This is a genomic window from Streptomyces sp. NPDC127197 (genome assembly GCF_042672405.1).
In the GTDB taxonomy this organism is placed as follows: domain Bacteria; phylum Actinomycetota; class Actinomycetes; order Streptomycetales; family Streptomycetaceae; genus Streptomyces; species Streptomyces flavusporus.
Map to the genome: position 1 here is coordinate 1 of NZ_JBHXVG010000012.1, position 228,249 is coordinate 228,249.

Below are 228,249 nucleotides of genomic sequence, written 5' to 3' on the forward strand. Positions count from 1 at the left end.
ACGGGTCGTCGTCATCGACTGCACCGACACCGGGGCGTCTCCGCCCACCGCCACGGATCCGACCTGGATCTGCCGGCTCTTCCGGCGCTCGGCGAGCTTGGTCGGAACGGACGGCATGCCGAGAGAAATCGCAGTCATCTGCTGTGCAACCCCAAGTCGTGGATCAAGGTCCGGTCCCGTCAGCAGCGGGCTCCAGGCTTCGAGATTACGGCACGGGCTTGTGCGCCGGCACACCACGCCCGGCAAACCCACTCGATGGAAGGCGGCCCGCCACAGAGCCTTTCGGGCCGTCCCCAACACCGTATGACTAGGAGATTCGCACCGGGTTAACCACGTCCGCGATCAGGACGAGGAGGGTGAAGCAGATGAAGATCCCGGCCACCACATAGGCCACCGGCATCAGCTTCGCCACGTCGAACGGACCGGGGTCCGGCCTGCGCAGCACCCTCGCCACGTTCCGGCGCAGCGACTCCCACAGGGCGCCCGCGATGTGGCCGCCGTCCAGGGGCAGCAGCGGGAGCATGTTGAAGAGGAACAGGGAGAGGTTGAAGCCTGCGACCAGCATCAGGGCCATGGCCAGTTGCTGGGTCGGCGGGATGTCGAGGGTGAAGATCTCGCCGCCGACGCGGGCCGCGCCGACCACGCCCATCGGGGAGTCGGGTTCGCGCTCGGCGCCGTCGAAGGCCGCGTTCCACAGGGCCGGGATCTTCCCGGGCAGGGCGGCGAGTGAGTCGACGGCCTCGTCGACCCGGTCGCCCATCCACACCAGGGAATCGTCGAAGTCCTGCCGGACGATGCCGGTGGCGGCGCTGAAGCCGAGGAAGCCGGCGGTGACGTACTCGCCCTGGACGATCTGGCCGCTGGAGTCCTTCTTGGCGACCTGGTTGGTGGCGATCTTCGCCTGCAGGGTGACTTCCTCGCCCCCCCGCTCGACGACGATCGGCACCTCCTTGCCGGGGTTGGCGCGGATCAGGTCGGAGAGCTCGTTCCAGTCGTCCGTGCGCACACCGTTGAAGGCGACGATCTTGTCGCCCGCCTTGAGGCCGGCCGCCGCGGCCGGGGAGGCGGGGTCGGACTTCTGGCAGTCGTCGCGGTTCTCGCTCTGGGCGATGACGCACTGGGAGACCGAGCTGACGGTGGTGGTCTGCTGGGAGATACCGAAGCCCATCAGGACGGTGAGGAACAGCACCACCGCCAGGATCAGGTTCATGAAGGGGCCCGCGAACATCACGATGACCCGCTTCCACGGCTTGCGCGTGTAGAACATGCGGTTCTCGTCGCCGGGCCGGAGCTCCTCGAAGGCCGCCGAGCGGGCGTCCTCGATCATGCCACGCCACGGCGAGGTGGAGCGGGCCTCCAGCCTGCCGTCGGCGCCGGGCGGGAACATGCCGATCATGCGGATGTAGCCACCGAGCGGGATGGCCTTGATGCCGTACTCGGTCTCGCCCTTCTTGCGCGAGAAGATGGTCGGGCCGAAACCGACCATGTACTGCGGCACACGGATGCCGAAGAGCTTGGCCGTGGACAGGTGCCCCAGCTCGTGCCACGCGATCGAGAACAGCAGGCCGACCACGAAGACGACTATGCCGAGGATCATCATCAGGGTCGTCATGCACGCGCCTCCGCGGTGGCCGTCTGTGCTGTCAGTTCCCGGGCCCGGGCACGCGCCCAGGTCTCCGCTTCGAGGACGTCCGACACGGTCAGTGAGGTTCCCGTGCGCGGGGTGCCGTGTTCGTCGACGATCCGCGTGACGGTTTCCATGATCCCGAGATACGGCAGCGCTCCACTGCGGAACGCCTCCACGCACTCCTCGTTGGCGGCATTGAACACCGCCGGGGCCGTGCCTGCGAGCTCGCCGACGTGCCGGGCGAGGTCGACGGACGGGAAGGCGTCGTTGTCGAGCGGGAAGAACTCCCAGGTCGACGCCTTGCTCCAGTCGAAGGCGGGGGCCGCGTCGGGGACGCGTTCCGGCCAGCCGAGGCCGATGGCGATGGGCCCGCGCATGTCCGGGGGCGTCGCCTGGGCGATCGTGGATCCGTCCGTGAACTCAACCATCGAGTGGACATACGACTGCGGGTGCACGACCACCTCAATGCGGTCGAAGGGAATGTCGTACAGCAGGTGCGCCTCGATGACCTCCAGGCCCTTGTTGACCAGGGTCGCGGAGTTGATCGTGATCACCGGGCCCATGGCCCAGGTGGGGTGGGCCAGGGCGTCCTCGACGGTGACGTTCGCCAGCTCCGCCTTCGTACGGCCGCGGAAGGGGCCGCCGGACGCCGTGACGACGAGCTTGCGCACGTCGGTCCGGGTGCCGGCCGCCAGCGCCTGGAAGAGGGCGGCATGCTCGGAGTCGACGGGGATGATCTGGCCGGGCTTGGCGAGGGCCTTGACCAGCGGGCCGCCCACGATGAGCGACTCCTTGTTGGCGAGCGCGAGGGTGCGGCCCGCCTCCAGGGCGGCGAGGGTCGGGGCGAGGCCGATGGAGCCGGTGATGCCGTTCAGGACGGTGTGACAGTCGGAGGCGGCGAGGTGGGTGGCCGCGTCGGGGCCGGCCAGGATCTCGGGGAGCGGCTCTCCGGTGCCGTACTGGGCGCTCAGGGCTTCGCGCAGCGCCGGTACGACGTCCTCACGGGCGACCGCGACGGTCCGGACCCGCAGCCGGAACGCCTGCTCGGCGAGGAGGGCGACCCGGCCGCCGTTGGCGGAGAGTCCGGTGACCCGGAACCGGTCGGGGTTGCGCAGCACGAGGTCGATGGCCTGGGTGCCGATCGACCCGGTGGAGCCGAGGATCACCACGTCCTTCGGGCCGTCTGCCGTCACCGGGTCGTAGACGAGGTGCGGGTCGGCGAGGGGGGCTGGACTGTCGCTCATCCCCCCATTGTTGCCGCAACGGATGTCCGTCAGGACAGGGTGTCCCTCGGGCGGGCGCCTTGTCGGGCTTGTGGCTGAAGTGAGCGGATCCGGGGTTTGTGAAACTGACGTGAAGATCGTGTGATAACACTACGGTCATGGCCGGGCGGGGGCCCGGCCGTCGCATGACTTCGGACGACATCCTTGGGGGGATCTCTCCATGCGCATACGCGCTGCTTTTGCCCTGCCCGCGCTCGCGGGCGCGATGGCGCTCACCGGCACCGTGCTCAGCACTCCGGCCCAGGCGGCCGGCGGTGTGGTCATCCGCCATGTCTGGTTCGACAGCCCGGGCTCGGACACCGGCTCCAACACCAGCCTCAACGGCGAGTGGGTGGAGATCAAGAACACCAGCAGCTCGGCGATCTCGCTGAAGGGCTGGGTCCTGAAGGACAAGGCGAACCACAAGTACGTCTTTCCCAACGTCAAGATCGGCGCGGGCAAGACGATGAAGGTGAAGACCGGTGTCGGCAGGGACACCGCGTCGAACAAGTACCAGGACCGCAGCTGGTACGTGTGGAACAACACCAGCGACACCGCCACGCTCACCAAGGCGAGCGGCGCCAAGGTCGACTCCTGCTCCTGGACGACGCGGGATCCGAGCGACAAGTGGTGCTGACCCTCACCTGACGGGTCGGTGCACGTTCTCCTTCTGTGAGGGTCCGGGGGTCGCGTCCGCGATCCACGGGCCCTCGCTCGAGGGGTCGATGACGCCGTGCTCCAGCCACTCGTAGCGGCCCGCCAGGACACCCTTGACGACCTGCCGGTCGAGGTCGTCGGTGTTGGTCCACAGGCGGCCGAAGAGCTCGTCGACGCGAATGCGGGCCTGGCGGCAGAAGGCGTCGGCCAGCTGGTAGGCCTCGCGACCGTTCTCGCCCCGGCGACGCAGCAGCTCGGCCCGCACGCAGGCCGCGCTCATCGCGAACAGTTCGGCACCGATGTCGACGACCCGGCCCAGGAAGCCCTGCTTGGTCTCCATCCGGCCCTGCCAGCGGGACATGGCGTAGAAGGTGGAGCGGGCGAGCTTGCGGGCGTGCCGCTCGACGTAGCGCAGATGCGGGGAGAGGTCGATCCCGTGCTTGAACTCGCCGTAGGAGGAGGGGAGTTGCCCCGGTCCCGCGACGAGCTTCGGCAGCCACTTGGCGTAGAAGACACCGGCGTTCGCGCCCGCCTTCGCCTTGTCCTGCAGGGTCTTGTCGGGGTCGATCAGGTCTCCGGCGACCGACAGGTGGGCGTCGACCGCCTCGCGGGCGATCAGCAGGTGCATGATCTCGGTCGAGCCCTCGAAGATGCGGTTGATCCGCAGGTCCCGCAGGATCTGTTCGGCCGGCACCCCGCGCTCGCCGCGCGCCCGCAGGGACTCGGCCGTCTCGAAGCCGCGGCCGCCGCGGATCTGGACGAGTTCGTCGGCCATCTTCCAGGCCATCTCGGAGGCGTACAGCTTGGCGAGCGCCCCTTCGATGCGGATGTCGTTGCGGTCCTCGTCGGCCATCTGCGAGGCAAGGTCGGTCACGGCCTCCAGGGCGAAGGTGGTGGCCGCGATGAAGGAGATCTTCGTCCCGACCGCCTCGTGCTCGGCGATCGGCTTGCCCCACTGTTCGCGCGCCGCCGACCACTCCCGGGCGATCTTCAGACACCACTTGCCGGCGCCGACGCACGACGCGGGCAGGGAGAGCCGCCCGGTGTTGAGTGTGGTCAGCGCGATCTTCAGGCCGGCGCCCTCCGGCCCGATGCGGTTGGCGGCGGGGACGCGGACCTGGTGGAAGCGGGTGACGCCGTTCTCGATGCCGCGCAGGCCCATGAAGGCGTTGCGGTTCTCCACGGTGATGCCGGGCGAGTTGGTCTCCACGACGAAGGCCGTGATGCCGCCCTTGTGGTCCTCGCTCTTCGGCACCCGGGCCATGACCACCAGCAGGTCGGCGACCACCCCGTTGGTGGTCCACAGCTTCACCCCGTCGAGGACGTAGTCGTCCCCGTCCGGCACCGCGGTCGTGGCCAGCCGGGCGGGGTCGGAGCCGACGTCGGGCTCGGTCAGCAGAAAGGCGCTGATGTCGGTGCGGGCGCAGCGCGGCAGGAACCGTTCCTTCTGCTCCTGCGTGCCGAACAGTTTCAGCGGCTGCGGCACGCCGATCGACTGGTGCGCCGAGAGCAGTACGCCGACCGCGGGGCAGGCCGAGCCCGCCAGCGCGAGCGCCTTGTTGTAGTACACCTGGGTGAGGCCGAGCCCGCCGTACTTGGTGTCGATCTTCATGCCGAGGGCGCCGAGCTCCTTGAGCCCGTCGATCACCTCGTCGGGGATCTGGGCGTCCCGCTCGATGCGGGCGGAGTCGATCTTCGTCTCGCAGAAGTCGCGCAGCTTGGCGAGGAACTCCTCGCCCCGCTGGACGTCGTCGTCGGCGGGCAGGGGGTGGGGGTGGATGAGGTCGAGGCGGAAGCGGCCGAGGAACAGTTCCTTGGCGAAGCTGGGCTTGCGCCAGTCCTGTTCACGGGCCGCCTCCGCCACCTGGCGGGCCTCACGTTCGGTGACGGTGGGTCGGGTGGGAGCTGCGGACATGAGGCTCACCTCGCCGCGAATCGGGATCAGGGTCCATTTGGTTACCGACGGGTGCTACTCGATCGTATGTACCCGATCCGGGGCGAGGCCACCACCCCGCGCGCAGTGGTTCAGCCGATGTCGACGGAGTACGCCTTGGTGTCAAGGCGGCCCTTGCCCTGGAAAACCTCGGTGCCGGCCTCGATCCCGGAGACGTACTTGTCGTTGCCGAGCAGCTTGCGCCGAACGAGTGCCTGGGTGAAGTCGTCGAGGTTGAGGGTGGCCTTGGTGGTGTTGGTGCGGCGGACGAAGGAGTAGACGTTCCAGCCGATGTCGCCCTGGTAGATGTCCCACATCGCGCCACCCAGGCTGACGCTGCCGTACTTGGTGCCCAGCGGGCCGGCGCCGCCCTGGCGGTTGAGCCAGATCATGACCTCGTCGGTGGGCTGGTCCTGCCAGTCCGCGGTGTTCTTGGTGTGCAGCCACAGGTCGTAGGCGACGTTCATCGTGCCGGGGTTCGAGCTGACCGAGAAGTCCCAGGTGGTCCGGACCGGCTTGCGGTCGCCGACCCGGATGGGCAGCTCGGTGCTCGCCTTGTCCGTCTTCCAGCCCCAGTGCCAGCCGAGGACGGTGCTCGCGTACGACTTCACGTCGGAGTCCTTGCCGGTGGCGCTGTTGGCCCAGGTGTAGTCCGTGCCCCAGGAGATCGTGTCGCCGGACGCGGAGTTGTCCCAGACGCACTGGCTGCCGGTGCCCTTGTCCTGACCCCAGAGGTTGTTGTTCGCGTAGTACTTGCCGAGCGTGATGGTGTCGAAGGCGGTGCACTTCTTGCTCGCCTCGCCGGCCTGGGCGACGGTGACGCCCACGGCGGCCGCGAGGGCGACGGAGGCGGCGACCAGCATCTTCGCCTTCTTGGACAGGCGCGGTCTGCGGTGTTGCATGGGGGTCCTTCCGGGGGACGGTTCCGTGTTACGTCCCTTCAGTGACCGCCGGGCGCGCCGAGGTTGCCGTACCGGCCGAAAATCATTGTCGAAGCGCTTCGACACACTATGGACACCCACCCCGGCTGGGGCTACTGTCGAACCACCCTCACCCGCCGTTGTTCGCAATGCGCACTGTCGAAGCGCTTCACAAAACTTGGAGAGCTGGATGGTCACCCTCGCCGAGGTCGCCCAGCACGCCGGAGTGTCGGCGAGCACGGTGAGCTATGTCCTCAGCGGCAAGCGGTCCATCTCCGCGACCACCCGGCACCGGGTCGAGCAGAGCATCCGGGAGCTGGGCTACCACCCGAACGCCGGCGCCCGCGCCCTGGCGAGCAGCCGGTCGAACATCATCGCCCTGATGATTCCACTGCGCACGGACATGTACGTGCCGGTGATGATGGAGATCGCCATCGCCGTGGCCACCACCGCCCGGACGCACGGCTACGACGTCCTGCTGCTCACCGGCGAGGAGGGCCCCGACGCGGTGCGCCGGGTCACCGGCAGCGGGCTGGCCGACGCCATGATCCTGATGGACGTCGAGCTGGACGACGACCGGCTGCCGTTGCTGCGCGGCACCCACCAGCCGTCCGTCCTGATCGGACTGCCCGCCGACACCACCGGGCTCACCTGCGTCGACCTGGACTTCGCTGCCACGGGCGCGCTCTGCGTCGAGCATCTCGCCAAGCTGGGTCACCGCGACATCGCTGTCATCGGCGAGGCGCCCGCGGTGTACGAGCGGCACACCGGTTTCGCCGAGCGCACCCTCGACGGACTCCGCTCCCGTGCACGGGAGTTGGGGCTGCGGGTGCTGCACCGCCCCTGTGAGGGCGGGTACGACGCGATGGCGGTGACGCTCGCCCGGGTCTTCGACGAGCGTCCGGCGACGACCGGGTTCGTCGTGCAGAACGAGTCGGCGGTCGAGCCGCTGCTCGCGCTGCTGCGCCAGCAGGGCCGGGCCGTTCCGGAGGACGTGTCGGTGGTCGCGATCTGCCCGGACCAGGTCGCCACCCAGGCCTCGGTGCGGCTGACGTCGGTCGCCATCCCGGCGCAGGAGATGGGCCGGCACGCCGTGGAACACCTGGTCGCGAAGCTGGACGGGCGGGGCAGTGACGAGGTCGTGCTGATCGCCCCCGCGTTGACGGTCCGGGCGAGCTCGGGACCGGTTCCGTCCGGATCCTGACGGTCCTGACACCGGTCGCACCACCCCCCTTCAAGGCACCTCCCTGTCTGCACTCCTCACAGGAGCCCCCAAGTGAATCAGCCTGCCGAAAACCAGCCCAAGGTCAGCCTGGCCCAGTCCTCCCCCACCGTCGGCACGTTCCGTGAGCGGGACGGCGGTCTGGAGTGGAGCGGCCGCCAGGAGACCGTACGCATCGAGCCGTGGGGTCCGGACGCGGTCCGGGTGCGGGCACGGCTCGGCGGTCCGGTCCTCGAGGGACTGCCGGGCGCGCTCCTGGACGAGGCCCCGCCGACCGAGAGCACCGTCAAGATCGTGGACGGGGAGGGCCGGCTGACCGTCGGCGCGCTGACCGTGCACGTCGACGCCGAGGGCCTGATCCGGTTCCTCGACACCGCCGGCGGGGACGAGCTGCTCGCCGAGGAACGCGCCCACTTCTGGTGGCCCGGCCCGCGCCTCTACACCGCTGTCGGCAACGGCCATCACCGCCTGGAGCAGCGGTTCGCGGCCTACGAGGGCGAGAAGCTGTACGGCCTCGGCCAGCACCAGCACGGGCGGCTGGACCAGAAGGGCCTGGTCCTCGACCTGGTCCAGCGCAACGCCGAGGTCGGCATCCCGGTGCTGACCTCCAGCCGTGGCTACACCCTGCTGTGGAACAACCCGGCGATCGGCCGCGTGGAGCTCGCGCACAACGGCACCCGCTGGGTCGCCGACTCCGCCCGCCAGATCGACTACTGGATCACCGCCGGCGCCCCGGCCGACGCCCAGCGCCGCTACAGCGCGGCCACGGGCCGTACGCCGATGCTGCCTCAGTGGGCGGCGGGCTTCTGGCAGTGCAAGCTGCGCTACCGCACCCAGGACGAACTCCTCGCCGTGGCACGGGAGTACAAGCGCCGCGGCCTGCCCATCGACGTCATCGTCTGCGACTTCTTCCACTGGACGCACCTGGGCGAGTGGAAGTTCGACCCGAAGGAGTGGCCCGACCCGGCGGCGATGGTGCGGGAGCTGGACGAGCTCGGCATCAAGCTGGTCGTGTCGGTGTGGCCGTCGGTTTCCCCGCTGAGCGAGAACCATCCGGTCATGGAGCAGCGCGGCTACTTCATCGGCACCCAGTACGGCCCGATGGCGCACGCCGACTGGCCGGACAAGGAGGTCGCCTCCACCGTCCAGGTCGCCTTCTACGACGCCACCAACCCGGACGCCCGGGAGTTCGTGTGGTCGAAGGTGCGCGACAACTACCTTGCCCCGTACGGCATCAACGCCTTCTGGCTGGACGCCTGCGAGCCGGAGCTGAAGCCCGGCTTCCAGGAGAACCTGCGCTACTGGGCGGGCCCGGGCCTGGAGGTCGGGAACATGTACCCGGCCGAGAACGCCCGCACCTTCTACGAGGGTCTGCTCGCGGAGGGCGAGTCCGACATCATCACCCTCAACCGCTCGGCGTGGGCGGGCAGTCAGCGCTATGGCGCCGCCCTGTGGTCCGGCGACATCGGCACCGACTTCGCGACCCTGCGCCGCCAGATCGCGGCCGGCCTCAACACCGCGCTCTCGGGCATCCCGTGGTGGAACACGGACATCGGCGGCTTCCACGGCGGCGACCCGGACGACCCGGCGTACCGGGAGGTGATGGTCCGCTGGTTCCAGTTCGGCGCGCTGTCCCCGCTGATGCGTCTGCACGGCTTCCGCGACCCGGGCATGCCGCTCGGCCCGGAGATGACCGGCGGCCCGAACGAGGTGTGGTCGTACGGCGAGGAGGCCGGGACGATCCTGGAGCAGTACCTGCGGCTGCGTGAGCGCCTGAAGCCGTACGTCCTCGACGTCATGCGCGAGGCCCACGAGGAGGGCCTGCCGGTGATGCGGCCGCTGTTCCTGGAGTTCCCCGAGGACCAGGCGGCCTGGGCGGTCGACGACGCGTATCTCTTCGGCCGCGATCTGCTGGTCACGCCGGTGCTGACGGCGGGCGCCACGGCCCGCACGGTGTATCTCCCGGCGGGCGCGACCTGGACGGACGCGTGGACGGGTGAGACGTACGAGGGCGGTGCGGCCGTGACGGTCGACGCCCCGCTGGACCGTATCCCGCTGTTCCTGCGGGACGGGGCCTCGCTGCCGGTCGCCGAGTAGCAGCGGGGGCACGCAGGAGGGGAGGGCCTCGGCCACCGGCGATGCGGTGGCCGAGGCCCTGCGGACGTTCCTCAGCCGACGATCCGGCCCAGTTCGATCCGGTCGATGTCCGGCGCCCAGGCGCTCGCGTTGCCGAACGTCACCTTGTTGGCGCCCTGCTCCAGGTCGACGGGGACGCCCAGCGTCCAGTAGTCGTCCCAGCTCCAGGTGTTCTTGAAGGTGACCCGGCGGGGAGCGTCGGCGCCGACCGTGATGTCCGCCGTACGGGACATGATGTCGGTGTTGTAGGCGTGGCCGTTGTCGCGCCGGTCGTTGTGCGCGTAGTGGACGACCAGCAGATAGCGGCCCGGCCTGGGCGCGTCCACGGTGAACTCGGCGGTGCTTTCGGGGCTGTTGCCCAGCCAGCCGATGTGGGAGCCCGCGGAGGCGTGCGGGGAGTCGACGAGCCGGGCGCCGCCCGCGAGGGTGGCCGAGGCGCCCTCGTAGGAGAGCGTGCCGGTGGTGGAGCCGGCGCCGGAGACGTCGAGGGAGCGGACGGAGGCGTTCTGGGCGGTCGTCGCGATGCGGTTGTTGCCCGCGACGAGGTACAGCCGCAGGGGCCGGCCGGGTGCCGCCGTCACCGTCTCTCCGTGCAGGGTGAGCTGCACCGCCGCCGAGGATCGCGGCACCACCGTGTAGTAGGCGTCGCGCGGGGCGTAGACGTCGAAGACCGCCTTGTCGCCGGGGCGCAGGACCAGGGCGCCCGTGCCGACGCCGGCCGAGGAGGAGTAGTCGTAGGACGGCCTGCCGCTGATGTCCGCGAGGGTGGCTTCGTACGACGCCGAAGGCTCGCCGGTCCGGGCGGTCAGGTCGATGCGGTCGAGGGTGACCTCGGCATCGCCCTTGGCCAGGGTGAGCACATGGGTGCCGGCCGTGAGGCGGACGGTGACGTCCTTCTTGGCGCGGTAGGTCCAGTTCTCGGTGGAGGGGTAGGTGACCGTCACCGGTTCCCCGCCGTCGATGGACAGCTGCTGGGTGGCGGGTGCGCCCGACTGGTTGCCGTAGAGGATCGCCAGGTCGTACGTGCCGGTCTCGGGCACGGTCACCGTGAAGTCGACCTTGCTGGAGGCGGTGCCCAGCGAGCCGACGTCCTTCGTGCCGGAGGCCGCGTAGCCGTTGGCGTTGCTGACCGTGCCCTGGGTGTAGACCTGGCCGCCGGTGATGGCCGCGTCCTCGGCCTCGTACGACGCCGACCACGGGACCGTGGCGGCGGACGGGGTGCCGGTGCCGCCGGGGGTGAGGACGATCCGGTAGGCGGACATCTTGTGCATGCCGCGCAGCGGGACGGTCACCGTGCCGTCGGCCGCCACCGTCAGCTTCGTCCGCGCGAGGACGCGGGGCGTCGCATGCTGACCCTCGTAGCCGGACCAGGCGGCCTCGGCGACGGTCGCGGTGACCGTACGGCCGAAGAGGTTCCGGGAGACGTTCCGCACCACCACGTCGGAGTCGCCGGCGGAGCCGCCGAGCAGGACCTGGGCCTGGCGGCGCTCGGTGTCGAGGGAGGCGAGGCCCTGGAGGGTGTCGATGGTGTCGGCCTGCGGCGGGGTCACCTTGACGGTGTCGCCGGTCAGGCCCGCGTACCAGCGGAAGAACCACCAGCCGCCGTTGGGGATGTTCGAGCGGACCACGTTGCCGTCCATGTTGCCGGCGGCGTCCCAGTAGGCCTGGTTGGCGTACACCTTGTTCCGCTCGAACATCGAGACCCACTGGACGAGCTGGCCGGGGACGGACAGGTCACGGCGGTTGGCGTACTCGTCGATGTTGATCTTCAGGGGTGAGATGCCGAGTCGGCGTTCGATGGCGCGGTAGTCGTCGTAGTGGGCCTGGAAGTCGCGCAGTGAGCCGGAGCCCAGCTCGTGCCAGGTCATCACCTGCGGCATGACGTTCTCGCGCTGGGCGAAGGCGAGGAAGTCGGTCAGCAGGCGGGTGTGGTACGCCGCCTCGTTGGGGCCGGCGATCTTCGCGTCGGGGTCGATGGCGCGGATGCGCTGGTAGACCGTCTTCCAGTCCTTGAAGAACCGGTCCCGGTTGGCCTCGTACTGCGCCTGGTCGGAGACGCCCAGTTTGTACCAGATCTGGTCGGGTTCGTTGAACGGGATGTAGATGAAGCGGTCGCTGTTCGGGTCGGCCGAGACCTCCTTGACGATCTTGTCGACCTTGGGGAGATAGTCGTCGATGCCGAGGTCCTCGTACGGCCACTTGGCGTAGATGTCCTGCATCATCACGTTGATCTCGCCGCCGCCGTTGCGGAAGAATGACTTCGAGACGGTGAGCGCGTCGCCGTTGGGGTGCTGGGCGCCGCCCTCCGGTTTCTGCGAGATGCTGGTGATCTTCAGGGGTTCCAGGGCCGCGTCGCTGGGCACGCCGTCGTCGCTGAGGCCGTAGAGCGCGCCGTTGGCGCCGCGCATCACCGGGCCCTCGGAGGCGGTGAGGTCGACGGTGAGGCGTTGCGTGTCGGCGGCGGCCGCGGGGGCTGCGGTGGGGAGGGTGCCTGCCATGGTGGCGACTCCAAGGGCGGCTGTGACCAGGGCGGTTCTGGTGCGGGATCCGGTACGGGTGCTCACGCTGCTGGAACTTTCGGTCATTTGACGGCTCCACTGGTGATTCCGGACACGATCTTTCGCTGGGCCACCAGGAACACGGCGACCATGGGCAGGCTCATCACCACGACGTACGCGAAGACGAGATGCCAGTTGTTGAGGTAGAGCTGGGCGCTGGCGACCTTGTAGAGGTTCAGCGGGAGGGTCGCCCGCTCTCCGCCGCCGAGGACGAAGAACGCGTAGAAGATGTCGCTCCAGGCGTAGAGCATCACCATGATCGTCGCGGTGGCGATCACCGGCCTGAGCAGCGGCAGGATGATGCGCAGGAAGATCCGCAGAGGCTTTGCCCCGTCCATCCGTGCGGCCTCCTCCAGCTCCATGGGGATGGCGCGGATGAAGCCGGTCATGAAGAAGATCGACGTGGAGAGGTACATACCGGTGTAGACGGCGATCATCCCGGGACGGGTGTTGGCCAGTCCGAGCTGCCGCAGCTCCATCACGATGGTGATGACGGCGGGCGGCAGCAGCAGTCCGCTGATGCACAGCGCGTATGCCGCCGAGACCAGCTTCGACCTGCGGCGGGCGAAGACCCAGGCCGCGCCCGCGCCGAGGATCAGGACGAGGACGACCGAAGGGACCACGACGAGGAGGGAGTTGAGGAAGCCGCGCAGCATCTCGCCCTGGGCGACGGCGTCCTCGTAGTTGCTGCCGGGCTGCCAGTGCTCCGGCGGGTCGAGGTTCGGTCTGATGGCCTCGGCCTGCGGCTTGGCCGATGTGACGAGGACCAGCCACAGCGGTACGCCGACGGCGAGGCCGGCGAGCAGGACGACCAGGGCCGGTCGGCCGTACCGCCACACCACCGGGGTCATAGCATCTGCTCCCTTCGACGCAGGCCGATGACCAGCGGAATCGCGACGGCGACGACGACCAGGAAGAGGACGAGGCTCATCGCGGAGGCCTGCGCGTACAGGCCCTGGCCGAAGATCCGGAACATGTAGATGTTGAAGACCTCGGTGGAGGCCGCGGGTCCGCCGCCCGTCGTGGCCTGCACGATGTCGAAGGTGTTCATCGAGCCGATCAGCGCCGTGGTGACGTTGAAGGTGACGGCCGGGGCGAGCATCGGCCAGCGCACCGACCGGAAGGTCCGCCAGGGACCGGCGCCGTCGCACTTCGCGGCCTCCAGCATGTCCCCGGGGATGCCCTTGAGCCCGGCGAGATAGATCAGCATGGACAGGCCCATCCACTTCCAGCCGTGGATGACGGTGACCAGCACCAGCGTCCAGGTGGTCGAGCCCAGCCAGGGAATGTCCGTACCCAGGACGGAGTTGACGGCGCCGTCCTGGTCGAGGAGGGCCTGGAAGACATAGCCGGTGGCGAGCGCCGAGATGAGCACGGGCAGGAAGAACACGGCGCGGAAGAACCGGTTGAAGCGGGTGTCCGCCTCCAGCAGCAGGGCCAGCCCGAGCCCGAAGCCGTTCTGGAACAGCGCTGCCAGCAGGGCGTAGATCAGAGTGGTGCGGATCGCGCGCAGCAGTGAGCCGTCCTCGGCGATGGTCCGGAAGTTGTCGAGGCCGGTGAAGGCGATGTCCGCGTGGTACGAGGACCAGTTGGTAAAGGGGTAGTAGAAGTTGAGCAGGTTCGGCACCAGGAAGAACCCCGCGAAGACGGCGATCGCGGGGAGCGCGAACCACCAGGGGTGGTGGACGGCTGCGCGCGGCAGCCGTCCCACCTTTTTCGGAGTGCCCGTCATCGGCGCGGGCTCGGTACGTACGACCGTGTCCGCCATGGTCAGAACCCGGGGGCGCCCTGGGCCTTGGCCACCTGCGCGAACTGGTCCTGGATGGCCTGGGCGACCTGCTGGGGGCTCTTCCTGCCGTAGATCATGTCGGCGAGGTAGAGATGCGTGTCGGGGGCGACGATCGCCTTGGCCTGGAAGACGCCGATGGCGGTCGGCAGGGCGGCGACCTGGTCCTTGGAGGTCTGCGGCAGTCCGTCGGGGGTGGGCACGGAGGGCTGGACGGACGGGATCTTCATCGCCTTGATGTAGTCGGCGTAGTCGGGGCCGAGCCAGAAGGCGAGGAACTGCCGGGCCGCGTTCTGCCGCTTCTCGTCGCCGGTCTTGAAGGCGACCACACCGTTGGTCTGGTCGGGCGAGTACATGCCGGTGGCGGAGGAGTTGGAGACCGGGAACCAGCCGATCTTCTTGTCGATCTCTGCGGTGGAGTACTTGGCCTGGAGCTGGGTCTGGAAGGAGGTGACGTTGAGGACCATGCCGGCCTCGCCCTTCCACAGCGCGTCGGCCTGCCCGGTGAAGGTGCCGGTCCGGTAGTTCTTCTGCGCGAGTCCGGCGTCGAGCAGCTTCTCCTTGTACTTCTTGATCGCACCGACGACGACCGGGTCGGTCCACTTCTCCTTGTTCTGGTTCAGCCCCGCCCACCACTGCTGGTCGAGGTCGGTGAGCTGGACCTGCATCTGCCACTGCATCGGCCACTTGTCGCCGCCGGCCTCGTAGAAGGCGGCGGCGTCGGTCTTGTCCTTGACGGTGCGGGCGAGTTGCAGCAGTTCGTCGTACGACTGGGGGAAGTCCTTCTCGCTCAGCCCGGCTTCCCGGAAGACGTCCTTGTTGTAGTAGACGCCGAGCATGGCGGGGCTGGTGACGATCGCCGCGTACCGCTTGCCGTCGATGACGCCGAGCGACTTCTCGGTGTCTCCGAGCTTGGAGACCCACTCCTCGCCGTCGAGGGTGAGCAGGTTCTGCTGGGGCTGGATGAACGGCAGAGTCGAGATGGACGGCTGCCAGAACATCAGGTCCGGCCGGTCGCCGGAGGCGAGTTTGGTCGGCACGTTCTGCTCGTACAGGTCGGGGATCGCCTGCGTCTCCACCTGGGCGCCGGTGGCCTTCTCGAAGGCGTCGATGACCTGCTTCGGCGCGTTGACCGTGTTCTGCGCGGTCCACATGGTCAGCTTCACGCCGTCCAGGCGGGCGGTGGGGTCGACCGCCGTCTGCTTCCCCTCCGTGCCGGAGTCGCCGGCGGTGGGGTCGCTGCACGCGGTGGCGGCCAGGGCGGAGATGCATATGAGTGCCAGTGCGGGGAGGGCTCTTCTCGTCATCACGTACCTCGAGTGCCTTTCGCGAACAGGGATTCAGGACGGGCGGTACCGGGCTGTCAGTCGCGGGCGGGCGGCGGCCCCGAGCTCTCCCGCACCACCAGCTCCGGCACGGAGACGGGGTGCGGGGCGATCGGCGCGGACTCCTCCAGCACCCCGTGCAGCAGGGCGAACGCGGCCCGCCCGAGGCCCGTGAAGTCCAGGCGTACGGTCGTCAGCGACGGGGTCAGATAGGCGGAGTGCGGGGCGTCGTCGAACCCGGCCACACTGACCTCGTCCGGCACCGAGCGGCCGCTGACGTGCAGGGCGCGCAGCACCCCGAGCGCGAGGTCGTCGTTGCCGCACAGGATCGCGGTGACGTCGGGGGCCTTGGCGAGCCGCAGGCCCGCCTGGTAGCCGCCGGCCGGACCCCAACTGCCCTGCACGGGGCGCGGTTCGGATGCTCCGGCCTCCCTGAGCGCCTGCCGCCAGCCGGTGGTGCGGGCGCTGGTGCGCCGGGTGCTGGACGGTATGGCGACGTAGTGCACGGTGTCGTGGCCGAGGGAGAGCAGATGCCGGGTCGCCTCGTAGGCGGCCTCGCGGTCGTCGGTCCACACCCAGGGGCGGTCGTCGTCGGGCCGGCCGGCGGGAGTCTCCACCACGCCGACGACCGGCAGTCCGGCGGGGACGGCGCCCAGGGCCCGTACGCCGGCGGGATCGTAGGCGATCACGATCAGCCCGCCGCCCGCGTCCGCCGCGCGCTGCACGGCGGCGGCGACGGCCGGTTCCTCCGCCGATTCGAGGACGCCGATCGCCATCGTGTAGGACGCGGCGCGGGCGGACTCCTCGATGCCCTGGAGGATGGAGGCGTAGCCGTGGTGGGTGGTGTTGGCGGTGAGCACGGTCACGGCGCGGCTGCGGCCGCTGGCCAGGGCGAGGGCGGTGGCGTTGCGCCGGAAGCCCAGTTCGTCGATGGCCGCGAGGACGCGTTCCCGAGTGGACGGCTTGACGCTGGGATGGCCGTTGATCACCCGGGAGACGGTCTGGTACGAGACACCCGCGGCGCCGGCGACATCCCTGATGCTCGCCGGGCGGCTTGTGTGACCGGTCACATTCATGCCAGGATTGTGACCGGTCACACATGGGGCGTCAAGAGACCGTAACGATGGATTCACGCGACGGAAGCGGGCCGCGCCGGCGAGCGAGGCCGGGAGGGGGCAACATCTTGACCGGTACGGCGGATGCGACGCGGAACGGATTCTCCTGGGGGCACTCGGGCCTGGAGGCCGGGTTCGCGACCGCCTCGGACGGGACACTGCGGTTGGTCCGACTGGCAGTTCCCGATGGCGCCGGGTCGGCTGACCCCGAATCCGCTCTGCCGCTGGTCGAGTTGACCGCCCTGGGCCATGGGAGTGGGTGGTCCGGACCGCGCTTCACCGGTACCGCCTTCGGTACACGGCTGCGTCACCGGGATCACCGCAGTGGCACACGCGGAGGCTGGGACTGGCTGACCGTCGAACTCCACGATCCGGCAACCGGGCTGACGGCCTTCGCCGAGCTGTCCTCACCCACCGGAGTGCCCGTCCTGCGCTCCCGCGTCCGGCTCCGCAACGACGGGACGGAAGCTCTCGTCGTCCAGTCCGTCAGCAGCCTGCTGCTCGGTGGGCTGCCGTCCCCCGACACGCTGGATGTGCACCGGGCCCGCAACGACTGGCTGGCGGAGTGCCGTTGGTACACCGAGCCGCTGCGCGACACGGTCGCCGACATCAACGTCGACGCCCACCAGCACGACAGCCGGGCCGCCCTCGTCCTCGCCGGGCGCGGCAGCTGGCCCACCGACGGCCATCTGGCGATGGGGGCGCTGACGGAACGGGGCGGTGGCCGGACCTGGCTGTGGCAGGTGGAGTCACCGGCCGGCTGGCGCTGGGACCTGGGCGAACGCGCGCACGGGACGTATCTGGCGCTGAACGGCCCCACGGACGCCGAGCACCAGTGGCGGGTCCGGCTGGCGCCGGGTGAGGAGTTCACGACCGTGCCGGCGGCGTTGGCCCTCGGCGACGGCTTCGACGCGGCGCTGGGCGCCCTGACCTCGTACCGCCGCGCCGTACGCCGCCCCCACCCGGACCACACCGCGCTGCCCGTCGTCTTCAACGACTACATGAACACGCTGATGGGTGACCCGACGACCGAGAAGCTGCTGCCGCTGATCGACGCGGCCGCCGAGGCCGGCGCGGAGTACTTCTGCATCGACTCCGGCTGGTACGACGACGACACACAGGGCTGGTGGGACGCCGTCGGCGAGTGGCTGCCCTCCTCGCGCCGCTTCCCCGACGGCGGGCTCGCGGCGGTCCTGGACCGGATCCGGGAGCGTGGCATGGTGCCCGGGCTGTGGCTGGAACCGGAGGTCGTCGGGGTGCGCAGCCCGGTCGCGGCCGCGCTCCCGCCCGAGGCGTTCTTCCAGCGAGACGGTGTGCGCATCGCCGAACAGGGCCGCCACCAGCTGGACCTGCGGCATCCCGCCGCCCGCGCGCACCTCGACAAGACGGTGGACCGGATCGTCGGCGACTGGGGAGTGGGCTATCTCAAGCTGGACTACAACATCGTGGTCGACCCGGGCACCGGAGCCGCTGGAGACCTCGCACCCGGCGCGGGGCTGCTCGGCCACGCCCACGCGTACCTCGACTGGCTGTCCGAGGTGCTGGACCGGCACCCGGGGCTGGTGATCGAGAACTGCGCCTCGGGCGGGATGCGGATGGACGGGGCCACGCTGGCCGTCACCCAGCTCCAGTCCACCAGCGACCAGCAGGATCCCCTGCGCTACCCGCCGATCGCCGCCGCGGCTCCGACGGCGGTCCCGCCCGAGCAGAGCGCCGTCTGGGCCTACCCGCAGCCCGAGTTCGACGACGACCTGATCACGTTCACGCTGGGCGGGGCACTGCTCGGCCGCATCCACCTGTCGGGCCACCTGAACCGCATGTCGGAGCACCAGCTGGGGCTCGTACGGGACGCGGTGGGCACGTACAAGACGATCCGCGGGGATCTCGCGCAGGCGGTGCCGTTCTGGCCGCTCGGCCTGCCGGGCTGGACGGACGAATGGCTGGCGCTGGGGATGCGGGTACCGGGCGGGCCGTCGTACGTCTCGGTGTGGCGGCGGGGCGGCGAAGCCGAAGGCGGGACCTCACGCGGGACCGAACTCCGCCTGCGGATGGGTCACTTGGCGGGCCGCGAGGTCCGTACGGAGATCCTGCATCCGTCCGCTATGGGCGCCGGCTCGGCGGTCTGGGACGGCGACGGGCTGCGGGTGTCGCTGCCGCGCGCGCCCGGCGTGCTGCTGGTCCGGCTCGCTTCGGGCGCATAGGGTCCGGCTGACAGCCTTCGGCCCGTTCTCGACGGCGCCGAGGCGCTGTTCCTGCAGAACGGCGGTGCCGTGCCGGTGCGCCTCGGAGATCGCCGCATGAGTGGCGGTGCGGTTGCCGGGCGCGGCATGGGCGAAGGCTTCCCGCGTGGCCGGCATCGACAGCACGCGCGGGGTCGTCCCGACGGCGGCATGAGCCTCATCCTGGGCGGCACTGACGTATGCCATGCGTCTCCGGGCTTGTCCTGGTAGGTCGCTTGAAGGCTCATGCACGCCAGGACGTTGGCCACGAACTGTCGGTCGCCGATCTGTTCGGCCAGTTGCAGAGCCACGGCGAAGTACGTACGGGCCCGGCTGTATGGCAGGGGATCCGCAAGCCGTCCGCCACCCGCTCGATCACGTCCATGTGGACCAACTGGCGCCCCGTCATCACTTCACCGACACGGCTGTGGCGTCAGGTCACAACGGCGGGCGATCATCGACGGATAGCTGCCGCGCGCTCTTGACCGGCCTGGACCAACTGCTCGCTTCCGTCCGCAACCGCCGCCGCAACGGCGTGCTTGAGCCGTTCGAGGCATACCTGGGCGCCCGCTTCACAGAGATTCGAGGAAGCGCAACGCACCGATGACTTTCCGCGCCCTCAGGCGTCTACAGGTGCGACGGCCCGACCAAGGGCGAGACAAGGAGACGAAGCATGAGCACCGAGCAGACCACCGCAGGCGGCTTCTCCTACACGCTGACCCGGACGCTGGACGCCCCCGCGGCGAAGGTATGGCGGGCCTGGACCACCGCCGAGCAGTACGCCCCGTGGGCAGGCGCTGCTGCCGGCTCGGTCGAGATGGACGTACGGCCGGGCGGGGCGTGGAAGGCCACGATGGTCACACCCGAGGGCGGGCAGTTCCCGCTGACCGGCTCCTATCTCAAGGTCGCCGAGAACCGCCGTCTGGTGATCGGCATGGACGTACCCGGCAAGCCCGCGCCCGCGGTCATGACCATGGAACTCACCGAGCAGGACGGCCGGCGCACACAGATCGTGCTCAGCCAGACCTGCGACACCGCCGACGAACGCGGCATGGCCGAGCAGGGCAGCACCATGCTCCTCGACAGCCTCAGCGCCTTCCTGGCCGAAAAGGCAGGGGACTGAACTCTCCCAGAGCTCACTGGCGGGCCCTCCCTGTGTACTTATAGGCACAGCAAGCCCGTTCGATGAGATACGTTCGCCCCGCCGAACCTGCCGTCGTCTCGCCCTCGAAGGGAAGCCGTCCCCGATGTCCTCCGCTCCGCTCCCCCTCGCCCTGGCCGATCTGCTGCTCCGGCCGGGGTTCGGCTCCCGGCGCGTGCCCGACCGGGTCTTCGACCGGCTCGTCGCCAAGGCCGGGCAGGCGGAGGGGGACCAGCAGTTCGTCGACGACTTCCGGTTCCTGCTGCGCTGTTGGGCCAAGGCCGAGAACCTCACTCCGGTCGGCTGGCAGTCCGCGCAGACCCACGTCCGCAGGCATCTCACCAACCGGGCCCGGATCCGGCGGCTGATCGCCGAGTATCCCGCGATCGAGCAGGAGCCGGTCGAGAAGCCGGTGTTCGTGGTGGGCCTGCCGCGCACCGCGACGACACTCACCCACGGCGTGCTGTCCCTTTCGGACGAGCACCGCAGCCCCCTGCTGTGGGAGCTGCTCACGCCCGACCTGGAGGTACCGCCCGGCCGGCGGCGCAAGGCGACGGCGCCTGCGCGTCACCTGGTCCAGGGAACCGATCTGTTCGCGCCGCGCTTCCGCGACATCCATCCCCTGGTCGCCGAGGGTCCCGAGGAGTGCACCTTCGCCCTCCCGCACGCCCTGATGCCGCTGTCCTCGGCCCGCATACCCGAGTACCAGGCCTGGCACTACGAGCGGGACTTCGTCCCCGACTACCGCCACCTCAAGCAGGTCTACCAGGTCCTTCAGTACGGCCGCCCGCGCCGCCGCTGGATCCTGAAGTCCCCCATGCACCTGGAGAACCTCGACGCGCTGCGCACGGTCTTCCCGGATGCCACGATCGTGTGGACCCACCGCGACCCGGCCACCGTCATGGCGTCGTTCTGCAGCCTCATCGAGCACGGCATGGTCCTCAGCACCCGCCCCGTCGACCTGCACGGCATCGGCGCCACCTGGCTCGAACTGCTGAGCCGCTCCGCGGCGCGCGGCCTGGCGTCCCGTGCCGCCGTCCCGCGAGAGGCCCTGGTGGACGTCCCGTACTCCTGGCTCGGGTCCGACCCCGCCGTCGGCGGCGCCCCGAAGCTCTACGCCGCCGTCGGTGCCCGCTGGACCGAGGCGGAGGCCGCCAGGCTCCCCGAGGTCACGGCCCGCCCCAAGGGCACCCGCCCCCACCACTACGACCTGTCCCGCTACGGTCTGACCCGCGCCGACGTCGAGTCGGCCTTCGCGGACTACAACGCCCTGCGGGCCGAGGTCGACCGCGCCTGACGGCACGGCCGACCGAACCCTGATCGCCTGTCAGCTGCTGCTGACCGTCAGGTTGTTGGTGATGAAGTCCAGGCCGCCGGACGACGAGGTGACCTCGTAGCCGAACTGCACGTCGCCGATGGTCTCGTTGCCCATCCAGCCCTTGGTGTCCTTGATCCACTTCAGGATCGGGAGGATGTTGACGGTGCCGGAGTTGGAGTCGGAGGTCCGCAGGAACGAGAAGACCTCGTTGGCGCCGTTGTTGCCCTTGTAGACGTTCCAGGTGTGGCCGCCGAGGGTGACGCTGCCCTGCGAGGTGCCGAGCGGGCCGACGGCTCCGTTGTAGTTCACCCAGAGCATGATCTCGTAGTCGTAGTCGGTGTCCCAGATGTCGTACGACGTGTTGTACGCGCCGGACGAGGGGACGGTGACGTTGTAGTTGCTGGTGAGGGAGCCGAGGGAGGTGATCGTCTTGTTGATCACCTTCTTGGAGTTGGGGTAGGACTTGATGCCGCCGGTGTTGGGGTGGTTGGCCCAGACTCCCCAGTTGGTGCCGGAGTTTGCCCAGATGCACTGGCTGCCGGCGCCGCTGCCCCAGATGTTGTTGTAGAGCGTGTAGCCGTTCAGGTTCGTGTTGCCCCACTGGTCGCAGGAGTTCCAGACGGCGGCGTGGGCGGGGGCGGAGGCGAGGCCGACGGTGGCGCCGAGCGCGAGGGCCGGGGCCAGCAGGGCCTTGGTGACCTTGCCGAGCGTGCTTGATGCCATGGTGTCCCTTCCATGGGTGGGGGGATTACAGGGTCTCCTGCGCCCCCAGGGTGAGGACGCAGGCCTCTCCGGCGACGAGGTCGAGCGGCTGCGCGCCGGAGGAAGTCCTGACTTCGATGCGGTGGGTGCGGGTGGGCCGCAGGACGGCGGTGGCGTCGTCCGGGCTCCAGGTGAGGTCGAGCTCGGCGCCGAACCGGGTGCGGATTCCCCGGAGTTCGCCCGCCGGGAGGCCGGCCGGCAGCGCGGGAAGCAGGACCAGCCGGTCGGGCGTCGACTGCACGAGCATCTCGATGAGCACCGCCGGGAGGGCATGGGCGGCGGCCGCGTTGTAGACGTTCCGGTGGGGGTAGTGGGCGCTCATCAGGGAGGCGTGGAAGAAGTCGCCGTCCAGGACACTCGCGAGCGCCCCCGCGACCCGCTCGCTGTCCCGCAGCCGGGCCGCGATCAGGGCGTGGTGCAGATGGCCGTGCGCCGAGTCGTTCTCGGCACCGCGCAACTCCAGCGCCCGGTGGGCGGCGGCCGCCAGGCCGGGGGTGTCGTACGGGTCGATCTCGTCGAGCGGCCAGACGCCGTAGAGGTGGCTGAGGTGACGGTGGTCGTAGGTGTCCTCCAGGCCGGGCCGGGCCCATTCGGCGAGGGCTCCGTCGGCGTTGACGCGGTGCGGCGGGAGGCGGTCGGCGAGAGCGCGCCAACGCGTGGCCTGTCCGGGGTGGTACTCGGCCGCCGTGAGGAGGGCGTGCCGGGCCGCGGAGAGGTCCATGGCGGCGTTGACCGAGCCCCAGCTCGTGCCTGCGGGGCGGTTCTCGGGCGAGTAGGACGGGACGACGACCAGATGGCCGTCGGCGTCAGTTCGGGTCAGGAAGTCCTCGTAGAACCGGGCGACTTCGGCGAGGACGGCGGCGGTACGGGGATCGCGTTCGCCGCGGGTCTCGTCGTGGTCGACGAGGGGCTTGAGCAGCCAGTCGGCGCCGGCGGTCCACAGATGGAGGGGGTATTCGCGGCTGTAGTGGTACGTGAAACCGGACTCGCCGTCGGTGTGCGTGGGCGCTACGACGCCTCGGGCGCCGTAGATCGCGCGGGCGTTCTCCCGCCAGTCGGGAAGCTGACGCTGGATCAGGGATGCCAGGGCTTCCGTCACTTCGGGGAGCGCGGCTGAGGCGGCGGACGCGGTCTGGAGGTTGAGGTTGGCGTTGGTGGTGAAGGCGCCGGACCAGGCCGTGTTCCAGTCGCCGGTCCACAGGCCGGTGAGACGGGGCGGGTTCAGGCCGCTGGAGGAGAGCAGGTGGTAGCGGCCGGCTGCGAAGAGGCGTTCGAGGAGGGCCGGGCTCTGCGGGCGTTCGAGCAGCTCGGAGCCGGGGAGGGCGCGGTCGGCCGGGTCGGCGGCCAGGTCGAGGGTGACGCGGGTGTAGGCGGTGCGGTGGAGGCGCACGTGGCGGTCGAGGAGATCGTCGTACGGCTGCTCGGTGAGGAGCTCACGCAGAGCCCGGGTCTCTTCCACCACGTCCAGCTCGCCGGTGTGCCGGCGCACCCGGGTGAGGAGCAGCACGGACTCGGCTCCCTCCACGAGCACCCCGGGCGGGACCAGGGTCGCCGTGCCGCCCGTGACGGCGACCAGGGTCACTCCGGTGTACGCGCGGTCGCTGCCCGGGTAGCCCGCGCGCAGAGTCAGTGCGGCGCCCTCGGGGGTGAGGAGGGAGCCGTGGCTGAGGGCCAGTGCGGCCGGTGCGCCCGGGAGTTGGTGGTCCTGGTGGATGTCGAGCGTGAGTCCCGGGCCCGCGATCTGCTGGACGATCACGTCGTCGGCGCGGGAGACGAAGACACGGCTGGTCCAGTCGTAGCTGCGGGCGGTGACCTCGCCGGTGGTGAAGTCGACATGCCGCCGGTAGTCGTGCGCGTCCCCGGCCGGTCTGCGCAGCCGTAGCTGGAAGGCGGGATGGAAGGGCTGCACCCACTGCAGCGGCCGTCCGTCCGTGAAGCCCTCCGCCGCGGTGAGGTCACCAGCGAGCAGACGGTCCTGGAGGGCGGGGAGGTCGGCGGCCAGGTGCGGAGGTCGGGCGTGTTCGCCGCCGTTGGGGCGTACGAGGGTGTGGTGGGTGACGATGACACGGTCGTCGTTCGGATCTCCGAACGCGAGGACGCCGTGGTGGCCGTTGCCACTCAGGAAGGCGTCCTCCCAGCGGGCGGCCGGGTGCGGTTCCCAGGTGCCGTGGACGGGGCCGGACCGTGTCATGGCTTCAGCACCGCCACTCCGTAGCGGTCCAGGCGGACCTCGCCGGTGACCGACGTGTCGGTGAGCAGGTCGTGCAGGGTGCCCGGGACGGGGACGGTGACCGGCTCACGCCCGTGGTTGAGCACGAAGAGCAGCTCACCGCGGCGTACCGCCTCGACCCCGGCGGGGAGGCCCTCGACGACCGGGCGGGCGCCGGCCTCGGCGGCGGCGCGGGTGAGCAGGCCCTTCAGGGCGTCCGGCTCCGGAAGCGTGGAGACGTACCAGGCGCTGCCCCTGCGCAGGACGGCGGGCAGCCCGTCGAGTTCGCCGCCCTTGTAGGGGATCGTCTCGTCGGCGTCCGTCGCCGCTTCGATCTCCTCCGACCAGAGCATGCCGCGGAAGCCGTCGCACTCGACGGTCTCCCCCGCGTCCAGCGGCCACCACTCGTGCAGGGTGCGGATGCCGAACAGCTCGCGCAGCCGGCCGTCCATACCGCCCGGCCGCACCCGGTCGTCCTCGTCGGCGACACCGGTCAGGAAGCCGCAGACGAGGGTGCCGCCCCCGCGGACGTACGTCAGGAGGTTCTCGATCGCCGGGTCGGTGAGGAGATAGAGCTGCGGGACGACGACGAGGCGGTAGCCGGACAGGTCGTGCTCGGGATGGGCGAAGTCGGTGGTGAGGTGCGCCTCCCAGAGGGCGCGGTGCCAGGCGCCCAGGACGGCCGGGTGGTCGACCTCGGTCGAGAGGCGGCCCTCCTGGGCGCCGGCCCACCAGGAGTGCCAGTCGTGCAGGATCGCGACATCGGCTTCCAGATGACTCCCCGTCACCTCGGCACCGATCTTCGCGAGCTCGGCGCCGAGCTGCTTGACCTCCTGGAAGGTACGGCCCTGCTCCCCCGCGTGACTGACCATCCCGGAGTGGAACTTCTCCGCGCCCTGCCGGGACTGCCGCCACTGGAAGTAGCAGACGGCGTCCGCACCGCGCGCAACCGCCTGGAGGGACCAGAGCCGGTTGAGGCCACGCGGCTTGGGGTGGTTCACACCACGCCAGTTGACAGGACCGGCCGCCTGCTCCATCAGCATCCAGGGGCCGCGCGCCTGGGAGCGGGTCATGTCCTGGACCAGCGCGCCCTGTTGTGCGCCGAGCGGGTCCCGCGGGTCCGGGTAGAGGTCGACGGAGACGACGTCCTCCTCCTCGGCCCAGCGCCAGGCGTCCTGGCCGATCCACAGCGGCATGAAATTGCTGGTGACCGGGATGTGCGGGGAGTGCCGGCGGACGATGTCCCGCTCGGCGACGTAGCACTCCAGGAGCATGTCGGAGGTGAAGCGCCGGAAGTCGAGCACCTGGGTGGGGTTCTTCAGATAGTGCGCGTGACGCGGGGGCAGGATGCCGGACCAGGTGTCGTAGCCCTGGCTCCAGAAGGCGGTGCCCCAGGCGGTGTTGAGGGCGTCGAGGGTGCCGTATCTGTCCTGGAGCCAGCGGCGGAAGCGTTCGGCGGCCTCGTCGCCGTAGTCGGAGGTGCAGTACTCGTTGTTGATGTGCCACATCGTGAGGGCGGGGTGGGCGCCGTAGCGGGCGGCGAGGTCCTCGGTGATGGCGGCGGCGTGGCGGCGGTAGGTGGCGCTGGAGTGGGAGAAGTGCTGGCGGCCGCCCCAGTGCTCGACGCGGCCGTCGGCGTCGCGGGGCAGGGTGTCCGGGTGGAGCCTGCCAAGCCAGGGGGGTGGTGAGGCGGTGGGGGTGGCGAGGACGACGCCGATGTCCGCATCGTGCATCAGGTCCATCAGGCGGTCGAGCCAGGCGAAGTCGCGCTGTCCGGGGGCGGGTTCGAGCTTCGCCCAGGAGAAGACGCCGAGGGTGACGGAGTTGACGCCGGCGTCCTTCATCAGGCGGACGTCCTCGAGCCAGCTCTCCTCGGGCCACTGCTCGGGGTTGTAGTCGCCGCCGAAGAGGATGCGGCCGCGGGTGGCGTCGGTGAGCGCGGGGCCTTTCCGGGTCGGCATCAGAGGGGCTCCCCGTACTGGATTCCGCGCCCGTTGGTGGCGAGGTAGACGCGACCGTGGATGCGCGGGTCGCCGGTGATGGCTTCGCCGGTCCAGCCCCACTGGTGGGCGTCGTCGTTGATCCGCACCCAGGTCTTCGCCTCGTCGTCGGAGCGGTAGACGGCCGTGATGGCCTCGGTGGAGCCCATCTGGTAGATCGCGGGGTAGTCGGCGCCGTCGGCGGCCTTGCCGAAGCCGACGGTGTACGAGGCCCAGCAGCTGTCGACCTTGGTGAAGGTGACGCCCCCGTCGGTGGAGCGATGCAGGCCGTTCCATTTGGCGGAGAGCCACAGGTCGCCACTACGGCCGGGCGCGACAGCGATCTTGAACTGGCTGTCCCCGGACGGCAGTCCCGTTGCACGGGGGGTGAAGGAACGGCCACTGTCAGTGCTGGCGTATAGCGTTCCAGTGTCGGTGTCGTACGCGTAGAAGAGCGTCGGGTCGGCCGGGTCGGCGACCGGCGTGGCGCCCTTCGGGAAGGAGGAGACCTCGGACCAGGTCGCGCCGTTGTCGGCGGATCGGTGGGCTGCGTACTTCGTGCCGTCCCAGTGCACGAAGGACCACAGCAGCACGCTGCCGTCGGCGTTGGTGGCGATCGGCCCCGGTGCGCTCTTGGCGATGTCGGGCTGGGCCTTGAAGGGCGCCCAGGTCCGGCCCCCGTCGTTCGAGTAGGCACCGTTGCCGTGATCGCCCCACCCGGTGCGCACGACGTACGCCGGCCTGCCCGCGGCCTGCGCGAGTCCCGTCGCCGACCCGAACACGGGGTTCGTCGCCATGCCGCGGGAGGGGGACGCCGTGAGCCGCTCGTGGTACATCACCCCGATGTCCCCGGAGCCGCTGATCAGATGCGCCTCTCCGACCGGGGGCGAGATCAGCTGGCGCACGGACGTCTCCTCCAGACCGCGGATCTGCGGGGCCCAGTGCCTCAGGTCATGGGTGCCGTAGAGGGTGGCGCCGGTGCCGTAGACGATGTGGAGCGAGTCGTACGGGTCGACGGCGAGCGCCTGGATCCACCAGCCGAACTTCGGCTCGTCAGCACCCCACTTGAGGTAAGGAGTCTCGGATACGTCGAACACAGCGGAGTCCTTGAGGGACGTCCAGGTGCGACCGCCGTCCGTGGAACGGTAGAGCGTGTCGACGGCGGCCCAGCGGTTGTTGGTCGACACGACGACGGTCCCGGGGCGACGGGCGTCGACGGCGACGCCGCCGTAGCCGAAGGCGTCCGTGCCGCCGTCGGGGGCGGTGCCACCCGGCTTCACCGGCGTGACGTCGGTCCACGTGCCGGTCACGGTGGCCAGCTTGTGCACACTGCCGTCGGACTGGCCGTTGGGGCCGGGGGCGTTGGCGTACGTCACGTACAGCGCGCGGGTGTGGCGGTCGTAGGCGGCATGGATCGGGACCTTGGCGTGCGTGCCGGTGGGCTGTCCGGGAACGGGGTGCCAGGTGGTGCCGTCGGTGGTCCGGTAGAGGTGGGGCGAGGTCCCGTCCCCGTCACCCCAGCCGGCGTAGACGGCCCGCTCGGCCGCGACGAGCAGAGTGACGCCCTGGCCGGTGGCGCTGGGGATGGCCGGGAAGGAGCTCAAGGCTGCTGAGGCGGCGCCTCGTTCAGGACGGCTTCGCTCAATCGTGTGACAGTCAGCCATCTGCCTTGGGGCGCCAAGCAAGGCTCGGGATACCGTGACCGTGCGATCTGGGACGCCGGGTGCGGTGTCAGCGTGCGGGGCCCCTGCTCCACCAGCGAGATGGTTCAGGGCCTCCCCGTCGCCTCTGGCCGCGTCCACATGGCCAGGTCGTGAGGGACTCTGCCCACCCGGCTCGGACCACGGACGCGATCCGTGTCGCCGCCCGGGATGCGAAAGCGGACGACCAGTGCGCCCAAGACCGTTCGGGGCGTGCCAGTGAGTGGGCTTCCTGCTCACCGCCAAGGAACGGTGGAACAGCACGCCGGTTCCGTTGCCGACGATGACGGCGTTACGCCAGCGGCAGATCAGCGTGCCATAGGCGCATGTGTCCGGGGCCGTCGTGGCTTCGGCCCCGGACACATGCGCGCAGTCCTCGATGACCCAGACGGTAGTGAGCGCGGCGACCGCGGTACCGGCAAGGACCGTTCGCCCGCTGGGGCGGGACGTGCACATGACATACCTCGTTCTGCAGATTGGGGGAGGGGAGAGACCTTAGGGGCGCGGGGAACTGCGCGATCAACCACGAACAACCCGCAGCCAGAACACAACCGCAGCTCCCCGAACCCCACCCGCTCGGGCTTCAGCCCTTGACCGCTCCGGTGAGCATGCCTTTCTTGAAGTGCTTCTGGACGAAGGGTGACAGCACAGCCACTGGCAGCAGAGCCATCACCATGACCGCCATCTGAATGGCCAGCCCCGACAGTTGACCTGTCCTGATGGCCTGGCTCAGACCGACCGGCGCTTCCTGCCGCTGGACGAGCTGGATCATGACGTTCTGCAACGGCATCATGTCCTGGTCGTTCAGGTAGAGCGACGCGTTGAACCAGGCGCTCCAGTACCCGACGGCGTAGAACAGCGTGATCACCGCGAGAACCGCTCGTGACAGCGGCATGACGATCCGCCAGAGGATCCGGAAGTCCCCGGCTCCGTCGATGCGCGCGCTGTCGATGAGTTCCTGCGAGATCCCCATGAAGAAGCCGCGCAGCACCAGGATGTTGAAGACGCTGATCGCGCTCGGCAGGATCAGCGCGAGATAGCTGTCCGTCAGACTGAGGGACTGCACCAGCAGGTAGGTGGGGATGAGGCCGGCGCTGAAGAACATGGTCGCCAGCAGCGTCATCAGGATCCAGCGGTGGCCGAGGGACCCGCTACGGGACAGGCCGTAGGCGCACAGGACGGACACCGCCATCGAGAACAGCGTGCCGACCAGGGTGACCAGGATGCTGATGATCGCGGCGCGGGTGACCTGGCCGCCGCTGAGCAGCTCCTGGTAGGCGATGAAGGTGATGCCCTTGGGCACCATGACCAGGCCGCCCGCCTCATCGATCGTCTTGCGCGACGAGAGACTGGTGACGACGACGATCCACAGCGGAAAGAGAACCGCGAGGCAGGCGAACGTCAGGACAAGCCCCTTGCCCGCGAGCCCGGCCTTGGAAGGCGGCTCCTCCCACGCCGGCCGAGGCGGCGCCGCCCACCAGCGGGGCTTGCTGACCGGCTTGTCGATGACGGCGGTCACTTCTTGTACACCCCCTGCTCGCCCATGAGATGGGCCACTTTGTTCGCGGCGAGGACCAGGCCGATGCTGACCACGCCCTTGATCAGGCCGGCGGCGGCCGCGTAGCCGAAGTCCTGGTTGCGCACGCCGTTCCACCACACGAAGGTGTCGAGGACCTCTCCCGCGTCCGGTCCGACGCCGTCGCGTTGCAGCAGGATCTGTTCGAACCCGACGGTCAGGGCGTCGCCGACGCGCAGCACGAGGAGGAGGGCGATCACCGGGCGCAGGGCGGGAAGCGTGACGTGCCACATGCGGCGCCAGCGTCCGGCGCCGTCCATCGCGGCGGCCTCGTAGTGGTCCTGAGGAACCGAGGCCAGCGCGGCGAGGAAGACGATGATCCCCCACCCGGCGTCCTTCCACACGCTCTGGGCGGTGAGCAGGAAGGGGAAGGTGTCCGGGTTGGTCATGATGTTGATGCCGTCGTACCCGTTCTGCCTGAGCAGCTGGGAGAGCATCCCCGCGCCGCCGAACATCTGCTGGAAGACGGCGATGACCAGCACCCACGAGAAGAAGTGCGGCAGGTAGAGAACCGCCTGCGCGAGGGCCCGCACCCGGGGCCGGACCACGCTGTTGATGAGCAGCGCGAGCAGGATCGGGATCGGGAAGAACAGCACGAGCTGGACGAAGAACAGCACCAGCGTGTTCTCGACGGCGTTCCAGAAGGCCGAGTCCTCGAAGATCCGCTGGAAGTTCTCCAGGCCCACGAAGGGGCTGTTCAGGATGGAGACGATGCCGTTGTCGCTGATGTAGGGGTCGTAGTCCTGGAAGGCGACGACGTTGCCGAGGATGGGCAGGTAGTTGAAGACCAGGACCAGCACGATGGCCGGCAGCGTCATGAGGATCAGGACGCGGTCGCGTCTGAACCTGTGCCGGAGGCTCAGCTTGCCCGAACCTCGTTCCTTCTGGGCCCCGGTGGCGTCAGCGGACGCCACCGGGGTCTTCACCGGCGTACTGGCCTCGGCACTGCTCCGAGGCACCGTGCTGTGGGACACGGCCGTTCTCCTTGCCTCAGAGCCTGGTCAGTTCGCCGCCGAGCCGTTCTCGTCGAGGAGCTTCTTGTACCAGTCGCGCAGCTTGTCGCCGCCCTTGCTCTTCCAGTCGGAGACGGCCTGCTGCATGTCGCTGATCTTCTTGTGGCCGCGGATGATGTCGTCCTCGAGCTGCTCGAAGTCGTTGACGAGGTTGGTGTAGCGGGAGGGCTCGGTGATCTGCAGGCCCCAGAAGGACGACTTCTTGGTGAAGGCGCCCATCCGCTGCTCCCACTCGACCATGGCCTTGGTGTAGTCCGGGAGGTCGGGGTGGGCGGTGGTCGCGGCGGGACTCGCGACCATCACATAGGCGTTGACGACCTCGTTGTTGCCCTTGTCGTTCTTGACGGGGACGCCGTCCTTGATCGTGTAGTGCGTGCCCTCGACGCCGTAGTTGGTCATCATCCACTCCTTGGTGCCGTACGGCGCCGCGGTGACGTTGGCGACCGCCAGCACGTCGCGGATGACGGACTCGGAGGCCTTCTTGTTGACGAAGGCGAAGATGCCGGCCGGATTCTGGGCGTACAGCGTCGGGTCACCACCGTCGTGGCCCCAGATGTCCATGCCCCAGACCTTGACGTCGGGGTTCTGGGTGGCCAGGGAGGCCTGCTGCGCGTACCAGTTGACGATGTTGTTGTTCCAGATCAGGAACTCGCCGGCGGCGAACTTGGGGGCCGGGTCGGCGATCTGGCTCTTGCCCAGCTTGAAGTTGGGGTGGACGACTCCGGCGGCGAACAGCTTGCGCGTCCACTCGATGGCTTCCAGGTACTCCGGGGTCTCGATGCGGTTGATCAGCTTGCCGTCGACCATGTTCCACCAGAGCGGCTTCTCACCGCCCCCGAGCACGCCGAAGTTGCCGAACGCGGTCCACTTCATGTCACCGCAGGCCCACCGCTTGGCTCTGGCGTTGGTGATCTCCTTGCACAGGGCCATGAACTCGTCGGCGGAGCGCGGGATTTCGTAGCCCTCCTTGTCGAAGATGTCCTGCCGGTAGAGGGGCACGATGTTCGGGACCGACGAGGCAGGCATCGGCAGGCCCATCAGCTTGCCGCCGAAGATGGAGCGCTGCCAGGCGTCGCTGGGGATCGCCGCGAGGTTGGGGTACTCCTTGACCTTGTCCCCGGACAGGTACGGGCCGAGGTCGGCGAACTTGCCGATGATGGCGCTGGGTATCTTGCCCATCATGTTCCAGCCGGGGACGACCACCACGTCCGGCACGTCGCTGGAGGCGAGGACCGCGCCGAGTTTCTGGTCGTAGATGTTGCCGTCCTGGTTCCGCCACTGGACGTCGACGCCGATCAGGTCGTTCATCGACGTGTAGTAGGGGTTGTTCCCCTTCGGCGGCGAGCCCCAGAACGGCGACATGATGGTGACCTTGCCGCCCTTGCCGAGCTTCTTCGGGACCGAGGTCTTGAGGGTGGCGACGTCCAGCTTGGCGGTGAAGCCCATCGACGAACCGTTCTTCGACGGGATGTCCGGCGCCACCACGTTGCTGGCCACGTACGCCGGCAGCAGCTTCTTGGCGTCCTTGCCCGACGTGGTTCCCTCACGCGACCCGCCGCCCGAACCGCCACAGGCGGCCAGCAGCGGCATTCCCCCGCCCACCGCGACGGCGGCGACCGCCGTGGAGGCGAGGAAGTTTCTCCGGCTCGGCGCGGAGGAGGCGGAAGCGGCGTTCGGCGTCATTGCGTCAACCCTTCGTGGCGCACCAGGACACCCGGCGGTGGCCGTCGGCTGCGGTGTCTCGAGTGGAACTGGCTGAGCTGAAGCGGTGCCCCGACGAATGCCGAGGAATGCGCCCTCCCGGCGGCAGGGACCTCGTCGTCGAAGCGCTTCGATGTTGCTGCGAGGTTAAGTGAACACCCGGGGGTGCACAAGGGTCCGCTCCCAACATTCCTCCGAGGTTTGGGGTATCGAACCGACCTCATATGCGCCATGCAATGTCGACGGGGAGCCGGAGTTGTTGCCCCGAGGTGTCTTGACACCCACCCGTACGCCGAATGAGCATCGAAGCGCTTCGAAAGCGCCTCGCCGCTCCATCGCAAGGGGAACCCCACGTGACCGCACAAACGCCGCCTACGCCGCCTTTCCGCGATCCGCACCTGCCGTTCGCGAAGCGCATCGACGATCTGCTGTCGCGGCTCACCCTCGACGAAAAGGTCTCCTTCCTGCACCAGTTCGCGCCCGCCGTCGAACGGCTCGGCATCGCAGCCTTCCGCACCGGGCAGGAGGCGCTGCACGGAGTTGCCTGGATGGGCCCGGCGACGGTGTTCCCACAGGCGGTGGGCCTGGGCGCGACCTGGAATCCGGACCTCGTACGCCGGGTCGGCGACGCGGTGTCCAAGGAGGTGCGCGCGATGCGTGCCCGGGACGAGCGGGTCGGCCTCAACGTCTGGTCGCCGACGGTGAATCTGCTGCGCCACCCGCTGTGGGGCCGTAACGAGGAAGGCTACTCCGAGGACCCCAAGCTGACCTCGGCGATCGCCACCGCCTACACCCTCGGCCTGCGCGGCGACCACCCCACGTACTGGCGCACCGCGCCCGTCCTCAAACACTGGCTCGCGCACAACAACGAGACGGACCGGGCCACTTCGTCGTCGTCCGTCCGCCCGCGCGTGCTGCACGAGTACGACCTGCGTGCCTTCCGTGAGACCGTCGAGGCGGGCGCGGTGGCCGGGGTGATGCCGGCGTACAACCTGGTCAACGGCCGCCCGAACCACGTCTCGCCCTATCTGCGCGAGCACCTGCGCACCTGGACCGACGAGGACCTGCTGGTCTGCTCGGACGCGGGCGCGCCCTCCAACCTGGTCGACTTCGAGCACTACTACGACACGCACGAGGAGGCGACCGCTGCCGCGCTGCTCGCCGGCGTGGACAGCTTCACCGACCACGGCACGGACAGCACGAAGATCGTCGCGCGCGTCCAAGGCGCCCTGGCTCAGGGACTGTTGACCGAGGCCGACATCGATTCTGCCGTCCGCCGCCAGCTCTCGGTCCGCTTCCGGCTCGGCGAGTTCGACGGATACGACGAAACCGGCGCCTTCGACACCCCGGAGCACCGCGCGCTCGCCCAGGAGGCCGCCGAGCAGGCGATCGTCCTGCTTCGGAACGACGGTCTGCTCCCGCTCGCCCCCGACACCCGCATCGCGGTCGTCGGTCTGCTCGCCGACGAGTGCAAGCTCGACTGGTACAGCGGCACCCTCCTGCACCGGTCCACACCTCTGGAGGGCCTGTACGAGCGGTTCGGCGCCGAGCGGGTGCAGTTCGCGGAGGGCGTGGACCGGGTGCTGCTCAGAACGGGCGACGGCACCTTCCTCCACGTGCCGCCCGCCGAGGACACCGACGACCAGGTCCGCGGCGCCGAGGGGGCGCTCGACCCGGCGCTGCTCGCCGGCCGCACCGACCTTCCGCCGCTGACCACCGACGCCACCGGCACGGAGTTCGCTCTCGTCGACTGGGGCGAGGACATCCTCACCCTGCGCGCACCGGACGGCCGCTATCTCTCCGTCGCGGAGGACGGCTACCTGCGCGCCTCCGCCGACCAGCCCGGCGGCTGGATCGTCCAGGAGACATTCCGCCTGGAACCCCACGAGAACGGTCACCTCCTCAGGCACCTGGGCACGGGCCACCCCGTCTCTGTCGCCGCCGACGGCGTGAAGGTTGCCGAGGAGAACCCGGAGATCTTCGAACTGGTCGTCGTCGAGCGCGGCGAGGACGCGGTGGCGCGGGTCGCCGCGGCGGCGGACGTGGTCGTGGTCGTCGCGGGCAACGACCCGCACCTCAACGGCCGTGAGACGGAGGACCGCACGACGCTACGACTGCCCGCCCACCAGGAACGCCTGCTGCGCGCCGCCCGCACGGCCAACCCGCGCACGGTGCTGACGCTGGTCTCCGCATACCCGTACGCGATCGCCCCGGGCCATCTCCCTGCGGTGCTGTGGACCGCGCACGGCGGCCAGGCCGCGGGCACCGCCCTCGCCCGCGTCCTGGCCGGCGACGTCTCCCCCGCCGGACGCCTGCCGCAGACCTGGTACGCCGACGACGCCGACCTGCCCGACCTCCTCGACTACGACGTGATCGGCGGCCGGCAGACGTACCTCTACTTCGAGGGCACACCGCTGTTCCCCTTCGGGCACGGCCTGTCGTACGCGTCCTTCTCGTACGCGGACGTCCAGGCCAGCATCGAGGGCGACACCGCCCACATCTCGTTCACCGTCACCAACACCGGTGACGTGACCGCCGACGAGGTCGCCCAGCTGTACGCGCGTGCCGCCGACCCGTCGGTGGTCCGGCCGCGCCGCGAACTGCTCGGGCACCGGAGGGTGAGGCTCGCTCCCGGTGCGACGGCGGCGCTGACCTTCGAACTGCCGCTGACCGCCTTCGAGTTCTGGGACGTCGCCCACGGCCGGTGGCGCCTGGAGCCCGGCCCGTACGACATCCTGGTCGGCGCCTCCAGCGAGGACATCCGCCTTCACACGACCGTGACGCTCACCGGCGAGCCCGCCGCACCACGCTCGGTCACCGAACTCGGCCTGGACGCAGCCGACTTCGACGAGCAGAGCGGCACCGCGATCGTCGACCGGACGAAGACATCCGGCGACGCGGTGACGCCGGCGGCGGGCGGGACCGGCGAACTGATCTACCGCGCCTGCGACTTCGGGGCCGGCGTGACGGAGGTATCCGTGCAGGTGGCGGGCGAGGGCACGATCGAGCTGTCCCTGGACGGCGGACCGACCCTGGCCACGCTGCAGACGCCCCCCTCGGGGCCGTATGACTACACCACCGTGGACGCCGGCATCGTCGCCGAGGGCGTACACGACGTCCACCTCAGACTGCGCGGCCCACTACGGCTCGCGCACGTCGGCTTCTCCGGTTGAGGGTCCGGACCAGGCCGACACAGAGAAGGGGCCCGGCACCGGAAGGCATCGGTGCCGGGCCCCTTCGGGACGGCGGGCTCGCGTCGTCCCGTCCCACTGTATATGAAAATGGTTCCCATTAGCCAGGGGCTACGCCGGGACAAGGACGGTGAGCCACTCCGCTTCGCGCGGCCGGTACCCGTACCGTTCCCACAGCCCCGACACGATCGCCGGGACGTGGCCGGCCCCGTAGACGATGGCCACCCGGATCGGCTCGTCGCCACGCTCCGCGTGGATCTCGCCGAGCGCGTCGAGCAACCGCTGGTCGCGTCTACCGGTCATCGCGCGCTCCACAGGATCGTCGGCCATCATCTCCGCCCGCAGCGTCGACGGCAGATCCTCGACCACCAGGTCCTCATCGAGGAAGGCGCGCGGACCGCGCAACGCGAACACCAGGCCCAGCACCGGAGCTGCGACCATGAGCAGCACGTACGTCCACCGCGGCAGTGTCCTCAGGTCCGCGATCGCTTCCGCCGCGGTCACATCCGGATTGACAACCGGCACGTCCCCGGGAAGCAGCAGTTCCTCACTCTGCTCCTGCAGGCCGTTGCGCCGCCGACGTGGGGTGAACCGGTAAGCGAGCGTGAGGGTGCTCACTCCGACCGACTTCCCTCGGATTCCCTCGAGGACTATGAGGTCGCATTCCCTGAGCCTGATACGGACCTGGGAGTAGAACGTCGGCGAAGCCACATGCAGCATCGGGAAGATCACGAACTCAAGTGGCGTCCCTGTCCGCCTCATGGTGATCACAGCAGATCGGACGGCATAACCGGTCACCTCGATGATCTGCATGATTCCCCCGCCGACCTCGCCCGGGTGCGCTCCCACCCGTATCAGGACACGAGCCCGCCCAGGGCCGCGGTTCCCTACCGGCGCAAGCCGTGCGACTGGGCACCGGGGTGTCGAGTACAAGATCCACCACATGCGCGGCAGAACCCTCGTCGAGGACGCCTCCCGCGTCCGGACCGGGACCGCACTCCGCGCCACGATGGGGCGAGAAGGGCTGACGCCAGGCGCTGTGACTCTGCTGCTTCACGCCCGGCCCCCACTTCACCGACTGCGCCGCAAAGCAGTAGCTGCACAGAAGAAAAGGGGCTGCCAGTAACTGCCAGGGCCGGGTAGGGTGCCGGACGTGCGTTGATCTTCTGGGCGGTGGCGCCATGGCCGCCGCAGACGGAGCGGCCCCCTCCTGTCGGTGTGACGGCGAGGGCGGCAAGGCATGCTCACCCGTCAAACCAACTGGAGATCACCACGTGCAGCCGCTGACCTATGAGGCGTTTGTCGCCCGAGCCGTCGCCGATCCGGACGTCGTCGGGCTTGTTCTCAAGGGCTCCCAGGCCCACGACGGCATGGCCACCAAGCAGTCCGATCACGATGTCTACGTCATCCTCGCCAACGACGCGAACACCGACCTCACCGGTCTCGATGGTCATCGTTCCGCCGAGCTGGATCTCATGGTCGTGACGGTGAACAGCTTCCGTCGGCTTGGTGGTTGGGAGCGGTATGCCCTCGCTCGGGGCCGCGTCCTGTTCGACAGGCTTGACGGTGAGATCGCAAAGATCATCGCCGCCAAGGGGCGACTCGACGTCGGTGAGGCATCGCGAGCGGCAGCCGGTTGGCTGGATGCCTATGCCAACTCCCTCTATCGGTCGGTGAAGAACGCCCGCGACGGCCACCTGCTCGCCGCACGCCTCGATGCGGCCGACAGCATCGGCTTCCTGCTGGAGCTGTTGTTCGCCCTCGATCGTCGTCCGCGCCCCTACAACAAGTACCTGGAGTGGGAACTGGAAAGGTTCCCTCTGCCGGAATGGAACACGGGCGTGTTGCTGGCCACGATCGGACAGATTGCGGGCACGGGTGACGTGGACGTGCAGCGACGGCTTTTCGCTCAGGTTGAGGTGGTGGCTCGAGACGCCGGCCATGGGTCCACGTTGGACGCCTGGGGCGAGGATCTGCGGTTGATGCGCCCCCGCCCGGGCCATCCCGCCGACGGCACCTGACGGTTTCCGCGCATCGGAATGGGCGGGTACGACAACGGCCGGAGCCCCCGCACAGCAGGCTCCGGCCGTCGGACTGTGGATGTCGTCAGAGTGCCAGACCGGTGAGGACCAGCACCCGCTCGTACGTGTAGTCGTCCATCGCGAACTTCACGCCCTCGCGGCCCACGCCGGACTGCTTGGCGCCGCCGTACGGCATCTGGTCGGCGCGGTAGGAGGGGACGTCGCCGATGATCACGCCGCCGACCTCGAGGGCGCGGTGGGCGCGGAAGGCGGCCTGGAGGTCGTGGGTGAACACGCCTGCCTGGAGGCCGTACTTGGAGTCGTTGGCGGCGGCGAACGCCTCGGTCTCGCCGTCCACCTTCTGCACGGTGAGGACGGGTCCGAAGACCTCCTCGCAGGCGATCGTGACGTCGGCCGGTACGTCGGTGAGGACGGTCGGCGCGTAGGAGGCGCCGTCGCGCTTGCCGCCGGTGAGCAGCTTCGCGCTGGCCTGGACCGCCTCGTCGACCCAGGACTCCACGCGCTTCGCGGCGTCCTCGCTGACCAGCGGGCCGACGTCCGTCGTGTCGTCGGAGGGGTCGCCGGTGACCTGGGCCTCGACCGCTGCGACGATGCGCGGCAGCAGGCGGTCGTACACGGACGCGTCGGCGATCACGCGCTGCACCGAGATGCAGGACTGGCCGCCCTGGTAGTTGGAGAACGTGGCGATGCGGTTCGCCGCCCAGTCGAGGTCCTCGTCGGTGGCGTAGTCGGCGAGGACGACGGCGGCGCCGTTGCCGCCCAGTTCCAGGGTGCAGTGCTTGCGCGGCACCGAGTCCATGATCGCGTAGCCGACCTTCTCGGAACCGGTGAAGGAGATGACCGGGAGGCGCTCGTCCCGGACCAGGGCGGGCATGGCCTCGTTCGGGACCGGGAGGATGCTCCAGGAGCCGGCCGGGAGGTCGGTCTCGGCGAGCAGCTCGCCGATGATCAGGCCGGAGAGCGGCGTGGCGGGCGCCGGCTTCAGGATGATCGGCGCGCCGGCGGCGATGGCCGGGGCGACCTTGTGGGCGCACAGGTTGAGCGGGAAGTTGAACGGCGCGATGCCGAGGACGACGCCCTTCGGGAAGCGCCGGGTGAGGGCCAGCCGGCCCTGGCCGCCGGCGTCGGTGTCGAGGCGCTGTGCCTCGCCGCCGTTGAAGCGGCGGGCCTCCTCGGCCGCGAACCGGAAGACCGACACGGCGCGGCCGACCTCGCCGCGGGCCCACTTGATCGGCTTGCCGTTCTCGGCGGAGATCAGCCGGGCGATCTCCTCGGTGCGCTCGACCAGGCGCTTGCTGACGTGGTCCAGGGCGGCGGCGCGGACGTGGGCGGGGGTGGCGGCGAAGGAGTCCCGTACGGCGTACGCGGCGGCCACGGCCTCCTCGACCTGGCCCGCGGTCGGCACGCTGACCTTGCCGACGATGCGGCCGTCCCACGGGGAGGTGACGTCGAAGCTGTCCTCGCCGGTGGCCTGACGGCCGGCGAGCCAGAAGGCGTGGGTGGAGGTCATGATGTGGCCCGTGCCCTTCCGCGTTGGTGGTGCTCTTGTATGTCGTCGTCCACGGTAGGGCGGCGGGGGCGCGGGGGCGCTTGTCCGATTCGTAGCAGTGGCGGACGTGGGTACGCCGGTTTGGCCCGGTCGGGGGTTCCGGGGACTACGCGGACTCGGACGACGTCGCCTTCAGCGCCAGCCACAGCTCCATCCGTACGTCCGGATCGTCCAGGGATCGGCCGAGGATCTCCTCCACGCGCCGCATCCGGTAGCGCAGGGTGTGCCGGTGGACGCCCAGGTCGGCGGCGGCCGCGTCCCACTGGCCGTGCCGGGAGAGCCAGGCCCGCAGGGAGGCGACCAGATCGCCGCGGCCGGTGGCGTCGTGCTCGTGCAGGGCACGGAGCAGACCGTCGGCGAAAGCGCGCACCGCGTCGTCGGCGAGGAGCGGCAGAACCGAGCCCGCCGCGAGCTGCTCGTGCTCGACGAGGACCCGGCCCCGGCGCCGGGCGACCGACAGGGCCTGCTCGGCCTGTTTGTACGCGGCGGCCGCGGCGATCGGTCCGGCCGGCGCCGACAGGCCGACGACCAGGTCGTCCTCCTCCCCCACCGCCTGTTCCTGCCCCGCCCGCGCCGCTTCCCGCCCCGTCGCGTACTCCCCGCAGGCCGCGACCGCCGCGCCCCCGTCCGCGGCCAGCACCACCAGCCGCTCCCTCTCGCTTTCGGGAACGACCAGCACCGCCTCCCCCGACCGGGCCGCAGCCGCCTCCACGGCCTCGGCGATCCCGGCGAGGCCCGCCTGCCCGGACGGGCACTCGGCCACAACGATCCGGAAGGGGGCGTCGAGGAGGCCGCCGTACAGGTCACCGGCGACGCCGCGGGCGTGGTCCGGCTGCCCGGCGAGCAGCATGCGCAGCACGGCCGCGCCGATCCGCTGCTCGGCGGCCTGCAGGGAACGGGAGCGCTCGGTGGTCAGGGTGAGCAGGGCGATGGCCGAGTGGAGGGCGTAGCGCTCGGCGGTGCCGAGGGCGGCGGCCGTACCGACGGCGAGGGCGGCGCGCGGGCGGCGGCCGGTGCCGATCGAGTGCAGCTCGACGCGGTCCTCGTGGTCGGGGCCGCCGACCACGGCACTCGCCGGCGCGGGGCGCTCGCGCAGTCGTTCCACGTCGGCGGTGAGGCGGGCGGCCCGGCGGGTGGCCCACTCCGGCGCGGCGGCGACGACGGCACCCGAGGCGTCGAACAGCGCCGCCCACCCGTCGACCTGGGCGGCGAGCCCGGCGAGCAGCCCCTCCGGACCGTCGGTGAGCGCCTGCCGGGTGAGCTCCCGCTGGGCCGCGAAGCCCGCGGTGACCGCGCGGTACTGGTCGGCGGCGATGGCGGCCGACACCGCCTTGGTGATGGCGAGGAAGGGTGTGCGACGGGGGACTTCGAGGAGCGGCAGCCCCTCCTCCTCCGCCGCGTCGACGAGCGCCTTGGGCGTCTCGTCGTAATTGACCCCGACGGCGAAGCCCAGCCCGACGACCCCCGCTCCGACCAGCCGCTTCACATAGCGGCGCATCGCCTCCGGGTCCTCCGCGTCCAGCTTCAGCGCGGTGATCAGCAGCAGTTCCCCGCCCTCCATGTACGGGACGGGGTCGGCGAGCTCGCTGGAGTGCGCCCAGCGGACGGGCACGTCGAGGCGGTCCTCGCCCGCCCGCACGGTGAGTTTGAGCGCGGAGTGGTGGACGAGGGAGGCGAGCGTCGGGGGCATGAGGCCTTCAGGTCGGTCTGCGGTTGTGTTCGGGAGATCGGCTGATCGTTGTGATCTTTTGGCCGCCACGTATGAACGGCCTGTGTCGATTCTGCCTCACCGTACGGTGCCGCTGCCCGTGAAAACCTCAGTCGCGCAGATCCACCAGCAGCGGCGGCGCGTGCTCCCCCTTCACGTTCGTCAGCGACAGCACCGCATGCCCCGGCGGCACCCCGTGCGCGAGCTCGGACGCCGACCACCGCTCCCGCTCGACCTGGCGGACGGTGACCGCGCGCGCGGTCGGCGCCTTCCCGGTGATGACCCGGCGCAGCATGTGCACGGCCTTGCCCGCCGGCGTCTCGGCGATGATCTGCCGGTCGGTGACGTCCCGCGTCTCCGTCCACTCCTTGCCCCACACCTCGGCGAAGTCCTGCCCGTCCCAGGGGGTGAGGCCGGACAGCGCCACCCGGCATCCGGTGGCACCGAGCAGAGGGCCGCGCAGCGGGCGCGGTACGTCGTCGAGGGTGCGCAGGGTCAGTACGGCGCCCGCGCCCGCCGACCGCAGCCGCTGGATGCCCCGTACGGCCTCCGGCGTGACCACGCCCGTCGCGTCGTCCAGGATCAGGCAGGCGAACAGCGACCGGTCCTCCCGTGCGGGCACGCTCGCCGTGAACTGCGCCAGCACCAGCCGCGCCAGCATCCGCGAGGCGTCCGCATGGCCCCGCTCGGGCAGGTCGATGCGCACCCGCACCGGGTGGTCAAGGGCCTTCAGCGAGAACGGCCGCGACTGCCCGGACGTGTCGAAGAAACCCGCGAAGGCGGGCCGGTCGAGCAGCGCCACCCGGTCGGCCAGCACCCCGCCCACATCGCCCGGGTGGCCCATCTGCCGCTCCCGCGCATCGAGTTCCCGCAGCAGCGACTCCTGCCCGGCGTCCTGGAGGGCGGTACGCAGTGCGGCGAGCGGTCCGGGCGCGCCGTCGAGCAGCTGCCGCAGCTCGGGTACGGAGGGGAAGCGGTCGTGGACCGCGCGGAACGGCCCCAGGAGCTGCGCCAGGACCGTCGTGGAGCGGCGGCTGTCGCTGCCCGGGTGCGGGTCGGCGAGGTCCCCGACCAGCGCCTCGGCCAGCACGGCCGCGGCCTCGTCGGGGTCGGTGGTGCCGCCGTACAGGTCGAGGTCGTACACGGACTCCGGGTTCCCGATCCGTACGACGACGTCGTACGCCTCGGCCGGACCGAGCCCCGCGCCCGCCGCACCGACCACGACGACGGCGGCCCGGCCGGCGAGCGCCTGCAGGCACAACGACTCAACGAGCGGGCGCACGACGGTGCCGGTCTTGCCGGAGCCGGCCGGGCCGACGGCGAGAAGTGAGGTGCCGAGCAGGTCGGGGCCGAGGGCGAGGCCGGTGCCGCGATAGGCGTACGGGTTGCGCGCGTCGTCGGCGGTCGTACCAAGCCGGACCTGGCCGGTGAGCAGGTCGTGGCGGGCGAGCCGGGTCGGCAGGTCGCGTTCGCCGGAGGGGTGCAGGCAGGCGGCGGCGCCGTCCTTGAGGACCGCGCCGGTGAAGGTGGCGAGGCTGTGCCGGCCACTGCGTACACCCTGCCAGGCGCGGGCGATCCGGGCGTGGTCGACGTCCCGCATCAGCCCCGTGCGGGCGTCGGCGGCGAGCCGGTCGGCGGCGTCGACGGCACCGGCGGCGCGCAGCGCGGGCCACTCGGCGGGGTCCTGTTCGGGGGCGGGCGGCCGCTGACTCGCCGGGTCGGGGGTACGGCGCCAGGCGGGCGGGCCGTAGCGCCGCCAGATCTCGCTCCACCGGCCGAGCCGGCCCACGCCGATCATGATGATCAGCGCGATGATCACGTAGTAGGCGTAGACGGCCACGACGGCGCCGAAGCTGTGCGGCTGCGCCCAGGAGTCGGGGATCATCGCGTACAGGGGCAGCAGCCACCAGCCGCCGAGGTAGCCGTTCCACAGCAGCGACCAGATCAGCCACCCGACCAGAAACGCGATCAACGCCCCGGTCAACAGCTGCCGAGCCGGAATCTGCTCGGGCTCCTCCTCCGGCCGGGGTTGATGCCCGAACCGCCAGACTCCGGGCGCCGCCTCCGGCCGCGCGGTGCGCAGCCACGCGAGGAAGGCCGACCCGTCCGGCTGCGCCGGCGCACCCGGCGCACGTGTCGGCCGCGGCGGTACCGCGGGCGGATCCGGCGACATCGCCGGCCGGGGCACCGGGTTCGCATGCGTGCCCCGCGTGTCCCGCGTCCCGTCGCTGTCCATCGCTCCTGCCCCCTGACCAGCCGCTCCGTCCACCATCAGCGAGTCAATCTAACGCCCTCCCAAGGGGAGTTCACCGCTTACGCGGCCGGGCCTGCGGTGATGTGTTCGCGCCGCGCTATGTCCACCACGGACAACCCGTTCCGGCGACAACGCCCACATGGAGCATGCCCAGGTCCGATCCGCGGCTCTAGCCTGCGAAGAAAGAAGGCAAGCGTCCGAAAATCCCCACCCGGAACTTCTGGTTCACCCGGAATGCCCGGTACGCAAGATCATCAGGGAGCCCTCATGACCGCAATCCCGCAGGAGCGCCGCGTCGTCACCGCCATCCCCGGCCCGAAGTCGCAGGAACTGCAGGCCCGCCGTACCGCCGCGGTCGCCCAGGGCGTGGGCTCCGTGCTGCCGGTGTTCACCGCGCGGGCGGGCGGCGGCATCATCGAGGACGTCGACGGCAACCGGCTGATCGACTTCGGTTCCGGCATCGCCGTGACCTCCGTGGGCGCGTCCGCCGAGGCCGTCGTACGCCGGGCGAGTGCGCAGCTGGCCGACTTCACCCACACCTGTTTCATGGTCACGCCGTACGAGGGGTACGTCGAGGTCGCCGAGGCCCTCGCCGAGCTGACGCCCGGTGACCACGCCAAGAAGTCCGCCCTGTTCAACTCCGGCGCCGAGGCCGTCGAGAACGCCGTCAAGATCGCGCGCGCCTACACCAAGCGCCAGGCCGTCGTCGTCTTCGACCACGGCTACCACGGCCGTACGAACCTCACCATGGCGCTGACCGCGAAGAACATGCCGTACAAGCACGGCTTCGGCCCGTTCGCGCCCGAGGTCTACCGGGTGCCGGTGGCGTACGGCTACCGCTGGCCGACCGGCCCGGAGAACGCCGGCCCGGAGGCCGCCGCGCAGGCCATCGACCAGATGTCCAAGCAGGTCGGCGCGGACAACATTGCCGCGATCATCATCGAGCCGGTGCTCGGCGAGGGCGGCTTCATCGAGCCGGCCAAGGGCTTCCTCCCCGCGATCCGCCAGTTCGCCGCCGACAACGGCATCGTCTTCGTCGCCGACGAGATCCAGTCCGGCTTCTGCCGCACCGGTCAGTGGTTCGCCTGCGAGGACGAGGGCATCGTCCCGGACCTGATCACCACCGCCAAGGGCATCGCGGGCGGTCTGCCGCTGGCCGCCGTCACCGGTCGCGCCGAGATCATGGACGCCGCGCACGCGGGCGGCCTGGGCGGTACGTACGGCGGCAACCCGGTCGCCTGCGCCGGTGCGCTCGGCTCGATCGAGACGATGAAGGAGCTCGACCTCAACGCCAGGGCGAAGAACATCGAGGCGGTCATGAAGGCCCGCCTCACCGCCATGGCCGAGAAGTTCGACATCATCGGCGACATCCGCGGCCGCGGCGCGATGATCGCCATCGAGCTGGTCAAGGACCGTACGACCAAGGAGCCCAACCCGGAGGCCACCGCGGCTCTCGCCAAGGCCTGCCACGCCGAGGGCCTGCTGGTCCTGACCTGTGGCACCTACGGCAACGTGCTGCGCTTCCTGCCGCCGCTGGTGATCGGCGAGGACCTGCTGAACGAGGGCCTCGACATCATCGAGCAGGCCTTCACCCGCATCTGAGTCCTCCGCCCCGGCGCGATTCCGGCGCCGGGGCCGCTGCCCCACGGCAGAGCGTGTGAAGAACGTGTGCGAGGTGGATGGCGGGACGGGATTCCGTCTGTCGCACCCGCACCCCCTGTCGTAGGTTCTACCCAGATGAGAGATACACCCGCCCACAGGGGACTGTGGGCGACATCAGGCCGGGGCGTCCCCAGCTTCGACCTGGTCGTGCCCTCGCGCACACAACCGGTGCCTGAAGGCTCCGGGTCTCCTCACCGATCGGACAGTCGCCCGCCCCAGACCCCCCGGGGCGCGCGACGTTCCGGTCCGGACGGCCGCCTGGGAGCGGTACGCCCTTGAAGGGCCGACGCACATCCCCCCTTTGCGTCGGCCCTTCAGCGTGTCCGGGCAGGGAACCTCCGACGCCAGTGGTCTGGACAGCTGGAGGTGCGGGCACGCGCGCGTACTCCTGCGCGGGCGGCGGTTCCTGGACCCGGTCGCTCGCCTGCGAAGCTGTCCCCGTGCTTCCCGTGCTTCTGCTGCTCGCCCTGCCCGTCGTGCTCTTCGCGCTGATCACCTGGCAGGTCGTCACCGACGGGCCGTTGGTGGGGCTGGACGAGCGGATCAGTCGGGTGCTCGTCCAGCCCGACCGGTGCTCCGAACTCCTCGCCGATCTGGGCAATGTGCAGGTGGCCGTGCCCGTTCTCGCGATCGCCGGGGTGTACGCCACCTGGCGGGCGCGGGGCGCGGGAGTGGTGCGCTGGTGGTTGCCGGGCGTCGCAGCCGCAGTCCTCATGGCGCTCGTCCCGGCGCTCGTCGTCCCGCTCAAGGAGCTGACCGACCGCCCGGGCACCCCGGTCGTCCCGCCCGCCACCGGCTACTACCCCTCCGGTCACACCGCGACCGCAGCCGTCGCCTACGGCTGTGCGGCCCTGCTCCTCCTCCCCTGGCTGCACGGCACGTACGTCAGACGTGCGCTCGCGCTCTGCTGCCTCGCCGTCAATCTCGGCGTCGGCTACGGGCTGGTCCGGCGCGGCTACCACTGGCCACTGGACGTCGTGGCCAGTTGGTGCCTCGGTGCGCTGCTGATCGGCGGCTTCGTGATGTTCGTCGGCCGAAGCAGCCGTCGAACGTCCGCTGGAACTCCCGGTTGAGGGCGAACCGGAGCACAGGTCAGCTGTCGAAGCCCAGGCCCAGCCGGTCCATCGTCCGCAGCCACAGGTTGCGCCGGCCGCCGTGGGCGTCGGCCCTGGCCAGCGACCACTTGGTGAGGGCGATACCGGTCCATGCGAAGGGCTCCGGCGGGAAGGGGAGGGGCTTCTTGCGGACCATTTCCAGCTCGGTGCGCTCCGTGCGCTCCCCTGCCAGCAGGTCCAGCATCACATCGGCCCCGAAGCGGGTGGCGCCCACACCGAGGCCCGTGTAGCCCGCCGCGTACGCGACCTTCCCGCCGTGCGCGGTGCCGAAGAACGCCGAGAAGCGCGAGCAGGTGTCGATCGCGCCGCCCCAGGCGTGGGTGAAGCGGACGCCCTCCAGCTGCGGGAAGCAGGTGAAGAAGTGCCCGGCGAGCTTGGCGTACGTCTCCGGGCGGTCGTCGTACTCGGCGCGCACGCGGCCGCCGTAGGGGTAGATCGCGTCGTAGCCGCCCCAGAGGATGCGGTTGTCGGCGGAGAGGCGGAAGTAGTGGAACTGGTTCGCCGAATCACCGAGGCCCTGTCGGTTCTTCCAGCCGATCGACGCGAGGTGTTCGGCGGTGAGCGGCTCGGTCATCAGCGCGTAGTCGTAGACGGGGACGGTGTACGACCTCACCCGCCTGACCAGGCTGGGGAAGATGTTCGTGCCGAGGGCGACCCTGCGGGCGCGGACCTGGCCGTAGGGGGTGCGTACGGCCATGCCGGCGCCGTACGGCTTCAGGGTGAGGGCAGGGGTGTGCTCGTAGATGCGTACGCCGAGGTCACGGCAGGCCCGCTTCAGGCCCCAGGCGAGCTTGGCGGGGTGGAGCATGGCCACGCCGCGGCGGTCCCACAGGCCCGCCTGGAAGGTCGGTGAGTCGACTTGTTCCCTCACCGCTTCGGCGTCCAGGAACTCCACGTCCTCGGCGAGGCCCCTGCGCTCCATCTCCTCGTACCAGTCGCGCAGTTCCCACGCCTGGTACGTCTCGGTCGCCACGTCGATCTCGCCGGTACGCTCGAAGTCGCAGTCGATTCCGTGCCGGGCGAGGGCTGCCTCGATCTCGTCGAGGTTGCGGGCGCCCAGCTCCTGGAGCTTGTGGATCTCGTCGGGCCAGCGGGTGAGGCCGTTGGACAGGCCGTGGGTGAGGGAGGCGGCGCAGAAGCCGCCGTTGCGGCCGGAGGCGGCCCAGCCCACCTCGCGGCCTTCCAGCAGGATCACGTCCCGCTGCGGGTCGCGCTCCTTGGCGTTGAGCGCGGTCCACAGTCCGCTGTATCCACCGCCGACGACCAGCAGGTCGCAGGTCTCGGCGCCGGTGAGGGCGGGCTCGGGGTGGGGCCTGCCGGGGTCGTCCAGCCAGTACGGGACCGGCTGGGCTTCGGAAAGGGACTTCGTCCAGTTGTCTCTGGGGCTCATGGCGCTTGGGGCCATGATTTCAACTCCCTACAGGGTTTATGCCTTTTGCCTGGTGCGTCGGCTGCTGATGACCATGGAGGCCAGTACGAGCAGTACGGCGATGAGGAACATGGCCGTACCGATGACATTGATCTGAACGGGCGTTCCGCGCTGCGCCGAGCCCCACACGAACATGGGGAAGGTGACGGTCGAGCCCGCGTTGAAATTGGTGATGATGAAATCGTCGAAGGAGAGCGCGAAGGCGAGCAGCGCGCCCGCGGCGATTCCGGGAGCCGCGATCGGCAGGGTGACCCGGACGAAGGTCTGGAGCGGGCCGGCGTACAGATCCCGGGCGGCCTCCTCCAGCCTCGGGTCCATCGACATCACCCGTGCCTTGACGGCCGTCACGACGAAGCTGAGGCAGAACATGATGTGGGCGATCAGGATCGTCCAGAACCCCAACTGAACACCCATGTTGAGGAAGAGGGTGAGCAGCGAGGCCGCCATGACGACCTCGGGCATCGCCATGGGCAGGAAGATCAGCGAGTTGACGGCCCCGCGCGCGCGGAAGCGGTACCGCACCAGTGCGAAGGCGATCATCGCACCCAGGATCGTCGCGCCCAGCGTCGCCCAGAGCGCGATCTGGAGGCTGAGCGAGAGCGAGCCGCACAGATCGGCGACGCCGCACGGATCGGTCCAGGCCTCCGTGGAGAATTCCTGCCACTCGTAGTTGAAACGGCCCTTCGGGTTGTTGAAGGAGAACACCGTGACGACGACGTTCGGCAGCAGGAGATATCCGAGCGTGAACAGTCCCGCAATGACGACGAGATGGCGCTTGAGCCAGTTGACGAAGGCCATTTAAACCAGATCCTCCGTGCCGGACTTGCGGATGTACAGCGTCACCATGATGAGGATCGCGAACATCAGGATGAAGGAGAGGGCTGCCGCCGTCGGATAGTCCAGAATCCGCAGGAACTGCGACTGGATGACGTTTCCGATCATGCGGGTGTCGGTGGAGCCGAGCAGATCGGCGTTCACGTAGTCACCGGCGGCCGGGATGAACGTCAGCAGGGTGCCGGAGACGACGCCTGGCATCGACAGCGGGAAGGTGACCTTCCGGAAGGTCGTGAAGGGGCGCGCGTACAGATCGCCCGCGACCTCGTGCAGCCGGCCGTCGATGCGCTCCAGGGAGGTGTAGAGCGGCAGGATCATGAACGGCAGGAAGTTGTACGTCAGACCGCACACCACCGCCAGCGGGGTGGCCAGCACCCGGTCGCCGGCGGTGATGCCGAGCCAGCTGGTGACGTCCAGGACGTGCAGGGAGTTCAGGGCGCCGACGACCGGGCCGCCGTCCGCGAGGATCGTCTTCCAGGCGAGCGTACGGATCAGGAAGCTGGTGAAGAACGGCGCGATCACCAGGATCATGATCAGGTTCCGCCAGCGGCCCGCGCGGAACGCGATCAGGTACGCCAGCGGGTAGCCCAGCAGCAGACACAGGATCGTCGCGGTGCCGGCGTAGAGGACCGAGCGCAGGAACTGCGGCCAGTACTCGGACAGGGCGTTCCAGTAGGTGGCGAAGTGCCAGGTGACCTCGTAGCCCTCCTCCAGGGAGCCCGTCTGCACGGACGTGGAGGCCTGGTAGATCATCGGCAGCGCGAAGAAGACCAGCAGCCAGAGGATGCCGGGCAGCAGGAGCAGGTACGGCGTCCAGCGGCCCCTCTTGCGTGGCGGCTTCTTCGCCGGAACGGGCGCCAGAGGTGGCGCTTCGGTGACAGCGGCCATCAGGAGGTCTCCTCCTCGACCTTCTCCACGCCCGCCTCGATGTCCTGGGACGCGTCCAGGCCGAAGGTGTGCGCCGGGCTCCAGTGCAGGACGACCTCGGCGCCGGGGGTGAGGCGTGTGTCGCGGTCGACGTTCTGGACGTAGACGGCGAGTTCGGGGCCGGCGGGGCTGTCGATGACGTACTGCGTGGAGACGCCTATGAAGCTGGCGTCGGCGATCCTGCCGGTGACGCGGTTGCGGCCGTCCGGGATCTCGCCGGCGTCGTCGGCGTGCGTGAGGGAGATCTTCTCGGGGCGTACGCCGACCAGCACCTTGCCGCCGGTCGTGGTGGGCGCCGAGCAGCGCTCCGACGGCAGGGTGAGCTTGCCGCCGCCCGCCTTGAGGACGATCTCCTCGCCGCTCCTGGTGTCGACCTCGGCCTCGATCAGGTTGGAGGTGCCGAGGAAGTTGGCGACGAACGTCGTCCGCGGGTTCTCGTACAGGTCGGCGGGGGCGCCGAGTTGCTCGACGCGGCCCGCGTTCATCACGGCGACCGTGTCGGCCATCGTCATGGCCTCCTCCTGGTCGTGCGTGACATGGACGAAGGTGATGCCGACCTCGGTCTGGATGCGCTTGAGCTCCAGCTGCATCTGGCGGCGCAGCTTCAGGTCGAGGGCGCCGAGGGGCTCGTCGAGGAGCAGCACCTTGGGGTGGTTGATCAGCGCACGGGCGACGGCCACGCGCTGCTGCTGGCCGCCAGAGAGCTGGTGCGGCTTCTTGCGGGCCTGCTCGCCCAGCTGGACCAGGTCGAGCATCTCCTCGACCTGCTTCTTCACCGACTTGATGCCGCGCCGGCGCAGGCCGAAGGCGACGTTCTCGAAGATGTCGAGGTGCGGGAAGAGGGCGTAGGACTGGAAGACCGTGTTCACCGGCCGCTTGTACGGCGGCAGATGGGTCACGTCCTGGTCGCCGAGCGAGACGGTGCCCGACGTCGGCTCCTCCAGGCCCGCGATCATGCGCAGGGTGGTGGTCTTTCCGCAGCCGGACGCGCCGAGCAGGGCGAAGAAGGAGCCCTGCGGCACGGTCAGGTCCAGTGGGTGTACGGCGGTGAAGGAGCCGTAGGTCTTGCTGATTCCGGAGAGGCGGACGTCGCCGCTGCTGTTGGTCGTCGTCATCGTCGTCACGCCCCTGTGAGCTTCGCGAACTTCTCTTCGTAGGCCGTCTCTTCCTTCGAGCTGAGGGAGCGGAAGGCACGAGACTTGGCGGCCATCTCCTGGTCGGGAATGATCAGCGGGTTGTTCGCCGCGTCCTCGTCGATCTTGGCGAGTTCCGCCTTCACCCCGTCGACCGGGCACACGTAGTTGATGTACGCGGCGAGCTGCGCGGCCGGCTTCGGCTCGAAGTAGTAGTCGATGAGACGTTCGGCGTTGGTCTTGTGCCGGGCCTTGTTGGGCACCAGCAGGTTGTCCGTCGACGTCATGTATCCGCTGTCCGGGATGAGGAAGTCGACGTCGGGGCTGTCGGCCTTGAGCTGGACGACGTCACCGGCCCAGGCGAGGCAGGCCGCGAAGTCGCCCTTGGTGAGATCCGAGGTGTAGTCGTTGCCGGTGAAGCGACGGATCTGACCCTTGTCGACGGCCTTCTGGAGACGGGCGATCGCCGCGTCGAAGTCGTCGTCGGTGAACTTGCCCGGATCCTTGCCCATGTCGAGCAGCGTCATCCCGACGCTGTCGCGCATCTCGGACAGGAAGCCGACGCGGCCCTTGAGCCTGGGGTTGTCGAGCAGGTCGGAGACCGACTTCACCTCGACGCCGTCCAGCGCCTTCCTGTTGTAGGCGATGACCGTGGAGATGCCGGTCCAGGGGTACGAGTACGCCCGTCCCGGGTCCCAGTCGGGGCTGCGGAACTGCTGGGACAGGTTGGCGAACGCGTGCGGCAGGTTGGACGGGTCCAGTTTCTGGACCCACCCGAAGCGGATGAGGCGCGCGGCGAGCCAGTCGGTCACGCAGATCAGGTCACGGCCGGTGTCCTGACCGGCCGCGAGCTGCGGCTTGATCTTGCCGAAGAACTCGACGTTGTCGTTGATGTCCTCGGTGTACTTGACCGTGATGCCGGTGCGCCGCTTGAACTCGTCGAGTGTCGGGTGGCGCTTCTCGCTCTCGTCGACGTCCATGTACTCGGTCCAGTTGGAGAAGTTGACGGTCTTCTCCTTCGCCGAGTGGTCCTCGGACGACACTCCCGACGTCTTCGCCGCCGGGGGGATGCCGCAGGCGCTCAGCGCCCCGAGGCCGCCGACCGTGAGCGCGCCGCCGGCGGAGGCGCGCAGCAGGGAACGGCGGGTGAGGGAGGCCCTGCCGCTGCGCAGGCTGCGCCGCATGGCGGCCGCTTGGGCCGCGGACAGGCGGTCGGGCTCGTACTGCTCCATGCGCGTGGTGCCCTTTCGGGAGGGTCGGCGACCGCGGGTCAGGCGGCCTGTTGTGGCTATCGGTCCCCGAAGATCGTGCGGTGCCAGTCCTTGCGGACCACCGCCGTGTTGTCGAACATGACGTGCTTGATCTGGGTGTACTCCTCGAACGAGTACGCGGACATGTCCTTGCCGAAGCCGGACTGCTGGTACCCGCCGTGCGGCATCTCGCTGATGATCGGGATGTGATCGTTGACCCACACACAGCCCGCCTTGATCTCGCGGGTGGCACGGTTGGCGCGGTAGACGTCCCGGCTCCAGGCGGACGCGGCCAGCCCGTACGGGGTGTCGTTGGCGAGCCGGATGCCTTCGTCGTCGGTGTCGAAGGGCAGGACGACGAGGACCGGTCCGAAGATCTCGGACTGGACGATCTCGCTGTCCTGGGGCGCGTCCGCGACGAGGGTGGGGCGATAGTACGCACCATTCTCGAGATCCCCCTGGGGTGCCTCGCCGCCCGTCACCACGCGCGCGTAGGCACGTGCCCGGTCCACGAACCCGGCGACGCGGTCGCGTTGAGCATGGGAGACAAGGGGGCCCAGGTCGGTGCCCGGGGCGAAGGGGTCGCCCAGGCGGACGGTTTCCATCAGTTCGGCGGTCTTTTCGACGAACGCCTCGTAGAGCGGCCTCTGCACGTACGCGCGCGTGGCGGCCGTGCAGTCCTGCCCGGTGTTGATGAGGGCGCCCGCGACCGCGCCGTGGACGGCCGCCTCCAGGTCGGCGTCGTCGAAGACCACGAAGGGTGCCTTGCCGCCCAGCTCCAGGTGGAGCCGTTTGACGGTGGCGGTGGCGATCTCGGCGACCCGCTTGCCGACGGCGGTGGAGCCGGTGAAGGAGGTCATGGCCACGTCGGGGTGGCCGACCAGGTGCTCGCCGGCCTCCTTGCCGGTGCCGGTGACGATGTTGATGACACCGTCGGGGATTCCGGCGTCGGTGGCGGCCTGGGCGAAGAGGAGGGAGGTCAGCGGGGTGAGCTCGGCGGGCTTCAGCACGATCGTGTTGCCCGCGGCGATCGCCGGGAGGATCTTCCAGGCGGCCATCTGGAGGGGGTAGTTCCAGGGTGCGATGGAGCCGACGACGCCGATGGGCTCACGGCGGACGTACGAGGTGTGGTCGCCGGAGTACTCGCCGGCGGACTGCCCCTGAAGGTGCCGGGCGGCACCCGCGAAAAAGGCGGTGTTGTCGATCGTGCCCGGCACGTCGAACTCACGGGTCAGCTTCAGCGGCTTGCCGCACTGCAGGGACTCGGCGCGGGCCAAGTCCTCTGCGCGGTCGGCGAGTACAGCGGCGAAGCGGTGCAGCGCGTCGGAACGCTCGCCGGGGGTCGCGCCGGACCAGCCGGGGAAGGCGTTACGCGCGGCGGCGACGGCCGCGTCCGCATCGTCCGGGCCGGCCAGCTCGTAGGTGTACACGTCCTCACCTGTGGCCGGGTCGACGACCGTGTGCGTACGACCGGACGTGCCCTTCGTCAGACGGCCGGCGATGTACTGCGCGCCGTCCGCGAAACGGTCCTGGGCGGGGAATCGTTCCGGGGTGGTCCTTCCCGGGTTGTGCATGTCGCTCTCCTCCGCCGTCGCCCCGCTGCTCACGGGGTGGGTGGCGTAGCTCCAGCTCGATTTGAGTGCCGATCCTGACAGAGCCAAGGGCGTCCAACAAGTGATTCCGTTGTTGCCTTTTGGTTACGCGACGGAATCTGTCGACCAGGTGTCGAGTCGGCATGGAAAAGGAGGGACGGACTGTCAGTGGTGCCTGCCAGACTCGCATGCATGGAGAGGATCACGGGGAAGATCGACTCCGTGGACACCCTGGTCAGGGAGGTCCGCGCGGGGGCGCACATCAAGTATCTGCACTTCTGGGGGCACCGGCCACGGTCGGACGGGCGGGTGGGTCCGAGCTGTCTGAGCCAGTGGTGGCCGTCGCCGTTCACGGTGGACGACGTGGAGTACGCGACGGCGGAGCACTGGATGATGGCCGCCAAGGCGCGACTGTTCGAGGACGCGGAGGCGGAGCGCCGGGTGCTGGCGGCTGCGCATCCCGCGCAGGCGAAGAAGGCGGGGCGGCTCGTGCGCGGCTTCGACGAGTCGATATGGGAGCGCGAGCGCTTCGGGATCGTGGTCGAGGGCAGCGTCCACAAGTTCGGCGCGCATGCCGATCTGCGGGAGTACCTGCTCAACACTGGCGAGCGGGTGCTGGTGGAGGCGAGTCCCGTGGACCGGATCTGGGGCATCGGACTCGCCGCGGACGACGAGGCGGCGTCGGATCCGGAGCGGTGGCGGGGGCCGAATCTCCTGGGGTTCGCGTTGATGGAGGCGCGGGAGAGGCTGCGGAGCGCTGAAAGGAACGCCGGGTCGTAGCCCTACGGAGCCATGAGCACCAGGATGCCGAAGCCGGCGCCGAGGAGGATGCCCACGGTGCCGCAGATGATCCCGGCGAGGGCCTGGCCGGGGTTGGTGGCCTCGCCGCGGTTCGCCCTGCTGCGGCCGACCGCACCGAAGATCACGCCCAGGATGCCCAGGATGATCGCCACCGGCCACAGACAGAAGCCGGCGGCGGCCACGATGCCGACCACGAGCCCGGCCGTGCCGAGCCCGTTGCTGGGCATCGCCTGTGCACCGGGCCAGCCGTAGTAACCCTGGGCGCCGTGCGTGGGCGGGCCGCCGTAGCCGGGTCCGCCCGGGTAGCCGTGGCCGCCGGGGTAGCCGTACGGGACCTGGCCGGGACCGTCGGGGGCTATGGGCGGAGGCGGGACGGCGCCGTCCTGGGGGTGCGGGACGCCTGCGGTGGGCGCGGCGAACGGGTTGCCGGCGGCGGGGGCCGACGGCGGGAACGCATCGTGCGGGCCGCCTGAGCTGGGCGGCACGGTCGGGGCGGCCCACGCCTGCTGGGGTGCGCCCGTCGACGGGGCGGTCGGTGCTGCCCATCCCTGCGGGGCCTGGGCTGCCGGGGGGCTGTCCGCGGCGGGCAGGGACGTGATCGTCTGCTGGTCGTGGACGGAGGGGCCGGCCGGGGTGGCGGGTCCGCTCGACGCGATCGTGTCGCCGGGGCCGCCCATGACGTCGTTCGCCGGGGGTGCCCAGGGATTCGGCTCAGGGCTGGGAGCTGCGGCGGGGTGCTTGTCGAGGGGGACCTGCGGCGCCGTGCCCTGCCGGGCCGCGTCCGCATCGTGCGGGGTCCGCGGCGATGGCGAGGCCTCCCCGTCCGACGGCACGAGGGGCACCGCCTCGCCGACCTGCGATATGCCGAACGCCGTGTCCCGGTCCTGCTGGACCTCCGGAATGGCACCGCTGTCCAACACGGCCTCGGGCGCCCCGTCGTACGCCGACCGCTCCGGCGGCGCCCACGGGTCGCGGGGTACCGCATCACTGGGCACTGCACCGCCGGGCGCCGCACCACCCGGGACTGCACCGCTCGCCGCCGCACCGGATACGCCGTCGTCCCGGCCCGCCGACGCGGGCGCGGCGTTGGCCTCCGGCGCTGCCGGCGGCTGCCTGTCGTCGGACATGCGCGGGGATCCCCTCTGTCGTGCGTGCCGTGAAGCATGCTACGGCCCTGGCATCTGCCGTGTGGGCCCGGCATACGATGATCCCCGAGTCATCGATCAGCCGATCACCCGCGTCCCGCCGCCACCCGCGGCCGGGGACGCCGTTCCCGGGGAGGAACCTTGACCGACCACGCCGCCGTATCCGCCGTACCCGGCGTCCGCGACCCGCACGCCTTCATCGCCGGACTGCCCAAGGCCGAACTGCACGTGCACCACGTCGGCTCCGCCTCTCCCCGGATCGTCGCCGAACTGGCCGCCCGTCACCCCGACTCCAAGGTGCCCACCGACCCCGAGGCCCTGGTCGACTACTTCACGTTCACGGACTTCGCGCACTTCATCGAGGTGTACCTGTCCGTCGTCGACCTGATCCGCACCCCGGAGGACGTCCGGCTGCTGACGTACGAGGTGGCCCGGGACCTGGCCCGGCAGCAGGTGCGGTACGCCGAGCTGACCATCACTCCCTTCTCCTCCACCCGGCGCGGCATCGAGGAGCAGGCCTTCATGGATGCGATCGAGGACGCCCGCAAGGCGGCCGAGGCCGACTTCGGGACCGTACTGCGCTGGTGCTTCGACATCCCCGGCGAGGCGGGTCTCGAGGCCGCCGAGGAGACCACGCGGCTCGCCACCGACGACAAGGTGCGCCCCGAGGGACTGGTGTCGTTCGGACTCGGCGGGCCCGAGGTCGGCGTACCCCGGCCGCAGTTCAAGCCGTACTTCGACCGGGCCATCGCCGCAGGGCTGCGCTCGGTGCCGCACGCCGGCGAGACGACCGGCCCGCAGACGGTGTGGGACGCCCTCACGCACCTGCGCGCCGAGCGCATCGGGCACGGCACCAGCTCCGCACAGGACCCGAAGCTGCTGGCGCACCTCGCCGAGCACCGGATCCCGCTGGAGGTGTGCCCGACCTCCAACATCGCCACGCGCGCGGTCCGCACCCTCGACGAGCACCCGATCAAGGAGTTCACCCGCGCCGGCGTCCTCGTCACGATCAACTCGGACGACCCTCCGATGTTCGGCACCGACCTCAACAGCGAGTACGCCGTGGCCGCCCGGCTCCTCGACCTCGACGAGCGGGGTCTCGCCGACCTCGCGAAGAACGCGGTCGAGGCGTCCTTCCTGGACGAGGCCGGCAAGGCGCGCCTGGCGGCCGAGATCGACACCTACACCTCGGAATGGCTCGCGTCCTGACCACCACCAGAATTGACCCCATGCCGAACGTGACCGCCGTGGCCCACCGCGGCGCCCCCTACCACCATCCCGAGAACACGGTCGACTCGCTGCGCACCGCGCTCGAACTGGGCGCGGACGCCGTCGAGATCGACGTACGGCTCACCCGGGACGGCGTCCCCGTGCTGCTGCACGACGAGACGCTGAAGCGGCTGTGGGAGCACGACCGGCCGCTGCTGTCACTCTCGGCGGACGAGGTGCACGGGCTCACCGACGGCGCGGTGCCGACACTCGCCCAGGCGCTCACGGCGACCGACGGGAGCCGGGTGATGCTCGACCTGCCGGGCACGCCCGATGTGCGGGCGGCGCGCCGGGTCGTGGACGTCGTGCGCGACTGCGGGGCCCAGGACCGCGTGTACTACTGCGCGGGCCCCTCCGCCATGCTCGCCGTGCGCGCCGCCGACCCGGCCGCCGAGATCGCCCTGACCTGGACGACGCTGGCCCCGCCGCGCCCCGCACTGCTGGACGCGGTACGCCCGCGCTGGCTCAACTACCGCTTCTCACTGGTCGGTCGTGACCTCACGGCCCGCGTCCACCGTGACGGCTACCTGCTGTCCGTCTGGACCCCCGACACCCGACGCGCCATGCGCCGGCTCCTCGACATGGGCGCCGACTCGATCACCACGAACCGCATCGACGCCCTGTGCGCGCTGCGCACGTTCCGTTGACCCGCGCTACACGCGGGACCGTTGAGGGACCGTCGCCGGGTCGGCCGGGGTCGTGCGGGTGACGTACTGCGGTACGGGAGTGTCGTCCTTGCCCGTGTCGCGGACGAGGCCGTAGCGCTTCGCGCCCTCGGGAGGCCCGGAGTTGATGTCCTCGTTCACGGCGTTCCAGCTCGACGGGAAGACGGTCAGGCCGTAGGAGGCGCCGCGCTCGTTCTGGTTGAGGGTGACGGTGCCGTCGACGTAGAAGTACTCGTTCTGCCACATCTGCTGGGTGCCGTCGGGCAGGACGGTGTAGCCGGTGTCCGGGCCGCCCATGCCGGTGACGGGGCCGCCGTCGGCGGCCTCCCCGGTGACGTCGTCCATGCGGCGGCCGCCACCGGAGGCAACGTGGAAGATCCTGCCCTTCAGGCCGGTCCAGGTCGGCATGGTCAGCCCGCCGGGCCGGTCGTGCGGCGCGATCTGCCAGCGCACCAGAACATAGCCCTGCCCGCTGAGCGTCACGCTCTCGCCGCGGTGCTGCATGACGGCCCTCGCACCCCAGGTGCTGGTGATGCCGGACTCGGGGCGGCGCGGCAGGGCCGTGGGGCGGGCGTTCGGGTCCGGGGCCCGGTCGACGGCGTCGACGACCGTGCCGTACAGCTCGACCTTCCGCTGCGTCACCGACGGCGACGGTGAAGGCGTGGCCGACGGGGTCACGGAAGGGACCGGGGACGACGGCGGTCGGGCCGTGCTCGACGCCGTGGGGGCGACCGCACGCGGCGGGGCGTCCGGGGTCTGGGTGACGACGTACGCGCCGCCCGCGACGATCGTCGCGCCGGCCGTCACCGCAACGGCGGGCTGGGTGATCGCGGCCATCACCTTCGCGGACCAGCCGACGGAGGTCGCCGTGGCCGTGGCCGCGACCGCCGTCTTGCCGCCGAGGGCCAGCGACAGCGTGAAGCCGACCGGGATCGGGACGAGCGCGATGCCGACGAGGAGGCGCTCCGCCGGTACGACGGACTCGCGGGTGTCGCCGCAGTAGCCGCAGCCCCTGATGTGCCGGGCCAGCCGCTTGCGCCAGACCGAGTCGGGACGGCCGTTCCAGCGGGCGGTCAGCTCGCGCAGATCGGGGCAGGCGCCGTCCAGCGCCCGTACGATGCCGCGCGCCGTCTCCAGCCGCTCCTTCACCCGCTGGACGCGCACCGCGGCGTGCTGCCGGCTGATCCCGGCCGCCGCGGCCAGTTCGCGCCGGGTCAGCTCGCCCGCGACCTCCAGCCACCACAGCGACAGCAACTGCCGGTCCTCGTCGTCCAGCCAGCGCACCGCCTCCGCGACTTCACGCCGCTGCCCCTCCAACTGCAGCCGCAGCACGGTGAGTTCGGCGAAGTCAGTGGCCTCGTGCGCGGCCGACTCCTCGAGGTGGGCGGGCTGCTTACGGCGGGCGCGGTCCCGTATCTGCCGCATGGCGATGGCGACGAGCCAGGAGCGGAAGCTGTCCGGGTCCCGCAGCGAGCCGAGGTTGTCGACGGCGCGCAGCATGGTCTCCTGGACGACGTCGTCGACGTCGGCATGGCCGTTCAGGGCGCGCCCGACCACGTTGTAGACCAGCGGCAGCCAGCCCTCGACCAGCTCGTCCAGCGCATGCCGGTCACCGGCCTGCGCCGCCGCGATGGTGGAGCGCCACTGCCTGCCGGCTCCCTCGTCCACGTACGTCCTCTCCCGGCTCACTTGCTGCCCGTACGCACCTTCTCAGCCTGACCAGCACTTTTGGCTATGTCGGAGGTCACATTCCACTTCGGGTACGGGCGGGACATGGGGGCGGCTCCCGGGATGTGGGGGGATGAGGGACGCGAGTGGAGACGCGGTGAAGCGGGGGCGGATAACACTTTTTCGGCGACGGGCGGCTTTCGGTGACGGACGGCGGGGAGCGTCGCCGACCGGGGCCCGTAGGGGCGACCCCTTACAACACCCGGCTTTTGTACGGCAGTTGCCCCGGGCTTCCCCAGGGTCGCAGGCCCTCCTCACCGACGATCCGGCCGGGGCCGTACGGCCCGACGATGATCACGGACATTCCACCGGACGTCCCACCGACTTCAGGAGCAGCAGATGCCCGTACGCCCCCTCCCGGCCCTCCTCACCTCCGCGCTCGCCCTGACCCTGACCGCACTGCCGCTGGCCGGTACGGCCTCCGCGCGGCCCGCGTCGTCGTGCAGCGCGCAGGCGATCGAGGCCGCCGATCCGGCCGGTCCCGACGTCAAGGCGCTGTGCGCCGCGCTCGCCGGACTGCCCGACAAGGACGCGACGGCCGCGCTGATCCGCGTGGGCGGCAAGGGGAGCTGGCACGGAGTGGCCGGGGTGCGTGACGTGAAAACCGGGGCGCCGGCGCTCGAGAAAGCGCGCTTCCGGGCCGGTTCGACGACGAAGATCGTGACAGCGGCGATCGTGCTGCAACTCGCCGCCGAGGGGCGGATCTCCCTCGACGGCACGGTGCAGCAGTATCTGCCGGGGCTGCTGACGGAGGACTTCGAGCCCATCACCGTACGGCAGTTGCTGAACTTCACGAGCGGGCTGCAGCCGGGGGCGTCCCTCGGCGAGAACGTCGACGACGGCTACGAGCACCGCTTCGAGACGCTGACTCCCGAGGAAGTGGTGGCCGCGTCGGTCGCCAAGGGCCCCGACCCCGACCACGCCCCCGGCGAACACCAGCGGTACGGCAACATCCACTACACCGTGCTGGGCATGCTGATCGAGAAGGTCACCGGTTACTCGTACGCCCACCAGGCGGCCGTACGGATCTTCCGCCCCCTCGGCATGCGGCACACCTCCTTCCCCGCCGGCCCGGACCCCCGCGTCCACGGCCCGCACAACCGCGGGTACGACTGGATCGACGGAGAGTTGGTGGACGTGACGGACTGGAACATGTCCGACCGTTGGGCGGTCGGCGACATGATCTCGACCACGGCGGACCTGGAAAGGCTGCTGGTGGGCCTGTTCCGCGGCCGTGTCGTGCCCGAGCCGCAGCTGACGCAGATGTTCACGGTCCCGGACCTGCCGGGGGCGACGATGGGCATGGGCCTGGAGCGCTTCGAGCTGAACGGGCGGGAGATCTGGGGCAAGACGGGATCCCGCCCCGGCTATCACACGGTCGTGGCGGCCACCCGTGACCTGTCCCGGACACTGGTCTACTCCGTCAACTCGACCGACGCGAAGGGCGACGGCCTGGCCATCGTCCAGCGCTTCGGTTTCCCGGCGTTCAACCGCTGACGACGGCGGCGGCTGGAGGTGCCCAAGGCGCGGTCAGCGCCTCCAGCCGCTTGATCTTCTTCCGTACGACGTACAGCGGGATCACCCCGAAGACGCCGAACGACATGTCGATCACCGACCACCAGAAGGGGATGTCGCGGATCGGCCCGCAGATGAGGGCGAGCGGGATGATCCCCGCGCAGGCGATCATCCCGAACTCGACGACCCAGATGTTGCGGACGGGGTCGCGGTAGGGGCCGTAGAAGGCGACCGCGATGACGAGGTGGGCGAAGGCCAGCCAGTCCGTGCCGTAGAGCAGGAACGGGTAGTCGGCGTCGGCGGCGTCGAGCCCGCGCCGGACGCGCTCGATCCAGTCCATGAGTCCGGGCAGATGCTCCGGCACGGACAGGGCGCGCAACAGGTCCTCGGTCCAGCGAAGTTCGTGGACGAGGGGGAAGGCCGTGGCGCCGCTGAGCACCAGGCAGACGATGAAGAAGACCAACCAGGCACGGATGCCCTTCAGCAGGGCGGCTCTGTCGCTCATGAGGGGAGCGTAGTCCTGGAATTGAACATGTTCAAAACACTTGGGCGGAGCACCCCGGACACACCGCGGCCCCGGACGGTCCGTCCTCCGTCCGGGGCCACGTTCAACCGGCGACTTACACGTCCAGCGACGTCATCACGTGCTTGATCCGCGTGTAGTCGTCGAAGCCGTACGCCGAGAGGTCCTTGCCGTAGCCGGACTTCTTGAAGCCGCCGTGCGGCATCTCGGCGACCAGCGGGATGTGGGTGTTGATCCACACGCAGCCGAAGTCGAGCTTCTTGGACATGCGCATCGCGCGGCCGTGGTCCTTGGTCCAGACGGAGGAGGCGAGGGCGTACTCGACGCCGTTGGCCCACTCGGTGGCCTGGTCCTCGTCGGTGAAGGACTGGACGGTGATGACCGGGCCGAAGACCTCGTTCTGGATGATCTCGTCGTCCTGCTTGAGGCCCGAGACAACGGTCGGGGCGTAGAAGTAGCCCTTGTCGCCGACCTGGTGACCGCCGGCCTCGACCTTGGCGTGGGCGGGCAGCCGCTCGATGAAGCCGGCGACCTGCTTGAGCTGGTTGGGGTTGTTCAGCGGGCCGTACAGCACGTCCTCGTCGTCCGGCTGTCCGGTCTTGGTGTCGGCGGCGGCCTTGGCGAGGGCCTGTACGAACTCGTCGTGGATCGCCTCGTGGACGAGGACGCGGGTGGCGGCCGTACAGTCCTGCCCGGCGTTGAAGAAGCCCGCCACGGAGATGTCCTCGACGGCCTTGGCGATGTCGGTGTCCTCGAAGACGACGACCGGTGCCTTGCCGCCCAGCTCCAGGTGGACCCGCTTGACGTCCTTGGCGGCCGACTCGGCGACGGACATGCCCGCGCGCACGGAACCGGTGATGGAGGCCATCGCCGGGATCGGGTGCTCGACCATCATGCGGCCGGTCTCGCGGTCGCCGCAGATGACGTTGAAGACGCCCTTGGGCAGGATCGAGCCGAGGATCTCCGCGATCAGGACCGTCGACGCGGGGGTGGTGTCCGAGGGCTTCAGCACCACCGTGTTGCCCGCGGCGATCGCCGGGGCGAACTTCCACACGGCCATCATCATCGGGTAGTTCCACGGCGCGACCTGCGCGCAGACGCCCACCGGCTCACGGCGGATGATCGAGGTCATCCCGTCCATGTACTCACCGGCCGAGCGGCCCTCCAGCATCCGGGCCGCGCCCGCGAAGAAGCGGATCTGGTCGACCATCGGCGGGATCTCCTCGGAGCGGGTCAGCCCGATGGGCTTGCCCGTGTTCTCCACCTCGGCCGCGATCAGTTCCTCGGCACGCTCCTCGAACGCGTCCGCGATCTTCAGGAGGGCCTTCTGCCGCTCGGCGGGCGTGGTGTCCCGCCACCCCGGGAACGCGGCGGCGGCGGCCGCCATCGCGGCGTCGACGTCGGCCTGCCCGGACAGCGGCGCGGTGGCGTACGCCTCGCCGGTCGCGGGGTTCACCACCTCGGTGGTCCGTCCGTCGGCGGCGTCCCGGAACTCTCCGTCGATGTAGTTGCGCAGACGACGCAGCTCGGTGCTCACTGCCGGCCCTCCAAGTTCGGGTGTCCAATCACTGAGACACCCACCCTAATCCGTAAGCCCACGGTTTCAACACCCCCCGACGCGCCAGACCTGCGAAATCCGCAAGCTTCAAGCTCATAGACAACGGATTTCATCGATCTGGCCTTGCAAAACCGACGAGTCCTCGTGCAGAGTGAGCTCGTGGCCAGTCGAAGCGCAGACCAGAGGAACTCACGCGACATCCGTGAGTCCTCCCGCGAGTCCTCTCGCGATCCCAGGAACGGCAGTCCGCAGCTGGACGCCGTCTCCCTCGCCATCATCGAACAGCTCCAGGAGGACGGCCGCCGGCCGTACGCCGCCATCGGCAAGGCCGTGGGCCTGTCCGAGGCGGCCGTGCGCCAGCGCGTCCAGAAGCTGCTCGACCAGGGCGTGATGCAGATCGTCGCCGTCACGGATCCGCTCACCGTGGGCTTCCGCCGGCAGGCGATGGTCGGGATCAACGTCGAGGGCGACACGGAGTCCGTGGCCGACGCGCTGACCGGCATGTCGGAAGTCGAGTACGTGGTGATGACCGCGGGCTCGTTCGACCTCCTCGCCGAGATCGTCTGCGAGGACGACGACCACCTGCTGGACGTCATCAACAAACGCATCCGGGCCCTGCCCGGCGTGCGCTCCACCGAGAGCTTCGTCTACCTCAAGCTCAAGAAGCAGACCTATATGTGGGGAACCCGATAACCGTGAGTACCAAGGACCTCAGCCGCTCCGCGTACGACCACCTGTGGATGCACTTCACCCGCATGTCCTCGTACGAGAACTCCCCCGTTCCCACCATCGTCCGGGGCGAGGGCACCTACATCTACGACGACAAGGGCAAGCGCTACCTCGACGGTCTCGCGGGTCTGTTCGTGGTCCAGGCCGGTCACGGCCGGGTCGAGCTCGCCGAGACCGCCTTCAAGCAGGCGCAGGAGCTGGCGTTCTTCCCGGTGTGGTCCTACGCCCACCCCAAGGCCGTGGAGCTGGCCGAGCGCCTGGCCCACCACGCGCCGGGCGACCTCAACAAGGTCTTCTTCACCACCGGCGGCGGCGAGGCGGTCGAGACCGCCTGGAAGCTCGCCAAGCAGTACTTCAAGCTCACCGGCAAGCCCACCAAGCACAAGGTGATCTCCCGCGCGGTCGCCTACCACGGCACCCCGCAGGGCGCCCTGTCCATCACCGGTCTGCCGGCCCTGAAGGCCCCCTTCGAGCCCCTGGTCCCGGGCGCGCACAAGGTCCCGAACACCAACATCTACCGCGCCCCGATCTTCGGCGACGACCCCGAGGCCTTCGGCCGCTGGGCCGCCGACCAGATCGAACAGCAGATCCTCTTCGAGGGCCCGGACACGGTCGCGGCCGTCTTCCTGGAACCGGTGCAGAACGCCGGCGGCTGCTTCCCGCCGCCGCCCGGCTACTTCCAGCGGGTCCGCGAGATCTGCGACAAGTACGACGTGCTGCTGGTGTCGGACGAGGTCATCTGCGCCTTCGGCCGCCTGGGCACGATGTTCGCCTGCGACAAGTTCGACTACGTCCCGGACATGATCACCTGCGCCAAGGGCATGACCTCGGGCTACTCCCCGATCGGCGCCTGCATCATCTCCGACCGCCTGGCCGAGCCGTTCTACAAGGGCGACAACACCTTCCTGCACGGCTACACCTTCGGCGGCCACCCGGTCTCCGCGGCCGTGGGCCTCGCCAACCTCGACCTGTTCGAGCGCGAGAACCTCACCCAGCACGTGCTCGACAACGAGGGGGCGTTCCGCGCCACCCTGGAGAAGCTGCACGACCTGCCGATCGTCGGCGACGTCCGCGGCAACGGCTTCTTCTACGGCATCGAGCTGGTCAAGGACAAGGCGACCAAGGAGTCCTTCAACGAGGAGGAGACCGAGCGCGTCCTGTACGGCTTCCTCTCCAAGGCCCTCTTCGACAACGGCCTGTACTGCCGTGCCGACGACCGCGGTGACCCGGTCGTCCAGCTCGCCCCGCCGCTGATCTCCAACCAGGAGACGTTCGACGAGATCGAGCAGATCCTGCGCGCGACGCTGACGGAGGCGTGGACAAAGCTCTGATCAACTGACGCTGTGATCAAATACGGCCCCGGTGCCGTCCGTTCGAGTGAGAAACGGCGGCCCGGGGCTGTGTGCTGTCCGGCCCGGCTCCTTTGAGTACCTAGCGTGCCAGTGACCGATCGGCCCAGCCTTCGTTCCCCCGCTTGGGGGACTTGGCACAGGAAAGCGGATCAACTGAGGAGTACGCCCATGGTGGCCCCGCCGGACAACGACGTGCTCTGGGCACGCGCCCTGCACTTCCAGCACCACGACGGCTCCCCTGCGCTGCAAGGCGTCTCGCTCGGCGTCCAGGAGGGCGAGATCCTCGCCGTCAGCGGCCCCCGCGGCAGCGGCAAGAGCACGCTTCTGGGCTGCCTGTCCGGACTGCTGCGGGCCGGGAGCGGCGAGGTGTGGTTCAACAGCGTCCCCGTGCACAGGATGGGTCCCCTCGCCCGGGAACGGCTGCGCCGCGACCGCTTCGGCTGGATCGACCCGGCCCCCGTCCTGGTCCCCGAGCTGAACGTCTGGGAGAACGCCGCGCTCCCCCTGATGCTGCGCGGCACCAGCCGCCGACGTGCCAAGAAGGTCGCCCTGGAGTGGCTGGAGCGTCTCGACATCGGCGACAGCGCCCGCAGGCGCCTGCACCAACTGCGCCAGGCCGAGCGGCAGCGGGTCTGCATCGCCCGTGCGCTGGCCCCCTCCCCGACGGTCCTGTTCGCCGACGAGCCCACCGCTCCGCTGCACCGCGCCGACCGCGGGCACGTGCTGCGTACGCTCACCACGGCGGCCCGCTCGCACGGCATCACGGTGGTCCTGGCCACCCACGACCCGGAGACCGCGGCGCTCGCCGACCGCACGGTCTCCCTGCTCGACGGGCGGCGCGTGAACACCGTGCACCTGCCGCCGGTCCCCGAGACGGAAGGCCGGGCCGCGTGCTCGCTCTCCGTCTGACCCGCCGCGCCCACCCGGCCGTCCAGCTGCGCCGTCTCCTGGTGGCTGCGGCGTCGGCCGGGACCGGTTTCCTCCTGCTGTGCACCCTCGGCCACGCGATGAGCCACCCGGACACGCCGGCCGCATCCGTCCTCCGTCTGGCCTGGTGTGCGGTGCCGGCGGCCGCCACGGTCCACTTCGCGGTGGCCGTCGCCCGCACCGATCCCTGCACCCGGCCGCGCGACGGCCTCTCGGCGATCGGCCTCGGTCCGGCCCGCCAGATGGCCTTCTCGGCCACGACGACGGCCCTGTCCACGGCCCTCGGCTCGATGCTGGCCCTGCTGTTCTTCCTCCACCTGCGCGGCGACCTCACGGGCATGCCCTTCGACGGAGCGGCGACCGAGTTCCTCGCCGCGGGCACCCCACTCCCCCTCCCGGCAACCCTGACCCTCCTCACCCTGATCCCGGCAGCCGCATCCCTGTCGGTCGCCTTGGTCCTACGCCCCCGAGACCCGCGGCACCCGTCCCGCCCAACCCGCCCATCCCGCCGAGCCGCGGGCAGTCGTGCCGCTGGGGCGATGGGGGTCCCCCCGCTCGAGCGAAGTCGAGAGTGGGGGAGGGTGGGCGCTGGGGGTCCCCCCTCTGGGGGAGGCACCCCGCAAGCGCCGGGCAGCGCGACCAACCCCTCAGCCACACACTGGGCACCTGATACCCCCGGCGCCCCGACCGTACCCACACCCACCCGCACCCCACCCCATCCCACCGCCACTCTCCCCTGGGGCATCGCCACCCTCGCCGCCGGCCTGGCCGCAGAGGCCTACACCGCCCACACCAGCACCACCGGCCTCTCCATGCCCGGCAGCCCACCCAGCGGTCCCGCAGGCCTGCTCCTCGGCTGGGCCCTGGCCGCCCTGGGCCTGACCCTGGCCGGCCCAGGCCTCACCCACCTCTGCGGCCACCTCCTCCAGGCAGCCCGCCCCGGCGCCGTGCGCCTCCTCGCCGGCCGCGTCCTCATGGAGGAAGCCACCCGCATCGGCCGCCCCGTCGGCGTCGTCTGCGCGGCCGGGTCCGCCGCGTACGCCGTGGCCACCCTGCACGACCCGGACGGCCCGGCCTTCGGCCCGCTGACGACCCTCGGCGTCCTCCTCGTCGCGGGCTGCACGCTCGCCACCCTGCTCACCGCCGCCGTCGAGGCCAAGCACGTCCGCGCCGACACCACCGCCGCCCTGCTGCGCCTCGGCGCCCCGGCCACGATGCTGCGTGGCGCCGCCACCCTCCGCGCCGGCGCCCTCCTCGCGGTGTTCGGCCCGCTGGCCGTGTTCGTCGCCGAGCTCGCGGCCCGGCCGCTGGCCCACTGAAGCTCGTACGGAAAAATTCTCCGACCGCCGATGAGTTTCCGACGGCCCTCGGGTCTACCCCACCGAACGGCACAAGCCCGATGGGAGAGACGACACATGTACCAGCAGATGATCTTCGTGAACCTGCCCGTGAACGACCTCGACGCCTCCAAGAAGTTCTTCACGGAGCTCGGCTACACGCTCAACCCGCAGTTCAGCGACGAGAACGCGGCGTCCGTCGTGATCAGCGACACGATCGTCGCGATGCTGCTGACCAAGCCGTTCTACGCGACGTTCACGAAGAAGGAGATCGCGGACGCCACGAGGACCAGCGAGGTGCTGATCTGTCTGAGCGCCGAGAGCCGCGAGAAGGTCGACGAGCTGGTCGAGAAGGCGGTGGCGGCGGGCGGCACGGCGTCGGAACAGGTCCAGGACCACGGCTTCATGTACGGCCGCGCTTTCGACGACCTGGACGGCCACACCTGGGAGGTCATGTGGATGGACCCGGCGGCCGTCGAGGGCTGAGCCGCACGCATGCCTAGCATGGGCGGGTGCAGCCGACACCACCCGCCCACGCGCCCCACACCGCTTCCCACGACCGTGAGATCGAGTCCCTCGCCGAGTTCGACGAGGTCGTAGCCGTGCAGGGGACACTCGCCCACTTCCGCGTCCAGGCCGTCGATCTGACGGACCGTACGGACGCACTGCTGTCCGTCGACACCAAGGGCGCCGTCTTCCTCGGCTGTCCGATGGACGAGGCTGCGGCCACCCGGGTGCGCGCCGCCGGCGCCCTGGTCTTCCCGCCCGTCCCGGACCTCCCCTTCGACCCGTACCGCGGCTTCGCCTACACCCCCGACGAGCTGTTCGACTCGCTCGACCAGGGCTACGAGGCCACGCCGGACGCCCGGTCGTACGCCTGGCTCCAGGAGACGAAGGCGGACGGCGACGTCTTCGCGTCCATGCTGCGCGCGGTCCACGACGACGCCATCTCCGACGCGCTGGACGAACTCCTCACCGGCGCCCGCGTGGTGGGCGTCATGGGCGGCCACGCGATGGCTCGCGGCACGGAGGCCTACGCGGGCGCGGCCCGCCTCGGGCGGGAGCTGGCCCGCGCGGGCTTCACCGTCGCGACCGGCGGCGGCCCCGGCGCGATGGAGGCGGCGAACCTCGGCGCGTACGCCGCTCCGTACGGCGACGAGATGCTCATGGACGCCCTCCAACTCCTCGCCAAGACACCGGAGTTCACCCCGTCGATCACCGACTGGGCACGCACCGCCTTCGAAGTGCGCGGCCGCTGGCCGGACGGCGGCCCCTCCGTCGGCATCCCCACCTGGTTCTACGGCCACGAGCCGCCGAACCCGTTCGCCGCGCACATCGCCAAGTACTTCGCCAACGCCACCCGCGAGGACGGCCTGCTGGCCCGCTGCACCGCGGGCGTGGTCTTCCTGCCGGGCGCCGCCGGCACCGTGCAGGAGATATTCGACAACGCGACCCCCAACTACTACGAGTCCCGCGGCGAGCCCACCCCCATGGTCCTGGTGAACCGCGCCCACTGGACGGAGAAGCTGCCGACATGGCCGCTGCTCCGAGCGCTCGCGCGGGAGCGTTCGATGGAGGCCCGGATCGCCCTGGTCGACGGGATCGAGGAGGCTCCGGCGGCGTTGAAACGTCTCGGCGGTTAATAAGCGGGCAAAGCCAACCGTCATGATGCGCAGACGGATTGACACTCCTTATGGAGCGCTTATAAACCTGTGAGTCTCCTGGGGGTGGTGAGCATCGGCAGGGACTAGGGACTGTCGCCTCATCTCCCCCTCAAACCCCCCGCATTACGCGCATCCCATGAAGGACAAACGTGTCCATAACTCGCCGTAACGCACGCCGTTCCGTGCGCATCCTCGGTGTCGTCTCCGCCTCTGCCGCGCTCGCGCTCGGCGCCGCGGGCAACGCGCTCGCCTGCAACATCAGTGAGTTCTCGGCCGCGGCCGAGTGCGACGGCACCAAGGGCGTCATCACGGTCACCGACAAGGACCCGGCCGGCACCCCGGCGACCGTCTCCGTCTACCTCGAGAACAACGGGGCCGACGAGCGGCTCGTCGGCAAGCAGGTGGTCAAGGGCTCCCGCGAGGGCGTCACGATCACCTTCACCGAGGACTGGAAGCCGGGCGCGACGTACCGCATCCACGTCAAGGCCGGCAACCAGGTCGACGAGGACATCAAGCCGAACCTGGTCACCCCGGCCACCGCCTGCACGACCGAGGAGACCCCGAGCCCCACCCCGACTCCGTCCGAGACGCCGTCGGAGTCGGCGACCCCCTCGGCCCCGGCCGAGTCCGACACCCCGACCCCGACGGCCTCGGAGGGCGGCAGCAGCGCGCCCGCGGACACCGCGAGCAACGCTCCGTCGCCCGCGGCCGGTGCCGGTGACTCCAACCTCGCCGAGACCGGCGCCGACTCCAACACCGGTCTGATCGCCGGCATCGCGGCCGCCCTGGTCGCCGTCGGCGGCGGCGCGGTGTTCTTCGGCATGCGCCGCCGCGGGGCGAGCAGCGACCGCTGATCCTCCGTCCGGCCCGACCGGCTGTGGCCCGTCCCGTTCCCGGGGCGGGCCACACGCGTCTCAGCCGAACGTCGCCCGCTCCAGCCAGAACTCCAGCAGCTCCCGCTCGCCGAGCACCTCCACCTCGGGGCTGTCCAGCGGCAGACGGCGATAGAAGGCGAGCAGGACGGAGGTGAGCGGGCCGCGCAACGCGACCGTCGCCTTCTCGTGGCCGCGCCGCCAGGTGACCCCGTCCTCGGTGAGCTCGATCACCCACTCGGCGTTCAGCTCCGGCCCGGTGTCCGTGGCGTGCAGATGGATGCTCCGGCCCGGCCCACGCAACTCCCGTGCCGTGTCGTGCGGAGCCGTCCGCTGGACGAACTCGACGATCTGCAGCCACTCGTCGATCGCGTCCACGGCCACGTCGGGCGCGACCTCGTACGGCAGCTTCGCGGCGAGCGTGGCGTCGGCGCGGTGGACGGTGACCTCGTGGGTCATCCGACGGGCCCAGAAACCGGCGTCGGGGATCCCGGCCCAGCTCCACACCTCGGCGTCCGGCCCGGCCTCCCGCAGGGTGCCGACCAGCATCTCGCCGCTCTCGGCCAGCCAGGCGTCCAGCGCGGCCGCGTCCCCCTCGGTCTCCGGCCCGCCGCCACCCGGGACCTGGTCCTCCGGGATGTCCTCCCCGGACCGGGTGCGCACCAGCAGCTCCACCCAGCGCAGGGCGCGGCCCACATGCCGTACGAGCTGCTCCAGGGACCAGTCGGGGCAGGTCGGCACGGTGGCGGACAGATCGGCTCCGGAGGTCACCACGGACCTCAGCAACCGCATCTGGTGGGCGATCTCGTCGCAGTACCGGTCGTGTGCGAGGTGCGTCATGGGCGGCACCCTACGGTGCGGTCGATCACGGGAGCACCACGATTTCGGCCACGTCGAACTCGACCCCGACCGCGTCCCCCACCTCCGGCGCCTCCCGCAGCGCACACGCCGCCTCCAGCCGCGGGGCGCCCTCGGGCTGCAGATGTACGGCGACATGGGTGCCCTTGAACGTGCGCGCGGCCACCGTGCAGCGCAACCCGGCGTCGGCCGGCACGAGGCGCACACCGGCGGGCCGTACGAGGACCGTGCCCGCCCCCTGCGCCGCCCCCTCGGGCACCGGCAGCTTGCCCCACGGCGTGTCCGCGGCCTGTCCGCTCACCGTCGCCGCGACCACGTTGTCGAAGCCCAGGAAGCGGGCCACGAACTCGTCCGCCGGCCGCTGCCACACCTCGAGCGGCGTACCGGACTGCGCGATCCGCCCGTCCCGCATCACCACCACCCGGTCGGCGAGCGCGAAGGCCTCGCCCTGGTCGTGCGTCACCGCGAGCACGGTCGTCCCCAACCGGCCGAACAGCTCCCGGAGTTCGACCACCAACCGTTCCCGCAGCGACCGGTCCAGCTGGCCGAGCGGCTCGTCCAGCATGAGCAGCCGTGGCCGCGGCGCCAGCGCCCGGGCCAACGCAACCCGCTGCTGCTCACCCCCGGACAGCGCGGCGACGGCCCGACGTGCGGCACCCGGCAGCCCGACGAGCTCCAGCAACTCCCGTACGTGCTCGCCCTGTTGCCTCTTCGACGCCCCGTGCATCCGCAGCCCGAACGCCACGTTGCCGCCCACGTCCCGTTGCGGGAACAGCTGATGGTCCTGGAACATCAGCCCCACGCCCCGCTTGTGAGCGGGCACGCCCGCCTGGTTCCGCCCGTCGAGTACCACCCGTCCGGCGTCCAGCGGTTGCAGCCCGGCGACCGCCCGCAGCAGCGTCGACTTGCCACTGCCACTCGGCCCGAGCACGCACACGACCTCGTGCTCGGCGACGCCCAGGTCGACGCGGTCGAGCGCGGCCCACCCGCCGAACCGTACGGTCGCGCCCTCAAGGCTCAGCAGCATCAGAACTCCCCCGTCCGGTCGGTCCGCAACCGCTCCAGCACCAGCAGCGCCACCGCGCACACCACCATGAGAATCGTCGAAAGGGCCATCGCCTGCCCGTAATTGAGCTCGCCGGGCCGACCCAGCAGCCGCGCCACCGCGACCGGCAGCGTCGGGTTGTCCGACCGCGCGATGAAGACCGTCGCCCCGAACTCCCCGAGCGACACCGCGAAGGCGAACCCGGCCGCGACCAGCAGCGCCCGCCGCACCATCGGCAGATCGACCTCGCGCCATGCCCGCCACGGCGACGCCCCGAGCACCGCCGCCGCCTCCCGCAGCCGCGCGTCCACGGCCCGCAGCACGGGCAGCATGGTCCGTACGACGAAGGGGACCCCGACCAGCGCCTGCGCGAGCGGCACCAGGATCCATGAACTGCGCAGATCCAGCGGCGGTTCGTCGAGGGCGATGAGGAACCCGAAGCCCACGGTCACGGCGGACACGCCCAGCGGCAGCATCAGCAGCGCGTCGAACCCGCGCACGAACCGCCCGGCATCCCTCCGGGTCAGCGCCACGGCCGCCAGGCCGCCGATCAGCACAGCGATGGCGGTGGCGACGACGGCGTAGGTGAGCGAATTGTCGATCGCATCGATCGGCGGGACGAGGAAGGTCCCACCGTCCTCGCTGGTCAGCGCCCGGTAGTAGGCGAAGTCGGGCGCGTCCAGCGACCGCTGCACCAGCACGGCCAACGGCAGCAGAAGCAGCCCGGCAACGGAGGCGAGGACACCGGCAAGGAGCGCCCACTGGCCCACCCCCTGCGGCCTGCGCGCGGTCACGGAGGCGTCCACGAGGCGCAGGGCGGTCTCCCGTCGCCGTACGGTCCAGGCGTGCACGGCGAGGATGGCGCCCACCGCCAGGAACTGGATGATTGTGAGGACGGCGGCCGTCGACAGGTCGAAGACCTCGGAGGTCTGCCGGTAGATCTCCACTTCCAGGGTCGAGAAGGTCGGCCCGCCCAGGATCTGCACCACCCCGAAGGAGGTGAAGGTGAACAGGAAGACCATCAGCGCGGCGGCGGCCACGGCGGGCGCGAGCGCGGGCAGGGTCACGGTGCGCCAGGCGGAGAGCCGCGAGGCACCGAGCATCCGGGCGGCCTCCTCCTGTCGGGGGTCGAGTTGCGCCCAGAGCCCGCCGACCGTCCGTACGACGACGGCGTAGTTGAAGAAGACATGCGCCAGCAGGATCGCCCACACGGTGGTGTCCAGCCGTACGCCCCACAGCTCGTCGAGCAGCCCGCCACGCCCGACCAGCGCGAGGAACGCCGACCCGACGACCACCGTGGGCAGCACGAACGGCACGGTCACGACGGCCCGCAGGAGTTGCTTGCCGGGGAAGTCGAAGCGGGCGAAGACATACGCGCCGGGCAGTGCGACCAGCAGCGTCAGCGCGGTCGAGGCGAGCGCCTGCCAGGTGGTGAACCACAGCACGTGCCGGATGTCTGACTGTGTGAGGACGTCCGCGATCCTGCCGAGCTGCCAGCCCCCGTCGGCCTTCAGCCCGCGGGCGACGATCGCGGCCACGGGATAGGCGAAGAAGGCGGCGAAGAACGCGACGGGCAGGGCGATGAGCCCGAGCCGCGCCGCGCCGCCCTTCGTGACGCGCTTCTTGTGGGCTACTTCAGTACGAGCGAGGTCCACGACTTGACCCACTGGTCGCGGTTGGCGGCGATCTCGGCCGGGTCCATGGTCTGCGGATCCTTGGCCTGCGGCCCGTACTTCGCGAACTCCGGCGGCACCTCGGCACCCTCCCGCACCGGGTAGACGAACATGTTGAGCGGCATGTCGTCCTGGAACTCCTTGGTGAGCAGGAAGTCGAGCAGCGCCTTGCCGCCCTCGGTGTTCCGCGCGTTGCTCAGCAGCCCCGCGTACTCGATCTGCCGGAAGCAGGTGCCGGTCGCGACCCCGGTCGGCGCGGTCTTCGGCTTCGGGTCGGCGAAGACGACCTCGGCGGGCGGGGAGGAGGCGTACGACACGACGAGCGGCCGGTCGCCCCCGGCCTTCCGGCCGCTCGACGAACCCGAGAACTCCTCGTAGTACGCCTGCTCCCAGCCGTCGACGACCTTCACACCGTTGGCCTTGAGCTTCTTCCAGTAGTCCTGCCAGCCGGCGTCGCCGTACTTCGCGGCGGTACCGAGCAGGAAGCCGAGGCCGGGCGAGGAGGTGGCGGCGTTCTCGGTGACCAGAAGGTTCTTGTACGCGGGCTTGGTCAGGTCGTCGAAGGACTGCGGCGGGTCCAGCTTGTGTTCGGTGAAGTAGGCCTTGTCGTAGTTGACGCAGATGTCTCCGGTGTCGACGGGCGTGACCCGGTGCTTGTCCTGGTCGACCCGGTACTCGGGCAGGACGAGGTCGGCGCCCTTCGCCTCGTACGGCTGGAAGAGGCCGTTGTCGAGGGCGCGTGACAGCAGCGTGTTGTCGACGCCGAAGAAGACGTCGCCCTGCGGGTTGTCCTTGGTCAGGATCGCCTTGTTGACGGCCTGCCCAGCGTCGCCGTCCTTGAGGACCTTCACCGTGTATCCGGACTGCTTCTCGAAGTCCGCCAGCACGCCCTTGGACACGGCCCACGAGTCGTGGCTGACGAGGGTGACCGTCTTGGAGTCCCCGGAGCCCCCGCTGCCGGACTCGGAAGAAGACCCGCATGCGGACAGCGTGATCAGGCCCAGCCCGACGACCACGGCTGTGAACTTCCTGGTGTTGCTCACCGATTTCCTCCTGGCTGACCAGGAAGAGACGCGGCCCTGCCCGGGGACCTTCGGACGGCTCCCGGGCAGGGCGCAACAGCTTGAGTGACGACCGATCTCCCTACCCAGAATGACCTGGGCGAGGTTCAGAGGGTCTGCGGACTGTCCCGCACTCTCAGCGCTGTGGCGCTCCCCTGTCGGAATATGAAGATGTGTACGGCGTCAGACTACCGCTCGGTGGCCGCCAGCTGACCACACGCCCCGTCGATCTCCTGACCTCGGGTGTCCCGGATGGTCACCGGCACGCCGTGCGCGGCGATGGCCTCGACGAACGCCTTCTCGTCCTCGGGCCGTGAGGCCGTCCACTTCGAGCCCGGCGTCGGGTTCAGGGGGATCAGATTCACGTGCACGGGCCTGCCCTTGAGCAGCCGGCCGAGCCGGTCGCCGCGCCAGGCCTGGTCGTTGATGTCCCGGATCAGCGCGTACTCGATGGACAGCCGGCGCCCCGACCTGGCCGCGTACTCCCACCCGGCGTTGAGGACTTCCCGCACCTTCCACCGTGTGTTGACGGGGACGAGGGTGTCACGCAGCTCGTCGTCGGGCGCGTGCAGCGAGATGGCCAGTCGGCACTTGAAGCCCTCGTCGGCGAAGCGGTGGATCGCCGGCACCAGTCCGACGGTCGACACGGTGATCCCGCGCTGCGACAGCCCGAGTCCGTCCGGCTCGGGGTCGGTGAGGGCGCGGATCGCGCCGACGACGCGCTTGTAGTTGGCGAGGGGCTCGCCCATGCCCATGAAGACGATGTTCGACAGCCGTGCGGGACCGCCGGGGATCTCGCCGTCCCTCAGCGCCCGCATCCCGTCCACGATCTGGTGCACGATCTCGGCGGTGGACAGATTCCGGTCCAGCCCCGCCTGCCCGGTCGCACAGAACGGGCAGTTCATCCCGCAGCCGGCCTGCGAGCTGATGCACATGGTCACCCGGTCCGGGTACCGCATCAGCACCGACTCGACGAGCGTCCCGTCGAACAGCCGCCACAGCGTCTTGCGGGTGGTGTCCGCATCGGTCGACAGATGCCGTACGACGGTCATCAGCTCGGGCAGCAACGCCTCCCGCAGCTTCGCGCGGGACCCGGCCGGGATGTCGGTCCACTGCTCCGGGTCGTGCGCGTACCGCGCGAAGTAGTGCTGCGAGAGCTGCTTGGCACGAAACGGCTTCTCACCGATCTCGGCCACGGCTTCCCTGCGCTCGGCAGGCGTGAGATCGGCAAGGTGCCGCGGCGGCTTCTTGGCTCCGCGCGGGGCGACGAAAGTGAGTTCTCCGGGCTTAGGCATGGCTGTACCAGTGTCGCAGATCGACTGGGGAGGACGATTCCCCCGACGTCGGGCGGCCTACAGGCTGTCCAGGAACCTCGCGACCGCCGCAACCGCGCGGTCCCTGCGGCGGTGTGCCTTGCTGCAGTATCGCCGTCTGCGCCACCAGCGGCGCGGCTGCGGGATCGGCGTACGGCACCAACGGCACGGCCGCGTCCGGGGCTCGGGTCTGCCACTCATGCCGCCGGACAGTGTCGACACCGCGCCCCCTCTCCGCGCCGGCGACCGCCCGTCATCAGGCGGGCCCCGCCGCAAGGAGCAGCCAGGTGGACGCGGTCGCCGGTCAGTGACCCGAGCTTGTCAGCACCCGGGGCGCGACGAGCGTACCCAGGTGTCCGCGCGCGGGGCACGGGGTTTTGAACGGAAAGGGCCCGCCACCCCCGAGGGCAGCGGGCGTCCGCATGGGAGGACGGTGATCAGCCGGACCCCACGAACAGCACCAGCAACAGCCACACCACCGGAGCCGTCGGCAACAGAGAGTCCAGCCGGTCCATGATGCCGCCGTGGCCCGGCAGCAGCGTGCCCATGTCCTTGATGCCGAGGTCCCGCTTGATCATCGACTCACCGAGGTCGCCCAGCGTGGCACTCGCCGCGACCGCGAGGCCGAGCAGCAGACCCTGCCACCACATGCCGTCGTCGATCAGGAACTGCATGCACAACGCACCCGCCACCATGGCGAAGCTGACCGCGCCGAGCAGCCCCTCACGGGTCTTGCCGGGGCTGATGCGCGGGGCGAGCTTGTGCCGGCCGAAGCGCCAGCCGACGGCGTACGCGCCCGTGTCGCTGACGACCGTCAGCAGCAGGAACAGGAAGACCCGGCGCGGACCGTCCTCGGCCGTCAGCATCATCGCGACGAACGTCGCGAGGAACGGCACGTAGAAGGCCGCGAAGACCCCCGCCGTGACGTCCTTGAGATAACCCTCCGGCGGTTCCGTCATCCGCCAGACCAGGACCGCGAGCGCGGTGAGCGCCATCGCCACCCAGGCGCCCTCGGCCCCGCGCACATACCCGGCGACGACCATCGCCGCGCCACCCACCGCGAGCGGCACGATCGGCGCCTTGATGCCCTTGCGCTCGTCGAGCCGTTTGGTCAGCTCCCACAGGCCCACCACGACGGCGACCGCGACGACCCCGACGAACACCGCCTTGACGATGAACAGAGACGCGACGATCACCGCGCCGAGTCCGACTCCGACCCCTATCGCGGCGCCCAGGTCGCGGCCCGCGCTCTTCTTCTGCGGTGCGGGCGCCGGCTGTGGGGCGTCGTGCATGGGCTCCGGATTCTGCGGCACCGCCGGATGGGGCTGCGCCGTCGGGCTCTCGTCGCGGAACAAGGGGCCGCCCAGCCGAGCGGCCCCCCGGTCGTCGTCCTGGTCTCCGCCGTGGGCGGACACGTCGGGCACGATGGGCATGGGGCGAGTCTGCTGCGCGTTGTGCGCATCGTACGTGGGACCCGCCGGGGCGGCCCCCGGGACAGGCCCCCCGTCGGACGGCGCCCAGTACCCGGCGTGCGGCGGCGCTCCCCAGGAAGAGTCGTTCATCAGACCTCGAGCAGCTCAGCTTCCTTGTGCTTGAGGAGCTCGTCCACCTGAGCGACGTACTTGTGCGTGGTGTCGTCGAGCTCCTTCTCCGCACGGCGGCCCTCGTCCTCGCCGATCTCGCCGTCCTTGATCAGCTTGTCGATGGCGTCCTTGGCCTTGCGGCGGACGGAGCGGATGGACACCTTGGCGTCCTCGCCCTTGCCCTTGGCGACCTTGATGTACTCGCGGCGGCGCTCCTCGGTGAGCTCGGGGAACACCACCCGGATGATGTTGCCGTCGTTGCTCGGGTTGACGCCGAGGTCGGAGTCGCGGATCGCCTGCTCGATATTGCGCAGCGCGCTCTTGTCGAACGGGGTCACGACCGCCATGCGCGGCTCCGGCACGGAGAACGAAGCCAGCTGGTTGATCGGCGTCGGCGCGCCGTAGTAGTCGGCCACGATCTTGTTGAACATCGCCGGGTGCGCACGGCCGGTGCGGATCGCGGCGAAGTCCTCCTTGGCGACCACGACGGCCTTCTCCATCTTCTCCTCGGCCTCGAGGAGGGTCTCTTCGATCACCACTTGCTCCTGCGTGTCTTGAGTAGGCCCGGCTGCGGTTCCTTGTCGGGGCCGGCGGCCGGCTGCGTCGCGTCTTCTTCCTGCACGGTTCCCGACCGGCAGGTCATTGTCCATCCCCTGGCCAGGGTCCGTTCCCTCCGTCCCTCGGACAGGTGTCCTCCCGCGGACGGAGACACCGGTCAGTCCCGGCTGCCTTGGTCACCCACCAGCGTGCCGATCTTCTCACCCTTGACAGCGCGGGCGATATTGCCCTCCTTCAGAAGCTCGAAGACCACGATCGGAAGCTTGTTGTCGCGGCACAGCGTGATGGCGGTGGCGTCGGCGACCTTCAGGTCCCGCGTGATGACCTCGCCGTAGCCGAGAGAGTCGAACTTGACGGCGTCCGGATTGGCCTTCGGGTCGGAGTCGTAGACCCCGTCCACACCGTTCTTGCCCATCAGCAGGGCCTCGGCGTCGATCTCCAGGGCGCGCTGGGCGGCGGTGGTGTCGGTGGAGAAGTACGGCATGCCCATACCGGCGCCGAAGATGACCACACGGCCCTTCTCCAGGTGCCGTACGGCGCGCAGCGGGATGTACGGCTCGGCGACCTGCCCCATGGTGATGGCGGTCTGCACCCGGCACTGGATGCCCTCCTTCTCCAGGAAGTCCTGGAGGGCGAGGCAGTTCATCACGGTGCCGAGCATGCCCATGTAGTCGGAGCGGGCCCGGTCCATGCCGCGCTGCTGGAGTTCGGCGCCGCGGAAGAAGTTGCCGCCGCCGATGACGACCGCGATCTGCGCGCCGTCACGTACGACGGCCGCGATCTCGCGGGCGATGGCGTGCACCACGTCCGGGTCGACGCCCAGGCCCCCGCCGCCTGAGAAGGCCTCTCCGGACAGCTTCAGCAGAAACCGGCCGCGTACTTTGCCGTCGTCGCTCTTCTCGACGCTGGTGGTCATGGGGATCTCCTCGTGGTGCACATACGAAGAAGGCCATTGCCGGTGGTGGGTTTGCATCCCATACGCGGCAATGGCCTCCTCGTCAGATCTGCTGTCGTCCGCCACACGCGCGGGCGGGGCTGCCTGCGCGAGCGGCACGGACGACTGCACCCGACCCTATCGGGATCGGGTACCCGTCGCTGTACGGACTCAGATGCCGACCTTGATGCGCGTGAAGCGCTTCAGGGTGACACCGGCCTCGTCCAGGACCTTCTGGACCGACTTCTTGTTGTCGAGCGCGTACGGCTGGCCGAGCAGCGTGGCGTCCTTGAAGAAGCCGTTCAGACGACCCTCGACGATCTTGCCGATCGCGGCCTCGGGCTTGCCCTCGGCGCGGGTGGTCTCCTCGGCGATACGGCGCTCGGTCTCGACGACCTCGGCCGGGACGTCCTCCTTGGAGAGGTACTTCGGCGCGAAGGCGGCGATGTGCTGGGCGATGCCCTTGGCGACCTCGGCGTTCGGCTTGTCGAACTCGACAAGGACACCGATCTGCGGCGGCAGGTCGGGCATCGTGCGGTGCATGTACGCGGTCACGAAGCCGTCGGAGAACTGCGCGAAGCGGTCCAGGACGATCTTCTCACCGAGGTTGGCGTTGGCCTCGTCCACGAACGCCTGGACGGTCTTGCCGGGCTCGATCTCGGAGGCGAGCAGGGCCTCCAGGTCGGCCGGGGAGGTCTTGGCGACGTGCTCGGCGATGGCCTGGGCCACGGCCTGGAACTTCTCGCCCTTGGCGACGAAGTCCGTCTCGCACTTCAGCTCGACGAGGACGCCGGAGGAGTTGTCGTCGGCGATGATGGAGACCACGGCGCCGTTCTCGGCGGAGCGGCCCTCGCGCTTGGCGACGCCCTTCTGGCCCTTGATGCGCAGCGCCTCGACGGCCTTCTCGACGTTGCCCTCGGCCTCGTCCAGCGCCTTCTTGCAGTCCATCATGCCGGCGCCGGTGAGCTCACGGAGCTTCTTGACGTCGGCGGCGGTGTAGTTCGCCATGAGTCTGTGAATCTTTCTCGAAGTCTGGAAGATCGAAGATCTGCGGGGTTCTGCGATCCGCATGCATCTGCAGATCTACGACACTCCGCTGACCTACGGGTGAACGGCGGGAGCGGTCTTCATGCACCGCTCCCGCCGTCAACGCTGACGGGACGGTCAGGCCTGCTCGCCCTCGGCGGCCGGAGCCTCAGCGGCCGGAGCCTCGGCAGCCGGCGCCTCCGTGGCGGGAGCCTCGGCGGCAGCCTCCGCGGCCGGAGCCTCCTCGGCCTTCTTCTCACCCTCGAGCAGGTCGCGCTCCCACTCGGCGAGCGGCTCGCCCGCGGCCTTCTCACCCTTGCCCTCGGCGGCGACGCCGGAGCGGGCGATGAGGCCCTCGGCGACGGCGTCGGCGATCACACGGGTGAGCAGGGTGACGGAGCGGATCGCGTCGTCGTTCCCCGGGATCTTGTAGTCGACCTCGTCGGGGTCGCAGTTGGTGTCGAGGATCGCGACGACCGGAATGTTCAGCTTCCGGGCCTCACCAACGGCGATGTGCTCCTTCTTGGTGTCCACGATCCAGACGGCGCTGGGCACCTTCTGCATCTCGCGGATACCACCGAGGGTCTTCTCCAGCTTGGCCTTCTCGCGCGAGAGCACGAGAAGCTCCTTCTTGGTCAGACCGGAGGACGCGACGTCCTCGAAGTCGATCTGCTCGAGCTCCTTGAGGCGCTGCAGACGCTTGTAGACGGTCGAGAAGTTGGTGAGCATGCCGCCCAGCCAGCGCTGGTTGACGTAGGGCATGCCGACGCGGGTGGCCTGCTCGGCGATGGCCTCCTGCGCCTGCTTCTTCGTGCCGACGAACATGACCGTGCCGCCGTGGGCGACGGTCTCCTTGACGAACTCGTAGGCGCGGTCGATGTACGACAGCGACTGGAGCAGGTCGATGATGTAGATGCCGTTGCGCTCGGTGAAGATGAAGCGCTTCATCTTCGGGTTCCAGCGACGGGTCTGGTGACCGAAGTGGACGCCGCTCTCCAGCAGCTCCCGCATCGTGACGACGGCCATGGCCGTTCTCCTTGTGTTTCTCGGTTGTGCCGCGGATGCCGGACGGCTCCCGCGCCTGACGCCCACATGCGCCTTGCCACAAAGGGACCGAGGGGCGCTGATACGGACCGTTGCCGGCCCTGGTATCGGGGCGTGCGAAGTCGACCCGGTGGCCCGGGTCGCCATCAGAAGTGTACGGGACCCAGGAGGTCCCGGGTGACGCCGCTGTCCACAACTCGGGAGTAATCCACAGGTTTCGGCCGGATCGGCGGGAGTGCGGCACGGTTCTCGCATGCGAGCGATGCGATGTGTACGAGGTGTACGAGCGACGTGGGGGTTGCTGCTGGGGCTGACGCTGACCGTCCTGGCCACCGCGGCCCGGGCGGACGACCCGCCACCGACCGCGCCGCCGAGGGCGGACGCCCCGGTACCGGTGATCGGCCGTACGTGGCCGGTGGGGTTACGCCCCTCCGTGCTGCGCGGCTGGGACCCCCCTGCCACGCCGTACGGCCGGGGCCACCGGGGCGTGGACCTGGCGGCCCCGCCCGGAACACCGGTACGGGCAGTGGCGGCGGGCCGGGTGTCGTTCGCGGGGCGGGTGGCCGGAAAGGGGGTTGTAGCGATCGAACTCACGGGGACCGGCGACCCGCCTCTCCGAACGACATACGAACCGGTCCATGCCTCGGTCAAGAAGGGAGACGAGGTCGAGCCGGGCGAGCCAGTGGGCACGGTGGAGCCGACGGGCTCTCACTGCGCGGTCACGTGCGTGCACTGGGGCTTGCTGAGGGACGCCACGTACCTGGACCCGTTGTCGTTGCTACCGCCCTGGCTCCTGCACCGGGGGCCGTCCCGACTGCTACCGGTACTCGGGGTACCCCTACCACCGCCGTAGCTGCGGGCAGTCGTGCCGCTGGGGCGATGGGGGTCCCCCCGCTCGAGCGAAGCCGAGAGTGGGGGAGGGTGGGCGCAGCGGCACCCAGCCAACGCCGGCGAGTGCCACCCCCGGCCCGCACCGGCCCACGCTCAGCCGCGAACTCCCCGCAACACCATCCCCACCGCAGCCTCCGCGATCACCCCCGGCTCCTCCGCCGCCCCCAGTTCAATCCGCCGCACAGCCGCGTCCACAACCCCCTGCAGCAGCATCGCCGCCAACCGCGGCTCCGCATGCCCCATCTCCCCCAGCGCCTCGACGATCATCGAGACCAGCCCTCCGTGCGCCGCCCGGATCTTCTCCCGCGCCCCGGCATCCAGCTCACTGGCCGAAATCGCCACCACGGCCCGATGCCGCCGGTCCCCGACGAGCTCCAGCTGCTTGCGCACATACGCCTCGACCTTGGCCTCCGGCCCGTGCGCCCGTTCCATCGCCGCCGACACTTCCGCCGCCCAGACCGGGAAGTCGACCGCACACAGCTCCTCGACCACGGCGGCCCGTGACCGGAAGTACTCGTACACGGACGACCGCGCAAGGCCCGTCCGCTCGGCCAGGGCCGGGAAGGTCAGCGCTTCCGTCCCACCCTCGGACAGCAGGGAACGAGCCGCGTCCAGCAGGGCGGCTCGTTGCATCGACCGGTGCTCGGCCACGGAGGCCGCTCGAATCCTTGGCACGTCCACCACTTTACGGACGCGGCACCCGGGGCGGGAGTGAATCGCGTCGCCCCGCCGGCGTTCAACCAGGTCAACGCCCGAAGCCTGCCAGTTTCGCGCGCAGCTGGAGCACGGACTTGGTGTGGATCTGACTGACCCGGCTCTCGGTCACCCCGAGCACATTGCCGATCTCGGCGAGCGTGAGCCCCTCGTAGTAGTACAGCGTGACCACGGTCTTCTCCCGCTCGGGCAGCGTGTTGATCGCCCGCGCCAGGAACCGCCGCAGCTCCCGGTCCTCGGCCACCTCCACCGGATTGTCCGCGGCGGTGTCCTCCAGCGTGTCCATGACGCTCAGCCCGTCGCCGCCGTCGCCCCCGACGTGCAGCAGCTCCTCCAACGCCACCACGTTGGCCAGTGACAACTGGCTGAATACCGCGTGCAGTTCGTCGACCGCCATGCCCAGCTCGGCGGCCACTTCGCTCTCCGTCGGCGTCCGCCGCAGCCGTGCCTCCAGCGTCGCGTAGGCCCGCTCCACATTGCGCGCCTTCTGCCGCACGGACCGCGGGATCCAGTCCAGCGCCCGCAGCTCGTCGATCATCGCGCCGCGGATCCGCGTGATCGCGTACGTCTCGAACTTGATCTCCCGGTCGATGTCGAACTTCTCGATCGCGTCGATCAGCCCGAACACCCCGGACGACACGAAGTCCGCCTGCTCGACGTTGGGCGGCAGCCCCACGCTCACCCGCCCGGCCACGTACTTCACGAGCGGCGAGTAGTGCAGGATCAGCTGCTCCCGCAACCGCTCGTCCCCCGTCGCCTTGTACGACCGCCACAACTCGTCGAGCGTCGAGGGAGCGGGCGGCCGCACGCTGCCACCGTCACGGGCGGCTGGGGGGATCGCCGCCCGGTCGGACCCGGAGGTGTGCTGGGGCATTCGTCGCCTTGTGCCGTTCTGCCGTTAAGGGTGGTGCCTGGGGGAGCTGTCGGTCTGATGTCGAGTTGCCGGACTGTGTCGGGATCCTTGTGAGCGTAGCGTGACTGAAGAGTCGCGGCGTGCGAAGGACGGGGCCGGACCCATGCGCAGATACGTTCCGCCGGGTGCCCCGTAGGGTCATGGCGGTCGCTCTCCGTGACCGCCAGGGCCCATCAACTGCGGGATTTCCCAAGGGCGTCGAGCTTTCCCTCGGACGGCCGAACACGCACGGTCAGCACGGGCTCCGACCGCCTTGAACGGAGATCATGGCCTGGCGTGTCAACTTCCAGCCGTCGCCGTGTCGTTCGACGTAACCAAGTGCCCTGAGTTCGTACAGTCTCGCGATCGCGTCATCCTCCGTCGTCGGCGTGCCGCGTGCGATCTCCTCGGCCGTGGCTGCTCCGCGGGCGGGCAGGGCGGCCAGGACGCGCCGTGCGCCGGGCGCCAGCAGATCCCGCGGCAGCACCGGCCCTCGGCGGTCCGGAGCCAGCTCCCCCATGTCTCCGACGAGTTCCACCACCTCCGCCGCGTCGGTGACCAGCGTCGCGTCCCCGCGCAGCAGTTCGTGCACGCCTGCCGACAATCCACTGGTGGTCGGCCCGGGCACCCCCATCGTGTGACGCCCCAGCCGTTGCGCTGCCCGCGCCGTGACGAGTGAGCCACTGCGGTAGGCGGCCTCGACGACGACGGTTCCCCGGGTGAGCGCGGCGATCACTCTGTTCCTGACGATGAACCGGCTCGGCGTCGGATGATCACCGGGCGGCAACTCGCCGACCACCAGCCCCTGGTCTGCGATCCTGGTGATCAACTGGGTGTGGCCGCGCGGGTAGGGCCGGTCGACCCCGCAGGCGAGGACGGCGACGGTTGCACCACCCGCGCCGAGGGCACCGCGATGAGCGGCGCCGTCCACGCCGTAGGCGCCGCCGGACACCACCACCCAGCCGCGCTCCGCGAGGCCGGCCGCAAGGGTGACGGCCATGTGCGCGCCGTACTCGGTGCAGGCCCGGGCACCCACGACGGCGACGGATCTCAGCGCCCACATCCGCAGACTGGGCCGGCCCCTGATCCACAGCCCGAGCGGCCTCGCCTCCCCCAGGTCGTCCAGCTGCCCCGGCCACTCCGCGTCCCCCGGACACACAAACCGCACGCCGGCGTCCCGCGCGACGCGGAGATCGCGCTCCGGCTGGGCCGGCCTGGCCCGCGCCAGCAGCCCGGCCCACCGTTTCTCACTCACCCCTGGCAAGGGCCTCCCGCCCTCCCGCAAGCGTCGTACCACCTGCCCCACCCCGAATTCGCGCACCCACCGCCCGGCAACCGCGTCACCGGGCTCGATGACGCGGGTGAGGAAGACACGGGAGAGCAGCTCGTCGTCCGGATCGCTGCCGCTCATGTCAGCGCCCCGATGGCCATCGGCACACCGCGCGGCACTCCCGTACGCAGTTGCAGCGCCAGGGCGACGTCCGTCGCGTCGGGCCGGTCGTGTCCCACGAGGTCGGCGACGCTCCAGGCGACCCGCAGCACCCGGTCGATTCCGCGTGCCGTCAGCGCGCCCCGCTCCAGATTGCGTTCCGCCTCGTCCATCGCGCCGGTCGCGGCGTGCCAGCGGCTGCGCAGCTCCCGGCCGGGCACCTCGCTGTTCGTCCGCCAGGGCGTACCGGCGAAGCGTGCTGCGGCCCGCTCCCGCGCCGCCCGGACACGGTCGGCGACCGTCGCCGTGGACTCGCCCCGCACACCGCGGTCGGCGAGCTGGGCGCGGGTGACGCGGTCCACCTCGACTCTGAGGTCGACCCGGTCGAGGAGTGGTCCCGAGAGCCGGGCCTGGTAGCGGCGGATCACCGAGGGCGGGCACTCGCACAGACTGTCGTTCTGCGAGAAGCGGCCGCAGGGGCACGGGTTCGCGGCGAGCACCATCAGGAATCTCGCCGGGAACCGCACCACCCCCGTACTGCGGGCGATCACGACATGCCCCGACTCCAGGGGTTGTCGCAGGGCGTCGAGTGCATGGCTGCTGAACTCCGGCGCCTCGTCGAGAAAGAGCACCCCTCGATGGGACAGCGACACGGCGCCGGGGCGGGCCATCCCCGGGCCGCCGCCGACCAGCGCCTGCATGGTGGCCGAGTGGTGCGGGGCGCAGTAGGGAGCGGTGTCGATCATGGGTTTGCCCGGGGGCAGCAGGCCCGCCACGGAGTGCACCGCCGTCACCTCCAGCGCCTCCTCGCGGCCGAGCCTGGGCAGGACGGCGGGCAGCCGCTCCGCGAGCATCGTCTTCCCGGCACCGGGCGGTCCCGACAGGAGGAGATGATGTCCGCCGGCCGCGGCGACCTCCACGGCGGTCCGGGCCGAGGTCTGTCCGACGACGTCGGCGAGGTCGTGGTCCTGGTCGTGCTGCGCGGCGCCGGAGCTGTGCATGCCCGTCGCCGCGCCGGTGCCGGGAACCCGCAGGCCGGCGAGCAGTGGGTCGGGACGTCCCGGTTCAGCCGGTTCCTCGTCGGGGACGGGCTCGTCCGCCAGTACGGCGATCAGCTGGCGCAGACTGCGCACGCCCAGCACGGACACTCCGGGCACCAGGGAGGCCTCGGCTGCCGCGCACTCCGGCACGACCACCTGCTCATAGCCCGCGTCCGCCGCGGCGAGCACGGCCGGCAGGGTGCCCCGTACCGGCCGCACCCGCCCGTCCAGGCCCAGCTCGCCGATCATCACGATGTCGGCGAGTACCCGCGGATCGATCCGCTCGCAGGCGCCCAGCACCGCGCAGGCGACAGCCAGGTCGAAACCACTGCCCGCCTTCGGGACCGACGCCGGACTGAGCCCGACCGTGAGCTTCTTCTGCGGCCACTCGCCCCCGGAGTTGACGACCGCCGCCCGCACCCGGTCCCGGCTCTCCGTCAGGCTCTTGTCCGGCAGTCCCACCAGCGTGAACGCGGCGACACCCGGTTCGAGGTCGGCCTGGACCTCGACAACCACGCCCTCGACCCCGACGAGGGCGACGGAGCACGTACGTGCGAAGCCCATCTCAGGCCACCCCCCGCGCGTGCTCGACCACGGCCGCGCCCCGGTCGGGCAGGACGACGCCGACGAGGTCGATGCGGACGCCGCCGGGCGGTGCTCCCCCGTGTTCCTGCAGCCAGCGTTCCGCCAGGCCGCGCAGGCGCGCCGCCTTGGCCGGCGTGATCGCCGCCATCGGATGCTGGAAGGGACCCGACCTGCGGGTCTTCACCTCGCAGACGACCAGGACATCACCGTCCCGCGCCACGATGTCGATCTCTCCGGTCCTGCCGCAGCGCCAGTTGCGCCCCAGGACCGTCATACCGGCCGTGACCAGCCGCCGAGCGGCCAGCTCCTCTCCGTACCTGCCCAGTGCACTGCGTGCCAGATGCGTGTTCATGTCGGCACCACCTCCGGCGCCAACCGTCACGCATCCTCCGCCAAGAAGTGGATCTTGGTGGGTTACTCAGCAGTTGTGGACAACGTCGTCACCCACACGAGCGACAGCGACCACCGATCACCCGCTCGGGAGCTCCAGATCGCTCTTGTTCAGCTCCTCGATGTTCACATCCTTGAATGTGAGGACCCGGACCTGCTTCACGAACCGGGCCGGCCGATACATGTCCCACACCCAGGCGTCCGCCATCGACACCTCGAAGAACACTTCGCCCTGAACCGAATGCACCTGCATCTCGTAGTCGTTGGTCAGGTAGAAACGCCGCTCGGTCTCGATCACATATTTGAACAGACCGACGACATCGCGGTACTCCCGGTAGAGCTTGAGCTCCATCTCGGTCTCGTACTTTTCGAGGTCCTCGGCGCTCATGGCATGTTCCCCTTCAGCCGTGCGATCCCACCATTGTGCGCCAGTCCCGTAAGCCCCTAGACGATTTCCGTGTCGAGGATCTCGGGCCTGGCAGGGGGACCTTCGTCGAGCAGTCTGCGCAGCAGCTCGGCGAGTCTGGTCGGATACACCGTCTCATGCGCCCGGGTCAGTTCCTGCCACGTCCACCACCGCGCACCCACGACACTGCGTCGCTCCAGCTCGGTGAGGCCCAGGGCCCCGATCGCCGTCTGGTTCGTCCGGGCCAGGTAGTACCACTCGTCCTGGTCCCAGCGTCGGCCCGCGAACGGGAACGAGCACATCCGCCGCCACAGCACCGGGCCCAGCTCGACGGCCGTGATCCCGGTCTCCTCCGCGAGTTCCCGCACAGCGGCCTCCTCGCGGGTCTCGTCGCCCTCCAGACCGCCGCCGGGCGTGAACCACCAGTCGTCGGCGGGATCGTCCGGCTCGTGGCCGTGCAGCAGCAGGATGCGGTCCTGGGGGTCGAGCAGCACGACCCGGGCCACCTTGCGCACCTCGTTTTCATGCGCGGCTCGCCTCCGGGGCGCTCCAGCTGGTGTCGCCTCAGCGGGCACCGGCGGGCTCCGTCCGCGGGCGGCTGCGGCCCGCCATGCGCTTGGCGAGCGGACCGTACGCGGCGCCCCCGAGCACCAGCACGGCTCCGACGACGATCATGGCGCCCATCGTACGGAGCGGGCCGGGCGTGGACAGGTCGCCGAGCGCCTCGAAACCGGTGGGGCGTTCCAGCATGCCGTCCATGGGCCAGACGACGGCGTCCACCCGCGCGGACACGGCGTCGCGCGACACGGTGCCGCCGGCGGCGTCCGTGAGGTGGGCGGTGGAGTCCAGGGAGCCGTGCCGCTCGTCACCGAGCAGGAACAGCCGCCCCTCGGGCACGGTCACGGTCGGGAAGTTCGCGACCTCGGCGGCCTGCCCCTCGGGCAGATACGGTTCCTCGATCTCCTTGCCGTCGACGGTCAGCTTCCCGTCCCGGCAGCAGGAGACGGTGTCCCCGCCGACCGCGACCACGCGCTTGACCATCGGCGCGTTGCCCCAGGTCACGTCCTTGAAGACAACGACGTCACCGCGGCGCACGTCCGCGCCGTCGACCCGCTCGGCCAGCACGCGGTCGCCCACGCCGATCGTCGGTGCCATGGAGCTGGTGGGCACGGTGTACGGGCGGTAGACCACCGCGCCCCAGCCGAATCCGCCGAGGAACAGTACAAGGCCCAGCGCGACCGCCAGCCCGGACAACCGCTGTCCGATCCGGCCGCCCGCCGGGCCACTGCTCGCCCCGCCGCGCTGCGGGGCCGTACGTGTCGCGCTCTCGCCACCCATGGACCCGCACCCTACCCGGCGGTACCTGACCGGGTCAGCCCTTCGGTTCTCCGACCGAGGTCAGAGTCCCGGAAGGTTTCATCAGGGCCGGTCAGCGCGTCTGTGCGACGGTGAGCCGGCGGCGGCGCCACAGGGCCACCGGCACGACTCCGGCGAGGGCCAGGGCGTTCGGGGCGGCGGTCAGGGCCGCGGACGCGGAGGACTGGTCGCCCAGACCGGGCTGGTCGAAGGTGTCCGGGACCGGGAGCGTGCCCCAGCGGTTGATCGGCCACGCCTTGACGATGGCGCGTCCGACGACCTTCTCCACCGGGACCATGCCATTGTTGGTGTCACCCTGGTTGTAGCGCGAGTCCCGGGAGTTCTGCCGGTGGTCGCCCATGACCCAGATGAAGCCCTCGGGGACCTTTACCTTGAACTGCCCGCCCTGGTCGTCATTGCTGCACGGCGTGTTGCCGGGGTACACGTACGACGTCTCGTTCAGCGCCTTGCCGTTGACCCTGAGCGGGCCGGTGCCCTGGCACTCCACCGTGTCGCCGCCGACACCGATGACTCGCTTGATGAGGTCCTTCTCCTCCGCGGACGGCATCAGGCCGATCCAGCTGAGCACCGTCTGCAGGGCGTTCGGATTCACCGTCGGCTCGCCGGCCAGCCAGTTGTCCGGGTCGTGGAAGACGACGACCTCGCCGCGCTCCGGCTCGGAGCCGAACCACGGGGTGAGCTTGTCGACGAGAACGCGGTCCCCCTGCTGGAGGGTGTTCTGCATGGAGTCGGAGGGGATCGAGAACGCCTGCACCAGGAACGTCTTGATCAGCAGCGCCAGCACGAGCGCGATACCGATCAGGATCGGCAGCTCCTTCCAGAAGGAGCGCTGTTTCTTCGGCTGCTTGAGGGCCGGGCCGCCCGGCCCCTGGTCCCCGGCCTGGTCCTGCCCGTCCGTCACCCTGCCGTCCTCAGCCGCTGTTGTGTCACTCCCTGCGGGAGGGACGCTGCCCGGGGCCGTGGGGGCTGCCTCCACGGGCTGTCCGCGGTGCTCCTCGCCGTCGTGCCCGGACCGTGCGCCAACCGCCACATCCCCCACGCCAACTCCTTACTCTGTGCCGCTGCCTGCCCCATGCGCGGCGCAGGCCCACCACTCCCATAACGAGCGGGAGTTCCGCAGGGCTCGGGAGCTGGATCGTTCCGTTCGGATCGTCGGAGGCAACCCTATGCGACGGTTGGGGAGCAGCGGTCGACCCGGAGGCCGAGTCGGACACGGAAGCGTAGGTTTTCGGTTCCTCCAGGGTGGTCCAGTGGCCGAGCGGCCAGGCGATGACGACGGCGCGTCCCACCACCTCTTCCTCGGAGACGGTGCCGCCGTAGTCGGTGTCCTGGTGGGAACGGGAGTCCGCGGAGTCGGACCGGTGGTCGCCCATCACCCACAGCCGGCCTTCCGGCACGGTGATGTCGAACGGGGTCGCGGACGGTTCGTTGCCGGGAAAGAGATAGTCCTCGATCAGGGGAACGCCGTTGACCGTGACCCGCCCTTGCGAATCACAGCACTTGACGCGGTCGCCGCCGACTCCGACGACCCGTTTGATGAGGTCTTTCTCGTTGTCGGAGGGCAGCAGGCCGATGAAGGTGAGGCCTTCCTTCACCTGCTTGACGACGACCGGATCCTCCTTCTTCTGGGTGGGCTGCTCGTCCTGGAGCCAGCCACCTGGGTCCTTGAAGACGACGACGTCACCGCGCTGCGGCTTGGAGCCGAACCAGGGGGTGAGCTTGTCGACCAGGACGCGGTCACCGATCTGGATCGTCTGCTCCATGGAGCCGGACGGGATCACGAAGGCCTGCACGAGGAAGGTCTTCAGCACGAGGGCTATGAGGACGGCCACCCCGACCAGGAGCGGGACCTCCTTTATCGCCGAGCGGCGCCGGCGACGCTTGACCTTGCGCTGGAGCTTGCGCCGCTCGGCACGGGTGCGGCCGCCGGACGAGCCGGCGGCCCGCCGGGTGCCGGTGGGCAGCAGGTTGTCGGCGGCGCTGCTGGGGACGCCGCGCGGTTTGCCGCGGTTACCCATGGGCACCGTCCGCCGCGGGCACGCGCGCGTAGGCGCCCGATCGGTGCAGGCGGGTGAGGTGGCCGACGGGCCAGACGATCCAGTCGGCCCGGCCGATCACGTCACCGACGGGCACCATGCCGCCGCCCGGTGAGCCCAGGTGGTCGCGGGAGTCGCTGGAGGCGCTGCGGTGGTCGCCGAGGACGAACAAGGTGCCGTCGGGCACGACGACGTCGAAGGGCACCGTGGACGCGCTGTCGCCGGGGTACAGGAACGTCGACTCGTCGACGGACCGGCCGTTCACCTGGAGCCTCCCCTCCTTGTCACAGCAGACCACGCGGTCTCCCCCTACACCCACGACGCGTTTGATGTAGTCGGCGTTCCCGAAGTGTCCGGTGCCGTCGAACACAACCACGTCACCGCGCCGCGGTTCGGCATCGAAACGGTACGCCAACTTATTTACGAGAACGCGGTCGCCGATCCTCAATCCGCGTTCCATGGATCCGCTGGGGATCTGGAACGGCTGCACCACAAAGGTGCTGAGCAGCAGCAGAAACAGCAGGCAGATCAGCGCGGTCAGCGTGATCCGCCCGCCGGGGACCCAGTCGGCGATCCGCGGCACCAACGCGAAACGCGACCGTTCCTCCGGCCCCTCTGTGTCCGAGGTCTCCTCGGATCCGGAAGGGCGGGAGGAGCGGTCGCGCTCCGTCGGCTGTGCTTCGGTGTTCATCGGGGCCAGATGCTATCCGGCCCCGCTTCGAACGCCGGGAAGCGCTCAGCTCTCGCGCTTCTCCTTGATCTTCGCCGCCTTGCCGCGCAGGTCGCGCAGGTAGTACAGCTTGGCGCGGCGGACGTCACCCTTGGTGACGAGCTCGATCTTCTCCACGATCGGGGTGTGCACCGGGAAGGTGCGCTCGACGCCGACGGAGAAGGAGACCTTGCGGACCGTGAAGGTCTCGCGCACGCCGGAACCCTGGCGGCGGATCACCACGCCCTTGAACTGCTGCACACGGGAGCGGTTGCCCTCGATGACGCGGACGTGGACGTTGACCGTGTCGCCCGGGCGGAAGGCCGGGACGTCGCTGCGCAGCGACGCGGCGTCGACGGAGTCGAGCAGGTGAGACATTTCGTCTGCTTTCTTCGCTGATGCCACAGGTCATCAACGGAAACTAGGTTTTCGGAGTGAGCGTCGTGCGGGTCGGGGCGCGCGTCGTGTCCCCCTGTGGCAGGGGCGCACGCCGGACGGCGCACAACAGCGGTCTATTCTTCCACGCCGTCTGCCCGGCGCCAAAATCGGCCGTACGGTTCACCCTCGGGGTCCGGTTCCCAGCCCAGGATGGAGAGCATCTCGCGGTCCTTCTTGTCGAAGGCCTTGGGGTCGCAGCGCTCGATCAGGTCGGGCCGGTTGACCGTCGTCCGCTTCAGCGCCTCGTCACGGCGCCAGCGGGCGATCCTGCCGTGATGGCCGCTGAGCAGCACGTCCGGGATCTCCCGGCCGCGCCACTGGGGCGGCTTGGTGTAGACGGGGCCCTCCAGGAGGTTGGCCATGGCGCCGGGCGCGAAGGAGTCGTCGCGGTGGGACTCGGCGTTTCCGAGGACGCCGGGCAGCAGCCTCGCCACGGCTTCCGTGATCACCAGTACGGCCGCCTCGCCGCCGGCGAGGACGTAGTCGCCGATGGACACCTCGTGGACAGGCATCCGGGTCGCGTACTCGTCGATGACGCGCCGGTCGATGCCCTCGTAGCGCGCGGGCGTGAAGATCAGCCAGGGGCGCTCGGAGAGTTCGACGGCGAGCTCCTGGGTGAAGGGGCGGCCGCTGGGCGTGGGGACGACGAGGGTGGGCGCGTGGGAGCCCGTTTCGTAGCCGTCGGCGAGGACGGAGTCCAGGGCATCGCCCCAGGGCTCGGTCTTCATGACCATGCCGGGGCCACCGCCGTAGGGCGTGTCGTCGACCGTGTGGTGCCGGTCGTGGGTCCAGGTCCGCAGATCGTGCACGTGCACGTTCAGCTGTCCACGCGCGCGTGCCTTGCCGACCAGGGAGACGTTCAGCGGGTCGAGGTACTCGGGGAAGATGGTGACGACGTCGAGCCGCATCAGGACTCATCCCCGGAGGAGTCGATCTCGGCCCGGTCGTCGATCAGGCCGGGCGGCGGGTCGATGACGGCCCGCTGCTCCTCGAGGTCGATCTCGGTGACGATCTCCTCGACGAACGGGATCATGACCTCGGTCCCGTCAGGACGCTCCACGATGAACAGGTCCTGCGAGGGCAGGTGCGAGATCTCGGTGATCCGGCCGACCTCCACACCGTCCTTGGTGACGACATCGAGGTCTATCAGCTGGTGGTCGTAGTACTCGTCCTCACCCTCGGGCAGTTCGTCCGGGTCGATCTCGGCGATCAGGAGGGTGTTGCGCAGCGCCTCGGCGCCGGTCCGGTCGGTGACGCCCGCGAAGCGCAGCAGCAGGCGTCCGCTGTGCACACGGCCCGTCTCGATGGTCAGCGGTCCGGCGGAGGCCGGGTCGGTGGCCAGGACGGCACCGGGGGCGAGCCGGAGTTCCGGCTCGTCGGTACGTACCTCGACGGTGACCTCGCCCTTGATGCCGTGGGCGCGGCCGATGCGGGCGACTACGAGCTGCACTTTTCGAAGATCTCCTGTCGTACGTACGACCACGGGCCGGGGACGGCCGAGTGGCCCTCCCCGGCCCGAGCCGGTGCTGTGTTGCGTCAGCGGACGTGGTCCACGTCGACGAGGTCGACTCGGACTCCGCGGCCGCCGATGGCGCCCACGACGGTGCGCAGAGCGCGTGCGGTGCGGCCGTTGCGGCCGATCACCTTGCCGAGGTCGTCGGGGTGGACCCGGACCTCCAGCACACGCCCGCGGCGCAGGTTGCGCGAGGCGACCTGCACATCGTCAGGGTTGTCGACGATGCCCTTCACGAGGTGCTCGAGAGCCTCCTCGAGCATGCTCAGGCCTCGGCCGACTCGGACTCGGCGGCAGCCTCGTCCTTCTTCTCCGCCTTCTTCTTCTGGGTGATCGCCTCACCCTTGCCCTCGTCGTCGCCGCCGAGGGCCTCGAACGACGGGCGCGCCTTCTTCGGCTCGGCCACGAGCAGCGGCGCCGGGGCGGGCTCGCCCTTGAACTTCTGCCAGTCGCCGGTCTTCTTCAGGATGGCGAGCACGGGCTCGGTCGGCTGCGCGCCGACACCCAGCCAGTACGCGACACGGTCCGCGTCGACCTCGATGACCGACGGGTTGTACGTCGGGTGGTACTTGCCGATCTCCTCGATCGCACGACCGTCACGACGGGTACGGGAGTCGGCGACGACGATGCGGTAGTGAGGCGAACGGATCTTGCCCAGACGCTTCAGCTTGATCTTGACTGCCACGGGAGTGGGTTCTCCTGGATTTGACGTGGTTGGGCACGGCGAGATGGCCGCGTGGGGTTGCGGTACCCGAGTGCCCGATGGACGCGTCAGCCGGAGGAGAGAGGGGTCCTGTGCGGCTGTCGAGTACAGCTAGCCATTCTGCCATACCCTGCGGGCGCTTCCGACCGGGCGTGCGTGCGGGCAGCTCTGACGGGCACCCGGCGTCTTGGTGACCGTACGTCGGGTGCGCGACCCGGCGCTGCGGGGTGCCGCTGCGCCCACCCGTGCCGCCCTGGGGGTCCCCCCAGGCCCTTAAGGCACTGGGGGAGGCACGACTGCCCGCAGCTACGACTGCTCCGGCACCCACGAGATGCCGGGGAAGCAATCAGCCAGCTGCTGCGCCCACGACCTCTGGGATGCGGAACGGTTTTCCGCAGCCGCCGCACACGATCGGGGCCTGGGCCAGGACCGAAGGAACGACCCGCACGTTGCGGCCGCAGTCGCACACCGCCTTGACCCGGACCCCGCCGCCGGAGGAGCCGTGGCGGGCCGCCGGGCCGCGGAAGGTGCGGGAGGTGTCGGCGGAGGTGGCGGCGGTGTGGGCGGTCAGGGCGCGCTGCAGGCGCTCGATCGTGGTGCGGTAGCGCCGCTTCGCCTCAGGGTTGAGCGTGACCAGCGAGAAACCGCTGCTGGGGTGCGGTTCCTCGGGGTGGTCCAGGCCCAGCTCCTCGGCGATCGCGAGGAATCTGCGGTTGTGGTACCGGCCGGCGCGGGAGGTGTCGCGGATTCCGCGGGCGGCGGCGATGCCGTGGACTGCCTCATGGAGCAGCCGCTCGAAGGAGAGTTCGTGTCCGCAGGCGGACGACGACTCCCCGATCAGGGATTCGGGCGCGGCAAGGTCTGGCAGCTCGGGGTGGTACCGCTGAATGTCGGCCCACGCCTGTGCCAGCTCTGCGGCGAGAACAGGTGGTGTCGTGCTCACGTAATGACAACGAGCCTGGGTCCCGCTGTGTTCCGATTCCGGGGCATCCCAAATAATTTGCACGTACCCGTCAGTTGCCGCTGATGCGTCCTGACGAGGGCGGGTGCGCTGATCTGCGGAGAAGCCGCACAGCTCGTACCAAGCCGGTACGTACGCTGACGTACCCCCGGCGCGTAGACATGTCCGCGCGCCGGGGGAACGTGTGGTCCACGGATGCGCAAGTGGCGTTTCGGTCGCGTCTCGCCGCTTCAGTATGCGCGCGCGACGATCGCGACGTTACCGGGTGCGTCATCGGCGTCCGGCACCGACCCGTCCTCGGCGACCAGACACCGTACGGTCACCGCGTGCTCGGCCAGCTTGGCCTCGCCTTCTTCGCCGAGGGTCGCCCAGGGGATGCGCGCCCAGCCGCCGGCGGTCGCCGCCTCGACGGCCTCCTCGATCGTCGACACGTCGGAGGTGCGGGACTCACGGCGCTCGCGGGACTGGGTCAGCAGGAGCGCCTGATCCTCCTCGAAGAGCGTGGGGAGCAGCCGTACGAGCGAGTCGATGGCCACGGGTTCCTTTCCGCCCGGGATGCGGCGCGCCAGCATCGCCGTGCTGTTCTCCAGGTCACGGGGGCCGATCTCGATCCGTACGGGTACACCCTTCAGCTCCCAGTCGACCGCGCGGCGCCCGAACGGGGTGTCCGTGCGGTCGTCCACCTGGACGCGGACGCCGGCCGCCCTGAGCTGGTCGCCGATCTCGCGGACCTTGGCCAGAACCGCATCGTCACCCTTGATCGCGAGGACGACGGCTTGGACGGGGGCGAGGCGTGGGGGCACCCGCAGCCCGTTGTCGTCTCCGTGCGTCATCACCAGGGCGCCGATCATGCGGGTCGTGGACCCCCAGGAGGTCTGCCAGACGAGTTCCTGCCTGCCCTCCTTGGACAGATACTGGGTGTTGAAGGCCCTGGCGAAGTTCTGGCCCAGCTCGTGGCTGGTGGCCATCTGGAGCGCCTTGCCGTCGCCCATCATGCTTTCGAGCGTGAGGGTGTTGATGGCGCCCGCGAAGCGCTCCTTGACGGTCTTGCGGCCGGGGACGGTGTCCATGGCGAGGACGTTCACCATGAAGTCCTCGTAGACCCTGCGGTGGATGTGCGCGGCGAAGTCGCGGGCGTCCTCGAACGTGGCGTGTGCCGTGTGGCCCTCCTGCCACAGGAACTCGGTCGTACGGAGGAAGAGGCGGGGCCGCAGCTCCCAACGGACCACGTTCGCCCACTGGTTGATCAGCAGAGGCAGGTCGCGGTAGCTCTGCACCCACTTCGAGAAGTAGTCGTTGATGATCATCTCGGAGGTGGGGCGGACGACGGCGGGTTCCTCGAGATCCTTGCCGCCGCCGTGGGTGACGACCGCGAGCTCGGGGGCGAAGCCCTCGACGTGCTCGGCCTCCTTGGTGAAGTACGACTGCGGGATCAGCAGCGGGAAGTACGCGTTCTGGGCGCCCGCCTCCTTGATCCGGGCGTCCATCTCCTGCTGCATCCGCTCCCACAGCCCGTACCCGTACGGTCGGATCACCATGGTGCCGCGCACCGGGCCGTTGTCGGCCAGCTCGGCCTTGTTGATCAGATCCTGGTACCAGCGCGGGAAGTCGTCCGCCCGCGGGGTGAGAACGGGTGCCTTTGCCATGGCGAGATGGTACGGGCCCACGTTGCCGGAATGTGAATTCTCGCCACTTGCGCGGGCACCCCACAAGCCGGGCTCCGCAACCCCTGGACGCGGTCGCGCGCCCGGAGTTTCCTGGCATACGGGGGAGGGCGGGCGTACGCCACGGGGGCTACGGAAACGGGTACAGCAGCAACTCTCGGCAGATTGGGGCGCTTTCGATGACACCTACGCTCGTGCGGCAGCGACTACCTCATGCGGGACCTGCGCCCCGCGTGGACCTGGCTGCACGCGCGCGTGACTGGTCGGAAATCCAGGAGCGGATGCTCGTACCGCTCTACGAGGCGGTCTACGAGCGACTGGACGTGGGCCCTGGCACCCGGCTGCTGGGGCTCGGCTGCGGTTCCGGGCTGGCGCTGCTGATGGCGGCCTCCCGGGGCGCCGCGGTCACCGGTGTCGAGTCCTCCTCCCCGGAGAGAAGGGCCCTCGCGCGCGAGCGCCTGCTGCCGGAAGGACCGGGCACGCGCGCGCGTGCGGACGTCCGGCTCCTCGACGATGCTCCCGGGGCGCCCGAGGACGGGACGCCCGCGTACACCCTGGTGACCGCCTTCGAGCCCATCGGGTGTCTGGCGGGAGACTCGGAGGGGCTCGGTGAGCTGCTCGCCGCGGCGGTGCCGCTCGCGGAGCGGGGGGCGCCCGTGGTGCTGGCCGGCTGGGGGCCGCCGGAGCGTTGCGCCACGTCGTCCGTGCTGCGGGTGGCGGGCAAGCTGGCGGATCCGCTGCGCAGCGCGGGCAGTTGGCGTCCGGCCCTGCGCGACGACCTGGAGGAGGTCGCCCAGCGGGCGGGGCTCCGGCCGGACGGTTCGGGGCGGGTGGCGTGCCCCTTCGGGTATGCCGGCCTGGACTGCGCGGTGCGCGGGCTGCTGTCGACGGGGCTGTTCGACGCGGCGATCACGGCGACGGATCAGGAGCAGGTCGACAAGGAGCTGACCGAGGCCCTGCATCCGCACCGACGGCCGGACGGCACGGTGTGGATGCCGAACGTGTTCCGCTACCTGATCGCCCGAATCCCCTGACAGAGCTCGGGAGATGCCGGCGTGAGGAAGGGCGGGGCGCCCCTACCCCTCCTGGTCACCCTTCGTCAGCCGCGAGATCCCGGCGATCCGGTACGCGTCCGCCTCCTCCAGCGTCTCGCGTTCCAGCAATGCCCCCGCCAGGGCGTCGAGTTGCTGCCGGTGGTCGCGTAGTTTGCGGCACGCCTCCTCGTAGCACTCGTCGACGATCCGCCGCATCTCGCCGTCGATCACGTCCAGCGTCTGCGGTGCCGCGGCCAGGCCGTACGTCTGCTGGGCATCGTTGGGGAGTGCGGACAGCCGGCCGACCTGTCTGCTCATGCCCCAGCGGGCGACCATTCCGCGGGCGATGTTGGTGACCTGTTCGAGGTCGCTCTCCGAGCCGGTGGTGATGACCCCGTAGACGACATGTTCCGCGGCCATGCCGCCGAGTGCGCCGATGATGCGGCCGCGCAGGTAGTCCTCGGTGTACGCGTACTTGTCCGACTCCGGTGTCGACAGCGTCACGCCGAGTGCCCTTCCGCGCGGCACGATGGTGATCTTGCGGACCGGGTCGGCGCCGGGCTGCAGCATGCCCAGCAGGGCGTGGCCGCTCTCGTGGTAGGCGGTGCGCCGGCGTTCTTCCTGGGGCATCACCAGTGTGCGTTCGGCGCCCAGTTGAACCTTCTCCAGCGCTTCCGAAAGGTCGGTCTGCGTCACCTGCTCCTGCCCTCGCTTGACCGCGATCAGGGCGGCCTCGTTGGCGAGGTTGGCGAGTTCGGCGCCGGTCATTCCCGGGGTCGTACGGGCGACCCGGGTGAGGTCGACGTCCGGGGCGAGCGGGATCTCGCGGGTGTGGATCTTGAGGATGGCCTCGCGGCCGCCCCGGTCCGGGGGCGCGACCATGACCACCCGGTCGAAGCGGCCGGGGCGGGTCAGGGCCGGGTCCAGGACGTCCGCACGGTTGGTCGCGGCGATCACGATCACGCCCTCGGAGCCGGAGAAGCCGTCCATTTCGGTCAGGATCTGGTTCAGGGTCTGCTCGCGCTCGTCATGGCCGCCCATGCCGGCACCGGCCCCGCGGGCCCGGCCGATGGTGTCGATCTCGTCGATGAAGATGATCGACGGGGCGACCTTGCGGGCCTCCGCGAACAGTTCCCGTACGCGGGAGGCGCCCACGCCCACGATCATCTCGATGAACTCGGAGGCCGACGCGGAGAAGAACGGCACGCCCGCCTCCCCGGCCACCGCCCGCGCGAGCAGCGTCTTCCCGGTGCCGGGCGGCCCCGCGAGCAGCACGCCGCGCGGCATCTTGGCACCCATTCTGCGGTAGGCGTCGGGGTTCTTCAGGAAGTCGACGACATCGTTGAGCTCGCCCGCGACCTCGTCGATGCCCGCCACGTCGGCGAACGTCGTGCGCTTCTCCCCCGACTCCAGCGCGACGGGCTTGGGCGGCTCTCTGCGTCCGAACATGCCGCCCGCGCCGCCGATGCCCGCCCGCATCCGCCGTGTGATGAAGATCCACAGCACGACGAGCAGGAGGATCGGCGCCAGCGAGATCAGCAGGTTGGCCAGAAGACTGCGCTGCTGGACGACCGGCTCCGCCGTGACGGTGACGTTGTTCCTGGTCAGGTCCGTCCAGAGCCGGTCGTCCGCGAACTCGGGCCGCTGGGTCCGGAACTTCGTGTACGTCCCGTCGCCCTCGGGATTGTCCTGGGCCCTCTTCAGCTGGCCCTGGATCGCGTCGCCCTTGGAGTAGATCTTGCTGACATTGCCGTCGTCGACCTGCCTGCTGAACTCCGTGTACGAGATCGTCGGCTCGTCCCCGTCGCCGAAGAACGACAGCGCGAGGTTGACGAGCACGAACAGGACCAGCGCGGTGAGGGCGAGGCTCCACCAGCCGCCGGGTATCCGCCGCCCACCGGACGGCGGCTTCGGCGGCTCCTCGGGCGTGCCCTCGGTACGCCAGGGCTGCTCGGGCGACTTGCGCGGTGGCGCAGGGTTGGTCATATCGGGACGTTACGCCACACGGGCGTCCGCGGCATGTGCGCATACGACGCCGGAGGCACCCCCCAATCGAGGGCGCCTCCGGCGTCGTGGACCAGGCCCTAGCCCATGAACTTCTTGAACTCGTCCGGCAGCTCGAAGTCCTGTCCGCCCTGCTGCGGCACTCCGAAGGCGTTGCCGCTCTGAGCGGCGGCCGCGCGGCGGGCGGCGGCCTCCTGCTCCTGCTGCTTGCGCTTCATCGGGTTGCCGGAGCGCTGCTTGCCCTTGGCCTTCTTCGGCTGCTTCTTCGACCGGCCGGGCCCACCGCCCATGCCCGGCATCCCCGGCATGCCGGGCATACCGCCGCCCTGGGCCATGCGGGACATCATCTTGCGGGCCTCGAAGAACCGCTCGACGAGGTTCTTCACCGCGCTGACGTCGACACCGGAACCCTTGGCGATACGGGCGCGGCGGGAACCGTTGATGATCGTCGGGTCCTGGCGCTCGCCCGGGGTCATCGACTTGATGATGGCGGCCGTGCGGTCGACGTCCCGCTCGTCGAGGTTGTTGATCTGGTCCTTGATCTGTCCCATACCGGGCAGCATGCCGAGCAGCTTGGAGATGCTGCCCATCTTCCTGACCTGCTCCATCTGGGCCAGGAAGTCGTCCAGGGTGAAGTCCTGGCCCTTCTTGGACGCCAGCTTGGAGGCCATCTTCTCGGCCTCTTCCTGGCTGAACGTCTTCTCCGCCTGCTCGATCAGGGTGAGCAGGTCACCCATGTCGAGGATGCGGGAGGCCATCCGGTCCGGGTGGAAGGCGTCGAAGTCGTCGAGCTTCTCGCCGTTCGACGCGAACATGATCGGCTTGCCGGTGATCTGGCGGATCGACAGGGCCGCACCACCGCGGGCGTCACCGTCGAGCTTGGACAGCACCACGCCGTCGAAGCCGACGCCGTCCCGGAAGGCCTCGGCGGTGTTGACCGCGTCCTGACCGATCATCGCGTCGACGACGAAGAGGATCTCGTCCGGCGAGACCGCGTCCCGGATGTCCGCGGCCTGCTGCATCATGTCGGCGTCGATGCCGAGGCGGCCGGCGGTGTCCACGATCACGATGTCGTGGACCCTGGACTTCGCGAAGTCGATGGAGTCCTTGGCGACCTTGACCGGGTCACCGACGCCGTTGCCCGGCTCGGGCGCGAAGACCGCGACCCCGGCCCGCTCGGCGACGACGCTCAGCTGGTTGACGGCGTTCGGGCGCTGGAGGTCGGCGGCGACCAGGAGCGGCGAGTGGCCCTGCTCCTTCAGCCAGCGGCCGAGCTTGCCCGCGAGGGTGGTCTTACCGGCACCCTGCAGACCCGCCAGCATGATCACGGTCGGCGGCTGCTTGGCGAACCGCAGCCGCCGGGTCTCGCCGCCGAGGATCGTGACGAGCTCGTCGTTCACGATCTTCAGGACCTGCTGGGCCGGATTCAGGGCCCTGGAGACCTCGGCTCCGAGGGCACGCTCCTTGACGTTCTTGATGAAGCTCCGGACGACCGGCAGCGCCACGTCCGCCTCGAGGAGCGCGATGCGGATCTCGCGCGCGGTGGCGTCGATGTCCGCCTCGCTCAAACGCCCCTTGCCGCGCAGATTCTTGAAGGTCGCTGAGAGGCGATCGGAGAGAGTATCGAACACGGCGGCGTCGGTCCTCGGAGTCGGGGGCAGTGTGAGCGTCTTCCAGGGTATCCGGCCGCGCAAGAAAGTCGTCCCCACCGGCTACACCCTGCTGAACGCCAGGAGGCTGCGAGGTCACCCCCGCAGAGCCTCCTCCAGCTTCTGCGCCACCCCCGTCGCCTCCGTGCCCGGCAGGGGCGCGCCCTCCGGGTCTGTGACATAGAACGCGTCCACCGCGTTGGCGCCCAGCGTGCTCACATGCGCGCTGCGCACCCGTACGCCGGCGTCCTCCAGCGCCCGCCCGATCCGGAACAGCAGTCCCGGCGCATCCTGGGCGCGCACCTCGATCACCGTGGCGAGGCGGGACGCGGCCGAGGCGACCGTCACCCGTGGCGGCGGCGCGACCACGCCCCGGCGGCGCGGATAGGCGGCGTCGCGCTCGGCGAGGCGGGCGGCGATGTCCAGGGAGCCGTCGAGGGCGCGCACCAGGTCGGCGCGCAGCCGGGCGGCCTGGGGCAGGGAGCCGTACTCGGCGGCGACCCGCCAGTCCAGCAGCAGCACCGAGCCCTCGACGCCCTCCGGCAGCTCCAGGGCCCGCAGCTCCGCCGTGCGGACCGTCAGACGGTGCATGGCGAGGACGCCGGCCACCGCGGGCAGCACGCCCGGCTGGTCCGGTACGGCGATGAGTAGCTCCACGCCGAGCGGCTCCGGATCGCCGGACTGCTGCTCCTCCGCCGGCGGCTCGGTCTGCGCGCGCAGCGCCAGCACGGGGCTGCCCGTCGCGATCGCCTCGAGGGCGAGCCGCTCCTGCTCGGCAGTGGGCGCGGCGGCCTCGGGTTCGTCGAGGGGGTCTCCGGCGAGAACGCCCGCGACCCGCTTGACCAGGTCGGCGACGAGCGAGCCGCGCCAGGACGACCAGGCGGCCGGTCCGGTGGCCAGCGCGTCGGCCTCGGTCAGTGCGTGCAGCAGCTCCAGCGTGCTCTGCGTGCCGACCGCCTCGGCGACCGAGCGGACGGTGGCCGGATCCTCCAGGTCGCGCCGGGTCGCGGTCTCGATGAGCAGCAGGTGATGGCGTACGAGGGTGGCGAGGACGGCCACGTCCGCGCGGTCGAAGCCGATACGGGCGGCCACATCGCGCGCGATGATCTCGCCGGCCACCGAGTGGTCGCCGGGCCAGCCCTTGCCGATGTCGTGCAGCAGCGCGGCGACCAGGAGCAGGTCGGGGCGGCTGACCCGGCGGGTGAACTCGGAGGCGCGGACGGCGGTCTCGATGAGATGCCGGTCGACGGTCCAGATGTGCACGGCGTTGCGCTGCGGCCGGCAGCGAACCCGCTCCCAGTCCGGCAGCAGCCGGGTGATCAGGCCCTCGGCCTCCAGGGCTTCCCAGACCTCGATCGTGGGGCGGCCGGAGCCCAGCAGGGTCACAAGCTGTTCGCGCGCCTCGGCGGGCCAGGGCGTGGGCAGCGGGCGCACTCCGGCCGCCATGCGCCGTACGGCGTGCAGAGAGAGCGGCAGGCCGGCCTGAGCGGCGGCGGCCGCGGCGCGCAACGGGAGCACGGGGTCGCGGTCGGGGCGCGCGGCCCGGGCGAGCACCACCTCGCCGTCCTGCTCCACCACCCCTTCGGCCAGCGGAGAGCGCTCGGCGACCTGTTTCCCACCGCCCAGCATGGAGCGTAGGCGTGGCCGCACGGCGCGCGACCGCAGCACGCGCCCCACTTCACGCCAGGTGACATCACTGGCGTACGAGATGACCCGCGCCGCCTCGTACACCTGCCGCAGCAGCGTGTCGGCGTCGAGGAGGCCGAGCTCGGCGGCGACCTGGTCCTGCTCCTGGAGCGCGAGCCGGTCGGTCGCGCGCCCGGTGGCCAGGTGCAGGGCGTCCCGGACGTCGAGCAGCCGGCGCCGGGCGTCGTCGAGGCCCTCGCGCGGGGCGTCGGCCAGCCAGGAGGCGGCGACGGCACGCAGGGCGGTGGCGTCGCGCAGCCCACCGCGAGCCTCTTTCAGATCCGGCTCCAGGAGGTACTGCAGTTCGCCCTGGCGCTCGGCGCGTTCGGCGCACAGTTCCTGGAGTTCGGGCAGGCGTTTGGGGGCCTGGTTGCGCCAGTCGGCGAGGACGGCGGTCCTGAGTCCGGCCGTGACACCGAGGTCGCCGGCGATGTGCCGGGCGTCCAGCAGTCCGAGTTGGACCTTGAGGTCCTCGCCGGCCGTCTTGCGGGCCTCGGCCGGCGTACGGACGGAGTGGTCGAGGGCGAGGCCGAGGTCCCAGACCGGGTACCAGATGCGGTCGGCGAGGGCGGCGATCGCGGCGGGGTCGCCGCCGTCGTGCAGCAGGAGCAGGTCGAGGTCGCTGCGCGGGGACAGCTCACCCCGGCCGTAGCCGCCGACCGCAATGAGGGACACCCCGCGCAGTCCTTCGGCTCCGGCGTCGAAGAGCCCGGCCAGCCAGTCGTCCGTCAGCTCGGCCAGGGCGGCACGGCGCGGCGGCCCGGACTGCGCCCCCTCCGTGAGGAGGCGCAGCCGGGCCGCCGCGTAGCCGCTGGGTCCCGAGTCCTCTGCTTCCGTCCGTACGCCCGTGCTCGTCACCCAGCGACTCCTGTTCCTCTGTGTCAGAGCGCGTCCGGTCCGCGCTCGCCGGTCCGGACCCGTACGGCCGTCTCGACCGGGAGGGACCAGACCTTGCCGTCACCGATCTTGCCGGTGCGGGCCGCCTTCACGATGACGTCGATCAGCTGCTCGGCGTCGTCGTCCTCGGCCAGCACCTCGATACGGATCTTGGGGACCAGGTCGACCGTGTACTCGGCGCCCCGGTAGACCTCGGTGTGGCCCCTCTGACGACCGTAGCCGCTCGCCTCGGTGACCGTCAGACCGTGTACTCCGAAGGCCTGGAGGGCCTCCTTGATCTCGTCGAGCCGGTGGGGCTTGACGACGGCGGTGATGAGCTTCATGCGTCTACCTTCTTGCTCGCAGCTTCGGCGACCGGCGCGGGGGCGGAGGCGGTGCGGGAGGCGCCACCACCGGCACCGCTGAAGTCGTATGCGGTCTCGGCGTGCTCGGCCTGGTCGATGCCGGCCACCTCATCGTCCTCGGAGACCCGCATGCCGATCGTCTTGTCGATCAGGAAGGCGAGGATCGCAGAGGCGACCAGGGAGTAGGCGAGGACCGCGAAGACACCGGCGCACTGCTTCCAGAACTGCTCCAGGCCACCGCCGTAGAAGAGGCCCTCGACCTCGGACTGGCCCTTGCCGCTGGCGAAGAAGCCGATGAGCAGGGAGCCGAGGACACCGCCGACCAGGTGCACACCGACCACGTCGAGCGAGTCGTCGTAGCCGAACTTGTACTTCAGGCCGACGGCCATGGCGCACAGCAGACCGGCGATGGCGCCGACCGCGATCGCGCCGAGCGGGTCGACCGCGCCACCAGCCGGGGTGATGGCGACCAGACCGGCGACGGCACCGGAGGCGGCGCCCAGCGTGGTGAACGCGCCGTGGCGGAGCTTCTCGTAGATGAGCCAGGCCAGCATGGCGGCGGCGGTGGCGATCTGGGTGTTGACGAACATCAGCGCGCCGACGCCATCGTCGTTGCCGAGCCAGGAGCCGGCGTTGAAGCCGAACCAGCCGAACCACAGCAGACCGGCACCGAGCATGACCAGCGGCAGGCTGTGCGGGCGCATCGGGTCCTTCTTGAAGCCGACCCGCTTGCCGATGACGAGGATCACGCCGAGCGCCGCGGCACCGGCGTTGATGTGGACCGCTGTACCGCCGGCGAAGTCGATCACACCCAGCTCGAAGGCCCAGCCACCGGTGCCCCAGACCCAGTGCGCGACCGGGAAGTAGACGACCGTGGCCCACAGGGCGACGAACAGCGCCCACGCCGTGAACTTCACACGGTCCGCGAGGGCGCCGCTGATCAGGGCGGGCGTGATGATCGCGAACATCAGCTGGAAGACGGCGAAGACGTAGACCGGGATGGTGTAGCCGCTCCAGAGGTCTGCGGTGCCGATCCCGGTGAAGCCGACGTAGTCCGAGCTCCAGCCGATGATGCTGCCGGAGTCCGTGCCGAAGGCGAGGGAGAAGCCGTACAGCACCCACAGGATGGTGACGATCCCGAGGCTGATGAAGCTCATCATCAGCATGTTCAGGGTGCTCTTGACGCGGACCATGCCTCCGTAGAAGAAGGCCAGGCCCGGAGTCATCAGCATCACCAGGGCGGAACAGATGAGCATGAAGCCTGTGTTGGCGGCAGAGAGCTCCGTCTCTGCGGCAAGCGTGATGGCTGGTGCCATCGGCGTCTCCTCGTCGTTGGATACGGCCCCGTGCGGGCGAAGCCTTGAGCGGTCATGAGGGGTGGGCCGGTTATGGGCCACGAGATTGGCGCAGCGCCGTTTCGGTGGAAGCCCCTCGTTGTTTCGCGACGGTGACGAAGGCGCCCTGCGTGTTACGCGTTGATGAACTGCCGGATGGCGGCCGAGCCGATCGTTATCGTGGCGCAACCTTCGGCGATGACCACCGTTGAGGGACCCCGGCCGCGGCCGGCCACCTCCGCGAGAGCGGCGCCGGTTCAGGCGCACAAAGCGAGCACAAACCCGGCCCGGCCGCGGGCGGCCTTCCGATGACCTGGCATGGGGGAGCCGAGTCGGGCAGTTCGGGAGGGCCGGCCGCGGCCGGAGTTCAGGGGTTCGGCGGGGTGCTCAGACCGCCTCGGCGGTCTCCGGAAGCTCGACGGCGAGCTTGTCGGTGAGGTCCACGACCTCGGCGAGATCACCGAAGTCGCGGGCAGCGGTGTCGACGGTCTTTCGGATACGAGTGTTGACCCGCTCGGAGCGGACCTTCTTGGCGACCGTCATGGCCCGGTCGGCGAACTCGGCGCTCCGCTCGGGCTCGCGCTGGAGCAGGTGCACGGTGGCCATGCCGATGAGGTTGAGCGCATACGACCGCTGGTGCTCGCCGTCCTGCGCGAACAGCTCCACGGCCCGCCGCATCAGCGGCTCGGCGAGGGAGGCGTAGGTGGGGCTGCGGCCGGCGACATAGGCGAGGTCGCGGAAGGAGTGGGAGTTCTCGCCGTACAGCTCGGCCTCGGAGAAGAAGCTGATCCAGTCAGGGTCCGGCTCGTCCCAGTCGTCGGCCTCGGTGAAGGTGTCCTCGGCCATCCGCACGGCCCGCTTGCACTTGCCGGGCTGGCCCATGTTGGCGTAGGCGCGGGCCTCCATCGCATACAGCATCGACTGGGTGCGCGGGCTCGCGCAGTCGCGGCTGCCGTACTGCGCGAGGTGGATCAGCTCCAGGGCGTCCTCGGGCCGCCCGAGGTGGATCATCTGGCGGCTCATGCTGGAGAGGATGTACGAGCCGAGCGGCTTGTCGCCGGCCTCCTTGGCGGCGTGCAGGGCGAGCACGAAGTACTTCTGCGCGGTGGGCTGGAGCCCCACGTCGTACGACATCCAGCCGGCCAGCTCGGCCAGCTCGGCGGCGACCTTGAACAGCCTGCGGGTGGTGGCCTCCGGCTGGGGCTCCTGGAGCAGGTCCGTCACCTCGTGCAGCTGGCCGACGACCGCCTTGCGGCGCAGACCGCCGCCGCACTGGGCGTCCCACTGGCGGAACATCACCGTGGTGGTCTCCAGCAGGTCCAGCTCGGGCCTGGACAGCCGCCCGCGCGCGCGGCTGGCGGGCACCGACGCGGGCTCCGGCTGCGGGGCGGACGGGGCGGGGACCAGCCAGCGCTGCATCGGCTCGATCAGGGCCGGGCCCGCCGACAGGGCCAGCGAGGTCCCGAGGAAGCCGCGCCGCGCCAGCATCAGGTCGCTGCGCGAGAACTCGCCGAGCAGGGCCACCGTCTGCGGGCCCGTCCAGGGCAGGTCGACACCCGTCGTGGAGGGCGCCTGGCGGGCGGTGCGCAGGCCGAGATCCTCGATGGAGACGACGCAGCCGAACCGCTCGGAGAACAGCTCCGACAGGATCCTGGGGATCGGCTCGCGGGGATTCTCCCCGTCCAGCCAGCGGCGCACCCGCGAGGTGTCCGTGGAGATGTGGTTGGCCCCCAACTGGCGTGCCCTGCGGTTCACTTGCCGCGCGAGCTCGCCCTTGGACCAGCCGCTGCGCACGAACCACGAGCCCAACAGCTCATTCGGGCGCTTCTCAGCGTTCATCCCGCTTCCGCCGTTGCCGCCCACTGGAACGCCCCCATCCCTCAGACCGCTTGTCACCAAGTGCGCCAAGCCCTATCAGAATGCCCGTCGATGCGGCCGTCGTCCGGCGGTTCTCACTCTTCGAACGAGCAACCGGCTTGCCTCGGGCATACCCACCAGCGCATGTGCCCCGGGTGGCGTGCACTCAAAGTAATCCTACGATCACCGTTCCAGCCACGGCGATCCCGGAATCGCCACCATTCGCCACCCCTTCGAATGAACTCCCGCTCGCCTCCAGACGATTCACTTGACATAGGACGGACAGGAGTGAGCGCAGCGTTGCACACAGGGGCGCGCGCCGCCGGACGCACCACCCGGGGCACTTCCGGGCGCCGACTGGATTCGCGCGACACCGGGAAGGCGGAGACGCAGAGTCACATTCCGATTCCGTCTCGTAACCACCGGTGCGCCGGACCCGTTGGAGGGGGCATGGGCTTCACGATCGGCAGCAGTCGAGGGATCCGCGACATCCGGTCCGGCTCGCGCCGCCGCGGCCGCTCGTCGGAGTGCACCGCCGTGGCCGAGTACACCGGGCTGTGGGGCTGGGACGTCGTCCCGGGCGCCCGGGCCGCCGCGGGCGTCTGCTCCTGCGGCCGCCCCGAGTGCCGGGCGCCGGGTGCGCATCCACTGGACTTCGCGTCCGAGGTGCCGGCCGGAGCGACGCTGGACGCGGTGACCGAGGCCTGGGCCGAGGTGCCGGGCGCCGCGGTGATGCTGCCGGTCGGGCGCGCGTTCGACGTGATCGAGGTCGCCGAGCCGGTCGGGCGGCGCTCGCTGGTCCGGCTGGAGCGCATGGGCCTCCCCCTCGGCCCCGTCACCGCCACCCCGGACGGCCGCGCCCATTTCCTGGTGGCCCCCGGCTCCGCGTCCCAGCTTCCCGCGCTGCTCTACCGCATGGGCTGGGACGACCCGAGCCTCGACCTGCGCGGCCTGGGCCCCGGTACGTACATCACGGCCCCGCCCTCCGACCGCGCCGGCCTCGGCCCGGTCCGCTGGCTGCGCCCGCCCGACCTGGACTCGGCCACGAAGCCTCCGGCGGCGCGGCTGCTGCTGGGGACGCTGGCTTATGTGGCGCACAGGTCACGGGCGTAGTCCTGCCACCCAGGCAGCGCAACCATCAATTGAGGTACCACGACGGCGAGCAACCACGTCCGCGAAAGCGGCGCTGGTTCCGGCGCAAAAGGAGCAGCGCCCGTCCCCAGTTTTCAGCTGGGGCGGGCGCTTCTTCGCGATACGGGTCCGGTGGATCAGTCACCGATGAGCGCATCCACGAACGCCTCCGGCTCGAACGGCGCCAGATCGTCCGCGCCCTCGCCCAGCCCGACCAGCTTGACCGGGACGCCGAGCTCGCGCTGTACGGCGACGACGATGCCGCCCTTGGCGGTGCCGTCCAGCTTGGTGAGGACGATGCCGGTGATGTCGACGACCTCGGCGAAGACGCGGGCCTGTACGAGACCGTTCTGGCCGGTGGTCGCGTCCAGCACGAGCAGCACCTCGTCCAGCGGGGCGTGCTTCTCGACGACGCGCTTGACCTTGCCGAGCTCGTCCATGAGGCCGGTCTTGGTGTGCAGACGGCCGGCGGTGTCGATGAGCACGACGTCGGCGCCGATCTCCTTGCCTTCCTTGACCGCGTCGAAGGCGACCGAGGCGGGGTCGCCGGCCTCCGGCCCGCGCACGGTGTGGGCGCCGACCCGCTCGCCCCAGGTCTGGAGCTGATCGGCGGCGGCGGCCCGGAAGGTGTCGGCGGCGCCCAGGACGACGCTGCGCCCATCGGCGACCAGCACGCGGGCGAGCTTGCCGGTGGTGGTGGTCTTGCCGGTGCCGTTGACGCCGACGACCATCACGATGCCGGGCTTGCTGGTCTCCGGCTCGGTCTTCACGACGCGGTCGAGGTCGGGGCCGATCAGGGTGAGCAGCTCCTCGCGCAGCAGGCCGCGCAGCTCCTCGGGGGTGCGGGTGCCGAGCACCTTCACGCGCTCGCGGAGCCGTTCGACCAGCTCCTGGGTGGGCTGCACACCGACGTCGGCGGTGATCAGGGTGTCCTCGATCTCCTCCCAGGTCTCCTCGTCGAGATGCTCGCGCGACAGCAGCGTGAGCAGCCCCTTGCCGAGGGCGTTCTGGGACCGGGAGAGCCGGGCGCGCAGCCGGATGAGCCGGCCGGCGGTGGGCTCGGGGACCTCGATCGGGGGGACTACGAGTTCGGGAAGGGGCGGTTCCTCGACGGTGACCGGGGCCGAGCCGTCCGGGAGGTCCACCTCCTCGATCGTGCGGCGCGGTTCGTCGCGCGGCGTCTCGGCCTCGTCGCCGACGTGCGGCTCGGCCGGAGGGGCGGTGATGTCGGGCGTGGTGGGCGGCGGGGGCAGCGACTTGCGGCGCCGGCTGCCGACGATGAGCCCGCCGAGCGCGCCGAGCACGACCACGGCGATGACTACAGCAAGGATGACGATTTCCATAACGCGTCCAGTATTAGCCATGAGGGTCCGCCGGGCCCATCTTGTGCATTCCTCCAAGAGGCGTCGTCGTGTCAGGCGCACATCAGCATGACCCTGGCTGTCTGACACTCCGTCAGCTACTGTCCCCCTCCACACCCGCCCGGTGAAGGGAGACCCTCCCATGCCCGTCACGGTCGTCCGTTTCAACCTCGTCGAGCCCGGCGCCACCCCCGCCTCCCTCCACGCCCGCTACCGGGCCGCCCTGGAGATGGCCGCGTACGCCGACGACCGGGGGATCACCACCGTGCAGACGGAGGAGCACCACGGCGTCGCGAACAACTGGCTGCCCTCGCCGTTCACCTTCGCCGGAGCGGTCCTCGGCGCCACCCGGCACCTCGCGGTCACCGTGTCGGCGGTCATCGGCCCGCTGCACGACCCGCTGCGACTGGCCGAGGACATCGCCGTACTGGATCTGCTCGGCGGCGGGCGGCTCGTGACCGTCGCGGGGATCGGGTACCGGCCGGAGGAGTACGCCCAGTTCGACGTGGAGTGGAAGCGGCGCGGGCGGCTGCAGGACGAGCTGCTGGAGACGGTGCTGAAGGCCTGGACCGGCGAGGAGTTCGAGTACCGGGGCCGTACGGTACGGGTCACCCCGCGCCCGTACTCCGATCCGCACCCCCTGCTGCTGGTCGGCGGCTCCTCGAAGGCCGCCGCCCGCCGGGCCGCCCGCCTCGGCCTGCCCTTCTTCCCCAGCGCCCATCTGCCCGAGCTGGAGGCCTACTACAAGGAGCGGCTGGTCGAATACGGCACCGAGGGCTGGACCATGATGCCCGCCGCCGAGACCCCGCTCCTGCACCTCGCCGAGGACCCCGACCGGACCTGGGCGACGTACGGCGGGCATTTCCTGCACGAGGCGCGGACGTACGCCTCCTGGCAGTCGGCCGGTATCCGCTCGGCGGTGCGTTCGACGGCGACGACGGTGGACGAGCTGCGCGCCGAGGGCGTCTACCGGGTCCTCACACCGGACGAGTGCGTGGCACAGGGGCTCGACAACCTCGTCCTGCATCCGCTCGTGGGCGGGATGCCGCTGGAGGAGGGCTGGCGCAGCCTGCACCTGTTCTGCGACGACGTACTGCCCCGGCTCACATGATCTGCGAGCCGGGGCAGTACGTCTCTCACGAGTACGAGGAGAGGGGCAGCGGGGACTTGGCCCTTCTCCCCGGGATCAGGGGGCGGGTCAGCCCATCTCCTCCAGCGTCTTGCCCTTGGTCTCGGGCACGAACTTGAGGATGAACGGGATGGAGAGGAAGGCGAACACCGCGTACATCACGTAGGTGAGCGACAGGTTCCACTCCGCCAGGTCCGGGAAGGTGATCGTGATCGCCCAGTTGGCGATCCACTGGGCCGAGGCGGCCACACCGAGCGCGGCGGCACGGATCTTGTTCGGGAAGACCTCACCGAGCATGACCCAGACGACCACACCCCAGGACAGGGCGAAGAACAGCACGAACGCGTTGGCGGCGATCAGCGCGACAACACCCTGGGCGGTCGGCAGCGGGTCGTTGCCGCTCTGGTAGGAGAAGGCCCAGGCGGCCAGTGCCAGCGAGATGCCCATGCCGATCGAGCCGATCAGGGCGAGCGGCTTGCGGCCGATGCGGTCGACGAAGATCATCGCGATCACGGTGCCGATGATGTTGATGATCGAGGTCTCGAACGAGTAGAAGAACGAGCTCGACGGGTCGACACCGACGGACTGCCACAGCAGGTTCGAGTAGTAGAAGATGACGTTGATGCCGACCAGCTGCTGGAAGACGGAGAGGCCGATACCGATCCAGACGATCGGCAGCAGGCCGAACCTGCCGCCCAGCAGGTCCCGGAACGTCGACTTGTGGTCGCTGCGCATGGCCTCGTCGATCTCGGCGACGCGGGCGTCCAGGTTGATGTCGCCCTCGACGTCGGCGAGCACTTTCTTGGCGTCGTCGACCCGGCCCACGCTGATCAGGAAGCGCGGCGACTCGGGGATGGCGAAGGACAGCAGGCCGTAGATCACGGCCGGTACGACCATCACGCCCAGCATCCACTGCCAGGCCTCGATGCCCGCGATCTGCCCGCGCTCCTCGCCGTCGGCCATGTTGAGGATGGCCCAGTTGACGAGCTGCGAGACGGCGATGCCGATGACGATCGCTGCCTGCTGGAAGGAGGCGAGCCTGCCTCGGTACGCCGGCGGGGCGACCTCGGCGATGTAGGCGGGGCCGATGACCGAGGCCATACCGATGGCTATACCGCCGAGGACACGCCAGGCGGCGAGGTCCCACGCGGCGAACGGAAGGCCGGAGCCGACGGCGCTCACGGCGAACAGCACCGCCGCGATCTGCATCACGCGGATACGGCCGATGCGGTCCGCGATCCGGCCGGCGAGGGCGGCACCGACGGCACTGCCCAGCAGGGCGCAGGCGGCGACGGTGCCGGTGGCACCGGAGCTGAGGTCGAAGCGAGCCTGGATGCCGCCGTTGGCTCCGTTGATGACGGAGCTGTCATAGCCGAAGAGGAAGCCACCCATGGCGGCTGCGGCAGTGATGAAGACGACGTGCCCCAGATGTTCGGGGGGTGCCGCCTTGGCTCCTTGCTGAGGTGCCTGCGCTGTGCTGGTCACGTGGTAACTCCTCGGGCCACCGGCGTCGCTGCCGGGGTGGTGGTGAGCCCTTCAACCTGAAGGTAAAAGCAACGTTGCAGAGACTATGCCTTCAGGTTTCGAAGTCAATAGGTTCTTTGCTGTGACTTTCTCGCGCAGGGGTGGGTGCTTGTGTTCACAAGTTGAACTCATTTGGAAGTGCAGGTCGCGACAGGTGTAGACCGCACGCAGTTACCGGAGCCGCTGACTGATGACCTTCGACACACCGTCGCCCTGCATGGAGACGCCGTACAGCGCGTCGGCGACCTCCATCGTCCGCTTCTGGTGCGTGATGACGATGAGCTGCGAGGCCTCCTGCAGCTCCTGCATGATCCGGATCAGCCGCTGCAGGTTCGTGTCGTCGAGCGCCGCCTCGACCTCGTCCATCACATAGAACGGACTGGGCCGGGCCTTGAAGATCGACACCAGCAGCGCCACGGCCGTCAGCGACCGCTCGCCGCCGGAGAGCAGGCTGAGCCGCTTGACCTTCTTGCCCGGCGGCCGCGCCTCGACGTCCACGCCCGTGGTGAGCATGTTGTCGGGGTCCGTCAGCACGAGCCGGCCCTCGCCGCCCGGGAACAGCCGGCTGAAGACGCCCTCGAACTCCCGGGCCGTGTCCCGGTAGGCCTCGGTGAACACCTGCTCGACGCGCTCGTCCACCTCCTTCACCACCTGGAGGAGGTCGGCACGCGTCTTCTTCAGGTCTTCCAACTGCTCGCTGAGGAACTTGTGCCGTTCCTCCAGCGCCGCGAACTCCTCCAGCGCCAGCGGGTTCACCTTGCCGAGCTGCTGGTACGCCCGCTCGGCCGACTTCAGCCGCTTCTCCTGCTCCGCCCGGACGAACGGCTTCGGCTGGTTGCGCGGGTGCTCGGGATCCTCCGGCAGCTCCTCGCCCTCGGCGGGCGGCGAGGGCGGTACGAGCTGATGCGGGCCGTACTCGGAGACCAGCCCCGCCGGCTCCACGCCCAGCTCCTCCAGCGCCTTGGTCTCCAACTGCTCGATCCGCAGCCGCTTCTCGGCGCCGAGCACCTCACCGCGGTGCACGGAGTCCGTGAGCTTGTCGAGCTCGGCCTTGAGGTCACGGCCCTCGGTGCGGGCGGCGGCCAGCTCCTGCTCGCGCTGTGCCTTGGCCGCCTCGGCGACGGTGCGCTCCTCGTCCGCGCGGGCGAGGGAGACCTCGACGTGCGCGAGGAGCTGGCGCGCGCCGGAGGCGACGGCTTGTGCGACGGACGCCTCGTGCCTGAGGCGCGCCCGCCGCTGCTCGGCACGCGCGCGTGCCTCGCGTTCCGCGCGGGCGGCCCGGTCCAGTGAGTCGGCCCGCCCGGCGAGCCCCTTGACCCGTTCCTCGTGCGTACGGACCTGAAGCCGGGCCTCCATCTCGGTCTGCCGTGCGTTGGCACCGTCGGCGGCGAGCCGGTCCCGTACGAAGGTGTCTGGCTCCTCCTCGACCGGCATCTCCTCGGCGACGGCGAGCCGTTCGGCGAGCTCCTCGACCTCCTGAAGCGCCTTGTCGAGCGCCTCCTGGGCGCGTGCCGTGGCGGCCACGCTGCGCTCGGCCTCCCCCGCGGCCGCCCGGGCCTGCCCGGCGAGCCGGCCGAGCTGCTGTGCCACCGCCGACTTCTCGCGGTCGGCGGCCCGACGCCGTTCGCCCAGGCCCTCGACGAGCGCGGCGGCCTCCTTGCGCCGCTCGCCGGCCGCGGCCTGCACCTCGGCCAGCTCCTCGCACCGCACGGCCAGCTTGTCCAGCTCGGCGGCCGCCTCGTCCACCGACGCCTGCACCTCGAGCAGACTGGGCGCCCCGGCGGACCCCCCGTGAGCGAAGTGCGCCCCGAGCAGATCCCCCTCGGCGGTGACGGCGGTGAGATCGGGCCGCGCGTACACGAGCTCCTCGGCGTCCTCCAGCGTCCCGACGACGACGATCCCCCGCAGCAGCCGCCGCACCGCGGGCATGAGCTCGGCGGGTCCCCGCACGAGATCAGCGGCATACGACGGACCATCGGGGCGCGCTTCCCCGGATACGGCGGGAGGAGCACCGGCGCCCGCGGGCGAGGCGTCACCGGCCCGGGGGCCGGCGTCGGCGGTCGTCGCCCCGCCTGAAGCATCCGCGCCACGCTCCCCGGGCGTCGCACCGCCCGAAACACCCGCACCACGCTCCGCGGGCACCACCCCGCCCGATGCCCCCACGTCGGCGCTCCGGCCTCCCCCGTCCGTGTCTTCCAGCGCTCCCGCCAGCAGCAGGGCCGCGCGGCCCGCGTCCTGTTTGCGCAGGAGGCGGATGGCGTCCGCTGCCGATGCCGGGGTCGTCACGGCGATGGCGTCGGCTGCTGCGCCGAAGGCGGCGGCCAGGGCGACCTCGTGGCCCGGCGTCACCGTCAGCAGCTCTGCGGCCGGACCCAGCAGACCGGTGAGACGATCCTTCGCGCCGAGCAGGGCGCCGGTGCCGTCCTTGCGGCGCAGTCCCAGGGCGAGGGCCTCATGGCGGGCCTGCGTCGCGGCCCGGCTGCGTTCCGCCGCCGTGGTCGCCTCACGAGCGGCGGCGAGTGCGGCCTCCGCCTGCGCGAGCTGCTGCTTCGCCGCCTCGTGCCGCTCGGCCAGTTCCGCGTCACCGGCGTCGAGGCCGTCGACCTCGGCCTTGAGCGCCTCGTACTCCTCCTGCGCGGCGAACGCCCGCTCCTGCGCCTCGTCGCGGGCGGCGGCGAGGCGGTCGATCTCGGCCTGGGCGGAGGCCGCGCGGGAACGGGCCGCGCCGACCTGGCCGTTCAGCCGGGCCAGTCCCTCACGGCGGTCGGCGATGGCGCGGGCCGCGTCCTTCAGCCGGCGTTCCTCGAGGGCGAGTTCGCGCTCCAGTTCGGCTCGATGGGCGACCGTGTCGTCCAGTGCCCGCTGCGCCGCCTCCAGAGCCGCCTCGAGCTCGGCCTCCTGCTCGCGGATGCGGTGGGCCTCGCGTTCCATGTCCTCGGGGTCGCGGCCGCGCCGCTCCTCGGGCGGGGCGGAGGTCGCGCTCTTCACGCGCGCGTCGGCCAGCGAGATGGTGCCGCGCACCCGTTCGGCGAGCTGGGAGAGCTCGTACCAGGTCTGCTGGGCACGCTGGAGGCGGGGCGTGAGCTGCCGTACCTCGTCCTCCAGGAGCGCCTCGCGCTGGAGCGCCTTCCTCAGTTCCTGCTCGGCGGCCTCCTTGCGCTGTTTGAGCGCGGCCTCGTCGGCGACCTCGGCCTCGAGCGCCTCCCGCAGCCGTACGAGATCGTCGGCGAGGAGGCGAAGGCGAGCGTCCCTGAGGTCGGCCTGGATCACGGCGGCCCTGCGGGCGACCGCGGCCTGCCGGCCGAGGGGCTTGAGCTGGCGGCGCAGTTCGTCCGTCAGGTCCTGCACGCGCGCGAGGTTGGCCTGCATCGCGTCCAGCTTCCGCAGCGCCTTCTCCTTGCGCTTGCGGTGCTTCAGGACGCCCGCGGCCTCTTCGATGAAGGCACGACGGCCCATGGGGTCGGCGTGCAGCACGGAGTCGAGCTGGCCCTGGCCGACGATGACGTGCATCTCGCGGCCGATGCCGGAGTCGGAGAGCAGTTCCTGGATGTCGAGCAGCCGGCAGGTGTCGCCGTTGATCTGGTACTCGCTGCCGCCGTTGCGGAACATGATCCGCGTGATGGTGACCTCGGCGTACTCGATGGGCAGGGCCCCGTCGGAGTTGTCGATGGTCAGCGACACCTCGGCGCGGCCGAGCGGCGGGCGCCCGGTGGTGCCGGCGAAGATGACGTCCTCCATCTTGCCGCCGCGCAGCGACTTGGCGCCCTGCTCCCCCATGACCCAGCTGAGCGCGTCCACGACGTTGGACTTGCCCGAGCCGTTCGGTCCGACGACACACGTGATGCCCGGCTCGAACCGGAGCGTCGTGGCCGAGGCGAACGATTTGAACCCACGGAGGGTCAGGGCCTTGAGGTGCACGCCGCTGGACTCTACCTCCCGGGGTTGTCTCACTCCATGAACCCGCGGTTTCGCCCCTGAACGTGCAGGGCACACCAAACGTTAAAGAGGCTGAAAGGATGCGCGGGGGAAAGAAAGAAGGGACGCCGAGGCGTCCCTTGCAACTTCTGACAACTTAGCGGTTGTTACGGGCTCCCAACCACTGCTGTCGTTGTGCGATGCAGCGATCAGGTGAGCGCAGGCTCCGCCTGGTGTGCGTCGACGCTCTCCATGATCCTGTCGTGGTGAGAAGCGGCAGCCGCCAGCGCGTCGTTCTCCGCCTGGATCCGTACGAGCTCGGATTCGAGGTCCTGGACGCGCTGCTGGAGCCGTCGCATCTCGGCGAGGAGTCGAGGGTCGGAGCCGCCGACGTAACCGAGAAGCGCCTTTGCCATGATGGATGGTCCTCCACACTGAGTGACCGACCGATGCGGTGTGGGTCGTGAGGGATTTCGCACCCGCGGCCGCTTGGCACTGTGGAGTTGTGCTGCCGTTCATCCATGCCAAACAGCTAAGGTGCGCGGGGCTTTCAGCGTCTCACCAAAAAGTTTGACGGTCAACACGATCACGCCCCGTATCGGCGAGCAACCCGGGGTGCACGGCCGGGAAACGGCGGCGCGACGACTCCTGCGGGGCCCTCAAGGCGTGGCGATCATCCTTGCGTGTGGAGCCTGCCACGGCAAGCGCTTCTTGGCAACCACCTGGTCGTTTCCACTCGGGGCAGCTGCCGGTGACATACCCCGTCGGTGCCGCACCACCCTTTCGGCCCTGCCGGGTCAGCGCACGGCGAAGCCGTCGTAGCCGCCGCGGGGTGTGTCCCAGATCTCGGTCACTCCCTCCACACGTCCGGGCGTGTCGTCGCCCTGGAGCCAGTCGAGCAGTCCCTGACAGCCCTCGCGGGAACCCTCCGCGACCACCTGGACCCGACCGTCGTCCAAATTGAGAGCAAAACCACTCAGGCCGCCGATCTCGAGCGCCTTGGCGCGCGTGAACCAGCGAAAACCCACACCTTGGACGCGTCCTCGCACCCAGGCGACCAGCCGCACATCCTCGCTCATGGGTGCAACCTAACCGGCCAATGTCTCTCGGGACACTTCCTCCCCCAGCGCCATGCGGTACCGTCCAGCCCCAATGAATCTCATATGAAACTCACTCGATCGAGTGGGTTTGCTTGACCGCACGGACGAACCGCACACGGACGAATCGTGCAGATGCACCGTGCGGACGAACGGACGGACGAGTCGACCGCGAGGACGAGGAAGGCCAGGACATGGGACGCCACCGACGCTCCGCCGCCGGCCGCGCCGCCACGGGCCGCGCCACGGGGGGCAACGAGACACACGGCTCAGCCGTGGGGGGCCACGACCCGCAGCACTCGTACGGGGGCGGCCAGGCCGCGCCCGGCATCGCACCGTATCTGAACCCGGAGGCGTACGCCGAGGCCGTGACGAAGAGCGAGGCCTATCTCTTCGCCCCGGACGACCACGAGCGCGCCGCCGACACGGTGGTCTTCTCGAGCGACGGGTACCTGCCCGGTGACGGGCCCCGGGACGGGGGCTCGCACCGCCGCCGTAAGAAGAAGGGTGTGACGCCGGTTCGCACCGGCCTGCTGGGCGTCTCCGCGGCGGTCGCGATCGGCACGGTCGCGGTCGCCACGGGTGTACTGCCCGGCGGTGACAGCTACACCCTCGGCGGCGGCAGCGGGGACAAGGTGCAGACCACCGACATCCCGACCAACACCGAGACGCAGCAGGGCGGCACGTCCGGCAGCGCCGACGAGAGCCGCGACAGCACTCCGCCGGCGAGCCGGGACACCGAGCGTTCCAGCTCCCCCTCCCCGTCCCCCTCGGCCTCGACGTCGAAGCCGTCGGCCCCGCCGGCCGACAAGGCCCCCGTCGAGGAGCCGACGCAGACCACACCGTCGAAGAAGCCGAAGACGACGCCCTCCCGGAACGAAGCGGCCACGAAGGCGCCCGAGAAGACCAGCGCCCCGTCCTCGCCGATCTCCGCGGAGTCCGCCGCCGAGGCCGAGGTGCTCAAGCTCGTCAACGAGGAGCGCGCGAAGGCCGGCTGCAGCCCGCTGGCCGCGAACAGCGCGCTGGCCGAGCTCGCCGGCGACTTCAGCGACGCCATGGCCGCGCAGGGCTTCTTCGACCACACCGACCCGAGCGGCGCCACTCCGTGGGACCGGGCGGAGGCGGCCGGGATAACCAGCCTGGGCGGCGAGAACATAGCCCGGGGCCAGGCCGACGCCCAGGCCGTGATGGACGCCTGGATGAACAGCCCGGGCCACCGCGCCAACATCCTGAACTGCGACTTCAAGACGCTGGGTGTGGGAGTGCACTACGGCTCCGGCGGCCCGTGGTGGACCCAGAACTTCGGGTACTGAGATAACCGCAGGTCAAAGACCTAAGAACCTTCCTGGGCCGTCTCGGGGCCGTCATCCGCAGGTTCGTGGTCCTCAAAGACGCGATCTACGGCGGCCCTGGTCCGGGTCTCACTCGACGGCATCAGGTGCGTGTACGTACGAAGCGTGAAGCCGGGGTCGTGGTGGCCCAGGTACTCGCTCAACGCCTTGACGCTCTCCCCCGCGTCCAAGAGGACCGAGGCGTAGAAGTGCCTCAGCGCGTGCATGCCGTTGTCCCGGCCCGTCTCGACGTCCACGGCCCGTAGAGCCGGACGCCAGACGCGATCGTTGAAGCGGTTACGGTCCAGCGCCAGGCCAGCGGAACCGGTGAAGAGCAGCGACGCTGTGACCGGTGGGCCATCGAGGGTCTTCCACGGCAACGTGATCTCGGTAGGCGGATGACGCTTCAGGTGCGCGGCGAGCGCGAAGGCGACGGACTCAGGCAGGGGAACGTCTCGCTCCTTGCCGCCCTTGGGTGGAGCGAACACCGGCCGGTGGCGTTGGAGGAGCTTGACCTGGCGCACGACGTGCACGACGCCGCCCAAGAAGTCCACGTCTTCCACGGCCAGGCCGAAGGCTTCCCCCTGTCGTAAGCCGAGGCCGGCCGCCACGCTGACGAGGGCCTGATAGGGGTCCGGCAGCGCAGCGCGAACGGCCATGACCCGTTCGACAGACCAGGGCTTGACCTTGCGAGGCTCCAGCCGAGGCGCCCGAACAGATCGAGCCCTGCACGGATTCTCACGGATGACTCGGTCCTCAACAGCGGCAGTGAAGACCGTCGAGACGTGCGCAAAGATCCCGCGCCGGTACCCTGCCGACAGCCCTCGATCCTCCAACGTTCGTAGCCACAACCGGAGATGCGACGGCGTGAACGACCCCATAGGCCGAGTTCCCAGGTACGGGATCGCATGGAGCCGTAGCCGACTCTCGACAGACTCACGCGTCAGGGGATCCGTGATCTGAGTAGTCATCCACTCAGTGGCGTACTGCTCGAACGTGACCTTGCCCGCGTCCGGATTGACGTAGTCGCCACGCGACATGTCCGCCTCGATGTTGGACAGCCACTGCTCCGCCTTGCGCTTCTGCTTGTCCGGGAAGCTCTTGGATTTCTCGGAGCCGTCGGGGCCGACGTATCGGGCGCGGTAGCGCAAGCCGACTCCGAAGCGGTCGGTCTTGACCTTGACGGTCTTGCCGTCGGCGTCGGTCTCGACCTTGTACCAGCGGTCTTGGACGTGTCCGGCCATCAGGCTGCCTCTTCCATCTGGGACTGGACCCAGACGCGGACGTCTTCGGGGTCGAAGCGGAGGTGCCGGCCGACGCGGAAGCCGCGCGGTCCGGTCTGCTTGCGGCGCCACTGGTAGACGGTCTCGACCGGGACGCCGAGGAGGTCGGCCAGGTCGACCGGGGTCAGGTAGCGGTCGGGCAGCGAGCGCTTCATGCCCACACCTCCATGTCGTCCATGCCGTGCAGGTCAGTGAGTGCTTCGCGTGCTGTCTCGCGGTTGATGCGCAGGTCCCGGGCGATCGAGGCAGCGAGCCAGGATTCGCCGGGGCTGTGGCCCTGTCCGGCGTAGGTCCAGTGGGCGAGGGTGAGCGTGGTGCCCTCCGTTTCGTCGAGGTCTTCGGGAAGCCCGCGTTCGCGGCGTTCCTGCCGGGCGCGGTAGTCGGCGCGGACCTGGCGGCGCTCGGTCAGCGTCGAGGAATAGGCGCGCGACTTGGTCATGAAGTGGCCGCGGAAGCCGAGCATGTGAGCCCACCGGGCCAGCAGCCGATCCGGGTAGGCGTCATCGAGCACCCAGCAGGCTTCGATCAGGCGCCGGGTGTGCGCGGGCAGCGGCAGCTTGTCGAGTTCGGAGAGCTCCCCGATCCGGCGGTCTACGGTCTCGGTGGTCTCAGCCGCTTTGGTGGCGTACTTGGCGACGTAGGAGGCGACCGCCTGATCGGTCAGCTCCACACCGTCCATGCCGCCGATCGCCTGGACGTCGACTTGGGAGCCCCAGCGCAGAACGCGTCCGGCGAAAGCGCCGGCGGACGGCACCGGCACCGCGACGCGAGCGGCGGCGGCGCGGATCGCGTCGTCCAGGACGGGGACCGTGGCCCAGGCCGGGGGCGGGGAGTCGGGCCCGTCGGGTCCGTCGAGGCGCACCACGGCGTGGAAGTGCACGGCGCCCCGCTTCTGGAACTCGGCGACCTTGCCGAAGGAGACCCGGCACACCTCCTTCATAGCCGACTGAGTCAGGCCCGCACGGGCGGCGACCTCCCGGCGCAGGTAGATGGTGAAGCGGCGCCACAGGTCGCCTGCGTGGTTGTTCCACAGCACCGCCCCGGCGTAGTCGTACCGCTCCGGGTCCAGGGCCGTGCCAAGCGCGGGGTCGTCCTCGGCGTGCCGGGCGCCGCAGCGGCAGCGGCCGGTGTCGGGCCGGTTGTGCACGGGGCCGAAGGAGGGTGCGGTGAGGGTGGCGAACACGCCGGGGTGCTGGCGGATCTCGCCGCGGATGCCCATCCGGGGATCACCAGTGATCCCGGCGCGGATCAGGTGGTAGACGTCCCCGGCATACGTCCAGGCGCACGAGGGACAGCGCGAGGCACGCCGGTTGCCGCAGGCCACCCGGAGCATGCCGCCCGGCTCATGCTCGGTGCTGTAGGAGTACAGGACGTCACCGGTCTTGGCGTCGCGGGTGAGCGTCTGGCCCCTCAGGCGGATGGGGTTCGAGCAGCCGCCCGTGCGCTTGATCTGCTCTTGCCACCGGTCGAAGCCGGGTGAGCTGGCGACTCGCAGCAGGTCGGCCAGGGTCAGGGGGTCGGTGCCCAGGGAGGCCGCAGCACCGGCCACGGCCTCAGGGGCGACGGGGAACACCGTCACGCAGCCACCCCCAGCGACTCGACTACGGGCGACGGTTCGGGACCGGTCAGGGCACCGAAGGTGCGGTCAGCCGGGCAGATCACGTCCCCGTCATGGGTGAGCACGCGCAGGCCATCGATGCGTACCCAGGTCCACAGCGGGGCGTGGACGTGGCAGCCGGGGCAGGTCACCGGCCGCTCCAGCAGGTCCAGGCAGGAGGGGAACAGGCTCATGCCGCCACCGCCCCGAGCCGCGCGGAGAGCTGGATCACCAGGGCTTCCAGGGCCTGAACACGATCGGCGAGCGCGGCCACGTCCTGACCGAGAATCGGAGCGGTCGGGCGGTCGGCGCGGCCGAAGCCCAGCTCTGCCGGAGTGGCCCGCAGGACCGCGCAGAGCAGCACCTGATAGGTCTGGTTCGGCTGGTTGGCGCCGTTCTCCCAGCGGGAGAGCTGGACCTTCAGCGAGTTCTCGGAGGCGATCGGCCAGCCCCAGTGCTCAGCTAACCGCATCAGGGACCGGATCACCTGGAGCTGAGACCAGCCACGGGCCGCACGTGTCTGCGCCAGCGGTGTGTCAGCGGGACGCTTGGCCGGGGGCTGCACGGCGGGATGGGTGTGATCAGTCAGCGGGATGACAGGAGAGACGGTCATGCGGCCACCGCCTCGGAGGCCATGGCAGGCATGTCCTCGCCAGTCTCCCAGTCGAAGGCCCGACCGGTCGGGCAGGGGAACGGCTCCGAGTTGACGTCGTGCATCAGGACCCCGGCGTCCCCGTGTCGCAGCCAGCCCCAGTCAGCGGCGGCGGCCCCGCAGGACATGCACGGAGACGGAGTCTGCGTCACGCCGACGTCCCAGCGAGACAGCGAGACCGACAGCGGACCAACGAGCCTTGCAGGCATGATGGAAGCTCCCTTCAAGGGACGAAGGAGGGCGGCGGCTTGCTTGGCGGTAGGGCGCCGCTCTCCGGGTAAGACAGGGCAACCTGTCTAACTTCTCTTGTGTTACCTAGATTAGTTGCCACAAGGTTCAGCGCAAGACCCAGGGGCAGATTTCTTTAGGTCACTTAGGTAACCTGGGGAGGTGACTGTGAGCCCTGACGATCCCCGTAGCGCCTACGAGCAGGTGGCCGACGATCTCCGGAAGAAGATTGCTGCCGGAGCCCTGAAGGCTGGTCAGCGGCTCGACGGAAACGCCAAGATGGCGGAGCACTACGGCGTTGCCGCAATGACCATCCGCCACGCACTCGACATCCTTCGCCGCGAAGGATTGATCGTCAGTCAGCAGGGGCGCGGAACCTTCGTTGCCAGCGACCCGGACGGCCCGGACTCCTCCGAGGAGGCCGACAAGATGGTCGATGAGCTAGGCGAGATCAAGGCCGCGTTGAAGCTGATCAACTCGCGGCTCGATCGGCTGGAAGAGCAGGTCCGCGAGCGTCCTTGACGGAGGAAGTCAGCCGATCAACCCTCTGAGAAGCTTCAGCAAGCTTCCTCCTGATGTCGTGCAGCTCGCCCAGTAATCGCGCCCTGTCTGCAACCTTCACAGCAGCCTTCCCCCTTCCGATGATCAGCCCAGCTTCATGCTCGCGGCGAGACGCCTGATCTCCGCCGAATGTGAATGCTTGTCGCTCGACCTCAGGTCGTCGACGAGGTTGCGAGCCAGTGGCCTGTTGCGCACGTGCTGAGGGGCAATCGCGTCAGCCTTCAGGATCGCGTCAGCAGCAAGCGCCGGTTTACGGTTCATCATCTGTCCGGCAGCCGTGCAGACCCAGAAGTGCGACTGTCGTTCGCCCGATGCGATACGGGCGATGTTGACCAGCTCGGCGCGAGAGAGCACGTCGCGCGGGTGCCCCAGCTCCAGGCTCACCTCCACTGAATGGATCTCTGTGTTCACCGCGTTGAACTGAGTCTGGAAGGCGTTCCCGTCCGCCGATACGCCGGCGGCGGCCTGGCGAGCCTCCGTCAGGTGTGACTCTGCCTCCGAACGGTCCCAGAGCCGCGACCACGCGACCGCTGCGCGAAGGTGCATCGCACCCCAGAGAGCACGCACCGTCTGATCATCCGTGCCCAGGTGAGGTTCGAGGTCATCGAGAGCCTTGCGCGCCATGTCACGCGCCGCACCAAGCGCACCTTCGTGCAGCCAGACGCCGCAAAGGTCCCACCGAGCAGCCGCCTGGAGGATCGGCGACTCAGCCCGTTCCGCAGCCACCAGCTCACGCTGAACGGCACTCCAGCCGAGATCGTGATGCCCGAGCAGGTTGGAGGACACGCGTGCCATGTGGCTTGCCCGAAGCATGAGCCCTTCAGCTCGAACAAGGTCGTCCCCCACGGATACGTCACAGAGAACGACCAGGTCACGGAGGATCTGAGGAAGAACATCGCCCAGGGCCGTGAACCGCGCATCCTGCCTCAGCCTCTCGGCAGCCTCGACGCGCGTCGTGAGGTCGGAAAGGGTGGGAGATTCCGTCGTCGCAATCAGGGCAGCCCCGCCGGGCATGGTCGCTTGCTGGAGGGCGAGGCGGAGGCCGGGGATGGCGGCGTGGCCGGAGTCGAGTTCCGCAGTGTCATGCCGGTACGGCTGTCCCGTCAGCTCGATGACCTCTACGCCGAGCACTTCGGCAAGCTGACCAAGGACGCTCATGCGATCGAGCGGAAGGCGTCCGGTTTCGACCTTGGAGACCCAGCTAACGGAGCGGTCGACCGCAGCCGCCAATTGCGCTTGATCCCAGCCGAGACGGCGCCGAGCCCTTGCTACGCGCTGCCCCGTGGTCAGTTCAGCCTTCATCATGGGTTCCCTTCGACACTACGACGGTACCCACGCCCAACCACGTGGCTGTCAGTAAAAGTGACAGTGGCCGCTCGAACAGGCCCTCAACAGGCCCGAGTTACGGATTTCTCTACCTCATCAAGCACCCGTCGTCGCTTCGCTCCTCCGGGCGGGCGCGGGCGGCCGTCGGCGCCCGCGCTCATGTCTCCGCCCCGCTCGGCACCGCCGACCGCCCGCTCCCGCCCAAGAGGCAGGCACACGGAGCATGAGGTCAGAACACGTCGTGGCCGGGGCGGTCGGCTCCGCGACTTTAGCCAGCCACTTTGGCGCGAGCCTCGAAGATCATGGCCCCACATCGGGCACTAACGGGCAGGTCCACAGCCTGCCCGATCCGCGGGCCAGCGTAAGGGGCCATGATCACTCGCGCCAAAGCAGCTCCAGGCCAAAGTCGCTCCGCCGACCTCGTGTTCGGCCTAACGTTCACTCTCATGGACGCGGCGATCGCAGGTCTTATCGGCTCACTGGGAGGGGTCATCGCGGGTGCAGCGGCTCAAACAGCCCAAGCAGCGCGATCCCGCAAATGGCAGATTGCCGATCAAGACCGCACAGCAGCAGAACAGCAGGAGACGCGACTTTGGCAGGAGCGGCGAATCGCGTACGCGGCATTCATGGATGCGGAGATGGACGCAACCCAGAAGATCAATTGGGCCTGGTTGATCAATGCAGCCGGACCGTCGCCCGAGGAGCGAAGCAACAATCCGGTGAGCCAGGAAGCTGCCGAGGCGATGCGACTCGCTTCCGAGGCGATCCCTAAGGTCACTCGCCTGGCCCAAGAGGTGCTGCTGATCACGAGTAGTGACGCCGTCAAACAGGCAGTGGTCTCCTACAACGCCGCTATGCGCTCCTTCAACCCGAGCGCCGCCCACCGTGGCAACCCCAACGGGAGCGAACAGGGGGAAGCGCTTCTGGGGCAGTTGACGCAGGCCCACGCTCTTTTCGTGGATGCCGCACGAGCAGAGCTAGGCATCAAATACACCCGCCCTTCCGGGCCGTCTCGGGGCCGTCGAAGGGTGCTCAACGACGACCAGCGCTGACAACCGTCGACAGCTAAGTCGCAGGTCGCAGCGTTGATCGATTGCACGTCCGCAGGTCAGAGACCCGGCCCTTCACTTCTTCGGGTACTAGGAGCGTCCCAGATGTACTAACCAATGGTTAGCGCAATCTATGGGTCAGCGCTGTGTTCGAGTACGCTTGAGGAATGACGACCACGCAGGAGCGCACGGCGGAGCAGAACCTTCCGTACGACGTGTTCTCCAAGGCCTGCCCGTCGCGCGGCACGCTGGAGCACGTCACGGGACGCTGGGGCGCGCTCACGCTCGGCGCCCTGCACGAGGGGTCCTTCCGCTTCAACGAGCTGCGCCGCCGGGTCGACGGCGTGAGCGAGAAGATGCTGTCCCAGACCCTGCATGCGCTGGAGCGCGACGGCCTGGTGCACCGCGAGGCCCAGCCGACCAACCCACCCCGCGTGGACTACGAACTCACCCCGCTGGGCCACGAGGTCGCCGAGCGTCTGCTGGCCCTCATCCACTACGTGGAGGGCCGCATGGACGACGTCCTCGCGGCGCGCGAGCGCTACGACGAGGAACGCGCGCCTCGGTAGCGGTTAGGGCCTGCCCCTACGGCGCCACCCGCGGCGGGCGCTGGCACTTGGGGCAGTAGTAGCTGGACCGGTTCATCCACGGGCGCCGGCGCATCGGCGTGCCACAGCGCTTGCACGGCAGCCCTTCCCGCCCGTACGCGTCCAGCGACCGGTCGAAGTAGCCCGACTCGCCGTTGATGTTGACGTACAGGCTGTCGAAGCTGGTGCCGCCCGCCGCGAGGGCCGCGTTCATCACGTCCCTGATGTGGCCGAGGAGTTGGTGCGTGCGCGGGCGGGTGAAGGTCGCCGTCGGGCGGTCGTAGTGCAGGCGGGTACGCCAGAGGGCCTCGTCCGCGTAGATGTTGCCGACGCCACTGATCAACGACTGGTCCAGCAGGGCCCGTTTGATGGTGGTGCGCTTGCGGCGCAGGGCCTGGTGGAAGGCCTCGTCGTCGAACAGCGGGTCGAGCGGATCACGGGCGATGTGCGCGATGACGTCGGGCAGGCCGTCGGGGGTGGTGTCGTGCAACGACAGTCCGCCGAACGTGCGTTGGTCGACGAACCGCAGCTCGGTATCGCGGGCGTCGGCGAAGCGCATGCGGATGCGCAGATGCTTCTCGTCGGGTGCGGTGTGCGGCTGGACCAGCAGCTGGCCGCTCATGCCGAGGTGGGCCAGGATCGACTGGTCGGTGTCCTCCAGAGGAAGCCACAGGTACTTGCCGCGCCGACTCGGTGTGCCGACCCGGTGTCCCTTGAGACGGTGGACGAAGTCGTCGGCGCCGGCGAGATGGCGGCGCACGGCACGTGGGTGCAGCACCTCGGCGTCGGCGACGGTCCGGTGGGCGACCCACCGCTCAAGACCGCGCCGTACGACCTCGACCTCGGGCAACTCGGGCATGGCATCCCCCGTGACAACCGGTGTATGAGCCGAGCGCCCGCCCCGGGTGCGGGGCGGGCGCTCGGGTTGCGCTGTGCTGGATGACGGCGCTCAGTCGTCGGCTTCGACTGCCGTGGCCGCCGAAGCGGTCCCGGTCGCTGCCGCCACCTGAGCGGCCTCGGCGGACGCGGCCTGCGCGGCTTTCGCCGCCTTGGCGCGCTCGTCCGCCGCGGCACGGATGGACCGCCAGGCGGACTCCGCTGCCTGCTGCTCCGCCTCCTTCTTGCTGCGGCCGGTGCCGGTGCCGTACGAGACGCCTCCGACGCGGGCGGCAGCAGTGAAGGTCTTCTCGTGGTCGGGGCCGGTCTCCGTGACCAGGTACTCGGGGACACCGAGGCCTTCGGTCGCGGTGAGCTCCTGGAGACTGGTCTTCCAGTCCAGGCCGGCTCCGAGGTTGGAGGACTTCTCGATCAGCGGGTCGAACAGGCGGTGCACCAGCTCCGCCGCCGAGTCCAGGCCCTGGTCGAGGTAGACCGCGCCGATCACCGCTTCGAGGGTGTCGGCGAGGATGGATGCCTTGTCCCGGCCTCCCGTGCCTTCTTCACCGCGGCCGAGCCGGATGAAGGAGCCGAGCTCGAGCGTCCGCCCCACATCCGCCAGCGCACGCGAGTTCACCACCGCGGCCCGCAGCTTGGCCAGCTGGCCTTCGGGCAGGTCGGGGTGGGTGCGATACAGCGTGTCGGTGACGACGAGACCGAGGACGGAGTCGCCGAGGAACTCCAGCCGCTCGTTCGTCGGCAGACCGCCGTTCTCGTACGCGTAGGAACGGTGGGTCAGCGCTCGCACCAGAAGGGCGGACTCGACCTTGTAGCCGAGCCGCCCTTCCAGAAGCGTGTGGGACGAGGCCTGGTTGTCCGCCGGTGCACTCCCGCTCACACGGGAAGCCTGCTTCTTTGGCGTGGACACAGTGCCTCTCACCAGCCGCTCAGACCTCGAGGACCTGGCGCTTGTTGTAGGTGCCGCACGACGGGCACGCGATGTGCTGCTGCTTGGGCTCGTGGCAGCGCTCGCACGCAACCAGGGTGGGGACCGCAGCCTTCCACTGCGACCGGCGGTGGCGCGTGTTGCTGCGCGACATCTTCCGCTTCGGAACAGCCACGGCTACTTCTCCTGCTTCTCGTCGACGCCCGGTTCGGCGCCGCTCATCTCGTCCTTATCGCCGTCTTCGAGTGAACCGGCGAGTCCCTGCAATGCCGCCCAACGGATGTCGACGGCGTCGTGGTGGTGGTCCGGGTCGTCCGCCAGCCGCGCTCCGCACTCGGAGCACAGGCCGGGGCAGTCTTCCCGGCACACCGGCTGCATCGGCAGTGCGAGCACCACCGCATCGCGCAGCACGGGTTCGAGGTCGAACAGGCCGTCCTCGAGAAAGAGCCTGTCCTCGTCTTCCTCGGCGTCGTCGGCCGGCTCCGCTTTGACGCGGCCCCGGTCATCGGCGTCAGGGTACGAGAACATCTCCTGGAAGTCCGCTTCGAGCTCGAGCTCGACCGGCTCCAGACACCTTACGCACTCCCCCTCGGCCTGCGCACGGGCGGTGCCTGTGACGAGCACACCCTCCATGACCGACTCGAGCCGGAGTTCGAGCTCCACCGGTGCGCCTTCCGGCACCCCGATGACATCCTTGAGACCGAGGTCCTTCGGAGCGTCGATCGTGCGGGTCAGGCGCTGCAGCGCACCAGGCCGCCGACCCAGCTCGTGTGTGTCGAACACGAGAGGGTTGCGGTGGTCGAGGCGGGCGTTCAGAGCCATTCCTGCTTTCGATCCTGTGAGCTTCAGGTATGCCGCCCTTCGGTGTTCCCGGGCAGCGTCGATCGCGGGCGTCTACGAAGTCAGCACAGCGCACACGCGACCGAAGAGCCAGGATACTGGACCTTTCGCTGACGGCCCAATCGGCTGCGTCAGCCGTTGCCGCGGCCCTGTTCGTACGCCCGCAGCTGCTCCGCGCTGATCATGCTGGTGTCGAAGAGGCTGGTCTCGTCGAGCGCCTGGGACTGGGGCTGGGGCTGGGGCTGCTGGTAACCGGGGTCGCCCTGGTTCGGGTCGTACGCGGGCTGCTGCGGGTAGGCGGCGTACGGATCGGCCTGCTGATAGCCGTACGGGTCCTGCTGGGCGTACTGCTGGTAGCCGTACGGATCGTTCTGCTGCGGCGACTGCTGGTACGCGTAGGCGTCCTGCTGGGCGTACGACGGCTGGGCCGGTACCGCCGGCGGCGGCTGTTCGGCCGGGGTGTCGGCGATGGCCGCCAGGTCGGCGAGGTAGTCGGCGTCGCTGCTGTGCTGGACGGTCGTGGTGTCCAGGGCGCCGAGGTCGTCGGTGGCGATCCGGCCGTGCAGTTTCTGGCGGCCGCGGCCGACGGCCTCCAGAGTCTTGGCGAGGACCGCCTCGAAGGCACCGAGCTTGACGTCCACGTACTCGTCGGCGGTGCGGCGCAGGGTCTCCGGGTCGTGGCTGCGCTCGGGGGCGTCCTCATCCTCGTAGCCCTGGTCGTCGAGGCCGGGGCCGGTACCGAGGAGCTTCTCGCGGCCGCGGCCGACAGAGCCGAGGGTCTTGGTGAGGACGACCTCGAAGTTGGCGAGCTTGGAGTCGACGTAGTCGTCGGCCTCGGCGCGGATCTCCTCGGCCTCCTTGCGGGCCTCGGCGAGGATCCGGTCGGCCTCGGCCTGGGAGCGGCGGGCGACCTCGGTGTCGGAGATCAGCGAGCCGCGCTCGGCGTGTGCACCCTGGATGATCCGCTCGGCCTCCTGACGGGCCTGCTCGACCATCTGTTCCCGGCCGCCGATCAGCTCCTGGGCCTGGGCGAGGGAGTCGGGCAGCGCCGCGCGCACCTCTTCCAGCATGGCGAGCAGGTCGGCGCGGTTGACCACGCACGAGGCCGACATGGGCATGGCCCGGGCACTGGAGACCGCCGCGACGATCTCGTCGAGCTTCTTCTGCACGTCCACCGGTTGCTCGCCACTCTCTACAGCTGTGTTGGAGACGGACGGGACGACTGTACGGCCACGGGGTGCCCGCCGGACACCGGATGACGGGCCATCAGGGACCGCGGCGCGCGTCCCGGGCGTGCTCCAGGCGCCCTCAGTCCTGCTTGAGACGCTCGGTCAGGGCGGCCAGGACCGGCGGGGGAACCAGGTGGGAGACGTCGCCGCCCCAGGCCGCGACCTCTTTGACCAGGGACGACGACAGGAAGCTGTAAGTGGGGTTGGTGGGCACGAAGAGGGTCTCGACGCCCGTCAGGCCGTTGTTCATCTGGGCCATCTGCAGTTCGTAGTCGAAGTCGCTGACCGCGCGCAGGCCCTTGACGATGGCCGGGATGTCGCGCTGCTTGCAGAAGTCGACGAGGAGGCCGTGGAAGGCCTCGACCCGCACGTTGCCGTACTCGGCGGTGACCTCGCGGATCAGGTCGATCCGCTCGTCGATCTCGAAGAGGCCCTTCTTGGACTTGTTGATCATCACCGCGACATAGACCTCGTCGTACAGGCGGGAGGCGCGGGCAATGATGTCGAGGTGTCCGTTGGTGATCGGGTCGAACGACCCGGGACAGACGGCGCGGCGCACTTGAGATCCCTCGCTCTCCGGTCCGGTCATGGTGCGTCTTCGCACGTAGAGGCGGCGCGACCGTACCAAAACGTTCCCTCACCGTACCGGCGGGTACGGAGTGCTTCGAAGCCCTCCGGCCACCCGAACTCACCGCTTCTGGTGCTGCGCTCCACGGTGACGAGGGCTTCGTCCGCGAGCCACCCCTCCGTGCGGAGTGTGAGCAGAATCTCGCGAAGATCGTGATCCGAGACACTGTACGGCGGGTCGAGGAAGACGATGTCGTACGGCTCCGCCGGGGGCGGTGTGCGGATGATCTGTTCGGCTTTGCCTGCCCTGACCTCGGCGCCGGGCAGGCCGAGGTTTCTGACGTTCTCCCGGACCGTGCGGACCGCTCGGGCGTCGGCTTCGACGAGGAGGGTGTGTCCGGCGCCCCGGGAGAGGGCTTCCAGTCCGACGGCGCCGGAACCGGCGTACAGGTCAAGGACCCGCTCGCCGTCCAGGGGGCCGCCGAGCAGGGACTGCCAGGTGGAGAAGAGGCCCTCGCGTGCGCGGTCGGAGGTGGGGCGGGTCCCGTTCCCCGGCGGAACGGCCAGACGGCGTCCACCGGCCCGGCCGGCGATCACGCGGGTCATGTCCTTACGTCCTTGTCGGTGTGCAGCTGTCGTGACGGTTCCAGTCTCTCAGCCTGTGCGCCGATGCCGGATCACCCCTTTTCCAGATACTGCTCCCTCTCCTCGTCCAACAGGGCATCCAGCGCCGTCCGCAAACCCGGCAGCCGCTCCAGCTCCGGGTCGGCCGCGACCACCGCCGCTGCCTCCTCCCTCGCCTCGGCGATGATCTCCTCGTCCTCGATGACGGCGAGCACGCGCAGGCTGGTGCGGGCGCCGGACTGGGCCTGGCCGAGGACGTCGCCCTCGCGGCGCTGTTCGAGGTCGATACGGGAGAGTTCGAAGCCGTCGAGGGTGGCCGCCACAGCGTTGAGCCGCTGGCGGGCCGCGCTCGCCTCGGGCATCTCGGTGACCAGCAGGCACAGACCGGGCGCCGAGCCCCGGCCGACGCGGCCGCGCAGCTGGTGGAGCTGGGAGACGCCGAAGCGGTCGGCGTCCATGATCACCATCACGGTCGCGTTCGGCACGTTCACGCCGACCTCGATGACCGTCGTGGCGACCAGGACGTCGGTCTCACCGGCGGCGAAGCGGCGCATGACGGCGTCCTTGTCGTCGGGCGGCATACGGCCGTGCAGGGCCTCGACCTTCAGACCCTGGAGCGGGCCCCCGGCGAGCTGGCCGGCGACGTCGAGGACGGCGAGCGGGGGGCGCTTCTCGGCCTCGTCCTCGGGGGACTTGCGCTTCTTCGGGTCCTCGTCCTCGTCACCGATACGGGGGCAGACGACGTACGCCTGATGACCCTTGCCGACCTCCTCGCGCACCCGCTCCCAGGCCCGGGCCAGGAAGTGGGGTTTGTCGGCGGCGGGGACGACATGGCTGGCGATCGGGGACCGGCCGGCCGGGAGCTGGTCGAGGACGGAGGTCTCCAGGTCGCCGAAGACGGTCATGGCGACGGTCCGTGGAATCGGCGTCGCCGTCATGACGAGCAGATGGGGCGGCTGCTTGCCCTTCCCCCGCAGGGCGTCGCGCTGCTCGACCCCGAACCGGTGCTGTTCGTCCACGACGACCAGCCCCAGGTCGTGGAACTGCACCTTGTCCTCGATCAACGCATGTGTACCGATCACGATCCCGGCCTCCCCGGTGACGAGATCGAGCAACGCCTGGCGGCGGGCGGCGGCTCCCATGGACCCGGTGAGCAACACGACCTTGGTGGCCTGCTCGGCCCCGCCCAGCATCCCGCCCTCGGCCAGCTCGCCCATCATCTCGACGATCGACCGATGGTGTTGCTGGGCCAGCACTTCGGTGGGCGCAAGCATGGCGGCCTGCCCACCGGCGTCGACGACGGCGAGCATGGCGCGGAGGGCCACCATCGTCTTTCCGCTTCCGACCTCTCCCTGGAGCAGCCGGTGCATCGGGTGTTCGGTGGCGAGGTCGTCGAAGATCTCCCTGGAGACCTTCTGCTGGCCCTCGGTGAGGGTGAAGGGGAGGCGGTCGTCGAAGGCCGTGAGGAGGCCGTCGGGCTTGGGTTTGCGGGCGACCGCCGGGAGTTGGGCGTCGGCGTGACGGCGGCGGGCCAGGGCGACCTGGAGGACGAAGGCCTCGTCCCACTTGAGGCGGTCGCGGGCGTCGGCGATGTCCGCCTTGGTGTGCGGGCGGTGGATCTTGAGGAGGGCCTCGGGGAGGGAGACCAGGCGGCGGCCCTCGCGCAGGGAGTCCGGCAGGGGATCGACGGCCTCCTGGGCGCTGGGCAGGACCGTCTGGATCGCCTTGCCGATCTTCCAGGACTCCAGCTTGGCGGTGGCCGGGTAGATCGGAATCAGGGCACCCGCCCAGGTGTCGACGGCGTCCTCGGCGTCCCCCTTCAGCAACTCGTAGGCGGGATGAGCGAGTTGCAGACGGCGGTTGAAGACGGAGACCTTGCCCGCGAACATCGCGCGGGTGCCCGGCAGGAGTTCCTTGTGGGGTTTGTGCACGCCGTTGCCGAAGAAGACCAGTTGGAGCCGGCCGCTGCCGTCGGTGATGGTCACCTCCAGGCGCTGGCCCTTGCCGCGGGGCGCCTTGGCGGAGGCGAAGGTGTGCAGGCGGGCGTCGGCGACCTGGGCGACCACGGTGACGTGCTCGTCCATGGGGAGGTCGGCGAGGTGGGTGAGCTGGCCCCGCTCCTCGTATCTGCGCGGGTAGTGGTGCAGGAGGTCACCGACGGTGTGCAGGCCGAGGTGCTCGGCCATCACCTTCGCGGTGGCTGGGCCGAGCACCTTCTTCAGTGGTTCTTCCAGTGCGGGCACGAGATCCATTGCACACCACACCACTGACAATGCCGTAGAGGTCCCGGGCGCGCAGCCGTATACGTCTCGGGAAATCCCTGGTCAGACGGCTCGCTGGGGCTTTAGGATGGCGCGCCCCGGCCATCCTTTCGCGGTCACGGCCTCACCCGGACCGCCCGACCCCGCGCCGACGTCGTCCCCCCACCGGCGCTGTGACGATGGACTCCCAGACCTCACAGTCATCACAGGCATCCCAGCCAGCCCCTTCACCTCATACGTTCCAGGTCGACCTGCGCGGTCTGGTGGATCTGCTCTCCCATCACCTCTACTCCAGCCCGAAGGTCTATCTGCGCGAGCTGCTGCAGAACGCCGTCGACGCCATCACCGCCCGGCGGGCCGAACAGCCCGACGCCCCGGCGCGGGTGCGGCTGTACGCCGGGGGCGGCGCCCTGCGGGTGGAGGACTCCGGCGTCGGGCTCACCGAGGCCGATGTGCACAGCCTGCTGGCGACCATCGGCCGCAGTTCCAAGCGGGCCGACGGGATCCAGGAGGCGCGCTCCGACTTTCTCGGGCAGTTCGGCATCGGATTGCTGGCCTGTTTCGTCGTCGCCGAGCGGATCCGGGTCGTCAGCCGCAGTGCCCGCACGCCCGATGCCCGGCCCGTGGAGTGGACGGCGACCGACGACGGCTCGTACACGGTGCGGACGCTGCCGGACGAGGCCCGTCCCGAACCGGGCACCACCGTGCACCTGGTGGCGCGGGCCGGGGCCGGGGAGTGGCTGGCCGAGGAGCGGGTGCTGGCGCTGGCGCGGGACTTCGGCTCGCTGCTGCCGTACGACGTGCGGGTGGGCGAGGAGGCGGTCACCGACCTTCCGGCGCCCTGGGACCGGCCGTACCCCTCCCCCGCCACCCGGAGGGTGGCCCTGGCGCGGCACTGTCACGAGCTGTTCGGGTTCACGCCGCTGGACTCGATCGACCTCAACGTGCCGCTCGCGGGCATCCGCGGTGTGGCGTACGTCCTGCCCGCCGCGGTCAGCCCGGCGCAGCGCGCCCGGCACCGGGTCCACCTCAAGGGCATGCTGCTGACCGAGCGCGCCGAACAGCTGCTGCCCGACTGGGCGTTCTTCGTTCGCTGTGTGCTCGACACCGACAGCCTGCGGCCCACGGCGTCACGCGAGTCGCTCTACGAGGACGAGACGCTGGCCGCCGTACGGGAAGCGCTGGGCGAGCGGATCCGGTCCTGGCTGACGGGTCTTGCCGCCGGTGATCCGGAGCGGCTGGCGGCGTTCCTGTCCGTGCACCATCTGGGCGTGAAGTCCCTTGCGCGGCACGACAGGGAGATGCTGCGCACGATGCTGCCGTGGCTGCCCTTCGAGACGACCGACGGGCAGCTGTCCCTGGAGGAGTTCGCCCTGCGGCACCCGGTGGTGCACTTCACGCGCACCGTCGAGGAGTACCGGCAGGTCGCCCCGATCGCGTCCGCGCAGGGCATCGGCGTCGTCAACGGCGGTTACACGTACGACAGCGAACTGGTCGAGGCGCTGCCCTCGGTCCGCCCCGGCACCGTGGTGGCCGAGCTCGACGCCGACACGGTGACCGCCCACCTGGATGCCGTGGACCCGGCCGAGGAGCTGGCCCTTTCGGGCTTTCTGGCGGCCGCGCGGGCCACCCTGGACCCGCTGGGCTGTGACGTGGTCCTGCGGGCCTTCCACCCCCTGTCCGTGCCCGCGCTGCATCTGGACGACCGGACGGCCCGGCACGAGCAGGCCCGCGCGGAGGCGGAGGAGCAGGCCGACGACCTGTGGGCGGGCATCCTGGGCTCGCTGCGGGGCAGCACCCCGCGCGCGCGTCTGGTGCTCAACCACCTCAACCCGCTGATCCGCAGGATCAGTTCACTGAACGAACCGGAGCTCGTGGGCACCGCCACGGAGTCCCTGTACGGCCAGGCCCTGCTCATGGCGCAGCGCCCGCTGCGGCCGGCCGACTCCGCGCTGCTGAACCGCGCGTTCATCGGCCTCCTCGAATGGGCCACCCACAGCGACTCCGACTCCCCTGGGGACGGTCACCGATGAGTGAGATCACCGACTTCGACGCGCTGCGCCGGGCGATGGCGGAGAACTCCGAGCAGCCGGAGGGCCCCGGCCGCAACGCGCGCGCGGAACAGCTGCTCGCCGAGGCCGAGAAGCTGGGCATCCCGCTCGCCGTGATCGAGGCGCTCGGACACCAGCTGAAGGTCTACAACTACAGCTCCGAGAAGGACAAGATGTTCGTCCCCTTCGCGCGTCTGCTGCGCATGTGGGACGAGCGGCCCGAGGACTTCGACGAGTACGAGACCCACTCCCTGCACTGGGTCTTCAAGTGGATGTCGTCCGGCATGCTCGACCAGCCGCACATCCCGCTGGCCTCCATCGAGAAGTGGCTCGGCGAGATGGAGCACCGCTACCGCCTCGCCGGGCACTCCGAACGGGCCGTGCGCAGCGCCGAGTTCAGCGTGGCCGCGCATATCGGAGACATGCAGCGGGCGGAGCGGGCGTACGCCGCGTGGCTGGCCGCGGACCGGGACAGGATGGCCGACTGCCACGCGTGCGAGCTGCACGGCCAGGGCTGGTGGCAGGTGGAACGGGGCGCGGACGCCGAGGCGCTGAAGCTGTGGGGTCCGGTGCTGGACGGCGAGTTCACCTGCGCCCACGAGCCGCACACCACCCTGGCGTCCTCCCTTGTGCCCCTGCTGCGGCTGGGCCGCCTGGACGAGGCACGCGCCCACCATCTGCGCGGCTTCCGGCTCGTACGGGCCATGGAGAGCATGCGGGGCGCGTACGCCGACCATGTCGAGTTCTGCGCGCTGACCGGCAACGAGGCACGCGGCCTGGAGCTGCTGGCCGAGCGGCCGGCGTACTTCACCGACACCGGACATCCGCGCAGCCGCATGGAGTTCATGAGCGTGGTGAGCCTGCTCATGGACCGTCTCACCGAGCTGGGCCTGGGCGATCAGCAGGTCCCGGGACCGGCCGGCCGGACATGGAACGCACGCGAACTGGCCGCCCACGCGCGCGCGGAGGCCCTCGCCCTGGCGGCGCGTTTCGACCAGCGCAACGGCACGTCGCACGTCAGTGAGCGGGCACGCACGCGGATGGGGCAGCGGCCGCTGGTGGAGCGGCTCGCCCTGGGCGTGCGTGCGGAACGGCTGTCTCTGGGCGTACGGGCGGCGCGCCCGGCGTCCGTGGCGCCCGTCGCGTCCTCGCCCGCCGCGAGCGGGGACGAGCCGGACCTGGCCGCGCTGCTGGCCGAGGCGCGCCGCCTGTCGGATGCCCTGCAGCCGGACGCCGTCGAGGCCTGGGCGGCCGTCGCCCGGGCCGCGGAGGGCGTCGACCTGGACGCCCGTGACCGCGCGGAGATCGCCGATCACCAGGCGATGGACCTCGGGCCCGAGGGCGCCGAGCTCTTCGAACGCGCCGCCGAGCTGTACGCCGAGGCGGGCGACCCCGGTGAGGCGCTGGCGGCACACGCGCGTGCGGCGTACGTACGCGCCCTCGGGGGGCAGGTCGCCGAGGCGGTCGAGGCCGTCGCCGAGCCCTACGACCGGGTCCTCGCCCTGTATGCCGAGGGTGCCACGGGCGTCCGGCAGACCGCGTCCGTGCTGATGGGGCGGGCGCGGATCCTGATGCGGAGGGTGCAGGAGGCGGACGAGGCCTCCGGGGCGCCGGGGGCCGACGTTGCCGCAGAGGCCGACGCCGTACCGTCCCCCGGCTCCTCGCACGAGGCCGTCCTCGCCGACGCCGAGGCGGCGGCGCGGGAGGTGCTGGCGCTCGTGGAGGGGCACGCCGGGGACGACGTCCGGCTCGCCTCACGGGCCGCCGAGGCGTGGGCCATGCTCGCCGAACTCGCGGTGCACCACGGGGATCTGGAGGCCGCCGCCGAACTGTTCGCACAGGCCTCGGCGGCGTACGTCGACGCAGGGCTGCCGTGGTTCGCGGTGGAGTACGAGGCCCGGCTGGCCGGGCTCGCCCACCACCTCGGCGACACGGCGGAGGCCGAGCGGGCGCTGAAGGCGGCCCTGGAGCACGGCGGACCGCACCTGGAGGCGACCGGCCGGGCCCAGCTGCACCTGCAGCTCGCCGAGGTCCTCGGCGGCAGCGACGAGTCCGCGGAGGCCGCCGAGCACGCCCTGGAGGCAGCACACTGGGCCGACGAGGCCGGCGAGGGCCCGACGTTCGGCGCCTGGGCCCGGCACCTGCTCGGCGGGTTCCTGCTGCGGCAGGGGCGGTGCGCCGAGGCCGCCGAGGTGCTGGAGTCGGCGTTGCTCGACCTGACGGCCGAGACGCACGGCGACGGCGCGATCGTCCAGACCCAGTGGTGGCTCGGCGACTGCCTCAGCGAGCTCGGGGAGCACCGCGCCTCCGCCGAGCGCCGACTGCAGGCCGCCGAGATCGCCCGGCACTGGCCCGAGCAGCAGGACCACGCGACCCTCGCCCACCTCGCCGCCGAGTCCCTCGGACAGGCGGGGCTGCCCGCCGAGGCGGACCGGGCGTACGCGCGCGCGGGCGACCTGTGGCGTTCCCTCGGCAACGTCCACGGTCTGGTCCGCTCGCTGCGCGCCCGCGCGTGGCTCGCTCTGCGCACGGAGGACGGCACGGACACGGCACGGGAGCTGATGACGCTCGCCCTCGGCGAGTGCGAGCGGGCGCTGGATGCCACGGCCGACGAGGACGCGCAGCAGCGGCTGACCGCCGAACTGGGCGACACGCACCGCCAGTTCGGCGACCTGCTGGCCCGCTCGTCCGCCGAGGACGCCGGGGACGGCTCGATCCAGGCCGCGTTCGCGGAGGCCCTGGCCCAAGTGGCCCAGGCCGTCGCAGTGTTCGCCTCGCTCGGGGACGCCGCCGTGCACAGCCGTACCGGTGCCGAACTCGCCGCGGGCTGGCTGGCGGCCGACCTGGGCCGCAGCGCGGAGGCGGCTGCACGCGCACGTGCCGTACTGGCCGCGTACGCGGATGCCGTCGACGAGACCGACGTCGCTCGGGCGCGGCGGGCAGAGGCCGAGCAGCTGCTGCGGGTGGTGGAGGAACAGGAGGATCGTTGAACGAAACCCCACGGAGGCGGGGAGCGATGAACCCTCCACCGATGGGCCCTACTCCACCCCTATGAGCAGCATCGCCCCCTGCCGCCCACCCCGGTACACCACCGTGTCGACGGCGAGATACGCCTCCCTCACCCGGGCCTCCAGACGCTCGGCCACGGACTCGGGAACCTCGTCGCCGAGGACGAGGGTCACCAGTTCCCCGCCGGCCGCGAGCATCCGGTCGAGGACGGACTCGGCGGTGGCGGTGACGTCCGACCCGATCACGGCGACGTCCCCGTCGATGAGGCCGAGAACGTCACCGGCCTGGCAGATGCCGGCCATGGTCCAGGACTGGCGTTCCGCGACGACGACCTCGCCGTAGCGGGTCGAGCCCGCCGCCGACGTCATCGACACGACGTCCTCGTCGAAGCGGCGCTCCGGCTCGTGCACCGCGAGCGCCGCGATGCCCTGGACCGCGGAGCGCGTGGGGATGAGGGCCACCCGGATGCCCTCCGCACGGGCCTGCTCGGCCGCCGCGGCCGCGGTGTGGCGCAGCTCGGCGTCGTTGGGCAGCAGGACGACCTCGCGCGCGTGCGCCCGCCGTACGGCCTCGACGAGCTCCCCGCTCGCGGGCGGCTCCCCGGGGCGGGCGAGCACGGTCGTCGCGCCCGCCTCGGCGTACAGCCCGGCCAGGCCCTCGCCGGGGACGACGGCCACCACGGCTCGCTCGGCCCGCTCCCGGGCCGGCCGCTCCCCGCGGGAGGTGTGCACGTCGTCGGCCGCGAAGTGCGTGATCCGGATCCGGTACGGCCGCCCGGCCTCGACACCCGCCTCCACGGCGGCGCCGGCGTCGTCCACGTGCACATGGACGTTCCACAGCCCCTCCCCGCCGACGACCACGAGCGAGTCCCCGAGCCCGTCGAGCCGCTGCCGCAGCCGTGCCACGGATGCGTCGTCGGCCTCCAGGAGGTAGATCACCTCGTACGCGGGACCGCCCTCTGCCACCCCCTCCGCACACTCCGCCGCATCGTCGGCGACCGGTCCGCCCCGAGGTGCCTGCCATGTGTCGGACCCCACGCGCGCGTGCCGCGCGGAAGCCGACACCGCCACCGTGCCCGGCGCCTCCCCCGTGAACGTCTCCACGAGCGCCGCCAGCACCGCCACCAGCCCGCGTCCTCCGGCGTCGACCACCCCGGCCCGCTCGAGGACGGCCAGCTGTCCCGGGGTCGCGGCGAGAGCGGCCCGCGCCCCTTCGTAGGCGGCCCGTGCGACCGTCCCGCAGTCGCCCTCGGCTCCACCGGCCGCGTCGGCAGCGGCCGAGGCGACCGACAGGACCGTGCCCTCCACCGGGTGGGCCACGGCCTGGCGGGCGGCGTCGGCGGCGCGCCGCAGCGCGAGTCGCAGGCTCTGGGCGTCGGTCCGAGCGTCCGCACCGTCGACGAGCACCTGCGCCATACCGCGCAGCAGCTGCGCGAGGATCGTCCCGGAATTGCCCCGCGCCCCGATGAGCGCCCCGTGCGCCATCGCGCGCGTGACCTCGGCCAGCGACGGCCCCCCGGGGTCCCCGGAGCCGACTTCGTGCGCGGCGAAGACCGCCTCCACCGCGGCGACCGCCGACTCGACGGTCAGGTACAGATTGGTGCCGGTGTCCCCGTCCGCCACGGGATACACGTTGATCGCGTCGATCTCCTCACGCGCGCGTCCCAGCGCCTCCAGCGCGAGACCGCACCAGGTACGCACCGCCAGAGCATCGAAGAATGTCTGCGGCACCTGCGCCACCTGCGCCTCCTTGAGCTGGACGTCGGACGCAGCGTAGCCCTGGGGCCGGTGCCCGGCGGAAGAGGGCGGGGGCGGACGACTGAGCCGCCGTGGTAGTTTCGTTGTACGGGCGCAGTCGTTGTATGCTGCTCCGGTTGCCCGATCCTGATCGGGCTATTCCCCTGGCAACGCCACTCAGATCTCAGATCGCTCGCAAGAGCCTAAGATCTCGATCCCGGCATGCCGGGATCAACCGTAAGTGCATCTGAAGTCTTTGGAGTGACCCGTGGCTGCCAACTGCGACGTCTGCGGCAAGGGGCCGGGCTTCGGCAACAACATCTCGCACTCGCACCGCCGTACGTCCCGCCGCTGGAACCCGAACATCCAGCGTGTGCGTACCGTGGTCGGCGGGACGCCGAAGCGCGTGAACGCCTGCACCTCGTGCATCAAGGCCGGCAAGGTCTCGCGCTGACGCACAGCTGCTAAGCGCGCGGCCACTGCTGGTTCGCTGCAGAGAGCCGGTCCACCTCGTGTGGACCGGCTCTCTGCTGTGCCCGAAGCGGATCCGCGGCCACGGGCATCGGGCTGGGGGCAAGCGCTTACGCGCCGCCGCCCGCCCTGAAGCGCCACCCATGGTCCACAGGCCCGATCCCCCCACCGAGCGCGAACCCGGCCGCGATCGCCCCGGTGACGTACTCCTTGGCCGCCGCCACCGCCTCCGGCACGGACTGCCCCTTCGCCAGCTGCGACGCGATCGCCGACGCGAGGGTGCAGCCCGTGCCGTGCGTGTGCCGGTTGTCGTGCCGGGGCGCGCGCAGCCAGTGCTCCTCGGAGCCGTCGGTGAGCAGATCCACGGCGTCGCCGGGCAGATGCCCGCCCTTGATCACGACCCAGGTCGGTCCGTACGCCAGCACAGCCGCCGCGGCCCGGCGCAGGTCGGCCTCCGACTCGACCCGTACACCCGTCAGTTGGGCGACCTCGTCGAGGTTCGGCGTCACCACGGTCGCCGTCGGCAGCAGCTTCGTCCGTACGGAATCCAGCGCGGAGGCCGCCAGCAGCGGGTCCCCGTGCTTGGAGACGCCCACCGGGTCGACGACCGTGGGCGCCTCCGTCTCGCCGATCAACTCGGCCACCACCTCGACCAGTTCGGCCGAGGCCAGCATCCCGGTCTTCACGGCCTGGACGCCGATGTCGTCGACGACACTGCGGTACTGGGCCCGCACCGCCGCCACCGGCAGTTCCCAGGCGCCCTGCACCCCAAGGGAGTTCTGCGCGGTGACCGCGGTGAGCACGCTCATGCCGTGCACGCCGAGCGCGAGCATCGTCTTCAGGTCGGCCTGGATGCCCGCGCCCCCGCCGGAGTCCGAGCCGGCCACGGTCAGCACTCTGGGCGGCGCGCTCATGACTCGATGTCCCCGAAGTGGTCCCAGCCGCCCTTGGTCCACGCCGCCCCGTCGACCGTCACCTGCGGCAGTGCCGAGGGATTGAGCACCTCACCGATGACCTTCCAGCGGGCGGGCAGCTTCACGTCCGGCGGGAAGGTCGCCACGATCGCGTGGTCCTCTCCCCCGGTGAGCACCCACTGCAGGGGGTCCACCCCGACCGCCTGCCCGATGTCGTTCATCTGCGAGGGGACGTCGATCGCACCGGAGCGGATGTCGATGCGGACCTTGCTGGCCTCCGCGATGTGCCCGAGATCGGCGATCAGCCCGTCGCTGACGTCGCACATCGCCGTCGCGCCCAACGCGGCCGCCGCCGGACCGGCGTGATACGGCGGCTCGGGGCGCCGGTGCGCCTCGACGAAGGCGCGCGGCGAGCGGAACCCGCGCGACAGCACCGCGTAGCCGGCGGCGGACCAGCCGAGCCAGCCGGTCACCGCGACGAGGTCACCGGGCTGGGCGCCGGCCCGGGTCACGGGCTCCTGGTTGCGCAGATCGCCGAGCGCGGTGATCGACACCATGATCGTGTCACCCCGTACTACATCACCGCCCACCACGGCGGCGCCCGCGACCTGGCACTCGTCGCGCAGGCCGTCCATCAGCTCCGTCGGCCAGGTCACCGGGAGTTCGGCCGGGACGACCAGACCGAGCAGCAGCGCGGTCGGGACGGCGCCCATCGCCGCGATGTCCGCGAGGTTCTGCGCGGCCGCCTTGCGGCCCACGTCGTACGCCGTGGACCAGTCCCGGCGGAAGTGCCGCCCCTCCAGGAGGAGGTCGGTACTGGCCACCACCCGGCGGTCGGGCGCGGCGACCACCGCGGCGTCGTCACCCGGCCCGACCCGCACCGCCGGGGTGGTGGTGAGACGGGAGGTGAGCTCCCTGATGAGCCCGAACTCACCGAGCTCACCAACAGTGCCCTTCATTGCCCTTACGCCCCTTCTGTCCCTGTGCGTTCCCGGTCGCGGGTCATCAGTGTCCTCGATACGGTCGAAGTGACCGCCGATCCGCCCCACCCGACCGTCAACATCCGTCGTGCCTGCACCGCGGCGCGCATACCGTGGTCACCGCAGGTCTCCCCGCGGCGAGCGGCGACGCGATACCGTGGCGTTCCTTTTCCCCACATGATCCTCGTGGCCGCCCTGGAGGTTCCGTGGTACAGGCGTACATCCTGATCCAGACGGAGGTCGGCAAGGCGTCGACCGTCGCCGAGACGATCAGCAAGATCCCTGGGGTGATCCAGGCCGAGGACGTGACGGGACCGTACGACGTCATCGTGCGCGCCCAGGCCGACACCGTCGACGACCTCGGCCGCATGGTGGTCGCCAAGGTCCAGCAAGTGGACGGGATCACCCGCACCCTGACCTGCCCGGTCGTCCATCTGTAGCCCCCGTCTACCCTTGGCCGGTGAAGTCTTTCCGTCACCGGCTCATCGGTCTGCCCGCGTCCGTCCTGTTGATCACCGTCGTGGGCTGCTCCTCAGCAGACGACAGCGCGGGCACCGCGGTTCCCAGCCCGGACACAGAGGTCACCAAGCTGTGTCAGAACCTGGACGGTGCGCTGCCGCGTGAGGTCGCCGGTCTGGAGCGCCGGGACCCCGAGCCCCGGTCCGTCCTCACGGCGGGCTGGGGAAGCCCCGCGATCATACTGCGCTGCGGTGTCGCACGGCCGCCGAAGATGGTCGACCCGCAGGTGGCGGAGGGGCGGGATCCCGACGCGGTGGCCGGGGGCGTGAACGGCGTCGACTGGCTGATGGAGGAGACGGGCGACGGGGCGTACCGCTTCACAACCGCCAATCGTCTTGCGTACGTCGAGGTCGCCGTGCCGGAGGGGCGTGACTCGTCCGCCGTGCTCATCGATCTCGCGTCGGCCGTCAAGAAGACGATCCCGAAGGGGATTGCCGACTAGGGCCTGTCCGGCGGCGGTCAGCGCAGTCCGGTTGAGCGGCGAAGTGCCGCCTGGATCAGGCGGTCCACCAGCTCCGCGTACGCCACCCCGCTCGCCTGCCACATCTGCGGGTACATCGAGATGGGCGTGAAGCCGGGCATCGTGTTGATCTCGTTGATCACGAACTCGCCGTCCTCGGTGAGGAAGAAGTCCGCACGGACGAGCCCTTCGCAGGACGCCGCGTCGAACGCCTCGACGGCGAGCCTGCGCACCTCGGCGGTCTGCTCGTCGGTGAGCGGGGCCGGCACGATCCCCGGCGTGGAGTCGATGTACTTCGCCTCGAAGTCGTAGTACGCGTGCGCGTCCGGCGGCGGGATCTCGGCAGGGACGGAGGCGCGCGGGCCGTCCTCGAACTCCAGCACGCCGCACTCGATCTCACGGCCGCGCAGCGCGGCCTCGACGATGATCTTCGGGTCGTGGCGCTGGGCCTCGGCGATCGCCTCGTCGAGGCCTTCGAAGGACTCGACCTTGGTGATGCCGATCGACGACCCCGCGCGCGCGGGCTTCACGAACAGCGGCCAGCCGTGCTCTCCCGCGAACTCGGCGATCCGGCGCCGCGCGCCGGTCTCGTCGAGCTGCCACTCGCGCGGCCTGATCACCACGTACGGGCCCACCTTCAGCCCGAACGAGACGAACACCCGCTTCATGTACTCCTTGTCCTGGCCCACGGCCGAGGCGAGCACCCCGGAACCCACGTACGGCACACCGGACAGCTCCAGGAGGCCCTGGAGAGTGCCGTCCTCGCCGTACGGACCGTGCAGCACCGGGAAGACCACATCGACCTCGCCGAGCGCCTTGGGCACCGATCCGGGCTCGCTGTAGACGACTTCGCGGCTCGCGGGGTCGACAGGGAGCAGCACACCGCCCTCGGTCGACTCGGCGAGCCCCTCGACGTCGGGCGTGCGGCGGTCGGCGATCGCCATGCGCTCCGGTTCGTCGGCGGTGAGCACCCAGCGGCCTTCCCGGGTGATGCCGATCGGCAGGACGTCGTACTTCGTCCGGTCGATGGCCCGCAGTACGGCGCCGGCGGTGACCGTGGAGATCCCGTGTTCGGAGCTGCGCCCGCCGAACACGACGGCCACGCGCGGCTTGCGAGACGGCTGCTCAGGGCTCTGGGGGAGGTTCTCGGTGCTCATATCGCGATGAGAGTACCCGTTGGTAGGGGCGGGAGACAGCGTCCGGGGGCGGCGTGGCTCAGCGTCGTTCCGGCTTCGCGCTGCGCGACATCAGCTCCTTGAGGGCGACCACGGGAGGCTTGCCCTCGTGCACGATCCCGACGACCGTCTCGGTGATCGGCATGTCGACGCCGTGCCGACGGGCCAGATCCAGCACCGACTCACAGGACTTGACGCCCTCGGCGGTCTGCTTGGTGACCGCGATGGTCTCCTCGAGGGTCATGCCCTTGCCGAGATTGGTGCCGAAGGTGTGGTTGCGGGACAGCGGCGAGGAGCAGGTGGCCACCAGGTCGCCCAGGCCCGCGAGTCCGGAGAAGGTCAGCGGGTCGGCGCCCATGGCGAGCCCGAGCCGGGTGGTCTCGGCGAGCCCGCGTGTGATGAGCGAGCCCTTGGCGTTGTCGCCGAGGCCCATTCCGTCCGCGATGCCGACGGCGAGCCCGATGACGTTCTTGACCGCACCGCCGAGCTCACAGCCGACGACGTCGGTGTTGGTGTACGGCCGGAAGTACGGCGTGTGGCAGGCCGCCTGGAGCCGCTGGGCGACCGCCTCGTCGGTGCAGGCGACCACGGCCGCGGCCGGCATGCGCGCGGCGATCTCGCGGGCGAGGTTGGGTCCGGTGACCACGGCGACCTGCTCCGGGCCGACCTTGGCGACATCCTCGATGACCTCGCTCATCCGCATGGCGGAGCCGATTTCGACGCCCTTCATCAGCGAGACCAGAACGGTGCCGGGGGCCAGCAGCGGCACCCAGGCGGCGAGGTTGCCGCGCAGTGTCTGCGAGGGGATGGACAGCACCGTGAAGTCGGCGCCGGCGGCGGCCTCGGCGGGATCCGTGGTGGCGCGCAGGTTCTCGGGGAGTTCGAAGCCCGGAAGGTAGTCGGGGTTGGTCCGGCCGGAGTTGATCGCTTCCGCGACCTCCGCGCGGCGCGCCCACAGGGTGACCTCGCACCCCGCGTCGGCGAGCACGATGCCGAACGCCGTGCCCCATGAACCCGCGCTGAAGACCGCCGCCTTGACCGGCTTGCTCACTGCCCCTGCCCCTCTTCCTGACCGAACTGCCCGGCCGCTTCCCGACCGGCCGGATCGACCGCCCTGCCCTGCGCCCCTGCCTCTGCCTGCGCGGGCACCTCTGCCTGCGCTCGCGCCTGCGTCTGCGCCTCGGTCCGGCGCCGCTGCTCGACGCGTTCGCGCTTCGGGTCGTACGGCGTCTCGGGTGCCCGCTCGCCGCGGATCTCCTCCAGCTGGCGGGTGATCGCGGCCATGATGACCTCGGTGGCCTCCTTGAGGACCTCCGCGGTCATGTCCTTGCCGTAGAAGGGCGAGAGGTCCACCGGCGGGCCGGCGAGCACATGGCTGGTCTTGCGCGGGAAGAGGTGCGGCTTCTTGGCGTACGGCGGCAGCAGTTCGTTGGCGCCCCACTGGGCGACCGGGATGACGGGGCACTTGGTCTTCAGCGCGACGCGGGCGGCACCGGTCTTGCCGGTCATGGGCCAGCCGTTCGGGTCGCGGGTGATGGTGCCCTCGGGGTAGAACGCGACGCACTCGCCGCGCTCCACGGCGTCGATCGCGGCCCGGAAGGCGCTCAGTGCGTCCGTGCTCTCGCGGTAGACGGGGATCTGTCCGGTGCCGCGCATCGCGGCGCCCACGAATCCCTTCTTGAAAAGCCCGCTCTTCGCCAGGAATCGCGGAACCCGTCCGGTGTTGTACTGAAAGTGCGCGTACGCGAAAGGATCGGCGTGGGAATTATGGTTGACCACGGTGATAAAACCGCCCGCGGCCGGAATGTGCTCCATTCCACGCCAGTCCCGCTTGAGCAGAACCACCAGCGGCGGTTTGCAGATCACCGCGGCGAAGCGGTACCAGAAGCCGATTCTGCGGCGGGGCACACGGACACCTTCCTTCCAGGGCATGGGGAGGCACAAGTGTCGCCCCAGGCCGCCTGTCTGTCGAGCACACCGTACGCCCGAGTCTCCGCCCGCCCCATGGCCCGGGCGACAATGGCCGCGACAAGAGAGGGACGAACGCTCGTGCACTGGACCTTGGTGATACCTGTGAAGTCTCTGGCGCGGGCCAAGAGCAGGCTTTCCGACGCCGCCGGCGACGGGCTGCGCCCGGGCCTCGCCCTCGCTTTCGCGCAGGACACGGTGGCCGCCGCGCTGATCTGCCCGGCGGTGCGGGATGTGGCAGTTGTCACGGACGACGCCCTGGCGGGCCGGGAGCTGGCCGCGCTGGGCGCCCGGATCGTCACGGACGAGCCGAGCGGCGGCCTGAACGCCGCTCTGGCGCACGGAGCGGCAACCGTCCGGGCCGAACGCCCCGAAAGCCCCGTCGCCGCACTGAACGCCGATCTTCCCGCCCTGCGCCCACCGGAATTGGCCCGGGTACTGGAGGCGGCCGGGGAATTCCCGCGCGCTTTTCTCCCCGATGCGGCCGCAATCGGTACGACACTGCTGGCGGCCGCTCCGGGCCGGGAATTGCTCCCGGCGTTCGGCACGGATTCCAGGGTCCGCCATCGCGCATCCGGTGCGGTGGAACTCGGCCTCGGGGGCGTGGATTCGGTACGCCAGGACGTGGACACCGGCGACGATCTGCGTGCGGCGCTCGCGCTGGGAGTGGGACCGCGTACGGCAGCGGCCACCGCGCGGTTGCTGATCCCGGGGCAGTAGGCTGCCGTCATGCAGGCCACCGCATACACGTACGACGCCGAGACGCGCAGCGGGCAGGTGCTGCTCGACGACGGCACTCCGGTGCCCTTCGACGCCGCCGCCTTCGATGCGGGCGGGCTCAGACTGCTGCGGCCCGGGCAGCGGGTGCGCATCGAGGTGGAGGGGCCCGAGGACAATCCCCGGATCACCCTGGTGACACTCCAGACGCTCTGAAACCCCCCTGCTCAACCGCCCCGAAACACACCGCGGGCCGGGCTCCCGACGGGAGTCCGGCCCGGCGCGTGAGTAATTCCGCGCCGCTACCTCTTGCGGGCGGTGGTCTTCTTGGCGGCGCTCTTGCGCGCCGTCGACTTCTTGGCGGGGGCCTTCTTGGCCGTCGCCTTCTTCGCCGGGGCCTTCTTGGCAGTGGTCTTCTTCGCTGCGGTGGTCTTGGCGGCCGCCGTGGTCTTCTTGGCGGGGGCCTTCTTCGCCGCGGCCTTCTTCGCAGCCGCCGTGGCCTTCTTGGCGGGCGCCTTCTTCGCCGCGGCCTTCTTCGCGGCGGCCTTGGTGGCCTTCTTGGCGGCGGCCTTCTTGACCGTGGCCGCGGCACCGCCGGTCAGGCTGCCCTTGGGCGCCTTCTTGACGGCGACCTCGCCCCCGCGCGGGAGCTTCTTCGAGCCGCTCACCAGATCTTTGAAACCCTGGCCCGCGCGGAACCGCGGCACCGAGGTCTTCTTGACCCGAACCCGCTCGCCCGTCTGAGGGTTGCGGGCGTACCGGGCCGGCCGGTCGACCTTCTCGAACGAACCGAAGCCGGTGACCGAGACCCGCTCACCTGCGACGACCGCTCGGACGATGGCGTCCAGTACATGATCGACAGCGTCGGCAGCCTGCTGGCGGCCGCCCATCTTGTCGGCAATCGCTTCTACGAGCTGCGCCTTGTTCACGTCTTCCCCTTCGGAGACATCGCCAGAACGAAAGTGTTCAAGCTTTTTCGCACGTTAGGCAGATATATACCGCAAATCAAACACGAAACGGGCTAATCACCCTTGTGCCGCAGCTGACTCGACGGTTCCGGGCTGTTCAGGCTTCCTCTTCGGGGAATCGACCCTCGTCGAGGTCGGCTGTGAACCGCTCCAGACGCCTTGTCGCATCGGCAAGATCGTGCTTGGCCGCGGCCGTGATGACCAGCAGCTTCCGGGTCAGCGCCATCCGTACGCCCTCCGGGACTTGCAGTGCGCGCACCCTTGCGTGCGCTTCCTTGAGTTGGTCCGCGACCGCCGCATAGAGCTCGAGTTGGCCGTCGTGTTCCATGCACAGATTGTGCCATCTGGGGCGAGTTGTCGCCTGCCCGGGGTGGCAACTGCCGCCTCAAACGGCCGTCCGGGCCCCTGTCGACGCCGCGTTGTCAAGGCTCGCGTACCCCGACAACAACCGCCCTAACGTGGGAACTTGAAGGAACGGACGGTGCCGCGCGCGGCACCGTCCGGGCGCAAAAACGGCTGTACCCCCGATCGGTCGATCGGGGGTACAGCCGGGGCGTTGAGGTGGCCGAAACTCGACCGCCGCGGGGCCCGAAGGTTCAGACCTTCAGCGTGCGCGGCTTGTACGCGGGCCGCCCCGCCTCGTACGTGGCGATGTCGCCCTCGTTCTGCAGCGTGATGGAGATGTCGTCCAGCCCGTTCAGCAGCCGCCAGCGGGAGTTCTCGTCCAGCTCGAAGGAGGCGGTGATGCCCTCCGCGCGCACCTCGCGGCGCTCCAGGTCGACGGTGATCTCGGCCTGCGGGTCCTGTTCCGTGAGCTCCCACAGCGCGTCGACGATCTTCTGCTCCAGAACCACCGTGAGCAGCCCGTTCTTCAGCGAGTTTCCGCGGAAGATATCGGCGAAGCGGGAGGAGATCACGGTCTTGAAGCCGTAGTTCTGCAGCGCCCAGACGGCGTGCTCACGCGAGGAGCCGGTGCCGAAGTCGGGGCCGGCGACCAGCACGGTCGCACCCTGCCGCTCGGGCTGGTTGAGGATGAAGGACGCGTCCTTGCGCCAGGCCTCGAACAGCCCGTCCTCGAACCCGTCCCGGGTCACCTTCTTGAGCCAGTGGGCGGGGATGATCTGGTCGGTGTCGACGTTGCTGCGGCGCAGCGGGACGGCCCGGCCGGTGTGGGTGGTGAATGCTTCCATGACTGATCAGACTCCAGCGGGCGTACGGGCGGGCTCTTCGGTCAGGTCGGCCGGGGAGGCCAGGTGGCCGAGCACGGCGGTCGCGGCGGCGACCTGCGGCGACACCAGGTGCGTACGGCCGCCCTTGCCCTGCCTGCCCTCGAAGTTGCGGTTGGAGGTGGACGCGGAGCGCTCACCGGGGGCCAGCTGGTCGGGGTTCATGCCGAGGCACATCGAGCAGCCCGCGTGCCGCCATTCGGCGCCGGCCTCCTTGAAGACGACGTCCAGCCCCTCGGAGACGGCCTGCAGACCGACCCGCGCGGAGCCCGGGACGACCAGCATCCGTACGCCGTCGGCGACTTTGCGGCCCTTCAGGAGCTCGGCGGCGGCGCGCAGGTCCTCGATGCGGCCATTGGTGCAGGAGCCTACGAAGACGGTGTCCACCTTGATGGAGCGCAGCGGCTGCCCGGCCTCCAACCCCATGTATTCCAGGGCCTTTTCGGCGGCCAGGCGCTCCGAAGCGTCTTCGTACGAAGCAGGGTCGGGGACGGCGGCCGAAAGAGGCGCGCCCTGGCCGGGGTTGGTGCCCCAGGTGACGAACGGCGACAGTTCGCCGGCGTTGATGACGACTTCGGCGTCGAACTCGGCGTCGTCGTCGGTGCGCAGCGTCTTCCAGTACTCCACCGCCGCGTCCCAGTCGGCACCCTCGGGGGCGTGCGGGCGGCCCTTGAGGTAGGCGAACGTGGTCTCGTCGGGGGCGATCATGCCCGCGCGGGCGCCGGCCTCGATCGACATGTTGCAGATGGTCATCCGGGCCTCCATCGAGAGCTTCTCGATGGCGGAACCGCGGTACTCCAGGATGTAGCCCTGGCCGCCGCCGGTGCCGATCCTGGCGATGATCGCCAGGATCAGGTCCTTGGCGGTGACGCCCTCGGGCAGTTCGCCGTCGACCGTGATCGCCATGGTCTTCGGGCGGGCCATGGGCAGCGTCTGGGTGGCCAGCACGTGCTCGACCTGCGAGGTGCCGATACCGAACGCCAGCGCGCCGAAGGCGCCGTGCGTGGAGGTGTGGGAGTCGCCGCAGACGACGGTGGTGCCGGGCTGGGTGAGTCCCAGCTGCGGGCCGACGACGTGGACGACGCCCTGCTCGACGTCGCCGAGCGGGTGCAGCCGTACGCCGAACTCGGCGCAGTTCTTGCGCAGCGTCTCCAGCTGGGCGCGGGAGACCGGGTCCGCGATGGGCTTGTCGATGTCGAGGGTGGGGGTGTTGTGGTCCTCGGTCGCGATGGTGAGGTCGAGGCGGCGCACCTTCCGGCCGCTCTTGCGGAGGCCGTCGAAGGCCTGCGGGCTGGTCACCTCGTGCAGCAGGTGCAGATCAATGTAGAGGAGGTCGGGCTCGCCCTCGGCGCGCCGGACGACATGGTCGTCCCAGACCTTCTCCGCGAGTGTCCTACCCATCGCTTTCCCTCCGGTCGGCAAAGGTGCGCCGACCCAACTAGAGATCTTGAGGAGGCGGCGCCCGCGCCCCGGTGTCCGGGCGCCCGCCGCCAGGCCCGTCGGTCCGCGGGCCACTGTGCCTTCGTGACATCCAGGGTGGCGTGTTCCACCGAAAATTGAACTTGCGTTTCACAGAGTGAGACGCAAGTATCGTTGCATGGACAACAGTAGCGGCGTCGGCGTTCTGGACAAGGCGGCCCTCGTCCTGAGCGCTCTGGAGTCCGGTCCGGCCACCCTCGCGGGTCTGGTCGCGGCCACCGGACTGGCACGACCCACGGCTCACCGCCTGGCCGTGGCTTTGGAACACCACCGTATGGTGGCGCGCGACATGCAGGGCCGTTTCATTCTCGGCCCGCGGCTGGCAGAACTGGCCGCGGCCGCCGGCGAGGACCGCCTCCTCGCCACGGCGGGCCCGGTGCTCACCCACCTCCGTGACGTCACGGGCGAGAGTGCACAGCTCTACCGACGCCAGGGCGACATGCGCATCTGCGTCGCCGCGGCGGAGCGCCTGTCCGGCCTGCGGGACACGGTCCCGGTCGGCTCGACGCTCACGATGAAGGCCGGCTCCTCGGCGCAGATCCTCATGGCCTGGGAGGAGCCGGAGCGCCTGCACCGGGGTCTGCAGGGCGCCCGCTTCACGGCCACCGCACTCTCGGGCGTACGACGCCGGGGCTGGGCGCAGTCGATCGGCGAGCGCGAGCCGGGCGTCGCGTCCGTCTCCGCACCGGTACGCGGCCCCTCCAACCGCGTCGTGGCCGCCGTCTCCGTCTCCGGCCCCATCGAGCGCCTCACGCGCCACCCGGGCCGTATGCACGCGCAGGCGGTCATCGACGCCGCCGCCCGTCTCTCCGAGGCCCTGCGCCGCTCGAGCTGACCAGCGGCCGGTGACCGGGAGGAGGGCCCGCCTCAACGCCGCGGCAGGCCCGTCCCCGACATCCGCCCCGCTCACTTCACCTTGAGTCGGTCGGCCGCACGGTCGCCGCGCCGGGCGACCGGCACCACCCCGGTGGCCCGGCCGAGGCCGAACTCGGGCATGTTCACGTAGACCGACTCGTAGGACCCGGCGGGCACGACATACGTCTCGTGCCAGAAGCCGACCTTCCCCTTCCCCGCGCGCAGCCGCCGGTTGAAGGCGGCCCAGGCCGGGCGGTGCCGCCGGTCCGGCGCCGAGGCGTAGGCGAGGAGCTTCTCCTTCGAGTCCCAGTACTGCACGACGTACAGCACCCGCGGGAAGCCCAGCAGGAACTGGTACCCCAGCAGTCCGCTGTCCTTCTCGCGCGAGAGCTCCGCCAGCATGGGCGGCATGGCCTTGGCGACCGGCCACCAACTCCGCAGCGCCGCAAAGCTGTTGATGCGCATCCCGATGAGGAAGACGACGATCTCGCCCTCACCCGCAGCGGTCATGCGCCCTTCGATCGGCTTGCTCATGATGTCCCCCATCCCGTCATTGGATAGCGTCGCTATCCATGCTTGGATAGTGACACTCCCCAACAGGGAGCGCAAGCGGAAACTCGAACACGGGACGGACATGCGACTGGCGGAGCTGAGTGAGCGCAGCGGGGTCTCCACGGCCACGATCAAGTACTACCTGCGCGAGGGCCTGCTCCCGCCGGGCCGCCGGGTCACCGCCACCCAGGCCGAGTACGGCGAGGAGCACCTGCGCCGGCTGCGCCTGGTGCGGGCACTGATCCAGGTCGGCGGGGTCTCGGTGGCCTCCGCTCGCGACGTGCTCGCCGCACTGGACGACGACTCCCTGGACCACAACGCGCGCCTGGGCACCGCCGTGTGGGCCCTCCCGCACGGCAGGCCCGCCGACGCGGAGGACCCGGCGACCGAGACGGCCCGGCAGCGCGCGGACCGCCTGCTGGAGCTGCTCGGCTGGGGCTACGGCCCCACGACCGACGTGACACCCCCCGCGCTCGGGACGCTCGTCACCGCGATCGCCGCCCTGGAGCGGCTCGGATACCCCTGCGCCATCGAGGACTTGGAGCCGTACGCCCGCGCGCTGGGGCAGCTCGCCGTCCACGATCTGGATCTGGTGGAGCGGTACGGCGGCACACCGGACGAACAGGTGGAGGCGGCCGTGGCGCTGACCGTGCTGTACGAGCCGGTACTGCTCGCCCTGCGCCGGCTGGCGGAGGCGGAGGAGTCACGCCGCCGGTTCGGCGGGACGTGAGGCCGGCAAGTCGGGGCCGGACACGCCGATGGGCCCCCACCGAAGTGGAGGCCCATCGATCTGCGTACCCCCGACCGGATTCGAACCGGCGCTACCGCCTTGAGAGGGCGGCGTGCTAGGCCGCTACACAACGGGGGCGAGGATCTTGCGTTTCCGCAGATCCGAGCTGGTCTACCTGGACTCGAACCAAGACTAACTGAACCAGAATCAGTCGTGCTGCCAATTACACCATAGACCAATGTGGTTTAGACCAGACAGTACCCCCGACCGGATTCGAACCGGCGCTACCGCCTTGAGAGGGCGGCGTGCTAGGCCGCTACACAACGGGGGCCTTGATCCCGAAGGATCCGTACCCCCGACCGGATTCGAACCGGCGCTACTGCCTTGAGAGGGCAGCGTGCTAGGCCGCTACACAACGGGGGCTTTGCAGATGAGCTCTGCGAGCTGGCCTACCTGGACTCGAACCAAGACTAACTGAACCAGAATCAGTCGTGCTGCCAATTACACCATAGGCCACTGGAACGCAAGCCCCTGAGGGGATCTTGTTCTAGCTTTGCGCTGTCGGTTTCCGGCCTCTCGGCCCGCTCCCCGGCGGCGCAGGAAGAACATTACCTGAAGGTGGACGGGGCTCCAAAACGGCTTTCCGAGCCGAGGATCGCGGGGAGTTCGGTGAGCGAGACGATCCGGTGCGGTCCGGTGGAGGCGTCACCGCTGGTGTACGCGCCGCCACGGTCGATCCAGACCGACAGCAGTCCGGCGTCGGCGGCGCCCCGCCCGTCGATCTCCGGGTGGTCTCCGACGTACGCGACGAGATGCGGCGGCAGGGCCAGCGCCTCGCACGCCGCGAGGAAGGCGCCGGCCTCGGGCTTGGAGACGCCGAGCTCGGCGGCGCACAGCACGGCCTCGAAGCGGTCGCGCACGCCCAGAACGCGCAGCTTGCGGTCCTGGACGTGAAGGCTGGAGTTGGAGAGCACCGCGTGCCGGTGGCTGGCGGCGAGGGCGTCCAGGGCGGGCAGTACGTCCGGGAAGAGAGCCCAGGCGGCCTCGTAGTACCCGATGTACCGCTCGAACCAGGCCTCGGCCTCGGCGTCGCTGAGCTCCTCGCCGAGAAACACCCGTACGCGGTCCCGCCGCTGCTCCTCGAAGGACACCTCACCGGCGGCGAACCGCGCCCACTGCCGATCCGTGACCTGCCGCCAGTGCGCGAGGGCCTGCTCGACGCTGTCGTACCCGTCGAGCAGGCCCTCGGCCGCCAGGTGCGCACGCATTCCGGCGCGGTCCGCGGCCGTGTAGTCGAAAAGCGTGTCGTCGACGTCCCAGACCACGGCCTGAATGCTCATGGCCCGACGGTAACCCGGCGACCGCGGGTTCCGGGCGGGTACGGCGAAGGGGCGGCACCCGTTCCGGATGCCGCCCCTCATGTGCGCTACGCCGTCAGCTTCGCCAGCGCCGCGTCGATACGGGCCAGCGTCTTCTCCTTGCCCAGGACCTCCAGGGACTCGAAGAGCGGCAGGCCGACCGTGCGGCCGGTGACGGCGACCCGGACCGGGGCCTGGGCCTTGCCGAGCTTGAGGCCGTGGGCCTCACCGGCGGCCAGGACGGCCTCCTTCAGGGACTCGGCGGAGTTCCAGTCGGCCGCGTCGAGCTTCTCGCGGGCGGTGCGCAGCAGGGCGTCGGAGCCCTCCTTCATCGCCTTGTTCCAGCTCGCCTCGTCGAAGACCGGCTCCGGCAGGAACAGGAAGTCGACGTTGTCGGTGATCTCGGAGAGGACCTTCAGACGGGTCTGTGCGTGCGGGGCGATGGCCTGCCACTTCACCTCGTCGAAGGCCTCCGGGGCCCACGGGGCGAATGGGGCCTGGAGCCACGGGCGGCAGCGCTCTGTGAAGTCCTTCACATCGAGCAGGCGGATGTGGTCGGCGTTGATCGCTTCGCACTTCTTGAGGTCGAAGCGGGCCGGGTTGGGGTTCACGTCCGCGATGTCGAAGGCCGCGACCATCTCGTCCGTGGTGAAGATGTCCTGGTCGGCCGAGAGCGACCAGCCGAGGAGCGAGAGGTAGTTGAGGAGGCCCTCGGGGAGGAAGCCGCGCTCCCGGTAGAGGTTGAGCGACGACTGCGGGTCGCGCTTGGAGAGCTTCTTGTTGCCCTCACCCATCACGTACGGCAGGTGCCCGAACTCCGGGATGCCCTTGGCGATGCCCAGTTCGATCAGCGCCTTGTACAGGGCGATCTGGCGCGGGGTGGAGGAGAGCAGGTCCTCGCCGCGCAGGATGTGCGTGATCTCCATCAGGGCGTCGTCGACGGGGTTCACGAGCGTGTAGAGGGGAGCGCCGTTCGCCCGGACGATCCCGTAGTCCGGGACGTTCTCCGGCGTGAACGTCAGCTCGCCGCGGACCAGGTCCGTGAAAGTGATCGTCTCGTCCGGCATGCGGAAGCGGACGATCGGGGTGCGGCCCTGCGCCTGGTACTCGGCGATCTGCTCGGCGGTCAGGGCGCGGCAGTGACCGTCGTAGCCGGACGGCTTGCCGGCGGCGCGGGCGGCCTCGCGGCGGGTGTCCAGCTCCTCCTGGGAGCAGTAGCAGTGGTAGGCGTGGCCGGCGTCCAGGAGCTTCTGGGCCACGTCCTGGTAGATGTCCATGCGCTGCGACTGGCGGTACGGCGCGTGCGGGCCGCCGATCTCGGGGCCCTCGTCCCAGTCGAAGCCGAGCCAGCGCATCGAGTCGAGCAGCTGCTCGTAGGACTCCTCGGAGTCGCGGGCCGCGTCGGTGTCCTCGATGCGGAAGACCAGGGTGCCGCCGTGGTGCCGTGCGAAAGCCCAGTTGAACAGGGCGGTGCGGACCAGGCCCACGTGGGGGTTACCGGTGGGCGACGGACAGAAACGTACGCGAACGGGGGAGCCGGGTGCGCTAGCCACGCTTGACAACCTTGTTGGTGAGAGTGCCGATGCCTTCGATGCTGACGGAGACCTCGTCGCCGACAGCGAGGGGGCCGACCCCCGCGGGGGTGCCCGTGAGGATCACGTCGCCGGGGAGCAGCGTCATGGCCTCGGAGATGTTGACGATCAGATCCTCGACCGGATGGATCATCTCGCTGGTGCGGCCGAGCTGGCGTTGCTGTCCGTTGACGGTGAGCTGGATGGTGAGGTCCGACGGGTCGAGGTCGGTCTCCACCCAGGGGCCGAGCGGGCAGGAGGTGTCGAAGCCCTTGGCCCTGGCCCACTGCTTCTCGCGCCTCTGCACGTCACGGGCGGTGATGTCGTTGGCGCAGGTGTAGCCCAGAATCACGTCCTTGACGCGCTCGCGCGGGACCTCGCGGCACATGCGGCCGATCACGACGGCCAGCTCGGCCTCGTGGTGGAGTTCCTCGGAGAAGGAGGGGTACTGGATCTCGTCGCCGGGGCCGATCACCGAGGTGGACGGCTTGAAGAAGGCGAACGGGGCGTCCGGGACCTCGTTGCCCAGCTCGCGCGCGTGCTCGGCGTAGTTGCGGCCGAAGGCCACGACCTTGTTGGGGAGCACCGGCGGCAGCAGCCGGACCTTGCTCAGCGGGACCTTCGTACCGGAGAGCTCGAAGTCCGCGAACGGGATGCCCTTGATGATGTCGAGGACGAGCTCGTCCGGCTTGTCGCCCTCGACCGCGCCGAAGGCAACGTTCCCGTCGATGGAGAACCTGGCGATGCGCACGGGATGCTTGGCCCCTTGACTGAGCTGGCTGAAGTCTGACGCTCCAGGCTATCTCGGCGGGGCCTGTCCGGCGGGATCAGGCCGGAGGGAGGGAACGGCGGCGTCGCACCGTCCCGGGGCGCAACAGGGCGCCTCGCGCATGACATCGCGAGGCGCCCTGTGTCTGCCTGCCCCTACTCCGCCGCCGCAGCCCCGGCCGGGGCGTCCATCAGGACGGTGCGGCGGGGGTTGGCGGTCTGGGCCGGGAGGTCGACGGAGTGCTCCGGGTGATCCGGGGTCTGCAGTTCGTCGGCGTCGTCGAGGTGCGCCAGCGTCGTGCGCCGCGGGTTGGCTATCGTGCGGAACATCATCGTCGTCTTCACGGTTGTACTGAACCCTGTCGTGTACGGGGCGCCGGAAGCGCCGGTTGGCAGAAGGTCGCCTCTTGTAAAGCGTCAGGCTAAACATCCGATTCCCAGCGGATGGCACGCAGCGCCCTGCGGCCGCGTGTGAGTTTGCTCACGAACCCGAGCTCAAACCGGTCAATTCAGGCTGGCAACTCATACCAACGAAACGGACATTGACCACCTGAAGCCAACATTCCGCTCCTGATCATCTCGACTGGGACACCCCGCCCGCCTCGGCGACTCGCCCAGAAATGTCCGCTATAAGGCGGAGGTCGCTCTACGTGTCGTGACGCGCCCCTCACGCGGTGTCACGGATGTCACAGCCTGACCAACTGGCCTTGTTGGAGATCCGGCACTGTGCTGGAATTCCACGGACCGCCGCAGGATCGAGCCGGCGCGCAGGGGGCGCGAAACAGCGCCGAGTGGCGGCGAGAAGGGGGAGTCCAGCGCCGGTCACTCACGACCATCCGGGTGCGCATTCAGGGCGCTCCCGATCGACGCCGACACCGTCCTTCCGTTCGCGGAGGGGCGCCTGGTCCAGAGGTTGCGACGCTAGTGCAGGGACGTTTCAAGAGGGATGGCAGCGCTTCGGCGGAGCCGGAGCCGCACGGCGGGACCGACCGCGGTTCCTCGCCCCAGCACGCCCAGGGCCCGGGCCCGTCCGGTGACGGCGGTGCGCGCCCCGGCGCGTCGGCGTCTTCGGGCACTCCGGCGCCCGCTCCGACGGTGAAGCCTCCGCAGGGATCGAGCGGCCCCGGCCCGCGAATAGCCCTGCGTAACTGGCGCATCTCCACCCGTCTGGTGTCGCTGCTCGCGCTGCCGGTGGTCGCGGCCACCTCGCTCGGCGCACTGCGTATCAACCAGTCCATGGACGACATCCAGCAGCTCGACAACATGAAGCTGCTGACGGAGATGACCAAGCAGGCGACCGAGCTGGCCGCCGCGCTCCAGGAGGAGCGCGACCAGTCCGCCGGCCCGCTGGCGCACGGCTCGACGGCCAGCGCGACCACGGTCAAGGGCTTCCAGACCAAGACGGACCGGGCGCTGGAGAACTTCCTCGCCGCCTCCGAGGAGGTCGACTCCGCCAGCAAGGACGGCAACCTCCAGGGCGTCCGCGACAGCTTGGTCGGCCTCGCCCGCGACCTCAACGGCCTCAACGAGATCCGCAGCAACGCCTACGAGGCCGAGGACAACTCCACGCAGACGGTGGAGGCCTACCACCGCCTCATCACGCACCTGCTCGACCTCTCGCAGGACATGGCGGAGGCGACCAGCAACCCCGACATGATCCAGCGCACCCGCGCCCTGTCGGCGTTCTCCTCCGCCAAGGAGTACGCGTCGATCCAGCGCGCGGTCCTCGCGGCAGCACTGCCCGCGAACAACAAGACGGCCGGCGACCTGTCCGAGAACGACCGCCTGTACGCCGAATCGGCGCTGGAGAGCCAGATCTCCGAACTGCGCAGTTTCACCAGCATCTACGGCGACGGGGCCGAGGAACTCCTCGCGCCCATCGACCAGAACAACGCGACCATCGAGGCCACCGACACCTACGCCGGCCGCGCGCTGCGGGAGAACGGCCTGGCCGGGTTGGAGAGGCGCTCCTACCGGGACTGGCTGGACGACAGCTCCACCAAGATCCAGCAGATGAAGAACATCGAGCGCACCCTGCTCGAGGACATGGAGCAGAAGGCGCGCCAGCTGCGCAGTGAGTCGGAGCGCGAGGCGATCATCTCCGGTGCGCTGATCCTGCTCGTGCTCGGCGTGTCGCTGGTCGGCGCCTTCGTGGTGGCCCGGTCCATGATCCGCTCGCTGCGCCGCCTGGAGGACACCGCGACGAAGGTCGCCCAGGACCGGCTGCCCGAGCTGGTCAAGCAGCTGTCCGAGTCCGACCCGCAGGACGTGGACACGTCCGTGGAGTCGGTCGGTGTGCACTCCCGCGACGAGATCGGCCGAGTGGCCGCGGCGTTCGACGACGTGCACCGCGAGGCGGTCCGCCTCGCCGCCGAGCAGGCCCTGCTGCGGGGCAACGTCAACGCGATGTTCACCAACCTCTCGCGTCGCTCCCAGGGTCTGATCCAGCGCCAGCTGTCGCTGATCTCCGAACTGGAGTCCCGTGAGGCGGACCCGGACCAGCTGGCCTCGCTGTTCAAGCTGGACCACCTCGCCACCCGTATGCGCCGTAACGGCGAGAACCTCCTCGTCCTCGCGGGTGAGGAGCCCGGCCGGCGCTGGACCCGCCCGGTCCCGCTGGTCGACGTGCTCCGGGCCGCCGCGTCCGAGGTGGAGCAGTACGAGCGCATCGAGCTGGCCGCGGTGCCGACCACCCAGGTCGCCGGCCGCGTGGTCAACGACCTCGTGCACCTGCTCGCCGAGCTGCTGGAGAACGCCACGTCGTTCTCCTCGCCGCAGACCAAGGTCAAGGTCACCGGTCACGCCCTGCCCGACGGCCGGGTGCTGATCGAGATCCACGACACCGGTATCGGCCTCTCTCCCGAGGACCTCGCCCAGATCAACGAGCGGCTCGCCTCGCCGCCCACCGTGGACGTCTCCGTCTCCCGGCGCATGGGTCTGTTCGTGGTCGGCCGGCTGTCGCAGCGGCACGGCATCCGGATCCAGCTGCGCCCGTCCGACTCCGGTGGTACGACCGCGCTGGTCATGCTGCCCGTCGATGTCGCCCAGGGCGGCAAGAAGCCGCAGGGCAAGCCCGGTCAGGGTGGCGCCGGTGGCCCGGCCGCGGCGCAGGCTGCCGCCGGTGTGGCCGCGGCCCGCCGTGGCAACGGCGGTTCGCTGGGCGCCGGTGCGCCGGCCGCGGGCGGTGCCCTCGGCGCCGGTGCGTCCGGTGGCGGTGGCCGGCTCGGTGCCGGCCAGGGGCCGCGGGCCGAGCTGCCGGGCCGGGACTCGGGCGGCCGTCCGGGGGCTCCGGGCGGCGCACGCGGACCGCAGACTCCCCCGGCGCCCCAGCAGGGCCGGCCCGCCCCGGCGGGTGCCCAGGCCGCCGGTGCCCCGCAGGGCCAGGACGGCCGCGGCAACATGCCGCCGCAGCGCGGCGACGCGGGCGCGGGTACCGAGCGCGGCCGGCGCGGACGTCAGCCGCAGCTGCCGCCGCGCGGTGGCGCACGGGCCGAGCTGCCGGGCGGCAACCAGCAGTCCCGGCCGAGCTGGAGCGACGAGAACGCGCAGCCGCCGGTGCCGCGCGCCGCGCTGGACACCCCGCGCGGCCACGAGGAGCCGGACGTCTCGCAGACGGCCCGGATGCCCCGCGTGGACGACCGTCAGGGCCCCGGCTCCACCGCCGAGATGCCGGCGGTTCCGCGGATCGACGACCGCCAGGGCCCCGGTGCCCCGAACGGCCGGCAGAACGGCGGCCAGTTCGTCCGCCCGGACGTCTTCGGCACGCAGAACGGCCCGGACAGCTCGTCCACGACGGGGCAGTTCGCCGCACCTCAGGCGCACGACAACGGCTCCACCGGCCAGTACGCCGCTCCGCAGCGGTACGACAACGGCTCCACCGGTCAGTTCCCGGCGCCCCAGGCGTACGGCAACGGCTCCACGGGACAGTTCCCGGTTCCTCCCGCTCCTCAGGCTTACGACAACGGGGCTACCGGCCAGTTCTCCACGCCGGGCCACGACGGCTCCTCGACCGGGCAGCACGCGCTGCCCGGCGGCCACCAGAACCCCTCGGGTCCGGGCCAGTACGAGCGGCCGCAGGGCGACTTCGGTGCCCAGCGGCCCCCGGCCCCGCAGCGTCCGCAGCAGCGGCCCGCCCGCCCGGAGCCGGAGGCGCTGCCGCCGGCCTCGGGTCCCGGTGACGGGCGTACGCCGCTGTACGACACGCTGGAGACCAACTGGTTCCACGGCCAGCAGGGCCAGCAGCCCCAGCAGGGTCAGCAGCCCGAGCCGCAGCGCCGGCCCGACCGGCCGCAGGGCAACGGCTCCGCACCGGCCCCGCGCCAGCCGCAGGCCTCCGCGGCCCCTCAGCGTCCCGCCGCCACCTGGCGCAGCTCGCCGAACGACGATCTCGTCCGGCAGGCGGAGCGTGTCCGGCAGCCGGCCGCGGGCGGTGTCACCACCTCCGGTCTGCCGCGCCGGGTGCCCCGGGCGAACCTCGTCCCGGGCACTGCTCAGCAGCAACCGCACCAGAGCGGTCCGCAGGTCTCGCGTGCGCCCCAGGACGTGCGCGGCCGGCTGACCAACCTCCGTCGGGGTATCGCACAGGGCCGTCAGGCCGGGTCCGGCCAGACGGGCAGTTTCCCGAGCCCCACTCACCAGCAGGAGCGTTAGTTGAGTCCGATGAGCCAGGCGGCACAGAACCTGAACTGGTTGATCACCAACTTCGTGGACAACACCCCCGGGGTGTCCCACACCGTCGTCGTGTCCGCCGACGGTCTCCTCCTGGCGCTGTCGGAGGGCTTTCCGCGCGACCGGGCCGACCAGTTGGCGGCGGTCGCGTCGGGGCTCACCTCGCTGACGGCCGGGGCCTCCCGGATCTTCGAGGGGGGCGACGTGGCACAGACCGTAGTGGAGATGGAGCGAGGTTTCCTCTTCCTCATGTCCATCTCGGACGGCTCGTCCCTGGCCGTCCTCGCGCACCCCGAGTGCGACATCGGTCTCATCGGCTACGAGATGGCGCTGCTGGTCGACCGCGCGGGCGCGGTGCTCACGCCCGACCTGCGTGCCGAACTGCAAGGAAGTCTGCTCCACTAGCGATCCCGGATCCACCCGTCTCACCAAATCACCGTCCGGCCGCCACAATCCCCCCACCGGCCCCCGTCAGACGGCACGACTGACCAACTTGCTGTCCCGCCCGGAGGATTCATGACCCCGCCCACCGCCTCTCATGATCCGTACACAGATCCGTACGGGGACGAGGGCGACCAGCCGCTGGTACGTCCGTACGCGATGACCGGCGGCCGGACCCGGCCGCGCTACCAGCTCGCCCTCGAGGCACTGATCAGCACGACGGCCGACCCGGCAGCGCTCATGGGGCTGCTCCCGGAGCACCAGCGCATCTGCCATCTGTGCCGCGAGGTGAAGTCGGTCGCCGAGGTGTCGGCGCTGCTCGCCATGCCGCTCGGGGTGGCCCGGATCCTTGTGGCGGACCTCGCCGAGGCCGGGCTCGTGGCCGTCCACCAGCCGGGCGGCGACGAGAACAACGGCGGTGCTCCGGACGTGACACTGCTCGAAAGGGTGCTCAGTGGACTTCGCAAGCTCTGAACCGAGAGGCGCCACCACATCGGCGAAGATCGTGGTGGCGGGCGGCTTCGGCGTGGGCAAGACCACGTTCGTCGGCGCCGTCTCGGAGATCAACCCGCTGCGCACCGAGGCGGTCATGACGTCCGCGAGCGCGGGCATCGACGACCTCACGCACACCGGGGGCAAGACCACTACAACGGTGGCCATGGACTTCGGCCGTATCACCCTGGACCAGGACCTGATCCTGTACCTGTTCGGTACGCCGGGCCAGGACCGCTTCTGGTTCATGTGGGACGACCTGGTGCGCGGCGCCATCGGCGCGGTGGTGCTGGTGGACACGCGCCGGCTGGCGGACTGCTTCCCGGCCGTGGACTACTTCGAGAACAGCGGTCTGCCGTTCGTCGTCGCCCTCAACGGCTTCGACGGCCAGCAGCCGTACCAGCCCGATGAGGTCCGCGAGGCACTCCAGATCGGCCCGGACACCCCGATCATCACCACCGACGCCCGGCACCGCGCAGATGCCAAGTCCGCGCTGATCACGCTGGTCGAGCACGCGTTGATGGCCCGGCTGAAGTAGCACTCAAATAGGCAGCGCCGTACGGCAGTTGCCGTAGGCATATGAGTACGGATGCCGAAGCCGGCTGTGGCCTTTGACACGGTCGGCTTCGGTGTTCATAACGTTTCGGCAGAGGAATCGGGTGGCACCGCCACGCGTCGCGGTCGACTGGTGTCGCTGCGCGCACAAAAGCCCCGTCTTTTGACGGGGCTCGCTCTTTATGACCGTTTTATCTGGGGCCTGGACCGCTCGGAATCCCCGTCATCCCATGTTTGGAAGAGCGCAGGTCGACGTGCTGGAATGCCTGAACTGCCCAAAGGTCAAAGACGTACTCGATGGTCGTTGGCGAAGTGGGCTCTGAGACACAGCGGCACGACGTAGGTGCCGACCGCCGAGAGGTTGTTGGTCGAGTGAGGCGAAGCAACAAAGGTCCCGAGCCGCCCGCCCGGGGCAACTTCACCCCGCCGTCGCGCGGAGCGGCGCCCGCCCCCGTTGTACCCGGTTCGGAGCCGACGGCCGCGCCCGCTCCGAGCGGCGGCCGTTTCTCCCCGCGCAACTGGCGGGTGGCGACCCGACTGAACGCGATCCTGCTGATTCCCGTACTGGTCGGCCTGGTCATGGGCGGCTTCCAGGTGAGCAGCTCGATCGACACCTGGCAGGAGGCCGAGGACGCGGAGAACACCGCGCGTCTGGTCCGGGCCGCCCTGACCTACGGCGACGCGCTCTACAACGAGCGTGACGTCACCGCCTCCCCGCTCCTGACGGGCAAGGGCCTGGACGACCCCGCGGTCATCCAGGCCCGCAAGAAGACGGACGAGGCCGCCGACGCCTTCGACGAGGCGGCGCAGAGCATGCCGGAGAAGGCCGGTCTGGAGCGCCGTCTGGGCCTGTTCCGCGAGGCGGAGCCCAAGCTTCAGAACCTGCGCGCGGCCGCGTACACGAGCAAGCTCGGCGGTGTGGAGACCGAGGAGGGCTACGTCGGCGTCGCCCACCCGCTGATGGAGTTCGCCAACGAGCTCGGTCTGGGCACCGGAAACATCACCAGCTACGGCCGTACGGTCTACGCGATCTCGCTGACCAAGGCGGCGCTGTCGCTGGAGCGCTCCATCGGTACGCACCTGCTGGTCAAGCCCGGCCCGAAGCCCACCGACCTGGCCAGGCAGCGCGTCGCCCTGTCCTCCTACGCCTACCTCGAGGGCATCGCCGTCCAGGAGTACATCGGCGGTGGCACCGAGGCGGACGCGCAGAAGCTCAAGGACGCCGAGACGCAGATCCGGGCGGACGGCCAGGAAATGGCCAAGCAACAGCTGGCCAAGAACCCGGATTACAAGGCGCCGCCGGCCAAAACGGAGGACATGGTCGCGGCGATCTCGGGCCTGCAGTCCGCCGACGACCTCGACGCCCTCGCCCAGCAGGGCATCACCGCGACGAACTGGTGGGCGGTCAACACGCTCAAGTACGACGCCTACCGCCAGATCGAGTCGGACCTGGCCGACACCGCGGTGAACGAGGCCGCGAGCATCGCCGACGACGCCAAGCGGGACGCCTTCATCGTGGGTGCCGCCGTCGTGGTCGCCCTGCTCGCCGCGTTCATCCTGGCCGGCATGGTGGCCCGCCAGATGAGCCGCTCGATGCGCCAGCTGCGCAACGCCGCCTTCGGCATCGCCGAGCAGCGTCTGCCGATGCTGGTCGACCAGCTCTCGCGGACCGACCCCGGTCGCGTCGACACCCGTGTGTCGCCCATCCCGATCACCTCCACGGACGAGATCGGCGAGGTCGCCCGGGCCTTCGACCAGGTCCACCGCGAGGCCGTCCGGCTCGCCGCCGAACAGGCACTGCTGCGGGGCAACATCAACGCGATCTTCACCAACCTGTCGCGCCGCAACCAGTCGCTGATCGAGGGCCAGCTGACCCTGATCACCGACCTGGAGAACAACGAGGCCGACCCGGACCAGCTGGAGAACCTCTTCAGGCTGGACCACCTGGCCACCCGTATGCGCCGCAACGGCGAGAACCTCCTGGTCCTCGCCGGCGAGGAGCCCGGCCGCCGCTGGGACCAGCCGGTCCCGCTGGTCGACGTGCTGCGCGCCGCCTCCTCCGAGGTGGAGCAGTACGAGCGCATCGAGATATCCGGCGTCCCGGAGGCCGAGATCCACGGCCGCGCCGTGACCGACCTCGTGCACCTGCTGGCCGAGCTGCTGGAGAACGCGACGACGTTCTCCTCGCCGCAGACCAAGGTTCGGGTGACCGCAACCCGGCTGCCCGACGGTCGGGTCATGATCGAGATCCACGACAAGGGCATCGGCCTGACCGCCGAGGACTTCGCGGACATCAACCACAAGCTGGCCAACCCGCCGACCGTGGACGCCGCGATCTCCCAGCGCATGGGCCTGTTCGTGGTCGGCCGGCTGTCCGACCGGCACGGCATCCGCGTCCAGCTGCGCCCCTCCGGCGAGCAGGCCGGCACCACGTCGCTGGTCATGCTCCCCGACGCCATCACGCACGGCGGTGGCGGCGAACAGGCGCCGGACCGCGAGGAGTTCACGGTTTCGCAGATCATCCCGGAGCAGCAGTTCCAGGGTGAGAGCTTCAACCACCAGCCGATGCGCACGGCCGCCGAACTCGGCTTCGACGACAGCCGCTACACCGAGGTCCCCGACGACATCCGCGAGCTGGACCCGGTGGGCCGCTCCCTGATGCGCGAGGAGCGCCGCGCGGCCCTGGAGGCCCAGACACACGGCCAGCCGGGCACCCAGGAGCCCACCGAGGCACCCACGTACGGCGACGGCTTTGACGGCCGACAGGCGTACGACAACGGCCAGAACGGCTACCCGGACCAGTCCGCGGCCTACGGGCAGCAGACCGGTTACGAGGAGCAGACGGCGTACGAGGAGCAGCAGCAGCCGTCGTACGACGAGCCGTACTACGCGCCGAACGGCATGCCGCAGGGCGATGGTTTCGCGACCAACGGCGGCTACCCGGAGCCCACGTATGCGGAGCCGGCCCAGGAGGAGCCCGCCGCCGCCCCGACGCGTTCCGCGGAGAGCTTCTCGGCCTTCGATGAGCAGTCCTACCAGGGCGACTGGCAGCAGCGGGACGGCTACCGGAACGGCTACCCGGACCAGTACGCTCCCGAAGCGGAATCTCCGCAGGCCGCTGACGCAAGTGAGCGGGACCGCGTAGGCTTCGACCGTCCGGGAACGGGCCAGTCCGCCGGCCACCACCTGACCGACGCCGGGCTCCCCCGTCGCGGGTCCAACGGCGGCGGGCAGGGCGCGGGCCGGCCCGCGAACCGGGAACCGGCGGCCCCCTCGGCTCAGAGCAACGGCGACGACGGCTGGCGCTCGGCGAACGACGAGCGGTGGCAGCAGGCCTCCCAGCTCCGTAAGCCCAAGGCGGGCGGAGTCACCTCCTCCGGCCTGCCGCGGCGGGTACCCAAGGCCAATCTGGTCGAGGGCGCGGCGGAGACGACCCCGCAGGGCGGCCCCCAGGTCTCCCGCGCTCCCGAGGACGTCCGGGGCAGGCTGAGCAACCTGCGCCGGGGTGTCCAGCGGGGACGCACCGCAGGAAGTGAAACGAACGGCCAGGGCTTCGGTCCTGACAGCACCTACAACCAGGAGCGTTAGTGTGAGCCCGATGAGCCAGGCGGCACAGAACCTGAACTGGTTGATCACCAACTTCGTGGACAACACCCCCGGGGTGTCCCACACCGTGGTGGTCTCCGCCGACGGACTCCTTCTGGCGATGTCCGAAGGCTTTCCCCGCGACCGCGCCGACCAGCTCGCGGCCGTCGCCTCCGGTCTGACCTCACTGACCGCCGGCGCCTCGCGCATCTTCGAGGGCGGCAGCGTGAACCAGACGGTTGTGGAGATGGAGCGAGGATTCCTCTTCATCATGTCCATTTCCGACGGGTCGTCGCTCGCCGTTCTGGCCCACCCGGAAGCGGACATCGGCCTCATTGGGTACGAGATGGCCCTTCTGGTGGACCGTGCCGGTACGGTCCTGACCCCGGATCTCCGTGCGGAGCTCCAGGGAAGCCTTCTCAACTAACAGACAGACGGTGCGTTTTCGCGTCCCGTGGCCGTAAGGTTTCGGGACGCGGCTCCACAGCGATGGGTGCCCGGCACAGTCGGAGGAGGAGAAAGTGGCAACACCCCCAAGCGGTTCATCTTCGGGCAACTGGTCGTACGGCCCTGGCCAGGGCCAGAACGACGGTTCCCAGAACCGGTACAACTTCCCCTCCACGCCGAGCCACCGGCAGCCGTACACGCCGCAGGGCCCCGGGCCCTCGCCGTACGACCAGCCGGCCGCGCCGCGCATCCAGCCCGTGCAGCCGCAGCGCCGCACCCCTGAGCCGGCGCCCGGCGGGGCGTCGAACAGCCACAACCCCCTGGTGCGCCCGTACGCGATGACGGGCGGCCGCACCAGGCCGCGGTACCAGCTCGCCATCGAGGCACTGGTGCACACCACCGCGGCTCCGCACCAGATGCAGGGTCAGCTGCCCGAGCATCAGCGGATCTGCAACCTCTGCCGGGAGATCAAGTCGGTGGCCGAGATCTCGGCTCTGCTCACGATCCCCCTCGGCGTGGCCAGGATCCTCGTCGCCGACTTGGCGGAGGCGGGCCTGGTCGCCATCCATCAGCCCGGCGGCGACGAGAACGCCGGCGGCCAGCCAGACGTGACACTGCTCGAAAGGGTGCTCAGTGGACTTCGCAAGCTCTAGCGGCGGTCCTTCCCGCTCCACCACCTCCGCGAAGATCGTGGTGGCGGGCGGCTTCGGCGTGGGCAAGACCACGTTCGTCGGCGCCGTCTCGGAGATCAACCCGCTGCGCACGGAGGCCGTCATGACGTCTGCTTCGGCAGGCATCGACGACCTCACCCACACCGGGGACAAGACGACCACCACGGTCGCCATGGACTTCGGCCGTATCACCCTGGACCAGGACCTGATCCTGTACCTGTTCGGTACGCCCGGCCAGGACCGCTTCTGGTTCATGTGGGACGACCTGGTGCGCGGCGCCATCGGCGCGGTCGTCCTGGTCGACACGCGCCGACTCGCCGACTGCTTCCCGGCCGTCGACTACTTCGAGAACAGCGGACTGCCGTTCGTCATCGCCCTCAACGGCTTCGACGGCCAGCAGCCGTACCAGCCCGACGAGGTCCGCGAGGCACTCCAGATCGGCCCGGACACCCCGATCATCACCACCGACGCCCGGCACCGCGCGGACGCCAAGTCGACGCTCATCACTCTCGTGGAGCACGCGTTGATGGCCCGCTTGCGGTAGCGCTGCCGCGCGATGCACGAAGGGGGGCGCCCTCTCCGAACGGAGAGGGCGCCCCCCTTTTACGTGCACGGCCACCGGGTTGCCCCGACGAGTGGTTTGCCGTCTGCGGGTTCGTCGTGGCTTGTCGCGCAGTTCCCCGCGCCCCTTGAGGGGCGCGGTTCTACCGCCAGCTGTGTGGTGCCCGGAAGCCGGGCTCGCGCTCCAGGCGGCGCCAGCCGGCCTTGGCGCGGCCGCGGTGTGCCGGGGTCGTCGTGGTCGTGCGTGCCGCCGCCCGGGCCAGGAGGATCGCCGTGATGGCGGCGACTTCCTCGGGCTCGGCGTGGCCCTTCTCGACGCGGATGTCAGGGTTGTTCATGGGGATCAGTCTCCGTGGATGAGGTTTCCGCGGGGGTACCGCAGAGGTTCCGCCGGGTTACTGCGGGGGGTTGCCGTGCTTGCGCGAGGGCAGGTCGGCGTGCTTGCTGTGCAGCATCGCCAGGGACCTGATCAGTACCTCGCGGGTTTCCGCGGGGTCGATGACGTCGTCCACCAGACCGCGCTCGGCGGCGTAATACGGGTGCATCAGCTCGGACTTGTACTCCTTGACCATGCGTGCCCGCATGGCCTCGGGGTCCTCGGCCTCGGCGATCTGGCGGCGGAAGATGACGCCCGCGGCACCCTCCGCGCCCATCACTGCGATCTCGTTCGTCGGCCAGGCGTACGTGAGGTCCGCACCGATGGACTGGCTGTCCATCACGATGTAGGCGCCTCCGTAGGCCTTACGCAGGATCAGGCTGATCCGTGGCACCGTCGCGTTGCAGTACGCGTACAGCAGCTTGGCGCCGTGCCGGATGATCCCGCCGTGCTCCTGGTCGACACCCGGAAGGAACCCGGGGACGTCCAGGAAAGTGACGATCGGAACGTTAAAAGCGTCACACATCTGGACAAAGCGCGCAGCTTTTTCGGATGCCTCGATGTCCAACACGCCTGCCAGCACCTGCGGCTGATTGGCGATGATGCCGACGACCTGTCCGTCGAGGCGGGCCAGCGCGCAGATGATGTTCCGCGCCCAGCGCTCGTGGACCTCCAGGTACTCGCCGTCGTCGACGATCTCCTCGATGACCTTCGCCATGTCGTACGGCCGGTTGCCGTCCGCGGGGACCAGGTCGAGCAGGATGTCGGAGCGGCGGTCGGGGGCGTCCGTGGACTCCACCCGCGGCGGGTTCTCCCGGTTGTTCTGCGGGAGCAGCGACAGGAGGTAGCGCACCTCGGCGATGCAGGTCTCCTCGTCGTCGTACGCGAAGTGGCAGACACCGCTCGTCTCGGCGTGCACGTCCGCGCCGCCCAGGCCGTTCTGGGTGATCTCCTCGCCGGTCACCGCCTTGACCACGTCCGGGCCGGTGATGAACATCTGCGAGGTCTCACGGACCATGAACACGAAGTCGGTCAGCGCGGGACTGTAGGCCGCACCGCCGGCGCACGGCCCGAGCATCACGCTGATCTGCGGGATGACACCGGACGCCTTGGTGTTGCGCTGGAAGATGCCGCCGTAGCCGGCCAGCGCGCTGACGCCCTCCTGAATGCGGGCGCCGGCACCGTCGTTGAGGGAGACCAGCGGGGCCCCGGCCGCGATGGCCATGTCCATGATCTTGTGGATCTTCGTGGCGTGGGCCTCGCCCAGGGCGCCGCCGAAGATGCGGAAGTCATGGGCGTAGACGAAGACCGTACGGCCCTCCACCGTGCCCCAGCCGGTGATCACACCGTCGGTGTACGGCTTCTTGGCCTCCAGGCCGAACCCGGTCGCCCGGTGCCGGCGCAGCTGCTCGACCTCACGGAAGGTGCCCGGGTCCAGCAGCAGCTCGATCCGCTCCCGGGCGGTCAGCTTGCCCTTGGCGTGCTGCGCCTCGGTCGCCCTCTCGCTCGGGCCGGCCACCGCCTGCGCGCGAATCTGGTGCAGCTCGGCCACTCGCCCGCGCGCGTCCGTCGGCTCGCCCGTCGGCTCGCTCGTCGACTCACCGGTCGCCTCATCCAAAACGGTCATGTAGCGACCTTACGAAGGACAACCGGGAAAGCGGGCCGTCGACTCTGTACAGTCTCCGGGGTGTTTTCCTGGTACCCCTTAACAGAACCAGGGGGGCATGCAGGCGTTCCGACTGCTCAGAGGGCTTCGGGCTTGTAGGAGTCGTACAAACTCGTCGGCTGGGAGTCACGCCGCATTCAGCTCGGGCGCATGCCATCCCTCGAGTGACACGCGAGGATACCGGGCCTCAGCCGAAGCGGTTCAGCAGCCGGCGGTACACCGCTGGTGCGAGGCCGCGCACCCGGCCGGGCAGGGTCAGCCAGCCGGGGACGTAGACGTCGTCCCGGCCGCGCCGGACCGCCTCCCAGACCGTGGCGGCGACCCGGCCGGGCGGCGTGGGGCGTGGGCGGGTGCGCTGGTAGGGAGTGCCGCGGCGGGCGAAGAAGGCGGTGTCCACCGGGCCCGGCACAACGAGCGTCACGCCCACGCCGGTGCCGCGCAGTTCCTGCCGCAGGGCCTCGGCGAACGCGGCGATGCCGGCCTTGGCGGCGGAGTACACGGCCTCCTCCCGCACCCCCACACAGCCCGCGACCGAGCCGACGAGCACCACCCGTCCGCGGCCGGCGCTCACCATGGCGGGCAGGACCTCCCGGACCAGCAGCAGCGTGGCGTTGAGGTCGACGGTGAGCACCCGGTCGATGGCGGCGGCCGGCATGGTCACGAAGGGGCCGGCCCAGCCGATGCCCGCTCCGGCGACCAGGACGTCGATCCGGCCGGTGGCGCGCAGCGCGGACTCGGCCAGCAGGCGGGGACCGTCGGGGGCGGCGAGGTCGGCGGGCAGGACGAGGGCCGATGTCCCGGCGGCCGTCTCCTCCAGCCGGATCCGGTCCCGTCCGCTGACGATCAGTTGCCAGCCGCCGGTGGCGAAGCGCCGGGCGGTGGCGGCGCCGATGCCCGAGGAGGCGCCGGTGACGAGTGCCACGGGCCGGTCGGTGCGGTGCGGCAGCCGGTGTTCGCGCACCGCGGCCGGAGTGGGGGCGGGACGTGCCTTCGGGTCGTAGGTGGAACCGGAGCCGGTGTGGGTCACGAGTCGGTCTCCCTGCGCTGTGGGTCCGGTTTTCCGGGACACGTAGTCCAGGACACCGCCTGTGCGGTGCCCGGCGCCAGTTCTGGGGCGGTCCGTCAGCGGCGAGCTCACCCGAATCGCCGCCCGCGGCCCGGTCGTCCCTTCGGTGGGTCGGGGGCCGCATCGGTCACGTACCGACGCGGCAGGACCACTCCTGCGGGCCGCGGGGTACACCCAGGCGGCGGTACGGGCGGTACGGGCGCGGGTTTACCGGGATACGAAGGGAAGACCCCGGAAGCTCCCCCAACTCCGGTTCCGGCCGGTTCACGTGGCGAGGTCACCATGCGATTGCTGCTCGTCCACCCCAGCGCCCTGATGTATTCCGAGATCTTCCTGCGGCTCGAACCTCTGGGCCTGGAACGGGTCGCGGGCGCCGCTCGGGACGCCGGGCACGAGGTGCGGGTCGTGGATCTGCAGGTGACCGGCCGGAGGCAACTGCGCGACGAGATCCGGTCCTTCCGCCCTCAGGCCCTCGGGGTCTCGCTGAACTACCTGGCGAACATCCCGGAGGCGATCGAGCTGGCCGCCGAGGTGAAGCGGGCGGTACCGGGCTGCTTCGTGTTCTTCGGCGGGCACAGTGTGTCCTTCGTCGCCGAGGAGGTGCTGGAGCAGGCCGAGGGGGCGGTGGACGCGGTGGTCCGCGGCGAGGGCGAGCCGGCCGTCGCACCGCTGCTGGCGGCGGTCCGCGACGGCGGGGTGTCGGAGGTGCCCGGGATCGTCACGGCCGACGGGCGCGGTCCGGCGCCGCTGATGGTGCACAGCATCGACTCCCCCGCCCCGGCGCGCGACCTGATGCGCAACCGGCGCCGTTACTTCATCGGCGAACTGGACCCGTGCGCCTCCGTCGAGTTCACCCGCGGCTGCCCCTGGGACTGCTCGTTCTGCTCGGCGTGGACGTTCTACGGCCGCAGTTACCGCAAGGCCTCCCCCGAGGCGGCGGCGGCCGACCTGGCGGGCCTCCGGGAGCCCAACGTGTTCATCGTCGACGACGTCGCCTTCATCCGGCCCGAACACGGGGACGCCATCGCCGCGGAGGTGGAGCGCCGCCGCATCCGCAAGCGCTACTACCTGGAGACGCGCAGCGACGTACTGCTGCGCCACCCCGAGGTGTTCGAGCGGTGGGCGCGGCTGGGGCTGCGCTACATGTTCCTCGGCATGGAGGCGATCGACGCGGAGGGACTGGAGCTGTACCGCAAGCGGGTCAGCCCCGACGAGAACCTCCGTGCCCTTCAGACGGCCCGCCGGCTCGGCATCAAGGTCGCCATCAACCTGATCGTCGACCCGGCCTGGGACGAGGAACGCTTCCGGGTGGTGCGGGAGTTCGCGCTGGCCGTGCCGGAGATCGTGCACTTCACCGTGATGACGCCGTATCCGGGGACGGAGATCTGGCACACCGAGTCGCGCCGGCTCACCACCCGCGACTACCGTCTCTTCGACATCCAGCACGCCGTGGTGCCCACGGCCCTGCCGTTGGAGCGGTTCTACGAGGAGCTGGTGCGCACCCAGGCCGTGATCAACCGCAAGCATCTGGGACTGCGCACAGCCTTCGGTGCGGCCCGCGTGCTCGGCCGCAACCTGCTGCACGGGCAGACGAACTTCGCCCGCATGCTGTGGAAGTTCAACCAGGTCTACAACCCGCGCCGCCAGATCGCCGATCACACCAGGCCCGTCCGCTACGAACTGCCCCTGCCGCAGCACCTCGACGTCACCGACCGGCGTCAGCTGTACGTCCACACCCGTGGGGCGACGCAGGGCGCACCGGGCCGCCGGACCACCGAGTAACCGGACGGGCGCGGGCGTATGCCGATCGCCGTCCTCGCCTCGCTCGCCGCCGCTGTCTGCTTCGCCGTCGCGGGTGTCCTCCAGCAGTGGGCGGCGGGCGGGCGGCCGGACGAAGAGGCGCTGTCCCCGCGCCTGTTGGGCCATCTGGTGCGGGAGCCGCTGTGGCTGTGCGGGATCGGACTGGCCGTGGTGGCGTACGGATTCCAGTCGCTGGCCCTGGCGTTCGGGCCGCTCAGCCTCGTCCAGCCACTGATCGTCGCCGAGTTGGTGTTCGCCGTGCCGCTGTCCGCGCGGCTGCACCGCATGCGGCTCGGTGGCCGGGAGTGGTTCGGCACGCTCGCCGTGGCCGTCGGCCTCGCCCTCACCCTGCTCTCCGCCCGCCCGCACGGCGGCCGCCCGGAGTCGGTGGGAGCGCTGTCCTGGCTGCTGATCCTGGGCGCGACCGCCGCGCTGGTCGCCGCTGCGCTGACGGCTGCCCGGCTGCTGACCGGGCCCTGGCGGGCGTCGGCGACGGCTCTGGCGGCCGGGGCGGTCATGGGCACCCAGTCCGTCCTGCTGGCCGCCACCGTGGAACGCCTCAGGCACGGGCTCGGCTCCGCACTGTCCGCCTGGCAGACCTACGCCCTGGTGGCGGCCAGTGTGGTCGGCCTGCTGCTCATCCAGAGCGCCTTCCAGCAGGGCCCGTTGGCCGCGAGCATGACGGTGATCGACGCGACGGAGCCGGTGGTCGCCGTGACCGTGGGCACGACGGTCTTCGGGGAGGCCATCCGTACGGGCTGGCCGGTCAGCGCGGTCACGGTGACGGGGCTTGCGCTGGTGGCTGCCGGGATCGTGAGCCTGGACTCGTCACCGGTGATCGCGGCGCTGCGAGGGCGGCGGGCGGGTGGTACGGCGTGAGCCGTCGGCTCACGCCGCGTGTGGCGTGCCGCTGCGGTGGGAGGGGGCGGGAGTCCTCCAGACGGGCAGGAGGTCCTCGGTCAGGACGCGGTCCCAGGAGGGGTGCGTGTCCCGCGCGGTGGCCGCGGCGCGGTGGCGTACCGCGTCCAGCAGCCGTGGCTGGTCGACCAGCGCGCCCAGAGCGTCCGACCAGTCCCGGGGGTCGTCACGTCGTACGACGATCCCGTCCCGGCCGGGCGCGGCCAGCCACTGTGTGGTGCGCGCGTCCTCGGGCAGCAGGACCGCCAGGCCGCTCGCCATCGCCTCGGCGACGACGTTGCCGCAGGTCTCCGTGCGGGACGGGAAGGCGAAGACGTCGCAGCCGGCGTAGACCGGGGCCAGCCGTTCCTGCGGGAGGGTGCCGAGCAGGGTGACGTCCGGTCCGAGGACCCGCCGGACCGCGTCCGCCTCCGCGCCCGAGCCGGCCATGACGAGGTGCACGGCCGTTCCGCGGTCGCGCAGGCGCCGTACGCTCTCGGCGAGCAGCGGCACGCCCTTGGTGGCGTCCAGCCGGCCGGCGAACAGCACCAGCGGGCGGTCGGCCGGTACGCCGTGCTCCCGGGCGAGCCGGGCCCTGGCCATGGGGTCGGGCCGGAAGCGGCGGTGGTCGATGCCGCGGCGGAGCAGGGCGACCCGGTCGGCGCCCAGGGTCCGGGCGAGTTCCGCGCCTCCGGCCGGGGTGGGGACCAGAACCTGTTCACAGGCGCCGAGGAGCCGGTCCCGTCGCCGGCGCAGCAGGGTCTCGGCGCGGGCCGAGAGGAACTCCCCCGTCCGGCGGTGGGCGCCGGGCAGCCACCGGTCGGCGAGGTAGCGGCTGTAGACGGAGGCCAGCGCGGGGACGTCGGTGTGCACGGAGGCCACGAGCCGGGGCGTCCGGGCGCCGTTGCGGGCGGCGCGGTGGGCCAGCCGCACCGCGGTGGCGGCGTAGGCGAAGCTGTGCGTCAGATGCCAGACGTCGTGCCGGGGCAGCAGCGCGGCCAGCCGGCGATGGTGGGGGGCGAGGTCGGAGATGTCCTCCGCTCCGTCGGCCGACATCAGGGCGGAGGTGGCGAAGGCCGGCCGCAGCATGACGAACCGTACGTGCGGGGAGAGGGCCTCGAGCCGTTCCCGCTGGCCGAGAAAGTAGACGGTCAGGTCGAGGCCGGGGGCATCCGGCGCGCACTCGGGCAGCCGGGCGGCGCTCTCCGCTAAGCGCTCCCAGCATTTGATGTGCCCGCCTGACGTGCTGCTTCGCATCAGCTCGACCAGGACCGCGACCGAGAACACGAACAGCGGGTACCACCCCGGCCGGTGATCCAATCGCGACACCCGAGAGATGATGTTGAAAATTGAACGGAATAGGTCTACCGTCGATTCCGTTGATGTCGTTGAATATTCAACAGACACCCGTCCCCCTGAGGAGCACACCATGGGCATCTTCGGCAACAAGAACTCCGGCCCCTCGACCGAGAGCACGGCCGTGAACCCCGACCTGGCCGCGCTGACCGGCGACTACACGATCGACCCCGCGCACACGACGATCAGCTTCGTCGCACGCCACGCCATGGTCACGAACGTCAAGGGCACGTTCCTCGACTTCACCGGCTCGCTGCACCTGGACGGCACCGACCCGTCGAAGTCCAGCGCGTCCATCGACGTCAAGATGGAAAGCGTCAGCACGGGCAACGCCGACCGCGACGGTCACCTGAAGAGCTCGGACTTCTTCAAGACCGACGAGTTCCCGACGATGACCTTCCGCTCCACCAAGGCGGAGGCCCTCGGCGGCGACGAGTACCGCATCACCGGCGACCTGTCGATCCTCGGTGTCACCAAGCCGCTCACCATCGACCTGGAGTTCAACGGCGCCGCGAAGGACCCCTTCGGCAACGACCGGGTCGGTTTCGAGGGCAAGGCCGAGATCAAGCGCTCCGAGTGGGGCCTGACCTGGAACGCGGCGCTGGAGACGGGCGGCGTCCTGGTCTCCGACAAGATCAAGCTGAACTTCGACATCTCGGCGATCCGGAACGCGTGAACCTCGCGCATCGCGTGACCTGACACACCAGGGCCGCCCGCTGGGCGGCCCTGGTCACCGTCGGCCCTCGAACTCGCACCACACGATCTTGCCGGGGTTGCGCTCCCCCACGCCCCACTTGTCGGCGAGCGCGGCGACGAGCAGGAGGCCACGGCCGTGTTCGGAGTCCGACGGGGCGTCCGGGGCGCGCACCTCTCCGGCGCCGCTGTCGTGCACCTCGGCGCGCAGTACGCCGTCGCCGTACAGCGTCAGGCGCACGGCGAAACCGCGGCCGGGCGGTGCGCCGTGGAGTAACGCGTTCGTCGCCAACTCGCTTACGCAGAGCAGTACGTCGTCGCTTCGCTCGGTCATGGCCCAGTCCGCGAGCGCCTGTCGCGTGAACTCACGGGCGTGGCCCACCGATCTGCGGTCCCGACGGTAGAACACCTCGCGGATGTGGGGGTGTTGGGGTTGTGCGTTCATGCGGCCACTGTCACAGGGAGTCACTATCGTGGATCAGTGAGTGAAGTCGTAGTCCTGATTGCTACGAGCTCACTACGAGGACTTCGGCTGTGCACGGGGGAAAGGGTCACGCATGCACTCGGCGAAGAAGCCCAAGAAGGTCGGTTCGTGGCAGGCGGTCGGTGCGGTGCTCGCGCACTGCCGGAAGCAAGCCCGTCTCACGCAGGAGCAGTTCGCCGAAGTGGCGAGCATTCACGTGGACACGGTGAGGTCGATCGAGCAGGGCAGGTTGGCGCTTCAGCCCGATCGGGCCGAGCAGTTCGATGAACTGCTGGGGACGGGTGGGGTGTTGGCCGTGCTGGTGGAGAAGTTGCCAGTGCGGGAGAAGATCGTGCAGTTCGCGCAGGGGCTTGTGGATCACGAGCAGGAGGCGGTCAGCATCCTGTCGTACGAGGCTCAGGTGGTACCCGGGCTGCTCCAGACCCGGGACTACTGTCGCGCCGTCTTCGACTTCCGGTATCCGGCCCTTGGGAGCGAGACCGCCGAGCAGTGGGTCAACGCCCGTATGGAGCGGCAGTTGATCTGGCAGCGGGACCGGCCGCCCGTGGGCCACTTCCTCCTGGAGGAGAGCATTCTGCGGCGGCAGGTCGGCGGGCCGCAGGTGATGCGGGAGCAGATTCGCCAGATTCTGGAGTACACCGAACCGGTCCATATGAGCTTCCAGATCATGCCTGAGGACCGGACGCCCCACGCCGGTCTCGACGGCCCCATGGTGTTGCTGGAAACCCCCGAACACGAGCGCCTGGCCTACCTGGAGGTGCAACGCGCCAGCTTCCTCATCGATGACCCCGACGAGGTCAGCGACTATCACCACAAGTATGGAATGCTGCGGTCACAGGCCCTCTCTCCCGACGAGAGCGAGCGACTCTTGAAAGGACTGCTAGGAGAGTCATGAACACCGTGGCGTGGTTCAAGTCCAGCTACAGCGGCAGCGAAGGCGGTAACTGCCTCGAAGTCGCCTACGACTGGCGCAAGTCCAGCTACAGCAGCGACGAAGGCGGCAACTGCCTCGAAGTCGCCACCCACCCCTCCGCCATCCACGTCCGCGACTCCAAGACCCCCGACGGCCCCGTCCTCACCGTCTCCCCCGACACCTGGACCACCTTCCTCGGTCGGCTCGCATGACCTGGCTGCCGCGCGACTTCGTGCACCCCCTTCGCGTCGAGATCCCCGACGGGGACCGGCATCATCTGCGGCCGATCAGCGGGGCGGACGCGCCGTTGGACTATCCGGCCGTGATGGGGTCGCGGGAGCGGTTGTGGTCCATCTACGGGAAGGCGTGGGGCTGGCCTTCGGCCACGATGTCGTACGAGGCCAACCGGGAGGATCTGGAGCGGCACGCCGCCGAGATCGACGCGCACGAGTCCTTCAACTACACCGTGGAGACGCAGGACGGGACCGCTCTTCACGGGTGCGTCTACATCGATCCCCCGCAGAAGGCCGGGGCCGATGCGGAGATCTCCTGGTGGGTGGTCGACAGTGAGGTCGGCGGGCGGCTGGAGCGGGCGCTCGACGCGTTCGTGCCGCGGTGGATCGCCGAGGAGTGGCCGTTCCGGCGTCCGCGGTTCGTCGGGCGGGATCTGAGCTGGGACGAGTGGCTGGCGCTGCCCGACGTGGAGTGAGGTCGCCGGCCCGGCCGGGGAGGCTTGGCTGGATTGCGCCCCTTGTGTGCGCGCTCACGGCGTTCTCATAATCCAGCAACAGGAATTGACGTGTCCTTGCCAGTACCCAGGCACTTCTCCTGGCAAGGTTTGACATGTCCTCGTCATTTCCAGCTTCCTCCTCACCCCCCATGGAAGGCATCGCATGAGAACCCTCCTCAAGGCCCTCAAGAGATGCGCGGTCGCCGGTGCGGCCGCGCTCGCGGTTGTCAGCCTTCAGCCCGTGTCCCCCGCGCAGGCGGCCCCCGCGCCCGTCGTCGGCGGGACCCGCGCCGCGCAGGGCGAGTTCCCCTTCATGGTCCGGCTGTCGATGGGCTGTGGCGGCGCGCTGTACACCCAGCAGATCGTGCTGACCGCCGCGCACTGTGTGGGCGCCACCGGCAACAACACCAGCATCACCGCCACCGCGGGCGTCGTGGACCTGCAGTCCACGAGCGGCCGCGTCCAGGTCCGGTCCACCAAGGTCTACCGGGCCCCTGGCTACAACGGAAACGGCAAGGACTGGGCCCTGATCAAACTCGCCCAGCCGATCAACCTGCCGACCCTGAAGATCGCCACGACCACGCAGTACAACACCGGCACCTTCACCGTCGCCGGATGGGGTGCCGCCACCGAGGGCGGCGGCCAGCAGCGCTACCTCCTCAAGGCGAACGTGCCGTTCGTCAGCGACGCCACCTGCCGCTCCTACAGCGGCTACAGCGGCCTCATCGCGAACGAGGAGATCTGCGCCGGCTACACGGCGGGCGGCGTCGACACCTGCCAGGGCGACTCCGGTGGTCCCATGTTCCGCAGGGACGCCGCGGGTGCCTGGATCCAGGTCGGCATCACCAGCTGGGGCATAGGCTGCGCCCGGCCCAACGCCCCCGGTGTCTACACCGAGGTCTCCACCTTCGCCTCCGCGATCGCCTCGGCGGCGGCCACGCTCTGAGCTTCCGTACACGTACGGGGCCCGGTGCTGCCAAGCACCGGGCCCGTTCCACATCCGGCAGTCGGCTCAGAACCCGCCCCCGAAGTCCCCGCCACCGCCGAAGTCCCCACCGCCGAAGCCGCCCCAGCCGCCGCTGAAGTCGTCGGTGTTGAAGTCCGCGCCGGAAACGTCACCGCCCTCATAGCCGCCGGCGCCGAAGTCGCCGTAACCGGAGCCGTAGTCGGCGGCGTACGTCGGCGTGGCCATCAGGCTGCCGAGCATCGTGCCGATGAGCAGGCCGGGGAGGATGCCGCCCCCGAAGTAACCGCCGGCCCAGGGGCCGTAGGCCGGGCCCGCCTCCCAGTACGGACGGCGGCCGTATTCGGTGTCCACCTCACGGACCAGGGGGTCGGCGCCGTCGGCGAGGCGGGCCTGGTCGGCCGCGCAGACCGGGACCTCGCGGGTCGCGCCGCCGGACGGTGTCCAGGTGGCGTCGGCGACCGAGGGGCCGTGGCGCGGGTCGAAGAAGCAGGGCGGGCGACGCTCGGGGAGCGGGCGGCCCTCGCGGCGGGCGGCCAGGACGGAGAGCGAGAAACGGCCGTCCTCCACCGACTGGGTCACCGCGCGTACGTCCTCGGGTTTCTGCGCGGCCGCCATGAGCGACTTCGCCTTGTCGTACGCGTCCAGCGCGCGTTCGTAGTCCGCGCGCATGGCGTCGTCGGCGCCGGGTTCTGCGGGGTGGAAGTCCAGCCGGTCCAGTTCCTCGCCGAAGGCCGTGATGTCCTCGTCGACCACGACGCGCAGCTTCTCCAGCGCCGCCCGCTGGTCCTCCTCGTGGCGGCGGCGGTTGCGACGGACCAGCGTGTACGCGCCCGCGCCACCGGCCACCAGCACCGCACCGAAGGTGATCAGCGCGGTCGTCGACACGCCGTCGCCGGTGCCCTCGCTCCAGCTGCTCGGCGCCGTGCCGCCCACGTTGCGCAGCGCGCCGTCGACGAAGTCGTTCAGCTGGGCCTTGGCGTCGCCCGCGCTCTGCACGGACGTGACCAGGTTGGACACGGCATTGCGGCTCAGCACGGCGCTGTCGGCCCGCGCGTCGAACTCGTCGCCGAGCCGGATGCCGTACAGGCCCGTGACGCCGGTTTCCGTGCGCAGGTTCTGGAAGAGGTTCTGCGTCGGGTAATCGGACGGGAGGACCGCCACGAAGACGGGCTTGTCCGCGTCCCGGATCTTGTCGGCGAGCGCGTCGGCGTCCGACTCCGGCAGCACGTCGGACGCGGCCGGGTCCACGTAGACCGGACTCTCGCGCAGGGCCTCGGCGACCTTGGACAGGTCGGTGGCCGCGTACGCGCCCGGCGCAGCGACCAGCAGCGCCGCCAGCACGGCGGCGACAGGCACGATCAACAGGCGTAGAAGCCTTTGTACCAGCGCAGCCTTCATATGTTCGAAGCTACCTGAACGGGGCAGAAACGGACATCGGTCCCGGGGAGGAATTCCCCGGGACCGGCACCCCCGCGATGCCGAGCGCCTTACGCGGCGGGCTCCACTCCGGCCCGCAGCAGGCCGTAGGTGTACGCGTCCTCGAGCGCCTGCCACGACGCGGCGATGACGTTGTCCGCCACGCCCACCGTCGACCACTCCCCCGCCCCGTCGGACGTGGAGATCAGGACGCGGGTCGTGGACTGGGTGCCGTGGACGCCCTCGAGGATGCGGACCTTGTAGTCGACCAGCTCGAGCTTGGCGAGCTGCGGGTAGATCTTCTCCAGTGCGACGCGCAGGGCGCGGTCGAGGGCGTTGACCGGGCCGTTGCCCTCCGCGGTCGCGACGATGCGCTCGCTCTTGGCCCACAGCTTCACGGTGGCCTCGTTGGCGTGGCTGCCGTCGGGGCGGTCCTCGACGATCGCGCGCCAGGACTCGACCTCGAAGTACTTCAGGGGCTTGCCCTCGACCTCGGTGCGCAGCAGCAGTTCGAAGGAGGCGTCGGCGGCCTCGTACGTGTAGCCCTTGAGCTCGCGCTCCTTCACGCGCTCGACGACCCGGCCGACCAGCTCGCGGTCGCCGCCGAGGTCGATGCCGAGTTCCTTGCCCTTGAGCTCGACGGAGGCGCGGCCCGCCATGTCGGAGACCAGCATGCGCATGGTGTTGCCGACCAGCTCGGGGTCGATGTGCTGGTACAGGTCCGGGTCGACCTTGATGGCGGAGGCGTGCAGGCCCGCCTTGTGCGCGAAGGCGGACACGCCTACATAGGGCTGGTGCGTGGACGGGGTGAGGTTCACGACCTCCGCGATGGCGTGGCTGATGCGCGTCATCTCGCGGAGGTGGCCCTCGGGCAGCACCTTCTTGCCGTACTTCAGCTCCAGGGCCGCCACGACCGGGAAGAGGTTGGCGTTGCCGACGCGCTCGCCGTAGCCGTTCGCCGTGCACTGCACATGGGTCGCGCCCGCGTCCACCGCGGCGAGGGTGTTGGCGACCGCGCAGCCCGTGTCGTCCTGGGCGTGGATACCGAGCCGGGCGCCGGTGTCGGCCAGGACGGTGGAGACGACCGCCTGGACCTGCGCCGGGAGCATGCCGCCGTTGGTGTCGCACAGCACGACGACATCGGCGCCGGCCTCCGATGCCGTACGGACGACGGCCTTGGCGTACTCGGGGTTCGCGCGGTAGCCGTCGAAGAAGTGCTCGCAGTCGACGAAGACGCGGCGGCCCTGCTCTCGCAGGTACGACACTGTGTCGCGGACCATGTCCAGGTTCTCGTCGAGCGTGGTGCGCAGGGCCAGTTCCACATGCCGGTCGTGGGACTTGGCGACCAGCGTGATCACCGGAGCGCCCGAGTCCAGAAGAGCCTTGACCTGCGGGTCCTCGGCAGCGGTGGTGCCGGCGCGGCGGGTGGAGCCGAAGGCGACGAGCTGGGCGTGCCGGAAGTCGATCTCCTGCTGGGCGCGGGCGAAGAACTCGGTGTCCCGCGGGTTGGCGCCCGGCCAGCCGCCCTCGATGAAGCCCACGCCGAAGTCGTCCAGGTGCCGTGCGATGGCCAGCTTGTCCGCGACGGTGAGGTTGATGCCCTCCCGCTGGGCGCCGTCGCGCAGGGTCGTGTCGAAGACGTGGAACGAGTCGTCCAGCTCGCTGGTTTCCGTCATGGTCTGAAGGCTCCTGATGTATGGATCTCGGTCAGTACCGGAATGACCGGCTCCACCGTCCTCCCATGATCCCGCGCGCTGTGCCTCCGGCTGAAGGTGGGCCAGAAATGCGAAAAACCTCTCGCGGGTGCGAGAGGTCTGCGCGCGGGTCGAGGACGACGGTGTCCGCCCGTACGTGGTCGTACGTGGCGGTCACTGCGGACCGGCGCGCCTGCTGCCAATAATCGTGGCGAACGAGAGCACGGGGGCAGTTTGGCACAGACCGCCCCCGTGCTCACCGTCCGTCTCAGTATGCGAACCCGTGATCTTCCGTGCGGGGCATGGGGGGCTCAGCGCATGCGGCGTACGAAGCCGTCGTTGCTGCCGTTGGTGTCGTCGGCGACGAGCTGGGACGAGGCGCTGGAGAATCCGATGCGTTTCGCCCCCGCGCTCACCGAGGTGAGCCACGCATAGGTGTCCGTCACGGGCCCGCCGGTGAGCGACTCGCTGACCAGTCGGGTGGCTCCGGTGCGCAGGTCGCGGAGGTAGACGTTGGTCGGGCCGCGCCCTCCGTCCGCCGACCGCGGGGAGGCCTCGTAGGCCAGGTACCGGCCGTCCGGGCTGAGCAGGGGCCTGTCGAGCAGGCTCTCGCCGTCGGGACCGGCGTCGACCCGCCGGGTGATGTCCGTGCGCAGGTCGCGGACGTACAGGTCGGGCGCGCCGTCGGGGGTGCCGCCCGGGACCAGGTCCTCGTCCCCCACGAAAGCGATGGTCCGACCGTCCGCGGAGAGCGAGGCGGGGATCCCGTACCGCTCTCCCGGGGTGCCGTCCGGTTTGACGTTGACCTGTTCCTCGATGCCGGTGCGGCGGTCGTGCACCCAGGTGGCACCGCGCCCGCTGCGCGGCACGAGCTGGGTGTACGCCACATGGCGGCCGTCGGCGCTCATGCCCTGCAGAAGCGCGGGGTTGTCCGGGCGGCTGCGGTTGCTGAGCCGCTCCGTGGTGCCGGTGCGGCGGTCGAAGACGTACACGGCGCCGAAGAGGTCGCGGGCTCCGCTCTCCATCCGGTCGGCCTTGGCGTTGAAGGCGATGTAGCGGGTGTTCGCCGACATGTGGGCGCCGGCCGCGTAGGCGGAGCCGCCGTCGAAGCCGACGCTGACCCGTTCCGTGCCGCCGGTGCGCCGGTCGTGGAGGTAGACGTCGTCGGCGCCCGCGTCCGCGGGCGGGTTGTCCCAGTGGACGAGGTTCCTGGCCCCGGAGCGGAAGAGGACGTACCGCCCGTCGGCGCTGATGGCCTGCGCGGACGAGTCGCTGTCGGCCTGGGCGCCGTCCGAACCGACGCTGACCCGCTCGATGTCGCCCTTGCGCAGATCGCGCACGAAGACGTCCGGCTGCCCGTTGGTGTCACCGGGCACCAGGTTGGACGCGTCCGACGTGAAGACCGCGAACCGGCCGTCGGCGCTGAAGTCCGGGCCGTAGGAGTGGCTGTTGCCCTGCTCCCCCGTCGCGGACAGGGTGATTCTCTCGGTGACGGGCGCCGGTGCGGACGACGCCGTGGTCGTGGTCAACGTGATGAGCCCGGTGGTCAGTGCGGCGATGGACACCAGACGTGCGGATCTGGACATGCGTTCCCCCGTGTTCCCCGTTCAGCGCTGTTCCCCCGGCCCTGCGCCGAGGGCTCACAACGATGCAAAGGCACCAGCCTGCACGGGGTCAATCCGCAGGAATGCGTACAACCTGGGCGCTTCCTCAGGCGTCCGGGCGCGTGAGGGCATCGTCCAGGAATTCCCGTACGTGCCTGAGCACCTGCTCGCGGTCCGTCCCCCGCAGCCCGATCGCCACATGGATGGAGAAGCCGTCCAGGAGCGCGCGCAGCCGGGCCGCGAAGCGGTCCGGGTCGACCGGGCGGAATTCGCCGCGCGACACCCCCTCCGCGAGCAGCGCCACCAGGTCGCGATGCCAGGCGCCCTCGATCGCGGACTGCCGGTCGCGGGCGCCGTCGTCGGCGTTCTGCGAGCGGTTCCAGACCTCCAGCCAGAGGGTCCAGTGCGGGTCGCGGTGGCCGTCGGGAACGTACAGGTCGACGTAGGCGTCGAGGCGTTCGCGGGCCGTGGCCGTGCGGCTGAGCAGCCGGCCGCGCTCGACGCCGAGCCGGCCCTCGCTCCACTCCAGGGTCTGCAGCAGCAGCTCGTCCTTGGAGTGGAAGTAGTAGAGCAGGTGACCGCTGCTCATGCCGACCTCGCGGCCGAGCGCCGCCATGGTGAGCTTCTCCAGACCGCGTTCGGCGATCATCTCCATGGCGGCGGCGAGGACGTTCTCGCGGGGCGGGGCGTTCTTCCGCGCACCGGCCATCCGACGACTCCTAGATCTTCGGCTGCTGTTGCGTGATGCAGTGGATGCCTCCACCACCCGCGAAGATCGTACGGGCGTCCACCAGCGTCACGGTCCGCTCGGGGAAGAGGCGGCGGAAGATGCCGGCGGCGAGTTCGTCGCGCGGGTCGTCGAAGGCGCACAGGACGACGCCGCCGTTGCAGAGGTAGTGGTTGATGTAGGAGTAGTCGGCCCAGTGACCGTCGGCCTCCAGGGCGGTCGGGGCGGGCACCTCGACGACCTCCAGGCGGCGGCCGCGGGCGTCGGTCTGCGCCCTCAGCAGGCCGATGACCTCCTTGGTCACCTCGTGGTCGGGGTGTGCCGGGTCGGGCTGGTGGTGGGCGACCACGACGCCGGGGCGGGCGAAGGCGGCGACGATGTCGACATGGCCGAGGGTCCCGAAGCCGTGCGGGGGGTAGTCGCCGGTGAGGCCGCGCGGCAGCCAGATCGCCTTGCGGGTGCCGAGGTGGGCGTGGATCTCCGCCTCGACCTCCTCGCGCGTCCAGTCGGGGTTGCGCTCGGGGCCGAGCTGCACGGTCTCCGTGAGCAGGACCGTGCCCTCGCCGTCGACGTGGATGGCGCCGCCCTCGTTGACGAGCTTCGAGGTGTACGTCCTTGCGGAACCCGCCAGGTCCGAGACGTACGCGGCGATCTTCGCGTCGTGCTCCCAGCGAGCCCAGGACTGGGCTCCCCAGCCGTTGAACGTCCAGTCGACTGCGGCGAGTTCACCGTTGCCGTCGGTGAGGAACGTGGGGCCGATGTCGCGCATCCAGGCGTCGTCGAGGTGGCGTTCGACGGTGTCGATTCCCTCGCCCAACAGGCTTTTCGCTTCCGCCGACTGTCCGGGGCCGCACACCACCGTCACCGGCTCGAAGCGGCGGATCGTGCGGGCGACCGACGCCCAGGCGACCCGGGCCGCGGCGAGGTCGTCCGGGTCGTCGAAGGTGGGGTTGGGGCCCGGCCACGCCATCCAGGTGCGCTCGTGCGGGGTCCACTCGGCGGGCATGCGGAAGCCGTCGGCAGCAGCAGGCATGTGGGGTGTCCTTTTCTGAAAGCGTGACACTTTCCGCAGATGTGTCACAAAAAGTAGAGGCGGTTGAGGGAGACCGAGTCCGCCGGCTCGGAGCGCAGCGGCTCGCCGTCGAGGGTGACCAGGCCGGTGCGCTGGTCGACGTCGACGGATCCGGTACGGGAGTTGAGGCGCAGGTCGCCGGGGCCGATGCCGCGAGTGCCGCGGACGGCGACCCGGCGGCGGCGCGTCGGCATGGAGTCCCGCCCCTGGTCCACGGCCGCCTGTGCGACGAAGGCGACCGAGATGTCGGCGGGCGTGGCCCCGTACGCCCCGAACTGCGGCCCGAGGACCAGTGGTTCGCAGGTGTCGGTCGCCGCGTTGGGGTCGCCGACCACGCCGTACGCCGGGAAGCCCGCCTTCAGCACGAGCTGCGGCTTGGCCCCGAAGTACTCCGGCCGCCACAGCACGATGTCGGCGAGCTTGCCGACCTCGATCGACCCGACCTCGTGGGAAAGGCCGTGTGCGATGGCCGGGTTGATGGTCAGCTTGGCCATGTAGCGCAGGACGCGCTCGTTGTCGTGCTCGTCCGGGGCACCGAACTCGGCCTTCATCTTCCCGGCCATCGCGAACGTACGGCGGACGGTCTCGCCGGCCCGGCCCATGCCCTGCGCGTCCGACGAGGTGATGCCGATCGCGCCCAGGTCGTGCAGCACGTCCTCGGCGCCCATCGTCCCGGCACGGATGCGGTCGCGGGCCATGGCGGCGTCGCCCGGCAGGTCGGTCTTCAGGTCGTGGACGGAGACGATCATGCCGTAGTGCTCGGCGACCGCGTCCCGGCCGAAGGGGAGGGTGGGGTTGGTGGAGGAACCGATGACGTTCGGAACTCCCGCCATCTTCAACACGTTCGGCACGTGTCCGCCGCCGCAGCCCTCGATGTGGAAGGCGTGGATGGTGCGGCCATCGAGGACGCGGAGGGTGTCCTCCACCGACAGACACTCGTTCAACCCGTCACTGTGCAGGGCAACTTGGACGTCGTGCTCGTCGGCGACCCGGAGCGCGGTGTCCAACGCCCGCGTATGGGCGCCCATGTCCTCGTGCACCTTGAAGCCACTCGCGCCACCCTCGGCGAGTGCCTCGATCAAGGGGGCCTCCACCGAGGACGAACCCCGCCCCAGGAACCCGATGTTGACCGGCCAGGCGTCGAAGGCGTTGAACGCATGCCTGAGCGCCCACGGCGAGTTGACCCCGACTCCCCACACCGGCCCGAACTCCTGCCCGATGACCGTGGTCACGCCGGATGCCAGCGAGGCCTCCATGATGCGCGGCGACAGCAGGTGGACGTGGGTGTCGACGGCCCCGGCGGTGGCGATGAGCCCCTCACCGGACACGATCGAGGTGCCCGTGCCGACCACGACGTCGACCCCGTCGAGGGTATCGGGGTTGCCGGCCCGCCCGATGGCATGGATCCGGCCCTCGCGGATGCCGATGGAGACCTTGCGTATGCCCTGCGCCGCGTCGATGACGACGACATTGCTGATGACGACGTCGCAGGTCTCGCGGACGGCGGCGGCCTTGAGGTGCAGTCCGTCACGGGCGGTCTTGCCGAAACCGGCGAGGAACTCGTCGCCGTACTGCTGGGAGTCGGACTCGACGCGGATCACCAGCCCCGAGTCGCCCAGACGGATGCGGTCGCCCGCGCGCGGGCCGTGCGTACCGGCGTACTCGTACGGATTCACCGCTCAGCTCCCAGATATCCACAGGCGGCGGCCCTGCGCAGGGCCTCTTCCTTCGCCCCCGGCGCGTCCAGCGCCCCGTCGACCAGACCGGCGAAGCCGATCGCGATGCGGTCACCCCCGATCGGCACGAGCCCGACCTCGAGGCTCTCCCCCGACCCGAAGCGCACGGAGGACCCGGCGGGGACGGCGAGCCGCATGCCGTAGGCCTGTGCGCGGTCGAAGGCGAGCCGCGGGTTGGCCTCGAAGAAGTGGAAGTGCGAGGTGACGGACACCGGCACGGTGGCGGTGTTGGTGACCGCCAGCCGGACGACCGCCTCGGGCTCGGCATGCCCGGGCCCCGGCAGCAGCGCCCCCGGGCCCTGCTCCCCCAGCCCGCCCCCGATGGGGTCGGAGACGACCGCAAGCCGCGAGCCGTCGTCGAAGACGGCCTCGACGTGCACCTCGGTGACCACGTCCGCGACGCCGGGCAGCACATCGTCAGGACCGAGAACGGACCGGCCCCGCTCGACGGCCTCGGCGAGCCGGGCCCCGTCGCGGGCGGCCTCGCACACGGCATCCGCAATGAGCGCGGTCGCCTCCGGCACGTTGAGCCGCAGTCCCCGGGCACGACGAGCACGGGCCAACTCGGCGGCACCGAAGAGCAGCAGCCGATCACGCTCCGTGGGGGTCAGTCTCATGACGCGGGCACCTCCTTGCCGTCCCCCGACTTAGAGCAGCACTCTAAACGACTGATGCTGGAACTGGAACCCTTGACCGGCGGCTTACGACACCCAGAATTGAGCATCGCTCAAACAATCTGACGGATGCCGCATGGACGCAGGCCGGCATCACGCAGCCCGTTGGGGTGCCCCCCTCTGGGGGAGTTTGAGGACGAGGCCCGTTCAGGGCCGAAGCGGGGGCCTGGGGGCGGCAGCCCCCAGCGAGGCCCACACCCACGCCGGGTGCGGACCAAACGCCGGGGAGCGAAACACACCGTCAGCCGAGCAAATGCATCCACCCGTGCTGGTCCACGGCAGTGCCCCGCTGGATGTCGAGGAGCGCCTGGCGGAGCCGCAGCGTGGCCTTGCCGGGCTCGCCCTCGGAGTGCTGCCACTCGGCACCGTCGCGCTTGACCGTGCCGACCGGGGTGATGACGGCGGCCGTGCCGCAGGCGAAGACCTCGGTGAGGGTGCCGTTCTCGGTGTCGCGCTGCCACTGGTCGACGGAGACGCGGCCCTCCTCGGCCTCGTAGCCGAGGTCACGGGCGACGGTGAGCAGGCTGTCGCGGGTGACGCCCTCCAGGATGGAGCCCGTCAGAGACGGCGTGACGATGCGGTCGCCGTACACGAAGTACAGGTTCATGCCGCCGAGTTCCTCGACCCACTTGTGCTCGACCGCGTCGAGGTAGCAGACCTGGTCGCAGCCCTTGGCGGCGGCCTCGGCCTGGGCGAGGAGGGACGCGGCGTAGTTTCCGCCGGTCTTGGCGTCGCCCATGCCGCCGGGGACGGCGCGGACGCGGTCCTCGGAGACCCAGATGGAGACCGGCTTGACGCCGCCGGGGAAGTAGGCGCCGGCCGGGGAGGCGATGACCAGGAAGAGATACTCGTTGGCGGGCTTCACGCCGAGGCCGACCTCGGTGGCGATCATGAACGGGCGCAGGTAGAGGGACTCCTCGCCGCCGTGCGCCGGGACCCACGCCTTGTCCTGCCGGACCAGCACGTCACAGGCCTCGATGAACGTCTCGACCGGCAGTTCGGGCATCGCGAGCCGGCGGGCGGAGCGCTGGAAGCGCAGCGCGTTCTGGTCCGGGCGGAAGGTGGCGACCGAGCCGTCGGGCTGCCGGTAGGCCTTGAGGCCCTCGAAGATCTCCTGCGCGTAGTGCAGGACGGTCGTGGCGGGGTCGAGGGAGATCGGCGCGTACGGGACGAGCTGTCCGTCGTGCCAGCCGCGGCCCTCGGTCCACTTGATGGTGACCATGTGGTCGGTGAAGTGGCGGCCGAAGCCGGGGTTGGCGAGGATCGCCTCGCGCTCCGCATCGGAGAGCGGGTTGGCGGAGGGCTTGAGCTCGATCGTGGGCGTCGTCATGAGTGGTTGTCCTTCACCGGTTGTAGTGACGGGCCGCGCTCACGCCCCGTACTGCCAGTGGCCAGTGCTAGGACGTCCGAGCATTCCCTCATTCCGCGGCTCCGCGTTCGATTATCGCGCGCGGGTTGCCGTGGACGAACAATGGCGTGAAATGCGGCCCAGGGTTGATGGTCGCACCCGGCGGAGACAGAGAAAAGCCGCCGGGAGCGGATTGCGACCCGGCGGCCTTCGAAAGATCTGCGTGATCTGCGGTATCTACGTGATCTGCGAGATTTCGAGTGGCGCGGGTCAGCCGGCTACTCGTACGGCGAGCGCGTCGCCGATCTCGGAGGTGCTGCGGGCCGGCTTGCCGACGCGGTCCGCGAGGTCGGCGGAGACCGCGTCCTCGATCCGGGTCGCCTCGGACTCGTGGCCGAGGTGACGCAGCAGCAGGGCGACGGACAGGACCGTGGCGGTGGGGTCGGCCTTGCCCTGGCCGGCGATGTCGGGCGCCGAGCCGTGCACGGGCTCGAACATCGACGGGAACTCCCCGGACGGGTTGATGTTGCCGGAGGCCGCGACGCCGATGCCGCCGGAGACGGCCGCGGCGAGGTCGGTGATGATGTCGCCGAAGAGGTTGTCGGTGACGATGACGTCGAAGCGCTCGGGCTGGGTGACCAGGTAGATGGTGGCCGCGTCGACGTGGATGTACTCGGTGGTGACCTCGGGGTACTCCTCGGCCACCTTGTTGAAGATGTTCGTCCACAGGTGGCCCGCGAAGGTGAGCACGTTGTTCTTGTGGACCAGCGTGAGCTTCTTGCGGGAGCGGGCCTGGGCGCGGGCGAAGGCGTCACGGACGACGCGCTCGACGCCGTAGGCCGTGTTGACGGACACCTCGGTGGCGACCTCGTGAGGGGTGCCCTTGCGGATGGTGCCGCCGTTGCCGGTGTACGGGCCCTCGGTGCCCTCGCGGACCACGACGAAGTCGATCTCCGGCTGGCCGGCGAGCGGGGTGGCGACGCCGGGGAGCAGCTTCGACGGACGCAGGTTGACGTGGTGGTCGAAGGCGAAGCGGAGCTTGAGCAGGAAGCCGCGCTCCAGGACGCCGGAGGGGACGCTCGGGTCGCCGATCGCGCCCAGCAGGATGGCGTCGTGCTTCTTGAGGTCGTCGAGGTCGGCGTCGGTGAGGGTCTCACCGGTGGCGTGGTAGCGCTGGGCGCCGAAGTCGTACTCCTTGGTCTCCAGCTTCACATCCTGCGGGAGGACGGCGGAGAGGACCTTCAGGCCTTCGGCCACGACCTCCTGGCCGATGCCGTCACCGGGGATCACTGCGAGATTGATGCTGCGAGACATACGGATACCGTACTCCTCGTCCCATGGAATGACACGGGGCGTCCGCGATACGGACACCCCGACGGGCGACGGCATCATCGTGTCGCCGCCCGTTCACCCGTACGTATGACGGGTGTTGGGGTGTGCTGGGAAGTTCACCCGCATGGAGACCCCTGATGTCGGCATTCCGCCGCAGCTCGCCCGCCGGATGAGCATGGCGGAGCAGTACGAGTACCTGCACACCAAGGTCGTCCGGCGCCGCACCCTGGTGACGGCGGGCGCGGTGGCGGGCGGACTGCTGACCGGCTGCTCGGGGTCGGGGTCGACGCGGACGACACCGAGCCCGACCGCCTCTCGCGCACCGGGTGCCGCCGTCGCCCCCTTCGGCCGCCATCTCGCGTTCGGCGCCGACCCGAAGACCCAGATGCGGATCTCCTGGCAGGTGCCCGCCGCGGTGCGCAGGCCGTACGTCCGGATCGGTGTCCGCCCCGACGACCTGGGCCGCAGGATCGAGGCCGAGGTACGCGACCTGCACACGCCTCAGGTGCAGGGCGTGCGCGCGGCAGTCGAGCAGTACTACGTGCACGCCGCCCTGGACGCCCTCCTCCCCGGCACGACGTACTACTACGGCGTCGGTCACGACGGTTTCGACCCCGCCTCGCCCGAACGCCGTTCCACCATCGGCTCGTTCCGCACGGCACCGGCGAAGGCGCGCTCGTTTGTCTTCACCGCCTTCGGCGACCAGGGCGTCGGCGAGGCCGCGGCCCTCAACGACAAGCTGCTGCTGCGCCAGAAGCCCGCCTTCCACCTCCACGCCGGCGACATCTGCTACGCCAACCCCACCGGCCGGGGCAAGGATTCGGACGCGTACGACCCCACGCACTGGGACCTGTTCATGCAGCAGACCGAGCCGGTGGCGAAGTCGGTGCCGTGGATGGTGACGACCGGCAACCACGACATGGAGGCCTGGTACTCCCCCGACGGCTACGGCGGCCAACTCGCCCGTTTCTCCCTGCCGGACAACGGCTTCGACCCGCGCAGGGCGCCGGGCGTGTACGCGTTCACCTACGGCAACGTCGGTGTCGTGGCGCTGGACGCGAACGACGTGTCGTACGAGATCCCCGCCAACCTGGGCCACACGGACGGCCGGCAGACCGAGTGGCTGGACAGGAAGCTCGGCGAGCTGCGCAAGACCGTGGACTTCGTGGTGGTCTTCTTCCACCACTGCGCGTACTCCACGTCCACGCACGCCTCCGACGGCGGGGTGCGCGCGGAGTGGGTGCCGCTGTTCACCAAGCACCAGGTGGATCTCGTCATCAACGGGCACAACCACGTCTACGAGCGGACCGACGCGGTCAGGGACGGCCGGGTGGGCAAGCCGGTGCCGATCGGCGCGTCGACGGACCCGAGGCGGGACGGGATCGTGTACGTCACGGCGGGCGGCGGCGGCAAGGACCTGTACGGCTTTCCGGCGGGCGTGAAGGAGAGTTACGAGGGCCGGGTCGCCGACGAGGACTCCGTGACCACCTTCCAGTGGACCAGGTCGCGGCTCGCGAAGGCGGAGACGGTGGAGTGGTCGCGGGTACGGTACCGGGGCTTCTCGCTCCTCTCCGTGGAGGCGGAGGCGGGTACGGCTCCGAGGCTGAAGGTGTCGGCGCTCGCCTCGAGCGGTGAGCGCATCGACTATTTCGAGGTGCGGCGCGGAGGGTAGAGGTCCGCGCCGCACCCCGGCGGGTGCGGCTCCCGGTCTGTGGGCCGGCCCTTCAGTGGCCGGTCTCGCCGCCGTTGTCGCGGCGGTCGAGGGCGCGCTGGAGGGCTGCGGCGGCGTTTTTGCGGTCGGACTCGCTCGTGCGGGAGGCGTGGCGGACTCGGCGGCGGACGGTCGTCTCGGCCATGGGGAATCGACTCCTTCGAGAATCCTGGAGTGCGGCAGGGGGTAACGAGACGCCGGATGGGGCGGGGAGCGGTGCCGCAGGGGTTGCCTGCACGGGGCCCGGCTCACGACCGCCATTCGCTGGATCGAGCGAGACGTTCGGCTCCTACAAAGCTAAGCGAGGACGGAGCGTCTGTCTCCACAATTACTTGGGCTTCCTACTATCTGAGACGGTGGAGTACGTCACACGGCCGTGAGCTGGGCTTTACCGCTCTTCGCGTCCGTCAGGGATCAGCGCGGCGGACCCCTCCGTTCCGTGAGCCGTTCACAGCACGTCCGCCACCGCCCCCCGGAAGCCCTGCGGATCCTCCACCCACGGCAGGTGCCCGGCATCCGGCAATACCACGCGGTGCACGCGCGGCAGCGCCCGTTCCAGTGAGTCCACGGCCGAACGTGGACGGACGTCGTGGGCGCCGTCGAGGATGAGGACGGGCAGGTCGAGCTCCCGGCAGGCGGCGTGCAGCTCCGCGGTGCCCCAGGCGCGTCTGCGTTCGGCGTTGAGGGCCTTGTTGCAGTCGGTGTTGACGCCGAACCAGGGATCGGCCATTCGGCGGGCGTGCTCCAGGTCCCGTGCGCGGTCCGCGAACTCGGCGGACCACTGCAGCACCGCCCGTTCCCGGTCCTCCGCCTCGGTCAGTTGCGGGCGGTCCGTCAACTCCTGCCAGCGAGCGAGGCGTTCGGGGCGCTCGCCGAGCCGGGCGCGGAAGTTCGCCTTGTACGCCGGGTGCCAGTCGGCGTCCGGGTCGATGCCCGTGCCGGCGACGTACACCAGCGCGCTGACCCGCTCCGGGTGGGCGAGGGCATAGCCGAGCGCCAGTTGTGCGCCCCAGGAGTGGCCGAGCAGGGCCATGCGGCTCAGGCCGAAGTGGCGTCGTACGGCGTCCAGATCCGCCACGAAGCGGTCGGTCGTCCACGGGCCCGCGCACCGCTGCGAGCGCCCGCAGCCGCGCTGGTCCCAGCGGACCGCCGTGGCCAGGTCCGCGAGCAGCTCCGCCACGTCCTCGAACATGTCCCACAGGCCGGTCCGCCGTGGCACAGCACCAGCGGCTCGCCCCGGCCCGACCGGCTCGCCCACAGTCGTACGCCGTCGTCAGTGGTGATGGCCCACGTCCCCGTCATGGACGCCAGTCTGCATGGAAACCGCCCCCGTTCCGGAGGGGGGTTCCGGAGCGGGGGCGGAGTTCTCAGGGGCTGGGCGTCAGCCCATGTGCGGGTAGGTGTAGTCGGTCGGCGGGACCAGCGTCTCCTTGATGGCGCGGGTCAGGGTCCAGCGCATCAGGTTCTGCGGTGCGCCGGCCTTGTCGTTGGTGCCGGACGCGCGGCCACCGCCGAAGGGCTGCTGGCCGACGACGGCGCCGGTCGACTTGTCGTTGATGTAGAAGTTGCCGGCCGCGTAGCGGAGCTTGTCCATCGTGTACGCCGCCGCCGCGCGGTCGCCCGAGATGACCGAACCGGTGAGCGCGTAGGCGGACACCGACTCCATCTGGGTCAGCATCTCCTCGTACTTGTCGTCCTCGTAGACGTGCACGGCGAGGATCGGGCCGAAGTACTCGGTGGTGAAGACCTCGTTCTCCGGGTCGGTGCACTCGATGACCGTCGGGCGGACGAAGTAGCCGACCGAGTCGTCGTAGGAGCCGCCCGCGACGATCGTGCAGGCCGGGTCCGACTTGGCGCGGTCGATCGCGTTCTTGTTCTTGGCGAAGGCGCGCTCGTCGATGACGGCGCCCATGAAGTTGGCGAGGTCGGTGACATCACCCATGGTGAGGTAGTCGACCTCGGCGGCGAACTCCTCCTTGAAGCCGGAGTTCCAGATCGACGCCGGGATGTACGCCCGGGAGGTGGCGGAGCACTTCTGGCCCTGGTACTCGAAGGCACCCCGGGTCAACGCCGTCTTGAGCACGGCGCGGTCGGCCGACGGGTGGGCGACCAGGAAGTCCTTGCCGCCGGTCTCGCCGACGATGCGCGGGTAGGAGCGGTACTTCTCGATGTTGGCGCCGACCGTCTTCCACAGGTACTGGAAGGTCTTGGTCGAGCCCGTGAAGTGGATGCCGGCGAGGTCGCGGTGCTCGAGCGCGACCTTGGAGACCTCGATGCCGTCGCCGGTGACGAGGTTGATCACGCCCTTGGGCAGACCGGCCTCCTCCAGCAGCTGCATCAGCAGCACGGCGGCGTGGGTCTGGGTCGGGGACGGCTTCCACACGACGACGTTGCCCATGAGAGCCGGGGCCGTCGGCAGGTTGCCCGCGATCGCCGAGAAGTTGAACGGCGTGATCGCGTAGACGAAGCCCTCCAGCGGGCGGTGGTCGAGCCGGTTCCACACGCCCGGCGAGTTGGCCGGGGGCTGCTCGGCCAGGATCTGGCGGGCGTAGGCGACATTGAAGCGCCAGAAGTCGATCAGCTCGCAGGGGGTGTCGATCTCGGCCTGCTGCGCGGTCTTGGACTGGCCCAGCATGGTGGAGGCGGCCAGCGTCTCGCGCCACGGGCCGGCCAGCAGCTCGGCCGCGCGCAGGATGATCGCGGCGCGGTCGTCGAAGGACATCGCACGCCAGGCCGGCGCGGCGGCGAGGGCCGCGTCGATGGCGTCCTGCGCGTCCTGCTGGGTGGCGTTGCGGTACGTGCCGAGGACGGCCTTGTGGTTGTGCGGCTGGACGACCTGGAAGGCCTCACCGCCGCCCATCCGCTTCTCACCGCCGATGGTCATCGGCAGGTCGATCGGGTTCTCGGCCAGCTCCTTGAGCCTGGCCTCCAGCCGGGCACGCTCGGGCGAGCCGGGGGCGTAGCCGTGCACCGGCTCGTTGACGGGGGTGGGGACCTGGGTCACAGCGTCCATGGGTTACCTCTTCCGAGTGATTCCCGGGCTTCAGCCGGGGGGAGCTGAAGCGGTTACGTATGGTGAGCAGCGGTCAGGGCTTGACCGTCACGAACTCGCCTCGGCGGGCTCGTGAGAAGCCCCCTCGGGGGCGGAGTCACGGGTTGCGTAACTCCTTTCCGCGGAACCGGGTCCGGCTCAGCCGGCCGCGGGGCGGCGGCTGTCGGCTTCCGAACGCTTCTCGGCAGCCGACAACCGCGGCTCATCCAGCGCATCACCCCTTGCTGGCCATCGAGCGGACGAAGAAGCGCAGGTTGGCGGGCTTCTCCGCGAGGCGCCGCATGAAGTAGCCGTACCAGTCGGTGCCGTACGCCGTGTAGACCCGCATGCGGTGTCCCTCGGCGACCAGCCGCAGGTGCTCCTCGCTGCGGATGCCGTACAGCATCTGGAACTCGTACTCGTCGAGCTTGCGCCCGGCGCGCCGGGCGAGCTCCTGGGCGATGGAGATCAGGCGCGGGTCGTGGGACCCGATCATCGGGTACCCCTCTCCCTCCATCAGCGTCCGCAGGATCCGGACGTACGCCTTGTCGATCTCGTGCTTCTGCTGGTAGGCGACCTCGGCGGGCTCCTTGTAGGCGCCCTTGACGAGGCGGACGCGGCTGCCGTTCGCCGCGAGGCGGCGGGCGTCGGCCTCGGTGCGGAAGAGGTAGGCCTGGATGACGCAGCCGGTCTGCGGGAAGTCCAGGCGCAGCTCGTCGTGGATGGCGAACATCGAGTCGAGGGTGGTGTGGTCCTCCGCGTCCAGGGTGACCGTGGTGCCGATCTCCGCGGCGGCCTCGACGACCGGGCGGACGTTGGCGAGCGCGAGCTCGTGCCCGCCGTCCAGCGCCTGGCCGAACATCGACAGCTTCACCGACATCTCGACCTTCTCGCCGAGCTCCAGCGGCTTGAGCCGGTCGACCAGCTCCAGGTAGGCGTCGCGTGCGGCGGCAGCCTGTTCGCGGGTGGTGATGTCCTCGCCGACGACGTCCATGGTCAGCTCGAGGCCCTTGGCGCTGAGGTCCTGAACGATCGGGACGATGTCGTCCACCGTCTCGCCGGGGATGAAACGGTCGACGACCTGTTTCGTCACCGGGGCCGCCGAGATCAGGCGTCGCATCCGGTCGCTGCGCGACGCGGCGAGAATCACGGGACCCAGCACGGGGCACCTCCAGGAAACAACCAACACAAGGCCGATACCCGACCATTCGGGTACGGCACGGAGAACCACCGTGAAACCTAAGGATCCCTCCGATCGTCGGCCATCGACAGCTGTCACGCATCCGTGCCACAGATCTCAGACAGATGTATGAAGGCTGCCGGGAAATGCGGCAGAATGCCCGGGTGACGTCGGGTTACGAGGGTGACTACCAGGAGCTGGTCGACGAGATCTCCGAGCTCTTGGGCGCCCCCGCGACGCTGGAGAACCGCGACTTCGAGCTGATCGCCTTCGGTGCCTACGACAGCGAGGGCGACCTCGACGCGTCGGCCCTGGACCCGGTGCGCGCCCGCTCGATCCTGACCCGGCGCTCCACGGCGGCCGTCCGGACGTGGTTCGAGGGCTTCGGCATCACCCGGGCCACGAGACCGGTCCGCATCCCGCCCACCCCGGAGGCCGGGGTGTACCGGGGGCGGATCTGTCTGCCGGTACGCCATCGCGGTGTGGTGCTGGGCTACGTCTGGCTGCTCGACAGCGAGCCAGGGCCCACCGACGCACAGCTGACCGCCGCCATGGAGGTGACCGGCCGGATCGGGGCGCTGCTCGCGGACGAGGCACAGGCCGGGGCGGATCTGACCCGGGAGTTCCGTACGGCCCTCACGGCGGAACGCGGCTGGCAGCGCGACATGGCGGTGGCCGCGTTGCGGACGGCTCTGGGTCCGCGCGGTGAGGGCCTGCACGCCCTGGTGTGCGTCGCTCCCTGGCCGTCGGCCGACCCCGACGACGCGCCGTCGGCCCGTGCGGTGCCGCACACGACGGCCCTGTGCACGGTGCCGTGGGGTACGACGGGGCAGAGCCTGGCGGTGCTGGTGCGGCTACGCTCGACGGACGTCCGCTCGCCGGCGCTGACGGCGGCGTCCCGGCTACTGCGGGAGGGGGCGCGGGCCGGCGTCGGTGAGCCGCTCACCGGCCTCGCCGAGCTGGGTACCGCCTGGCAGCAGGCCTCGGCCGCGGCCCGCGCCGCACTGGCCGAGCCCCGCCTGGGCCCGGTGGCCGAGTGGTCCGGCATCGGCCCGTACCGCGTGCTGACCACGCTCCCCCCGGACGCGGCCCACGACCCCGCAGTGTCCCCGCTGCTCGCCCCGGCCCACCGCGAACTGGCCCGCACCGCCGAGGTCTTTCTCGACTGCGCGGGCCAGGCCGGCCGCACGGCCGCCGAGCTGGGCGTCCACCGTCAGACGCTGTACTACCGCCTGTCCCGGGTCGAGCAGTTGACCGGCCTGGACCTGGACGACGGCGAGGACCGGCTGCTGCTGCACATGGCGCTCAAAGGCGCTCGGCTCTGACCTTACGGAAGCACACGGCGGCGATGACCGAAGCCTGCTCGAGCGTGATCAAACAGGATTTGAAAACGATTGTCATCATGCTACGGTCATCAAACGCTCAACCTTTGCCCTTGCGCTTACCCGGAGTGTTCCCGTGCGCCTCCCCGCCCGCTTCCTGTCCCTCACTGCGGTCACCGCGGCCTCCTCCCTGCTCACCGGCTGCTTCGCGTCCACCGGTTCCGGCTCGGGCACCGCCGAGGGCAAGCGCATCCGCGTCGCCCATATGCAGCCGCCGCGCTCGGGCCTCTCGCCGCTCTCCGACGACGCGTTCAAGCTGTCGCGTTGGTCCACCGCCGAGACCCTGGTGAAGCTGGACGCGGAGGGCGACGCGCTGCCCGCCCTCGCCACCGAGTGGATGCAGTCCGGCAGGACCTGGACCTTCACCATCCGCGACGGCGTCACCTTCCACGACGGCACCGATCTCACCGCCCAAGCCGTCGTCAACTCCCTCACCAAGGCGGCCACCGCCGCCCCCAAACCGCGCATCCTCGACGGCGTCGAGCTGACGGCGAAGGCCGACGGGGAGGACAAGGTCACCGTCACCACGGCCACCGAGGACCCGCTCGTCCCGCAGCGGCTCAGCTCGCCCCAGCTGTCGATCCTCGCGGCGAAGGCGTACAAGGGGAAGACCGTCAACCCCGTCGGCGCCGGCACCGGCCCCTTCGAGCTGACCAAGGTCAACGGCACCTCCTCCGCCACCCTCGACCGGTACGACGACTACTGGGGGCAGAAGGCCAAGGCCCCTGGAATCGACGTGAAGTTCGTGCCGGACGGCACCGCCCGCGCGGCGGCCCTGCGCAGCGGGGAGGCCGACATCGTCGAGGCGATACCCGTCTCGCAGGCCGCGGTGCTCGACCAGGACCTGATTGCGGAGGTCCCGATGCCGCGCACCAACACCCTGTACCTCAACACCGAGAAGGGCGTCTTCAAGGACGCCTCGCTGCGTGCCGCCGCCCGCGAGGCGATCGACGCGGAGTCGATCGTGAAGGGCGTGTACGAGGGGCGCGCCGATGTCGCCGAGGGGCTGCTCGGCCCGGCGCTGCCGTGGGCGGCCGGCCTGCGGACCGGTGTCGAGCGGGCCAAGCCCGGGAAGGCGGACGGCGAGACCATCACCGTCGGCACCTTCACCGACCGCGCCGAGCTGCCCGAGGTCGCGGCGGCACTGCAACAGCAGCTCCAGAAGGCCGGGTTCAAGGTGAAGCTGGACGTCCGCGAGTACGCCAACATCGAGTCCGACGCGCTCGCGGGCGAGTTCGACGCGTTCATCCTGTCCCGGGCGACGGTCCTCGACTCCGGCGACCCGGCCGCGTACCTCTACAGCGACTTCGCCTCCGACGGCTCCTTCAACATCTCCCAACTCGCCGACTCCTCCGTGGACAAGGCGCTGCAGAAGGCGGGCGAGACCGCCGTCGGCGACGCGCGCCGCAAGGCCGTCATCGAGGCCGAGGCCGCCGTGCTCGGCACCGACGCGGCGATCCCGATGCTGCACGAGCGCGTGATCCAGGGCGACGCCGCCGAGGTCGTCGGCGCCGCGCACGACCCCCGTGAGCGCGAGCTGGTCACGGCGGACACATACGTCAAGTGAAGCCCAATGTCGCGGGGTTGACCCGCGCCCTGTGTCTCGTCGCCGTCGTCGCCGCCGTCGGCCTGCTGCCCTGGCTCTCCGGCAAGGACCCCGCGCTGACGGTCCTGCGTGCCCGCTCCGCCGAGCAGGAGCCGACCGAGGAGGCCCTGGACGCCGTACGGCGGGACCTCGGTCTGGACGCCGGTCCCCTTTCCCTGCTGGGGAAGTGGGCCGGCGGCCTGCTGCGCGGTGACCTCGGCACCTCCTGGGTGTCGGGCACGGACGTCCTGCCGTCGGTCACGGCCGGGCTCCAGGTGTCGCTGGCCCTGATGGGCGTGGCGCTCGCGGTGGCCGTGCTGCTGGCCGCCGCGCTGGTGGCGCCGGTGCTGGTACGCGGCCGGGGGTCGGCCGGCGGGTTCGCCGCGATGCTGGCCGCCGTGCCGGAGTTCCTGCTGGCCACCGTCGCGCTGCTGGTGTGCGGGGTGTGGCTGGGGTGGCTGCCGACGTCCGGCTGGCAGGGACCGGAGAACATGGTCCTGCCCGCGATCGCGCTCGGCGTCCCGGCGGGCGGCCTGCTCGGCCGGCTGGTCGCGGATGCGCTGCCCGCCGTGCTCGACGAGCGGTGGGTGGAGCTGTGGCGGGGTGCGGGGGTCGGCCGTGCGCGGATCTCGGCGGCGGCGCTGCGGCGCGTACTGCCGCCGCTGGTACCGCAGTTCGGGATGGCGGCCGTCGGGCTGACCGGTGGCGCGGTCGCGGTGGAGACGGTGTTCGCGGTTCCCGGCATCGGCCGTGCGGCGCTCGGTGCGGCCAAGTCGCAGGATCTGCCGCTGCTTCAGGGCTCGGTTCTCGCCCTGCTGCTCCTCGGCCTGGTCACGGGCGTGCTGGCGGCGCTGGTCCGGCGCCGGCTGCTGGGCCCGGCCCTGCGCGATGCCGGTCTGGCGCTGCCTCCGGCCCGGCCGGTCCGTACCCACCCGGCGGTTCCGTCGACCCTGCTCGCCGTCCTCGCCGTGACCATCGGCTGGGGCCTGCTGCGCGACCCGTACGCCGTGAACACCACGGCCCGCCTGGCGTCCCCTTCCTGGGCGCACCCCCTCGGCACCGACGGTCTCGGCCGGGACGTCCTCGCCCGGCTCGGGCACGGAGCCGCCTCGACCGTCGGCACGGCGGCGGCCGTCTGCCTCCTCGGCCTGCTGATCGCGCTGGCCCTCGGTTTCCTGCCGGGCGTGGCGTCCGGCGCCGCCGACATCGCCAACGCCCTGCCTCCGGTGATCGTCGGCATCCTGGTCGCGGCGGTCGTGGGCCCCGGCACCGGCGGTGCCACCCTCGCGGTCACCCTGCTGTCCTGGCCTGCGTTGTCCGCGCACGCGGCGGCGCTGGTGCAGGAGGTGCGGGCGTCGGCGTTCCTGACCGCCCAACGGGCCATCGGTGCAACGCCGTGGTGGATCCTCACCCGGCATGTGCTTCCGTCCGTCGCCGGGCCCGTCGCCCGGCATGCGCTGCTGCGGCTGCCCGGTATCGCCCTTGCGCTGGCCTCCCTGGGCTTTCTGGGCCTGGGCGCCCAGCCGCCCGCCCCCGAGTGGGGCCTGCTGCTCGACGAGTCCCGCGCCTATGTGGAACGCGCCCCGTGGGCCGCCCTCGCCCCGGCCGTCGCGCTGGCACTGCTGGCGGCGCTGGCGGTGTCGGGAGCGGCGTACACGAGCGGGCGCAGGCGCGTCCGTAAAGCCGCCCCTGCCCTGAAGGAGGTGCCCGTTGCCGTCTGACGTGCTGCTCTCGGTGCGCGATCTGCGGATCGCCTTCGACGGTGTCGAGGCCGTACGCGGCCTGTCCTTCGACGTCCGCCCCCGCGAAGTCCTCGCCGTGGTCGGCGAGTCCGGCGCGGGCAAGTCCCTGACCGCCCGTGCGCTGCTGGGAATGGTGCCGCGGGGCGCGACCGTCGGCGGGACGATACGGCCGGACCTGTCGGCGGAGCGTGGCCGCCGTATCGCCCTGGTCCCGCAGGACGCCCTGTCCGCGCTCTCCCCCGTGCACCCGGTGGGCGACCAACTCGCCGCCGCCGTACGGTCGGTGCAGCGCGTCTCCCGCAAGGAGGCCCGGGCCCGGGCGGTCGCCGCCCTGGACCGGGTGGGCATTCCGGACGCCGCCCGCACGGCACGGGCGTATCCGCACGAGTACTCCGGCGGCATGCGGCAGCGGGCGGTCATAGCGATGGCGACGATCAACGAGCCCGATGTCGTGGTCGCCGACGAACCGACCTCCGCGCTGGACGCGGAGCGTCAGGAGCAGGTGCTGCGGGTGCTCGGCGAGCGGCGCGAGGCGGTCGGCGCCGCGCTCGTCCTGGTCACGCACGACATGGACGTCGTACGGGACCACGCGGACCGGGTGCTGGTGATGTACGCGGGACGCGCGGTCGAAGCCGGCCGGGTGCAGGATGTGCTGTCCCGGCCCCGGGCGCCGTACACGGCGGGTCTGCTGGCCTCGCTCCCGCAGAACGCGCGCGGCCTGCGCCGCCTGCCCGCGCTCCCCGGCACTCCGCCCGCGCCGGGCGCACTTCCGGCGGGCTGCGCGTTCGCCCCGCGCTGCCCGCTCGCCACCGACCGCTGCCGCAACGAGGAGCCGGAGCCCCGCCCACTGGACGACCGGCTGGTGGCCTGCCACCGCGCGGACGACGTCCCGCATCCCGCGATCGACCTGTTCCAGGAGAAGCAGCCCGCATGAGCCCCCTGCTCGAGGTCCGCGAACTCGTCGTCCGCTACGGCGACTTCACCGCCGTCGACGGCGTCTCCTTCACCCTGGACGCGGGCGAGACCCTCGCCCTGAACGGCCCTTCCGGCTGCGGCAAGTCCTCGTCGGCCATGGCCGTGCTCCAGCTGCGCCGCCCGGACGCCGGCGAAGTCCGTTTCGAAGGCAGGGAGTTGACGTCGCTGACCGAACGCGAGCTGCGCCCGCTGCGCCCGCGCATGCAGCCTGTCTTCCAGGACCCGTACGGGTCGTTGAGCCCGCGCCACCGCATCCGCGATGCCGTGGCCGAACCTCTGAAGGTCCAGGGCCGCTGGACCGCCACCGACGGTCCCGCCCGCGTCGCCGAACTCCTCGACCGCGTCGGCCTCGACCCGTCGTACGGCGACCGGCACCCGCACGAGCTCTCCGGCGGCCAGTGCCAGCGCGCCGGCATCGCCCGCGCGTTGGCCTCCGAGCCGCGCCTGCTGGTCCTCGACGAGCCGGTCTCCGCCTTGGACCCATCCGTCCGAGCCGGTGTGCTGAACCTGCTCGCCGACCTCCGGGACGACCTCGGTCTCGGCTACCTGTTCATCTGCCACGACCAGGCGGTCGTACGGCACTTCGCGGACCGGGTGCTGGAGATGCGGAACGGGCGGATCAGCTGCGCCTGACGCCCTCGATCACCTGGCGCAGCCCTTCCGTCAGCTGCTCCGCCTCGGGCGCGCTCTTCGGATCGAAGGTCCACTGCGCCATGAGGCCCATCATCAGGGTCAGGTAGAAGGAGCCGAGGGTGTCCACGGTCTCCTCGGAGAGGTCCTCCTCGCGCCCGCCGTGGAAGATCGTGACGATTCCGCGCGCGCCCTCCCGCTGGGCCCGCGCCAGGTGCTCCCGCACTTCGGGCAGTTGGTCGCCCATGACCACGATCTCCATGCTGAGCCGCCACAGCGAGCCGGGGTCCCGCATGGTTCCGATGATGTTCGACCACACCTCGGCGAACCGCTCGAGCGAGCCGGGCTCGCCGCGGAGCTCTCCCCCGGCGCCCACGAACGCGTCGGAGATCCCTTCCACCATCTCGACGTACGCCTGCGCCAGCAGCGCGTCCTTCGAGCCGTAGTGGTAGCCGATCGACGCCAGGTTGGTCCCCGACTCCTTGACGATGTCACGCGCCGTCGTGCGCACGAAGCCCTTGGCGAGCAAGCAGCGCTTGGCGCCTTCGAGCAGATCCTCACGGTGTCCCATGCAACCCAGCGTATCGCCGCTCTGTACGACCGTATTAAACAAGCGTCATAGACAAGCGTTTAAGACGCCCGTACAGTCGAGGCCATGACGACGAACCCGAACCCTCCGGCGCGCGCCGGCCGCCGTGAATGGACGGCCCTGGGCGTGCTGATGCTTCCGCTCCTGCTGGTCTCGATGGACGTCTCCGTCCTCTACTTCGCGATCCCCGCGATCAGCGCGGATCTCGAGCCGAGCGGCACCCAGCAGCTGTGGATCTTCGACATCTACGGCTTCGTGCTGGCCGGCCTGCTGATGACGATGGGCTCGCTGGGCGACCGCATCGGCCGCCGCCGGCTCCTGCTGATCGGCGCGACCGCGTTCGGCGCCGCCTCGCTGGTGGCGGCGTACGCCGGCAGCGCCGAGACCCTGATCGCGGCCCGCGCGGTCCTCGGTATCGGCGGCGCGACCCTGATGCCGTCGACGATGGCGCTGGTCCGCACGATGTTCACCGACCCCGCCCAGCGCGCGCAGGCGATCGGCCTGTGGTCGGGCGTGATGACGGCCGGTATCGCACTCGGCTCGGTGATGAGCGGCGTACTCGTCGAGCACTTCTGGTGGGGTTCGGTCTTCCTGGTCAACCTGCCCGCGATGCTGCTGCTCCTGGTCCTCGGCCCGGTGCTGCTACCGGAGTCGAGGAACCCCCGGCCCGGCCGCTTCGACCTGCTGAGCGTCCCGCTGTCGATGGCGGCGGTGCTCCCCGTGATCTACGGCCTGAAGGAGATCGCGGCGGAGGGCTGGAACGTGCGCCATGTGGTGTCGGTGACGGTCGGCCTGCTCTTCGCCGCGCTGTTCGTCCACCGCCAGCGCACGACGGAGTCTCCGCTGATCTCTCCGGAGCTGTTCCGCAGCCGCGGCTTCAGCCCGGCCGTCGTCCTCAGCCTCGTCGCCGCGTTCGGCATGATGGGGTCGGCCTACTTCACCACCCAGTACATCCAGTCGGTCCTGGACAAGAGTCCTCTTGAGGCCGCGCTGTGGAGCCTGCTGCCGTCGGTGCCCATCGGCCTCGCAGCCCCGGTCAGCGCACAGCTCGTGCAGCGCGGCGTGCCCCGCGCGTATGTGGTGTCCGGAGGCTTCGCCGTCACCGCCTGCGGCTACGTGCTGCTGGCCCTGACCGGCACGGACTCCCTCTGGCTGCTGCTGGCCGCGTGCGGCGTCCTGGCCTGCGGCGTCGTCGCCGTCATGGCCCAGGTGACCGACCTGGCCATGGGCGCCGCCCCGGCGGAGAAGGCGGGCGCGGCCTCGTCCCTCATGGAGACCGGCACGGAGTTCGGCGGCGCGCTGAGCATGGCGTTCCTGGGCTCCATCGGCACGGCCGTCTACCGCCACGACATCCCGGCCTCGGCTCCCGATCCGGCCCGGGAGACGCTGGGCGGCGCGCTCGCCGTGGCCGAACAGCTGCCGGGGCGCACGGGTGACGCCCTGGCGACGGCGGCCCGGGAAGCATTCACCAGCGGCATGCACGCGGCGGCGGTGGCGGGGGCGACGCTGCTGGTGGGGGCGGCGGTGCTGGGGGCGGTCGTGCTGCGGCGGGTTCCGGACACGCGAAACGCCGGACAGGCTGACCGACTCAGCCCGTCCGGCGTTTGAGAACGAGGTCCGTTCACGGGGGTCCGGGGGCGGCAGCCCCCGGACGACGGCGACTCAGGCCAGGTTGACCGACCGCGCCGACGTCGCGCCGATCTCCGCGGCCACTTCGCCCAGCACCCCGGACGGCACCGTGTCGTCCACCGTCAGGACGGCCAGCGCCTCGCCGCCGGCGACGGCCCGGGACACCTGCATACCGGCGATGTTGATGCCCGCCTCGCCGAGGATGCGACCGACCGTGCCGACCACGCCGGGACGGTCCTCGTACCTCAGGACGACCATGTGGTCGGCGAGCGCGAGGTCGACGTCGTAGTCGCCGACCGCGACGATCTTCTGCAGGTGCTTCGGCCCGGCCAGCGTGCCGGACACCGACACCTCCTCGCCGTCGCCGAGCGTGCCGCGCACGGTGACGACGTTGCGGTGGTCCGGCGACTCCGAGCTGGTGGTCAGCCGCACCTCGACGCCGCGCTCCTGGGCGAACAGCGGGGCGTTGACGTACGAGACGGTCTCGTCGACGACGTCCTCGAAGACGCCCTTGAGCGCGGACAGCTCCAGCACCTTCACATCGTGCTGGGTGATCTCGCCGTACACCTCGACGTCCAGGCGGACGGCGACCTCACCGGCGAGCGCGGTGAAGATCCGGCCGAGGCGCTCGGCGAGCGGCAGGCCCGGCTTGACGTCCTCGGCGATGACACCGCCCTGGACGTTGACCGCGTCCGGGACCAGCTCACCGGCGAGCGCGAGGCGCACCGACCTGGCGACCGCGATACCGGCCTTCTCCTGCGCCTCGTCGGTGGACGCACCCAGGTGCGGGGTGGCCACGACCTGGTCGAACTCGAACAGCGGCGAGTCCGTGCACGGCTCCTTGGCGTACACGTCGAGACCGGCGCCGGCGACCCGGCCCTCCTTGAGGGCGGAGTACAGCGCCTCCTCGTCGACGATCCCGCCGCGCGCGGCGTTGACGATCCGCACGCTCGGCTTGACCTTGCGCAGCGCCTCCGCGCCGATCAGGCCGAGGGTCTCGGGGGTCTTCGGCAGGTGCACGGTGATGAAGTCGGAGACCTCGAGCAGCTCGTCCAGCGACAGCACCTTGACGCCCATCTGCGCGGCCCGCGCGGGCTGTACGTAGGGGTCGTAGGCGACGACCTTCATGCCGAACGCCGACATGCGCTGCGCGACGAGCGCGCCGATGCGGCCGAGGCCGACGACACCGAGGGTCTTCTCGGCCAGCTCGACGCCGGTGTACTTGCTGCGCTTCCACTCGCCGTTCTTCAGCGCGGCGTTGGCCTGCGGGATGTTGCGTGCGGTGGCGAGGATGAGACCGCAGGCCAGCTCGGCGGCGGTCACGATGTTCGAGGTGGGGGCGTTGACGACCATCACGCCGGCCTTGGTGGCGGCGGAGACGTCCACGTTGTCGAGGCCGACGCCGGCTCGTGCGACGACCTTGAGCTTGTTCGCGGCGGCGATCGCCTCGGCGTCCACCTTGGTGGCGGAGCGGATCAGGATCGCGTCGACCTCGGCGATGGCCGGCAGCAGCTCGGCGCGGTCCGCGCCGTTGCAGTGCCGGATCTCGAAGTCGGGGCCGAGCGCGTCGACGGTCGCGGGCGACAGCTCTTCAGCGATGAGTACGACGGGTTTCGAGCTCACGTGAGTCCTCACAAGTCCAATGCGTGCGGACGGCCGTCCCGACGGCCGCAGGCGGAGGAGGGGCTAGCCGCGTGGAAGACGCACGACGCTGTGGGCCTGACGCGTATGTAGTACGGCAGTGTAGTGCCGTGGCGGAGGTCGTCCTGCGTCTCTCCGGACGGATCACCCGTCCGTGGCTGGACGGGATGGACAACGTCTTCGTACACGACGTTACCCGGGGTTCGCCGAAGGGGCCGGAGCAATCCGCTCCGGCCCCTTCGATCCGAGGCTTACGCCTCCTCGTTGACCCAGCTCATGAGCTTGCGCAGCTCCTTGCCGGTGGTCTCCAGCAGGTGCTCGGAGTCCTGCTGCTTGTACTCGTTGTACTTCTTCAGGCCGCCGTGGTACTCGTCCATCCAGTTCTGGGCGAACGTGCCGTCCTGGATCTCCGAGAGGACCTTCTTCATCTCGGCCTTGGTGGCGTCGGTGATGATGCGCGGGCCGGTGACGTAGTCGCCCCACTCGGCGGTCTCGGAGATCGACCAGCGCATCTTCTCCAGGCCGCCCTCGTACATGAGGTCCACGATCAGCTTCAGCTCGTGCAGGCACTCGAAGTACGCGATCTCCGGCTGGTAGCCCGCCTCGGTCAGCGTCTCGAAACCGGCCTTCACCAGGGCGGCCGTACCACCGCACAGGACGGCCTGCTCACCGAACAGGTCGGTCTCGGTCTCCTCGGTGAAGGTCGTCTTGATGACGCCGGCGCGGGTGCCGCCGATGCCCTTGGCGTACGACAGGGCCAGCGCGAAGGCGTTGCCGCTCGCGTCCTGCTCGACGGCCGCGATGCAGGGAACGCCGCGGCCCTCCTCGTACTGACGGCGCACCAGGTGGCCCGGGCCCTTCGGGGCCACCATGCAGACGTCGACGCCGGCCGGAGGCTTGATGAAGCCGAAGCGGATGTTGAAGCCGTGGCCGAAGAACAGCGCGTCGCCGTCCTTCAGGTTCGGGGCGATGGACTCCTCGTAGACCTGGGCCTGGATCGGGTCCGGCACCAGGATCATGATGACGTCGGCCTCGGCGGCGGCCTCCGCCGGCGTCACCACGCGCAGGCCCTGCTCCTCGGCCTTGGCCTTGGACCTGGAGCCCTCGTGCAGACCGACACGCACGTCGACACCCGAGTCACGCAGCGACAGGGCGTGGGCGTGGCCCTGGCTGCCGTAACCGATGACCGCGACCTTGCGGCCCTGGATGATGGACAGGTCGGCGTCGGCGTCGTAGAACAGCTCGGCCACTTTGGGTTCTCTCCTTGGGGTGCAGATGTTGCGTCCCACCGTATGACGGCGGGGTGAGGGGAAGTTCGGGGGTCTCGGCATACGGGCGGCCGGGTCGTCGTCCGGCCGCCCGATCCCGTTTCTTATGCCGACCGGTCGAGCGCGCGAAGCGACCGGTCCGTGATCGAGCGTGCTCCGCGTCCGATCGCGATCGTGCCGGACTGGACCAGCTCCTTGATGCCGAACGGCTCCAGCATCTTCAGCATGGCCTCCAGCTTGTCGCTGGAACCGGTGGCCTCGATGGTGACGGCCTCCGGGGAGACGTCGACGGTCTTGGCGCGGAACAACTGCACGATCTCGACGATCTGGGAGCGTGTCTCGTTGTCGGCGCGCACCTTCACCAGAACGAGTTCCCGCTGAACGGCCGAACCCGGCTCCAGCTCGACGATCTTCAGCACGTTGACGAGCTTGTTGAGCTGCTTCGTCACCTGCTCCAGCGGCAGGTCCTCGACGTTCACCACGATGGTGATGCGGGAGATGTCGGGGTGCTCGGTGACGCCGACCGCGAGCGAGTCGATGTTGAAGCCGCGGCGGGAGAACAGGGCGGCAATCCGGGCCAGGATGCCCGGCGTGTTCTCCACCAGGACGGAGAGCGTGTGCTTGGACATGGGTCTTGGTCTCTCTCGGCTCAGTCGTCTTCGTTGTCGCCGAAGTCGGGGCGGACGTCCCGGGCGGCCATGATCTCGTCGTTGGAGGTGCCGGCGGCGACCATCGGCCACACCATGGCGTCCTCGTGGACGATGAAGTCGATGACGACCGGGCGGTCGTTGATCGAGTTCGCCTCCTCGATGACCTTGTCGAGGTCGGCCGGGTCCTCGCAGCGGATGGCGTAGCAGCCCATGGCCTCCGACAGCTTGACGAAGTCGGGGACGCGGGTGCCGGCGCTGGGCTGCTTTCCGTCCGCCTCGGGGCCGGAGTGCAGGACGGTGTTGGAGTAGCGCTGGTTGTAGAAGAGGGTCTGCCACTGGCGGACCATCCCGAGGGCGCCGTTGTTGATGATGGCGACCTTGATCGGGATGTTGTTCAGGGCGCAGGTGGTGAGCTCCTGATTGGTCATCTGGAAACAGCCGTCGCCGTCGATCGCCCAGACGGTCTGCTCCGGCGCGCCGGCCTTGGCGCCCATGGCGGCCGGGACCGCGTAGCCCATCGTCCCGGCGCCGCCGGAGTTGAGCCAGGTCGCGGGCTTCTCGTACTGGATGAAGTGCGCGGCCCACATCTGGTGCTGGCCGACGCCCGCCGCGAAGATCGTGCCCTCGGGCGCGAGCCGGCCGATGCGCTCGATGACCTGCTGCGGGGACAGGGAGCCGTCCTCGGGCTGGTCGTAGCCGAGCGGGTAGGTCTCGCGCCAGCGGTTCAGGTCCTTCCACCAGGCCTCGTAGTCGCCCCGGTGGCCCTCGCTGTGCTCCTTCTGCACCGCCTGGATCAGATCGGCGATGACCTCGCGGGCGTCACCGACGATCGGCACGTCGGCGGCGCGGTTCTTGCCGATCTCGGCCGGGTCGATGTCGGCGTGGACGATCTTGGCGTACGGGGCGAAGCTGTCCAGCTTGCCGGTGACGCGGTCGTCGAAGCGGGCTCCGAGGGCGACGATCAGGTCGGCCTTCTGCAGCGCGGTGACGGCGGTGACCGAACCGTGCATGCCCGGCATTCCCACGTGCAGCGGGTGGCTGTCGGGGAATGCGCCGAGCGCCATCAGGGTGGTGGTGACGGGCGCTCCGGTGAGTTCTGCGAGGACCTTCAGCTCGGCGGTGGCGCCGGCCTTGAGGACGCCGCCGCCGACGTAGAGGACGGGCCGCCTGGCGGAGGTGATCAACTTGGCGGCCTCGCGGATCTGCTTGGCGTGCGGCTTGGTGACGGGCCGGTAGCCGGGCAGGTCCATGGTGGGCGGCCAGGAGAAGGTGGTCTGCGCCTGGAGGGCGTCCTTGGCGATGTCGACCAGGACCGGGCCCGGGCGGCCGGTGGAGGCGATGTGAAACGCCTGCGCGATCACCCGCGGGATGTCCTCGGCCTTGGTGACCAGGAAGTTGTGCTTGGTGATCGGCATGGTGATGCCGACGATGTCCGCTTCCTGGAAGGCGTCCGTGCCGATCGCCTTCGAGGCGACCTGACCGGTGATCGCCACGAGCGGCACCGAGTCCATGTGCGCGTCGGCGATCGGCGTGACCAGGTTGGTGGCGCCGGGCCCCGAGGTCGCCATGCAGACGCCGACCTTGCCGGTGGCCTGCGCGTAGCCGGTGGCGGCGTGGCCGGCGCCCTGCTCGTGCCGGACCAGGACGTGGCGGACCCGGGTGGAGTCCATCAGCGGGTCGTACGCCGGAAGGATCGCGCCGCCGGGAATGCCGAATACCGTGTCGGCGCCGACCTCCTCGAGAGAGCGGATGAGGGACTGCGCGCCCGTGAGGTGCTCGGGGGCGGACTGCTGTCCTCCGGATCGGGGCCGCGGCTGCGGGTGAGGGGCCCCGGTGGCCTGCTCGGTCATCGGCATTCTCTTCTCGATGCTGAGGGTTTTTGCGAGGTTTGTGCGGTGTACGACTGCTGTTCGGCAGGTGCCTGTGCAACAAAAAACCCCTCGTGCCGTAAGGCAAGCGAGGGGAGCGCGCCGGTGTGGTCGCTGGGGATTCCGGAATCGTCCTCCGGTGGTCCCAGCTCAGCCGACGCGCTGTCCAAGTACGAGAATTCGGGTGCGCATGGCACTGACCCTCTCCCCGGCGCACACCCACTGTCAAGTGGGTGGGACGGGAGTCTCATTATGTGAGCGAAGGGTCGTCCCGCCGGAGAAGACGGTGCTCACTCCGCCGGTGGTCACACCTCCGGTGGTCACACCTCCGGTGGTCACCCCGCCGGCGGTCACTCCTCCGGTGTACACGCCCGCGCCGCCTGCGAAGGCGGGCTCGGCCGGGTCGTGCGGCACCGGGTAGCTGCCGGACGTCAACGCTCTGCGCAGCCGGTACTCGTCCAGTGGGCCGGAGAAGGCCATACCCTGCCCGTGCGTACACCCCATCGCGCGCAGGGCGACGACCTGCTCCGGCAGATCCACGCCCTCGGCCACGGACTGCAGCCCGAGATCGCCCGCGATGCGGAGCAGCCCACTGGTGATCTTGTGCAGCCGCGCGGACTCGACGACGCCCTCGACGAGGCCGCGGTCGAGCCGCAGGACGTCGATCGGGAGCCGTCTGAGCGCCGTGATGGCCGGGCAGCCGCTGCCGAAGCCGTCCAGCGCGATCCGGACGCCGACCCGCCGCAGGGCGCCCAGACGCCGCTCCAGGTCGTCCAGGGACACCCTGGGGTCGATGTCCGACAGCTCGATGATCAGCGCCCCGGGCGGCAGCCCGTGCCGGGTCAGCAGTGCCTCGACGGAGCCGAGGGGCATCGACCGGTCCAGCAGCCGGCGCGCGGCCATCCGGACGGCCACGGGCACGGCGTGGCCGCTCGCACCGCGTTCGGCGGCCCGCTCGACCGCCTCCTGAAGCATCCAGCGGCCCAGCTCGGCCGTCTTGTCGCTGTCCCCGGCGTCCTCGACGCCCGGGGCGTCCGGAGCCACGCGCAGGAACTCCGCAGGTGTGAACAGCACCCCTTGGGACGACCGCCAGCGCGCCTGGGCGGTGACCGAGGTGATCCGGCCGTCCTCCAGACAGACCACGGGCTGGTGCAGCAGCGTGAACTCGCCGTCGTGCAGCGCGGCCCGCAGTCGTGTGGCCAGTTCCGCCTTGCGTACGACGTCCTGCTGCATCTGCGGCTTGTACAGCTCGACGCGGCCCTTGCCGGCCGACTTGGCGCGGTACATCGCGAGGTCGGCGTTGCGCAGCAGCTCACCCGCACCGAGGCCGGGCTCGGCGAAGGCGACGCCGATGGAGGCGGCGACCCGGACATCGTTGCCGTCGATGAGGTACGGCTGCGACAGCGTCATCCTGAGGCGGTCGGCGAGCTCCAGGATGTGCCGTTCGCGGGCTGTACGGTCACGGGCGCCGTCGCCGACGATCAGGGCCGCGAACTCGTCGCCGCCCAGCCGGGAGGCGGTGTCGCCCTGCCGGACGGCCTCCTGGAGTCTGCGTGCGGCCTGGACGAGCAGTTCGTCCCCGGCCTGGTGCCCGATCGTGTCGTTGACGGCCTTGAATCCGTCGAGGTCGATGAAGAGCACGGCCGTGCCCCGCAGGGCGGCACCGCGGTCTGTGCTGCGACGGCCGGACAGGGCCTGCTGGACGCGCTGGGTGAACAGGGCGCGGTTGGGCAGGTCGGTCAGCGGGTCGTGCTCGGCGTTGTGCTGCAACTGCGCCTGGAGGCGCACTCTTTCAGTCACGTCCCGGCTGTTGAAGATCAGGCCGCCCTGGTGGCGGTTGACGGTCGACTCGACGTTCAGCCAGCCGCCGTCGCCGGACCGGAAGCGGCACTCGATGCGCGTAGTGGGTTCATCGAGAGGGCTGGCGGCGAGGAAGCGGCGCACCTCGTGCACCACGCAGCCCAGGTCCTCCGGGTGGATGAGTTCGGCCAGTTCACTGCCCACCAGCTCCTCCGCGGGCCGTCCGTAGACCCCGGCGGCGGCCGGGGAGACGTACCGCAGGACGCCGTTGGGCGCGGCGATCATGATGACGTCGCTGGAGCCCTGCACCAGGGAGCGGAAGTGGTTCTCCTTCTGCACCAGTTCCTGGGTGAGGGTGATGTTGTCGAGCAGCATGATCCCCTGGCGCACCACCAGGGCGAGCACGACCGTGCCGCCGGTGATCAGCACCACGCGGTCGACGCTGCGGCCGTTGAGCACGTTGTAGAGGATTCCCAGCGTGCACACGGCGGCGGCGAGGTACGGGGTGAGGGCTGCCAGGGAGCAGGTGAGGGGCCGGGTGGCCGGATACCGGTCGCGCTCGTCCTGCTGCACGGGCGGGTGCGGGTGGGTGGAACCGCGCTGTCCGGGCAGGTGCTCGTGCACCACGCGCGCGTGCGGCTCGTCACCGGGCCGGCCGGGCCGGGGCGCGACCCAGGGCGCGTACGCCAGCAGCAGCGAGCCGGCGAACCAGCCCGCGTCCAGCAGCTGGCCCGAGCGGTAGCTGTCGTGGAGCAGCGGTGAGGCGAACAGGGCGTCGCACATCACGGTCAGGGCGAGGGCGCCGATCGCGGTGTTCACCGCGGAGCGGTTGGCCCCGGAGCGCCGGAAGTGCAGCGCGAGCACCATGCTGACCAGGGCGATGTCGAGCAGCGGGTACGCGAGCGACAGCGCGGTGTGCGCCACGCCGGGTCCGCCGCCCTTGGCCGCCTGGGCGAGTGCGAGGCTCCACGACAGGGTGACCAGGCAGCCGCCGATCAGCCAGGCGTCCAGGGCGAGGCAGACCCAGCCCGCCTTCGTCACCGGCCGTTTGGCGAGGACCAGCAGGCCCACGATCGCGGGCGGCGCGAAGCACAGGAAGAACAGGTCGGCGTAGCTGGGACTGGGCACGGGCCGTCCCAGGACGACCTCGTACCACCCCCAGACCAGGTTGCCGAGGGCCGCCATCGTCGAGGAGAGGGCGAACAGCAGCCAGGCGGAGCGGAACCGGACCCGGCGGCTGTGGGCGTAGAGGAAGCACGACACGGCGGCTGCGCCCGCGGCGGCACTCAGCCCGAAGTCCCCCATGATCAGGGCGAGCTGGTGCGAGCCCCAGCCGACCGCGGAACCGACGGCGTAGGCCGCGCACACCAGGGCCAGCAGGAGTTGGGGGAGCATGCTCGACCCGGCGCCCGAGGCCGGCGACCGGGGCAGCAGCGTCCCCTGGGCAGGCTGTCGCCGCAGCACCTGGTCGAGGACGGCCGCGGGTGGCGAGGGCGCGTTCACCGGGCCCTCCCGGTCCGCTCCGCCCCCGGGTCCCGGTGCGGCGGGAGTGCCGGCTTCCTGCGGCTGCTGTGCCTGGGGTGGTATTGGCTGTGGTGTGCGCCGTGACCGGCGCCATGGCCGCGGCCAGACGCGGCCATGCGCCAGGGTCGCCGTCGGCGGCCCCGCCGCGTCGGATCGTTCGCCCATAGGCCGTGCATCGCCCGTCGCCCCCCTCACAGTCTGCAATGTCCATCCCCGGCGCCGAACGGTCTGCGGCGCAGCCCCTGTCCGGACGATACACCAGTCTCGTCACTCAATGACAGGGCTTCTCTACGCTCCGTGACCACCAGCAGGGATGCGGGTACGGACCGCTTCCGGAAGGTTGCGGAGGGTACCCGAACCGGATGTCGCGTCTGTTGCGGCGGGCCCGAGGCGGTCGGTCAGGTTCCGCTCGTGCCCGTCGTAAGGATCACGTTGCGCAGCGGCTCCTGGTTCACGTAGCGGCTCAACTGGTCCACCAGCAGCCGCTTGGCGCGCGGCAGGAACGCGGAGGTGGGCCCGCCGACGTGCGGACTGATCAGCACGCCGGGCGCACGCCACAGGGGGTGACCGGGCGGCAGCGGTTCGGGATCCGTGACGTCGAGGGCTGCGGTGATGCGGCCGCTGTCCAGTTCCGCGAGCAGCGCCTTGGTGTCGACGACGGGGCCGCGGGCGACATTGACGAGGAGGGCACCGTCCTTCATACGGGCCAGGAACTCGGCGTCGACCAGGCCCCGGGTGGCCTCCGTCAGCGGCGTGGACAGGATGACGACGTCCGCTTCGGGGAGCAGGACGGGCAGTTGGGTGAGCGGATGCACGGGACCGCGCGCCGTGGTGCGCTCGGAGCGCGCGACGCGCGCCACCCGCGCAAGCTCGAACGGCGCGAGCCGGTCCTCGATCGCCGCGCCGATCGACCCGTATCCGACGATGAGTGCGTTCTTGTCGGCGAGCGCCGGCCGGAACCCGCCGAGCCACTCCCCCCGGTCCTGCGCCCGCACGAAGTCCGGGATCCCGCGCAACGAGGCCAGGATCAGCGTGAGCGTGAGCTCCGCGGTGCTCGCCTCGTGCACGCCGCGCGCGTTGCACAACCGCACGCCCGGGCGCAGGTGCTTCAGCCCCGGCTCGACATGATCGATACCGGCGGAGAGCGTCTGCACGACCTCGACGGACGTCATCCCCGGCAGCGGCCGCACGCCGACCTCGCTGGGCTTCATGTAGGGGACGACATAGAAGACACAGTCGCCGGGATCCGCGGGGAAGGTCTCTCCGCCGTCCCAGAAGCGGTAGTTCGGCCCTTCCGGAAGCCCCTCGATCTCCTCCGGCGGGATGGGCAGCCACACGTCAGCAGTCATGCTCACGAGGCTATGTGAGGGGCACGGGAGTGCAGAGGTTAGGTTGGGGTGGCAGGAGAGGGAGGGTTACGGGCAGGTGGAGCGCAGGACGATCGGCGCGGCGGCACTCGCGGTGGGGGCCGTCGGACTCGGGTGCATGCCGATGAGCTGGGCGTACAGCACGTCACGGCAACGGGGCGACGAGTCGCTCAGGGCCGTGCACCAGGCGCTCGATCTGGGCTTGACGCTGCTGGACACGGCCGACATGTACGGCCCGTTCACCAACGAGCTGTTGTTGGGCCGGGTGTTGAAGGAGCGGCGGTCCGATGCCTTCGTGTCGACCAAGGTCGGCCTGCTGGTGGGCGAGCAGCACATCGTGGCCAACGGCCGCCCGGGGTATGTGAAGCGGGCCTGCGACGCGTCCCTGAGGCGCCTGCAGACGGACGTCATCGACCTCTACCAGCTGCACCGCGCCGACCCCGAGGTTCCCGTGGAGGAGACCTGGGGTGCGATGGCGGAACTCGTCCAGGCCGGAAAGGTAAGGGCGTTGGGGTTGTGCGCGGTGGGGGCGCGCGGCGGGCGGCGGGCGGGGACGCTGCTGCACGACGCGACGATCCGGCAGTTGCAGCGGGTGCAGCAGGTCTTCCCGGTGAGCGCGGTGGAGGCGGAGCTGGCGGTGTGGTCGCCGGAGGCGCTGGACACGCTGGTGCCGTGGTGCGAGGCGCGCGGCATCGGTTTCCTGGCCGCGATGCCGCTCGGCAACGGTTTCCTGACCGGCACGCTGACGCCCGGCGAGGGCTTCGAGCCCGACGACATGCGTGCCCGCCACCCCCGCTTCACCGCCGAGATGATGGCGGCGAACCAGCCGATCGTGGCCGGCCTGCGCCGGGTGGCGGCCAGGCACGGCGAGCACGTCACGCCGGCCCAGGTGGCGCTGGCGTGGGTGCTGGCGCAGGGCCGGCACGTGGTTGCGGTGCCGGGGGCCAAGCGGGAGCGCTGGGTGACGGAGAACGCGGACGCGGCCCGGCTGTGCCTGTCGGCCGGGGACCTGACGGAGGTGTCGGGGCTGCCGAGGGCGCAGGGATCGTGGGAATGAGCTGACCTGCAGATTCCTGATTCGTTGGTTCGGGATCGGGTGATCGGGAACCTGTGGGGCGCGAGCGGTGTATGAAAAGTAGAACCCGCCGCGTCGAAGGGACCATGATCGTGCAACGTCGAGCTGTGACGGCCGTACTGGCCGCGGCCGCACTCCTGCTGACGGCCGGCTGCTCCTCCGACGACGAGGGAGGGGGTTCCCCCGGCGGTGGAGGAGACACCACACCGAGCAGTACGGCCGCGCAGTCGCCGCCCTCGGGGCAGGCTGCCGAGGAGACCCCGCCCGCCAGGGGCTCGGTCGAGGTCGTGCGCACGGTGACCGAGGACCTGGACAGTCCCTGGGGTCTTGCTGCCCTCCCCGACGACGACCTCCTCGTCTCCTCCCGCGACGGGGGCACGATCACGCGGGTCGACACCGAGACGGGCCGGAAGACGGAGCTGGGCGAGGTGCCGGGGGTGTCACCGGCCGGCGAGGGCGGCCTGATGGGCATCGCCCTCTCCCCCGACTACGCCTCGGACCACATGGTCTACGCGTACTTCACCTCGGCCTCGGACAACCGCATCGTCCGCATGCTGTACGACGAGCAGAAGCCCTCCGGCGAACAGCTGGGCGCGCCGGACACGATATTCCGGGGCATCCCCAAGGGCTTCATCCACAACGGCGGCCGGATCGCCTTCGGCCCGGACAGGATGCTGTACGCGGGTACGGGCGAGAGCGGCGAGGAGGGCCTGTCCCAGGACAGGGAATCCCTGGGCGGCAAGATCCTGCGCATGACCCCGGAGGGCGAACCGGCACCGGGCAACCCGTTCCCGGACTCCCCGGTGTACTCGTACGGCCACCGCAATGTGCAGGGCATCGCCTGGGACGACAAGCAGCGGCTGTTCGCCGCGGAGTTCGGCCAGGACACTTGGGACGAGCTGAACGCGATCGCGCCGGGCGACAACTACGGCTGGCCGGAGGTCGAGGGCGCCTCCGACGAGGCCGGGTTCCGCAATCCGCTGGCCCAGTGGGCCACGGACAAGGCCTCCCCCAGCGGCATCGCATACGCCGAGGGCTCCATATGGATGGCGGGCCTGCGCGGCCAGCGCCTGTGGCGCATCCCCCTGAAGGGCACGGAGGCCTCCGCCGACCCGCAGGCGTTTCTGGAGGGCGAGTACGGCCGACTGCGCACGGTGGTCTCGGCGGGCGGCAACAAGCTCTGGCTGGTGACCAGCGAGACGGACGGACGGGGGTCCCCCGACGGCGGGGACGACCGGATCCTGGAACTGGAGGTGAGCTGAGTACGGCGCCTCAGTCCTCCGTCGGCTCCTCCTCGGGCGGCTCGGGCGGGCGTACGACGACCTTCCCGGACGACAGGTCGATCGGGCCGCGTCCTGGATCCCCGTCGCCCACGTCCTCCCGGGTCAGCTCCAGACGGTTCTGTTCGTCGCGGGTGTGTTTGCGGCCGGGCGCGAACAGTTCCTCGAAGACGTTGAACACGGGGCCTCCCTCGGCCGGTTGCTCTACAGCGTAAGCGTCACCCTGCCGTTGGAGCGCTGAGGGTTTCGGACGGGAACAGGCCCAGCCGATGCGCCAGCGCCGCCGCCTCGCCGCGTCCCGAGACGCCGAGCTTGCCGAGGATGTTGGAGACGTGGACGCTGGCCGTCTTCGGGGAGATGAAGAGTTCCTCCGCTATCTGGCGGTTGGTGCGGCCGATGGAGACCAGGCGGAGGACGTCGCGTTCCCGGCTGGTGAGGCCGAGGGCCTGGACCGGATTGGCGGCGGGCGACTGCTGCGGGGCCCGGCGGAGGCTGAGGCGGGCGCGCTGGGCGAGCAGGCCGACTGCGTCGGCGAGGGGGCGCGCGCCGAGGTGGTCGGCGACGGCATGCGCGAGCCGGAGCAGCTCGGTGGCACGGTCACGGTCGTCCTCTCCCCCGGCGGTGAGGAGGGCCTCGGCGAGCCGGTGGCGGACGCGGGCGAGGTCGTAGGGGCGTTCCAGGCGCTCGAAGGCCGTGACCACCTCGGACCAGGTGTCCGGGCCGGCGATGCCCTCGGCGCGCTGGAGCTCGGCGCGTACCCACTTTTCGTGGGCGGCCCAGATGGGCGCGCCGGTGGCAAGGCGCTTGACGGCGCTGAAGATGCGCTCCAGGGCTTCTTCGCGGCCCTGCCGGGCGGCGGGCAGGTTGCGGCTGTCGGCCTCGGCGGTGGCGGCGGCGAGCAGCAGCCTCCAGCCGTAGCGCTGGGTGCCGGGCGGGATGCCGGCGTCGAGGGCGCGGTCGAGTTCGCCGCGGGCGTCCAGGATGCGGCCTTCCGAGGCGGCGACGCCGATGGCGATGAAGGCCAGGGGGAGCCACTGCTGGGGCATGGGGTCGTGGGTGCCGAAATAGCCGTGTGCGGCGGCCAGTTGGCGGCCCGCTTCGGCGGCGTCGCCGCGGGCCAGGGCGAGATTGGCCAGGCACAGGGCGGCCGTGCCCTGGGGCTTGGCGCTGTGGCCCCGGCGCAGCGCGTTCGACGCGGCCTCGGCGGACTCGTCCCAGCGGCCCAGTGAGAACAGCGAGTCGGAGAGGTTGCCCCAGACCCACGCCTCGGTGTCCAGCAGGCCGTACTTCCGGGCGAATCCGGTGCCCTCCTCCAGGATCCCGGCGGCTTCGAGGGAGCGGCCGACGGCTTCGAGTTCGGACGGGAGGTTGACGTACGTACGGCCGGCGACATGGGTGAAGGACCCGGCGAGGGACTGCTCCTTGACCTCGTACATCTCCGCGAGCCCCGCTTCGATGTCGCCGGCGTCGACGAGGAGGACGCCACGGGTGACGCGGGCGTTCAGCTCGACCTCGCGGGCCTCGACCATGCGCGCGTACTCCACGGCGCGCTCGGCGGCGGCGAGGGCCGCGGCGCCGGGCTGGTGCAGCATGGACCAGCCGGCGACGTTGGTCAGGACCTCGGCGTGCACTTCGGAGGGCGGCAGTCCGCGGACCAGTTCCTGGGCGGTGGCCAGTTCCTTCCAGCCGTCGTCGCGGGCCTTCGCCTGGACCAGGCGGGAGCGCTGGACCCAGAACCAGGCGGCGAGCAGCGGGTCGTCCTCGTCCTCCAGCAGGCGCAGCGCCCGCTTGGTGATCTTCAGGGCGCGTTCGCGTTCTCCGCAGAAGCGGCTTGCGACGGCGGCCGCGGCCATCAGGTCGAGGTAGCGCAGCGCAGTGGTCGCCTGATCTCCGCCGTCCGGAGCGCGGTACACGTCCGTGTAGCCGGCGGGGCGCAGTGCGGCCCGGACGTCCTCGGGGGCGGGGTCCCACAGCTCCATCGCGCGCTCCAGAAGCCGGAGTTGCTCGGAGTAGGCGTGCCGGCGGCGGGCGGCGACGGAGGCGTCGAGGACGGCGGGCAGGGCCTTGGCGGCGTCGTGGGCGTGGTACCAGTAGCTGGCCAGGCGCATGACGCGCTGGTCGGCGGGGACGAGGCCCGGGTCGGCCTCCAGGGCTTCGGCGTAGCGGCGGTTGAGGCGGGAGCGCTCGCCGGGCAGCAGGTCGTCGGCGACGGCTTCGCGGACCAGGGAGTGGCGGAAGCGGTAGCCGTCGCCGGTGGGTGCGGCGAGCAGGATGTTGGCGTTGACCGCCGCTCGCAGGGCCTCGATGAGGTCGTCCTCGGAGAGACCGGCGACGGCGGCCAGCAGCCGGTACTCGACGGTGGAGCCGCCCTCGGCGGCGATCCGGACGACCCGCTGGGCGCTCTCGGGCAGCGCTTCGACACGGACGAGGAGCAGGTCGCGCAGGGAGTCGGTGAGTCCGGTGCGGCAGCCCTCGTGGGCGGCGACGGCGAGTTCCTCGACGAAGAAGGCGTTGCCGTCGGAGCGTTGGAAGATCTCGTCGACCTGCGCGGGGTCCGGTTCGGCGGCGTGGATGCCGGCGATCTGGCAGGCGACTTCCGCGCGGTTGAAGCGGGCGAGTTCGATGCGCTGGACCGTGCGCAGCCGGTCCAGTTCGGCCAGCAGTGGGCGCAGCGGATGGCGGCGGTGGATGTCGTCGGAGCGGTAGGTGGCGAGGACGACGAGGCGGCCGGTGCGCAGGGTGCGGAAGAGGTAGGCGAGGAGGTGGCGGGTGGAGGCGTCGGCCCAGTGCAGGTCCTCCAGGGCGACGACGACCGTGCGGTCGGCGGCGATGCGTTCCAGCAGGCGGGCGGTGAGTTCGAAGAGACGGGCCATGCCCTCCTCGTCGGGCCGGCCGGTGCCGGTCTCGCCCAACTCGGGGAGCAGCCGGGCCAGTTCCTCCTCCTGCCCGGCGGCCGCAGCGGCCAGTTCGTCCGGCAGTTCACGGCGCAGGGCGCGCAGTGCGGTGGAGAACGGGGCGAAGGGCAGCCCGTCGGCACCGATCTCGACACAGCCGCCCAGCGCGACGACGGCGCCCTTGCGGCCGGCGGCGGTGGCGAACTCCTCGACGAGGCGGGTCTTGCCGACGCCGGCCTCACCGCCCACCAGCAACGCCTGCGGCTCGCCCGCATCAGCGCGGGCGAGCGCGTCGTTCAGCGTCTCCAACTCCTCGGCGCGGCCGACGAATACGGGACTGACGGACCTGGTCTCCACAAGTCCGAGCATCGCACGGGGGTCCGACAACGCGGCACCGGTTTTCCCGCGGTGGCGTCCGTCCCGCGCGCCGTCCCCCGGCCCGGCCGCGCTCACGCGGTGCGTGGGGACCGGTGCCGCCGTGGACGGCGGGTATCCGCCTCGTTCCCCGCGGCGCGTTCGGCGGCTTCCCGGCGGGCGGCGCGGCCGCTGCGTATGGCTTCGCGGACCAGCCGCTCGTGCTCGGCCCGGCGGATCAGCTCGGCGGAACGGATCTGCTGGAGCTCGTACTCGTACATCTCTTCTCCCCGGAGAGGTCGGTGTGCGGTATCGCTCATTGCGATGCCTCCACCTTCGTTTCCCAGGGGGGTCCGCCACATCGGGAGAGTTCCGTATCTTCGGCGGGCTCAGGGCCTTGGAAGGCACTTAGTACGGTCGCCGGTTCGCCAGGGCCTCTCTAAGGCCCCGCCTAAGCCCCCGGCCAGGCTCCCAGTTGCTGCGCCACCAGTCCCACCGCGCCGGCGACCGCGAGCGCCATGGCCGCCGTGCGCGTGCGGTGCGCGTCGAGCCGGCGGGTCAGTGGGCGGGCGAGCAGGACTCCGGCGATCGCCGCGGGCGTGAGCAGCGCGGTGCGTTGCAGGGTGTGCGCCTCGACCGCGCCGACCGCCGCCAGCGCGGCCAGGCTCATCAGCGAGCCGGCGAGGAAGAACGCGCTCATCGTGGCCCGCAGCCGTGGCCCGCTCAGCCGCTGCCACACCATCGCCATCGGCGGTCCTCCGATGGACGTGGCCGTGCCCATCAGCCCCGACGCCATCCCGGCCAGCAGGACCGAGGAGCGCCGCGGCCGCGGTACGTATCCGGCCGCGCTCACCGCGACGCCGGTGAGGACCACCCCGGCGATGAGCAGCGCGAGGTGGCGGGCCGGCAGGAGGATCACGAGCAGTGCGCCGGCGGCCGCTCCCGGCACCCGTCCGACAAGGGCCCAGCCGCAGCCGCGCAGATCCGCCCCGCCCCGTTCGCGCACCAGCACCGCCGCGGTCACACCGGCGGCGAGCAGCAGCACCACCGGCGGTGCCAGAGTCGGGTCGACCAGGGAGAAGACCGGCGCGGCGATCATGCCCAGGCCGAAGCCGACGGAGACCTGGAGCACCGCGCCGATGCCGACCGTGAGGGAGAGCAGGGCGAACTCCCCGCCGGTCAGGCCCACGCAGACCGCGCCTCCAGCGGGAAGTGGCACAGGGCGGTGTGGGCGTCGCCCGCGCCCTGCGGCTCGCGGACGACGGCCGAAGGCGCCTCGGTGGCGCACCGGTCCTCGGCGCGCCAGCACCGGGTGCGGAAGCGGCAGCCGGACGGGATGTCGAAGGGCGAGGGGATCTCGCCCTTGAGCTGGATCTCCTGGTCGTGGGTGGCGCGGGAGGTGTCAAGGACCGGTGCGGCCGACATCAGCGCGGCCGTGTAGGGGTGCTGCGGGCGCTCGAACACGTCCTCGGTCTCGCCGTGTTCGATGACCTTGCCCAGGTACATCACCGTCACCCGGTCGGAGATGTACCGCACCACGGACAGGTCGTGGGAGATGAACACGTACGCGACGCCGAGGCGCGACTGGAGTTCCGAGAGCACGTTGAGGACCTGTGCCTGCACCGACAGGTCCAGGGCGGAGACCGGCTCGTCGCACACGATGAGGTCGGGGTCCAGGGCCAGCGCGCGGGCGATGCCGATGCGCTGGCGCTGCCCGCCGGAGAACTCGTTGGGGTAGCGGTGGGCGTCGCTCTCCCGCAGCCCGACCAGGGACAGCAGTTCCCGGATCCGCTTCTCGCGGGCCTTCGCGTCCGGGACGACGTCCCGGTGGGTGCGCCAGGGCTCGCCGATCAGATCGGCGGCCGACATACGGGCGTTGAGCGAGGCGAAGGGGTCCTGGAAGACCATCTGGACGCGGCGCCGCCAGTTCAGCAGCTCCTTGCCGCGCAGCGCGAAGGGGTCGACGCCGTCGTACCGCACCGTGCCCGCGTCGGACCGTTCCAGCCCGAGCAGCACCCGGGCCAGGGTGGACTTGCCGCAGCCGGACTCGCCGACGAGCCCGAGCGTCTGTCCCCGGCCGAGCTGTACGTCCACTCCGTCCAGGGCGGTCAGCCGGCGCCGGCCGCTGCCGAAGCTCTTGGTGACGCCGCGGACCTCCAGCAGCGGCGGGTGTCCGTCGGTTCCCTCGGCCCGGGGTTCGGGGGTGGCGGTGGTGGCGCGGGACTCAGGCACGGTCGAGCTCCTCGGAGAAGTGGCAGGCGGCCGAACGTCCGTCGCCCGTGCTGCGCAGGGACGGCCGTTCCCGGACGCACCGCTCCCGCACCAGCGGGCAGCGGGCCTGGAAGACACAGCCGGGCGGCACCGCACTCAGCTCGGGCGGGCTGCCGGGGACGGCGGGCAGCGGGCGTCCGCGCTCGGCGTCCTCGGGGACCGAGTCGAGCAGTCCGCGGGTGTAGGGGTGGCGGGGGGAGGTGAAGACGTCGTGCACCGTTCCCTGCTCCACGACCGTGCCGGCGTACATCACGACCACGTCGTCGGCGCGCTGGGCGACCACGGCCAGGTCGTGGGTGATCAGTACGACGGCCATGTCCCGCTCGTCCTGGAGGTCCCGCAGCAGCCGCATGATCTGTGCCTGCACGGTGACGTCGAGCGCGGTGGTCGGCTCGTCGGCGATGAGCACGTCGGGGTCGAGGGCGACGGCCATCGCGATCAGCAGCCGCTGGCGCATGCCTCCGGAGAACTGGTGCGGATAGGACTTGGCCCGCTGCCTCGGCTCGGGGATGCCCACGCGGGTCATCAGCTCGATCGCCTTCTCCTCGGCCTTCCGCCGGGAGAGTCCGCGGTGGATGCGGAACGGCTCGCCGATCTGCCGGCCCACCGGCTGCACCGGGTTGAGGGCGGTCAGGGCGTCCTGGAAGACGATGGACAGGACGGGGCCGGCCAGCTTGCGGCGTTCGGCCGGGCTCAGCCGCAGGGTGTCCTTGCCCCTGACCCGTACGGCGCCGCCGGTCACGGAGGCCGCGGGGTCGAGCAGTCCCACCACCGACAGCGCGGTCATCGACTTGCCGCAGCCGGACTCGCCGAGGAGAGCGAGGGTGCGGCCGCGCCGGACGCTGAAGCTGACGCCGTCCACGGCGCGTACCGTCCCGGAGGACGTGCTCAGGTCCACGCACAGCCCTTCGACGTCGAGGGCGGGCTCGGCGGCGGACGGGGCGGGGGCGGAAGTGGTCGTCACGGGATCATCTCCGGAGGAACGGCGGCGGAGGCACCGCGGCGCTTGCGGGGCAGCGTCAGACGCCAGCGCTGGGCGGGGTCGGTGGCGATACGGGCCCAGGCGGCGAGCAGCGTGGCGGACACCGTGGTGAGCACGATGGCGAGCCCGGGCAGCACCGTGATCCACCAGGCGGTCTGGAGGTACTGCCGGCCCTGGGCGACCATCAGGCCCCAGCTGACGTCCGGGGGCTGGATTCCGATACCCAGGAAGCTCAGCGAGGACTCGGTGAGCATCACGAAGCAGAAGTCGAGGGTGGCGACGGTCAGCAGCGTCGGCAGGGCGATCGGCAGGATGTGCCGGTAGATGATGTGCCGGCTGGGTGTGCCGAAGGTGCGGGCCGCGTCGACGAACAGACGGCTCCTGAGCTCGGCCGCCTCCGCCCGGGAGGTGCGCAGATACACCGGGATGCGGGCCACGGCGAGGATCAGCACGATGTTCAGCGCGGAGGGCGAGAAGACGTAGAGCACGACCACCGCGATGAGCAGGGAGGGGAAGCTGAGGATGACGTCGGCGACGCGCATCGCCAGGCTCTCCCGGCGTCCCCCGTGGTAGCCGGCCCACAGGCCGAGGGCCGATCCGATCACGAGCGAGCACAGCACTGCGGGGACGGCCACGGACAGGGTCGTCGCCGCCGCGTCGACCAGGCGCGCCAGCACGCTGCGGCCGAGGACGTCGGTGCCGAGCAGCCCGTACACACCGTCGCTCAGGGACGGCGGCCGCAGGGAGGCGTCCAGGTCCTGGCGCTGTGCGCGGTCGCCGATGAACAGCCGGCCGAAGAGGGCGACGAGGGCGACCAGGGTGAGGACGACGGCTCCGGCGGCCGCGGCGCGGTCCCGGCCGAGCAGCCGCCACCAGCGCGGCGGACGGTTCCGGGCGGGAGCGGTGTCGTGTCCGGGAGCGGCTTCGTCCGCGGCGGAGGTCTCTGCTGTGGTCATGCTGCTTCCTTCGCTCACGCCGGCACCGCCTGACGCACTCGGGGGTCGGTCAGCGCGTGGCAGACGTCGACCAGAATGTTCAGCGCGAAGATGGTCACCGCGGTGAGCAGAACGGCCGCCTGGAGGACCGCGAAGTCGCGCTGCAGGATGGAGTCGATCATGAGTTTGCCGATGCCGGGCCAGCCGAAGATCGTCTCCACGATCACGGCACCGTTGACCAGGCCCACCGTCAGGTCACCGGCCACGGTCAGCACCGGCGTCACCGCGTTGCGCAGGGCGTGACCGAAGATCACCCGGCGGGGCGTGGCCCCCTTGCTCCGGGCGATCTTGACGTAGGGGGCGGAGAGCGCGGAGACCATGCTGCCGCGCACCACCTGGACCAGCACACCGAACGGGCGGATCAGCAGGGTCGCGATGGGCAGGACCCAGACCTCGGGTCCGCCCAGGGTGCCCGAGGTGGGCAACCATCCGAGGCTCACGCCGAAGACCAGTACGCCCATGACGGCGAACCAGAAGTCGGGGATGCTGGCGGCCGTCATCGACAGCAGGCTGGCGATCCGGTCGACCAGGGAGTTGGGCCGGTAGGCGGCCAGGCTGCCGATCAGTACCGCTCCGGTGATCGCCAGCAGCATGGTCACACCGGCGAGCTGCAGGGTGACGGGGAAGGCGTCCAGCACCATCTCGGTCGCGGACTGCCCGGTCCGCAGCGAGGTGCCGAAGTCCAGCTGCACGGCGTCGACGAGGTAGTTCCACAGCTGGGCCGGGATGGAGAGGTCGAAGCCCTGCGCGGCGGAGAACTCCGCACGCTGCTCGGCGGTGGCGCTCAGCGGGAGGTAGAGGTCGACCGGGTTGCCGGTCATCCGGGCCAGGAAGAACACACCCAGCACCACGCACACCAGGGGGATGGCGCTGGAGAGTATGCGTTTGCGCAGAAAGGTAACCATGTCAGTGCTGTGCCGCCTTCGCCGGGCTGACCTCTGCCAGCCGCATCTCGTCGCCGGTGGCGGAGTTCGGCTCGTACCGGATGGACGGTGACAGGCCGAGCAGTCCGCTCATGTGGGCCAGATGGGTGTACTGAACGACCGTCTTGTTCTGGTCGGCGAGCAGATCGGCGAAGGCCTTCTGGCGCTCCTCGCCAAAGAGCGCGCCCGCGTCGGCGATGCGCCGGTCGAGCTCCTCGGTGCCGAAGGTGGACTGCGGGCCGTCGCTCAGCAGGTACTGGCTCGTGGTGAAGGCCGCGTCACCGGCCTGGTTGCCGTGCATGATCAGCAGGGCGATGGGGCCGACACCCTTGGGCAGCGGCCGGAGCTGGTACTGGAGCTGGGTGGCGGTGTCGGCCATACGGACTCGTACGTTCAGCCCGATCTGCTGCATCTGGTACTGGAGGGCCTCAGCGGTCTCCGACACCCCGGAGAACATGCCGTTGCGGGCGACCAGGGTGATCTGCCGGTCGACGGGCACACCGTCGGCCCTGGCCTCCTCGATCAGGGCCTTGGCCCGGGTCACGTTCTGCCGGGTCGGCCGGATCTCGTCGCTGTGTCCCACCACGCCGGGCGGGACCAGCTGGCCGGCCGGTTCGGCGAGTCCACCGAGCAGGGCATCGATGATGCCCTCGCGGTCCACGGCCAGGTCGACGGCCCGGCGCACCCGGTGGTCGTCGAGCGGCGGCTCGCGGCCGTCCAGCCGCAGCGCGGTCGTCTCGTTGTTGGGATAGGAGGCCGTCGTGTCCTTGTCCGCCTCGATGGGGTCGAGGGCCACGGCTATCTCCGCCTCGCCCTTGTCGATCATGGCGGCCCGGACGCTCGCGTCACTCCGCCAGACGTAGCGGGCCCGGGGGAAGGCCGGGGCCTCGCCCCAGTAGTCGTCGTAGCGGTTGAGGGAGATCGCCGCTCCGGGCTGCCAGGAGCTGACAGCGTAGGGGCCGGTGCCTATGGGGATACGGACCTTGACCTCGGCGTCGGTCGTGCGCGGCACGATCTCCACGAAGCTCAGGCGCAGCGGCAGGATCGGGTCGGGCTGCTCGGTGGTGACGGTCAGCCGTGTGTCGTTCACCGCCTTCACCTCGAGGTCCTCGTCACCGAAGACATAGCCCTCGACGTTGCAGGCGAGGTCGGAGTTGACCGCCCGGTCGATGGAGAAGGCGGCGTCCTCGGCGGTGAACGGCTCCCCGTTCTGGAAAGTCACCCCGGTGCGCATATCGAAGGTCCAGGTGCGCTCGTCCGTCTGCTTCCAGCCCGTGGCGAGCAGGGGGTGCAGTTCGCCGGAGTCCGGGTCGCGTTCGACGAGCGGCTCGGTGATGTTGGACCGGACGACGACGCCGGTGCCGGTCAGTGAGGCCTCGCAGGGTTCCAGCGTCGGTGGTTCCTGGGTGAGCACCACCCGCAGGGTGCGGCCGTCGGCGCGGCCGGCGTCACCGGCGGTGCTGCCCGCCACAGCGCAGCCGCTGGACAACAGCACCGTGCCCGCCAGGAGCATCGCAGTCGTCGCGCGGGGCCGCCTTCGTCCGGCGGGCGGGATGGGGGAAACGGAGAACTTCATCGTCGGCTCGTCTCCGGTGAGTGCTGATGTGTCGCGTTCCACGTACGGGCGACTGCGAGGAGCTGTCTACACTTGCGCACCCGGTCCGCATCTGTGAACGCCGAAGCTAAACCGGCACCGTGGCAGCGTCAAGAGATGCGCAGGATCGGATCCGTCCCGCGCCGCCGCCCAGCCGTGCGTGCCGCGCATCCCGGACTCCCTCGACGAAGACTGGAGATCACATGCCCACTCCCGGCACCACGACCGAAATCACCACCGGCGCCCCGGCCTCACCGGCCACCTTGCTCCAGGTGTCGCCCCTGCTCCCCGGCCTGGAGCGGACCCTGGCCGGGCGCTACCGCACGGTACGCCTGCACGAACTGCCCGATCCGACCGCGTACCTGCGCGACCACGGCGGCGACGTGGTGGCCGCCGTGACCAGCGCGCGGACCGGGGTCGACAACGCCCTGATGGACGCGCTGCCCCGCCTGGGCGCGATCGTCCACTTCGGCGTCGGCTACGAGACCACGGACGTGGTCCGCGCCCGGGCGCGCGGCATCGACGTCAGCAACACCCCCGACGTGCTCACCGACTGTGTGGCCGACCTCGCCGTGGGCGCGCTGATCGACTCCATGCGCCGGATGTCGGCCGCCGACCGGTACGTACGCGGCGGAGGGTGGACCGCCGCGCCGTTTCCGCTGGCCACCCGGGTGAGCGGGAAGCGGGTGGGCATCCTCGGCCTCGGCCGCATCGGCCGGGCCGTCGCGCGCCGGCTCGAGGGCTTCGGCGCAGAGGTGTTCTACTGCTCGCGCGTCCCGGTGCCCGATGTGCCCTACCGTCATCTGCCCACCGCCGAGGCGCTGGCCGCCGCCTGCGACGCGCTCGTCGTCACCGTCGCGGGCGGCGCGGGCACCGAGGGGCTGGTCTCGGCGGCGGCGCTGGAGGCGCTCGGCCCCGAGGGCCACCTGGTGAACGTCGCGCGGGGCAGCGTCGTCGACGAACCAGCCCTGGTCGCGGCGCTGGAGGCGGGACGGATCGCGGGTGCGGCGCTCGACGTCTTCGCCGACGAGCCGAACGTGCCCCAGGCACTCCTGGACTCGGACCGGGTGGTCCTGCTCCCCCACATCGCCAGTGCGACCAGGGAGACCCGCGAGGCCATGGGCGACCTGGTGCTGCGC

195 protein-coding genes, 5 tRNA genes, 3 pseudogenes and 1 riboswitch (1 of these 204 only partly in view) are annotated in these 228,249 nt (G+C 70.5%); of the genes and pseudogenes, 63 read left to right on the forward strand and 140 right to left on the reverse strand.

Features of this window, described 5'->3' with window-relative positions; translation table 11 throughout:
* From ACFVJQ_RS20125 to dxr, 3 genes and pseudogenes are all read right to left on the reverse strand, one after another.
* Positions 1-138, reverse strand: a pseudogene (locus tag ACFVJQ_RS20125) (4-hydroxy-3-methylbut-2-en-1-yl diphosphate synthase); the annotation flags it as partial.
* A gap of 169 nt (positions 139-307) precedes the next feature.
* Positions 308-1,600, reverse strand: a complete 1,293-nt coding sequence (locus ACFVJQ_RS20130; RefSeq protein WP_385512937.1) for a M50 family metallopeptidase — start codon at positions 1,598-1,600, stop codon at positions 308-310.
* Positions 1,601-1,608: 8 nt separating this feature from the next.
* Entirely contained in the window at positions 1,609-2,871 is a 1,263-nt protein-coding gene (gene dxr / locus ACFVJQ_RS20135; protein WP_385512838.1) for a 1-deoxy-D-xylulose-5-phosphate reductoisomerase, read from the reverse strand.
* A 199-nt stretch (positions 2,872-3,070) separates the two neighbouring features.
* On the opposite strand from dxr, the gene ACFVJQ_RS20140 reads away from it, so the two are divergent.
* On the forward strand, positions 3,071-3,526 hold the full coding sequence (locus ACFVJQ_RS20140) for a lamin tail domain-containing protein (protein WP_385512839.1): 456 nt from the start codon (positions 3,071-3,073) through the stop codon (positions 3,524-3,526).
* Positions 3,527-3,529: 3 nt separating this feature from the next.
* On the opposite strand, the gene ACFVJQ_RS20145 is transcribed toward ACFVJQ_RS20140, so the two are convergent.
* Both ACFVJQ_RS20145 and ACFVJQ_RS20150 read right to left on the reverse strand, forming a co-directional pair.
* Complete coding sequence (locus ACFVJQ_RS20145) at positions 3,530-5,461, reverse strand: acyl-CoA dehydrogenase family protein (RefSeq protein ID WP_385785550.1); 1,932 nt, start codon at positions 5,459-5,461, stop codon at positions 3,530-3,532.
* 110 nt (positions 5,462-5,571) lie between these two features.
* Positions 5,572-6,381, reverse strand: coding sequence for an endo-1,4-beta-glucanase (locus ACFVJQ_RS20150; protein ID WP_385512841.1), 810 nt, complete (start codon positions 6,379-6,381; stop codon positions 5,572-5,574).
* Between the two features lie 208 nt (positions 6,382-6,589).
* On the opposite strand from ACFVJQ_RS20150, the gene ACFVJQ_RS20155 reads away from it, so the two are divergent.
* On the forward strand, positions 6,590-7,603 hold the full coding sequence (locus ACFVJQ_RS20155; protein WP_385512842.1) for a LacI family DNA-binding transcriptional regulator: 1,014 nt from the start codon (positions 6,590-6,592) through the stop codon (positions 7,601-7,603).
* A gap of 72 nt (positions 7,604-7,675) precedes the next feature.
* Positions 7,676-9,718, forward strand: a complete 2,043-nt coding sequence (locus ACFVJQ_RS20160; RefSeq protein ID WP_385785554.1) for a TIM-barrel domain-containing protein — start codon at positions 7,676-7,678, stop codon at positions 9,716-9,718.
* Between the two features lie 71 nt (positions 9,719-9,789).
* On the opposite strand, the gene ACFVJQ_RS20165 is transcribed toward ACFVJQ_RS20160, so the two are convergent.
* From ACFVJQ_RS20165 to ACFVJQ_RS20185, 5 genes are all read right to left on the reverse strand, one after another.
* Complete coding sequence (locus tag ACFVJQ_RS20165; RefSeq protein ID WP_385785823.1) at positions 9,790-12,255, reverse strand: CBM35 domain-containing protein; 2,466 nt, start codon at positions 12,253-12,255, stop codon at positions 9,790-9,792.
* A gap of 83 nt (positions 12,256-12,338) precedes the next feature.
* The gene (locus tag ACFVJQ_RS20170) at positions 12,339-13,166 is read right to left on the reverse strand and encodes a carbohydrate ABC transporter permease (protein WP_385512844.1); all 828 of its coding nucleotides are present in this window, start codon (positions 13,164-13,166) and stop codon (positions 12,339-12,341) included.
* Positions 13,163-14,083: a carbohydrate ABC transporter permease gene (locus tag ACFVJQ_RS20175; RefSeq protein WP_385785557.1), complete on the reverse strand. Its 921-nt coding sequence runs from the start codon at positions 14,081-14,083 to the stop codon at positions 13,163-13,165. Before ACFVJQ_RS20175 ends, ACFVJQ_RS20170 begins: the two co-directional genes overlap by 4 nt.
* Positions 14,084-14,085: 2 nt before the next feature.
* Positions 14,086-15,408, reverse strand: a complete 1,323-nt coding sequence (locus tag ACFVJQ_RS20180; protein ID WP_385512846.1) for an ABC transporter substrate-binding protein — start codon at positions 15,406-15,408, stop codon at positions 14,086-14,088.
* A 56-nt stretch (positions 15,409-15,464) separates the two neighbouring features.
* Positions 15,465-16,502 (reverse strand): LacI family DNA-binding transcriptional regulator, encoded by a 1,038-nt coding sequence (locus ACFVJQ_RS20185; protein WP_385785560.1) that lies wholly within the window; start codon positions 16,500-16,502, stop codon positions 15,465-15,467.
* 107 nt (positions 16,503-16,609) lie between these two features.
* On the opposite strand from ACFVJQ_RS20185, the gene ACFVJQ_RS20190 reads away from it, so the two are divergent.
* Positions 16,610-18,742, forward strand: coding sequence for a glycoside hydrolase family 36 protein (locus ACFVJQ_RS20190; RefSeq protein WP_385785563.1), 2,133 nt, complete (start codon positions 16,610-16,612; stop codon positions 18,740-18,742).
* A gap of 69 nt (positions 18,743-18,811) precedes the next feature.
* Here the strand turns inward: ACFVJQ_RS20190 and ACFVJQ_RS20195 are convergent.
* Positions 18,812-19,098: pseudogene (locus ACFVJQ_RS20195) on the reverse strand (hypothetical protein); the annotation flags it as partial.
* A 335-nt stretch (positions 19,099-19,433) separates the two neighbouring features.
* Between ACFVJQ_RS20195 and ACFVJQ_RS20200 the strand changes: the two are divergent.
* Both ACFVJQ_RS20200 and ACFVJQ_RS20205 read left to right on the forward strand, forming a co-directional pair.
* Positions 19,434-19,883, forward strand: a complete 450-nt coding sequence (locus ACFVJQ_RS20200) for an SRPBCC domain-containing protein (protein ID WP_385512849.1) — start codon at positions 19,434-19,436, stop codon at positions 19,881-19,883.
* A gap of 124 nt (positions 19,884-20,007) precedes the next feature.
* Positions 20,008-21,198, forward strand: a complete 1,191-nt coding sequence (locus ACFVJQ_RS20205) for a sulfotransferase family protein (RefSeq protein ID WP_385512850.1) — start codon at positions 20,008-20,010, stop codon at positions 21,196-21,198.
* A gap of 30 nt (positions 21,199-21,228) precedes the next feature.
* Here ACFVJQ_RS20205 and ACFVJQ_RS20210 read toward each other — a convergent pair whose 3' ends face one another.
* From ACFVJQ_RS20210 to ACFVJQ_RS20240, 7 genes are all read right to left on the reverse strand, one after another.
* Positions 21,229-21,942: a hypothetical protein gene (locus ACFVJQ_RS20210; protein WP_385785567.1), complete on the reverse strand. Its 714-nt coding sequence runs from the start codon at positions 21,940-21,942 to the stop codon at positions 21,229-21,231.
* A gap of 25 nt (positions 21,943-21,967) precedes the next feature.
* Positions 21,968-24,172 (reverse strand): glycoside hydrolase N-terminal domain-containing protein, encoded by a 2,205-nt coding sequence (locus ACFVJQ_RS20215; RefSeq protein ID WP_385785570.1) that lies wholly within the window; start codon positions 24,170-24,172, stop codon positions 21,968-21,970.
* Positions 24,169-26,151, reverse strand: coding sequence for a beta-galactosidase (locus tag ACFVJQ_RS20220; RefSeq protein WP_385785573.1), 1,983 nt, complete (start codon positions 26,149-26,151; stop codon positions 24,169-24,171). The genes ACFVJQ_RS20215 and ACFVJQ_RS20220 overlap by 4 nt, the downstream gene beginning before the upstream one ends.
* Complete coding sequence (locus ACFVJQ_RS20225) at positions 26,151-27,833, reverse strand: 1,4-beta-glucanase (RefSeq protein ID WP_385785576.1); 1,683 nt, start codon at positions 27,831-27,833, stop codon at positions 26,151-26,153. Before ACFVJQ_RS20225 ends, ACFVJQ_RS20220 begins: the two co-directional genes overlap by 1 nt.
* Positions 27,834-28,452: 619 nt before the next feature.
* A complete protein-coding gene (locus ACFVJQ_RS20230; protein ID WP_385785579.1) occupies positions 28,453-29,388 on the reverse strand; it encodes a carbohydrate ABC transporter permease in 936 nt (311 codons plus the stop codon).
* Positions 29,385-30,419, reverse strand: coding sequence for an ABC transporter permease (locus ACFVJQ_RS20235; protein WP_385785582.1), 1,035 nt, complete (start codon positions 30,417-30,419; stop codon positions 29,385-29,387). The genes ACFVJQ_RS20230 and ACFVJQ_RS20235 overlap by 4 nt, the downstream gene beginning before the upstream one ends.
* Before the next feature lie 27 nt (positions 30,420-30,446).
* Positions 30,447-32,141 (reverse strand): extracellular solute-binding protein, encoded by a 1,695-nt coding sequence (locus tag ACFVJQ_RS20240; RefSeq protein WP_385785585.1) that lies wholly within the window; start codon positions 32,139-32,141, stop codon positions 30,447-30,449.
* A gap of 371 nt (positions 32,142-32,512) precedes the next feature.
* On the opposite strand from ACFVJQ_RS20240, the gene ACFVJQ_RS20245 reads away from it, so the two are divergent.
* Positions 32,513-35,332 carry a glycoside hydrolase family 3 C-terminal domain-containing protein gene (locus ACFVJQ_RS20245; RefSeq protein WP_385785588.1) on the forward strand — a complete coding sequence of 940 codons (2,820 nt, stop codon included), beginning with the start codon at positions 32,513-32,515 and terminating at the stop codon, positions 35,330-35,332.
* A gap of 129 nt (positions 35,333-35,461) precedes the next feature.
* Here the strand turns inward: ACFVJQ_RS20245 and ACFVJQ_RS20250 are convergent, their stop codons facing one another.
* Positions 35,462-36,199, reverse strand: coding sequence for a hypothetical protein (locus ACFVJQ_RS20250; RefSeq protein ID WP_385785591.1), 738 nt, complete (start codon positions 36,197-36,199; stop codon positions 35,462-35,464).
* Between the two features lie 425 nt (positions 36,200-36,624).
* Between ACFVJQ_RS20250 and ACFVJQ_RS20255 the strand changes: the two genes are divergently transcribed.
* A complete protein-coding gene (locus tag ACFVJQ_RS20255) occupies positions 36,625-37,371 on the forward strand; it encodes a hypothetical protein (RefSeq protein ID WP_385512860.1) in 747 nt (248 codons plus the stop codon).
* Positions 37,372-37,456: 85 nt separating this feature from the next.
* Here the strand turns inward: ACFVJQ_RS20255 and ACFVJQ_RS20260 are convergent, their stop codons facing one another.
* The 3 genes from ACFVJQ_RS20260 to ACFVJQ_RS20270 all read right to left on the reverse strand — a co-directional run bounded on the left by ACFVJQ_RS20260 (position 37,457) and on the right by ACFVJQ_RS20270 (position 42,885).
* Positions 37,457-38,902 (reverse strand): aldehyde dehydrogenase family protein, encoded by a 1,446-nt coding sequence (locus tag ACFVJQ_RS20260; RefSeq protein WP_385785594.1) that lies wholly within the window; start codon positions 38,900-38,902, stop codon positions 37,457-37,459.
* A gap of 145 nt (positions 38,903-39,047) precedes the next feature.
* A complete protein-coding gene (locus ACFVJQ_RS20265) occupies positions 39,048-40,631 on the reverse strand; it encodes a PucR family transcriptional regulator (RefSeq protein ID WP_385512862.1) in 1,584 nt (527 codons plus the stop codon).
* A 127-nt stretch (positions 40,632-40,758) separates the two neighbouring features.
* Positions 40,759-42,885 (reverse strand): ATP-binding protein, encoded by a 2,127-nt coding sequence (locus ACFVJQ_RS20270; protein WP_385785597.1) that lies wholly within the window; start codon positions 42,883-42,885, stop codon positions 40,759-40,761.
* Positions 42,886-43,170: 285 nt separating this feature from the next.
* On the opposite strand from ACFVJQ_RS20270, the gene gabT reads away from it, so the two are divergent.
* Positions 43,171-44,505, forward strand: coding sequence for a 4-aminobutyrate--2-oxoglutarate transaminase (gene gabT, locus ACFVJQ_RS20275; protein WP_385512864.1), 1,335 nt, complete (start codon positions 43,171-43,173; stop codon positions 44,503-44,505).
* Between the two features lie 500 nt (positions 44,506-45,005).
* Positions 45,006-45,638, forward strand: coding sequence for a phosphatase PAP2 family protein (locus ACFVJQ_RS20280; RefSeq protein WP_385785600.1), 633 nt, complete (start codon positions 45,006-45,008; stop codon positions 45,636-45,638).
* Positions 45,639-45,657: 19 nt separating this feature from the next.
* On the opposite strand, the gene ACFVJQ_RS20285 is transcribed toward ACFVJQ_RS20280, so the two are convergent.
* The 6 genes from ACFVJQ_RS20285 to ACFVJQ_RS20310 are packed head-to-tail and all read right to left on the reverse strand — an operon-like array spanning position 45,658 to position 52,827.
* Complete coding sequence (locus ACFVJQ_RS20285; RefSeq protein ID WP_385512865.1) at positions 45,658-47,085, reverse strand: NAD(P)/FAD-dependent oxidoreductase; 1,428 nt, start codon at positions 47,083-47,085, stop codon at positions 45,658-45,660.
* Positions 47,086-47,106: 21 nt separating this feature from the next.
* Positions 47,107-47,907, reverse strand: a complete 801-nt coding sequence (locus ACFVJQ_RS20290; protein ID WP_224737851.1) for an ABC transporter permease — start codon at positions 47,905-47,907, stop codon at positions 47,107-47,109.
* Positions 47,908-48,831 (reverse strand): ABC transporter permease, encoded by a 924-nt coding sequence (locus ACFVJQ_RS20295; RefSeq protein ID WP_385785605.1) that lies wholly within the window; start codon positions 48,829-48,831, stop codon positions 47,908-47,910.
* Positions 48,831-49,994: an ABC transporter ATP-binding protein gene (locus tag ACFVJQ_RS20300; RefSeq protein ID WP_385785608.1), complete on the reverse strand. Its 1,164-nt coding sequence runs from the start codon at positions 49,992-49,994 to the stop codon at positions 48,831-48,833. Before ACFVJQ_RS20300 ends, ACFVJQ_RS20295 begins: the two co-directional genes overlap by 1 nt.
* On the reverse strand, positions 49,991-51,235 hold the full coding sequence (locus ACFVJQ_RS20305) for a PotD/PotF family extracellular solute-binding protein (protein WP_385512867.1): 1,245 nt from the start codon (positions 51,233-51,235) through the stop codon (positions 49,991-49,993). Before ACFVJQ_RS20305 ends, ACFVJQ_RS20300 begins: the two co-directional genes overlap by 4 nt.
* A gap of 56 nt (positions 51,236-51,291) precedes the next feature.
* Entirely contained in the window at positions 51,292-52,827 is a 1,536-nt protein-coding gene (locus ACFVJQ_RS20310; protein WP_385512868.1) for a gamma-aminobutyraldehyde dehydrogenase, read from the reverse strand.
* Positions 52,828-53,037: 210 nt separating this feature from the next.
* Here ACFVJQ_RS20310 and ACFVJQ_RS20315 point away from each other — a divergent pair, with 210 nt between their 5' ends.
* Positions 53,038-53,625, forward strand: coding sequence for an NADAR family protein (locus tag ACFVJQ_RS20315; RefSeq protein ID WP_385512869.1), 588 nt, complete (start codon positions 53,038-53,040; stop codon positions 53,623-53,625).
* 2 nt (positions 53,626-53,627) lie between these two features.
* Here ACFVJQ_RS20315 and ACFVJQ_RS20320 read toward each other — a convergent pair whose 3' ends face one another.
* On the reverse strand, positions 53,628-54,773 hold the full coding sequence (locus ACFVJQ_RS20320; protein WP_385785611.1) for a hypothetical protein: 1,146 nt from the start codon (positions 54,771-54,773) through the stop codon (positions 53,628-53,630).
* 61 nt (positions 54,774-54,834) lie between these two features.
* On the opposite strand from ACFVJQ_RS20320, the pseudogene ACFVJQ_RS20325 reads away from it, so the two are divergent.
* Together ACFVJQ_RS20325 and ACFVJQ_RS20330 are read left to right on the forward strand one after the other, a co-directional pair.
* Positions 54,835-56,000, forward strand: a pseudogene (locus ACFVJQ_RS20325) (adenosine deaminase).
* Positions 56,001-56,020: 20 nt separating this feature from the next.
* Entirely contained in the window at positions 56,021-56,707 is a 687-nt protein-coding gene (locus ACFVJQ_RS20330) for a glycerophosphodiester phosphodiesterase (protein ID WP_385785614.1), read from the forward strand.
* A gap of 6 nt (positions 56,708-56,713) precedes the next feature.
* On the opposite strand, the gene ACFVJQ_RS20335 is transcribed toward ACFVJQ_RS20330, so the two are convergent.
* Positions 56,714-58,414 carry a sigma-70 family RNA polymerase sigma factor gene (locus tag ACFVJQ_RS20335; RefSeq protein ID WP_385785617.1) on the reverse strand — a complete coding sequence of 567 codons (1,701 nt, stop codon included), beginning with the start codon at positions 58,412-58,414 and terminating at the stop codon, positions 56,714-56,716.
* A gap of 378 nt (positions 58,415-58,792) precedes the next feature.
* Here ACFVJQ_RS20335 and ACFVJQ_RS20340 point away from each other — a divergent pair, with 378 nt between their 5' ends.
* The gene (locus ACFVJQ_RS20340) at positions 58,793-59,950 is read left to right on the forward strand and encodes a serine hydrolase domain-containing protein (protein WP_385512873.1); all 1,158 of its coding nucleotides are present in this window, start codon (positions 58,793-58,795) and stop codon (positions 59,948-59,950) included.
* On the opposite strand, the gene ACFVJQ_RS20345 is transcribed toward ACFVJQ_RS20340, so the two are convergent.
* Both ACFVJQ_RS20345 and ACFVJQ_RS20350 read right to left on the reverse strand, forming a co-directional pair.
* Positions 59,940-60,473 (reverse strand): hypothetical protein, encoded by a 534-nt coding sequence (locus ACFVJQ_RS20345; protein ID WP_385512874.1) that lies wholly within the window; start codon positions 60,471-60,473, stop codon positions 59,940-59,942. The two genes, ACFVJQ_RS20340 and ACFVJQ_RS20345, sit on opposite strands and share 11 nt — an antisense overlap.
* A 115-nt stretch (positions 60,474-60,588) precedes the next feature.
* A complete protein-coding gene (locus tag ACFVJQ_RS20350) occupies positions 60,589-62,028 on the reverse strand; it encodes a gamma-aminobutyraldehyde dehydrogenase (protein WP_385512875.1) in 1,440 nt (479 codons plus the stop codon).
* Between the two features lie 165 nt (positions 62,029-62,193).
* Between ACFVJQ_RS20350 and ACFVJQ_RS20355 the strand changes: the two genes are divergently transcribed.
* The 7 genes from ACFVJQ_RS20355 to ACFVJQ_RS20385 all read left to right on the forward strand — a co-directional run bounded on the left by ACFVJQ_RS20355 (position 62,194) and on the right by ACFVJQ_RS20385 (position 68,912).
* Positions 62,194-62,742 carry an Lrp/AsnC family transcriptional regulator gene (locus ACFVJQ_RS20355; protein ID WP_224740474.1) on the forward strand — a complete coding sequence of 183 codons (549 nt, stop codon included), beginning with the start codon at positions 62,194-62,196 and terminating at the stop codon, positions 62,740-62,742.
* Complete coding sequence (locus ACFVJQ_RS20360) at positions 62,727-64,109, forward strand: aspartate aminotransferase family protein (protein ID WP_385512876.1); 1,383 nt, start codon at positions 62,727-62,729, stop codon at positions 64,107-64,109. The genes ACFVJQ_RS20355 and ACFVJQ_RS20360 overlap by 16 nt, the downstream gene beginning before the upstream one ends.
* A gap of 189 nt (positions 64,110-64,298) precedes the next feature.
* Entirely contained in the window at positions 64,299-65,039 is a 741-nt protein-coding gene (locus tag ACFVJQ_RS20365; RefSeq protein WP_385512877.1) for an ABC transporter ATP-binding protein, read from the forward strand.
* Positions 65,021-66,376 (forward strand): hypothetical protein, encoded by a 1,356-nt coding sequence (locus ACFVJQ_RS20370; protein WP_385512878.1) that lies wholly within the window; start codon positions 65,021-65,023, stop codon positions 66,374-66,376. The genes ACFVJQ_RS20365 and ACFVJQ_RS20370 overlap by 19 nt, the downstream gene beginning before the upstream one ends.
* A gap of 96 nt (positions 66,377-66,472) precedes the next feature.
* The gene (locus tag ACFVJQ_RS20375; protein ID WP_224735957.1) at positions 66,473-66,880 is read left to right on the forward strand and encodes a VOC family protein; all 408 of its coding nucleotides are present in this window, start codon (positions 66,473-66,475) and stop codon (positions 66,878-66,880) included.
* 26 nt (positions 66,881-66,906) lie between these two features.
* Positions 66,907-68,037: an LOG family protein gene (locus ACFVJQ_RS20380; protein WP_385785625.1), complete on the forward strand. Its 1,131-nt coding sequence runs from the start codon at positions 66,907-66,909 to the stop codon at positions 68,035-68,037.
* Positions 68,038-68,207: 170 nt separating this feature from the next.
* A complete protein-coding gene (locus ACFVJQ_RS20385) occupies positions 68,208-68,912 on the forward strand; it encodes an LAETG motif-containing sortase-dependent surface protein (protein WP_385785628.1) in 705 nt (234 codons plus the stop codon).
* A 60-nt stretch (positions 68,913-68,972) separates the two neighbouring features.
* Here ACFVJQ_RS20385 and ACFVJQ_RS20390 read toward each other — a convergent pair whose 3' ends face one another.
* From ACFVJQ_RS20390 to rpsB, 10 genes are all read right to left on the reverse strand, one after another.
* On the reverse strand, positions 68,973-69,770 hold the full coding sequence (locus ACFVJQ_RS20390) for a maleylpyruvate isomerase family mycothiol-dependent enzyme (RefSeq protein ID WP_385512881.1): 798 nt from the start codon (positions 69,768-69,770) through the stop codon (positions 68,973-68,975).
* 25 nt (positions 69,771-69,795) lie between these two features.
* The gene (locus ACFVJQ_RS20395; RefSeq protein ID WP_385512882.1) at positions 69,796-70,815 is read right to left on the reverse strand and encodes an ABC transporter ATP-binding protein; all 1,020 of its coding nucleotides are present in this window, start codon (positions 70,813-70,815) and stop codon (positions 69,796-69,798) included.
* Positions 70,815-72,488, reverse strand: a complete 1,674-nt coding sequence (locus ACFVJQ_RS20400) for an ABC transporter permease (RefSeq protein ID WP_385512883.1) — start codon at positions 72,486-72,488, stop codon at positions 70,815-70,817. Before ACFVJQ_RS20400 ends, ACFVJQ_RS20395 begins: the two co-directional genes overlap by 1 nt.
* Positions 72,464-73,549 carry a thiamine ABC transporter substrate binding subunit gene (locus tag ACFVJQ_RS20405; RefSeq protein WP_385785633.1) on the reverse strand — a complete coding sequence of 362 codons (1,086 nt, stop codon included), beginning with the start codon at positions 73,547-73,549 and terminating at the stop codon, positions 72,464-72,466. The genes ACFVJQ_RS20400 and ACFVJQ_RS20405 overlap by 25 nt, the downstream gene beginning before the upstream one ends.
* A gap of 79 nt (positions 73,550-73,628) precedes the next feature.
* Positions 73,629-73,734: riboswitch (TPP riboswitch) on the reverse strand.
* 21 nt (positions 73,735-73,755) lie between these two features.
* Positions 73,756-74,862, reverse strand: coding sequence for a 23S rRNA (adenine(2503)-C(2))-methyltransferase RlmN (gene rlmN, locus ACFVJQ_RS20410; RefSeq protein WP_385785636.1), 1,107 nt, complete (start codon positions 74,860-74,862; stop codon positions 73,756-73,758).
* Positions 74,863-75,317: 455 nt separating this feature from the next.
* Positions 75,318-76,442 (reverse strand): phosphatidate cytidylyltransferase, encoded by a 1,125-nt coding sequence (locus tag ACFVJQ_RS20415; protein ID WP_224735223.1) that lies wholly within the window; start codon positions 76,440-76,442, stop codon positions 75,318-75,320.
* Positions 76,442-76,999, reverse strand: coding sequence for a ribosome recycling factor (frr, locus tag ACFVJQ_RS20420; RefSeq protein WP_055623354.1), 558 nt, complete (start codon positions 76,997-76,999; stop codon positions 76,442-76,444). The genes ACFVJQ_RS20415 and frr overlap by 1 nt, the downstream gene beginning before the upstream one ends.
* A gap of 179 nt (positions 77,000-77,178) precedes the next feature.
* Complete coding sequence (pyrH, locus tag ACFVJQ_RS20425) at positions 77,179-77,937, reverse strand: UMP kinase (protein WP_224735224.1); 759 nt, start codon at positions 77,935-77,937, stop codon at positions 77,179-77,181.
* Positions 77,938-78,126: 189 nt separating this feature from the next.
* Positions 78,127-78,963: a translation elongation factor Ts gene (tsf, locus tag ACFVJQ_RS20430; RefSeq protein WP_385512886.1), complete on the reverse strand. Its 837-nt coding sequence runs from the start codon at positions 78,961-78,963 to the stop codon at positions 78,127-78,129.
* Between the two features lie 156 nt (positions 78,964-79,119).
* On the reverse strand, positions 79,120-80,007 hold the full coding sequence (gene rpsB / locus ACFVJQ_RS20435) for a 30S ribosomal protein S2 (protein WP_385512887.1): 888 nt from the start codon (positions 80,005-80,007) through the stop codon (positions 79,120-79,122).
* Between the two features lie 280 nt (positions 80,008-80,287).
* On the opposite strand from rpsB, the gene ACFVJQ_RS20440 reads away from it, so the two are divergent.
* On the forward strand, positions 80,288-80,878 hold the full coding sequence (locus ACFVJQ_RS20440; protein ID WP_385785826.1) for a murein hydrolase activator EnvC family protein: 591 nt from the start codon (positions 80,288-80,290) through the stop codon (positions 80,876-80,878).
* A 131-nt stretch (positions 80,879-81,009) separates the two neighbouring features.
* Here the strand turns inward: ACFVJQ_RS20440 and ACFVJQ_RS20445 are convergent, their stop codons facing one another.
* The 18 genes from ACFVJQ_RS20445 to proS all read right to left on the reverse strand — a co-directional run bounded on the left by ACFVJQ_RS20445 (position 81,010) and on the right by proS (position 95,755).
* Positions 81,010-81,567 (reverse strand): TetR/AcrR family transcriptional regulator, encoded by a 558-nt coding sequence (locus ACFVJQ_RS20445; RefSeq protein WP_385512941.1) that lies wholly within the window; start codon positions 81,565-81,567, stop codon positions 81,010-81,012.
* A gap of 94 nt (positions 81,568-81,661) precedes the next feature.
* The gene (whiG, locus tag ACFVJQ_RS20450; RefSeq protein ID WP_129801604.1) at positions 81,662-82,504 is read right to left on the reverse strand and encodes an RNA polymerase sigma factor WhiG; all 843 of its coding nucleotides are present in this window, start codon (positions 82,502-82,504) and stop codon (positions 81,662-81,664) included.
* 271 nt (positions 82,505-82,775) lie between these two features.
* The gene (gene dprA / locus ACFVJQ_RS20455; protein ID WP_385785642.1) at positions 82,776-83,933 is read right to left on the reverse strand and encodes a DNA-processing protein DprA; all 1,158 of its coding nucleotides are present in this window, start codon (positions 83,931-83,933) and stop codon (positions 82,776-82,778) included.
* Positions 83,930-85,555, reverse strand: coding sequence for a YifB family Mg chelatase-like AAA ATPase (locus ACFVJQ_RS20460; RefSeq protein ID WP_385512889.1), 1,626 nt, complete (start codon positions 85,553-85,555; stop codon positions 83,930-83,932). Before ACFVJQ_RS20460 ends, dprA begins: the two co-directional genes overlap by 4 nt.
* A 1-nt stretch (position 85,556) precedes the next feature.
* Positions 85,557-85,958 carry a YraN family protein gene (locus ACFVJQ_RS20465; protein WP_385512890.1) on the reverse strand — a complete coding sequence of 134 codons (402 nt, stop codon included), beginning with the start codon at positions 85,956-85,958 and terminating at the stop codon, positions 85,557-85,559.
* An 87-nt stretch (positions 85,959-86,045) separates the two neighbouring features.
* Entirely contained in the window at positions 86,046-86,354 is a 309-nt protein-coding gene (locus tag ACFVJQ_RS20470) for a DUF2469 domain-containing protein (RefSeq protein WP_003993268.1), read from the reverse strand.
* Between the two features lie 56 nt (positions 86,355-86,410).
* Entirely contained in the window at positions 86,411-86,947 is a 537-nt protein-coding gene (locus ACFVJQ_RS20475) for an NUDIX hydrolase (protein WP_385785646.1), read from the reverse strand.
* Positions 86,937-87,710 (reverse strand): signal peptidase I, encoded by a 774-nt coding sequence (lepB, locus tag ACFVJQ_RS20480; protein ID WP_385785649.1) that lies wholly within the window; start codon positions 87,708-87,710, stop codon positions 86,937-86,939. The genes ACFVJQ_RS20475 and lepB (ACFVJQ_RS20480) overlap by 11 nt, the downstream gene beginning before the upstream one ends.
* Positions 87,711-87,801: 91 nt before the next feature.
* Positions 87,802-88,788, reverse strand: a complete 987-nt coding sequence (gene lepB / locus ACFVJQ_RS20485; protein WP_385512893.1) for a signal peptidase I — start codon at positions 88,786-88,788, stop codon at positions 87,802-87,804.
* Positions 88,676-89,767 (reverse strand): signal peptidase I, encoded by a 1,092-nt coding sequence (gene lepB, locus ACFVJQ_RS20490; RefSeq protein WP_385512894.1) that lies wholly within the window; start codon positions 89,765-89,767, stop codon positions 88,676-88,678. The genes lepB (ACFVJQ_RS20485) and lepB (ACFVJQ_RS20490) overlap by 113 nt, the downstream gene beginning before the upstream one ends.
* Positions 89,760-90,476, reverse strand: coding sequence for a signal peptidase I (gene lepB / locus ACFVJQ_RS20495; RefSeq protein WP_385512895.1), 717 nt, complete (start codon positions 90,474-90,476; stop codon positions 89,760-89,762). The genes lepB (ACFVJQ_RS20490) and lepB (ACFVJQ_RS20495) overlap by 8 nt, the downstream gene beginning before the upstream one ends.
* A gap of 45 nt (positions 90,477-90,521) precedes the next feature.
* The gene (gene rplS / locus ACFVJQ_RS20500; protein ID WP_385512896.1) at positions 90,522-90,872 is read right to left on the reverse strand and encodes a 50S ribosomal protein L19; all 351 of its coding nucleotides are present in this window, start codon (positions 90,870-90,872) and stop codon (positions 90,522-90,524) included.
* A 134-nt stretch (positions 90,873-91,006) separates the two neighbouring features.
* A complete protein-coding gene (trmD, locus tag ACFVJQ_RS20505) occupies positions 91,007-91,840 on the reverse strand; it encodes a tRNA (guanosine(37)-N1)-methyltransferase TrmD (protein ID WP_385785654.1) in 834 nt (277 codons plus the stop codon).
* Positions 91,840-92,382, reverse strand: a complete 543-nt coding sequence (gene rimM, locus ACFVJQ_RS20510; RefSeq protein ID WP_224732995.1) for a ribosome maturation factor RimM — start codon at positions 92,380-92,382, stop codon at positions 91,840-91,842. Before rimM ends, trmD begins: the two co-directional genes overlap by 1 nt.
* An 86-nt stretch (positions 92,383-92,468) precedes the next feature.
* A complete protein-coding gene (locus ACFVJQ_RS20515) occupies positions 92,469-92,708 on the reverse strand; it encodes an RNA-binding protein (RefSeq protein WP_003973401.1) in 240 nt (79 codons plus the stop codon).
* A 2-nt stretch (positions 92,709-92,710) separates the two neighbouring features.
* On the reverse strand, positions 92,711-93,130 hold the full coding sequence (rpsP, locus tag ACFVJQ_RS20520) for a 30S ribosomal protein S16 (RefSeq protein ID WP_030048919.1): 420 nt from the start codon (positions 93,128-93,130) through the stop codon (positions 92,711-92,713).
* 364 nt (positions 93,131-93,494) lie between these two features.
* Positions 93,495-94,091: a hypothetical protein gene (locus ACFVJQ_RS20525; RefSeq protein ID WP_385512898.1), complete on the reverse strand. Its 597-nt coding sequence runs from the start codon at positions 94,089-94,091 to the stop codon at positions 93,495-93,497.
* A 248-nt stretch (positions 94,092-94,339) separates the two neighbouring features.
* Positions 94,340-95,755 carry a proline--tRNA ligase gene (gene proS, locus ACFVJQ_RS20530; RefSeq protein WP_385512899.1) on the reverse strand — a complete coding sequence of 472 codons (1,416 nt, stop codon included), beginning with the start codon at positions 95,753-95,755 and terminating at the stop codon, positions 94,340-94,342.
* Positions 95,756-95,952: 197 nt separating this feature from the next.
* Here proS and ACFVJQ_RS20535 point away from each other — a divergent pair, with 197 nt between their 5' ends.
* The gene (locus ACFVJQ_RS20535) at positions 95,953-96,807 is read left to right on the forward strand and encodes an SAM-dependent methyltransferase (RefSeq protein WP_385785659.1); all 855 of its coding nucleotides are present in this window, start codon (positions 95,953-95,955) and stop codon (positions 96,805-96,807) included.
* A 42-nt stretch (positions 96,808-96,849) separates the two neighbouring features.
* Here the strand turns inward: ACFVJQ_RS20535 and ftsH are convergent, their stop codons facing one another.
* The 6 genes from ftsH to ACFVJQ_RS20565 form a co-directional block, all read right to left on the reverse strand.
* Complete coding sequence (gene ftsH, locus ACFVJQ_RS20540; RefSeq protein ID WP_385785662.1) at positions 96,850-98,793, reverse strand: ATP-dependent zinc metalloprotease FtsH; 1,944 nt, start codon at positions 98,791-98,793, stop codon at positions 96,850-96,852.
* A 98-nt stretch (positions 98,794-98,891) separates the two neighbouring features.
* Entirely contained in the window at positions 98,892-100,442 is a 1,551-nt protein-coding gene (gene ffh / locus ACFVJQ_RS20545) for a signal recognition particle protein (protein WP_385512902.1), read from the reverse strand.
* 114 nt (positions 100,443-100,556) lie between these two features.
* On the reverse strand, positions 100,557-103,004 hold the full coding sequence (locus ACFVJQ_RS20550; protein ID WP_385512903.1) for a [protein-PII] uridylyltransferase: 2,448 nt from the start codon (positions 103,002-103,004) through the stop codon (positions 100,557-100,559).
* Between the two features lie 23 nt (positions 103,005-103,027).
* Positions 103,028-103,366: a P-II family nitrogen regulator gene (locus tag ACFVJQ_RS20555; RefSeq protein ID WP_003997576.1), complete on the reverse strand. Its 339-nt coding sequence runs from the start codon at positions 103,364-103,366 to the stop codon at positions 103,028-103,030.
* Entirely contained in the window at positions 103,363-104,703 is a 1,341-nt protein-coding gene (locus tag ACFVJQ_RS20560; RefSeq protein ID WP_129801586.1) for an ammonium transporter, read from the reverse strand. Before ACFVJQ_RS20560 ends, ACFVJQ_RS20555 begins: the two co-directional genes overlap by 4 nt.
* 405 nt (positions 104,704-105,108) lie before the next feature.
* Complete coding sequence (locus ACFVJQ_RS20565; protein ID WP_385512904.1) at positions 105,109-106,584, reverse strand: hypothetical protein; 1,476 nt, start codon at positions 106,582-106,584, stop codon at positions 105,109-105,111.
* Positions 106,585-107,028: 444 nt separating this feature from the next.
* Here ACFVJQ_RS20565 and ACFVJQ_RS20570 point away from each other — a divergent pair, with 444 nt between their 5' ends.
* Positions 107,029-107,691: a bifunctional DNA primase/polymerase gene (locus tag ACFVJQ_RS20570; protein WP_385785667.1), complete on the forward strand. Its 663-nt coding sequence runs from the start codon at positions 107,029-107,031 to the stop codon at positions 107,689-107,691.
* 155 nt (positions 107,692-107,846) lie between these two features.
* On the opposite strand, the gene ftsY is transcribed toward ACFVJQ_RS20570, so the two are convergent.
* Complete coding sequence (ftsY, locus tag ACFVJQ_RS20575; RefSeq protein ID WP_385785670.1) at positions 107,847-109,052, reverse strand: signal recognition particle-docking protein FtsY; 1,206 nt, start codon at positions 109,050-109,052, stop codon at positions 107,847-107,849.
* A gap of 160 nt (positions 109,053-109,212) precedes the next feature.
* Here ftsY and ACFVJQ_RS20580 point away from each other — a divergent pair, with 160 nt between their 5' ends.
* Positions 109,213-110,181: an LLM class flavin-dependent oxidoreductase gene (locus ACFVJQ_RS20580; RefSeq protein ID WP_385512907.1), complete on the forward strand. Its 969-nt coding sequence runs from the start codon at positions 109,213-109,215 to the stop codon at positions 110,179-110,181.
* Positions 110,182-110,268: 87 nt separating this feature from the next.
* Here ACFVJQ_RS20580 and ACFVJQ_RS20585 read toward each other — a convergent pair whose 3' ends face one another.
* The 4 genes from ACFVJQ_RS20585 to ACFVJQ_RS20600 form a co-directional block, all read right to left on the reverse strand.
* Positions 110,269-111,684, reverse strand: coding sequence for a sugar porter family MFS transporter (locus ACFVJQ_RS20585; protein WP_385785673.1), 1,416 nt, complete (start codon positions 111,682-111,684; stop codon positions 110,269-110,271).
* Positions 111,685-111,894: 210 nt separating this feature from the next.
* On the reverse strand, positions 111,895-115,641 hold the full coding sequence (locus tag ACFVJQ_RS20590; RefSeq protein WP_385785676.1) for an AAA family ATPase: 3,747 nt from the start codon (positions 115,639-115,641) through the stop codon (positions 111,895-111,897).
* A gap of 206 nt (positions 115,642-115,847) precedes the next feature.
* Positions 115,848-116,054, reverse strand: a complete 207-nt coding sequence (locus ACFVJQ_RS20595; protein WP_129801581.1) for a hypothetical protein — start codon at positions 116,052-116,054, stop codon at positions 115,848-115,850.
* 381 nt (positions 116,055-116,435) lie between these two features.
* A complete protein-coding gene (locus tag ACFVJQ_RS20600; protein ID WP_385512910.1) occupies positions 116,436-116,717 on the reverse strand; it encodes an acylphosphatase in 282 nt (93 codons plus the stop codon).
* Between the two features lie 212 nt (positions 116,718-116,929).
* Between ACFVJQ_RS20600 and ACFVJQ_RS20605 the strand changes: the two genes are divergently transcribed.
* Positions 116,930-118,048, forward strand: a complete 1,119-nt coding sequence (locus ACFVJQ_RS20605) for a CAP domain-containing protein (protein WP_385785680.1) — start codon at positions 116,930-116,932, stop codon at positions 118,046-118,048.
* Between the two features lie 20 nt (positions 118,049-118,068).
* On the opposite strand, the gene ACFVJQ_RS20610 is transcribed toward ACFVJQ_RS20605, so the two are convergent.
* The 6 genes from ACFVJQ_RS20610 to ACFVJQ_RS20635 are packed head-to-tail and all read right to left on the reverse strand — an operon-like array spanning position 118,069 to position 121,807.
* Positions 118,069-119,310 (reverse strand): tyrosine-type recombinase/integrase, encoded by a 1,242-nt coding sequence (locus tag ACFVJQ_RS20610; RefSeq protein WP_385785683.1) that lies wholly within the window; start codon positions 119,308-119,310, stop codon positions 118,069-118,071.
* Positions 119,310-119,504, reverse strand: a complete 195-nt coding sequence (locus ACFVJQ_RS20615; protein ID WP_385785686.1) for a helix-turn-helix transcriptional regulator — start codon at positions 119,502-119,504, stop codon at positions 119,310-119,312. The genes ACFVJQ_RS20610 and ACFVJQ_RS20615 overlap by 1 nt, the downstream gene beginning before the upstream one ends.
* Entirely contained in the window at positions 119,501-120,928 is a 1,428-nt protein-coding gene (gene repSA / locus ACFVJQ_RS20620; RefSeq protein WP_385785689.1) for a replication initiator protein RepSA, read from the reverse strand. Before repSA ends, ACFVJQ_RS20615 begins: the two co-directional genes overlap by 4 nt.
* Positions 120,925-121,140 (reverse strand): hypothetical protein, encoded by a 216-nt coding sequence (locus tag ACFVJQ_RS20625; protein WP_385785692.1) that lies wholly within the window; start codon positions 121,138-121,140, stop codon positions 120,925-120,927. Before ACFVJQ_RS20625 ends, repSA begins: the two co-directional genes overlap by 4 nt.
* Entirely contained in the window at positions 121,137-121,559 is a 423-nt protein-coding gene (locus tag ACFVJQ_RS20630; protein WP_385785695.1) for a helix-turn-helix domain-containing protein, read from the reverse strand. Before ACFVJQ_RS20630 ends, ACFVJQ_RS20625 begins: the two co-directional genes overlap by 4 nt.
* A complete protein-coding gene (locus tag ACFVJQ_RS20635; protein ID WP_385785698.1) occupies positions 121,556-121,807 on the reverse strand; it encodes a hypothetical protein in 252 nt (83 codons plus the stop codon). Before ACFVJQ_RS20635 ends, ACFVJQ_RS20630 begins: the two co-directional genes overlap by 4 nt.
* Positions 121,808-121,994: 187 nt before the next feature.
* Here ACFVJQ_RS20635 and ACFVJQ_RS20640 point away from each other — a divergent pair, with 187 nt between their 5' ends.
* Positions 121,995-122,348 carry a GntR family transcriptional regulator gene (locus tag ACFVJQ_RS20640; RefSeq protein WP_385785701.1) on the forward strand — a complete coding sequence of 118 codons (354 nt, stop codon included), beginning with the start codon at positions 121,995-121,997 and terminating at the stop codon, positions 122,346-122,348.
* 123 nt (positions 122,349-122,471) lie between these two features.
* Here the strand turns inward: ACFVJQ_RS20640 and ACFVJQ_RS20645 are convergent, their stop codons facing one another.
* Positions 122,472-123,692: a helix-turn-helix domain-containing protein gene (locus ACFVJQ_RS20645; protein ID WP_385785704.1), complete on the reverse strand. Its 1,221-nt coding sequence runs from the start codon at positions 123,690-123,692 to the stop codon at positions 122,472-122,474.
* A 467-nt stretch (positions 123,693-124,159) separates the two neighbouring features.
* Here ACFVJQ_RS20645 and ACFVJQ_RS20650 point away from each other — a divergent pair, with 467 nt between their 5' ends.
* Complete coding sequence (locus ACFVJQ_RS20650; protein WP_385785707.1) at positions 124,160-124,765, forward strand: hypothetical protein; 606 nt, start codon at positions 124,160-124,162, stop codon at positions 124,763-124,765.
* Between the two features lie 164 nt (positions 124,766-124,929).
* Positions 124,930-125,331 carry a helix-turn-helix domain-containing protein gene (locus tag ACFVJQ_RS20655; protein ID WP_224736855.1) on the forward strand — a complete coding sequence of 134 codons (402 nt, stop codon included), beginning with the start codon at positions 124,930-124,932 and terminating at the stop codon, positions 125,329-125,331.
* 16 nt (positions 125,332-125,347) lie between these two features.
* On the opposite strand, the gene mutM is transcribed toward ACFVJQ_RS20655, so the two are convergent.
* The 8 genes from mutM to recG all read right to left on the reverse strand — a co-directional run bounded on the left by mutM (position 125,348) and on the right by recG (position 132,683).
* The gene (gene mutM, locus ACFVJQ_RS20660; protein ID WP_385512912.1) at positions 125,348-126,208 is read right to left on the reverse strand and encodes a bifunctional DNA-formamidopyrimidine glycosylase/DNA-(apurinic or apyrimidinic site) lyase; all 861 of its coding nucleotides are present in this window, start codon (positions 126,206-126,208) and stop codon (positions 125,348-125,350) included.
* A gap of 90 nt (positions 126,209-126,298) precedes the next feature.
* Positions 126,299-127,165, reverse strand: a complete 867-nt coding sequence (gene rnc, locus ACFVJQ_RS20665; protein WP_385512913.1) for a ribonuclease III — start codon at positions 127,163-127,165, stop codon at positions 126,299-126,301.
* A 7-nt stretch (positions 127,166-127,172) separates the two neighbouring features.
* Positions 127,173-127,346 (reverse strand): 50S ribosomal protein L32, encoded by a 174-nt coding sequence (gene rpmF, locus ACFVJQ_RS20670; RefSeq protein WP_003951102.1) that lies wholly within the window; start codon positions 127,344-127,346, stop codon positions 127,173-127,175.
* 2 nt (positions 127,347-127,348) lie between these two features.
* A complete protein-coding gene (locus ACFVJQ_RS20675; RefSeq protein WP_129801575.1) occupies positions 127,349-127,993 on the reverse strand; it encodes a DUF177 domain-containing protein in 645 nt (214 codons plus the stop codon).
* Between the two features lie 149 nt (positions 127,994-128,142).
* Positions 128,143-129,186 carry a cell division initiation protein gene (locus ACFVJQ_RS20680; protein ID WP_385512914.1) on the reverse strand — a complete coding sequence of 348 codons (1,044 nt, stop codon included), beginning with the start codon at positions 129,184-129,186 and terminating at the stop codon, positions 128,143-128,145.
* Positions 129,187-129,319: 133 nt separating this feature from the next.
* Positions 129,320-129,799, reverse strand: a complete 480-nt coding sequence (coaD, locus tag ACFVJQ_RS20685) for a pantetheine-phosphate adenylyltransferase (protein ID WP_224736879.1) — start codon at positions 129,797-129,799, stop codon at positions 129,320-129,322.
* 26 nt (positions 129,800-129,825) lie between these two features.
* Positions 129,826-130,413 (reverse strand): 16S rRNA (guanine(966)-N(2))-methyltransferase RsmD, encoded by a 588-nt coding sequence (gene rsmD, locus ACFVJQ_RS20690; RefSeq protein WP_224736859.1) that lies wholly within the window; start codon positions 130,411-130,413, stop codon positions 129,826-129,828.
* Between the two features lie 71 nt (positions 130,414-130,484).
* Entirely contained in the window at positions 130,485-132,683 is a 2,199-nt protein-coding gene (gene recG, locus ACFVJQ_RS20695) for an ATP-dependent DNA helicase RecG (protein WP_385512915.1), read from the reverse strand.
* Between the two features lie 188 nt (positions 132,684-132,871).
* Here recG and ACFVJQ_RS20700 point away from each other — a divergent pair, with 188 nt between their 5' ends.
* Complete coding sequence (locus ACFVJQ_RS20700) at positions 132,872-134,725, forward strand: HSP90 family protein (RefSeq protein ID WP_385785714.1); 1,854 nt, start codon at positions 132,872-132,874, stop codon at positions 134,723-134,725.
* Complete coding sequence (locus tag ACFVJQ_RS20705; RefSeq protein WP_385512917.1) at positions 134,722-137,733, forward strand: tetratricopeptide repeat protein; 3,012 nt, start codon at positions 134,722-134,724, stop codon at positions 137,731-137,733. The genes ACFVJQ_RS20700 and ACFVJQ_RS20705 overlap by 4 nt, the downstream gene beginning before the upstream one ends.
* Before the next feature lie 48 nt (positions 137,734-137,781).
* On the opposite strand, the gene ACFVJQ_RS20710 is transcribed toward ACFVJQ_RS20705, so the two are convergent.
* Positions 137,782-139,491 carry a DAK2 domain-containing protein gene (locus tag ACFVJQ_RS20710; RefSeq protein ID WP_385512918.1) on the reverse strand — a complete coding sequence of 570 codons (1,710 nt, stop codon included), beginning with the start codon at positions 139,489-139,491 and terminating at the stop codon, positions 137,782-137,784.
* Positions 139,492-139,756: 265 nt separating this feature from the next.
* Between ACFVJQ_RS20710 and rpmB the strand changes: the two genes are divergently transcribed.
* Positions 139,757-139,942 carry a 50S ribosomal protein L28 gene (gene rpmB, locus ACFVJQ_RS20715; RefSeq protein WP_003993230.1) on the forward strand — a complete coding sequence of 62 codons (186 nt, stop codon included), beginning with the start codon at positions 139,757-139,759 and terminating at the stop codon, positions 139,940-139,942.
* Between the two features lie 127 nt (positions 139,943-140,069).
* Here rpmB and thiD read toward each other — a convergent pair whose 3' ends face one another.
* Together thiD and ACFVJQ_RS20725 are read right to left on the reverse strand one after the other, a co-directional pair.
* Positions 140,070-140,873 carry a bifunctional hydroxymethylpyrimidine kinase/phosphomethylpyrimidine kinase gene (gene thiD / locus ACFVJQ_RS20720; RefSeq protein ID WP_385512919.1) on the reverse strand — a complete coding sequence of 268 codons (804 nt, stop codon included), beginning with the start codon at positions 140,871-140,873 and terminating at the stop codon, positions 140,070-140,072.
* Positions 140,870-141,832, reverse strand: coding sequence for a thiamine-phosphate kinase (locus ACFVJQ_RS20725; RefSeq protein ID WP_385512920.1), 963 nt, complete (start codon positions 141,830-141,832; stop codon positions 140,870-140,872). Before ACFVJQ_RS20725 ends, thiD begins: the two co-directional genes overlap by 4 nt.
* A 227-nt stretch (positions 141,833-142,059) precedes the next feature.
* Between ACFVJQ_RS20725 and ACFVJQ_RS20730 the strand changes: the two genes are divergently transcribed.
* Positions 142,060-142,293 carry an Lrp/AsnC family transcriptional regulator gene (locus ACFVJQ_RS20730; protein WP_003997603.1) on the forward strand — a complete coding sequence of 78 codons (234 nt, stop codon included), beginning with the start codon at positions 142,060-142,062 and terminating at the stop codon, positions 142,291-142,293.
* 20 nt (positions 142,294-142,313) lie between these two features.
* Positions 142,314-142,814 carry a DUF3515 domain-containing protein gene (locus ACFVJQ_RS20735; RefSeq protein WP_385512921.1) on the forward strand — a complete coding sequence of 167 codons (501 nt, stop codon included), beginning with the start codon at positions 142,314-142,316 and terminating at the stop codon, positions 142,812-142,814.
* Positions 142,815-142,831: 17 nt separating this feature from the next.
* Here the strand turns inward: ACFVJQ_RS20735 and ACFVJQ_RS20740 are convergent, their stop codons facing one another.
* Genes ACFVJQ_RS20740 through ACFVJQ_RS20750 form a run of 3 tightly spaced genes read right to left on the reverse strand, consistent with a single transcriptional unit; the run spans position 142,832 to position 145,915 of the window.
* Positions 142,832-143,989: a D-alanine--D-alanine ligase family protein gene (locus tag ACFVJQ_RS20740; RefSeq protein ID WP_385512922.1), complete on the reverse strand. Its 1,158-nt coding sequence runs from the start codon at positions 143,987-143,989 to the stop codon at positions 142,832-142,834.
* Between the two features lie 58 nt (positions 143,990-144,047).
* A complete protein-coding gene (locus ACFVJQ_RS20745; protein ID WP_385512923.1) occupies positions 144,048-145,058 on the reverse strand; it encodes an NAD(P)H-dependent glycerol-3-phosphate dehydrogenase in 1,011 nt (336 codons plus the stop codon).
* Positions 145,055-145,915, reverse strand: a complete 861-nt coding sequence (locus tag ACFVJQ_RS20750) for a lysophospholipid acyltransferase family protein (RefSeq protein ID WP_385512924.1) — start codon at positions 145,913-145,915, stop codon at positions 145,055-145,057. Before ACFVJQ_RS20750 ends, ACFVJQ_RS20745 begins: the two co-directional genes overlap by 4 nt.
* Positions 145,916-146,056: 141 nt before the next feature.
* On the opposite strand from ACFVJQ_RS20750, the gene cofC reads away from it, so the two are divergent.
* On the forward strand, positions 146,057-146,695 hold the full coding sequence (cofC, locus tag ACFVJQ_RS20755) for a 2-phospho-L-lactate guanylyltransferase (protein WP_385512925.1): 639 nt from the start codon (positions 146,057-146,059) through the stop codon (positions 146,693-146,695).
* 9 nt (positions 146,696-146,704) lie between these two features.
* On the forward strand, positions 146,705-146,908 hold the full coding sequence (locus ACFVJQ_RS20760) for a hypothetical protein (protein ID WP_385512926.1): 204 nt from the start codon (positions 146,705-146,707) through the stop codon (positions 146,906-146,908).
* Positions 146,909-146,994: 86 nt separating this feature from the next.
* On the opposite strand, the gene ACFVJQ_RS20765 is transcribed toward ACFVJQ_RS20760, so the two are convergent.
* From ACFVJQ_RS20765 to leuC, 4 genes are all read right to left on the reverse strand, one after another.
* On the reverse strand, positions 146,995-147,621 hold the full coding sequence (locus ACFVJQ_RS20765; RefSeq protein ID WP_224736872.1) for an HU family DNA-binding protein: 627 nt from the start codon (positions 147,619-147,621) through the stop codon (positions 146,995-146,997).
* A gap of 136 nt (positions 147,622-147,757) precedes the next feature.
* The gene (locus ACFVJQ_RS20770; protein WP_129801554.1) at positions 147,758-147,988 is read right to left on the reverse strand and encodes a hypothetical protein; all 231 of its coding nucleotides are present in this window, start codon (positions 147,986-147,988) and stop codon (positions 147,758-147,760) included.
* Positions 147,989-148,256: 268 nt separating this feature from the next.
* Positions 148,257-148,850 (reverse strand): 3-isopropylmalate dehydratase small subunit, encoded by a 594-nt coding sequence (gene leuD, locus ACFVJQ_RS20775; RefSeq protein WP_129801555.1) that lies wholly within the window; start codon positions 148,848-148,850, stop codon positions 148,257-148,259.
* Positions 148,851-148,856: 6 nt separating this feature from the next.
* Complete coding sequence (gene leuC / locus ACFVJQ_RS20780; RefSeq protein WP_385512928.1) at positions 148,857-150,287, reverse strand: 3-isopropylmalate dehydratase large subunit; 1,431 nt, start codon at positions 150,285-150,287, stop codon at positions 148,857-148,859.
* 196 nt (positions 150,288-150,483) lie between these two features.
* On the opposite strand from leuC, the gene ndgR reads away from it, so the two are divergent.
* A complete protein-coding gene (gene ndgR / locus ACFVJQ_RS20785; RefSeq protein ID WP_129801557.1) occupies positions 150,484-151,200 on the forward strand; it encodes an IclR family transcriptional regulator NdgR in 717 nt (238 codons plus the stop codon).
* Between the two features lie 71 nt (positions 151,201-151,271).
* Here ndgR and ACFVJQ_RS20790 read toward each other — a convergent pair whose 3' ends face one another.
* Positions 151,272-151,754 carry a DUF4188 domain-containing protein gene (locus ACFVJQ_RS20790; RefSeq protein WP_385512929.1) on the reverse strand — a complete coding sequence of 161 codons (483 nt, stop codon included), beginning with the start codon at positions 151,752-151,754 and terminating at the stop codon, positions 151,272-151,274.
* A gap of 100 nt (positions 151,755-151,854) precedes the next feature.
* Here ACFVJQ_RS20790 and ACFVJQ_RS20795 point away from each other — a divergent pair, with 100 nt between their 5' ends.
* Positions 151,855-152,502: a MerR family transcriptional regulator gene (locus tag ACFVJQ_RS20795; RefSeq protein WP_385512942.1), complete on the forward strand. Its 648-nt coding sequence runs from the start codon at positions 151,855-151,857 to the stop codon at positions 152,500-152,502.
* A gap of 65 nt (positions 152,503-152,567) precedes the next feature.
* Here the strand turns inward: ACFVJQ_RS20795 and ACFVJQ_RS20800 are convergent.
* From ACFVJQ_RS20800 to ACFVJQ_RS20840, 9 genes are all read right to left on the reverse strand, one after another.
* Positions 152,568-152,640: transfer RNA gene (locus ACFVJQ_RS20800), tRNA-Glu, on the reverse strand.
* Between the two features lie 28 nt (positions 152,641-152,668).
* Positions 152,669-152,740, reverse strand: a tRNA-Gln gene (locus ACFVJQ_RS20805).
* A 20-nt stretch (positions 152,741-152,760) separates the two neighbouring features.
* Positions 152,761-152,833 (reverse strand) — tRNA-Glu (locus ACFVJQ_RS20810).
* A 19-nt stretch (positions 152,834-152,852) separates the two neighbouring features.
* Positions 152,853-152,925, reverse strand: a tRNA-Glu gene (locus ACFVJQ_RS20815).
* 21 nt (positions 152,926-152,946) lie between these two features.
* Positions 152,947-153,018: transfer RNA gene (locus ACFVJQ_RS20820), tRNA-Gln, on the reverse strand.
* Between the two features lie 92 nt (positions 153,019-153,110).
* Positions 153,111-153,842 (reverse strand): HAD family hydrolase, encoded by a 732-nt coding sequence (locus ACFVJQ_RS20825; RefSeq protein WP_385512930.1) that lies wholly within the window; start codon positions 153,840-153,842, stop codon positions 153,111-153,113.
* 86 nt (positions 153,843-153,928) lie between these two features.
* Positions 153,929-155,413: a glutamate--tRNA ligase gene (gene gltX / locus ACFVJQ_RS20830; RefSeq protein ID WP_385785724.1), complete on the reverse strand. Its 1,485-nt coding sequence runs from the start codon at positions 155,411-155,413 to the stop codon at positions 153,929-153,931.
* Entirely contained in the window at positions 155,406-156,182 is a 777-nt protein-coding gene (locus ACFVJQ_RS20835; RefSeq protein WP_385512932.1) for a fumarylacetoacetate hydrolase family protein, read from the reverse strand. The genes gltX and ACFVJQ_RS20835 overlap by 8 nt, the downstream gene beginning before the upstream one ends.
* Before the next feature lie 173 nt (positions 156,183-156,355).
* Positions 156,356-156,544: a hypothetical protein gene (locus ACFVJQ_RS20840; protein ID WP_385512933.1), complete on the reverse strand. Its 189-nt coding sequence runs from the start codon at positions 156,542-156,544 to the stop codon at positions 156,356-156,358.
* 579 nt (positions 156,545-157,123) lie between these two features.
* Between ACFVJQ_RS20840 and ACFVJQ_RS20845 the strand changes: the two genes are divergently transcribed.
* From ACFVJQ_RS20845 to ACFVJQ_RS20880, 8 genes are all read left to right on the forward strand, one after another.
* The gene (locus ACFVJQ_RS20845; protein ID WP_385512934.1) at positions 157,124-160,849 is read left to right on the forward strand and encodes a nitrate- and nitrite sensing domain-containing protein; all 3,726 of its coding nucleotides are present in this window, start codon (positions 157,124-157,126) and stop codon (positions 160,847-160,849) included.
* A gap of 9 nt (positions 160,850-160,858) precedes the next feature.
* Positions 160,859-161,272 carry a roadblock/LC7 domain-containing protein gene (locus tag ACFVJQ_RS20850; RefSeq protein WP_224734782.1) on the forward strand — a complete coding sequence of 138 codons (414 nt, stop codon included), beginning with the start codon at positions 160,859-160,861 and terminating at the stop codon, positions 161,270-161,272.
* Between the two features lie 111 nt (positions 161,273-161,383).
* Positions 161,384-161,782: a DUF742 domain-containing protein gene (locus tag ACFVJQ_RS20855; protein ID WP_073941118.1), complete on the forward strand. Its 399-nt coding sequence runs from the start codon at positions 161,384-161,386 to the stop codon at positions 161,780-161,782.
* On the forward strand, positions 161,763-162,338 hold the full coding sequence (locus ACFVJQ_RS20860) for an ATP/GTP-binding protein (RefSeq protein WP_224734784.1): 576 nt from the start codon (positions 161,763-161,765) through the stop codon (positions 162,336-162,338). The genes ACFVJQ_RS20855 and ACFVJQ_RS20860 overlap by 20 nt, the downstream gene beginning before the upstream one ends.
* A gap of 389 nt (positions 162,339-162,727) precedes the next feature.
* On the forward strand, positions 162,728-165,943 hold the full coding sequence (locus tag ACFVJQ_RS20865) for a nitrate- and nitrite sensing domain-containing protein (protein ID WP_385785729.1): 3,216 nt from the start codon (positions 162,728-162,730) through the stop codon (positions 165,941-165,943).
* Between the two features lie 10 nt (positions 165,944-165,953).
* Entirely contained in the window at positions 165,954-166,367 is a 414-nt protein-coding gene (locus ACFVJQ_RS20870) for a roadblock/LC7 domain-containing protein (RefSeq protein WP_004983065.1), read from the forward strand.
* Between the two features lie 94 nt (positions 166,368-166,461).
* Entirely contained in the window at positions 166,462-167,040 is a 579-nt protein-coding gene (locus ACFVJQ_RS20875) for a DUF742 domain-containing protein (protein ID WP_385512936.1), read from the forward strand.
* Positions 167,021-167,602, forward strand: coding sequence for an ATP/GTP-binding protein (locus ACFVJQ_RS20880; protein ID WP_026084856.1), 582 nt, complete (start codon positions 167,021-167,023; stop codon positions 167,600-167,602). The genes ACFVJQ_RS20875 and ACFVJQ_RS20880 overlap by 20 nt, the downstream gene beginning before the upstream one ends.
* A gap of 160 nt (positions 167,603-167,762) precedes the next feature.
* Here ACFVJQ_RS20880 and ACFVJQ_RS20885 read toward each other — a convergent pair whose 3' ends face one another.
* The 3 genes from ACFVJQ_RS20885 to ACFVJQ_RS20895 form a co-directional block, all read right to left on the reverse strand.
* Positions 167,763-167,957 (reverse strand): acyl-CoA carboxylase subunit epsilon, encoded by a 195-nt coding sequence (locus tag ACFVJQ_RS20885; RefSeq protein WP_385513724.1) that lies wholly within the window; start codon positions 167,955-167,957, stop codon positions 167,763-167,765.
* Between the two features lie 57 nt (positions 167,958-168,014).
* Positions 168,015-169,622, reverse strand: a complete 1,608-nt coding sequence (locus ACFVJQ_RS20890) for an acyl-CoA carboxylase subunit beta (RefSeq protein WP_385513723.1) — start codon at positions 169,620-169,622, stop codon at positions 168,015-168,017.
* Between the two features lie 226 nt (positions 169,623-169,848).
* Positions 169,849-170,688, reverse strand: coding sequence for an SDR family NAD(P)-dependent oxidoreductase (locus ACFVJQ_RS20895; RefSeq protein ID WP_385513722.1), 840 nt, complete (start codon positions 170,686-170,688; stop codon positions 169,849-169,851).
* 321 nt (positions 170,689-171,009) lie between these two features.
* Between ACFVJQ_RS20895 and hpnR the strand changes: the two genes are divergently transcribed.
* Positions 171,010-172,509, forward strand: coding sequence for a hopanoid C-3 methylase HpnR (gene hpnR / locus ACFVJQ_RS20900; protein WP_385513721.1), 1,500 nt, complete (start codon positions 171,010-171,012; stop codon positions 172,507-172,509).
* A gap of 18 nt (positions 172,510-172,527) precedes the next feature.
* Positions 172,528-173,406, forward strand: coding sequence for a DMT family transporter (locus tag ACFVJQ_RS20905; RefSeq protein ID WP_385513720.1), 879 nt, complete (start codon positions 172,528-172,530; stop codon positions 173,404-173,406).
* Positions 173,407-173,415: 9 nt separating this feature from the next.
* On the opposite strand, the gene ACFVJQ_RS20910 is transcribed toward ACFVJQ_RS20905, so the two are convergent.
* On the reverse strand, positions 173,416-174,753 hold the full coding sequence (locus ACFVJQ_RS20910) for a glycosyltransferase (protein WP_385513719.1): 1,338 nt from the start codon (positions 174,751-174,753) through the stop codon (positions 173,416-173,418).
* 100 nt (positions 174,754-174,853) lie between these two features.
* Between ACFVJQ_RS20910 and ACFVJQ_RS20915 the strand changes: the two genes are divergently transcribed.
* Positions 174,854-175,456, forward strand: a complete 603-nt coding sequence (locus ACFVJQ_RS20915) for a YceI family protein (RefSeq protein ID WP_385513718.1) — start codon at positions 174,854-174,856, stop codon at positions 175,454-175,456.
* Positions 175,457-175,510: 54 nt separating this feature from the next.
* On the opposite strand, the gene ACFVJQ_RS20920 is transcribed toward ACFVJQ_RS20915, so the two are convergent.
* Positions 175,511-175,918: an ATP-binding protein gene (locus ACFVJQ_RS20920; protein WP_385785737.1), complete on the reverse strand. Its 408-nt coding sequence runs from the start codon at positions 175,916-175,918 to the stop codon at positions 175,511-175,513.
* A 112-nt stretch (positions 175,919-176,030) separates the two neighbouring features.
* Here ACFVJQ_RS20920 and ACFVJQ_RS20925 point away from each other — a divergent pair, with 112 nt between their 5' ends.
* The 4 genes from ACFVJQ_RS20925 (at position 176,031) to ACFVJQ_RS20940 (ending at position 178,546) form a co-directional block, all read left to right on the forward strand.
* Positions 176,031-176,852: a helix-turn-helix domain-containing protein gene (locus ACFVJQ_RS20925; RefSeq protein ID WP_385785740.1), complete on the forward strand. Its 822-nt coding sequence runs from the start codon at positions 176,031-176,033 to the stop codon at positions 176,850-176,852.
* Positions 176,849-177,082, forward strand: a complete 234-nt coding sequence (locus tag ACFVJQ_RS20930) for a DUF397 domain-containing protein (protein WP_385785743.1) — start codon at positions 176,849-176,851, stop codon at positions 177,080-177,082. Before ACFVJQ_RS20925 ends, ACFVJQ_RS20930 begins: the two co-directional genes overlap by 4 nt.
* The gene (locus tag ACFVJQ_RS20935; RefSeq protein WP_385513714.1) at positions 177,079-177,579 is read left to right on the forward strand and encodes a GNAT family N-acetyltransferase; all 501 of its coding nucleotides are present in this window, start codon (positions 177,079-177,081) and stop codon (positions 177,577-177,579) included. Before ACFVJQ_RS20930 ends, ACFVJQ_RS20935 begins: the two co-directional genes overlap by 4 nt.
* A gap of 184 nt (positions 177,580-177,763) precedes the next feature.
* Positions 177,764-178,546 carry a serine protease gene (locus ACFVJQ_RS20940; protein WP_385513713.1) on the forward strand — a complete coding sequence of 261 codons (783 nt, stop codon included), beginning with the start codon at positions 177,764-177,766 and terminating at the stop codon, positions 178,544-178,546.
* Between the two features lie 66 nt (positions 178,547-178,612).
* Here ACFVJQ_RS20940 and ACFVJQ_RS20945 read toward each other — a convergent pair whose 3' ends face one another.
* From ACFVJQ_RS20945 to ACFVJQ_RS20985, 9 genes are all read right to left on the reverse strand, one after another.
* Complete coding sequence (locus tag ACFVJQ_RS20945) at positions 178,613-179,965, reverse strand: hypothetical protein (RefSeq protein WP_385513712.1); 1,353 nt, start codon at positions 179,963-179,965, stop codon at positions 178,613-178,615.
* An 89-nt stretch (positions 179,966-180,054) separates the two neighbouring features.
* Entirely contained in the window at positions 180,055-181,659 is a 1,605-nt protein-coding gene (cimA, locus tag ACFVJQ_RS20950; protein WP_385785747.1) for a citramalate synthase, read from the reverse strand.
* Between the two features lie 329 nt (positions 181,660-181,988).
* Entirely contained in the window at positions 181,989-183,263 is a 1,275-nt protein-coding gene (locus ACFVJQ_RS20955) for a TolB family protein (protein ID WP_385785750.1), read from the reverse strand.
* 124 nt (positions 183,264-183,387) lie between these two features.
* Positions 183,388-183,990: a TetR/AcrR family transcriptional regulator gene (locus tag ACFVJQ_RS20960; RefSeq protein ID WP_385513709.1), complete on the reverse strand. Its 603-nt coding sequence runs from the start codon at positions 183,988-183,990 to the stop codon at positions 183,388-183,390.
* Positions 183,991-184,000: 10 nt separating this feature from the next.
* Positions 184,001-185,041: an agmatine/peptidylarginine deiminase gene (locus ACFVJQ_RS20965; protein WP_385513708.1), complete on the reverse strand. Its 1,041-nt coding sequence runs from the start codon at positions 185,039-185,041 to the stop codon at positions 184,001-184,003.
* A gap of 44 nt (positions 185,042-185,085) precedes the next feature.
* Positions 185,086-186,756, reverse strand: a complete 1,671-nt coding sequence (locus tag ACFVJQ_RS20970; RefSeq protein WP_385513707.1) for an urease subunit alpha — start codon at positions 186,754-186,756, stop codon at positions 185,086-185,088.
* Positions 186,753-187,433: an urease subunit gamma gene (gene ureA / locus ACFVJQ_RS20975; protein WP_385513706.1), complete on the reverse strand. Its 681-nt coding sequence runs from the start codon at positions 187,431-187,433 to the stop codon at positions 186,753-186,755. The genes ACFVJQ_RS20970 and ureA overlap by 4 nt, the downstream gene beginning before the upstream one ends.
* Positions 187,434-187,731: 298 nt before the next feature.
* A complete protein-coding gene (locus tag ACFVJQ_RS20980; protein ID WP_385513705.1) occupies positions 187,732-188,820 on the reverse strand; it encodes a branched-chain amino acid aminotransferase in 1,089 nt (362 codons plus the stop codon).
* A gap of 288 nt (positions 188,821-189,108) precedes the next feature.
* Positions 189,109-190,152: a 3-isopropylmalate dehydrogenase gene (locus tag ACFVJQ_RS20985; RefSeq protein WP_385513704.1), complete on the reverse strand. Its 1,044-nt coding sequence runs from the start codon at positions 190,150-190,152 to the stop codon at positions 189,109-189,111.
* A 142-nt stretch (positions 190,153-190,294) separates the two neighbouring features.
* Between ACFVJQ_RS20985 and ACFVJQ_RS20990 the strand changes: the two genes are divergently transcribed.
* A complete protein-coding gene (locus ACFVJQ_RS20990; protein ID WP_385785757.1) occupies positions 190,295-191,842 on the forward strand; it encodes a purple acid phosphatase family protein in 1,548 nt (515 codons plus the stop codon).
* A 52-nt stretch (positions 191,843-191,894) separates the two neighbouring features.
* Here ACFVJQ_RS20990 and ACFVJQ_RS20995 read toward each other — a convergent pair whose 3' ends face one another.
* The 4 genes from ACFVJQ_RS20995 to ACFVJQ_RS21010 form a co-directional block, all read right to left on the reverse strand.
* A complete protein-coding gene (locus ACFVJQ_RS20995; protein WP_018569343.1) occupies positions 191,895-192,026 on the reverse strand; it encodes a hypothetical protein in 132 nt (43 codons plus the stop codon).
* Positions 192,027-192,329: 303 nt separating this feature from the next.
* Positions 192,330-193,100, reverse strand: coding sequence for an alpha/beta fold hydrolase (locus ACFVJQ_RS21000; protein ID WP_385785761.1), 771 nt, complete (start codon positions 193,098-193,100; stop codon positions 192,330-192,332).
* A gap of 162 nt (positions 193,101-193,262) precedes the next feature.
* Entirely contained in the window at positions 193,263-194,894 is a 1,632-nt protein-coding gene (gene pruA, locus ACFVJQ_RS21005; RefSeq protein ID WP_385785764.1) for an L-glutamate gamma-semialdehyde dehydrogenase, read from the reverse strand.
* Between the two features lie 253 nt (positions 194,895-195,147).
* On the reverse strand, positions 195,148-196,074 hold the full coding sequence (locus ACFVJQ_RS21010; RefSeq protein ID WP_385513700.1) for a proline dehydrogenase family protein: 927 nt from the start codon (positions 196,072-196,074) through the stop codon (positions 195,148-195,150).
* 164 nt (positions 196,075-196,238) lie between these two features.
* Here ACFVJQ_RS21010 and ACFVJQ_RS21015 point away from each other — a divergent pair, with 164 nt between their 5' ends.
* From ACFVJQ_RS21015 to ACFVJQ_RS21035, 5 genes are all read left to right on the forward strand, one after another.
* Complete coding sequence (locus ACFVJQ_RS21015; RefSeq protein ID WP_385513699.1) at positions 196,239-197,417, forward strand: PucR family transcriptional regulator; 1,179 nt, start codon at positions 196,239-196,241, stop codon at positions 197,415-197,417.
* Positions 197,418-197,550: 133 nt separating this feature from the next.
* A complete protein-coding gene (locus tag ACFVJQ_RS21020) occupies positions 197,551-199,041 on the forward strand; it encodes an ABC transporter substrate-binding protein (protein WP_385785769.1) in 1,491 nt (496 codons plus the stop codon).
* On the forward strand, positions 199,038-200,780 hold the full coding sequence (locus ACFVJQ_RS21025; RefSeq protein ID WP_385785772.1) for an ABC transporter permease subunit: 1,743 nt from the start codon (positions 199,038-199,040) through the stop codon (positions 200,778-200,780). Before ACFVJQ_RS21020 ends, ACFVJQ_RS21025 begins: the two co-directional genes overlap by 4 nt.
* Complete coding sequence (locus ACFVJQ_RS21030; protein ID WP_385785775.1) at positions 200,770-201,735, forward strand: ABC transporter ATP-binding protein; 966 nt, start codon at positions 200,770-200,772, stop codon at positions 201,733-201,735. The genes ACFVJQ_RS21025 and ACFVJQ_RS21030 overlap by 11 nt, the downstream gene beginning before the upstream one ends.
* Positions 201,732-202,409, forward strand: a complete 678-nt coding sequence (locus tag ACFVJQ_RS21035) for an ATP-binding cassette domain-containing protein (protein ID WP_385513695.1) — start codon at positions 201,732-201,734, stop codon at positions 202,407-202,409. The genes ACFVJQ_RS21030 and ACFVJQ_RS21035 overlap by 4 nt, the downstream gene beginning before the upstream one ends.
* Here the strand turns inward: ACFVJQ_RS21035 and ACFVJQ_RS21040 are convergent.
* Positions 202,396-202,977: a TetR/AcrR family transcriptional regulator gene (locus tag ACFVJQ_RS21040; protein ID WP_385513694.1), complete on the reverse strand. Its 582-nt coding sequence runs from the start codon at positions 202,975-202,977 to the stop codon at positions 202,396-202,398. The two genes, ACFVJQ_RS21035 and ACFVJQ_RS21040, sit on opposite strands and share 14 nt — an antisense overlap.
* 84 nt (positions 202,978-203,061) lie before the next feature.
* Between ACFVJQ_RS21040 and ACFVJQ_RS21045 the strand changes: the two genes are divergently transcribed.
* The gene (locus ACFVJQ_RS21045) at positions 203,062-204,603 is read left to right on the forward strand and encodes an MFS transporter (RefSeq protein ID WP_385785778.1); all 1,542 of its coding nucleotides are present in this window, start codon (positions 203,062-203,064) and stop codon (positions 204,601-204,603) included.
* Between the two features lie 54 nt (positions 204,604-204,657).
* On the opposite strand, the gene serA is transcribed toward ACFVJQ_RS21045, so the two are convergent.
* From serA to ACFVJQ_RS21075, 6 genes are all read right to left on the reverse strand, one after another.
* The gene (serA, locus tag ACFVJQ_RS21050) at positions 204,658-206,247 is read right to left on the reverse strand and encodes a phosphoglycerate dehydrogenase (protein WP_224736849.1); all 1,590 of its coding nucleotides are present in this window, start codon (positions 206,245-206,247) and stop codon (positions 204,658-204,660) included.
* A 269-nt stretch (positions 206,248-206,516) separates the two neighbouring features.
* The gene (gene ilvC, locus ACFVJQ_RS21055) at positions 206,517-207,515 is read right to left on the reverse strand and encodes a ketol-acid reductoisomerase (protein WP_385513692.1); all 999 of its coding nucleotides are present in this window, start codon (positions 207,513-207,515) and stop codon (positions 206,517-206,519) included.
* 122 nt (positions 207,516-207,637) lie between these two features.
* Positions 207,638-208,162, reverse strand: a complete 525-nt coding sequence (gene ilvN, locus ACFVJQ_RS21060; protein ID WP_003997672.1) for an acetolactate synthase small subunit — start codon at positions 208,160-208,162, stop codon at positions 207,638-207,640.
* Between the two features lie 20 nt (positions 208,163-208,182).
* Positions 208,183-210,039, reverse strand: a complete 1,857-nt coding sequence (locus ACFVJQ_RS21065; protein WP_385785783.1) for an acetolactate synthase large subunit — start codon at positions 210,037-210,039, stop codon at positions 208,183-208,185.
* Between the two features lie 237 nt (positions 210,040-210,276).
* Complete coding sequence (locus ACFVJQ_RS21070; protein WP_385785786.1) at positions 210,277-213,354, reverse strand: putative bifunctional diguanylate cyclase/phosphodiesterase; 3,078 nt, start codon at positions 213,352-213,354, stop codon at positions 210,277-210,279.
* 419 nt (positions 213,355-213,773) lie between these two features.
* The gene (locus ACFVJQ_RS21075) at positions 213,774-214,724 is read right to left on the reverse strand and encodes a 2-hydroxyacid dehydrogenase (RefSeq protein ID WP_385513689.1); all 951 of its coding nucleotides are present in this window, start codon (positions 214,722-214,724) and stop codon (positions 213,774-213,776) included.
* 76 nt (positions 214,725-214,800) lie between these two features.
* On the opposite strand from ACFVJQ_RS21075, the gene ACFVJQ_RS21080 reads away from it, so the two are divergent.
* Positions 214,801-215,799 carry an aldo/keto reductase gene (locus ACFVJQ_RS21080; RefSeq protein WP_385785789.1) on the forward strand — a complete coding sequence of 333 codons (999 nt, stop codon included), beginning with the start codon at positions 214,801-214,803 and terminating at the stop codon, positions 215,797-215,799.
* Positions 215,800-215,870: 71 nt separating this feature from the next.
* Positions 215,871-217,079: a PQQ-dependent sugar dehydrogenase gene (locus ACFVJQ_RS21085; protein WP_385785792.1), complete on the forward strand. Its 1,209-nt coding sequence runs from the start codon at positions 215,871-215,873 to the stop codon at positions 217,077-217,079.
* 10 nt (positions 217,080-217,089) lie between these two features.
* On the opposite strand, the gene ACFVJQ_RS21090 is transcribed toward ACFVJQ_RS21085, so the two are convergent.
* The 9 genes from ACFVJQ_RS21090 to ACFVJQ_RS21130 form a co-directional block, all read right to left on the reverse strand.
* The gene (locus ACFVJQ_RS21090) at positions 217,090-217,278 is read right to left on the reverse strand and encodes a DUF6191 domain-containing protein (RefSeq protein ID WP_385513686.1); all 189 of its coding nucleotides are present in this window, start codon (positions 217,276-217,278) and stop codon (positions 217,090-217,092) included.
* A 37-nt stretch (positions 217,279-217,315) separates the two neighbouring features.
* A complete protein-coding gene (locus tag ACFVJQ_RS21095; protein ID WP_385513685.1) occupies positions 217,316-220,360 on the reverse strand; it encodes an AAA family ATPase in 3,045 nt (1,014 codons plus the stop codon).
* Positions 220,361-220,440: 80 nt separating this feature from the next.
* Complete coding sequence (locus tag ACFVJQ_RS21100; protein ID WP_224736851.1) at positions 220,441-220,626, reverse strand: hypothetical protein; 186 nt, start codon at positions 220,624-220,626, stop codon at positions 220,441-220,443.
* A gap of 170 nt (positions 220,627-220,796) precedes the next feature.
* Positions 220,797-221,534: a sulfite exporter TauE/SafE family protein gene (locus ACFVJQ_RS21105; protein ID WP_385785797.1), complete on the reverse strand. Its 738-nt coding sequence runs from the start codon at positions 221,532-221,534 to the stop codon at positions 220,797-220,799.
* On the reverse strand, positions 221,525-222,577 hold the full coding sequence (locus ACFVJQ_RS21110) for an ABC transporter ATP-binding protein (protein ID WP_385785800.1): 1,053 nt from the start codon (positions 222,575-222,577) through the stop codon (positions 221,525-221,527). The genes ACFVJQ_RS21105 and ACFVJQ_RS21110 overlap by 10 nt, the downstream gene beginning before the upstream one ends.
* Complete coding sequence (locus ACFVJQ_RS21115) at positions 222,570-223,580, reverse strand: ABC transporter ATP-binding protein (RefSeq protein ID WP_385513682.1); 1,011 nt, start codon at positions 223,578-223,580, stop codon at positions 222,570-222,572. The genes ACFVJQ_RS21110 and ACFVJQ_RS21115 overlap by 8 nt, the downstream gene beginning before the upstream one ends.
* Positions 223,577-224,554: an ABC transporter permease gene (locus ACFVJQ_RS21120; protein WP_224736837.1), complete on the reverse strand. Its 978-nt coding sequence runs from the start codon at positions 224,552-224,554 to the stop codon at positions 223,577-223,579. The genes ACFVJQ_RS21115 and ACFVJQ_RS21120 overlap by 4 nt, the downstream gene beginning before the upstream one ends.
* Positions 224,555-224,568: 14 nt before the next feature.
* Complete coding sequence (locus tag ACFVJQ_RS21125) at positions 224,569-225,498, reverse strand: ABC transporter permease (RefSeq protein WP_385513681.1); 930 nt, start codon at positions 225,496-225,498, stop codon at positions 224,569-224,571.
* A 1-nt stretch (position 225,499) separates the two neighbouring features.
* The gene (locus ACFVJQ_RS21130; protein WP_385513680.1) at positions 225,500-227,092 is read right to left on the reverse strand and encodes an ABC transporter substrate-binding protein; all 1,593 of its coding nucleotides are present in this window, start codon (positions 227,090-227,092) and stop codon (positions 225,500-225,502) included.
* 221 nt (positions 227,093-227,313) lie between these two features.
* Between ACFVJQ_RS21130 and ACFVJQ_RS21135 the strand changes: the two genes are divergently transcribed.
* Positions 227,314-228,249, forward strand: the 5' portion of a protein-coding gene (locus ACFVJQ_RS21135; RefSeq protein WP_385513679.1) for a 2-hydroxyacid dehydrogenase. Its footprint extends 63 nt past the window's final position; 936 of the gene's 999 nt are visible here — the first part of the coding sequence; the start codon lies at positions 227,314-227,316; the stop codon falls past the right edge of the window.

Bases quoted from the DNA above. Each gene is read 5' to 3' on its own strand.
- leuC (WP_385512928.1), bottom strand. From the start codon at position 150,287: ATGGGTAGGACACTCGCGGAGAAGGTCTGGGACGACCATGTCGTCCGG.
- ACFVJQ_RS21035 (WP_385513695.1), top strand. From the start codon at position 201,732: ATGAGCCCCCTGCTCGAGGTCCGCGAACTCGTCGTCCGCTACGGCGAC.
- ACFVJQ_RS20140 (WP_385512839.1), top strand. From the start codon at position 3,071: ATGCGCATACGCGCTGCTTTTGCCCTGCCCGCGCTCGCGGGCGCGATG.
- ACFVJQ_RS21065 (WP_385785783.1), bottom strand. From the start codon at position 210,039: ATGCCGATGACCGAGCAGGCCACCGGGGCCCCTCACCCGCAGCCGCGG.
- mutM (WP_385512912.1), bottom strand. From the start codon at position 126,208: ATGCCCGAGTTGCCCGAGGTCGAGGTCGTACGGCGCGGTCTTGAGCGG.
- ACFVJQ_RS20315 (WP_385512869.1), top strand. From the start codon at position 53,038: ATGGAGAGGATCACGGGGAAGATCGACTCCGTGGACACCCTGGTCAGG.
- ACFVJQ_RS20170 (WP_385512844.1), bottom strand. From the start codon at position 13,166: ATGACCCCGGTGGTGTGGCGGTACGGCCGACCGGCCCTGGTCGTCCTG.
- ACFVJQ_RS21125 (WP_385513681.1), bottom strand. From the start codon at position 225,498: ATGGTTACCTTTCTGCGCAAACGCATACTCTCCAGCGCCATCCCCCTG.
- rlmN (WP_385785636.1), bottom strand. From the start codon at position 74,862: ATGCCTAAGCCCGGAGAACTCACTTTCGTCGCCCCGCGCGGAGCCAAG.
- ACFVJQ_RS20705 (WP_385512917.1), top strand. From the start codon at position 134,722: ATGAGTGAGATCACCGACTTCGACGCGCTGCGCCGGGCGATGGCGGAG.
- ACFVJQ_RS20285 (WP_385512865.1), bottom strand. From the start codon at position 47,085: ATGGCCCCAAGCGCCATGAGCCCCAGAGACAACTGGACGAAGTCCCTT.
- ACFVJQ_RS20200 (WP_385512849.1), top strand. From the start codon at position 19,434: ATGAGCACCGAGCAGACCACCGCAGGCGGCTTCTCCTACACGCTGACC.
- ACFVJQ_RS21120 (WP_224736837.1), bottom strand. From the start codon at position 224,554: ATGACCACAGCAGAGACCTCCGCCGCGGACGAAGCCGCTCCCGGACAC.
- ACFVJQ_RS20295 (WP_385785605.1), bottom strand. From the start codon at position 48,831: ATGGCCGCTGTCACCGAAGCGCCACCTCTGGCGCCCGTTCCGGCGAAG.
- ACFVJQ_RS21045 (WP_385785778.1), top strand. From the start codon at position 203,062: ATGACGACGAACCCGAACCCTCCGGCGCGCGCCGGCCGCCGTGAATGG.
- ACFVJQ_RS20515 (WP_003973401.1), bottom strand. From the start codon at position 92,708: ATGCTCGAGGAGGCTCTCGAGCACCTCGTGAAGGGCATCGTCGACAAC.
- ACFVJQ_RS20925 (WP_385785740.1), top strand. From the start codon at position 176,031: ATGCACTCGGCGAAGAAGCCCAAGAAGGTCGGTTCGTGGCAGGCGGTC.
- ACFVJQ_RS20650 (WP_385785707.1), top strand. From the start codon at position 124,160: ATGGACGCGGCGATCGCAGGTCTTATCGGCTCACTGGGAGGGGTCATC.
- ACFVJQ_RS20240 (WP_385785585.1), bottom strand. From the start codon at position 32,141: ATGACGCCGAACGCCGCTTCCGCCTCCTCCGCGCCGAGCCGGAGAAAC.
- ACFVJQ_RS20225 (WP_385785576.1), bottom strand. From the start codon at position 27,833: ATGGCTGACTGTCACACGATTGAGCGAAGCCGTCCTGAACGAGGCGCC.
- ndgR (WP_129801557.1), top strand. From the start codon at position 150,484: ATGGACAACAGTAGCGGCGTCGGCGTTCTGGACAAGGCGGCCCTCGTC.
- ACFVJQ_RS20555 (WP_003997576.1), bottom strand. From the start codon at position 103,366: ATGAAGCTCATCACCGCCGTCGTCAAGCCCCACCGGCTCGACGAGATC.
- ACFVJQ_RS20870 (WP_004983065.1), top strand. From the start codon at position 165,954: ATGAGCCAGGCGGCACAGAACCTGAACTGGTTGATCACCAACTTCGTG.
- ACFVJQ_RS20265 (WP_385512862.1), bottom strand. From the start codon at position 40,631: ATGCCCCCGACGCTCGCCTCCCTCGTCCACCACTCCGCGCTCAAACTC.
- ACFVJQ_RS20725 (WP_385512920.1), bottom strand. From the start codon at position 141,832: ATGAAGGGCACTGTTGGTGAGCTCGGTGAGTTCGGGCTCATCAGGGAG.
- ACFVJQ_RS20955 (WP_385785750.1), bottom strand. From the start codon at position 183,263: ATGTCCAGATCCGCACGTCTGGTGTCCATCGCCGCACTGACCACCGGG.
- whiG (WP_129801604.1), bottom strand. From the start codon at position 82,504: ATGCCCCAGCACACCTCCGGGTCCGACCGGGCGGCGATCCCCCCAGCC.
- ACFVJQ_RS20790 (WP_385512929.1), bottom strand. From the start codon at position 151,754: ATGAGCAAGCCGATCGAAGGGCGCATGACCGCTGCGGGTGAGGGCGAG.
- ACFVJQ_RS20945 (WP_385513712.1), bottom strand. From the start codon at position 179,965: ATGAAGGCTGCGCTGGTACAAAGGCTTCTACGCCTGTTGATCGTGCCT.
- ACFVJQ_RS20655 (WP_224736855.1), top strand. From the start codon at position 124,930: ATGACGACCACGCAGGAGCGCACGGCGGAGCAGAACCTTCCGTACGAC.
- ACFVJQ_RS20215 (WP_385785570.1), bottom strand. From the start codon at position 24,172: ATGACACGGTCCGGCCCCGTCCACGGCACCTGGGAACCGCACCCGGCC.
- lepB (WP_385785649.1), bottom strand. From the start codon at position 87,710: ATGGGTGGCGAGAGCGCGACACGTACGGCCCCGCAGCGCGGCGGGGCG.
- ACFVJQ_RS20965 (WP_385513708.1), bottom strand. From the start codon at position 185,041: ATGCCTGCTGCTGCCGACGGCTTCCGCATGCCCGCCGAGTGGACCCCG.
- rsmD (WP_224736859.1), bottom strand. From the start codon at position 130,413: ATGACCCGCGTGATCGCCGGCCGGGCCGGTGGACGCCGTCTGGCCGTT.
- ACFVJQ_RS20605 (WP_385785680.1), top strand. From the start codon at position 116,930: ATGGGACGCCACCGACGCTCCGCCGCCGGCCGCGCCGCCACGGGCCGC.
- ACFVJQ_RS20150 (WP_385512841.1), bottom strand. From the start codon at position 6,381: ATGCAACACCGCAGACCGCGCCTGTCCAAGAAGGCGAAGATGCTGGTC.
- hpnR (WP_385513721.1), top strand. From the start codon at position 171,010: ATGCGATTGCTGCTCGTCCACCCCAGCGCCCTGATGTATTCCGAGATC.
- recG (WP_385512915.1), bottom strand. From the start codon at position 132,683: ATGGATCTCGTGCCCGCACTGGAAGAACCACTGAAGAAGGTGCTCGGC.
- ACFVJQ_RS21100 (WP_224736851.1), bottom strand. From the start codon at position 220,626: ATGTACGAGTACGAGCTCCAGCAGATCCGTTCCGCCGAGCTGATCCGC.
- ACFVJQ_RS20175 (WP_385785557.1), bottom strand. From the start codon at position 14,083: ATGGCGGACACGGTCGTACGTACCGAGCCCGCGCCGATGACGGGCACT.
- ACFVJQ_RS20290 (WP_224737851.1), bottom strand. From the start codon at position 47,907: ATGGCCTTCGTCAACTGGCTCAAGCGCCATCTCGTCGTCATTGCGGGA.
- ACFVJQ_RS20930 (WP_385785743.1), top strand. From the start codon at position 176,849: ATGAACACCGTGGCGTGGTTCAAGTCCAGCTACAGCGGCAGCGAAGGC.
- lepB (WP_385512894.1), bottom strand. From the start codon at position 89,767: ATGGGTAACCGCGGCAAACCGCGCGGCGTCCCCAGCAGCGCCGCCGAC.
- ACFVJQ_RS21040 (WP_385513694.1), bottom strand. From the start codon at position 202,977: ATGGGACACCGTGAGGATCTGCTCGAAGGCGCCAAGCGCTGCTTGCTC.
- ACFVJQ_RS20595 (WP_129801581.1), bottom strand. From the start codon at position 116,054: ATGGCAAAGGCGCTTCTCGGTTACGTCGGCGGCTCCGACCCTCGACTC.
- ACFVJQ_RS20985 (WP_385513704.1), bottom strand. From the start codon at position 190,152: ATGTCTCGCAGCATCAATCTCGCAGTGATCCCCGGTGACGGCATCGGC.
- ACFVJQ_RS20960 (WP_385513709.1), bottom strand. From the start codon at position 183,990: ATGGCCGGTGCGCGGAAGAACGCCCCGCCCCGCGAGAACGTCCTCGCC.
- tsf (WP_385512886.1), bottom strand. From the start codon at position 78,963: ATGGCGAACTACACCGCCGCCGACGTCAAGAAGCTCCGTGAGCTCACC.
- ACFVJQ_RS20760 (WP_385512926.1), top strand. From the start codon at position 146,705: ATGCAGGCCACCGCATACACGTACGACGCCGAGACGCGCAGCGGGCAG.
- ACFVJQ_RS20700 (WP_385785714.1), top strand. From the start codon at position 132,872: ATGGACTCCCAGACCTCACAGTCATCACAGGCATCCCAGCCAGCCCCT.
- ACFVJQ_RS20570 (WP_385785667.1), top strand. From the start codon at position 107,029: ATGGGCTTCACGATCGGCAGCAGTCGAGGGATCCGCGACATCCGGTCC.
- ACFVJQ_RS21075 (WP_385513689.1), bottom strand. From the start codon at position 214,724: ATGACTGCTGACGTGTGGCTGCCCATCCCGCCGGAGGAGATCGAGGGG.
- ACFVJQ_RS20920 (WP_385785737.1), bottom strand. From the start codon at position 175,918: ATGAACGCACAACCCCAACACCCCCACATCCGCGAGGTGTTCTACCGT.
- ACFVJQ_RS20850 (WP_224734782.1), top strand. From the start codon at position 160,859: ATGAGCCAGGCGGCACAGAACCTGAACTGGTTGATCACCAACTTCGTG.
- ilvN (WP_003997672.1), bottom strand. From the start codon at position 208,162: ATGTCCAAGCACACGCTCTCCGTCCTGGTGGAGAACACGCCGGGCATC.
- ACFVJQ_RS20345 (WP_385512874.1), bottom strand. From the start codon at position 60,473: ATGAGCGACAGAGCCGCCCTGCTGAAGGGCATCCGTGCCTGGTTGGTC.
- ACFVJQ_RS20310 (WP_385512868.1), bottom strand. From the start codon at position 52,827: ATGCACAACCCGGGAAGGACCACCCCGGAACGATTCCCCGCCCAGGAC.
- ftsY (WP_385785670.1), bottom strand. From the start codon at position 109,052: ATGGAAATCGTCATCCTTGCTGTAGTCATCGCCGTGGTCGTGCTCGGC.
- ACFVJQ_RS20610 (WP_385785683.1), bottom strand. From the start codon at position 119,310: ATGGCCGGACACGTCCAAGACCGCTGGTACAAGGTCGAGACCGACGCC.
- ACFVJQ_RS20675 (WP_129801575.1), bottom strand. From the start codon at position 127,993: ATGGCTCTGAACGCCCGCCTCGACCACCGCAACCCTCTCGTGTTCGAC.
- ACFVJQ_RS20185 (WP_385785560.1), bottom strand. From the start codon at position 16,502: ATGAATGTGACCGGTCACACAAGCCGCCCGGCGAGCATCAGGGATGTC.
- thiD (WP_385512919.1), bottom strand. From the start codon at position 140,873: ATGAGCGCGCCGCCCAGAGTGCTGACCGTGGCCGGCTCGGACTCCGGC.
- ACFVJQ_RS20770 (WP_129801554.1), bottom strand. From the start codon at position 147,988: ATGGAACACGACGGCCAACTCGAGCTCTATGCGGCGGTCGCGGACCAA.
- ACFVJQ_RS20440 (WP_385785826.1), top strand. From the start codon at position 80,288: ATGCGATGTGTACGAGGTGTACGAGCGACGTGGGGGTTGCTGCTGGGG.
- ACFVJQ_RS20145 (WP_385785550.1), bottom strand. From the start codon at position 5,461: ATGTCCGCAGCTCCCACCCGACCCACCGTCACCGAACGTGAGGCCCGC.
- rplS (WP_385512896.1), bottom strand. From the start codon at position 90,872: ATGTCTCACCTGCTCGACTCCGTCGACGCCGCGTCGCTGCGCAGCGAC.
- ACFVJQ_RS20210 (WP_385785567.1), bottom strand. From the start codon at position 21,942: ATGGCATCAAGCACGCTCGGCAAGGTCACCAAGGCCCTGCTGGCCCCG.
- ACFVJQ_RS20825 (WP_385512930.1), bottom strand. From the start codon at position 153,842: ATGAGCATTCAGGCCGTGGTCTGGGACGTCGACGACACGCTTTTCGAC.
- ACFVJQ_RS20165 (WP_385785823.1), bottom strand. From the start codon at position 12,255: ATGGCAGGCACCCTCCCCACCGCAGCCCCCGCGGCCGCCGCCGACACG.
- ACFVJQ_RS20415 (WP_224735223.1), bottom strand. From the start codon at position 76,442: ATGAACGACTCTTCCTGGGGAGCGCCGCCGCACGCCGGGTACTGGGCG.
- ACFVJQ_RS20625 (WP_385785692.1), bottom strand. From the start codon at position 121,140: ATGAGCCTGTTCCCCTCCTGCCTGGACCTGCTGGAGCGGCCGGTGACC.
- ACFVJQ_RS20600 (WP_385512910.1), bottom strand. From the start codon at position 116,717: ATGAGCGAGGATGTGCGGCTGGTCGCCTGGGTGCGAGGACGCGTCCAA.
- ACFVJQ_RS21085 (WP_385785792.1), top strand. From the start codon at position 215,871: ATGAAAAGTAGAACCCGCCGCGTCGAAGGGACCATGATCGTGCAACGT.
- ACFVJQ_RS20740 (WP_385512922.1), bottom strand. From the start codon at position 143,989: ATGAGCACCGAGAACCTCCCCCAGAGCCCTGAGCAGCCGTCTCGCAAG.
- ACFVJQ_RS20305 (WP_385512867.1), bottom strand. From the start codon at position 51,235: ATGGAGCAGTACGAGCCCGACCGCCTGTCCGCGGCCCAAGCGGCCGCC.
- ACFVJQ_RS20220 (WP_385785573.1), bottom strand. From the start codon at position 26,151: ATGCCGACCCGGAAAGGCCCCGCGCTCACCGACGCCACCCGCGGCCGC.
- ACFVJQ_RS20535 (WP_385785659.1), top strand. From the start codon at position 95,953: ATGACACCTACGCTCGTGCGGCAGCGACTACCTCATGCGGGACCTGCG.
- ACFVJQ_RS20130 (WP_385512937.1), bottom strand. From the start codon at position 1,600: ATGATGATCCTCGGCATAGTCGTCTTCGTGGTCGGCCTGCTGTTCTCG.
- ACFVJQ_RS21015 (WP_385513699.1), top strand. From the start codon at position 196,239: ATGCGGCAGAATGCCCGGGTGACGTCGGGTTACGAGGGTGACTACCAG.
- ACFVJQ_RS20630 (WP_385785695.1), bottom strand. From the start codon at position 121,559: ATGACCGTCTCTCCTGTCATCCCGCTGACTGATCACACCCATCCCGCC.
- ACFVJQ_RS20645 (WP_385785704.1), bottom strand. From the start codon at position 123,692: ATGATGAAGGCTGAACTGACCACGGGGCAGCGCGTAGCAAGGGCTCGG.
- dxr (WP_385512838.1), bottom strand. From the start codon at position 2,871: ATGAGCGACAGTCCAGCCCCCCTCGCCGACCCGCACCTCGTCTACGAC.
- ACFVJQ_RS20330 (WP_385785614.1), top strand. From the start codon at position 56,021: ATGCCGAACGTGACCGCCGTGGCCCACCGCGGCGCCCCCTACCACCAT.
- ACFVJQ_RS20205 (WP_385512850.1), top strand. From the start codon at position 20,008: ATGTCCTCCGCTCCGCTCCCCCTCGCCCTGGCCGATCTGCTGCTCCGG.
- ACFVJQ_RS20560 (WP_129801586.1), bottom strand. From the start codon at position 104,703: ATGGCACCAGCCATCACGCTTGCCGCAGAGACGGAGCTCTCTGCCGCC.
- ACFVJQ_RS20270 (WP_385785597.1), bottom strand. From the start codon at position 42,885: ATGGACAGCGACGGGACGCGGGACACGCGGGGCACGCATGCGAACCCG.
- ACFVJQ_RS20615 (WP_385785686.1), bottom strand. From the start codon at position 119,504: ATGAAGCGCTCGCTGCCCGACCGCTACCTGACCCCGGTCGACCTGGCC.
- dprA (WP_385785642.1), bottom strand. From the start codon at position 83,933: ATGAGCGGCAGCGATCCGGACGACGAGCTGCTCTCCCGTGTCTTCCTC.
- ACFVJQ_RS20940 (WP_385513713.1), top strand. From the start codon at position 177,764: ATGAGAACCCTCCTCAAGGCCCTCAAGAGATGCGCGGTCGCCGGTGCG.
- ACFVJQ_RS21130 (WP_385513680.1), bottom strand. From the start codon at position 227,092: ATGAAGTTCTCCGTTTCCCCCATCCCGCCCGCCGGACGAAGGCGGCCC.
- ACFVJQ_RS20885 (WP_385513724.1), bottom strand. From the start codon at position 167,957: ATGAACAACCCTGACATCCGCGTCGAGAAGGGCCACGCCGAGCCCGAG.
- ACFVJQ_RS20340 (WP_385512873.1), top strand. From the start codon at position 58,793: ATGCCCGTACGCCCCCTCCCGGCCCTCCTCACCTCCGCGCTCGCCCTG.
- ACFVJQ_RS20320 (WP_385785611.1), bottom strand. From the start codon at position 54,773: ATGTCCGACGACAGGCAGCCGCCGGCAGCGCCGGAGGCCAACGCCGCG.
- leuD (WP_129801555.1), bottom strand. From the start codon at position 148,850: ATGGAAGCATTCACCACCCACACCGGCCGGGCCGTCCCGCTGCGCCGC.
- ACFVJQ_RS20375 (WP_224735957.1), top strand. From the start codon at position 66,473: ATGTACCAGCAGATGATCTTCGTGAACCTGCCCGTGAACGACCTCGAC.
- ACFVJQ_RS20580 (WP_385512907.1), top strand. From the start codon at position 109,213: ATGCCCGTCACGGTCGTCCGTTTCAACCTCGTCGAGCCCGGCGCCACC.
- trmD (WP_385785654.1), bottom strand. From the start codon at position 91,840: ATGCGGCTCGACGTCGTCACCATCTTCCCCGAGTACCTCGACCCGCTG.
- ACFVJQ_RS20180 (WP_385512846.1), bottom strand. From the start codon at position 15,408: ATGACGAGAAGAGCCCTCCCCGCACTGGCACTCATATGCATCTCCGCC.
- ACFVJQ_RS20470 (WP_003993268.1), bottom strand. From the start codon at position 86,354: ATGAGCGCCGAGGACCTCGAAAAGTACGAGACCGAGATGGAGCTCAAG.
- rpsB (WP_385512887.1), bottom strand. From the start codon at position 80,007: ATGGCCGTCGTCACGATGCGGGAGCTGCTGGAGAGCGGCGTCCACTTC.
- gabT (WP_385512864.1), top strand. From the start codon at position 43,171: ATGACCGCAATCCCGCAGGAGCGCCGCGTCGTCACCGCCATCCCCGGC.
- proS (WP_385512899.1), bottom strand. From the start codon at position 95,755: ATGGCAAAGGCACCCGTTCTCACCCCGCGGGCGGACGACTTCCCGCGC.
- ACFVJQ_RS20155 (WP_385512842.1), top strand. From the start codon at position 6,590: ATGGTCACCCTCGCCGAGGTCGCCCAGCACGCCGGAGTGTCGGCGAGC.
- ACFVJQ_RS21095 (WP_385513685.1), bottom strand. From the start codon at position 220,360: ATGCTCGGACTTGTGGAGACCAGGTCCGTCAGTCCCGTATTCGTCGGC.
- ACFVJQ_RS20990 (WP_385785757.1), top strand. From the start codon at position 190,295: ATGGAGACCCCTGATGTCGGCATTCCGCCGCAGCTCGCCCGCCGGATG.
- ACFVJQ_RS20635 (WP_385785698.1), bottom strand. From the start codon at position 121,807: ATGCCTGCAAGGCTCGTTGGTCCGCTGTCGGTCTCGCTGTCTCGCTGG.
- ureA (WP_385513706.1), bottom strand. From the start codon at position 187,433: ATGAGACTGACCCCCACGGAGCGTGATCGGCTGCTGCTCTTCGGTGCC.
- ACFVJQ_RS20260 (WP_385785594.1), bottom strand. From the start codon at position 38,902: ATGACCTCCACCCACGCCTTCTGGCTCGCCGGCCGTCAGGCCACCGGC.
- ACFVJQ_RS20365 (WP_385512877.1), top strand. From the start codon at position 64,299: ATGGTGGCCCCGCCGGACAACGACGTGCTCTGGGCACGCGCCCTGCAC.
- pyrH (WP_224735224.1), bottom strand. From the start codon at position 77,937: ATGACCACCAGCGTCGAGAAGAGCGACGACGGCAAAGTACGCGGCCGG.
- ACFVJQ_RS20915 (WP_385513718.1), top strand. From the start codon at position 174,854: ATGGGCATCTTCGGCAACAAGAACTCCGGCCCCTCGACCGAGAGCACG.
- ACFVJQ_RS20460 (WP_385512889.1), bottom strand. From the start codon at position 85,555: ATGGGCTTCGCACGTACGTGCTCCGTCGCCCTCGTCGGGGTCGAGGGC.
- ACFVJQ_RS20980 (WP_385513705.1), bottom strand. From the start codon at position 188,820: ATGACGACGCCCACGATCGAGCTCAAGCCCTCCGCCAACCCGCTCTCC.
- ACFVJQ_RS20395 (WP_385512882.1), bottom strand. From the start codon at position 70,815: ATGCTGCTGAGCCTTGAGGGCGCGACCGTACGGTTCGGCGGGTGGGCC.
- ACFVJQ_RS20795 (WP_385512942.1), top strand. From the start codon at position 151,855: ATGCGACTGGCGGAGCTGAGTGAGCGCAGCGGGGTCTCCACGGCCACG.
- pruA (WP_385785764.1), bottom strand. From the start codon at position 194,894: ATGGACGCTGTGACCCAGGTCCCCACCCCCGTCAACGAGCCGGTGCAC.
- ACFVJQ_RS20855 (WP_073941118.1), top strand. From the start codon at position 161,384: ATGACCCCGCCCACCGCCTCTCATGATCCGTACACAGATCCGTACGGG.
- ACFVJQ_RS20390 (WP_385512881.1), bottom strand. From the start codon at position 69,770: ATGACGCACCTCGCACACGACCGGTACTGCGACGAGATCGCCCACCAG.
- ACFVJQ_RS20905 (WP_385513720.1), top strand. From the start codon at position 172,528: ATGCCGATCGCCGTCCTCGCCTCGCTCGCCGCCGCTGTCTGCTTCGCC.
- ftsH (WP_385785662.1), bottom strand. From the start codon at position 98,793: ATGACCAACCCTGCGCCACCGCGCAAGTCGCCCGAGCAGCCCTGGCGT.
- ACFVJQ_RS20890 (WP_385513723.1), bottom strand. From the start codon at position 169,622: ATGACCGTTTTGGATGAGGCGACCGGTGAGTCGACGAGCGAGCCGACG.
- ACFVJQ_RS20935 (WP_385513714.1), top strand. From the start codon at position 177,079: ATGACCTGGCTGCCGCGCGACTTCGTGCACCCCCTTCGCGTCGAGATC.
- ACFVJQ_RS20995 (WP_018569343.1), bottom strand. From the start codon at position 192,026: ATGGCCGAGACGACCGTCCGCCGCCGAGTCCGCCACGCCTCCCGCACG.
- lepB (WP_385512895.1), bottom strand. From the start codon at position 90,476: ATGAACACCGAAGCACAGCCGACGGAGCGCGACCGCTCCTCCCGCCCT.
- cimA (WP_385785747.1), bottom strand. From the start codon at position 181,659: ATGACGGAAACCAGCGAGCTGGACGACTCGTTCCACGTCTTCGACACG.